Annotated in this window: 204 protein-coding genes, 1 tRNA gene and 1 riboswitch (1 of these 206 running past the window's edge); of the genes, 119 read left to right on the top strand and 86 right to left on the bottom strand. The window is 70.4% G+C overall.

Annotated features, from left to right (window positions below):
• From ACW7G5_RS10685 to ACW7G5_RS10660, 6 genes are all read left to right on the top strand, one after another.
• On the top strand, positions 1–1203 hold the 3' portion of the coding sequence (locus tag ACW7G5_RS10685) for a S9 family peptidase (protein WP_457004350.1). The gene continues 1053 nt to the left of window position 1, outside the view; only the last 1203 of its 2256 coding nucleotides appear in the window; its start codon lies beyond the left edge, outside the window; it ends in the stop codon at positions 1201–1203.
• A gap of 101 nt (positions 1204–1304) precedes the next feature.
• Entirely contained in the window at positions 1305–2501 is a 1197-nt protein-coding gene (locus tag ACW7G5_RS10680; RefSeq protein WP_457004348.1) for a beta-ketoacyl-[acyl-carrier-protein] synthase family protein, read from the top strand.
• Entirely contained in the window at positions 2498–3307 is an 810-nt protein-coding gene (locus tag ACW7G5_RS10675; RefSeq protein ID WP_457004346.1) for a beta-ketoacyl synthase chain length factor, read from the top strand. The genes ACW7G5_RS10680 and ACW7G5_RS10675 overlap by 4 nt, the downstream gene beginning before the upstream one ends.
• Positions 3300–4139: a glycosyltransferase family 2 protein gene (locus ACW7G5_RS10670; RefSeq protein ID WP_457004344.1), complete on the top strand. Its 840-nt coding sequence runs from the start codon at positions 3300–3302 to the stop codon at positions 4137–4139. The genes ACW7G5_RS10675 and ACW7G5_RS10670 overlap by 8 nt, the downstream gene beginning before the upstream one ends.
• Positions 4139–5758, top strand: a complete 1620-nt coding sequence (locus tag ACW7G5_RS10665; RefSeq protein WP_457004342.1) for an NAD(P)/FAD-dependent oxidoreductase — start codon at positions 4139–4141, stop codon at positions 5756–5758. Before ACW7G5_RS10670 ends, ACW7G5_RS10665 begins: the two co-directional genes overlap by 1 nt.
• A gap of 18 nt (positions 5759–5776) precedes the next feature.
• On the top strand, positions 5777–7060 hold the full coding sequence (locus tag ACW7G5_RS10660; RefSeq protein WP_457004340.1) for a cation:proton antiporter: 1284 nt from the start codon (positions 5777–5779) through the stop codon (positions 7058–7060).
• 9 nt (positions 7061–7069) lie between these two features.
• On the opposite strand, the gene ACW7G5_RS10655 is transcribed toward ACW7G5_RS10660, so the two are convergent.
• From ACW7G5_RS10655 to ACW7G5_RS10610, 10 genes are all read right to left on the bottom strand, one after another.
• Positions 7070–7564 (bottom strand): hypothetical protein, encoded by a 495-nt coding sequence (locus ACW7G5_RS10655; RefSeq protein WP_457004338.1) that lies wholly within the window; start codon positions 7562–7564, stop codon positions 7070–7072.
• Between the two features lie 88 nt (positions 7565–7652).
• Positions 7653–8420: a 3-oxoacyl-ACP reductase FabG gene (gene fabG / locus ACW7G5_RS10650; RefSeq protein ID WP_457004336.1), complete on the bottom strand. Its 768-nt coding sequence runs from the start codon at positions 8418–8420 to the stop codon at positions 7653–7655.
• Positions 8421–8427: 7 nt separating this feature from the next.
• A complete protein-coding gene (locus tag ACW7G5_RS10645) occupies positions 8428–8874 on the bottom strand; it encodes a phosphotransferase (protein ID WP_457004334.1) in 447 nt (148 codons plus the stop codon).
• A complete protein-coding gene (locus ACW7G5_RS10640; protein WP_457004744.1) occupies positions 8871–11165 on the bottom strand; it encodes an MMPL family transporter in 2295 nt (764 codons plus the stop codon). The genes ACW7G5_RS10645 and ACW7G5_RS10640 overlap by 4 nt, the downstream gene beginning before the upstream one ends.
• Positions 11166–11274: 109 nt before the next feature.
• Entirely contained in the window at positions 11275–11895 is a 621-nt protein-coding gene (locus ACW7G5_RS10635) for a LolA-related protein (protein ID WP_457004742.1), read from the bottom strand.
• Positions 11843–12913 (bottom strand): LpxL/LpxP family acyltransferase, encoded by a 1071-nt coding sequence (locus tag ACW7G5_RS10630; protein ID WP_457004332.1) that lies wholly within the window; start codon positions 12911–12913, stop codon positions 11843–11845. Before ACW7G5_RS10630 ends, ACW7G5_RS10635 begins: the two co-directional genes overlap by 53 nt.
• Entirely contained in the window at positions 12910–13188 is a 279-nt protein-coding gene (locus ACW7G5_RS10625) for a hypothetical protein (protein ID WP_457004331.1), read from the bottom strand. The genes ACW7G5_RS10630 and ACW7G5_RS10625 overlap by 4 nt, the downstream gene beginning before the upstream one ends.
• Positions 13189–13206: 18 nt before the next feature.
• Positions 13207–13983, bottom strand: a complete 777-nt coding sequence (locus ACW7G5_RS10620) for a lysophospholipid acyltransferase family protein (protein ID WP_457004329.1) — start codon at positions 13981–13983, stop codon at positions 13207–13209.
• Between the two features lie 38 nt (positions 13984–14021).
• Complete coding sequence (locus tag ACW7G5_RS10615) at positions 14022–14705, bottom strand: ketosynthase (protein WP_457004327.1); 684 nt, start codon at positions 14703–14705, stop codon at positions 14022–14024.
• Between the two features lie 23 nt (positions 14706–14728).
• Positions 14729–14995 (bottom strand): phosphopantetheine-binding protein, encoded by a 267-nt coding sequence (locus ACW7G5_RS10610; RefSeq protein ID WP_343255523.1) that lies wholly within the window; start codon positions 14993–14995, stop codon positions 14729–14731.
• A 139-nt stretch (positions 14996–15134) separates the two neighbouring features.
• On the opposite strand from ACW7G5_RS10610, the gene ACW7G5_RS10605 reads away from it, so the two are divergent.
• The 5 genes from ACW7G5_RS10605 to aroE all read left to right on the top strand — a co-directional run bounded on the left by ACW7G5_RS10605 (position 15135) and on the right by aroE (position 20389).
• On the top strand, positions 15135–16118 hold the full coding sequence (locus tag ACW7G5_RS10605; protein WP_457004326.1) for a chorismate transformation enzyme, FkbO/Hyg5 family: 984 nt from the start codon (positions 15135–15137) through the stop codon (positions 16116–16118).
• A gap of 193 nt (positions 16119–16311) precedes the next feature.
• The gene (locus ACW7G5_RS10600; RefSeq protein ID WP_457004324.1) at positions 16312–16746 is read left to right on the top strand and encodes a post-PEP-CTERM-1 domain-containing protein; all 435 of its coding nucleotides are present in this window, start codon (positions 16312–16314) and stop codon (positions 16744–16746) included.
• Complete coding sequence (locus ACW7G5_RS10595; RefSeq protein ID WP_457004322.1) at positions 16739–18343, top strand: PA domain-containing protein; 1605 nt, start codon at positions 16739–16741, stop codon at positions 18341–18343. Before ACW7G5_RS10600 ends, ACW7G5_RS10595 begins: the two co-directional genes overlap by 8 nt.
• A gap of 149 nt (positions 18344–18492) precedes the next feature.
• Complete coding sequence (gene hemB / locus ACW7G5_RS10590) at positions 18493–19482, top strand: porphobilinogen synthase (protein WP_457004320.1); 990 nt, start codon at positions 18493–18495, stop codon at positions 19480–19482.
• A gap of 67 nt (positions 19483–19549) precedes the next feature.
• Positions 19550–20389, top strand: a complete 840-nt coding sequence (gene aroE, locus ACW7G5_RS10585; protein WP_457004318.1) for a shikimate dehydrogenase — start codon at positions 19550–19552, stop codon at positions 20387–20389.
• 84 nt (positions 20390–20473) lie between these two features.
• On the opposite strand, the gene ACW7G5_RS10580 is transcribed toward aroE, so the two are convergent.
• On the bottom strand, positions 20474–21022 hold the full coding sequence (locus ACW7G5_RS10580) for a gamma carbonic anhydrase family protein (RefSeq protein ID WP_457004316.1): 549 nt from the start codon (positions 21020–21022) through the stop codon (positions 20474–20476).
• A gap of 84 nt (positions 21023–21106) precedes the next feature.
• Between ACW7G5_RS10580 and xth the strand changes: the two genes are divergently transcribed.
• Positions 21107–21886, top strand: coding sequence for an exodeoxyribonuclease III (xth, locus tag ACW7G5_RS10575; RefSeq protein WP_457004314.1), 780 nt, complete (start codon positions 21107–21109; stop codon positions 21884–21886).
• Positions 21887–21968: 82 nt separating this feature from the next.
• Here the strand turns inward: xth and ACW7G5_RS10570 are convergent, their stop codons facing one another.
• Both ACW7G5_RS10570 and ACW7G5_RS10565 read right to left on the bottom strand, forming a co-directional pair.
• The gene (locus ACW7G5_RS10570) at positions 21969–22226 is read right to left on the bottom strand and encodes a GlsB/YeaQ/YmgE family stress response membrane protein (protein ID WP_457004312.1); all 258 of its coding nucleotides are present in this window, start codon (positions 22224–22226) and stop codon (positions 21969–21971) included.
• Between the two features lie 88 nt (positions 22227–22314).
• Entirely contained in the window at positions 22315–23694 is a 1380-nt protein-coding gene (locus ACW7G5_RS10565) for an AMP-binding protein (protein WP_457004311.1), read from the bottom strand.
• A gap of 115 nt (positions 23695–23809) precedes the next feature.
• On the opposite strand from ACW7G5_RS10565, the gene ACW7G5_RS10560 reads away from it, so the two are divergent.
• The 12 genes from ACW7G5_RS10560 to ACW7G5_RS10505 all read left to right on the top strand — a co-directional run bounded on the left by ACW7G5_RS10560 (position 23810) and on the right by ACW7G5_RS10505 (position 41158).
• On the top strand, positions 23810–24403 hold the full coding sequence (locus tag ACW7G5_RS10560) for a 4'-phosphopantetheinyl transferase family protein (protein WP_457004309.1): 594 nt from the start codon (positions 23810–23812) through the stop codon (positions 24401–24403).
• 24 nt (positions 24404–24427) lie between these two features.
• Positions 24428–25069, top strand: a complete 642-nt coding sequence (gene rsmG / locus ACW7G5_RS10555; protein WP_457004307.1) for a 16S rRNA (guanine(527)-N(7))-methyltransferase RsmG — start codon at positions 24428–24430, stop codon at positions 25067–25069.
• A gap of 67 nt (positions 25070–25136) precedes the next feature.
• A complete protein-coding gene (locus ACW7G5_RS10550; protein WP_457004305.1) occupies positions 25137–25925 on the top strand; it encodes a ParA family protein in 789 nt (262 codons plus the stop codon).
• On the top strand, positions 25922–26854 hold the full coding sequence (locus ACW7G5_RS10545; RefSeq protein WP_457004303.1) for a ParB/RepB/Spo0J family partition protein: 933 nt from the start codon (positions 25922–25924) through the stop codon (positions 26852–26854). The genes ACW7G5_RS10550 and ACW7G5_RS10545 overlap by 4 nt, the downstream gene beginning before the upstream one ends.
• A 267-nt stretch (positions 26855–27121) precedes the next feature.
• A complete protein-coding gene (rpmB, locus tag ACW7G5_RS10540) occupies positions 27122–27358 on the top strand; it encodes a 50S ribosomal protein L28 (RefSeq protein WP_343276403.1) in 237 nt (78 codons plus the stop codon).
• Positions 27359–27368: 10 nt separating this feature from the next.
• A complete protein-coding gene (gene rpmG / locus ACW7G5_RS10535; protein WP_133322566.1) occupies positions 27369–27533 on the top strand; it encodes a 50S ribosomal protein L33 in 165 nt (54 codons plus the stop codon).
• A gap of 215 nt (positions 27534–27748) precedes the next feature.
• Entirely contained in the window at positions 27749–31207 is a 3459-nt protein-coding gene (locus ACW7G5_RS10530) for a hybrid sensor histidine kinase/response regulator (protein WP_457004301.1), read from the top strand.
• Between the two features lie 127 nt (positions 31208–31334).
• The gene (locus tag ACW7G5_RS10525) at positions 31335–31964 is read left to right on the top strand and encodes a hypothetical protein (protein WP_457004299.1); all 630 of its coding nucleotides are present in this window, start codon (positions 31335–31337) and stop codon (positions 31962–31964) included.
• A gap of 34 nt (positions 31965–31998) precedes the next feature.
• On the top strand, positions 31999–33873 hold the full coding sequence (locus tag ACW7G5_RS10520) for a hypothetical protein (RefSeq protein ID WP_457004297.1): 1875 nt from the start codon (positions 31999–32001) through the stop codon (positions 33871–33873).
• Positions 33874–33934: 61 nt separating this feature from the next.
• The gene (locus ACW7G5_RS10515) at positions 33935–39286 is read left to right on the top strand and encodes a DNA repair ATPase (RefSeq protein WP_457004295.1); all 5352 of its coding nucleotides are present in this window, start codon (positions 33935–33937) and stop codon (positions 39284–39286) included.
• Positions 39287–39288: 2 nt separating this feature from the next.
• Positions 39289–40035: a hypothetical protein gene (locus ACW7G5_RS10510; protein WP_457004293.1), complete on the top strand. Its 747-nt coding sequence runs from the start codon at positions 39289–39291 to the stop codon at positions 40033–40035.
• Between the two features lie 19 nt (positions 40036–40054).
• Entirely contained in the window at positions 40055–41158 is a 1104-nt protein-coding gene (locus ACW7G5_RS10505) for a toxic anion resistance protein (protein WP_457004292.1), read from the top strand.
• 2 nt (positions 41159–41160) lie between these two features.
• Here ACW7G5_RS10505 and ACW7G5_RS10500 read toward each other — a convergent pair whose 3' ends face one another.
• Positions 41161–41829, bottom strand: coding sequence for a response regulator (locus tag ACW7G5_RS10500; RefSeq protein WP_457004290.1), 669 nt, complete (start codon positions 41827–41829; stop codon positions 41161–41163).
• A 6-nt stretch (positions 41830–41835) separates the two neighbouring features.
• Positions 41836–43782: an acetate--CoA ligase gene (acs, locus tag ACW7G5_RS10495; protein WP_457004288.1), complete on the bottom strand. Its 1947-nt coding sequence runs from the start codon at positions 43780–43782 to the stop codon at positions 41836–41838.
• Positions 43783–43893: 111 nt separating this feature from the next.
• Between acs and ACW7G5_RS10490 the strand changes: the two genes are divergently transcribed.
• The 6 genes from ACW7G5_RS10490 to ACW7G5_RS10465 all read left to right on the top strand — a co-directional run bounded on the left by ACW7G5_RS10490 (position 43894) and on the right by ACW7G5_RS10465 (position 50567).
• Positions 43894–45711: a putative nucleotidyltransferase substrate binding domain-containing protein gene (locus ACW7G5_RS10490; protein WP_457004286.1), complete on the top strand. Its 1818-nt coding sequence runs from the start codon at positions 43894–43896 to the stop codon at positions 45709–45711.
• 1 nt (position 45712) lies between these two features.
• Entirely contained in the window at positions 45713–46330 is a 618-nt protein-coding gene (locus ACW7G5_RS10485; RefSeq protein ID WP_457004284.1) for an exonuclease domain-containing protein, read from the top strand.
• Positions 46331–46444: 114 nt separating this feature from the next.
• On the top strand, positions 46445–47839 hold the full coding sequence (locus ACW7G5_RS10480; protein ID WP_457004282.1) for a DcaP family trimeric outer membrane transporter: 1395 nt from the start codon (positions 46445–46447) through the stop codon (positions 47837–47839).
• 28 nt (positions 47840–47867) lie between these two features.
• The gene (locus ACW7G5_RS10475; RefSeq protein WP_132985879.1) at positions 47868–48125 is read left to right on the top strand and encodes a DUF4212 domain-containing protein; all 258 of its coding nucleotides are present in this window, start codon (positions 47868–47870) and stop codon (positions 48123–48125) included.
• Between the two features lie 10 nt (positions 48126–48135).
• Positions 48136–49911, top strand: a complete 1776-nt coding sequence (locus tag ACW7G5_RS10470; protein ID WP_457004280.1) for a sodium:solute symporter family protein — start codon at positions 48136–48138, stop codon at positions 49909–49911.
• 137 nt (positions 49912–50048) lie between these two features.
• On the top strand, positions 50049–50567 hold the full coding sequence (locus tag ACW7G5_RS10465) for a hypothetical protein (protein ID WP_457004278.1): 519 nt from the start codon (positions 50049–50051) through the stop codon (positions 50565–50567).
• 21 nt (positions 50568–50588) lie between these two features.
• Here ACW7G5_RS10465 and ACW7G5_RS10460 read toward each other — a convergent pair whose 3' ends face one another.
• The 3 genes from ACW7G5_RS10460 to ACW7G5_RS10450 form a co-directional block, all read right to left on the bottom strand.
• Positions 50589–51845 (bottom strand): putative Na+/H+ antiporter, encoded by a 1257-nt coding sequence (locus ACW7G5_RS10460; RefSeq protein WP_457004276.1) that lies wholly within the window; start codon positions 51843–51845, stop codon positions 50589–50591.
• A gap of 88 nt (positions 51846–51933) precedes the next feature.
• Complete coding sequence (locus ACW7G5_RS10455; RefSeq protein ID WP_457004740.1) at positions 51934–52227, bottom strand: hypothetical protein; 294 nt, start codon at positions 52225–52227, stop codon at positions 51934–51936.
• A 124-nt stretch (positions 52228–52351) separates the two neighbouring features.
• Positions 52352–53560, bottom strand: a complete 1209-nt coding sequence (locus ACW7G5_RS10450; protein ID WP_457004274.1) for a DesA family fatty acid desaturase — start codon at positions 53558–53560, stop codon at positions 52352–52354.
• Between the two features lie 154 nt (positions 53561–53714).
• Here ACW7G5_RS10450 and mutM point away from each other — a divergent pair, with 154 nt between their 5' ends.
• The 3 genes from mutM to ACW7G5_RS10435 are packed head-to-tail and all read left to right on the top strand — an operon-like array spanning position 53715 to position 58008.
• Complete coding sequence (gene mutM / locus ACW7G5_RS10445) at positions 53715–54539, top strand: bifunctional DNA-formamidopyrimidine glycosylase/DNA-(apurinic or apyrimidinic site) lyase (protein ID WP_457004272.1); 825 nt, start codon at positions 53715–53717, stop codon at positions 54537–54539.
• 37 nt (positions 54540–54576) lie between these two features.
• The gene (locus ACW7G5_RS10440) at positions 54577–55140 is read left to right on the top strand and encodes an ECF-type sigma factor (RefSeq protein ID WP_457004270.1); all 564 of its coding nucleotides are present in this window, start codon (positions 54577–54579) and stop codon (positions 55138–55140) included.
• Between the two features lie 30 nt (positions 55141–55170).
• A complete protein-coding gene (locus tag ACW7G5_RS10435) occupies positions 55171–58008 on the top strand; it encodes a protein kinase domain-containing protein (RefSeq protein ID WP_457004268.1) in 2838 nt (945 codons plus the stop codon).
• Position 58009: 1 nt separating this feature from the next.
• Here ACW7G5_RS10435 and ACW7G5_RS10430 read toward each other — a convergent pair whose 3' ends face one another.
• The gene (locus tag ACW7G5_RS10430) at positions 58010–58633 is read right to left on the bottom strand and encodes a thymidine kinase (protein ID WP_457004266.1); all 624 of its coding nucleotides are present in this window, start codon (positions 58631–58633) and stop codon (positions 58010–58012) included.
• Between the two features lie 108 nt (positions 58634–58741).
• Here ACW7G5_RS10430 and ACW7G5_RS10425 point away from each other — a divergent pair, with 108 nt between their 5' ends.
• The 4 genes from ACW7G5_RS10425 (at position 58742) to ACW7G5_RS10410 (ending at position 64259) form a co-directional block, all read left to right on the top strand.
• Positions 58742–60721 carry a UvrD-helicase domain-containing protein gene (locus ACW7G5_RS10425; protein ID WP_457004264.1) on the top strand — a complete coding sequence of 660 codons (1980 nt, stop codon included), beginning with the start codon at positions 58742–58744 and terminating at the stop codon, positions 60719–60721.
• Between the two features lie 73 nt (positions 60722–60794).
• The gene (locus tag ACW7G5_RS10420; RefSeq protein WP_457004261.1) at positions 60795–61739 is read left to right on the top strand and encodes a 5'-nucleotidase, lipoprotein e(P4) family; all 945 of its coding nucleotides are present in this window, start codon (positions 60795–60797) and stop codon (positions 61737–61739) included.
• Between the two features lie 273 nt (positions 61740–62012).
• Positions 62013–63551, top strand: a complete 1539-nt coding sequence (locus ACW7G5_RS10415) for a hypothetical protein (protein WP_457004259.1) — start codon at positions 62013–62015, stop codon at positions 63549–63551.
• A 60-nt stretch (positions 63552–63611) separates the two neighbouring features.
• Positions 63612–64259: a hypothetical protein gene (locus tag ACW7G5_RS10410; protein ID WP_457004258.1), complete on the top strand. Its 648-nt coding sequence runs from the start codon at positions 63612–63614 to the stop codon at positions 64257–64259.
• Positions 64260–64394: 135 nt separating this feature from the next.
• Here ACW7G5_RS10410 and ACW7G5_RS10405 read toward each other — a convergent pair whose 3' ends face one another.
• From ACW7G5_RS10405 to ACW7G5_RS10390, 4 genes are all read right to left on the bottom strand, one after another.
• Positions 64395–64712, bottom strand: a complete 318-nt coding sequence (locus ACW7G5_RS10405; RefSeq protein WP_457004256.1) for a hypothetical protein — start codon at positions 64710–64712, stop codon at positions 64395–64397.
• Positions 64713–64760: 48 nt separating this feature from the next.
• Positions 64761–65255: a hypothetical protein gene (locus ACW7G5_RS10400; RefSeq protein ID WP_457004255.1), complete on the bottom strand. Its 495-nt coding sequence runs from the start codon at positions 65253–65255 to the stop codon at positions 64761–64763.
• A gap of 283 nt (positions 65256–65538) precedes the next feature.
• Positions 65539–65841: a hypothetical protein gene (locus ACW7G5_RS10395; protein ID WP_457004253.1), complete on the bottom strand. Its 303-nt coding sequence runs from the start codon at positions 65839–65841 to the stop codon at positions 65539–65541.
• A 3-nt stretch (positions 65842–65844) separates the two neighbouring features.
• The gene (locus tag ACW7G5_RS10390) at positions 65845–66051 is read right to left on the bottom strand and encodes a glycine zipper domain-containing protein (RefSeq protein ID WP_343254457.1); all 207 of its coding nucleotides are present in this window, start codon (positions 66049–66051) and stop codon (positions 65845–65847) included.
• Positions 66052–66204: 153 nt separating this feature from the next.
• Between ACW7G5_RS10390 and ACW7G5_RS10385 the strand changes: the two genes are divergently transcribed.
• A complete protein-coding gene (locus tag ACW7G5_RS10385; protein ID WP_457004251.1) occupies positions 66205–66765 on the top strand; it encodes a GNAT family N-acetyltransferase in 561 nt (186 codons plus the stop codon).
• A 44-nt stretch (positions 66766–66809) separates the two neighbouring features.
• Here ACW7G5_RS10385 and ACW7G5_RS10380 read toward each other — a convergent pair whose 3' ends face one another.
• The 11 genes from ACW7G5_RS10380 to ACW7G5_RS10330 all read right to left on the bottom strand — a co-directional run bounded on the left by ACW7G5_RS10380 (position 66810) and on the right by ACW7G5_RS10330 (position 76274).
• Entirely contained in the window at positions 66810–67496 is a 687-nt protein-coding gene (locus tag ACW7G5_RS10380) for a hypothetical protein (protein WP_457004250.1), read from the bottom strand.
• A gap of 17 nt (positions 67497–67513) precedes the next feature.
• Positions 67514–67996: a hypothetical protein gene (locus ACW7G5_RS10375; RefSeq protein WP_457004249.1), complete on the bottom strand. Its 483-nt coding sequence runs from the start codon at positions 67994–67996 to the stop codon at positions 67514–67516.
• Complete coding sequence (locus tag ACW7G5_RS10370; protein ID WP_457004248.1) at positions 67993–69348, bottom strand: FliI/YscN family ATPase; 1356 nt, start codon at positions 69346–69348, stop codon at positions 67993–67995. Before ACW7G5_RS10370 ends, ACW7G5_RS10375 begins: the two co-directional genes overlap by 4 nt.
• Positions 69345–70043 (bottom strand): FliH/SctL family protein, encoded by a 699-nt coding sequence (locus tag ACW7G5_RS10365; protein ID WP_457004246.1) that lies wholly within the window; start codon positions 70041–70043, stop codon positions 69345–69347. Before ACW7G5_RS10365 ends, ACW7G5_RS10370 begins: the two co-directional genes overlap by 4 nt.
• Positions 70044–70061: 18 nt before the next feature.
• Entirely contained in the window at positions 70062–70688 is a 627-nt protein-coding gene (locus ACW7G5_RS10360) for a hypothetical protein (RefSeq protein ID WP_457004244.1), read from the bottom strand.
• A 3-nt stretch (positions 70689–70691) separates the two neighbouring features.
• Positions 70692–71462 carry a hypothetical protein gene (locus tag ACW7G5_RS10355; RefSeq protein ID WP_457004243.1) on the bottom strand — a complete coding sequence of 257 codons (771 nt, stop codon included), beginning with the start codon at positions 71460–71462 and terminating at the stop codon, positions 70692–70694.
• A gap of 16 nt (positions 71463–71478) precedes the next feature.
• Entirely contained in the window at positions 71479–71904 is a 426-nt protein-coding gene (locus ACW7G5_RS10350; RefSeq protein WP_457004241.1) for a hypothetical protein, read from the bottom strand.
• Between the two features lie 23 nt (positions 71905–71927).
• A complete protein-coding gene (locus tag ACW7G5_RS10345; RefSeq protein WP_457004240.1) occupies positions 71928–72257 on the bottom strand; it encodes a hypothetical protein in 330 nt (109 codons plus the stop codon).
• A gap of 66 nt (positions 72258–72323) precedes the next feature.
• Positions 72324–73511 (bottom strand): FHA domain-containing protein, encoded by a 1188-nt coding sequence (locus ACW7G5_RS10340; RefSeq protein ID WP_457004238.1) that lies wholly within the window; start codon positions 73509–73511, stop codon positions 72324–72326.
• Between the two features lie 64 nt (positions 73512–73575).
• Entirely contained in the window at positions 73576–75615 is a 2040-nt protein-coding gene (gene sctV, locus ACW7G5_RS10335; protein WP_457004236.1) for a type III secretion system export apparatus subunit SctV, read from the bottom strand.
• Between the two features lie 269 nt (positions 75616–75884).
• Entirely contained in the window at positions 75885–76274 is a 390-nt protein-coding gene (locus ACW7G5_RS10330) for a flagellar biosynthetic protein FliO (protein WP_457004234.1), read from the bottom strand.
• Between the two features lie 90 nt (positions 76275–76364).
• Between ACW7G5_RS10330 and ACW7G5_RS10325 the strand changes: the two genes are divergently transcribed.
• Genes ACW7G5_RS10325 through sctT form a run of 6 tightly spaced genes read left to right on the top strand, consistent with a single transcriptional unit; the run spans position 76365 to position 81346 of the window.
• Positions 76365–77468, top strand: a complete 1104-nt coding sequence (locus ACW7G5_RS10325; RefSeq protein ID WP_457004232.1) for a sensor histidine kinase — start codon at positions 76365–76367, stop codon at positions 77466–77468.
• A 3-nt stretch (positions 77469–77471) separates the two neighbouring features.
• Positions 77472–78077, top strand: a complete 606-nt coding sequence (locus tag ACW7G5_RS10320; protein WP_457004230.1) for a response regulator transcription factor — start codon at positions 77472–77474, stop codon at positions 78075–78077.
• Between the two features lie 49 nt (positions 78078–78126).
• Positions 78127–79239, top strand: a complete 1113-nt coding sequence (gene sctQ, locus ACW7G5_RS10315; protein ID WP_457004228.1) for a type III secretion system cytoplasmic ring protein SctQ — start codon at positions 78127–78129, stop codon at positions 79237–79239.
• Positions 79240–79242: 3 nt separating this feature from the next.
• Positions 79243–80292 (top strand): EscR/YscR/HrcR family type III secretion system export apparatus protein, encoded by a 1050-nt coding sequence (locus ACW7G5_RS10310; protein WP_457004226.1) that lies wholly within the window; start codon positions 79243–79245, stop codon positions 80290–80292.
• A 1-nt stretch (position 80293) separates the two neighbouring features.
• Entirely contained in the window at positions 80294–80563 is a 270-nt protein-coding gene (gene sctS / locus ACW7G5_RS10305) for a type III secretion system export apparatus subunit SctS (protein WP_456965402.1), read from the top strand.
• Between the two features lie 3 nt (positions 80564–80566).
• A complete protein-coding gene (gene sctT, locus ACW7G5_RS10300) occupies positions 80567–81346 on the top strand; it encodes a type III secretion system export apparatus subunit SctT (RefSeq protein ID WP_457004224.1) in 780 nt (259 codons plus the stop codon).
• Between the two features lie 3 nt (positions 81347–81349).
• Here sctT and sctU read toward each other — a convergent pair whose 3' ends face one another.
• Positions 81350–82408 carry a type III secretion system export apparatus subunit SctU gene (gene sctU, locus ACW7G5_RS10295; protein WP_457004222.1) on the bottom strand — a complete coding sequence of 353 codons (1059 nt, stop codon included), beginning with the start codon at positions 82406–82408 and terminating at the stop codon, positions 81350–81352.
• Between the two features lie 224 nt (positions 82409–82632).
• Between sctU and ACW7G5_RS10290 the strand changes: the two genes are divergently transcribed.
• The 4 genes from ACW7G5_RS10290 to plsB all read left to right on the top strand — a co-directional run bounded on the left by ACW7G5_RS10290 (position 82633) and on the right by plsB (position 87371).
• Positions 82633–82947 (top strand): hypothetical protein, encoded by a 315-nt coding sequence (locus ACW7G5_RS10290; RefSeq protein WP_457004220.1) that lies wholly within the window; start codon positions 82633–82635, stop codon positions 82945–82947.
• A gap of 45 nt (positions 82948–82992) precedes the next feature.
• Positions 82993–83670 carry a hypothetical protein gene (locus ACW7G5_RS10285; protein WP_457004219.1) on the top strand — a complete coding sequence of 226 codons (678 nt, stop codon included), beginning with the start codon at positions 82993–82995 and terminating at the stop codon, positions 83668–83670.
• A 70-nt stretch (positions 83671–83740) separates the two neighbouring features.
• Positions 83741–84709 (top strand): hypothetical protein, encoded by a 969-nt coding sequence (locus ACW7G5_RS10280; protein ID WP_457004217.1) that lies wholly within the window; start codon positions 83741–83743, stop codon positions 84707–84709.
• Positions 84710–84761: 52 nt separating this feature from the next.
• Positions 84762–87371: a glycerol-3-phosphate 1-O-acyltransferase PlsB gene (plsB, locus tag ACW7G5_RS10275; protein ID WP_457004215.1), complete on the top strand. Its 2610-nt coding sequence runs from the start codon at positions 84762–84764 to the stop codon at positions 87369–87371.
• A 29-nt stretch (positions 87372–87400) separates the two neighbouring features.
• Here the strand turns inward: plsB and ACW7G5_RS10270 are convergent, their stop codons facing one another.
• On the bottom strand, positions 87401–87616 hold the full coding sequence (locus ACW7G5_RS10270; RefSeq protein ID WP_457004213.1) for a YdcH family protein: 216 nt from the start codon (positions 87614–87616) through the stop codon (positions 87401–87403).
• A gap of 92 nt (positions 87617–87708) precedes the next feature.
• Here ACW7G5_RS10270 and ACW7G5_RS10265 point away from each other — a divergent pair, with 92 nt between their 5' ends.
• A complete protein-coding gene (locus tag ACW7G5_RS10265; RefSeq protein ID WP_457004211.1) occupies positions 87709–89037 on the top strand; it encodes a hypothetical protein in 1329 nt (442 codons plus the stop codon).
• Here ACW7G5_RS10265 and ACW7G5_RS10260 read toward each other — a convergent pair.
• Genes ACW7G5_RS10260 through ACW7G5_RS10250 form a run of 3 tightly spaced genes read right to left on the bottom strand, consistent with a single transcriptional unit; the run spans position 89001 to position 90831 of the window.
• A complete protein-coding gene (locus ACW7G5_RS10260; protein WP_457004209.1) occupies positions 89001–89597 on the bottom strand; it encodes a hypothetical protein in 597 nt (198 codons plus the stop codon). The two genes, ACW7G5_RS10265 and ACW7G5_RS10260, sit on opposite strands and share 37 nt — an antisense overlap.
• Positions 89594–90208, bottom strand: coding sequence for a hypothetical protein (locus tag ACW7G5_RS10255; RefSeq protein ID WP_457004207.1), 615 nt, complete (start codon positions 90206–90208; stop codon positions 89594–89596). Before ACW7G5_RS10255 ends, ACW7G5_RS10260 begins: the two co-directional genes overlap by 4 nt.
• On the bottom strand, positions 90205–90831 hold the full coding sequence (locus ACW7G5_RS10250) for a hypothetical protein (RefSeq protein ID WP_457004206.1): 627 nt from the start codon (positions 90829–90831) through the stop codon (positions 90205–90207). The genes ACW7G5_RS10255 and ACW7G5_RS10250 overlap by 4 nt, the downstream gene beginning before the upstream one ends.
• Positions 90832–91090: 259 nt before the next feature.
• Here ACW7G5_RS10250 and ACW7G5_RS10245 point away from each other — a divergent pair, with 259 nt between their 5' ends.
• The 3 genes from ACW7G5_RS10245 to ACW7G5_RS10235 are packed head-to-tail and all read left to right on the top strand — an operon-like array spanning position 91091 to position 93400.
• On the top strand, positions 91091–91996 hold the full coding sequence (locus tag ACW7G5_RS10245) for a recombination-associated protein RdgC (protein ID WP_457004205.1): 906 nt from the start codon (positions 91091–91093) through the stop codon (positions 91994–91996).
• 37 nt (positions 91997–92033) lie between these two features.
• Positions 92034–92837 carry a M48 family metallopeptidase gene (locus tag ACW7G5_RS10240; RefSeq protein WP_457004203.1) on the top strand — a complete coding sequence of 268 codons (804 nt, stop codon included), beginning with the start codon at positions 92034–92036 and terminating at the stop codon, positions 92835–92837.
• 50 nt (positions 92838–92887) lie between these two features.
• The gene (locus ACW7G5_RS10235; protein ID WP_457004202.1) at positions 92888–93400 is read left to right on the top strand and encodes a hypothetical protein; all 513 of its coding nucleotides are present in this window, start codon (positions 92888–92890) and stop codon (positions 93398–93400) included.
• Positions 93401–93407: 7 nt separating this feature from the next.
• On the opposite strand, the gene ACW7G5_RS10230 is transcribed toward ACW7G5_RS10235, so the two are convergent.
• Positions 93408–94250 carry an alpha/beta fold hydrolase gene (locus ACW7G5_RS10230; RefSeq protein ID WP_457004738.1) on the bottom strand — a complete coding sequence of 281 codons (843 nt, stop codon included), beginning with the start codon at positions 94248–94250 and terminating at the stop codon, positions 93408–93410.
• On the bottom strand, positions 94250–95215 hold the full coding sequence (hemH, locus tag ACW7G5_RS10225; protein WP_457004200.1) for a ferrochelatase: 966 nt from the start codon (positions 95213–95215) through the stop codon (positions 94250–94252). The genes ACW7G5_RS10230 and hemH overlap by 1 nt, the downstream gene beginning before the upstream one ends.
• A 201-nt stretch (positions 95216–95416) precedes the next feature.
• Between hemH and ACW7G5_RS10220 the strand changes: the two genes are divergently transcribed.
• The 5 genes from ACW7G5_RS10220 (at position 95417) to ACW7G5_RS10200 (ending at position 98632) form a co-directional block, all read left to right on the top strand.
• Positions 95417–96337, top strand: coding sequence for a lipid-binding SYLF domain-containing protein (locus ACW7G5_RS10220; RefSeq protein ID WP_457004736.1), 921 nt, complete (start codon positions 95417–95419; stop codon positions 96335–96337).
• Positions 96338–96415: 78 nt separating this feature from the next.
• On the top strand, positions 96416–96640 hold the full coding sequence (gene tatA / locus ACW7G5_RS10215; protein WP_457004199.1) for a Sec-independent protein translocase subunit TatA: 225 nt from the start codon (positions 96416–96418) through the stop codon (positions 96638–96640).
• A 24-nt stretch (positions 96641–96664) separates the two neighbouring features.
• On the top strand, positions 96665–97159 hold the full coding sequence (gene tatB / locus ACW7G5_RS10210; RefSeq protein WP_457004197.1) for a Sec-independent protein translocase protein TatB: 495 nt from the start codon (positions 96665–96667) through the stop codon (positions 97157–97159).
• Entirely contained in the window at positions 97149–97913 is a 765-nt protein-coding gene (gene tatC, locus ACW7G5_RS10205; RefSeq protein ID WP_457004196.1) for a twin-arginine translocase subunit TatC, read from the top strand. Before tatB ends, tatC begins: the two co-directional genes overlap by 11 nt.
• A complete protein-coding gene (locus ACW7G5_RS10200) occupies positions 97913–98632 on the top strand; it encodes an RDD family protein (RefSeq protein WP_457004194.1) in 720 nt (239 codons plus the stop codon). Before tatC ends, ACW7G5_RS10200 begins: the two co-directional genes overlap by 1 nt.
• A gap of 6 nt (positions 98633–98638) precedes the next feature.
• On the opposite strand, the gene ACW7G5_RS10195 is transcribed toward ACW7G5_RS10200, so the two are convergent.
• Both ACW7G5_RS10195 and ACW7G5_RS10190 read right to left on the bottom strand, forming a co-directional pair.
• Positions 98639–99547 (bottom strand): hypothetical protein, encoded by a 909-nt coding sequence (locus tag ACW7G5_RS10195; RefSeq protein WP_457004192.1) that lies wholly within the window; start codon positions 99545–99547, stop codon positions 98639–98641.
• Positions 99548–99612: 65 nt separating this feature from the next.
• Positions 99613–100341 (bottom strand): glutamine amidotransferase, encoded by a 729-nt coding sequence (locus tag ACW7G5_RS10190; RefSeq protein WP_457004190.1) that lies wholly within the window; start codon positions 100339–100341, stop codon positions 99613–99615.
• 100 nt (positions 100342–100441) lie between these two features.
• Between ACW7G5_RS10190 and glyQ the strand changes: the two genes are divergently transcribed.
• Positions 100442–101353 (top strand): glycine--tRNA ligase subunit alpha, encoded by a 912-nt coding sequence (gene glyQ, locus ACW7G5_RS10185; RefSeq protein ID WP_457004188.1) that lies wholly within the window; start codon positions 100442–100444, stop codon positions 101351–101353.
• Positions 101354–101358: 5 nt separating this feature from the next.
• Positions 101359–103452 (top strand): glycine--tRNA ligase subunit beta, encoded by a 2094-nt coding sequence (glyS, locus tag ACW7G5_RS10180; RefSeq protein WP_457004187.1) that lies wholly within the window; start codon positions 101359–101361, stop codon positions 103450–103452.
• 21 nt (positions 103453–103473) lie between these two features.
• On the opposite strand, the gene ACW7G5_RS10175 is transcribed toward glyS, so the two are convergent.
• Positions 103474–104886, bottom strand: coding sequence for a sensor histidine kinase (locus tag ACW7G5_RS10175; RefSeq protein ID WP_457004185.1), 1413 nt, complete (start codon positions 104884–104886; stop codon positions 103474–103476).
• A 121-nt stretch (positions 104887–105007) separates the two neighbouring features.
• Between ACW7G5_RS10175 and ACW7G5_RS10170 the strand changes: the two genes are divergently transcribed.
• From ACW7G5_RS10170 to ACW7G5_RS10160, 3 genes are read left to right on the top strand one after another with little or no spacing between them, the layout of a single operon-like run.
• A complete protein-coding gene (locus ACW7G5_RS10170; protein ID WP_457004183.1) occupies positions 105008–106924 on the top strand; it encodes a diguanylate cyclase domain-containing protein in 1917 nt (638 codons plus the stop codon).
• A 54-nt stretch (positions 106925–106978) separates the two neighbouring features.
• Complete coding sequence (locus tag ACW7G5_RS10165) at positions 106979–108886, top strand: autotransporter assembly complex protein TamA (RefSeq protein WP_457004181.1); 1908 nt, start codon at positions 106979–106981, stop codon at positions 108884–108886.
• A 2-nt stretch (positions 108887–108888) separates the two neighbouring features.
• The gene (locus tag ACW7G5_RS10160) at positions 108889–112815 is read left to right on the top strand and encodes a translocation/assembly module TamB domain-containing protein (RefSeq protein WP_457004179.1); all 3927 of its coding nucleotides are present in this window, start codon (positions 108889–108891) and stop codon (positions 112813–112815) included.
• Between the two features lie 173 nt (positions 112816–112988).
• On the opposite strand, the gene ACW7G5_RS10155 is transcribed toward ACW7G5_RS10160, so the two are convergent.
• Positions 112989–114347: a sialidase family protein gene (locus ACW7G5_RS10155; protein WP_457004177.1), complete on the bottom strand. Its 1359-nt coding sequence runs from the start codon at positions 114345–114347 to the stop codon at positions 112989–112991.
• 39 nt (positions 114348–114386) lie between these two features.
• Between ACW7G5_RS10155 and ACW7G5_RS10150 the strand changes: the two genes are divergently transcribed.
• Both ACW7G5_RS10150 and ACW7G5_RS10145 read left to right on the top strand, forming a co-directional pair.
• The gene (locus tag ACW7G5_RS10150) at positions 114387–114887 is read left to right on the top strand and encodes a putative signal transducing protein (protein WP_457004175.1); all 501 of its coding nucleotides are present in this window, start codon (positions 114387–114389) and stop codon (positions 114885–114887) included.
• A gap of 96 nt (positions 114888–114983) precedes the next feature.
• Entirely contained in the window at positions 114984–117362 is a 2379-nt protein-coding gene (locus tag ACW7G5_RS10145; RefSeq protein WP_457004174.1) for a Tex family protein, read from the top strand.
• Between the two features lie 44 nt (positions 117363–117406).
• On the opposite strand, the gene ACW7G5_RS10140 is transcribed toward ACW7G5_RS10145, so the two are convergent.
• The gene (locus ACW7G5_RS10140) at positions 117407–120277 is read right to left on the bottom strand and encodes a diguanylate cyclase (RefSeq protein ID WP_457004172.1); all 2871 of its coding nucleotides are present in this window, start codon (positions 120275–120277) and stop codon (positions 117407–117409) included.
• A gap of 168 nt (positions 120278–120445) precedes the next feature.
• Complete coding sequence (locus tag ACW7G5_RS10135) at positions 120446–121396, bottom strand: cation diffusion facilitator family transporter (protein ID WP_457004170.1); 951 nt, start codon at positions 121394–121396, stop codon at positions 120446–120448.
• Between the two features lie 180 nt (positions 121397–121576).
• On the opposite strand from ACW7G5_RS10135, the gene ACW7G5_RS10130 reads away from it, so the two are divergent.
• Together ACW7G5_RS10130 and ACW7G5_RS10125 are read left to right on the top strand one after the other, a co-directional pair.
• A complete protein-coding gene (locus tag ACW7G5_RS10130) occupies positions 121577–121759 on the top strand; it encodes an oxidoreductase-like domain-containing protein (RefSeq protein ID WP_457004168.1) in 183 nt (60 codons plus the stop codon).
• A 37-nt stretch (positions 121760–121796) separates the two neighbouring features.
• Positions 121797–123020, top strand: a complete 1224-nt coding sequence (locus tag ACW7G5_RS10125; protein WP_457004166.1) for an FAD-dependent oxidoreductase — start codon at positions 121797–121799, stop codon at positions 123018–123020.
• Positions 123021–123027: 7 nt separating this feature from the next.
• On the opposite strand, the gene mnmG is transcribed toward ACW7G5_RS10125, so the two are convergent.
• On the bottom strand, positions 123028–124917 hold the full coding sequence (gene mnmG / locus ACW7G5_RS10120; RefSeq protein WP_457004164.1) for a tRNA uridine-5-carboxymethylaminomethyl(34) synthesis enzyme MnmG: 1890 nt from the start codon (positions 124915–124917) through the stop codon (positions 123028–123030).
• A 403-nt stretch (positions 124918–125320) separates the two neighbouring features.
• Positions 125321–126085, bottom strand: coding sequence for a hypothetical protein (locus ACW7G5_RS10115; protein ID WP_457004162.1), 765 nt, complete (start codon positions 126083–126085; stop codon positions 125321–125323).
• Between the two features lie 262 nt (positions 126086–126347).
• On the opposite strand from ACW7G5_RS10115, the gene ACW7G5_RS10110 reads away from it, so the two are divergent.
• The gene (locus ACW7G5_RS10110) at positions 126348–126971 is read left to right on the top strand and encodes a YdcF family protein (protein ID WP_457004161.1); all 624 of its coding nucleotides are present in this window, start codon (positions 126348–126350) and stop codon (positions 126969–126971) included.
• Positions 126972–126977: 6 nt separating this feature from the next.
• On the opposite strand, the gene ACW7G5_RS10105 is transcribed toward ACW7G5_RS10110, so the two are convergent.
• From ACW7G5_RS10105 to bioH, 3 genes are all read right to left on the bottom strand, one after another.
• Positions 126978–127562 carry a hypothetical protein gene (locus ACW7G5_RS10105; RefSeq protein ID WP_457004159.1) on the bottom strand — a complete coding sequence of 195 codons (585 nt, stop codon included), beginning with the start codon at positions 127560–127562 and terminating at the stop codon, positions 126978–126980.
• 176 nt (positions 127563–127738) lie between these two features.
• On the bottom strand, positions 127739–128635 hold the full coding sequence (bioC, locus tag ACW7G5_RS10100; protein WP_457004157.1) for a malonyl-ACP O-methyltransferase BioC: 897 nt from the start codon (positions 128633–128635) through the stop codon (positions 127739–127741).
• Positions 128632–129474, bottom strand: a complete 843-nt coding sequence (gene bioH, locus ACW7G5_RS10095; protein ID WP_457004734.1) for a pimeloyl-ACP methyl ester esterase BioH — start codon at positions 129472–129474, stop codon at positions 128632–128634. Before bioH ends, bioC begins: the two co-directional genes overlap by 4 nt.
• A 277-nt stretch (positions 129475–129751) precedes the next feature.
• On the opposite strand from bioH, the gene gabT reads away from it, so the two are divergent.
• From gabT to ACW7G5_RS10055, 8 genes are all read left to right on the top strand, one after another.
• Positions 129752–131032 carry a 4-aminobutyrate--2-oxoglutarate transaminase gene (gene gabT / locus ACW7G5_RS10090; protein ID WP_457004155.1) on the top strand — a complete coding sequence of 427 codons (1281 nt, stop codon included), beginning with the start codon at positions 129752–129754 and terminating at the stop codon, positions 131030–131032.
• 7 nt (positions 131033–131039) lie between these two features.
• Positions 131040–132839: an aminotransferase-like domain-containing protein gene (locus ACW7G5_RS10085; protein WP_457004153.1), complete on the top strand. Its 1800-nt coding sequence runs from the start codon at positions 131040–131042 to the stop codon at positions 132837–132839.
• A gap of 95 nt (positions 132840–132934) precedes the next feature.
• Complete coding sequence (locus tag ACW7G5_RS10080; RefSeq protein ID WP_457004151.1) at positions 132935–133804, top strand: carbon-nitrogen hydrolase family protein; 870 nt, start codon at positions 132935–132937, stop codon at positions 133802–133804.
• Positions 133805–133861: 57 nt separating this feature from the next.
• A complete protein-coding gene (locus tag ACW7G5_RS10075) occupies positions 133862–136267 on the top strand; it encodes a TonB-dependent receptor (RefSeq protein ID WP_457004149.1) in 2406 nt (801 codons plus the stop codon).
• Between the two features lie 28 nt (positions 136268–136295).
• Complete coding sequence (locus tag ACW7G5_RS10070; RefSeq protein ID WP_457004147.1) at positions 136296–137795, top strand: sulfotransferase; 1500 nt, start codon at positions 136296–136298, stop codon at positions 137793–137795.
• Positions 137792–139024, top strand: coding sequence for an MFS transporter (locus ACW7G5_RS10065; protein WP_457004145.1), 1233 nt, complete (start codon positions 137792–137794; stop codon positions 139022–139024). The genes ACW7G5_RS10070 and ACW7G5_RS10065 overlap by 4 nt, the downstream gene beginning before the upstream one ends.
• A complete protein-coding gene (locus tag ACW7G5_RS10060) occupies positions 139021–140520 on the top strand; it encodes an NAD-dependent succinate-semialdehyde dehydrogenase (protein ID WP_457004144.1) in 1500 nt (499 codons plus the stop codon). The genes ACW7G5_RS10065 and ACW7G5_RS10060 overlap by 4 nt, the downstream gene beginning before the upstream one ends.
• Positions 140520–142328 (top strand): serine hydrolase, encoded by a 1809-nt coding sequence (locus ACW7G5_RS10055; protein WP_457004142.1) that lies wholly within the window; start codon positions 140520–140522, stop codon positions 142326–142328. The genes ACW7G5_RS10060 and ACW7G5_RS10055 overlap by 1 nt, the downstream gene beginning before the upstream one ends.
• A 41-nt stretch (positions 142329–142369) precedes the next feature.
• Here the strand turns inward: ACW7G5_RS10055 and ACW7G5_RS10050 are convergent, their stop codons facing one another.
• From ACW7G5_RS10050 to bioB, 3 genes are read right to left on the bottom strand one after another with little or no spacing between them, the layout of a single operon-like run.
• Positions 142370–143380, bottom strand: a complete 1011-nt coding sequence (locus tag ACW7G5_RS10050) for a multidrug resistance efflux transporter family protein (RefSeq protein ID WP_457004140.1) — start codon at positions 143378–143380, stop codon at positions 142370–142372.
• Positions 143381–143404: 24 nt separating this feature from the next.
• Positions 143405–144601 (bottom strand): 8-amino-7-oxononanoate synthase, encoded by a 1197-nt coding sequence (gene bioF / locus ACW7G5_RS10045; protein ID WP_457004138.1) that lies wholly within the window; start codon positions 144599–144601, stop codon positions 143405–143407.
• A 9-nt stretch (positions 144602–144610) separates the two neighbouring features.
• Positions 144611–145675, bottom strand: a complete 1065-nt coding sequence (gene bioB, locus ACW7G5_RS10040; RefSeq protein WP_457004136.1) for a biotin synthase BioB — start codon at positions 145673–145675, stop codon at positions 144611–144613.
• Between the two features lie 49 nt (positions 145676–145724).
• Here bioB and ACW7G5_RS10035 point away from each other — a divergent pair, with 49 nt between their 5' ends.
• Entirely contained in the window at positions 145725–146534 is an 810-nt protein-coding gene (locus ACW7G5_RS10035) for a double zinc ribbon domain-containing protein (protein WP_457004134.1), read from the top strand.
• 45 nt (positions 146535–146579) lie between these two features.
• Here ACW7G5_RS10035 and ACW7G5_RS10030 read toward each other — a convergent pair whose 3' ends face one another.
• Together ACW7G5_RS10030 and ubiA are read right to left on the bottom strand one after the other, a co-directional pair.
• Positions 146580–148262, bottom strand: a complete 1683-nt coding sequence (locus tag ACW7G5_RS10030) for an MFS transporter (protein WP_457004132.1) — start codon at positions 148260–148262, stop codon at positions 146580–146582.
• 109 nt (positions 148263–148371) lie between these two features.
• Positions 148372–149283, bottom strand: a complete 912-nt coding sequence (gene ubiA / locus ACW7G5_RS10025) for a 4-hydroxybenzoate octaprenyltransferase (protein WP_457004130.1) — start codon at positions 149281–149283, stop codon at positions 148372–148374.
• 124 nt (positions 149284–149407) lie between these two features.
• Here ubiA and ACW7G5_RS10020 point away from each other — a divergent pair.
• Positions 149408–149484 (top strand) — tRNA-Arg (locus tag ACW7G5_RS10020).
• The gene (locus ACW7G5_RS10015; protein WP_457004128.1) at positions 149451–149744 is read left to right on the top strand and encodes a hypothetical protein; all 294 of its coding nucleotides are present in this window, start codon (positions 149451–149453) and stop codon (positions 149742–149744) included. The genes ACW7G5_RS10020 and ACW7G5_RS10015 overlap by 34 nt, the downstream gene beginning before the upstream one ends.
• Before the next feature lie 163 nt (positions 149745–149907).
• Here ACW7G5_RS10015 and ACW7G5_RS10010 read toward each other — a convergent pair whose 3' ends face one another.
• The 9 genes from ACW7G5_RS10010 to ACW7G5_RS09970 all read right to left on the bottom strand — a co-directional run bounded on the left by ACW7G5_RS10010 (position 149908) and on the right by ACW7G5_RS09970 (position 159752).
• On the bottom strand, positions 149908–150984 hold the full coding sequence (locus ACW7G5_RS10010) for an AAA family ATPase (RefSeq protein ID WP_457004127.1): 1077 nt from the start codon (positions 150982–150984) through the stop codon (positions 149908–149910).
• Entirely contained in the window at positions 150981–151538 is a 558-nt protein-coding gene (gene pnuC / locus ACW7G5_RS10005) for a nicotinamide riboside transporter PnuC (RefSeq protein ID WP_457004125.1), read from the bottom strand. Before pnuC ends, ACW7G5_RS10010 begins: the two co-directional genes overlap by 4 nt.
• A complete protein-coding gene (locus ACW7G5_RS10000; protein WP_457004123.1) occupies positions 151535–152878 on the bottom strand; it encodes an AMP-binding protein in 1344 nt (447 codons plus the stop codon). Before ACW7G5_RS10000 ends, pnuC begins: the two co-directional genes overlap by 4 nt.
• Complete coding sequence (locus tag ACW7G5_RS09995) at positions 152875–153465, bottom strand: hypothetical protein (protein ID WP_457004121.1); 591 nt, start codon at positions 153463–153465, stop codon at positions 152875–152877. The genes ACW7G5_RS10000 and ACW7G5_RS09995 overlap by 4 nt, the downstream gene beginning before the upstream one ends.
• Complete coding sequence (locus ACW7G5_RS09990; protein WP_457004119.1) at positions 153462–155306, bottom strand: hypothetical protein; 1845 nt, start codon at positions 155304–155306, stop codon at positions 153462–153464. The genes ACW7G5_RS09995 and ACW7G5_RS09990 overlap by 4 nt, the downstream gene beginning before the upstream one ends.
• The gene (locus ACW7G5_RS09985) at positions 155303–156277 is read right to left on the bottom strand and encodes a hypothetical protein (RefSeq protein WP_457004117.1); all 975 of its coding nucleotides are present in this window, start codon (positions 156275–156277) and stop codon (positions 155303–155305) included. Before ACW7G5_RS09985 ends, ACW7G5_RS09990 begins: the two co-directional genes overlap by 4 nt.
• A 1-nt stretch (position 156278) precedes the next feature.
• Positions 156279–157859: an AAA family ATPase gene (locus tag ACW7G5_RS09980; protein ID WP_457004115.1), complete on the bottom strand. Its 1581-nt coding sequence runs from the start codon at positions 157857–157859 to the stop codon at positions 156279–156281.
• 64 nt (positions 157860–157923) lie between these two features.
• Positions 157924–158055 (bottom strand): putative transporter small subunit, encoded by a 132-nt coding sequence (locus ACW7G5_RS09975; protein WP_343276293.1) that lies wholly within the window; start codon positions 158053–158055, stop codon positions 157924–157926.
• On the bottom strand, positions 158052–159752 hold the full coding sequence (locus ACW7G5_RS09970) for a sodium:solute symporter family protein (RefSeq protein ID WP_457004113.1): 1701 nt from the start codon (positions 159750–159752) through the stop codon (positions 158052–158054). Before ACW7G5_RS09970 ends, ACW7G5_RS09975 begins: the two co-directional genes overlap by 4 nt.
• Positions 159753–160048: 296 nt before the next feature.
• Here ACW7G5_RS09970 and ACW7G5_RS09965 point away from each other — a divergent pair, with 296 nt between their 5' ends.
• From ACW7G5_RS09965 to zapE, 4 genes are all read left to right on the top strand, one after another.
• The gene (locus ACW7G5_RS09965; RefSeq protein WP_457004111.1) at positions 160049–160564 is read left to right on the top strand and encodes a c-type cytochrome; all 516 of its coding nucleotides are present in this window, start codon (positions 160049–160051) and stop codon (positions 160562–160564) included.
• A gap of 83 nt (positions 160565–160647) precedes the next feature.
• A complete protein-coding gene (locus tag ACW7G5_RS09960; RefSeq protein WP_457004109.1) occupies positions 160648–162081 on the top strand; it encodes an ExeM/NucH family extracellular endonuclease in 1434 nt (477 codons plus the stop codon).
• A 45-nt stretch (positions 162082–162126) separates the two neighbouring features.
• Positions 162127–162798: an alpha/beta hydrolase gene (locus tag ACW7G5_RS09955; RefSeq protein ID WP_457004107.1), complete on the top strand. Its 672-nt coding sequence runs from the start codon at positions 162127–162129 to the stop codon at positions 162796–162798.
• On the top strand, positions 162791–163924 hold the full coding sequence (gene zapE, locus ACW7G5_RS09950) for a cell division protein ZapE (RefSeq protein WP_457004104.1): 1134 nt from the start codon (positions 162791–162793) through the stop codon (positions 163922–163924). The genes ACW7G5_RS09955 and zapE overlap by 8 nt, the downstream gene beginning before the upstream one ends.
• Before the next feature lie 100 nt (positions 163925–164024).
• On the opposite strand, the gene ACW7G5_RS09945 is transcribed toward zapE, so the two are convergent.
• Positions 164025–165581, bottom strand: coding sequence for a hypothetical protein (locus tag ACW7G5_RS09945; RefSeq protein WP_457004102.1), 1557 nt, complete (start codon positions 165579–165581; stop codon positions 164025–164027).
• 130 nt (positions 165582–165711) lie between these two features.
• A complete protein-coding gene (locus ACW7G5_RS09940; RefSeq protein ID WP_457004101.1) occupies positions 165712–168114 on the bottom strand; it encodes a winged helix-turn-helix domain-containing protein in 2403 nt (800 codons plus the stop codon).
• A gap of 138 nt (positions 168115–168252) precedes the next feature.
• Positions 168253–168490: riboswitch (cobalamin riboswitch) on the top strand.
• Between the two features lie 186 nt (positions 168491–168676).
• Here ACW7G5_RS09940 and ACW7G5_RS09935 point away from each other — a divergent pair.
• From ACW7G5_RS09935 to ACW7G5_RS09870, 14 genes are all read left to right on the top strand, one after another.
• Positions 168677–171073, top strand: coding sequence for a ribonucleoside-diphosphate reductase subunit alpha (locus ACW7G5_RS09935; protein WP_457004099.1), 2397 nt, complete (start codon positions 168677–168679; stop codon positions 171071–171073).
• An 87-nt stretch (positions 171074–171160) separates the two neighbouring features.
• Positions 171161–172222, top strand: coding sequence for a ribonucleotide-diphosphate reductase subunit beta (locus ACW7G5_RS09930; protein WP_457004098.1), 1062 nt, complete (start codon positions 171161–171163; stop codon positions 172220–172222).
• Between the two features lie 73 nt (positions 172223–172295).
• Positions 172296–172784, top strand: a complete 489-nt coding sequence (locus ACW7G5_RS09925) for a flavodoxin (RefSeq protein WP_457004096.1) — start codon at positions 172296–172298, stop codon at positions 172782–172784.
• Entirely contained in the window at positions 172756–173097 is a 342-nt protein-coding gene (locus tag ACW7G5_RS09920) for a thioredoxin family protein (protein ID WP_457004094.1), read from the top strand. The genes ACW7G5_RS09925 and ACW7G5_RS09920 overlap by 29 nt, the downstream gene beginning before the upstream one ends.
• Positions 173094–173492 carry an acyl-CoA thioesterase gene (locus tag ACW7G5_RS09915; RefSeq protein WP_457004092.1) on the top strand — a complete coding sequence of 133 codons (399 nt, stop codon included), beginning with the start codon at positions 173094–173096 and terminating at the stop codon, positions 173490–173492. The genes ACW7G5_RS09920 and ACW7G5_RS09915 overlap by 4 nt, the downstream gene beginning before the upstream one ends.
• Before the next feature lie 89 nt (positions 173493–173581).
• Positions 173582–174898 carry an amidohydrolase gene (locus tag ACW7G5_RS09910; protein ID WP_457004090.1) on the top strand — a complete coding sequence of 439 codons (1317 nt, stop codon included), beginning with the start codon at positions 173582–173584 and terminating at the stop codon, positions 174896–174898.
• Between the two features lie 267 nt (positions 174899–175165).
• On the top strand, positions 175166–176023 hold the full coding sequence (queF, locus tag ACW7G5_RS09905) for an NADPH-dependent 7-cyano-7-deazaguanine reductase QueF (protein WP_457004089.1): 858 nt from the start codon (positions 175166–175168) through the stop codon (positions 176021–176023).
• A 69-nt stretch (positions 176024–176092) separates the two neighbouring features.
• Positions 176093–176512 carry a LysM peptidoglycan-binding domain-containing protein gene (locus tag ACW7G5_RS09900; protein WP_457004087.1) on the top strand — a complete coding sequence of 140 codons (420 nt, stop codon included), beginning with the start codon at positions 176093–176095 and terminating at the stop codon, positions 176510–176512.
• Positions 176509–176997, top strand: coding sequence for a hypothetical protein (locus tag ACW7G5_RS09895; RefSeq protein ID WP_457004086.1), 489 nt, complete (start codon positions 176509–176511; stop codon positions 176995–176997). Before ACW7G5_RS09900 ends, ACW7G5_RS09895 begins: the two co-directional genes overlap by 4 nt.
• Before the next feature lie 180 nt (positions 176998–177177).
• A complete protein-coding gene (gene icd, locus ACW7G5_RS09890) occupies positions 177178–178506 on the top strand; it encodes an isocitrate dehydrogenase (NADP(+)) (protein WP_457004084.1) in 1329 nt (442 codons plus the stop codon).
• A 483-nt stretch (positions 178507–178989) separates the two neighbouring features.
• Positions 178990–180768: a bifunctional isocitrate dehydrogenase kinase/phosphatase gene (aceK, locus tag ACW7G5_RS09885; RefSeq protein WP_457004082.1), complete on the top strand. Its 1779-nt coding sequence runs from the start codon at positions 178990–178992 to the stop codon at positions 180766–180768.
• A gap of 104 nt (positions 180769–180872) precedes the next feature.
• Positions 180873–181751 carry a class I SAM-dependent methyltransferase gene (locus ACW7G5_RS09880; protein WP_457004732.1) on the top strand — a complete coding sequence of 293 codons (879 nt, stop codon included), beginning with the start codon at positions 180873–180875 and terminating at the stop codon, positions 181749–181751.
• A complete protein-coding gene (locus ACW7G5_RS09875; RefSeq protein ID WP_457004080.1) occupies positions 181752–182315 on the top strand; it encodes a pseudouridine synthase in 564 nt (187 codons plus the stop codon).
• 52 nt (positions 182316–182367) lie between these two features.
• Positions 182368–183495 (top strand): hybrid sensor histidine kinase/response regulator, encoded by a 1128-nt coding sequence (locus ACW7G5_RS09870; RefSeq protein ID WP_457004078.1) that lies wholly within the window; start codon positions 182368–182370, stop codon positions 183493–183495.
• A gap of 25 nt (positions 183496–183520) precedes the next feature.
• On the opposite strand, the gene ACW7G5_RS09865 is transcribed toward ACW7G5_RS09870, so the two are convergent.
• Positions 183521–183982, bottom strand: coding sequence for a hypothetical protein (locus ACW7G5_RS09865; RefSeq protein WP_457004076.1), 462 nt, complete (start codon positions 183980–183982; stop codon positions 183521–183523).
• 124 nt (positions 183983–184106) lie between these two features.
• Positions 184107–186605, bottom strand: coding sequence for an ATP-dependent helicase HrpB (gene hrpB / locus ACW7G5_RS09860; protein ID WP_457004074.1), 2499 nt, complete (start codon positions 186603–186605; stop codon positions 184107–184109).
• A gap of 179 nt (positions 186606–186784) precedes the next feature.
• Between hrpB and ACW7G5_RS09855 the strand changes: the two genes are divergently transcribed.
• Positions 186785–187600, top strand: a complete 816-nt coding sequence (locus ACW7G5_RS09855) for a TatD family hydrolase (RefSeq protein ID WP_457004072.1) — start codon at positions 186785–186787, stop codon at positions 187598–187600.
• Between the two features lie 51 nt (positions 187601–187651).
• Here ACW7G5_RS09855 and ACW7G5_RS09850 read toward each other — a convergent pair whose 3' ends face one another.
• The 3 genes from ACW7G5_RS09850 to ACW7G5_RS09840 form a co-directional block, all read right to left on the bottom strand.
• Complete coding sequence (locus ACW7G5_RS09850; RefSeq protein WP_457004071.1) at positions 187652–189238, bottom strand: OmpA family protein; 1587 nt, start codon at positions 189236–189238, stop codon at positions 187652–187654.
• 115 nt (positions 189239–189353) lie between these two features.
• The gene (locus ACW7G5_RS09845; protein ID WP_457004069.1) at positions 189354–190172 is read right to left on the bottom strand and encodes an ABC transporter permease; all 819 of its coding nucleotides are present in this window, start codon (positions 190170–190172) and stop codon (positions 189354–189356) included.
• On the bottom strand, positions 190169–191137 hold the full coding sequence (locus ACW7G5_RS09840; protein ID WP_457004068.1) for an ABC transporter ATP-binding protein: 969 nt from the start codon (positions 191135–191137) through the stop codon (positions 190169–190171). Before ACW7G5_RS09840 ends, ACW7G5_RS09845 begins: the two co-directional genes overlap by 4 nt.
• Positions 191138–191221: 84 nt before the next feature.
• Here ACW7G5_RS09840 and ACW7G5_RS09835 point away from each other — a divergent pair, with 84 nt between their 5' ends.
• From ACW7G5_RS09835 to ACW7G5_RS09810, 6 genes are all read left to right on the top strand, one after another.
• A complete protein-coding gene (locus ACW7G5_RS09835; RefSeq protein WP_457004066.1) occupies positions 191222–191983 on the top strand; it encodes a ferredoxin--NADP reductase in 762 nt (253 codons plus the stop codon).
• An 88-nt stretch (positions 191984–192071) separates the two neighbouring features.
• Positions 192072–192464: a hypothetical protein gene (locus ACW7G5_RS09830; RefSeq protein ID WP_457004064.1), complete on the top strand. Its 393-nt coding sequence runs from the start codon at positions 192072–192074 to the stop codon at positions 192462–192464.
• Positions 192461–192661, top strand: coding sequence for a helix-turn-helix transcriptional regulator (locus ACW7G5_RS09825; protein ID WP_457004062.1), 201 nt, complete (start codon positions 192461–192463; stop codon positions 192659–192661). Before ACW7G5_RS09830 ends, ACW7G5_RS09825 begins: the two co-directional genes overlap by 4 nt.
• Positions 192658–194160: an alpha/beta hydrolase gene (locus tag ACW7G5_RS09820; RefSeq protein WP_457004060.1), complete on the top strand. Its 1503-nt coding sequence runs from the start codon at positions 192658–192660 to the stop codon at positions 194158–194160. Before ACW7G5_RS09825 ends, ACW7G5_RS09820 begins: the two co-directional genes overlap by 4 nt.
• A 1-nt stretch (position 194161) precedes the next feature.
• Positions 194162–194908: an ABC transporter ATP-binding protein gene (locus ACW7G5_RS09815; protein ID WP_457004058.1), complete on the top strand. Its 747-nt coding sequence runs from the start codon at positions 194162–194164 to the stop codon at positions 194906–194908.
• Entirely contained in the window at positions 194905–196086 is a 1182-nt protein-coding gene (locus ACW7G5_RS09810; RefSeq protein ID WP_457004056.1) for an ABC transporter permease, read from the top strand. The genes ACW7G5_RS09815 and ACW7G5_RS09810 overlap by 4 nt, the downstream gene beginning before the upstream one ends.
• A gap of 92 nt (positions 196087–196178) precedes the next feature.
• Here the strand turns inward: ACW7G5_RS09810 and ACW7G5_RS09805 are convergent, their stop codons facing one another.
• The 5 genes from ACW7G5_RS09805 to rpmH all read right to left on the bottom strand — a co-directional run bounded on the left by ACW7G5_RS09805 (position 196179) and on the right by rpmH (position 201221).
• Positions 196179–197246, bottom strand: a complete 1068-nt coding sequence (locus ACW7G5_RS09805) for an energy transducer TonB (protein ID WP_457004054.1) — start codon at positions 197244–197246, stop codon at positions 196179–196181.
• 100 nt (positions 197247–197346) lie between these two features.
• Positions 197347–198726, bottom strand: a complete 1380-nt coding sequence (gene mnmE, locus ACW7G5_RS09800; RefSeq protein WP_457004053.1) for a tRNA uridine-5-carboxymethylaminomethyl(34) synthesis GTPase MnmE — start codon at positions 198724–198726, stop codon at positions 197347–197349.
• 36 nt (positions 198727–198762) lie between these two features.
• Positions 198763–200550, bottom strand: coding sequence for a membrane protein insertase YidC (gene yidC / locus ACW7G5_RS09795; RefSeq protein WP_457004051.1), 1788 nt, complete (start codon positions 200548–200550; stop codon positions 198763–198765).
• 13 nt (positions 200551–200563) lie between these two features.
• Positions 200564–201031 (bottom strand): ribonuclease P protein component, encoded by a 468-nt coding sequence (gene rnpA / locus ACW7G5_RS09790; RefSeq protein ID WP_457004050.1) that lies wholly within the window; start codon positions 201029–201031, stop codon positions 200564–200566.
• Positions 201032–201080: 49 nt separating this feature from the next.
• Positions 201081–201221, bottom strand: a complete 141-nt coding sequence (gene rpmH / locus ACW7G5_RS09785) for a 50S ribosomal protein L34 (RefSeq protein ID WP_343254571.1) — start codon at positions 201219–201221, stop codon at positions 201081–201083.
• 220 nt (positions 201222–201441) lie between these two features.
• Here rpmH and dnaA point away from each other — a divergent pair, with 220 nt between their 5' ends.
• The 10 genes from dnaA (at position 201442) to ACW7G5_RS09735 (ending at position 213230) form a co-directional block, all read left to right on the top strand.
• Positions 201442–202776, top strand: a complete 1335-nt coding sequence (gene dnaA, locus ACW7G5_RS09780; protein WP_457004047.1) for a chromosomal replication initiator protein DnaA — start codon at positions 201442–201444, stop codon at positions 202774–202776.
• A gap of 255 nt (positions 202777–203031) precedes the next feature.
• Complete coding sequence (dnaN, locus tag ACW7G5_RS09775; protein WP_457004045.1) at positions 203032–204132, top strand: DNA polymerase III subunit beta; 1101 nt, start codon at positions 203032–203034, stop codon at positions 204130–204132.
• Positions 204133–204202: 70 nt separating this feature from the next.
• The gene (gene recF / locus ACW7G5_RS09770; RefSeq protein ID WP_457004043.1) at positions 204203–205276 is read left to right on the top strand and encodes a DNA replication/repair protein RecF; all 1074 of its coding nucleotides are present in this window, start codon (positions 204203–204205) and stop codon (positions 205274–205276) included.
• A gap of 729 nt (positions 205277–206005) precedes the next feature.
• On the top strand, positions 206006–208456 hold the full coding sequence (gene gyrB, locus ACW7G5_RS09765) for a DNA topoisomerase (ATP-hydrolyzing) subunit B (RefSeq protein WP_457004041.1): 2451 nt from the start codon (positions 206006–206008) through the stop codon (positions 208454–208456).
• Between the two features lie 68 nt (positions 208457–208524).
• Positions 208525–209340: a M48 family metallopeptidase gene (locus ACW7G5_RS09760; RefSeq protein ID WP_457004040.1), complete on the top strand. Its 816-nt coding sequence runs from the start codon at positions 208525–208527 to the stop codon at positions 209338–209340.
• Positions 209341–209458: 118 nt separating this feature from the next.
• Positions 209459–210682 carry a tetratricopeptide repeat protein gene (locus tag ACW7G5_RS09755; protein WP_457004038.1) on the top strand — a complete coding sequence of 408 codons (1224 nt, stop codon included), beginning with the start codon at positions 209459–209461 and terminating at the stop codon, positions 210680–210682.
• A 150-nt stretch (positions 210683–210832) separates the two neighbouring features.
• The gene (locus tag ACW7G5_RS09750; RefSeq protein ID WP_457004036.1) at positions 210833–211498 is read left to right on the top strand and encodes an energy transducer TonB; all 666 of its coding nucleotides are present in this window, start codon (positions 210833–210835) and stop codon (positions 211496–211498) included.
• Positions 211499–211595: 97 nt separating this feature from the next.
• The gene (locus tag ACW7G5_RS09745) at positions 211596–212342 is read left to right on the top strand and encodes a MotA/TolQ/ExbB proton channel family protein (RefSeq protein WP_457004034.1); all 747 of its coding nucleotides are present in this window, start codon (positions 211596–211598) and stop codon (positions 212340–212342) included.
• A gap of 33 nt (positions 212343–212375) precedes the next feature.
• Entirely contained in the window at positions 212376–212801 is a 426-nt protein-coding gene (locus ACW7G5_RS09740; protein ID WP_457004032.1) for an ExbD/TolR family protein, read from the top strand.
• Between the two features lie 15 nt (positions 212802–212816).
• Positions 212817–213230, top strand: a complete 414-nt coding sequence (locus ACW7G5_RS09735) for an ExbD/TolR family protein (RefSeq protein ID WP_457004031.1) — start codon at positions 212817–212819, stop codon at positions 213228–213230.
• Positions 213231–213370: 140 nt separating this feature from the next.
• Here the strand turns inward: ACW7G5_RS09735 and ACW7G5_RS09730 are convergent, their stop codons facing one another.
• The 3 genes from ACW7G5_RS09730 to cls form a co-directional block, all read right to left on the bottom strand.
• The gene (locus ACW7G5_RS09730; protein WP_457004029.1) at positions 213371–214168 is read right to left on the bottom strand and encodes a pyridoxine 5'-phosphate synthase; all 798 of its coding nucleotides are present in this window, start codon (positions 214166–214168) and stop codon (positions 213371–213373) included.
• Between the two features lie 42 nt (positions 214169–214210).
• On the bottom strand, positions 214211–214477 hold the full coding sequence (locus ACW7G5_RS09725) for a hypothetical protein (protein ID WP_457004027.1): 267 nt from the start codon (positions 214475–214477) through the stop codon (positions 214211–214213).
• Between the two features lie 185 nt (positions 214478–214662).
• Positions 214663–216111: a cardiolipin synthase gene (gene cls, locus ACW7G5_RS09720; protein WP_457004025.1), complete on the bottom strand. Its 1449-nt coding sequence runs from the start codon at positions 216109–216111 to the stop codon at positions 214663–214665.
• 52 nt (positions 216112–216163) lie between these two features.
• On the opposite strand from cls, the gene ACW7G5_RS09715 reads away from it, so the two are divergent.
• The 3 genes from ACW7G5_RS09715 (at position 216164) to ACW7G5_RS09705 (ending at position 218611) form a co-directional block, all read left to right on the top strand.
• Complete coding sequence (locus tag ACW7G5_RS09715; protein ID WP_457004023.1) at positions 216164–217279, top strand: PA0069 family radical SAM protein; 1116 nt, start codon at positions 216164–216166, stop codon at positions 217277–217279.
• 76 nt (positions 217280–217355) lie between these two features.
• Positions 217356–218174: a sensor histidine kinase gene (locus tag ACW7G5_RS09710; protein WP_457004021.1), complete on the top strand. Its 819-nt coding sequence runs from the start codon at positions 217356–217358 to the stop codon at positions 218172–218174.
• Positions 218174–218611 carry a response regulator gene (locus tag ACW7G5_RS09705; RefSeq protein ID WP_457004019.1) on the top strand — a complete coding sequence of 146 codons (438 nt, stop codon included), beginning with the start codon at positions 218174–218176 and terminating at the stop codon, positions 218609–218611. The genes ACW7G5_RS09710 and ACW7G5_RS09705 overlap by 1 nt, the downstream gene beginning before the upstream one ends.
• Positions 218612–218707: 96 nt before the next feature.
• Here the strand turns inward: ACW7G5_RS09705 and ACW7G5_RS09700 are convergent, their stop codons facing one another.
• From ACW7G5_RS09700 to phhA, 4 genes are all read right to left on the bottom strand, one after another.
• Positions 218708–219418 (bottom strand): 2OG-Fe(II) oxygenase, encoded by a 711-nt coding sequence (locus ACW7G5_RS09700; RefSeq protein WP_457004017.1) that lies wholly within the window; start codon positions 219416–219418, stop codon positions 218708–218710.
• A 75-nt stretch (positions 219419–219493) separates the two neighbouring features.
• Entirely contained in the window at positions 219494–220507 is a 1014-nt protein-coding gene (locus ACW7G5_RS09695) for a class 1 fructose-bisphosphatase (protein ID WP_457004015.1), read from the bottom strand.
• A 220-nt stretch (positions 220508–220727) separates the two neighbouring features.
• On the bottom strand, positions 220728–222911 hold the full coding sequence (locus ACW7G5_RS09690; protein WP_457004013.1) for a TonB-dependent receptor family protein: 2184 nt from the start codon (positions 222909–222911) through the stop codon (positions 220728–220730).
• 82 nt (positions 222912–222993) lie between these two features.
• Positions 222994–223896, bottom strand: coding sequence for a phenylalanine 4-monooxygenase (phhA, locus tag ACW7G5_RS09685; RefSeq protein WP_457004011.1), 903 nt, complete (start codon positions 223894–223896; stop codon positions 222994–222996).
• 176 nt (positions 223897–224072) lie between these two features.
• Here phhA and ACW7G5_RS09680 point away from each other — a divergent pair, with 176 nt between their 5' ends.
• Positions 224073–224552 carry an Lrp/AsnC family transcriptional regulator gene (locus ACW7G5_RS09680; protein ID WP_457004010.1) on the top strand — a complete coding sequence of 160 codons (480 nt, stop codon included), beginning with the start codon at positions 224073–224075 and terminating at the stop codon, positions 224550–224552.
• A gap of 4 nt (positions 224553–224556) precedes the next feature.
• On the opposite strand, the gene ACW7G5_RS09675 is transcribed toward ACW7G5_RS09680, so the two are convergent.
• Complete coding sequence (locus ACW7G5_RS09675; protein ID WP_457004730.1) at positions 224557–225504, bottom strand: integron integrase; 948 nt, start codon at positions 225502–225504, stop codon at positions 224557–224559.
• A gap of 724 nt (positions 225505–226228) precedes the next feature.
• Between ACW7G5_RS09675 and ACW7G5_RS09670 the strand changes: the two genes are divergently transcribed.
• Both ACW7G5_RS09670 and ACW7G5_RS09665 read left to right on the top strand, forming a co-directional pair.
• Positions 226229–226705: an ASCH domain-containing protein gene (locus ACW7G5_RS09670; RefSeq protein ID WP_457004008.1), complete on the top strand. Its 477-nt coding sequence runs from the start codon at positions 226229–226231 to the stop codon at positions 226703–226705.
• A 61-nt stretch (positions 226706–226766) separates the two neighbouring features.
• Positions 226767–227156, top strand: coding sequence for a hypothetical protein (locus tag ACW7G5_RS09665; protein WP_457004006.1), 390 nt, complete (start codon positions 226767–226769; stop codon positions 227154–227156).
• The last annotated feature ends 741 nt before the right edge of the window (positions 227157–227897 follow it).

Genomic DNA, 227897 nt, shown 5'->3' with positions numbered 1-227897 from the left:
TTCCTCGCCGACGGCCGCTTCCTGTGGTCGAGCGAGCGCGACGGCTTCGAGCACCTGTACATCGCCGGCGCCGACGGCGCCGGGCTGCGCCAGCTGACCCGCGGCGACTGGCCGGTGGACGCGCTGGAGGCGGTGGACGAGGCGAAGGGCCTGGCCTACTTCACCGCGGGCCGCGGTTCGCCCACCCGGCGCGCGCTGTATTCGGTCCCGCTGGACGGCGGCGACATCGTCGAACTCACGTCCACGCCCGGCATGCATGCGATCACCTTCGCCGGCAACGCCAGCGTCTACGTCGACAGCTGGTCGAACACGCGCACGCCGCCGCAGCTCGAGCTGTACCGCGCCGACGGCAGCCGCATCGCCGCGCTGGTCGATAACGATCCCCGCGACCCGGGCCATCCCTACGCCGGCCACCTGGACGCGCACCTGCCCACGGAGTTCGGCACGCTCACCGCGGCCGACGGCAGGACCCCGCTGCACTACAGCCTGATCAGGCCCGCCGGCTTCGATCCGGCCAAGCGCCATCCGGTCGTCGTCCATGTCTACGGCGGCCCGGCCGCGCAGACCGTGCTCGACGCCTGGCCGGGCCGCGCCGACGCCTTCTTCAACCAGTACCTGGCGCAGCAGGGCTACGTGGTGTTCTCGCTCGACAACCGCGGCACGCCGCGGCGCGGGCGGGAGTTCGGTGGCTCGCTGTACGGCAGGCAGGGCACGGTCGAGGTCGAGGACCAGCGCGCGGGCGTTGAATGGCTGCGCGCGCAGCCCTGGGCCGACGGCGGGCGCATCGGCGTGCACGGCTGGTCGAACGGCGGCTACATGACCCTGATGCTGCTCGGCCAGGCACCCGGGCACTACGCCTGCGGCATCGCCGGCGCGCCGGTCGCCGACTGGGCGCTATACGACACCCACTACACCGAGCGCTACATGGGCCTGCCGAAGGCCAACGTCGACGGCTACCGCACCGCGAGCGTGTTCACCCACCTCGACGGCATCCGCGACGACGCCCTGCTGCTCATCCACGGCATGGCCGACGACAACGTGCTCTTCAGCAACGCCACCGCGCTGATGTCGCGGCTGCAGGCGGCGGGCACGCGCTTCGAGCTGATGACCTACCCGGGCGCCAAGCACGGGCTGCGCGGCGCGGATGCGCTGCACAGGTACCGCCTGTCGGAGCGCTTCTTCGCAGGCTGCCTGGGCGACTGAGCCCTCGCGCCCTTGCCACGGCGCTCCCGCGGCCATCGCTATACTCGGCGCCTTTCCCGCACCGGGTGCACGCCTTGCCGTCATCGCAGCCGCCTTCCCCTATGCCGGCCCTGGCGATCACCGCCTACACCGCCACCACCGCGCTCGGTCGCGGCCGCGCGTCGCAGCTCGCCGCGCTCCGCTCGCGCCGCGGCGGACTGCGAAGCAACGACTTCGGGCCCGATCCGCTGGCGGCCTGGATCGGGCGCGTGGACGGACTGGAGGAGGCCCCGCTGCCGGACGGGCTCGCGCAGTGGGACTGCCGCAACAACCGCCTGGCGTGGATGGCGCTGCAGCAGGACGGGCTGATGGATGCCATCGCCAGCGCCCGCCGGCGCCACGGCGCCGAACGCGTGGCCGTGGCCATCGGCACCTCCACGTCGAGCATCGGCGCCAGCGAGGAGGCCTACGCACGCCTCGAGCACGACGCCGATGGTGGAACCCGCTTCCCGGCCGACTTGGCGCGGCCGATCGTGCACACGCCGCACTCGCTGGGCGATTTCGTGCGGGCGGCCACCGGTCTGCGCGGACCCTGCGTCACCGTGGCCACGGCCTGTTCGTCCAGCGCCAAGGTGTTCGCGCAGGCGGCCCGCCTGGTCCACGCCGGCCTGGTCGACGCGGCCCTGGTCGGCGGCGTCGACACCCTGTGCGGCAGCGTGCTGTTCGGCTTCAACTCGCTGGGGCTGGTCTCGGCCACTCCGTGCCGCCCCTTCGACCGCGACCGCGACGGCCTCTCGCTTGGCGAGGCCGGCGGCTTCGCATTGCTGGAGCGCGCCGTGCCCGGCGGCGACGCGCCGCGACTCTGCGGCTACGGCGAGTCCAGCGACGCGCACCACATGTCGGCGCCCCATCCCGAAGGCCTCGGCGCGCGCCTGGCCATGCGCGATGCGCTCGCACGCGCCGGGATCGATGCGGGCGATGTCGGCTACCTCAACCTGCACGGCACGTCGACCCCGGCCAACGACACCATCGAAGCCGCGGCGGTCGCGGCGATGTTCCCGGCCACCCTGCACGCCAGTTCGACCAAGGGCTGGACCGGGCACACCCTGGGCGCGGCGGGAATCGTCGAATCGGTGTTCGCCCTGCTCGCGCTGGAGCACGGCCTGCTGCCCGGCATCCTGCACAGCGAGACGCCGGACCCGGCCTGCGGCCCGCAGATCCGCTTCGACAACGCGGAGGACGCGGATATCCGCTACGCCATGAACAACTCCTTCGGCTTTGGCGGCAACAACGCCGCGCTGGTGTTCGGACGCGCATGAAGAAGCTCAACACGCTGATCGCACGCATCGAAGGCATCGGCTTCTGGGCCGACGGCCTGCCGTCCTGGCAGGACGCGTTGGACCACGCACGGACCGGGACCCCCGCCACCGGCAGCGGCAAGCCGTCGCCGCGCATGCTGGCGCCCAACGAGCGCCGTCGCGCGCCGCCAACCGTGGCGGTGGCCCTGGACGTGGCGCTTGCCGCCTGCGAAGCCGCGGGCCGCGACCCGGCGTCGCTGCCATCGGTGTTCGCCTCCACCCACGGCGACCTCGCGATCACCGACTACATGTGCGCGACGCTGGCCGACGACCCGCGCGCGATCTCGCCGACGAAATTCCACAACTCCGTGCACAACGCCGCCGCCGGCTACTGGACCATCGGTGCCGGCTGCCTGCGCCCGGCGACCGCGCTGAGCGCGCACCGCGCGAGCTTCGCCCAGGGCCTGCTGGAAGCGCTGGTCCAGCTCGCCTGCGGCGACGATGCGGTGCTCCTGGCCGCGTACGACGCCGCCGGCGCCGGTCCGCTGGGGGCGATGGCGCAAAGCACCGGCCTGCTGGGCGGCGCCTTCGTGCTGGCCGCCGGCCCGCACCACGGCATCGACCGGGAAGGCGGCGGCATCCGCCTGCGCGCCACCCTGATCGACGGCGACGCGCCCGCGGGCCAGGGCGCCCTGGCCCGCCACGGCGGAGCCAACGCCATGGCGCCGATGCTGCCGCTGTTCGACGCGCTGGCCTCCGGCGGCGATCTCGCGCTGCTGCACGCCGGGCACGGCCGCACGCTGCGAGTGGAGCTTGCCCATGGCTGAGTCCCTCCCGCTGCGCCGCGAAGACACCGCGGTGGTCATCCCCGCGCTCAACGAGGCGCTGCGCATCCGCGACGTGGTCGAAGGCGCGCTGGCGCAGGCGCAGACGGTGATCGTGATCGACGACGGCTCGGACGACGACACCGTCGCGCGCATCGCCGACCTGCCCGTCCGCGTGGTCCGGCACCCGCGGCGCATGGGCAAGGGCGCGGCGCTGCGCAGCGGCTTTGCCGAGGCCGCGCGCCTGGGCGCGCGCGCGGTGGTCACCATGGACGGCGACGGCCAGCACGACGCCGCGGACATCCCGCGCCTGCTGGCCGCCGCGAACCGCCACCCGGGCTGCGTGATCGTGGGCGCCCGCCTGCGCAAGCGGGCCTCGCAGCCGCCGCACCGGCGCCTGGGCAACGACTTCGGCGACTGGGGCATCAGCTGGGCCTGCGGGTTCCGCGTGGTCGACAGCCAGAGCGGCCAGCGCCTGTACCCGCGCGACGTGTTCACGCTCAGCGACGTGGCCGGAGAAGGCTTCGCGTTCGAGGCGCAGATGCTGATCTCGGCCGCCCGCGAGGCCGGTGCCGGCGTCGTCGCGGTACCGATCGAGACCCGCTATGCCTGCGCCGACGTCCCGGTCGAGTTCCGCAAGAGTCACTTCCGCCTGTTCCGCGACCTCTGGGCGATCACCTCGCACGTGGTGGCCCAGATCTGGCGACACGGCGATGTCATGACCGGATACGCGCGCGCACGCCGGCACCCGCCGGTCATCGACGACTGCAGCGGGGCGTCCGCGCCCGGCGAGGCCGGCGGCGGCACCGCACAGGCCGACGGAGGCCAGTACTGATGGACGAAGCGAATCGCGTCGACGTCGCGATCCTCGGCGGCGGGCTGGCCGGACTGACGCTGGCGCTGCAGCTGCGGCAGGCGGACCCGGCGCTCTCGATCGCAGTGCTCGAGCGGCGCGCGCATCCGGCGCCCGAAGCCGCGTTCAAGGTCGGCGAATCCACGGTCGAGATCGGCGCCCACTACTTCGCCCAGGTGCTTGGCCTGCGCGAGCACCTCGACCGGGAGCAGATCCGCAAGTTCGGCTTCCGCTTCTTCTTCTCCGACGGCCGCGGCGACGTCGACCGCTGCACCGAGATCGGCGTCAGCCAGCGGCTGCCGACGCCGTCCTGGCAGATCGATCGCGGCCGCTTCGAGAACATGCTCGGCGAGCGCGCGCGGACGATGGGCATCGGGTTCCGCGCCGGCGTGGTGGTGCGCGGCGTCGAATTCGGCGAGGGCGACGACGACCATCGCATCGCCTGGTCGCGCGACGGCGGCGAGGGCAGCCTGGCCGCGCGCTGGGTGGTCGACGCCAGCGGCCGCGCCGGCCTGCTCAAGCGCCAGCTGGGCCTGGCCGAGGCCAACGGCCACGATGCCAACGCTGCCTGGTGGCGGGTCGAAGGCATCCTCGATCCCAACGACTGGTCCGCGGACGAGGCCTGGCGCACCCGCTGCACGCCGCCCGACCGCTGGCGCTCGACCAACCACATGTGCGGCACCGGCTACTGGTTCTGGATGATCCCGCTGGCTTCGGGGGCGCACTCGCTCGGCATCGTCTGCGACGCCGGGATGCATCCGCTGGAGGGCATGAACAGCCACGACAAGGCCATGGAGTGGCTGCGCAGGCACCAGCCGCGCGTGGCCAATGCACTCGAAGGACACGCGGTGAAGGACTTCCGCTTCCTGCGCGGCTTCTCGCACGGCTGCCGCCGGCTGTACGGCGATCGCTGGGCGCTGACCGGGGAGGCGGGCCTGTTCCTGGATCCCTTCTATTCACCGGGAAGCGACTTCATCGCGATCGCGAACACCCAGATCTGCGACCTGGTCGCGCGCGACCGCGCGGGCGGGCCGTTCGCCCAGTACGCAGCGGTGCACGAACGCCTGTACTTCTCCTTCTACGAAAACACCCTGACGCTCTACCGGGGCCAGTACGCGCTGTTCGGCGATGAGCGCGTATTGCCGGTCAAGGTGATCTGGGACTACACCTTCTACTGGGCGCTGCTTGCGCCCGCGTTCTTCACCGGGCGCATCACCGACATCGGCATGTACGTGCGCCTGCAGCCTTTGTTCGAACGCGCCAGCGCGCTCAACGCCGCGATGCAGCCGCTGCTGCGCGAATGGGGCGAACGCAATGCGGCCGCCGGGGCAGCGCCGGCGGGGACCGGGCGCTCGCTCGACCAGCACGGGATCCAGTGGTTCCACGAACTCAACCGCGCGCTGCGCGACCCGCTCGACGACGCTGCCTTCGATGCGCGCATCGCCGAAAACGTCGGTCGCATGGAAGCGCTGGCCACCGAGGTCCTGGCCCGCGTGCGCGACATGCATCCCGCGATCGGCGACCACGGCCTCGACGCGCTGCTGGCCGGGACGGGCGCCCAGCCGGCCTCGCTCGGCGACGCCTGGTACAGCGCGGCCTGAGCCGCTGCGGAGAATCGCATGCACCACAGCCCCCTCCTGCTGCAGCTCGTCATCATCCTGCTCACCGCCCGCGCCTGCGGCCTGCTGCTGCGCCACGTCGGCCAGCCGCCGGTCATCGGCGAGATGGCCGCCGGCCTGCTGCTGGGGCCGATCGTGTTCGGCGCCTGGTTCCCGGAACTCCACGCCGTGGTGTTCGCGCCGGAGTCGCTGCCGGGCCTCGCATCGCTGGCCGAGCTGGGACTCGTACTCTTCATGTTCATCGTCGGCGTCGAGCTGCGCGCTCCAGACGGCGTCCGGGCGCAGCTGAAGTCCGCCGGCCTGGTCGGCGTGGCCAGCGTGCTGGTTCCGATGGCGCTCGGCCTCGCGGTGTCGCCGCTGCTGCATCCCTACGCGCCCGCGGGCGTGGGCCTGCTGCCGTTCGGACTGTTCATGGCCGCGGCGATGTCGATCACCGCCTTCCCGATCCTGGCGCGCATCCTCAAGGAGCGCGGGATGACCCACACCCCCCTGGGACGGCTGGCCCTGGGCGGCGCCGCAATCGCCGACGTGCTGGCCTGGATCATGCTGGCGCTGGTGGTGGCCCTGGTCGGCGCCGGCGACGGCTACGGCGGCTTCATCCGCGCCACCGCGGGCCTTGCGATCGTGGCCGTGATCGTGTTCGTCCTGCTGCGGCCGCTCTATGCCTGGCTGCTGCGCACGCACGCCGCCGACGGCGTGCCTTCGCTGATGGTGCTGGCGGCGCTGCTGATCGGCGCGTTCGCCTGCGGCGCGGCCACCGACCGGCTGGGCGTGCACGCCGTCTTCGGGGCCTTCCTGTTCGGTGCCTGCCTGCCGCGGGACGATCGCCTGCTGAAGTCGCTGATCGAGCGCGTCGAGTACCTCGCGATCGTGGTCCTGATGCCGATCTTCTTCGCCCTTGCCGGGCTGGGCACCACCGCCGACGCATTCAGCGGCGCGGCGCTCGGCGCGATGCTTCTGATCCTGGCGGTGGCGGTCGTGGGCAAGGTCGCCGGCGGTGCGATCGGGGCACGCCTGTCAGGCCACGGCTGGCGCGAGAGCTTCGCGGTGGGTTCGCTGATGAACGCGCGCGCGCTGATGGAGCTGATCGTGATCAAGGTCGGCCTGGACGCGGGGATCATCGGACCGGACCTGTTCACCATGCTGCTGGTGATGGCGATCCTGACCACGGTGATGACCGGGCCGCTGGTGACCCTGTCACTGGGTCGGCGCGCGGCGCCGGCCGTGGTGGCCCCGGACCGCGCGGTGGCCGAGGCGCCCGCGCGGGCACGGCAGCGCGGCTGACGCCGCGGCTCAGTCGACCGGCTGCTGCACCGGCGGCGGCTGCACCGGCGGCGGCATCTGCTCGGGCGGCGGGTTGGGCAGGTAAATGGCCACGCCGCGGGCGTGCTTCTGCCGCGGACTGATGTTCACGCCGACGCCGCCACTGCTGAAGCTGCGGCTGCCGACGCGACCGGTCCCGGCGCCGACGCTGACCCCGCCGCCGCCGTAGCCGTCGGCCGTGCCCTGGAACAGGATGCCGTTGGCACCCAGCGACGCAGCTTCCTCGCGCAGCTTGCGCATCACCGAGTCGGCCTTGTTCTGCTCCCCGTAGGTGAAGGCGCCACTGGCGGTCTCGAGCAGGGCCACCTCTTCATAGGGGACGCCCGGCGCGCCGTGGTACACGCGCACAAGCGCCGGGTCGATCGGCGCACGCGGCGTGCCGGTGAGGATGTGCGACGAGGCGCAGCCTGCCAGGAACAACACGGCGCTGGCGGCGGCGATGCGGAACAAGCGGGCGGCGGTCATGGCATCACCTGGGTTGGATGGAGATGGATCATCTTCCCACCCGGGTGAATCCGCTGTCACTGCCGCCGGGATCGGCGTCCGGCCGCCTTCAGCCCATGCCGCCGTTGACGCCGATCACCTGGCCGGTGACGTAGGCGGAGGCGTCCGAACACAGGAAGCGCACCACCGCGGCGATCTCGTCCGGCGTCCCGGCGCGACCGGCGGGCACCATCTGCTTCACCACCTCGGGCGGGAATGCGGCTTCGGCCATGCGCCCTGCGACCACGCCCGGCGCCACCACGTTCACGGTGATGCCGCGGCTGGCCATCTCGCGCGCCAGCGATTTCGAAGCGCCGTGCAGCGCAGCCTTGGCCGCCGCGTAGTTCACCTGGCCCCGATTGCCGAGCACCGCCGCCACGCTCGACACGCTGACGATGCGCCCCCAGCGCGTGCGCGCCATCGGCAGCAGCAGCGGCTGGGTGACGTTGAAGAAGCCATGCAACGACACGTCGATCACTCGCCGCCACTGCTCCACGGACATGCCCGCCATGGGCGCGTCGTCGTGGATGCCGGCGTTGTTGACCACGATCTGCACCGGGCCGGATTCGAGCAGCGCGGCGGTGCCAGCGGCCGTGGCCTCGCCATCGGCGACGTCGAAGGCGACGGCTTCGGCGCTGCCGCCGGCGGCGAAGATGTCGGCCACCACCGCTTCGGCGCGCGCGCGGTTGCCGTTGGCGTGGACGATGACGTGGACGCCGTCGGCCGCCAGCTGGCGGCAGATCGCACCGCCGAGGTCGCCGCTGCCGCCGGTGACGAGCGCGCGGCGCGGGGTGGCTTGCGGCGGGGTGGTTTCCGGGGACGTGGCGTTCTGGTTCATGCGGCGATTATCCCGGCATCGACGCCGCATCCGCGAGCACCACCGCCGCGCGGCCTTCGGCGAGCAGCACGCCGGCGTGGTGGATGCGGAACGCGTACTGCTGGCTGGCCTCGCCTTCCATCAGCAGCTCGGCTTCGCCTTCGAGATCACCCGCCAAATCGTCGATCCGCGCCACGTGCAGGTCCACGCCGCGCAGCGCGACCAGCATGCCCGGGCGCACCGCGCCGCCGGAATCGCGCCCGCGCAGGCCGCCATGCACGGCCATCGCCTGGGCGCCGTATTCGCACAGGTGCACCGCGCGCAGCAGCCCGGCGCTGCGCAGCGGATGCGCCGGGTCGCGGTGGTTGCGGGCGCGCAGCGCGATGCGCGTGGCGTCCCAGGCCGTGACTTCGTCCCACAGGCACATCGCGCCCTGGTGCGGCACCAGCGACAGGATCTCCGCCCGGCTGATCATGTGTCGCCCTCCGCCGCGGGAGCGGCTGCCCCCGCGGGTCCAGGACCGGCGTCGTGGCGGGAGACGAGCAGCGCGAGCACGAAGTTCGAGACCACGCCGATCGCGACCGTGCTTCCGATCGCGCGCAGCACCGGGATCGACGACAGCGCGAGCAGGCTGAACACCAGCGCGGTCATCAGGCTGCAGACCAGCACCGCGTGCAGGGTGCGCAGCTGGTCCTCGCGGCGGTCGCCGGCGTGCTCGAAGAACAGGGCGTAGTCCAGGCCCAGGCCGGCGGCGAGGATCAGCGCCACCAGGTGGAACAGGTTGAGCTCGACGCCCAGGCCGCGCAGCACCGCCAGGATCACCAGGGTGGTCAGCGCCATCGGCAGCAGCACGCGCAGGACCCGTCCCGGGGCGCGCAGTGCGATCCACACCGTGGCCGCCAGCAGCAGTGCGGCCAGCGCCAGCGCGGCGAGCACGCGGCCGCGGTACTCGGCCACCAGCGATTCGGACGCGGCCTTCATGTCCAGCAGCTCGCCGCCGGCATCGGCCGCCGCCTGCGCCACGGCATCGACGTCGTTCAGCCCGCTGAGCGAGACCAGGGCGATCGTGCCGCCGTCGCCGTCGAGCAGGAGCCCCTGGACGGTGCTGGCGAGCGGCGTGCCGGCAAGGTCTCCGGGGCGCAGCGGCGGCGCGCCGCGCGCGCGCTCGACGTCGGCCAGGAAGGGGGCGAAGGCGTCTTCGCGGAAGGGCGTGCCGGCCAGGGCATCGGCAAGCGATGCGCGCAGCGCGGCAGGCGCCGGCAGGCCCTGCTGGCGCGCGCGCTGGGTGGCCGCGGACGGAAGGTAGCGCGCGGCGCTGTCGTAGCCGTCCAGGGCGCCCGCGGCGACCATCGCGTCCAGGCGCGGGTGCAGCGCCTCGGTCGCGGCCAGGGCGGCGTCGGCGTCGGCGCCGCGCAGCACCGCCACGTAGCGGACGTCCGGCGCGCCCAGCTCGGCGCGCAAGCGCGCGTCCAGCGCCATGCCTTCGGCGGGCACCGGGGTCAGCTTCGAAAGGTCGTTCTCCCAGAACGGCCCGCGCGCGCTGGCAAGCACCGCGACGCAGGCCAGCGCCAGCACCAGCAGCGACCAGCGCGGCCGCGGCAGGCGCCCGATGCCGCGCCACAGCGCCTGCAGCACCGGCGAGTCGGCCAGGTCGCGCGGCGCGGGATCGACCAGGGGCGGCAGCCCGAAGCGGGTGGCCAGCGCCGCCGCCGCCAGCGCGGAGATGGTGAACACCGCCAGCTGGCGCAGGCCGTCGACGCCGGAAAACAGGAAGGTGAGGTAGGCGATGCAGGTCGCGACCACGCCGGTCACCAGCGCCGGCCACAGCGCGCGCACGTTGTCGCGCGGGCTGATGCCGGCGCGCTGCTGGCTGAGGAAGTGGATCGGATAGTCCTGGACCACGCCGATCAGGGTGAAGCCGAAGGCGACGGTAATGCCGTGCACGGCCTCGAACACCAGCGCCACCGCGCCCAGCCCGGCCAGCCCCGCGGTGGCCAGCGGCAGCACGCCCAAAAGCGGTGCGCGCCAGCTGCGGTAGGCGACCAGCAACAGCAGGACCAGAGCGATGCTGTCGATGGTGCCGATCCACTGCGCCTCGCGCGCGGTGCGGCCGCCGATCTCGACCGAGAACGCGCCGGGGCCGGTCATGCGCAGCGCAGCGCCGCTGTCGCCCGCCACGTCGGCGAAGCCGGCGTAGACGGCGTCGTAGGCGCGTTGCTGCGCGCTGGGGTCGAAGCCCGCGGCGCCGGTCTGCGCGAGCAGCAGCGCCTCGCGGCCGGCGGCGTCGAACCAGACCCCGTGCAGACGCTGCGGCGCGGCCTTCGGCTGCCAGGCCTCGGCCAGGACCAGCATCTCCAACGTGGGATCGGCGGGCAGCAGCGGCTCCACGAGCGCTGCCATCGGCGAGCCCAGGTCCTGCAGGCGCTCGTCGAGCTGTTCGCCAAGGTAGGCGGCGTCCAGCGGCCGGCCGTCGAAGGTGGGCGAAAGCAGGTAGCGGTACGGACGCAGCGATTCCGGCACGGCGTCCAGGCCGGCGTCGGCGCCGTTGGTGACGAATTCGAAATCGGGACTGGCGGCCAGGGCGTCGGCCAGCGCCTGCGACTGCGCGGCCAGCAGCTCCGGCGGCGCGCCGGAAAGCGACACCAGCAGCAGTCGCGTCCCCGGCCCGTCGCCGAGCTCGTCGACCAGCAGGGCCTGGGCCGGCGTGCGCGGCTCGGGCATGAAGCGGCGCAGGTCGCCGCTGAGCTCAAGGTGCTGGCCGATCATCCAGCCCGCGACCAGCAGCGCCGCCAGCCACAGCAGCGCCAGCGCGGTGCGACGCGCGGAACTCAACGCGCCACCGCGGCGCGACCCGTCGGACCCGGACGCGCGGGACTCATTGCGCCGCAGCGCCGGGGTCGCGGCACAGCGCCTCGTAGGCGGCGCCGTCGCCGGCGGCAATGGCGGCGCGCGCGGCGCCCGCGAGCAGGCTGCGCTGCAGCTCGCCCTCGGCCGGGCGGGTCTCGATGCAGCGCAGCTCGGCGCCGCGGCCGTGCAGGGTGATGTCGCGGACGCTCGCGGCCAGCGCCGCGTCGCGCGGCACCAGCACCAGGGTCCAGTCCTCGCGGCTGCCGCGGGCGCTGATGCGGTAGTCGCGCTGCAGCGCGGCCGCATCGCCGGCCAGCAGCGCGCCGAAGCTGGCCTGCAGGCCGGCAAGCTCGGGCGCGCGCGACAGCGCGAACGTGCGCGGCCTGCGGTCGCCGCGGGCGATGGTCGCCTCGCCGCCGCGGATGGTGGTGGTCTCGGCATAGGGCACGCGGACGTCGCGCACCAGGGTGCTGTCGTCGGGGCGCGCGTATTCGCCCTCGATGCGCAGCGGCGCCTTCAGCATGGGCGAGCCGCGCACTTCGACGAAGGGCGTGCGCACCGGCGCCGGCCGCGCCAGGCGCTGCAGGATCCAGGCGCTATCGACCGCCGCCGGCTGCGCGGCCGACGGCAGCGCGATCGCCGCCAGCAGCAGTGCCGCCAGCGTCCACGCCGGCGTCCCGGGCGTGCGCTTCCGGGTCGGGGGATTCCCGCGTTCCGGCCCCTTGTCCGTCTTCGTGCGGCATACGGTGTTGCTGGCCTCGGCTGTGTTCAAGGTCACCCCAGAAGTCGTAGAAATTGAACCAGTTGAACGGTGCATCGTGGAGATGATGTTCAAGCCGGGCAGCGTAACGCTGGATAAGCACGGGCAGCGCCGCTGCGCGTTCGCGCCGCGGGATCGCGACGCCGTCGCTGAAATGCTCGAACATGAGATCGTAGCGCCTGCCGCCGCGATAGATGCCGAAGGCCAGCTGCACCGGCACCTGCAGCACCGCGGCCAGCAGCCACGGTGCCATCGGGAACCGGGCTTCGCTGCCGAGGAAGGCTGCGCCGATCGACGCCCCGCCGGGCTGCGTGCGGTCGACCAGCAGCGCCACCAGCGCGCCCTCGGCCGTGGCCTGCTGGATCTCGAACATGATCGCCGGACCGTCCTGGCCGGCGTCGATCACCGAGGCCGCGATATCCGGGTTCAGCGCATCCAGCAGCTGGGTGACCGCCGGGCTGTGGGCCTTGTCCAGCACCACCCGGATCTTCTGCTCCGGCCGCTGCCGGCCAAGCACGCGCAGCACCTCGAAGCTGCCCAGGTGGGAGCCGAACACCAGCACGCCCTGGCCGCGGTCGAGCGCGGCGTGCAGCGACTCCAGGCCGCTGACCCGGATGTCGAAGCGGCGCATGTCGCCGCCAAGCAGGAACACGCGATCAAGGATGGTGGCGGCGAAGGTGTGGATGTGGCGCGCGACATCCGCGAGTGTTGCCGGGCGCCCCAGCACGCGGCCGAGATAGGCACGCGAATCACGCCGCTCCTCGCCGCGGCGAAGAAGGAAGTAGCCCGTGATCGGATACAGCAGCAGCCGCGCCAGCGCGCGGCCGCCACACAGGCTGACCTTGCCCAGCAGCCATACCGCGAGCCGGCCGCCACCCTCGCGACGCTGCTTCCAGCTGCCGCTCATGCCCGCACCACCTCGCCCGAGGCGATCAGCGTGGTTTCGCGCAGCACGCGGAAGCGCCAGCGGGGTGCGTCACCGGCGAGCTCGACGCGCGCGACCTCGCCGGGAAGCAGCGGGCTGGCGAACTTCACCTGCGGCAGGCGCAGTGGGCCCAGCGGCCCGTGCGCGGCTTCGATCGCCGCCAGCACATGGTCGAGGACCACCACGCCCGGCACCAGCGCACGGCCGGGGAAGTGCCCCGGCAGGCAGGGATGATCGTGTGCGACAACGAACTCCATCGGGTCGTGCACGGTGCCTCAGGATGCCTGGCGCAGCAGCGCGACCACCGAGGCGTGGGCCGCTTCGGCCAGCGCCTGGCGGGCCGTCGCGCTGGAGCCGTTGCCTGCGGTCGGCAGCGGCGTGCCGAAACGGACCCGGATCACCCCCGGCCGCGCGCGGAAGCCGTCGGGCGGCAACACCGCGCCGGCACCCTCGATCGCCACCGGCAGCACCTCCACGCCGGCGTCGATCGCCGACTGGAACGCACCGCCCTTGAATGGCGCCACCGCGCCGCAGCGGCTGCGCGTGCCCTCGGGGAACAGGCACAGCGTGTGGCCGTCGCGCAGCAGCGCCGCGGCCTCGCGGCGCAGGCGCGGCCCGGCGCGCGGATTGTCGCGCTCGATGAACAGCATGCCGCAGGCGCGCGCGTACCAGCCCACGAACGGCACCCGGGCCATCTCCTGCTTGAGCAGGAAGCGCAGCGGCACCGGCACCGCGCGGAACAGCGCGCAAACGTCGATGATCGACTGGTGGTTGGACACCAGCAGGCGCGGCTGCGACCAGTCGATGCGCTCGGCGCCTTCCACTTCCAGGCGCGCGGCGGTCCCGGCGAGGAGTACGGGCGCCCAGCAGCGCGCGGCCATGCGCAGCGCCCGGTCGCGGCGGCGGGTAATGAGCAGCGCCAGCAGCGACAGGCTGATCAGGCCTGAGGTCCATGCCAGCATGAAGACGAAGCCCGCTGCGTTGTGGACGCCCCAGGCCAGTCGTTGCAGGGCCGGTTCGGCCACTTCCATGTTGTCGACGCGCTGCTGCATCGGCAAAGCATACCCAAAGGGCGCGGCCAACCCCCTGTTCAGCGCAGGAAATCTCGCCAGAATGCCGGCCCCAGCCCCGCCATCTGCCGGAGGAAGTGGACGAAGCTGCCGTGGTGCCCTGGAAGGCGATGCTTGCGCCAGGCAAACTCGATGGCGGAGAACCCGCCAAGCAGACCATAGTTGAGGATGTTTGCGAACAGCGACCACTGCTCGCGGGTGATGCTGACCGGCGCTGGCAGGCCGAGGCTGGACAGCAGGCCGCCGGGTTGGGCGACCATCGCCAACGCCAGGTTGGCCGTGCCCAGCAGCAGCAGGACGCCCGCCCAGGCCGCGGTCAGCCGGCGGCTGTAGGCGAGCAGCCCGGGTGCCAGCGTGTCCGGGGTGCTGCCATCGACGGCGGCGACGATGCGCGTGATCAGCGCACCGCGCGGCGACCACAGGCTGCGGGCGAACAGCCACGCGATCACGCCGACGAAGACCACCGGCGCCACCAGTAGCGGCAGCCCGGCGTGGCCCGATCGGTACAGGAGGTGGCAGGCGGCGACCGCCAGCGGCAGCGCGGCCCAGGCCCAGGCGCGGCGCGCGGCCAGGCCCGCGGCAAGCATCATCACCACCAGCGAGAGCAGGGCGGCATACGCGTAGCGGTCATCCAGGGTGGCGCTGGCCAGGTGCGCAAGCACCGCGTAGGCCACCGCCATCGCGACCGCGAGGGCCAGGCCCATGGCCGGCACCGGGCGCGCCGGCGTCAGGCGCGGTTGGCTTCGACGTGCGCCGACAGCGCGCGCAGCGAGGCGAAGATCCGGAGATTCTCCTCGCTGTCCGAACGCAGCTGGAAGCCATAGCGCTTGCCCACCGCCAGCGCCAGCTCCAGCGCGTCGATCGAATCCAGTCCCAGGCCGGCGTTGAACAGCGGCGCTTCGGGGTCGATCGAACCGGGCTCGACGTCATCGAGGCTCAATGCTTCGACCAGGAGTTCGGCAAGTTCGCGTTCGGCTGGGGACTGTGTGGACATGCTGCGGCTTCCGTTGCGGCTATCATCTTGCCCCCGATGATCGCATGGCCACGCGCGCCGCGAAATGCACAACCCCGCAGAAGACACACACACCGGCTCCCGGACCACGGTCCGCCGTGACGCCCCCGCAATCGCCGGCATGCCCCGGCTCTCGATCGAGTACGTCGATGCACCGGACCCGTCGCCCCTGCTGGGCTGCGACGACGTGCTGGCGGTTTTCGGCTTCGGTGGCGCGGCGCCGGCCACGCACGATGATCCGCGCTACCTGCGGGTGCCGCTGGAGCCCCACGGCACCACGGGTTTCGAAGTCTGGCGCGGCAGCGCGCCGGTGATCCGCGGCCGTGACGATGGCGTGCGCTGGGCCAGCGATGGCCAGCTGCTGTTCGGCGTGGTCGAGGTTCCGGAGCGCGAGGGCGATATCCAGGGCGCCGCACGGCACGCCTATGCGCGGCTGGCGGCCTTCACCACCGGCAGCCGCACCCCGCACCTGCTGCGCGTGTGGAACTACGTCGACGCGATCACCCTGGGCAGCGGCGACGACGAGCGCTACCGCGCCTTCTGCGTCGGCCGCGCCCACGGGCTGGGCGATTTCGATGTGCGCACGCTGCCGGCGGCCACCGCCATCGGCCGCTGCGACGGCGAGCGCGTGGTGCAGGTGTACTGGCTGGCCTCGGCGGCGCCGGGCACGCCGGTGGAGAATCCGCGCCAGGTCAGCGCCTACCGCTACCCGCGCCAGTACGGCCCGCAGGCGCCAAGCTTCGCGCGCGCGATGCTGCCCCCGGCCGGCAGCGCCATGCCACTGCTGCTGTCGGGCACCGCGGCGGTGGTCGGCCATGCGTCGATGCACGACGGCGAGCTGCTGGCCCAGCTCGAGGAAACCTTCGCCAACTTCGATGCGCTTGTCGGCGCGGCGCGGCGCCACGACCCGTCACTGCCAGCGCGCTTTGGCGCCGGCACGCGGCTCAAGGTCTACGTGCGTGACGCCCACGACCTGCCGCTGGTGGCCGTAGCGCTGGATCGACGCTTCGGCGACGCCGTGCCGCGGCTGCTGCTGCACGCGGCCATCTGCCGCCAGGAACTTGCGGTGGAAATCGATGGCGTGCATGGCGCCCCGGCGGCCTGAGCGCCGGAACGACCATTCGCACCCGTTTTGTTGCAGTGCATGATTGAGTGAAATCCGGACACAGCGCATATTCGGGGCGGGCCACGCGACACGGCCTGCACACCTTCGCATTGACCACGAAGGCACCGTTCGGGGGGAACGGTGGCTCAGGCCACGATTTTCCCGGGTGCCTCGACTCCGAGGATTGACTCCGATGAAACGCACCACCTTGCTGTTGCTGGCCGGCTTGTCCGCCGGCTTCGCCGCGCACGCGGCCGAACCGGCCACTGCCGACGCACCTGCCACCGGCTCCTATGCCGGCGTCACCGTCGCCATCGATCCCGCCACCGGCCGCCTGCGCGCCCCGACCGCAGCCGAACAGGCCGAACTGCGCGCCGCCGCCGTGGCCAACTCGCGCCTGCGCACCGCCGACCGCATGTCGATCGCGAAGCCGGGCCCGAAGACCCGCGCCGAAGCCGAGCGCACGATGAAGCGCCACCGCGACGGCCGCGTCAGCATGCAGGTGTCCGAGGACATGATGTCCTACATGACCGCCACCCAGCTCGAGGACGGTTCGATCGTCATCGGCCACGGCGATGCCAACGGCCATGCCGCACCCGCGACCACCGTGGAGTCCGCCCGTGAATAAGACGATCCTTGCCTGCGCACTCGCGGCCGCCTCGACCTTCGCCATCGGCGCAGCCAGCGCCGCGACCATCATCCCGGTCAACATGAACGCGCCGGGCGTCGGCCTCAACGACCCCACCCCGGCAACGCCGGTCGGCAACAACCCCGGCACCACCGTCGGCGAGCAGCGCCAGATCGCCTACCAGTTCGCCGCCGACCTCTGGGGCGCCGTGCTGGAGAGCGAGGAGGACATCCGCGTCCAGGCCCAGTTCACCGCACTCGCCTGCACCGCCACCGGCGGCGTGCTCGGCTCGGCCGGCGCACGCTTCATCCAGCGCGACTTCGATGGCGCCGTGCCCGGCACCTGGTACGGCGAAGCACTGGCCAACTCGATCACCGGCGTCGACCTGTCGGAGGGCGAGGACGAGATCAGCAGCAACTTCAACGCCAACCTGGGCTCGCCCGGCTGCATGGACACTTCGGGCTGGTACTACGGCCTGGACGGCAACACCCCGGCGGGGATGATCAACTTCCTCGACGTGGTGATGCACGAAATCGGCCACGGCCTGAACTTCCAGGGCTTCTACAGCCTCGCCAGCGGCGCCCCGCAGAGCGGCTACCCGGACATCTATTCGAGCTTCGTGTTCGACAACGTCTCGGGACTGAACTGGATCGACATGACCGACGCCCAGCGCCGGACGGCGGCAATCGGCGGCGGCCTGGCCTGGACCGGTGCCAACGTCACCGCCCAGGTGCCGATGGCGCTGGCACCGAAGATCGCGCTCACCGGCGGTGGCACCGTCAGCGGCGAGTTCCTGTTCGGCACGGCGGAGTTCGGCCCCGAGGCCACTCCGGCCAACTTCAACGGCGAGCTGGTGCTCGTCGATGACGGCAGCGCCGACCCGAGCTTTGGCTGCGAGGCTTCGCCTGCTGGTGCCTATGCCGGCAAGATCGCCGTGGTCGACCGCGGTACCTGCGCGTTCGAGATCAAAGCGAAGATGGCCGAGGATGCCGGTGCGATCGCGGTCGTGGTCGCCAACAACGTCGCCGGCGTGATCCAGATGGCCGAAGACGCCACCGTGAACGCCACCGTACCCACGCTCAGCGTTTCGCTGGCCGACGCCAACCTGCTGAAGGCCGGCATTCCGGGTGCGACACTGGGCATGGAGCTGGTCGAGGGCAGCTTCGCCGGCACCGACGACTCCAGTCGTGCGCTGATGTACTCGCCGGCCGTTCTGGCCCAGGGTTCCACGTTCTCGCACTTCGACGTCAGCCACTCCCCGAACGCGCTGATGGAGCCGTCGATCAACCAGGACCTGGACGGGTCCCTGCGCGTGGATCTGACGCCTGCGCTGTACGCGGACCTCGGCTGGGGCCTGAACGACAGCACCGCCAAGACCCGTGGTGGCCGCTGCGATACCGGCGTGCCGGTGCTCGACGCCGACGTCCCGGGCCTGATCGGTGGTGCCAAGCTGCAGGCCGCCGACGCCCTTTGCCGCTCCACGGTGAAGGCCAGGACCGGCGTGGCGGCATGCCTCGCGCCGTTCATCGCCTCGCTGCGCTCCGTTGATGCGATCCCGGCGAGCGCGGAGGCCTCGCTGCGCAAGTGCTCGCTTTAACTGTAAAGCGGTAACGCAAGCCAAGGCCGGCGCCCCCTGGGGGCGCCGGCTTTTTAATGGCTTGATCCGAGGACGATCAGCCAGGTTTCGCCGTCGGCGTCGCTGCCTGCCTGCCTGCCAAGCGCATCCCCGCGACGTAGAATGGCCGCATGGCCTACCCAGACACCCGCTACAGGCGCATGCGCCGCGACGCATTCTCGCGCCGGCTGATGCGCGAGCACACCCTCACCGTCGACGACCTGATCTATCCCGTGTTCGTGCACGAGCCCGACGGCCGCGCCGTCGTGCCTTCGATGCCCGGCGTTGAGCGCCTTTCGATCGACGAACTGCTGCGCGAAGCGGATCAGGCCTGCGAACTCGGCGTGCCCGCGCTGGCACTGTTCCCGGTCACCGCGCCAGAGGCCAAGTCGCTCGACGCCGCCGCGGCCTGGGACGACCAGGGCCTCTGCCAGCGCGCCGTACGTGCGCTGAAGTCGCGCTTCCCGGAGCTCGGCGTGATCACCGACGTCGCGCTCGATCCCTACACCAGCCATGGCCAGGACGGCATCGTCGACGCCACCGGCTACGTGCAGAACGACATCACCGTCGAGGCGCTGGTGAAACAGGCGCTGTCGCACGCCCGCGCCGGCGCCGACGTGGTCGCGCCCAGCGACATGATGGATGGCCGCATTGGCGCGATCCGCATGGCGCTGGAAGAGGACGGCCACGTGCACGCGCGCATCCTCGCCTACGCGGCCAAATATGCCTCCGCGTTCTACGGTCCGTTCCGCGATGCGGTCGGCTCGGCATCGGCGCTGGGCAAGGCCGACAAGCGCACCTACCAGATGGACCCCGGCAACATCGACGAAGCCCTGCGCGAAGTCGCCGCCGACCTCGACGAGGGCGCCGACATGGTGATGGTGAAGCCGGGCATGCCCTACCTGGACGTGGTGCGCCGGGTGAAGGACGCCTTCGGAGTGCCGACCTTCGCCTACCAGGTCAGCGGCGAGTACGCGATGTTGAAGGCCGCCGCCGCCAACGGCTGGCTGGACGAACGCGAGTGCGTGCTCGAGTCGCTGCTCGGCTTCAAGCGCGCCGGCGCAGACGGCGTGCTGACCTACTTCGCGCTCGACGCCGCGCGCTGGCTGCGCGAAGGCTGAGCCGAGGCGTAGACTCGAACCCATCGGCGGTGCGCCATGTGCCGCCACGGCCACCCGGGAGGCAGTCATGAAGCACTACGCAGTGTTCGGGCATCCGGTCGCGCACTCGCTGTCGCCGCGCATCCACGCCGCCTTCGGCCGCGACGCCGACATCGCCATCGACTACGCCGCCATCGACGCCGACATCGGCGACTTCCGCACGCGCTTGGCGGAATTCGCCGAGCGCGGCGGCGCCGGCGCCAACGTCACCCTGCCGCTGAAGCAGGACGCGCTCGCGCTCTGCGCCGACACCACCGAGCGCGCGCGCCGCGCCGGCGCGGTCAACACGCTGGTGCGCAACGGCGAAGACTGGCATGGCGACAACACCGACGGCGAAGGCCTGGTTCGCGATCTCACCGGTCGCCACGCACTCGACCTGCGCGCGCGCCGCACACTCCTGATCGGCGCGGGCGGCGCCGCGCGCGGCGTCGCGCCCGCGCTGCTGGACGCCGGCATCGGCGACCTCTACATCGTCAACCGAACGTCGGCCCGCACCGACGCACTGGCCGACCTGCTCGGGCAACCCGGCCGCGTGCATCCGCGGCACATGGCCGACATCGGCACGCTGGGCGAGTTCGAACTGGTGGTCAACGCCACCTCGGCCGCGCGCAGCGGCGGCCTGCCGACCTTGCCGCGCTCGCTGGTCGGCCGGCGCATGGCCGCGGTCGACCTCAACTACGGCGAGGCCGCCGTTCCCTTCCTTGCCTGGGGCCGCGCCAGCGGCGCGTACGCCGTGGTCGACGGCCTGGGCATGCTGGTGGAGCAGGCGGCGCTGTCGTTCGCACGCTGGCACGGCGTGCGGCCGGAGACCGACGAGATCTACGGCGAACTGCGAGCGGAGCATGCGCACCTGGTCACTGCCGACTGACCCCTTGCCGCCTCTTCCGGCTTGCGTGGGAGCGATGCGACACGGCCGTAGTCGCTCCCACAGCCGTGCCAGGACACCACCGGCTCAACCGGCGGCGGCGAGGTATTCGTCCTTGAGCCGCACGTAGTGCGCGGCGCTGTACAGCAGGCCGTCCACCGCCGCGTCGTCGATCACGCGCACCATCTTCGCGGGGTTGCCGAGCCACAGCTCGCGGCTGCGCACCACCTTGCCCGGCGCCACCAGCGCGCCGGCGCCGACGTAGCCGTGGTCTTCGACCACCACCCCGTCCATCACCGTCGCGCCCATGCCGATCAGGGCACCGTTTCCGATACGGCAGGCGTGCACGATCGCGCCGTGGCCGATGGTGACGTCGTCGCCGATGAGGGTGGGATAGCCGTCCATGCGCGAATGCGGGCCGGCGTGGCTGACGTGGACGATGGTGCCGTCCTGCAGGTTGCAGCGCGCGCCGATGCGCACGAAGTTGACGTCGCCGCGGACGACGGTTGTCGGCCAGATGGAACTGTCGTCGCCGATCTCGACGTCACCGATGACGACGGCGGCCGGATCGACGTAGACGCGTTCGCCGAGTTTCGGCAGCGTGCCGCGGTAGGGTCTGATGTTGTTGTTGGCCATGGGCGGATTCTAGCCCGGCCATGATCGCGGCCATGAGCCAGGGCGTGTTTGCCCTGGACGCTACGGACCGACGATCATTGCCGCATGAAAATCGCCAGCTGGAACGTCAACTCCCTCAACGTCCGCCTGCCGCACCTGCAGCAGTGGCTGCAGGCCTTCGCGCCGGACGTGGTCGGCCTGCAGGAGACCAAGCTCGACGACGCGCGTTTCCCGGACGACGCGCTGGCCGCGCTCGGCTACCGCAGCGTGTTCCTGGGCCAGAAGACCTACAACGGCGTCGCCATCCTTGCCCGCGAGCGCGCCATCGCCGACGTGCAATACGGCATTCCCGGCTTCGAGGACGAGCAGAAGCGGGTGATCGCGGCCACCGTCGACGGCGTGCGCATCGTCAACCTGTACGTGGTCAACGGCCAGGACGTGGACACCGACAAGTACGCCTACAAGCTGCGCTGGCTGGCGGCGGTGCACGCCTGGCTGGCCGACGAGCTGCAGCGGCACCCGAAGATGGTGGTGCTGGGCGACTTCAACATCGCCCCGGACGCGCGCGACGTGCACGACCCGGAGGTATGGAACGACACCCACATCCTGACGTCCACGGCGGAGCGCGCCGCACTGCAGGCGCTGCTGGACCTCGGCCTGCACGATGCCTTCCGCCTGCACAACGACCAGGCGGGGGTGTTCAGCTGGTGGGACTACCGCCAAGCCGCGTTCCGCCGCGACCTCGGCCTGCGCATCGATTTCACCCTGGTGTCGGATGCGCTGCGGGATGCCGCGGTCGCCTCGGGCATCGACCGCGAACCGCGGACCTGGGAGCGCCCCAGCGACCACGCCCCCGCCTGGGTAGACCTCGCAATCCCCCAGTAGGAGCAGCTATAGCTGCTCCTACTGGAGAACGAGAAAGGCCCGGGAATCCCGGGCCTCCTCGAAACACGTCTGCGGCGGTGTGTCAGCGCACGCTGCCGCGCCGGAACAGGTTGACGATCGCGAGCAGCACGATCGCGCCGATCAGCGCGGTGATCAGGAAGCCGAGCCAACCGCCACCCAGGCCGAGGCCGAGCATGGGCAGCAGCCAGCCGCCCAGGAAGCCGCCGATGATGCCGATGATGATGTTCAGCAGGAGGCCCTGCTGGCCGTCGGTGCGCATGATGATGCTGGCAAGCCAGCCGGCGATGCCGCCGACAATGAGATAGACGATGAAATTCATGGATCCTCCGGATTGGTCCTCGCCGGTACGGCGCAACGCCAGTCTGGGGATTCACTCGTGATGGCGACGTGGGCGTTCGAGCGGCGGCTCATGCCCCCGAAAGCAGGTCCAGCAATGCCTGCCGCGGGAGCTTTCCGGTGTCGTTGCGCGGCAGCTTGTCCACCAGGCGCAGTGGCCGGGGCAGGAACACCGGATCCATTACCTGGCGCAGCGCGTCCCTGATCGCGGCCTCGTCCAGGCCCGGGGCCACCACCGCGGCGGCAAGCCGGGAGACGCCGCAGGCATCGGGCGCGAGCTGCATAAGCGCCGCGTCGCGGACGCCGTCGATCGCGAGCAGGCGATGGGTGAGGTCGCCCAGCGAGGCGCGCTTGCCGGCGATCTCCAGCAGGTCCGACTGCCGCCCGCGCAGCCGGAAGCGGCCGCCGGGCTGGAGTTCGACGATGTCGGCCAGCGCCACAGGTGCGTCCAGGTGCGCCGCATGCACCAGGGTGCCATCGGGCTGCGGCTGCAGCTCAACGTCGGGCAAGAGCGTCCAGGCCTCGTCGATGGCGGTGCGCCGGCGCGCGAGGATGCAGGTTTCGGTGGAGCCGAACAATTCGCGCACCTCGCAGCCGAAGGCGGCTTCCGCGGCCGCGGCCAGCGCCGGCGGCAGCGGCGCGGTGGAGGCGATGATGCCGGCCAGCGGCGGCAGCGCCACGCCGGATTCGACCAGCGCGCGCAGGTGCACCGGCGTGGTCACCAGCAGCGGCGGCAGCGGCGCGGCAGCCAGCGCGGCGGCGATGTCGACCGGGAAGAACGGACGCGCCTGGTGCACCGCCACGCCACCGGCCAGCGGCAGCAGCACCGACATCTCCATGCCGTACATGTGCTGCGGCGGCACGGTCGCCACCACGTGCGCGGTGGCGCCGGCGGGCAGCAGGCCGTCCAGCGCGGCCATGTTCTGCGCGGTGCTGGTGGCAAAGCTGCCCCAGGTCTTGCGATTGGCCTTGGGCGCACCGGTGCTGCCCGAGGTGTAGCCGATGGCGACAGTGGCCGAGTCGGGCAGCCGCGGCATGACACCGGCCAGGCGCGGCAGGACGTCGGGCAGGCGCAGGTAGTGCGGCAGCGGCGCCATGTCGGCGCAGCCACAGGCATCGGCATCGCCCAGGCAATAGCTGTCGGGGTGCCGGGCGCGGACCTCGTCGATCGCAGCGCGCGTGCGCGAAGGGGGCAGCAGTGTCACTTGGCCGCGCACGGCGGCGGCGGCAAACGCGACCAGGAAGCGGTAACGGTCCTCGCACAGGTTCACGGCGAATGGCTGCTCGGGCAGCAGCGCAGCGACGCCGCGCACTTCGGCAAGGAAATCCTCCAGCGCCACGCTGCCGCCCTGGCCATAGGCGACCGTGCGGCCCGGCGCACCGGCCGCAAGCGGCGACGATGGACCGGTGGCGACGTCCTGCCGTCCGTGGATGGTAATGACTGCCGACATGCGCTGCATTCTCCCGGACGCGCCTGCGCCCCCCTGTGTACGGACTGCCGATTCCCTCCGGCAGAGGCGGTACTTTACGCTGGTGGTCCGCCCCATCCAAAGGAATCCCGCACCGATGCCGCTGTCTGCAGGCCAGGTCCGGCTCGGCCCCGTCCGCTGCGCATGGCGACCCTATCGCCACGGCCAGCCGGCGGAGCCTCTGGTGCGGGACTGGCTGTCCAGCGAGCTCGCCGTCCCCGCCGCCAGCCTGTCGATCAGTCGCAGCGCGCACGGACGCCCGCAGCTGGGCCCGCCACACCAGGACTGGGACGCCAGCTGGAGCCACAGCGGAGTAGGCCTGCTGATGGCGCTGGCGCGCGGCTTTCGCGTGGGCATCGACATCGAGGTGAAGCGGCCGCGGCCCAAGGCCCAGGTCCTGGCCGACCGCTTCTTCGCGCCCGAAGAAGCCGCGGCCCTGGCGGTGATGCCCGATGCGACGCGCGAAGCGGCGTTCGTCCGCCTGTGGTGCGCGAAGGAGGCCGTGCTCAAGGCGCACGGCCAGGGCCTGTCCTTCGGCCTGCACCGGCTGGTGTTCGCGTGCGTGGGCGAGGCCTGGCAGCTGGCCGCCTGCGACCCCGCGCTGGGCGTCCCCGCCGACTGGACCCTGGAGACGTTCCGCCCGGCACCCGACTACCTGGCGACCGTGGCCTGGCGCACGCGCTGGACCTGACGCGGCGCCGCCTACAATGGCCGCATGCACACCGACCCCCACGCCGCGCTCGATGCCGGCCTTGCCGAGCTTGGCCTGGATCCCGCGCTGGCCCCGCCGCTGCGCCGCTACCTCGAGCTGCTGGCGCGCTGGAACCGCACCTACAACCTGACCGCCATCCGCGACCCGCGCGAGATGGTGACCCTGCACCTGCTCGATTCGCTGTCGATGCAGGCCCATGTGCGTGGCATCGCCAGCCTGGCCGACCTCGGCACCGGCGCCGGCCTGCCCGGCATCCCGCTGGCGATCGCGCTGCCCGGGCTGCAGGTCACCCTGGTCGAATCAAACGGCAAGAAGGCGCGCTTCCTGCGCGAGGCCGTGCGCACATTGGGACTCGCCAACGCGCAGGTGGCCGAATCGCGGGCCGAGGCCGTGGACATGCCCGGCGCTTTCGAGGCGATCACCGCGCGCGCCATGGCCACCCTGGCCGACATCCTCGCCGTCGGTGGCCACCTGCTCGCGCCCCGCGGCCGACTGCTGGCGATGAAGGGCGCGCGCCCGGAGGCCGAACTCGCCGCGCTGCCCGCGGGTTGGCAGGTCGAAGCCGTGCGTCCGCTGGCCGTGCCAGGGCTTGCCGCAGAACGCCACCTGGTGGTGGTGGGCCGCGCGGCGCCCGCCGGGGCATAATCACCGACCCGGTCACGATTCCGTTCCGGGTTCCCGCCGCACCCCTGCATCGAGGCAGACCGAGCCCATGGCCCGCATCATCGCCATCGCCAACCAGAAAGGCGGCGTCGGAAAGACGACCACGGCGGTGAACCTTGCCTCCGCGCTCGCGCAGACGCCCAAGCGCGTGCTGCTGGTCGACCTCGACTCGCAGGGCAACGCGACCATGGGCAGCGGCGTGGACAAGCGCGAGCTGGCCGCATCCACCTGCGACGTGCTGCTGGAAGAAGTCAGTGCCGTCGATGCCCTGGTGCGCACGCCCGAAGGCTTCGACCTGCTGCCCGGCAACACCGACCTGACCGCGGCCGAGATCGAGCTGATGGACGAGGAGGGTCGCGAGCAGCGCCTCAAGCGCGCGCTCGACCCGCTGCGCCCGAAGTACGACTACATCATCATCGACTGCCCGCCGGCGCTGTCGCTGCTCACGCTGAACGCGCTCACCGCCGCCGACAGCGTGCTGGTGCCGATGCAGTGCGAGTACTACGCGCTGGAAGGCCTGAGCTCGCTGCTGCAGACCATCGAGGCGCTGAAGCAGAAGCTCAATCCGGCGCTCGAGATCGAAGGCGTGCTGCGTACCATGTTCGACGTCCGCAACAACCTCACCAACGCGGTTTCGGCCGAGCTCGTCACCCACTTCGGCGACAAGGTCTTCCGCACCATCGTGCCGCGCAACGTGCGTCTGGCCGAAGCGCCCAGCCATGGCCAGAGCATCGTCGGCTACGACCGCGCCTCGCGCGGCGCCATCGCCTACCTTGGCCTTGCCGGGGAAGTGATCCGCCGCCAGCGCGAGCGCGAACAGAAGGAGAAGGCGGCATGACCGCAGCCAGGAAGCCGCCGGCCAAGGCCGGCGCGGCGAAGAAGCGCGGCCTCGGCCGCGGCCTTGAGGCCCTGCTCGGCCCCAAGGCCGCCGAAGACGCGCCGGCGCTCGAGGCGCGCCCCGGCGACGCCCTGCGCACCCTGCCCGTGGACGCGCTGGCGCCGGGCAAGTACCAGCCGCGGCGGCACATGGATCCGGCGAAACTGACCGAGCTTGCCGAATCAATCCGCGCCCAGGGCGTGATCCAGCCGATCGTGGTCCGCCGCCTGCCCGACCGCACCTACGAAATCATCGCCGGCGAGCGCCGCTGGCGCGCCTCGCGCGAAGCCGGCCTGGCCGAGATCCCGGTGGTGGTTCGCGAAGTCGACGACCGCACTGTGGTCGCGATGGCGCTGATCGAGAACATCCAGCGCGAGGACCTGAATCCGCTGGAAGAAGCGCAGGCCCTGCAGCGCCTGATCGACGAGTTCGACCTGACCCATGCCGCCGCTGCCGAAGCCGTGGGCCGCTCGCGCGCGGCGGTCTCCAACCTGCTGCGCCTGCTTGAGCTGCCGCCGGCGATCCGCGCACTGGTCGAGGCCCGGCGCCTGGAGATGGGCCACGCCCGCGCGCTGCTGACGCTGTCGCCGGAGCTGGCCAGCAAGCTTGCCGCCGACGCCGCCGAACACGGCTGGTCGGTGCGCGAGGTCGAGCATCGCGCCCAGCAGTTCGCCGCCGGCCGGGTGCCGACGACCGCGAAGAAAAAGGGCAGCGGCAGCACCGCACGCCCGCAGGCCGACATCGTGGCGCTGGAGAACGAGCTGTCCGGCGTCCTCGCGGCCAAGGTCACCATCGCCCATGGCCGCGGGAACAAGGGCAAGCTGGTGATCCATTACAGCGACCTGGATTCGCTGGACGGGGTGCTGGAGCGGCTGCGCGGCCAGCGCTGAGACACATCGCACGCCCTGGCCTGGGCCAGGAACGGGGTCGGGACCAGGAACGGGTCCGGGCTTGCCTTGGATGGGTGCGAACCCGCATAATGCTTGGCTCGCTGCGTCCGGCCGCCCCACAAGGCGGTCCCGGCGGCCCGGAATGCGATCCGGTGCCTGCCCGGCAGCAACCAATGACCCGCATCGCATGGCGCATCCCACACGGGAGTCGCCGGGGCCGCCGTCCCCCAGGCCATGGGGAACACCCAATCACCATCGAGGTGCGTTATGTCCCGAGTTTGCCAGGTGACCGGCAAGCGCGTGCAGACCGGCAACAATGTCTCGCACGCCAACAACAAGACCCGTCGCCGTTTCCTTCCCAACCTGCACGAGCGCCGGTTCTGGGTTGCCAGCGAGAACCGCTGGGTGAAGCTGCGCGTTTCCGCGGCTGCCATGCGCACCATCGACAAGAATGGCATCGACTCGGTCCTGTCCGAGCTGCGTGCCCGCGGCGAAAAGGTCTGAGGAGAACAACATGCCCAGCAAGCGCGACAAAATCCGCCTGATCTCTTCGGCCAACACCGGCCACTTCTACACCACCGACAAGAACAAGAAGAACACGCCCGGCAAGATGGAGATCAAGAAGTACGATCCCGTCGTCCGCAAGCACGTGATCTACAAGGAAGGCAAGATCAAGTAAGGCCCCGGCCTCACGCGATTTTCGAAAGGCCCGCCGCAAGGCGGGCCTTTTCGTTCGTGGCAGCGGCCATGACCGCGATGGCACGCGCTATCCTCCCCCGATGGCCCGTGGGAGCGGCTATAGCCGCGATTGACAGTCCCGGACCCCGATCGCGGCTGTAGCCGCTCCCACAAGACTGCGGGGTGGGCCTTCTTTCCTCGTGGAGGGGGACGCGGATGCTGCCGGGCTGGATCCTGTTGCTGGTGTCGCTGGGCTACGCGGCGCTGCTGTTCGCGGTGGCGTGGTGGGGCGACCGCCACCCGGTGCACATGCGCGCCGGCGGCACGTGGATGCGGCCGCTGGTCTACAGCCTGTCGTTGGCGGTGTACTGCTCGTCGTGGACGTTCTACGGTGCGGTCGGTAGCGCGGCCCACAACGGCATCGGCTACTTCGCGATCTACCTTGGTCCGCTGCTCATGCTGCTGTTCGGCTGGCGCATCCTCGAGCGCCTGGCGCTGATCGCACAGTCGCAAAGCACAGTGTCGATCGCCGACTTCATCGCCGCCCGCTACGGGCGCGCGCAGCGGCTGGCGGCCCTGGTCACCCTGATCGCTCTGATCGCCGCGGTGCCCTACCTCGCACTGCAGTACAAGGCGGTGGCGCTGAGCCTGCAGGTGCTCGGTGGCGGCGACGAGCTGCTGGCCAGCATCGGCGACCCGGCGCTGTACGTGGCCGTGCTGATGGCGCTGTTCGCGATCCTCTACGGCACCCGCCAGGTGGACGCCACCGAGCACCGCCCGGGCATGATGCTGGCCATCGCGCTGGAGTCGATGGTCAAGCTGGTGGCGCTGCTGTTCGTGGGCGTGTTCGCCGTGTTCTGGTTCTCCGGCAGCGAGCTCCAGCTGGCCGATGCCACGCGCACGCTGCTGGCCGAGGCCCCGCCGGTGGGCTTCATCGGCCAGACCCTGCTCGCATTCACCGCGATCATCTGCCTGCCGCGGCAGTTCCACGTCGCGGTGGTGGAATGCATGGACGTGGCCGACATCCGGCGCGCGCGCTGGATGTTCGGCAGCTACCTGGCGCTGGTGTCGCTGGCGGTGCTGCCGATCACCGCCGCGGGCCTGGCGATGTACGGCGACGGCTCGGTCGCTTCGGCGGACACCTTCGTGCTCGGGCTGCCGCTGGGCGAGGGCCGCGACCTGCTGGCGCTGTTCGCCTACGTCGGCGGCTTCTCCGCAGCCACCGGCATGGTGATCGTGTCCAGCGTGGCGCTGGCGACCATGGTCTCCAACGACCTCATCATGCCGCCGCTCTTGGCGCGGGGCTGGGCGCAGCGCCACGACGGCAACGTGGCCTCCACCGTGCTGTGGATCCGGCGCGCGACCATCGTCTGCCTGGCCGCACTGGCCTGGGGCTATTACCGGGTCAGCGGCAGCGACACCACGCTGGCCTCCTACGGGCTGATGTCGTTCGCGGCCGTGGCGCAGTTCGCGCCGGCGCTGATCGGCGGGCTGTACTGGCGCGGCGCCAGCCGCCAGGGCGTGGAGGCCGGCCTTCTGCTGGGCTTCGCGATGTGGCTCTACACGCTGTTGCTGCCCACGCTGACCGATGCGGGCTGGCTTGATGGCGCGTGGCTGCGCGACGGCCCCTTCGGCATTGGCTGGCTGCGGCCGCGCCAGCTGTTCGGGCTCGAAGGCTGGGACGCACTGACACACGGCACCTTCTGGTCGCTGCTGGTCAACGTCGGCGCGCTGCTCCTGGTGTCCGCGCGCTGGCGGCCGGGCTTCGAGGAACGGCTGCGGATCGCGCCCTTCCTCGATCCCTACGCCGCCGCGCAGCTCCCGCTGGGGACCGGCGTGCCTTACAGCTCGATGCAGGTTGGCGACCTGCTGGTCCTGGCCGGTCGCTTCGTCGGCGGCACCACCGCGCGCCGCGCCTTCGCCGACCACGCCGTCGCCAGCGGTCGCGAGCTGGAGCCGGCCACGCCCACCGACCGCGGCTGGGCCCAGTTCACCGAACGCCTGCTGGCCGCCGCGATCGGCGCCTCTTCGGCGCGGCTGGTGATGACCAGCGCGCTGAAGGGCTCCGGCATGGACGTGGCCGAAGTGGTCGCGGTGCTCGACGAGGCCGGCCAGGACCTGCGCTTCGACCGCGCCATCCTGTCGGCCACGCTCGACAACCTCGACCAGGGCGTGAGCGTGGTCGACCGCGGGATGCGCCTGGTGTCCTGGAACCTGCGCTATGCGGAGCTGTACGACTACCCCGAAGGCATGCTCTACGTCGGCCGCCAGGTGGCCGACCTGATCCGCTACAACGCGCTGCGCGGGGAACTCGGCGGCGGCAACCCCGACATCGAGGCCGAGGTCGAGAAGCGCATGGACTACATGCGCGCGGGTTCGCCCTACGTGTTCGAGCGCGTGCGCAGCAACGGCCAGGTGGTGGAGATGCGCGGCCAGCCACTGCCTGGCGGCGGCTATGTCACCAGCTACAGCGATGTCACCGAATACAAACGGGTGGAGCGCGAGCTGCGCGAGGTCAACGAAACGCTCGAGCAGCGCGTGGCCATCCGCACCCGGGAGGCCGAGGCCGCGCAGGCCTCGCGCACCCGCTTCCTGGCCGCGGTCAGCCACGACGTGCTGCAGCCACTCAACGCCGCGCGCCTGTTCGCCTCGGCGCTGCGCGAAAGCGAGACAGTGGCCGAGCAGCGCCACCTTGCCGAGCGCGTCGACACCTCGCTGCGCGCCGCCGAGGAGTTGCTGGAGGGCCTGCTTGACGTCTCCCGCCTGGATGCCGGGGCCCTGCAGCCGCAGCTGCTCGATTTCGACGCCGCCGAGCTGCTGGCGGAACTGGCCGCGCAGTACGCCCCGCTCGCCGCCGCGCGTGGCATCGACCTGCGCGTACATGCCCCGCGCCTGCCGGTGCGCAGCGACCGCCGCCTGCTGCGCCGCGTGCTTCAGAACTTCCTCGCCAATGCCTTGCGCTACACCCGCGAAGGCCGCGTGGTGCTGGCCGCGCGCGCCCGTGGCGAGGTGGTCGAACTGCAGGTCTGGGATACCGGCCCGGGCATACCCGAGTATCACCTGCAGCAGATCTTCGACGAGTTCTTCCGCATCGAACACCCCGAGAGCTGGGACGCGCAGGGCCTGGGCCTGGGGCTCTCGATCTGCCAGCGCATTTCCCATGTGCTCGACCATCCGCTTAACGTGAGCTCGCGCAGCGGCCGCGGCAGCATGTTCTCGATCAGCGCACCGCGCGCCGCCCACGCCGAGCCGCGACCGGCGGCCACGCCCGCGGCCGGGCTTCCGGATTCGCTCGAGGGCATGTGCGTGCTGTGCGTCGACAACGACGTCGACATCCTCGCCGGCATGGCGATGCTGCTGGGACGCTGGAAGATCGACGTGCTGCGTGCGACCACCGTGGACGAGGCGCTGGAGAAGATGGCCCAGGCACCCGACGTGCTGCTCGTGGACTACCACCTGCACGACCGGATGGATGGCCTGGACACGCTGGATGCACTGCGCGAGCACGGGCCGCGCGTACCCGGCGCGCTGGTGACCGCCGACGGCAGTGACCAGGTGAAGCGCGATGCGCGTGCCCGTGGCTACCGCGTGCTGACCAAACCGATCAAGCCGGCATCGCTGCGTGCGTTCCTGGCTGCGCAGCGGAGCGCACACGTGGCGGGTCATGTGCCCTGATGCCTCAAGACGGTCACATCCAACCATTCGTCCGCGTCCTGTACTGAACAGATGGCATCCGGGGCTGGCATCATGTCCGGCCCGGGGAACCGGCCGCTCGCATCGCATCGGCCGACAGGAGGGCAAGATGGAGGCATTCCTCACTACATCGCTTGAATTTCCGACGCTGCTCTACAGCGTCCTGCTTGGCGGCTGCCTGGCCTATTGGCTGCTGGCGTCCATCGGCCTGGTCGAGATCGACGGCCTCGACGCCCTCGACCTGGGCGTCGACGCCGAACCGGGCGGCATCGCCGGACTCTTCGGCCGCCTCGGGCTGGCCGGGGTGCCGACGATGCTGGTGGCCACCCTGGTGGTGTTCTTCGCCTGGCTGGCGACCTATTTCGTGCAGCTGCTGGTGCTGCAACACTTCCCCGGTCCGCTGCGCTGGCTGCTTGGCGCCGGCGTTGCCCTGCTCGCGCTGCCGCCGGCAGTCCTTGCCACGGCCACCGCGCTGCGGCCGGTCCGGCGCTGGCTGCTGCGCCTGCGCCCGCCGGCGGCCACCTCCCTGCTCGGCCGCGTGGCGGTGGTGCGCACCCCGGACGTGGACGCCTCGCACGGCATGGCCGATCTCGACGACGGTGGCGCCGGGCTGGTGCTGCAGGTGCGCGGGGACGTGGCGGCCGGGATGAAGCGCGGCGACCGGGTCGTCCTGATCGCACATGCGCTCGACAGAAACACCTGGAACGTCGTGCCCGAGCGCGACTACGAACACCTTTGATCGAAACGAACAAGACACGACTGGAGAAACATCGATGGAATTCGCCCTGTTCGCCCCCTTCCTGATCGGCATCGGCATGCTGTTGGTCGTGCTGGTCGGCATCGCCGGCCTGTTCAAGGCCTTCTACAAGAAGGTCGACCAGGGCACCGCCTTGATCGTGAACGACCTCAGCTCCACGCCCAAGGTGCGCTTCACCGGCGGGCTGATCATCCCGGTGCTGTACCGCGCCGAGTTGATGAAGATCAGCCTGATCACGCTGCAGATCGATCGCCGCGGCAAGGAGGGCCTGATCTGTCGCGACAACATGCGCGCCGACATCGCGGTGGCCTTCTACCTGCGTGTCAACGAGACCCAAGCCGACGTGCTGCGCGTGGCCAAGTCGTTGGGCGCCGACCGCGCCTCGGACAAGCACGCGGTCGACGAGCTGTTCAACGCCAAGTTCTCCGAAGCGCTGAAGACGGTGGGCAAGAAGTTCGAGTTCACCGACCTGTTCGAGAAGCGCCAGGAGTTTCGCGACGAGATCATCAAGGTCATCGGCAACGACCTCAACGGCTACGTGCTGGAAGACGTCGCGATCGACTACCTGGAGCAGACGCCCAAGCAGGTCCTGGATCCGAACAACATCCTCGACGCCGAGGGCATCCGCAAGATCACCGAGCTGACCGCGTCGCAGAACGTGATCACCAACGAGCTGTCGCAGAACGAGCACCTGGCGATCACCAAGAAGAACGTCGAGACCCGCGAGGCGACGCTGGCACTGGAACGCCAGCAGGCCGAGGCCGAGGCCCGCCAGAAGCGCGAGATCGAAACCATCCAGGCGCGCGAGACCGCCGAGACCTTGCGCGTGCAGGAAGAGCAGCGCCAGCTGTCCGAGAACGCACGCATCGAGGCCCAGCAGCTGATCGACATCCGCGACCAGAACCGCATGCGCGAGGTGGAGGTCGCCGAGCAGAACCGCCAGCGCGCGGTGGCCATCGAGGCCGAGCGCGTCGAGCGCGCGAAGCAGCTGGAGCAGGTCACCACCGATCGCGAAGTGCAGCTGCAGGGCGTCGAGCGCGACAAGGTCGTCGAGCAGGGACGGATGGACGTTGCCAACATCACCCGCGAGCGCATCGCCATCGACAAGACGGTGGCGCAGGAGGAGGAGCGCATCAAGGAAGTACGCGAAGTCTCCGAGGCCGACCGCCTGAAGCAGATCGCGATCCTCGACGCCGAGGCGCGCGCGCAGCAGGCGCTGCTTGAGCAGGTCAAGGAGGCCGAGGCCAGCGAGACCGCCGCCAGGCATCGCGCGGTTGAGATCACCACCCTGGCCCAGGCCGAGCTGGAGGCCGCGCACAAGCAGGCCGAGGCCAAGAAGTCCCTGGCCGAGGGCGTGCGCGCCGAGCAGGCGGCACCCGGCCTGGCCGAGGCCCAGGTCAAGGAAGCCGGCGCGATCGCGATCGAGAAGGTCGGCGTGGCCGAGGCCCGCGTGGTCGATGCCATGGCCGACGCCAACCTCAAGCAGGGCAAGACCGAGGCCACGATCCTGGCCGAGAAGCTGTTCGCCGAGGCCGAGGGCCTGACCAGGAAGTTCCTGGCCATCGACGCCCTGACCGACAACGCGCGCAGCCACGAGGAATACCGCATGGCGCTCGACACCAGCCTCAAGCAGGCGCTGGCCTCGATCGAGGCGGGCAAGGAAGTGTCGAAGGAGAACGCCGAGGTCGTCGCCACCGCGCTGCGCAACGCCAACATCGACATGGTCGGCGGCGACGGCGGCATGTTCGACAGCCTGATCAAGGCGATCTCGCTGGGCAAGTCGATCGAGGGCCTGACCGACAAGAGCCCGGTGGTGCAGGAGCTGATGCAGAAGTACCTGGGCGTCGGCGGCGGCCGCGCGCTGCCCGCGAACAGCGGCGAGCCTCGCTGACCCGGCACGCCCGCGTGGCGATCCGCGCGGGCGCCATCGCAGTACAGGAATGACGCAGTCGATGACCGAACCGAACCCGACCACCGATCCCGCGCAAGCCGCAGCCGAGGCCGGCGCCGGCAATGCCGCCGCAGTCGACCAGGCCGTCACCCAGGGTGGCGCCTACGAAGTGCTCAGGCGCCGCCTCGCCGAACAGGGCGCACAGCTCCGCGGCATCGTCGACGGGCTCAACGCCCGCCGCCTGGAGGAATTCGGCGACAGCCGGATGGAGGTCGCCGGACGCTTCCGCATCCGCACCGAGAACAACTGCGTCGGCCGCGACATCGTCCAGGTCGGCGACGACCTGCTGCTGTTCGGCTACAACGTCTACCTCGGCCTGAAGACGCGGACCCGGATCGAGGACGTGTTCGGCCTGTACCGGCTGGTCGAAGGCCCCGACGGCTACGACGTGACCCCGGTCGACTTCAGGGACACGCTCCTCGCCGATCCCGGCTTCGTCCACGACTTCACCGAGCTCTACGCCTACTACAAGCACGCGCGCCTGCTCCAGCTGATCGTGCGCGACGGCAAGCTGCTGGCCGCGTTCCAGATCGGCGAGCGCAGCAGCGACGTGCGCGTGTTCCGCTGGGCGATCTCCAGCCGCGGCGAATTCACCTGGATCGACTCCCGCGGCGAGCGCGACATCGCGCTGCCGCCGGCCTTCGACTTCGAATGGTCCCGCGCAACCCGCGACCTCGAGGAGACCGGGCGCCATCCGCACCTCAACATCCTCGACACCGTCTTTGTCGAGACCACCGGCGGCGACCTGACGGTCAAGGTCGAGAACAACACCGAGACCGGCCAGGGCGTGTACAGCGAGCCGGTGGAGGACGCGACCCAGTCGCTCGACGACGCCACGATCGACTTCGCGCGCGTCGGCTCGCTGGTGCTGCTGAAGATCCTGCCCTACCGCGAGACCGAATGGCGCGGCCTGGTCTACAACACGATCACCGGCACCGTGACCCGCATCGACGCCATCGTGCAGGCCTGCGTGCAGCTCCCCGAGGACCACGGCATCGTGTTCCCTGGCGGCTACTACCTGCAGAACGGCGAGCACAAGGCCTTCGACGCGCAGATGGACGGCATGCAGTACCGCCGCAGCATCCGCTCGCCCAACGGCGAGGACGTGATGTACGTCTTCTACCACCGCGAGGCCGGGCGTTCGGCGTTGTTCGTCTACAACTCGATCCGGCGCGCGCTGCAGAACCCGGTGTTCGGCCACGGCTATGCGCTGCTGGCCGACGGGCGCATGGTGCTGTTCCACGCCGAGGGCGACGCGCCGACCCGCATCCACCCGATGCAGGTCTGGCGGACGCCGTTCACCAGCGAGGAGTTCGCCGCCCGGCGCCCGCCGGGCACCAGCTTCATGGGCCGGATCGGCAACGCCGCCCTGGTGCGCGGCGTCTCCGACCTGCTGGAGTTGGCGCGCACGATCGACGAACCACGGGCCTCGCTGCAGCGCTACCAGCTGCTGGTCGACGACGCGCGGCGCATGTTCGACGCGCACCACTGGATCGACGACGCACACTGCGAGGGCGCCGCGGACCTGCTGCACGCAATCAGCGCCACCGGCGAATCGGTGCTCGACGAGTACGAGAAGGTCGAGGACATCCGCCGCCAGTCCGGCGCCGCCATCGCCGAGGCGAACGCGGAGCAGAAGGCCCTGCTCGGACGGCTGCGGCCGGAGAACTGGGCCGGCATCGGCGAATACGTCGACGCGCTGCGCGACATCTCGCGCCAGCGCGGCCACCTGCTGACCGTCCGCGACCTCCGCTACATCGACACCGCCGCCATCGACGCGATGGGCGCGGAGCTGCAGGAGGCGCACGACGCCATCGGCGCCGCCACCGGCGGGTTCCTCGGCGGCGACAAGGCGCTGCAGCCCTTCCATGAGCGCCTGAAGCAGCTTGATGCGGACGCGCAGGCGGCGGAGACCGCACGCACACTGGCCGAGGCGCTCGACGGCCTGCGCGCGATGTCCGCCGAGCTCGACATGCTGTCCGAGCTGATGGCCAGCCTGAAGGTCGACGACGCCACCCGGCGCACGGCCGTGGTCGAGGCGATCTCCGCGATCTATGCGCGCCTGAACCAGACCCGCGCGCGCGCGGAACAGAAGCGCCGCAGCCTGGGGTCGGCCGAGGCCGTGGCCCAGTTCGGCGCGCAGTTCACCCTGTTCGGCCAATCGATCGCCAGCGCCCTGGGCCTGGCCACCGACCCGGAGCGCGCCGACGAGCAGCTGTCGCGGCTGATGGTCCAGCTGGAGGAGCTGGAGAGCCAGTTCGGCGAGCACGAACAATTCCTGGGCGACATCCTCGCCAAGCGCGAGGAGTTGCTGGACACCTTCGAGGGGCACAAGCAGACGCTCCTCGACGACCGCCAGCGCCGCGCACAGGCGGTGTTCGACGCCGCCGCGCGTATCCTCGACGGCCTGCCGCGGCGCACCGAGCGTTTCGCAAGCGCCGACGAGCTCAACGCCTTCTTCGCCGGCGACCCGCTGATCCTCAAGCTGCGCGAGCTGGCGGACCGGCTGCGTGCGCTGCGCGACAGCGTCAAGGCCGACGACGTCGAGGCACGGCTGAAGGGCGTGCGCGACCAGGCGGTGCGCAGCCTGCGTGACCGCAGCGACCTGTTCGAGGACGGCGGCAATGTCATCCGCCTCGGCCCGCGACACCGCTTCAGCGTCAACACCCAGCCGCTGGACCTGACCATCCTGCCGCGGGGCGACGCACTGGCGATCCACCTGACCGGTACCGACTACTACGAAACCATTCACGACGACGAGCTCCAAGCGCTGCGCGACTGGTGGCAGGTGGCGCTGGAATCCGAGTCACCTGCGCTGTATCGCGGCGAATACCTGGCCGGCCTGGTGCTGGACGCCGCGGTCGCCGGGCGCGACAACCTCGACATGGACGCCCTGGACAAGGCCGCCGCCGACCCGGAGGCCCTGGAGCGCCTGGTCCGCGACTTCGCGGCTCCGCGCTATCGCGAAGGCTACGAGAAGGGCATCCACGACCACGATGCCGCCCTGCTGCTCCGCGCCCTGCTGCCGCTGCACCGCAATGCCGGCGCCCTGGTGCACGCGCCGGCCGCGCGCGCGCTCGTGCTGGTCGCCTGGCAGCAGCTGCAGGGCGATGCCGAAGCAAAGGCCTGGCCGCAGCGCGCCGTCGGCGCAGAGGCCGTGCACACCCTGTTCGGTTCGCGCGAAGGACTGGACGCGCTGCGCGGGGACATCGCGACAACTCTGGGCACCTTCGTCGCCGACCACGCGCTCCCCGTCGACGCCTCGCTGGCCGGCATCGGCGCCGACTACCTGGTCGAAGAGCTGCGCAGCGGCGACCCGACCTTCGGCTTCAGCCACTACGCGCGCGACCTGGTCGACGCGCTGCGCGCGAAGCTGCAGGCCGCGGACATGGAGGACAGCTTCGACCGCTCGCTGGAGCGCCTGGCCGCCCGCCCCGCCGCGCAGTGGGCGCTGGCGGCACAGTGGCTGCAGGCGATGTGCGCGCAGGGCGCGTACGCCGAGCTCGCCGGCTACGTGCCGGAAGCCATCGCCCTGCTGCTCACCGGGCGCGCGCTGCGCCACCGCATCGTCGACACGACCCTGATCGCGCGGGTAGAGGGCCTGCTCGGCGAACACCCGCGCATGGCCGGCGGCCGCATGGCCCTGCCCATCGACGACTTCCTGCTGCGCTTCCGCCGGCACCGCAGCCACTTCATCCCGGGATTCGAGGGCTACCAGGCGATTCGCCAGCGCATCGCCAGCCGCGAGCGCGAGGCGCTGCGCCTGTCCGAATTCAAGGCGCGGCCTCTGAGCTCCTTCGTCCGCAACCGCCTGCTCGACGAGGTCTACCTGCCGATCATCGGCGACAACCTCGCCAAGCAGATGGGCACCGTGGGCGAGAACAAGCGCAGCGACCTGATGGGTCTTTTGATGCTGATCTCGCCGCCCGGCTACGGCAAGACCACGCTGATGGAGTACGTGGCCGACCGCCTGGGCCTGGTTTTCATGAAAATCAACGGCCCGGCGCTGGGGCACGAGGTGAAGTCGCTGGACCCGGAGCAGGCGCCCGACGCCACCTCGCGCCAAGAGCTGGAAAAACTCAACCTGGCGCTGGAGATGGGCAACAACACGATGCTGTATGTCGACGACATCCAGCACACCCATCCCGAGTTCCTGCAGAAGTTCATCTCGCTGTGCGACGGCACGCGCCGCATCGAGGGTGTATGGAAGGGGCGCACGCGCACCTATGACATGCGCGGCAAGAAATTCTGCGTGGTGATGGCCGGCAACCCCTACACGGAGTCCGGCGAGGTGTTCCGGATCCCGGACATGCTTGCCAACCGCGCCGACATCTACAATCTCGGCGACGTGCTTGGCGGCATGGAAGAGGCGTTCAAGCTCAGCTACATCGAGAACAGCCTGACCTCGAGCCCGGTGCTGGCCCCACTGGCCACGCGCGAGCTGTCCGACCTGCACCTGCTGGCCGACAAGTCCTCGGGTCACGACGTTTCCACCAACAACCTTTCGCACGTCTACAGCGGCGCCGAGGTCAACGAGATCGTGGCCACGCTGCAGCGGCTGATGCAGGTGCGCGACGTGGTCTACCGCGTCAACCAGCAGTACATCGCCAGCGCCGCGCAGTCCGACCGCTACCGCACCGAGCCGCCGTTCAAGCTCCAGGGCAGCTACCGCAACATGAACAAGCTGGCGGAAAAGGTCTCGCCGGTGATGAACGCCGCCGAGCTGCAGCAGCTGATCGCCGACCACTACATGGGCGAGTCGCAGCTCTTGACCACCGGCGCCGAGGAGAACCTGCTCAAGCTGGCCGAGCTGCGCGGCACGATGACCACGGAGCAGTCCGCGCGCTGGGAGCAGGTCAAGCGCGACTTCCTGCGCAACAAGGCCATGGGCGGCGAGGATGCCGACACCGGCGCCCGCGTGGTCGCTCAGCTGGCCGACATCGCATCCGGCCTGCAGTCGCTGCAGGACCTGCGCGCCGGCGCCCCGGCGCAGGCCGAGGTGCCATGGGACGCGCTACTTGCATCGCTGCAGGCAAATGCCGTCCGCTCCGCCGATGCCTTGACCGATACCGGTGCCACCGACACGCCCTGGCTGCAGGCGCTTCCCGAAGCGATGCGCGGCGCGTTCGAGCCGATGCTCGCGCACCTGTCGCAGGGCCAGGACAGGCAGGCGGAGCTCAACGTCGCGCTGGTGAAGCTCCTCGACCTGCTGCGCACGAAGCTGGCCGACGCCCCGGCCCCTGGCAGCGCGCCAACGCGGCGCAGGCGCACTCCCACCGCGCAGGAGATCGAGCTGGAGGAACTGCTGCGCCAGCTGCGCATCCGCAACGGCGAAAAGCCGGACGAGGTCTGAGCATGGCCAATGGGCAAGGGGATCCGCCCGTCGATCTCGATGATGCGCTGGCCGTGCTGCACTATGGGCAGGATGCGCTGGACAGTGGACTCGAAGCGCGGGTCACCGCCGCGCTCGACCACGCCGACGCGGCCGCCCTCGTGGCGTGCCTGGAGGATCTGCGTCGCGCCCTGCAAGCCCATGACCCGCGCAGCGCGCGCCGCGGCGTGGGCCTGGTCGGACGGCTCATGGGCCGCGACGTGCTGGCTGAATCGGAGGCCGTGGCGCTGCGCACGCGCATGGGCACCCTGGTCGCCGCGGCCGACCGCAGTGCGGCTGCGCTGGAAGCACGTGGAGTCATCCAGCAGCAGTTGCAGGCCAGGACCGAAGCCGCCATCACCGGCCTCGATTCCGCGATCTCGCGTGCCCGCGACTGGCTGGATGCGCATGCGGATGCCGGCGCAACCACCGATGCCGCCCCGCCAGGCACGGCAGCCCCGGGGCGCGCGAACCTCGAGCGCCGCCTGGGACAGCTCGCCACCGTGCAAACCGCGCGACAGCTCGGCCTGCGCCAGCTGGAACTGCTGCATGCGCAAGACCTCGAACTGCTCGCACGCTACCGGCGCATCCGCGACGTCCTGCTTCCCGCCTGGCGCCAGCAGGCGCTGGCCGAGGCCGGCACGTCGGGCCGTCGCCGCGCCGGCGATGCCGCCAAAGCCTGGGCGGCCATCGAGTCCGAAGTGGACGCGATGGCCGGTAAACTCGATTGATCCATCACGGAGAACCCGCATGAGCCAGGACCCCACGGACCACGGCGCCCTCGTCCCCGCCGCCGACGTGCTCGACGACGCCACGCTCAAGACCCTCGGGCTGACCACGGCCGACGCCGGCGCCATCGCCGAGATCGGCAAGTCCCTACAGGACATCACGCCCGGCAACCTGCATGTCTTCGGCCGCGAGGCCGCGGGCAAGACCGCGGCCTTCTCCAGCCAGATGCTTGACCAGGTGCGCAACCGCGACCTCGACGAGGCCGGCGACAAGCTCGGCGAAGTCGTGCGCATCGCGCGTTCGCTGGATCTGGAGAGCTTCGCCGGGCGTTCCAAGGTGCCGGTGATCGGCGGCCTGATCGACCGCATGCGCGCGTCGAAGGACGACCTGGTGCAGAAGTTCGGCAGCACCAACCAGCAGATCGAGCAGCTGATGCGCGACGTGGCGCAGAAGCAGGGCACCCAGGCGCAGCGCGTGGGCGAGTTCGACCGCATGCACGACATCGTCCGCGACGAGCGCCACGCGCTGGGGCTGCACGTCGCTGCCGGCAAGGTTCGCCTGGCCGAACTGGCCGCCGAGCAGCAGTCGCTGGCCGGCCAGGAAGACCCGGCCTCGCGCGACCGCCGCGCCGGGGTCGAGAACGCGATGCGCCTGCTCGACAAACGCGTCGGCGACCTGACCGTGATGCAGCACGCCGCCGATCAGTCACTGCCGATGATCCGTTTGATCCAGGCCAACGCGATCCAGCTGATCGAGAAGTTCAACGCGGTGCGCAACATCACGATCCCGTCTTGGAAGCGCCAGTTCGCGATCCAGCTCTCGCTCAACGAGCAGAAGAACGCGGTCGAGCTCTCGAACGCGATCGACGATGCCACCAACGAGATCATGCGCAGGAACGCCGACATGATGCGGCAGACCTCGGTCGAGACCGCGAAGGCGAACCAGCGCGCGGTGATCGACATCGGCACCCTGCGCCACGTCCACGAACAGCTGATCCAGACCGTGGAAGAAGTCCGCACCATCCATCGCGACGGCATGCAGGCCCGTCGCCAGGCCGAGGTCGAGCTGGTGCAGCTGCGCGAGGACGTGCAGAAGCGACTGGTCGCCCCCGCGCAGGAAGGCTGAGCTCAGTCGCCTTCGTCGGGCTGCGGCGCGATCGCGCCGGGCTCCAGGGCAAGCTTGCCGGCGATCAGCACCGCCTGGGTGCGGTTGCTGGCGCCAAGCTTGCGCAGGACCGCGGTCATGTGGGCCTTGACGGTGGCCTCGGATACATCCAGCTCCCACGCGATCTGCTTGTTGAGCAGGCCCATGCCCAGCATCTGCAGCACGCGGAACTGCTGCGGGGTGAGGTCGGCCACGCGCTTGGCGGCGTCGTGCTCCTCCGCACCCGCGGCCGGGGCGGCAAGCGCGGCCGCCGGCGCCCAGCGGTCGCCGTCCAGCACCTGCGCCAGCGCCCGGCCCAGCGTGGCCGAGTCCACCGACTTGGGGATGAAGCCCATGGCGCCGTGATCCAGCGCGCGGCGCATCACCGCAGGCTCCTCGCGCGCGGACACCACCACCACCGGGAGCTCCGGGTGCTGCGCGCGCAGGTGCACCAGGGCGCTGAAGCCCTGTGCACCCGGCATGTTGAGGTCAAGCAGCAGCAGATCGGCGTCGGGCTCGGACTCCACCAGGGCGTAGAGCTTGTCGACGTTATCGGCTTCGCGCAGGGTGGCCTCGGGCATCACGCGTGCAACGACCCCCCGCAGCGCTTCGCGGAACAGGGGGTGGTCGTCGGCGATCAGCAGGGTGGCCACGTGCGCTCACGCACCCCGTCGGTTGCCCAGCAGCGCGTCGACCACGGACGGGTCGGCGAGCGTACTGGTGTCACCGAGCTGGTCGGGCGCGTTCTCGGCGATCTTGCGCAGGATGCGCCGCATGATCTTGCCCGAACGCGTCTTCGGCAGCACCGGCGCCCACTGCAGGAAGTCGGGCGAGGCGATCGGGCCGATCTCCTTGCGCACGTGCGCGACCAGCTCCTTGAGCAGTTCGTCGCTTTCGACCTCGCCCGCGATCAGGGTCACGTAGGCGTAGATGCCCTGGCCCTTGATGTCGTGCGGGAAGCCGACCACGGCGGCCTCGGCCACCTTGGGATGCAGCACCAGCGCGCTTTCCACTTCCGCGGTGCCGATGCGATGGCCGGACACGTTGATCACGTCGTCGACGCGGCCGGTGATCCAGTAGTAGCCGTCGGCATCGCGGCGCACGCCGTCGCCGGTGAAGTAGCTGCCGGGATAGGCGGCGAAGTAGGTGTCGAAGAAGCGCTGGTCGTCGCCATAGACGGTGCGCATCTGGCCGGGCCAGGAGTCCATGATCACCAGGTTGCCCTCGGCCTCGCCCTCCAGGATGTTGCCGGCGGCGTCCACGATCGCCGGCTGCACGCCGAAGAAGGGCTTGGTGGCCGAACCCGGCTTGGTCGCCCAGGCGCCGGGCAGCGGCGAGATCAGGATGCCGCCGTTCTCGGTCTGCCACCAGGTGTCGACGATCGGGCAACGGCCGTCGCCGACCACGTCGTTGTACCAGCGCCAGGCCTCGGGATTGATCGGCTCGCCGACGCTGCCCAGGAGGCGCAGCGACTTGCGCGAGGTGCGCTTCACCGGCTCGTCGCCCTCGCGCATCAGAGCGCGGATGGCGGTCGGGGCCGTATAGAAGATGGTGACCTGGTGCTTGTCGATGACCTGCCAGAAGCGCGAGGCGTCCGGATAGCTGGGCACGCCCTCGAAGATCAGCGAGGTGGCGCCGTTGGCCAGCGGCCCATAGACGATGTAGCTGTGGCCGGTGACCCAGCCGACGTCGGCGGTGCACCAGTAGACGTCGTCTTCCTTGAGGTCGAACACGCACTCGTGGGTGTAGGCGGCGAACAGCAGGTAGCCGCCGGTGGTGTGCAGCACGCCCTTGGGCTTGCCGGTGGACCCCGAGGTGTAAAGGATGAACAGCGGGTCCTCGGCGTTCATGCGCTCGGGCTCGCAGGTGTCCGGCTGGCCGTCGACCACGGCGTCGTACCAGCGGTCGCGCGGCATCTGCATGTCGACCGCGCCGCCGGTATGGCGCACCACCAGCACCGTCTCGACGGTGGTGGTGCCCGGCAGCTTGAGCGCGGCGTCGACGTTCGCCTTCAGCGGCACCCTCTTGCTGCCGCGCAGGCCCTCGTCGGCGGTGATGATGAGCTTGGCGCCGCTGTCGCCGACGCGATCTGCGATCGAGTTGGCAGAGAAGCCGCCGAAGACCACGTTGTGCACCGCGCCGATGCGCGCACAGGCAAGCATGGCGACGGCCGCTTCGACGATCATCGGCAGATAGATGGTGACGCGGTCACCCTTGGCGATGCCGAGGCTGCGCAGGGCGTTGGCCAGGCGGCAGACGCGGGCGTGCAGCTCGCGGTAGCTGACGCGCCTGGCCTCGCCATCGGGGCTGTCGGGCTCGAATACCAGCGCGGTCTTGTCCCCGCGGGTGGCGAGATGGCGGTCGAGGCAGTTCACGCTGACGTTGAGCTCGCCATCGGCGAACCAGCGGATCCTGAAGTCCTCGCGGTCGAAGCTGACGTCGCGGATGCGGGTCGGCGGCTTCATCCAGTCCAGGCGCCCGGCGATGCGGCCCCAGAACGCGTCGGGATCGCGGATGGACTCGGCGTAGTCGCGGTCGTAGTCAGCCTGCGTGACGTTGGCCTGCGCGGCGAAGTCCTCGGGGACGGGGTAGATATCTTCGGACATGGCGGCTCACCCTCTGGAACGTGTACAGGTCAGTTTGCCGCATTGCCAGGCGGCGCGGTTTTTAGACCTTGGTCTATTCACCGCCCCGCGCGGGCGACGCACAATGCGGCCATGGATCCCGTGCCCGGCCTGGACCTCAGCCTGCCGCCGTTCGACCTGCTCGACGACGCGGGGCGCCACCGCCTGCAGGCCAGCGTCGACATCGGCTTCCATCCCGGCGGCACCACCCTGATCGAAGCCGGCAAGGACTCGCCGCACGTCTTCGTCATCCTCAAGGGCCTGGTCCACGCCTTCCAGGTCGATGACCGCGGCCGCGAGGAGCGCTTCGCCGACTACGGGCCTGGCGACGTCATCGGCGCCTGGGCGGTCATGGCCGGGCGCGCGCGCCTGAGCTACCGCAGCGAAGGCGATTGCCTGAGCCACCTGGTCCCGGCCGCCACGTTCCGCCAGCTGCTGGCCGACAACCCGCGCGTGGCGGCGTACTTCAACGAAGGCCTGGCCACCAAGGGCCGGCTCTCCAGCAGCAGCGAACGGCGCGACGCCGGCGAGCTGATGGTGATCCGGGTAGGCGAGGCCGACCTGGCGCCGCCCGAGCGCGTCGACGCCACGACCACGATCGCCGCGGCCAGCGCGCGCCTGCGCGAGCGGCGCGTGGACTGCCTGCTGGTCTACGACCGCGACCACGACGCGCCGGGCATCGTCACCCGCACCGACCTGCTGGATGCGCTGACGCAGCAGCGCCTGCCGCTGGACGCGCCGATCGGCCCGCTGGCCACGCGCCCGCTGGCCACCATCGGCACCGGCGAAGTGCTGTTCCAGGCCCTGATCGACATGACCGAGCGCCAGATCGAGCGCGTGGTGGTCACCGAGGGCAGCCGGGTGGCGGGCACCCTGGGCATGGCCGAGGTGCTGGCGCACTTCGCCAGTCATTCGCACCTGATCAGCCTGCGCCTGGCGCGCGCCCGCGACATCGACGCCATCGCCGAGGCCGCCTCCGGCATGACCCGGCTGGTGCGCAGCCTGAACGTCCACGGCGCGCGCATCGCCTACATGAGCGAGCTGGTCAGCGCGCTCAACAGCCTGGTCATGGGCCGGGTCTTCGAGCTGGTGGTCCCGGTCGAGCTCCGCGACCGGATCTGCCTGCTGGCCATGGGCAGCGAGGGCCGCCGCGAACAGCTGCTCAAGACCGACCAGGACAACGCCCTGGTGCTCGCCGACGACCTCGACTGGCCCGGGCTGGCGGAAGCGATGGACCGCTTCAGCGCGGCGCTCGCCCAGGTCGGCTATCCGCCGTGCCCGGGCCGGGTGATGGTCGACAACCCGCACTGGCGGATGGGCGCGACGCAGTGGCGCGAGCGCATCGGCCAGTGGAAGCACGTGCATGGCGGCCAGGGCGCGCTGGACCTGTCGATCGCGCTCGACGCGCGGCCGGTGGCCGGCAACGCGGCGCTGTTCGCGCCGGTCAAGGACGCGCTGATGGCGCTGGGCGACGACGCGATCCTGCTCCACCACCTGGCCGCGGCCACGCTCGAGTTCGACACCCCGCTGACCTTTTTCGGCCGGGTCCGCGGCGGTGGCGGCGGCACCGACATCAAAAAGGGCGGCATCTTCCCGGTGGTCCACGGCCTGCGCTGCCTGGCGCTGCGCCACGGGATCACCGCCACCGGAAGCCGCGACCGCTGCGCCGCGCTGGTCGAGTGCGGCGAGCTGTCGCCGGGCCTGGGCCGCGACCTGCCGCAGGCACTCAACGTGTTCCAGCACATGCGCCTGGACGCGCAGTTCGCCGCGCTGGAAGCCGGCAAGGCGCCCGGCAACCACATCGATCCGTCGCGGCTGCGCCGGCTCGACCGCGAGCTGATGCGCGACGCACTGCACGTGGTCAAGGACTTCCGCAGCCACATCCGCCAAAGCTTCCACCTGCGGGACTAGGATGCGGGCTTTCCGGCGATGGCTGCTGAAGCGGAAGGCCGGCGACGGCGAATGGGCCGCCCTGCTGCGGCCCGCGCCACCCGGCGAATGGGTCAGCCTGGACCTGGAAACCACCGGCCTGGACCCGAAGCAGGACCATATCCTCAGCCTCGCCGCGGTGCCCGTGCGCGACGGTCGCGTGGTCACCTCCGAGCGCTTTGAGCGCCGCATCCGCGCCGACCGCGCCTTCGGCATCGAGTCCATCCGCCACCACCGCATCACCCCCGACGAGGCCGCGGAAGGCGTGGCGGTCACGGCCGCGGTGCGCGATTTCCTGCACTGGCTGGAGGGACGCACCCTGCTTGGCTACAACCTGTCCTTCGACCTGGCGATGCTGTCGCCGCACGTGCGCGCACTCACCGGCTTCAGCCTGCCCAACCCGCGCGCGGACCTGGCGGATGCCTTCGCCGCGCGCGAACGCCGCGCCCAGCCCAATGCGCCGCCCAACCTCGACTTCCAGCACATCGCCGGCGACCTCGGCGTTCCGCTGCTGGACCGCCACAGCGCGCTGGGCGACGCGGTCACCGTCGGCCTCTGCTGGCTGGCGCTGCAGGGGTCGCGCCGAACCACGGGCCGGTAGCACCGCAGGCGCGTCCGGCCCGCCGTATTCGACCAATGGCGAATAGGCGGGCACCCGCCACGCGGTCAGGCTCGGGACACCGCGCACTGCGCGGGCATCCTGTGGGAGGGAGCGATGATGACGAAACGACGCAACTCGCGGCGATTGCTGGCGACCGCGGTGCTGGTCGCACTGGCGGCACCCGGCATGGCCTTCGCGCAGAGCGCGAAGGAACAGGAGCTCGAGGCACGCGTGGCCCAGCTCGAAGCGCAGATCCAGACCCTGCTGCAGGGGCAGCAACAGCAGCAGGAAAGCATCACCCGGGCGCAGACCCGGCTCGACCAGGTCCAGGTCGTGCAGCCGGCGGCGACGCCGCTGCAGTCCAAGCCGATCCTCGCCAACCCGGACGCGGTGTTCACCTACGGCGGCTTCATCAAGTTCGACGCCATGGTCACCGATACCAGCGACGGCGCGATCGCCGAAGGTTCCGCCGGCCGCATGTTCTACGTGCCGGGCACGATCCCGGTCACCGCCAACGGCGCCGAGCCCGACAGCGATCCCTATACCGACTTCCACGCCGCGTTCTCGCGGTTCTGGTTCGCCGCCGACCACACCACCGAGGACGGCGACAAGTTCCGCGCCTACATCGAGGCCGACATGTACGGCGGCGGCAGCGCCAACCTCGGCAACGAGGTCAACACCAACACCCACGGCATCACCGTGCGCCAGGCCTTCGTCAGCTGGAACAGCTGGCTGGCCGGCCAGACCTGGTCGAACTTCCAGGACGTGGCGGCGCTGCCGGAGGCCGTGGACTTCGTCGGCGTCACCGAAGGCACCACCTTCGTCCGCCAGGCGCAGATCCGCTATACCAGCGGCCCGTTCTCGGTGGCCCTGGAGAACCCGCACACCACGGTCGGCACCATCGCCACCGCCGCGCGCAACAACGGCGGCGGCAGCGATTCGATGCCCGACGTGACCGCGCGCTACGTCATGAAGGGCGACTGGGGCCACTTCAGCGCCGCCGGCCTGCTGCGCCAGCTCAAATCCGGCGACGAAAGCGAGACCGGGGCCGCGGTCAGCCTGTCGGGCCGGTTCAACATCGGCGCCAACGACGACATCCGCTGGATGGCCAACTACGGCAGCGGCATCGGCCGCTACCTGGGCTTCGGCCTGGGCGCGGATTCGGTGCTCGACGCCAACGGCAACCTGCATGCGCAGGACGGCGCCGGCGGCTTCGTCGCCTGGCGGCACGCCTTCAACGGCAAGCTGCGCAGCAACCTGATGTATTCGGTGGCGGAGTTCGACAACGACCGCGGGCTTGCCGGCTGGGGAAGCGTCATCGATGCCAATGGAATCGTGCAGAGCTTCGGCGCGACCGAGCGCTCGCAGTCGTTCCACGCCAACCTGATCTATTCGCCGTTCCCCAAGCTCGACATCGGCGCGGAGATCGGCTGGGGCCAGCGTGAGCTCGAGGACAGCCGCAAGGGCGACCTCAAGCGCATCCAGACGACCGTCAAGTACACCTTCTGATCCACCTGCCTGAGGGGCAAAGACAGCCATGTCCGAGAAATCACCACAAAACTACTGGAAGGCCAATCTCCGGATCATCTTCATCTGCATGGGCATCTGGGCCCTGGTGTCGTACGGGTTCGGCATCATCCTGCGTCCGCTGCTCGCGGGCATCCGCATCGGCGGCACCGACCTCGGCTTCTGGTTCGCGCAGCAGGGTTCGATCCTGACCTTCATCGCGCTCATCGTTTTCTACACCTGGTACATGAACCGGCTCGATCGCGAGTACGACGTGGACGAGCAATAAGGGGCCGACCATGGATCAATTCACTCTCAACCTCATCTTCGTCGGCGGCTCGTTCCTGGTCTACATCGCGATCGCGATCTGGGCGCGCGCCGCTTCCACCTCCGAGTTCTACGCCGCGGGCCGCAGCGTCCATCCGGTGATGAACGGCATGGCGATCGCCGCGGACTGGATGTCGGCGGCCTCGTTCATCTCGATGGCGGGCCTGATCGCCTTCATCGGCTACGGCAATTCGGCGTACTTGATGGGCTGGACCGGCGGCTACGTGCTGCTGGCGATGCTGCTGGCGCCCTACCTGCGCAAGTTCGGCCGCTTCACCGTGCCCGAATTCATCGGCGACCGGTACTACAGTCGGACCGCGCGCCTGGTGGCGGTGGCGGCGCTCTTGATGATCTCGATCACCTACGTGATCGGGCAGATGACCGGCGCCGGCGTGGCGTTCTCGCGCTTCCTGGAGGTCGACACCAACACCGGCCTGCTGATCGCTTCGGCGGTGGTGTTCGTGTATGCGGTGCTGGGCGGCATGAAGGGCATCACCTACACCCAGGTGGCGCAGTACATCGTGCTGATCATCGCCTACACCATCCCGGCGGTGTTCATCTCGCTGCAGCTGACCGGCAATCCGATCCCGCAGCTGGGCCTGTTCTCCACCCATGTCGACAGCGGCATGCCGCTGCTGGCCAGGCTCGACCAGATCCTGGTGGACCTGGGCTTCAACGACTACACCGGGCTGCATGATTCCACCCTCAACATGACGCTGTTCACGCTGTCGCTGATGGTCGGCACCGCCGGCCTGCCGCACGTGATCGTCCGCTTCTTCACCGTGCCCAAGGTGTCCGACGCCCGCAAGTCGGCGGGCTGGGCGCTGGTGTTCATCGCCCTGCTCTACACCGTGGCCCCGGCGGTGGGCGCGATGGCACGCCTGAACATCCTGACCACGATCTACCCCGAAGGCACCCGTGCCGCCGAATCGCTCACCTATGAAGCGCGCCCGGACTGGATGCACAACTGGGAGCAGACCGGCCTGCTGGCGTTCGAGGACAAGAACGGCGACGGCATGATCCAGTCGTACAACGAGGCGAGCACCGAGTTCGCGGCGATCGCGGCCGAGCGCGGCTGGCAGGGCAACGAGATGGTTACCTTCAACCAGGACATCCTGGTGCTGGCGAATCCGGAAATCGCCGGCCTGCCCGGCTGGGTGATCGCCCTGATCGCGGCCGGTGGCCTGGCGGCGGCGCTGTCGACGGCGGCAGGCCTGCTGCTGGCGATCTCGTCGGCGGTGAGCCATGACCTGATCAAGCGCACGTTCAAACCCGACATCACCGAAAAGGGGGAACTGCTGGCAGCACGGGTGTCGATGGCGGCGGCGATCGTGCTCGCCACCTGGCTGGGCATGAATCCACCCGGATTCGCGGCGCAAACCGTGGCGTTCGCGTTCGGACTGGCGGCAAGCTCCCTGTTCCCGGCGATCATGATGGGCATCTTCTCCACGAAGATGAACTCCACCGGTGCGATCGTCGGCATGCTGACCGGCCTGGTCGCCACCAGCGTGTACCTGTTCACCTACAAGGGCTGGTTCTTCATCCCGGGGACCAACATGCTGGCCGACACCCCCGAGAACTGGCTGTTCGGCATCTCGCCGCTGGCCTTCGGCGCGATCGGCGCGCTCCTGAACTTCATCGCCGCCTATATCACGATGAAGGTGACTGCACCGGTGCCGGAACACATCCAGCACCTGGTCGAGGACATCCGCGTCCCGCGCGGTGCGGGCGCGGCCACCGGCCACTGATCCACCTGCGGTACTGAAACGGCGGCCCGCTCCCGGCGACGGGGGCGGGCCGCACTGCTTCCGGCGCGCGCGGTCCGGCGCACCGGGTCACGACTACAATTCCCGTCCACCTGTCAGCCACCGCATCGGGAGCTTCCATGCTGCTGGAGTTCATCGCCATCATCGCCGCCGGCTTCGGCCTGGCCGGCATCGCGCTCTCGATCAACATCGCCCTGCGCAAACGCCTGCCGCAGTGGATCGTTCCCGCCGCCGCGGGCGCCGGGATGCTGCTGATGGCGATCTGGTTCGAGTATTCCTGGCTCGACCGCACCACCGGCACCTTCCCCGACGGCGTGGAGATCGCGTCCACCAACCACGTGCGCTCCTGGTACCGCCCCTGGACCTACGTGGTGCCGTTGACCAACCGGCTGATCGCCGTCGACCACCGCTTCGACCGCCGCCACGCGGACGTGCCCGGCCAGGTGCTGACCCGGGTCATCCTCGCCGGCCGCTGGGAGCCGACGCGGCAGTACGGCGCGGTGTTCGACTGCGACGCGCACCGCCGGGCCGACCTGCTCGATCAGGTCGAACTGGAGGACGGCGGACACTTGAAGAATGCGAACTGGGTGCAGCTGTCCGCGGATGATCCGGTGCTGCGCAACGCCTGCGGCAGCTGATCCCCGGCGCGGGACGCGGGCTCAGAGCCAGCGCAGCGCCACGATCGCCACCAGGGTCGGTGGCAGGGCCGCGATCAACAGGCCCAGCGGATGCACCGACTCGTTGTTGAAGTGCCGCCGCACGATGGACATGCCGGCCGGGTTGGGCGCGTTCGCGATCACCGTCAGGCCGCCGCCAGCCACCGCGCCGGCCACCAGCATGTACTTGAACTCGTCGCTCAGGCCCTCGACCAGGGAGCCGAGGTAGGTCAGCGCGGCGTTGTCGGTGATCGCGGTCAGGCCGGCCGCGCCGAAGAACACCGCGTCGCTGCTCATGTTCATCAGCAGCGGCTCCAGCCACCACCGCTGCATGCCGCCCAGCACCACCAGGCCGGCCAGGAAGAAGGCGACCAGCAGGCCCTCGCGCAGGATCAGGCGATCCTGGTACTGGCGATAGGCGGTGGCGACGCCGAGGAACACCAGGAAGATCGCCATGAACATCGCGGGATGGTGCGCGAACACCACCAGGCCGACCAGGAACAGCAGGTGCACGATGACCAGCGGGATCGACATCGGCACCTTCGTGTCTTCCTTCGCCGAAGGCAGCCTGCCCAGCTCCTTGCGGAACACGAACACCACGGCCGCGGCGTTGAACGCGACCGCGAGCGCCGCCTTCCAGCCGAAGTTCGCCATCATGAAGGCGATGTCCCAGTTCCACTTGCCGGCGACCATCAGCACCGGTGGCGCGGCGAACGGCGTCAGCACGCCGCCGATCGAGACGTTGACAAACAGCGTGCCGAGCAACGCGTACTTGACCTTGTTGGACACCTTCACCGCGTAGACGCGCCGCGCCAGCATCATCGCCGCCAGCGTCATTGCCGCCGGCTCGGTGATGAACGAGCCCAGCAGTGGCACCAGGGCCAGCACGCTGAAGCAGAACTCCAGGCCGTTGCGCCAGGGCAGCAGCCGCGCCAGGCCGTCCACCAGGTGCGTGGCCGCCCACAGGATCGGCCGCGTGCCCGCGATCACCATGATCGCGAACACGAACATGGGCTCGGTGTAGTTGCGCGAATCGACGTAGGCGGTGGCCTCGGGCACGCCCTCGAGCAAGGCGAAGGCCACCACCAGCAGCATCGCCCAGAAGCCGAAGACCACTTCCACTTCGCCCAGCAGGTGCCAGCTGCCGGCGTGCGCCGGCTGCCGTTGCGCCAGGCGCAGGAACAGGGTGGTGCTGAAGGTATGCACGATCGCCAGCGCGAACAGCACGCTGGCGACGACTTCGATCGTCGCAGGATTCATCGGCGCTGTGCGGCGTGTCCCGGCATTGGCAGGATGCTAGCAGTTCGTCGCCGGCCGGGCAGCGCGGCACGCGCGCCGACGCGTCGGCTCAGGCTTGCGGGGGCGCGACCAGCTCCCGTGCATCAAGGAACCCGTCGCCGTCCGCGTCCTGCTTGGCGAAGCGCGCCGCCAGCCGCGTGCGGTGCTGTTCGAGAGTGAGCGGCCCGCCCTTTCCGCCGGGCAGCTCGGCCGACGCCAGCACGCCGTCGCCGTCGCGGTCCATCTCCCGGAACGCGTAGCCCATCCAGTCGAGGTACTCGGCCAGCGACACCCGGCCATCGCCATCGGAGTCCATGCGTTCGAGGTAGTCACCGGTGGCGGTGACCTGCGCCGCGGCGACCATGGAGATCACGGCAACCAGTGCGCCACCCAGCAACGCCGGGCCGAACGCACGGCGGCCCGGCTGTTTCCAGCCGGGCCGCCGCGTATCCATGTCGGTCACTGCGGGCACGGAGGCGCCCTCTGCCTCAGCCGCGCGCCGGCTGCAGCGAATACCCCTTCAGCCGCGCGGCATAGTCCTGCAGCACGCGGATGCCGCTGGCCTCGGCCTCGTGGCACCAGGCTTGCAGGTGGGCCAGCGAGTCGGCGGCATTCTGGCTGCGCGCTTCAAGCACGGCCGCCAGGCGGGCGCGATACTCGACCAGGGTGCGGATGCGCGGGCGCTGCTCGACCCAGTCATGAAGCTCCGCGCGGGCCTCGGGCTTCAGCCAGCGGCCGTCGTCCACCAGGCCCCGGCGCAGCTTGCGCGGCAGCAGCGCGCGAAGCTTCGCCCCGGCCGCGGCGGCCTCTTCGCGCAGGGCGGGCTTGAGCACGCGCTTCTGGTAGTCGGTCATGGCCTGGAAGCGCAGCGCCAGCAGGGCCTTGAGGGTGTCGGAGTCCGGCACGTTGATGTTCGGGCGCACGTCCAGCGAGGGCGCCACGCGCAGGACCTTGGCCAGGCGCACCGCCTGCAGGCCCTTGATCACCGCCCAGCCGATGTCGAACTCCCAGCGGCGCAGCGCGAACTTGGCCGAACTGGGGAAGGCGTGGTGGTTGTTGTGCAGCTCTTCGCCACCGATCCACACCGCCCACGGGCTGAGGTTGGTGGCGGTGTCGGTGGTCTCGAAGTTGCGGTAGCCCCACCAGTGGCCCAGGCCGTTGACCACGCCGGCGGCCCAGAACGGGATCCACAGCATCTGGATCGCCCAGATCGCAACGCCCGCGGCGCCGAACAGGGTGGCGTTGATGGCCAGCATCAGCACCGGGCCCATCGTCGCGTGCGGGGTATAGAGCTTGCGCTCGATCCAGTCGTCGGGCGTGCCGCGGCCGTACTGTTCCATGTCGGCGCGGTGCGTCCGCGCTTCCCGGTAGAGCTCGGCACCCTTCCAGAAGACTTCCTTGATGCCCTTGTGCATGGGGCTGTGCGGGTCTTCTTCGGTTTCGCAGCGCGCGTGGTGCTTGCGATGGATGGCCACCCACTCCTTGGTGATCATCGAGGTGGTCAGCCAGCCCCAGAACCGGAAGAAGTGCGCCAGCACCGGGTGGAAGTCGACGCCGCGGTGGGTCTGGCTGCGGTGCAGGTACAGGGTCACCGTGAAGATGGTCAGCTGGGTGACGATCAGGAAGAACGCGAAGAGACCCCAGAAACCGGACTGGACGAGGCCACCGGCGAGGAAGTCGAGCAGGGAAGCAGGCATGGCGTGGGGATAGTGGGGGGGTTCGCTTCCAATCATGGGATGTGCCCCGGGCGATTGCCACCCCTGCGCAGGCGTATGGCCGGGCTCCGCTTCACGTTCGTCGGCCACGCGCGCGCGGCTTGCGCGCGGGCACGAGCGCCTCCACGCTGCCTCCATGCCCGAACTGCCCGAAGTCGAGACCACCCGCCGCGGCCTGGCGCCGCACCTGGAAGGCGCGCGCGTGCAGGGCGTGCTGCTGCGCCGGCCCGACCTGCGCTGGCCGATCCCGCCCGAGGTCGGCGAGCTGCTGCCGGGCCAGCGCATCGACGCCGTGCGCCGGCGCGCGAAGTACCTGCTGCTCGACACCGCCGCCGGCAGCGCCCTGCTTCACCTCGGGATGTCGGGCAGCCTGCGGGTGCTGCCCGCGGACACGCCGGCCGGGCTGCACGACCACGTCGACATCGCCCTCGCCGACCCCACGGGCGCCGCCCGCGTGCTGCGCCTCACCGACCCCCGGCGCTTCGGCTGCCTGCTGTGGCAGCCGCCCGGCGACATGCACCCGCTGCTTGCCGCCCTCGGCCCCGAGCCGCTGGGCGACGCCTTCGATGGCGACTACCTGTTCGCCCGCAGCCGCGGCCGCCGGGCGCCGGTGAAGACCTTCCTGATGGACCAGCGGGTGGTGGTGGGCGTGGGCAACATCTACGTCGCCGAGGCGCTGTTCGCCGCAGGCGTGTCGCCGCTGCGTGCGGCCGGCCGCATATCGCGGGAGCGCTACGCCGCCATCGCCGCCGAAATCCGCGCGGTGCTGTCGCGGGCCATCGTCAGGGGCGGCACCACGCTGCGCGACTTCATCTCGCCCGACGGCACTCCGGGCTACTTCGAGCAGGAGCTGTCGGTCTATGGCCGCGGCGGCGCGCCCTGCCCACGCTGCGGCCGCCCGCTGAACCAGGCGTTGGTCGCGCAGCGGGCCACGGTCTGGTGCGGAAACTGCCAGCGCTGATCACAGGCGCTATGATCGGGTGTCACGGGGGAGTGCCATGGTCGACTCTGCAGACATCACGCTGTTGCTCGATGCCGCCCGCGGCGGCGACCGCGCCGCGCTCGACAACGTGCTGGCCACCCTCTACCAGGAGCTGCACAGCATGGCGCGGCGCCAGCTGGCCGGGCAGTACGGGCAGACGCTCGACGCCACCGCCCTGGTGCACGAGGCCTACCTCAAGCTGATCGGGCGCCGCGAGGCCCAGTTCGACGACCGCGCCCATTTCTTCGCCTATGCCGCGTCCGCCATGCGCAGCGTGGTGGTCGACTACGCCCGCCAGCGCATGGCGCAGAAGCGAGGCGGCGACCTGCACCGGGTCACCGACCTGCCCGAGGACCTCGAGGGCGGCCTGCGCCTGGACGAGGACATGCTCGCGCTCGATACCGCCCTCACCCGCCTGGCCGCGGTCGACCAGCGGCTCGCCCACGTGGTCGAACTGCGCTACTTCGGCGGCCTGTCCGAGGTCGAGATCGCCGAGCTGCTGGAGCGCTCGGAGCGCAGCATCCGCCGCGACTGGCAGAAGGCGAGGCTGTACCTGCTGGCTTCGCTGAAAGCCGACTGACGGGGCGCCCGGCGGGCACGCGCGCGGCTGATGGATCCCGATCGCTGGCAACGCCTGTCCCCGCTGCTCGACGCCCTGCTCGAGCTCGGGCCCGACGCGCGCGCGCAGAGCCTGGCTTCGCTGCGCGAGGACGACCCGGCGCAGGCCGACGACCTGGAAGGCCTGCTGGATCTCGAGGAGGGCCAGGACGATTTCCTGTCCGAACCCGTGGTCTCGCAGCTGCCGCTGGCGCGCAGCGGTGCGGTGATCGGTCCCTACCGGCTGGAGCGCATGCTCGGCGAAGGCGGCATGGGCCAGGTGTGGCTGGCCAGCCGTGCCGACGGCCTCTACCAGCGCCGGGTGGCGCTGAAGCTGCTGCGGCCGGGGCTGGCCGACCCCAACCTGCGGCTGCGCTTCACCCGCGAGCGGCAGATCCTGGCCCGCCTGGGGCACGCGCACATCGCGCGCCTGCTCGACGCCGGCATCAGCGCCGACCAGCAGCCCTATCTCGCGCTTGAATACGTCGACGGCGAGCCCATCACCGACTGGTGTCGCCTGCGCGCGCCGACCGTGGAGGCGCGCCTGCGGCTGTTCCTGCAGGTCTGCGAGGCGGTCAGCCACGCCCACGCCAATCTGATCGTCCACCGCGACCTGAAGCCTTCCAACATCCTCGTGACCCCGCTCGACGAGGTCCGCCTGCTCGACTTCGGCATCGCCAAGCTGCTCGACACGCCCGACGTCGGCGCCGAGGGCACGCGCACCGGCGTGCGCGCCTTCACCCTGCACTACGCCGCGCCCGAGCAGATCCGCGGCGAGCCGGTCACCACCATGACCGACGTCTATTCGATGGGCGTGGTGCTGTACGAGATGCTGTCGGGCTGCAAGCCCTACCGGCTCAAGCGCAAGAGTGACGCGGAGTGGGAAGAAGCGATCCTCAGCGCCGATCCATCGCGGCCTTCACTCGCGCGGCAGCAGGGTGCCGGCGGCGATTCCGCCACCGCGCAGTCCCGCGCGCTAGCGCGCCGTGACGCCCGCCGCATCGCCGGCGACCTCGACAACATCGTGCTCAAGGCGCTGTCCAAGCAGCCCGAGCACCGCTATCCCTCGGTCGAGGCCCTGGCCCAGGACATCCGCCGCCACCTCGACGGCAAGCCGGTGCGCGCGCGCCCGCAGAGCGTGGCCTACCGCGCGCGCAAATACCTCGGCCGCCACCGCTGGGCCCTGGTCATCGGGACCGCGACCGCGGCGGTGCTGGTTGCGGCGCTGGCGATGGTGGCGTGGCAGGCGCAGCAGGCGGTGCAGCAGGCCACCCGTGCGCGCGCGCTGCAGAGCTTCATGGTCGGGCTGTTCGAGAACGCCGGCAGCGCCCGCGGCGGCGCGCATATCGACGTGAATCGGCTCCTCGACGACGGCGTGCGTCGCGGCGAAGTCGAGCTCGCCCAGCAACCGCTGGCCCTGGCCGAACTGCTGGGCGTGATCGCCCGCCTGCGCACGGGCCTGGGCGACTACTCCCAGGCCCTCGAACTCCAGCAGCGCCAGGCGGCGATCATCGCCGGCATCGAACACCCGCCGCCCGGCCTGACCCTGCAGGCCGCTATCGACATGGGCCGCATCCGCCGCCTGCTTGGGGATCCCGGGGCCTGCCGCGCGGTGATGCAACCGCTGCAGGCCCTGGCCCTGCGCGAACAGGAACGACTGCCACAGCTGGCTGCCGACTTCCATACCCAGCGGGCACGCTGCCAACGCGACAGCGGCGAACTGGACGTGGCGCGCGCCGGCTTCCAGCGCGCACTCGCGATCCGCCGCGGTGATCCGCTGCAGGATGCCGGCGTGGTCGAGAGTCTCCACGAGCTCGCGATCCTGCGCGCGGCCGCGGGCGAAAGTGCGTTGGCCCTGCGCGAACAGCGCGCTGCGCTCGACCTGCTGCACGACCACCTCGGCACCCAGCATCCCCTGGCGATCGGCATCCTGCGTGCGACCTGCTCCCTGCAGCGCGAGCTGGGCGACCTGCATGCGGCCGAAGCCGACTGCCGCGAGGCCCTGGGGCTTGCGCTGGATGTCCGCGGGCCGCAGCACCGCGAGACCGTCGATGCGCGCCGCCAGCTGGCCGCGCTGCTGGTGGACAACGGCCGGCTTGGAGAGGCCGAGGCGATCTTCCTCGATGCGCACGCCTGGCTGGTCTCGCGACTGGGCCCTGCCCACGGCGACGTGGCCCGCAACCAGAGCAGCCTGGCGATCGTGGCCTGGGAGCGCGGCGATTTCGAAGAGGCACTCGCCGGCCTGGAGCAGGCGAATGCGACCTGGCGGCAGCTCGGCAACGACGCGATGCTGGCCAGCGGCCTGTTCAACCAGGCACTGGTGCTCCACGAAACCGGCGACCAGGCGCGCGCGGCGGAACTGCTCGAGGAGTCGCTGCGCCTGCGCCGTGGACGCTTCGGCAGTGATCACGGCCTGGTGGGCATCACCCTGCGCCTGGCCGGCGAGGTCGACGCCGCGCGCGGCCGGACGCAGGATGGTCTCGCGGCGCTCCGCCGCGCGGTGGCACTGACCAGCGCGGCCTACGGCGCCACCCGCCCGGTTGTCCGGCATGCCGAGCTGGCCCTGGCGCAGCTGGAAGCCGAGCTCGGCACCGAGGGCGCCCTGGCCCGGCTCGACCATCTCGCCACCCTGCCGGAGAGCGATACCGAGCTGCGCAAGATCGCCTGGCGGGCGCGGGCCACGGCCGCCGCGCTGCGCTGCCACGGGCCGCGTCGCGAGGAGTCGCTGGCGGTGTTCACCGCACTCGAACAGATGGTGGCGATGGCGCGACCCGAAGGCGGCGCGGTGGCGCGCGATCTGCAGCGCTGGAGGCAGCGATGCGACGCGCCACCGCCTCCACCGCCGGCCTGAGTCAGGCCAATGGCAGCGACGGCTGCGAGGGTTCGATGCGCCCCTCGCCGCGCACGACGCGCTTGAATTCGGCGCGGCTGACCGAGACGTAACGCTCGTTGCCGCCGATCTCGACCTGGGGGCCGTCCTGCACGGCGCGCCCCTGGTCGTCGACGCGCACGGTCATGGTCGCCTTGCTGCCGCTGTGGCAGATGGTCTTGATCTCCTGGATCTCGTCCGCCCAGGCCAGCAGGTACTGGCTGCCTTCGAAGAGCTCGCCACGGAAGTCCGTGCGCAGGCCGTAGCAGAGCACCGGCACGCCCAGCGCATCGACCACCTCCGACAGCTGCCAGGCCTGCGGGCGGGTCAGGAACTGCGCCTCGTCCACCAGCACGCAGTGCAGCCGGCCCTGTGCGGTGATATCCGCCTGCACGATGGCCTGCAGGTCATCGCCGCGGGCGAATGCCAGGGCCTCGGCCTGCAGGCCTATCCGCGAGGCCACGGTGCCGCTGCCGGCGCGATGGTCCAGCGCCGGCGCGAGGATCAGCACACGCATCCCGCGCTCGCGGTAGTTGTGCGCGGACTGCAGCAGGGTGGTGGTCTTCCCGGCGTTCATCGCCGAATAGTAGAAGTAGAGCTTGGCCATCGTGGAAGTCTAGCGGCAGCGCGAGGCCCCGCGCGACGGCGGCGCGCGGCCCGCCACGCGTTCGGTCCCGCCGCCGTTGATACAATCAACGGTCGTCCAGGAGCCCCCATGCACGGCCTCAACCCCCAGCAATCCGCGGCCGTCGCACACGTCGAAGGCCCGCTGCTCGTGCTTGCCGGCGCCGGCAGCGGCAAGACCCGGGTGATCGTGGAAAAGATCGCGCACCTGATCGATTCCGGGCGCTATCCCGCAAAACGCATCGCCGCGATCACCTTCACCAACAAGTCGGCGAAGGAAATGCGCGAGCGCGTGGCGCGGCGGATCCGCGGCGACGCCACCGAAGGGCTGACCATCTGCACCTTCCATGCGCTCGGGCTGCGCATGCTGCAGATCGAGCACGAGCGCGCCGGCCTGCGCCGCGGCTTCTCGATCTTCGATTCCGACGACTCATTGGCCCAGTTCAAGGACCTGATGCCGGGCGCCAAGCCCGATGCCATCCAGGCGATGCAGGGCCTGGTGTCGCGTGCCAAGAACGGCGGGCTCTCGCCCGAACAGGCGCGCGCGCTGGCGCGTTCCACGCCCGAGCACGACGCGGCGATGGTCTACGAGCTCTACCAGGCGCGCCTGGCGGCCTTCAACGCGGTCGATTTCGACGACCTGATCCGGCTTCCGGTGCAGTTGCTCGAGAACGACGCCGATTGCGCGCTGGGCTGGCGCGAACGCATCGGCTACCTGCTGGTGGACGAATGCCAGGACACCAACGACGCCCAGTACCGGCTGCTCAAGGCGCTGGCCGGGGACACGGGCAACTTCACCTGCGTGGGCGACGACGACCAGTCGATCTACGCCTGGCGCGGCGCCAATCCGGAAAACCTGTCGCAGATGGCGCGCGACTACCCGGCGCTGAAGGTCATCAAGCTGGAGCAGAACTACCGCTGCTCCAACCGCGTGCTGCGCGCAGCCAACGCGCTGATCGCCAACAACCCGCACGAACACCTGAAGACGCTGTGGAGCGCGCAGGCCGACGGCGAACGCATCCGGATCCTCGAGTGCCGCGACGCGGCGCACGAGGCCGAGCGCGTGGCCGCGGAAATCCAGTTCATCCAGGCCGCGCGCCAGGTCGAGTGGAGCGAGTTCTGCATCCTGTTCCGCGGCAAGTTCCAGTCGCGCGCGCTGGAAAAGGCGCTGCAGATGCTGCGCGTGCCCTATCACCTGACCGGCGGCACGGCGTTCCTGGACCGGGGCGAGGTCAAGGATGCGCTGGCCTGGCTGCGCATGCTGGCCAACCCGGACGACGATTCGGCCTTCCTGCGCGCGGTGCAGTCGCCGGGGCGCGGCGTCGGCGCGACCACGCTGGCGAAGCTCGCCGAGCTGTCACGCAACGCCGGCATGCCGATGTCGCGCGCGATCGAATCGGTCGGCCTGCTCAAACAGCTGGCCCCTCGCGCAGCGAGCGCGCTTTCCGGCTTCGCCGACGTGGTCCGTGGCCTGCGCGCCGACGCCGCGCGGCTGACGCCCGCGGAGCTGGTGCGTGCGCTCAACGAACGCTCGGGCCTGCTGGCCGCACTTCGCGCGCAGTGCAAGACCGAGGAGATGTTCCGCATCCGCCGCGGCAACCTCGACGAGCTCGCCGACTGGTTCGACGGCGCACGCGGCGGGGCAGGGCCGGGCGAGCTGGCAGCATCGCTCGCCCTCCTCAGCCACGCCGACAAGGGCGACGCCGGCAACCAGGTGCGGCTGATGAGCCTGCACGCGGCCAAGGGCCTCGAGTTCCGCTACGTGTTCATCGTCGGCGTGGACGACGACACCCTGCCGCACGAGGCCAGCGTCGACGAGGGCCGCATCGACGAAGAGCGCCGGCTGCTGTACGTCGGCATCACGCGTGCCAAGGAACAGCTGTGGCTGTCGTACGCACGCGAGGCGCAGCGATGGGGCGAACGCCTGCGGCTGGTGCCGAGCCGCTTCCTCGACGAACTGCCGGCCGCCGAGCTGCAGCGCGACGGCGCCGACCCGGTGGTCGACGCGGCAAGGAAGAAGGAGCGCGCCGACGTCGGCTTCGCCGCGATCAAGGCGCTGCTCGAAGGCTGAGCCACCCCTCCCCCGCCTTGGACCGGTGGGGTTCCGGATAGACTCCGGGACTGTCCCGCACCCGGAATCATCCATGCGTCTCCAGCCGCGCTTGACCGTCTCACGCACCGCCGCCCTGTTCGCCATCGCCCTGGCGTTGGGTGCATGCCGGCACGTCCCATTGGCCGCTGACGCCAGCGTGCCGCCCGCGGCATCCGGCTCCCCTGCCGCATCGGCCGCGCCCGCGCCCGATGCCGTGCCGGCCGATGACAACCTCAACGCGGTGCTGTGGCTGCAGCGCTCGGTGGAATACCGCGCGATCTCGGAAACCGTGTTCCGCGCCGCCACCGAACGCCTGGACGCCGCGCTCGCGGATCCGTCGTGGGATGCGCTGGTCCCGGCCGAGCGCTCCGCGGCCGGGGATGCCGCTGCGCTGCCGCCCGCGGTGATCCTCGATATCGACGAGACCGTGCTCGACAATTCCGCCTACCAGGCGCGCCTGGTGATCGACGGCACCGAGTTCGCCGATCCCGCGTGGGACGCATGGGTGGAGGAGCGCAGGGCGGTCGCGGTGCCGGGCGCGGTCGCCTTCACCCGCGCCGCAGCGGCGAAGGGCATCACCGTGTTCTACATCTCCAACCGGAGCGCCACGCTCACCGAAGCCACCCTCGCCAACCTGCGCAGCGAAGGCCTGCCGGTACAGCACGAGGACGTCTTCCTCGGCCAGGGGATGCAGGTGCCCGGCTGCGAGCAGGCCGGTTCCGGCAAGACCTGCCGCCGCCAGGCGGTCGGGCGCAGCCATCGGGTCCTGATGCAGTTCGGCGACCAGCTCGGCGACTTCGTGCAGGTCACCGCGAATACCCCGCAGCAACACGCCGCGCAGCACGGCGAACATCGCGGGTGGTTCGGCGACCGCTGGTGGATGCTGCCCAATCCGACCTACGGTGCCTGGGAGCCGGCATCGTTCGGCAACGACTGGACGCAGTCGCGCACCAGTCGGCGTGCCCTGAAGCGCGAAGCGCTCCGGATCGACCGGTAACATTTTCAATGACTTAGCGGCCTACATTTCAGGCATTGCATCAGGAAGTGGCTGGGAGTAGGCTGTCCGCGCCACAACATAGTCCTCCGGCCAAGGCCGGCTTCACGGGAGACCTCGGGTCTCCCGTTTTTTTGCCTGCGATACAGCCAGGCCGGACGCGGACCACCTCGGGTCCACCCGAGGGTGCCTTAGCCCGTGCACCGGACTAAGGTGGCTTGGGGGCGATCCATCTGCGGCACCTGATGCCGTTTTCTGCCCAGTATGAGGCGCGCGATGCCCATCCTTCCCGTCAACCCGCTCCACAACGCGCTCGCCAAGGGTCCCGGGCTCCTGCCCGGCGCGCACAACTTGAGCTGGTTGACCAACCATACCGGGCTCCACGGCGGCAATCGCGGCGGCTTTCCGCTCGGATTCGGCAGCGATCCGGGAGGGAGTGCTGGACGCGCGCTCCCGGGTTGGAGCAGCGGCGGTCAGGGCAAGCCAGGCCAAGGCATTCCCGGGCCTGGCATTCCCGGCCCCCCCGGACTAGGCATCCCCGGTCCCGGCATTCCCGGCCATCCCGGCCAAGGCATTCCCGGTCCCGGCATTCCCGGCCATCCCGGCCAAGGCATTCCCGGTCCCGGCATTCCCGGCCCCCCCGGCCAAGGCATCCCCGGTCCCGCCCACCATGGCCATCCCGGACAGGGGCTCCCTGGTCCCGGCCACTACGGCAACCCGGGGCAAGGCCTGCTCCGGGAGGTCCTCGGGCTACCGCAACAGCTGCTGGGGCTGCCTCCGCTGCACACCGGCCATCCGCCGGGCCACGTGCCGGGCCAGGCCGGCTCCCAGGCAGCACAGGCGGCGGCGCCCGCCCACCCTGCTCCCGGGCAGGGCGTGAATGTCGCGCACCCCGAGCACGCCGGGCGCGCGCCGGCGGCGCCCGGGGCGATGCACAGCGTCGTGCCCATGGTCGCGGTGACGCATGCCGCGGCTTCGACCCATGCCGGTGCCGGCCTGATGCACGCCGCGCAAACCCAGGTACCCGTGGCGCAGCACGCACAGCTCGCCATGGCTCCGGCGCGCGCGGAACCTGCACACCAGGCCGTGCCGCTGGCGCATGCCGCCGCACCGGCCGCGCGCGCCGAGCCGTCGGTGCCGGCACCGCAGCGCGCCGAGATCGCGCCTCCGCGTGCCGACGCGGCCGGGAATGAGCGGGTAGCAATGCCGCCGCGCGCTACCGCCGCACCAACAACCCTTGCCGCGAGCACCTTGCCGGCGGCGGCAAGTGCCACGACCGCGGCAACGGCGGCACCCGCGAGCGCCACGGCGCTGGCCGCTGGCAGCACGGTGGTCGCCGCGCCCGCGGCACCGGCGGCCACCCAGGTCCAGGCTGCCGACGCCCGAAGCGGAAATCCGCTGGCGGCGGCGGATCGTGCACAGGTCATCGCACGCACCGACATTGCGGGGACCTATACCGGCGAAGGTCCCCATCGCCGGGGGCTGCGCCGGGCGGTGCATGCACTGCCCGGCGGGCTGTCGACGCTGCTCATGGCCCTGGGTGCACAGGGCAATACGGCCACTGCCAACCGGGATCCGGCTGCCGTGGAGCGCGAGCTGCGTGAAGGCATGATGCAGTGGCTGTTCTGGCTGCTGGCGATCATCGCCTATGGCTGCGTCGCGTTCGCGATCGTGGCGCTGCTGCCGGTCGGTGCGGGGGCCGTGGGCGATACTGCGGCGCGGACGTCCACCGCCGGATTCGCGCTGTTCGGCCTGCTCAGCGCCGCGGTGGCCTGGCTGCTCGCGAGAAGGCTGGGTTCGCGTCGCCAGGATTGATCCGGGAGCGTCGCCGGCACGGCGCCGCACCGGCTGGACCGCACCTTCCGACGAGACACCATGCGCCCCGTGACCAACTGCCTGCCGTTCGCCTTCGTTCTCGCCGCTGGCGCGTGCCACGGCGGCGGCGACCCCAAGCTGCCGTTCCCCTTGACCCCATACGAAGGCCGCGTCGAAGTACTGGTGTCGCCGCCCGGCGGCACCGCCTACGACGAACACGGCAAGGGCACGGCGCGGTTCATTCCCGACGGAAGCGGCGGCACGCAACTCCGCGTCATCGGCGCCATCGTGGATCCACGCGGCGACGCCGGACTCGAAGTCGACGGCAGGGCGACCAGGGACGGTGGCTGGAGCGGTGTCATGGGCGATATCCGTGTCGACATCGAACCCGGCGGGCGCATTGCCGGCGGCGGCGTGGCTGCACCCCAGGCATTCACCATCACCGGCAACGTGTCGCCCTCGTCGCTCGACCTGGTCGTCGTCATCGAACTGCTGGAAGCCAACGCGGGAGGCTTGCCGCAGGGCACGCAAATGCGGTTCAGCTACGACCTCGAGCAGCCGGGCGCGATGCAGGCACCCGCGTCACGCGCCCGCAGGCGCCATGCCGACATGAAGGACTGCAGGAAAGTGGAATATGAGGTGCGGCCGGTTCCCGACCCTGCCGGCGGCACCCTCGTGATGCGCAGGATGCCCGTCTGCAGGGACTGAGCGGGCATCCCCCTGCATCCACGGCGGGCAGCGCGCACCCTCCCGGAGCAATCATCCGAAAGCTCCCTCAACCGGGAGAAGAAAAAAAAAAAACGCCCTGCCGAAGCAGGGCGTTCTTTTTCCGATGGTTTCCGCTTACTGCTTGCGGGCCATGGAGGCGTTGCCTTCACCGATGGTCTTGACCACGCTGCTCGCGGCTTCCATGAACATCTTGAAGACCTGGCTCATGGCAGTCAGCTCGGCGTTGAGCTCGTTGATGTTGTCGGCGTCGGGGCCGGCGGTATCGATCTCCTTGGCCTTGGCGACGATCGCTTCGCCCATCTTGTCGGCGATCTTGCCCAGCACCTGGGCGAGGGCGATCAGCCAGCCGCCGCCACGGGCGGAGGAAAGCTTGGCCTCGGCCTCACGCATGCTGGTGGCGTTGGCAACAAAGGAATTGAGGTCGACTGACATGGTTGTTCTCCGTTTGGAATTTCAAGGGGTAGTGCGGGGATGGATGGATCAGGTCCAACCCTGCTTCGGCGGCCCCCGGAGACGCCTCGACCTCGAATTCACGGTGTCGCCACGGAGCGGCGACGCTATCGTCCGGTCCGGCGCTGCAGCGCCTGGGCCTTGGCCCGCGGCGGGTTCCTGCTCGGCCTTGCTGGCTTCACGAAACCACTCGAGCGCCTTTTCCTGGCCCTCGGCCTCGACGCGCTGGCTGAATTCCATCGCCAGCCGGGATTCGCGCCGCTGCAGTGGTGCCAGCGCATCATTGAGCGAACGGACCAGATGGTCGGCTTCATCCTGTTCGACGAGTCCGCTCTGCAGGAGCATGTCGACGGTGTCACGCCAGGTCGCCGTGTCGAAAGCGTCCAGCCCTGACGACGACGAAGAGGAATCCTGCAGCGCCTGCTCGAAGACGCGGGACAACTCGTCCCGATCGTCGTACCCGAGGCTGCCTTCCTGCTGCAGCATGTCCTTGAACTGGTCCAGCAGGCCCTGCTGGCCGGCCATCGAGCCCTGGTCCGCACCAACGCCAGCCGCGGCCCGTTCGCTGCCCGCCTGGCCGTCGTTCCGGGCCAACAGCTCGGCCGGCGTCAGCGCTCGGCGGGACAGCTTCCTCGGTGGCGGTTGGCCTTGCATGGTCGTGGTCGGATCCTGCGGTTGGTTCGAAGGCGTCGGGTTGGAGCGTGTTGCGGGTTGAAGCGTGTTGATTGAAGCTTCGCGCGGCGCGGCGGTGTCGACAACTGGGGGCGACCCTAGGAGCCGCGACCCGCCGGCCTTGTCCGCGTCGTACTCAGCCCGTCACGACCCGAAGCTGGTCGGTGATGGCGCGGGTGGCTTCGCCGTGGCGACGCCCGAGTTCCGTGGCAACTTCGCGCAGCCACTCGTTGGCGGAGTCGAGCCCGTCGGCTTCCACCCGACGCTGGTATTCCGGCTTGAGCTGCGCCTTCTCTTCGTTCACGTCGCGCAGCATTTCATCGAACTGCTGGAGCAGGCGTGACTCCTCGCCGGTATCGAGCACGCCCTGCCCGCGCAGGTCTGCGAGGCGTTCAACCAGCTCTTCGCGGGTTTTCGGCGGTGCGCCGTCCATGGACATGCGTCAACCGTTCCCGAGGCCGAGATCGAAGCCATTGGAGTAGGCCGCATTGAACACGGTATCGAGGTTGAAGCCGACGGCATCGCTCATTTCGCTGCCGAGCACGCCACCGAGCCACGAGCCGAGCTGCTGGCCGATTGCCGCACCGAGCGGACCGCCGAAATACGTACCGACCAGGCTGCCGACCACTGATCCAATTTGACTGCCCATATCCATGTCCTCAGTTAGTAGGGAATTTGGCGGCCCGGACTGTCCGGGCACGGCGACCAGTTTCCGCACCTGGCACACCACGCCTAGCTGGTGCGTACCCCACCTAGGGCTGGCCCGGGTCCGCACCGGTGGCGTCTGCCACATACTCCAGCCATGACGGACGCGCCAGACGACGAATTCCTGCGTACCCGGCGCATGGTGCTGCGCGGCTTGCGCCACGGCGACGTCTTCGACCTGCAGCGCCTCGGGCGGGACCCCCGGGTGTCGCGCGCGCTGCTCGACGCACCGGTCGATGACATCGTGTCGGCATGCGCGCTGGTCGAGACCGCCCGCCAGGTGTATCGGGAAAAGCCCGGGCTCGGCGTGTGGCGCGCGGATGACGCAGCTGGTTTCGTGGGCTTCTTCTCGCTCATGGCCCAATTCTCCGACGATGAGGTCGAGATCGGCGCCCGTTTGCTGCCGCGCACCTGGGGGCGCGGGCACGTGCTGGAAGGCACCGCCCCGCTGTGCCAACACGCCTTTGCGACGCTCGGCCTGCCGGCGCTCATCGGGCTATGCGATCCCGGCAACCGTTCGGTTCCGCCGGTACTTGCCCGCCTGGGCTTCCGGCCGGACGGCACCACCGAGCAGTTCGGCCGGACCGCTCTGCGGATGCGGCTTCGGCGCGAGGAGTGGCAGGGCATACAACCCCGAAGGGCCCGGGGCCGGCCCTGAAGGACACATCCGGGCGCAGGCCATGGCGCGCGACCCGCATGGCTTCAGCCGTGGTAGTGCGGCTCGACGCGCAGGCTGCCGAGGTTGCGCTCGGCGAAGCGCTTCATCAACTCGGGCGCGGCATCCTGGATCGCGTCGTAGCTGCCACGTGAATGCACATCGGCACGCAGGACCCAGCCGCCACCTTCGCGGCTCAACAGCAGGTCGGTGCCGGGAAGCGTGGCGTCCGACATGCGCAGCAATACTTGTCCATCGCCGCGGGCGTCGTTGGCACCGCCGGCCACGGCAAGCTGGCGGACGTGGCGTTCGATCAGCTCAAGCACGGCATTGCCCGCGCCCACCGGTGCCGGCATGGCTGTCGGCGCATCACCGCGAAGCGCGTGCTGCGCCTGCCACAGCATCGCCGGGTCGAGCTGTTTCATTTCCGCATCGGAGCCGCCATCGCGTCCCCCGCCGTCGCCGCCACGGCCGCGCTCGCCGGCACGGTGCACGGCATCCTCGGTGGCCGACTGGTGCAGCTCCGCACCCTCCGCCTCACCGGCCCCGTCCATTCGTGCCTCGCCCATGCGCTGCGACTGCTGTTGCACGCCCTGGCGGGCATGATCCAGGGCATCACGGAAACGATCGCTCTGCTCGCGATTGGCAGGCGGCCGCTCACGGGCCTCGGGCGTGCCTTCGCGCGCACGCGCGGCATCTGCGGCGGAACTCTGGCTGCTGCGCTCAATCGACATCATGGTTCTCCATTCACTCAGGCACCCGCCAGATGGCGCGCCTGCAGCAGGTCTTCCGCTGCATTTTCTTCCTCGCGCACTTCAAGCACGGTCTGCTCGCCGCGCCATACTTCGCGGCGCTTCTGCAGCGCGTCCAGCCGCGCCTGGGCACGGAAGAACGCGGTGCGGGCTGCCGCGACCGCGGCTTCGGCGGCGCGCAGGACTTCCTGCGCCTTCAACAGGCGCTGGCGAGCGGCTTCCGCCTGTTCGCCCAGCAGGTCGATATGCGCCTCGCGCTGCGCCAGCGCACTCGCCCATGGCACGCCCGGCGGCGGCGGATCGAGCATCCGCGCACGGTGCCGCTTCTGCTCGAGGCCCAGCGCGGCGATTTCGCCTTCGACCTTCAGGCACGCGTCGCGACAGGCCTGGGCCTCGCGCTGGCGCTCGAGCACCTGCTGGCGCGCGGCCTCGGTGCGGTGTTCGCGCAGCCGGACCAGGGTCTGCAGCGGATAGCGCTTCACGGGAACATCGTCCGGATCGCGGCGGCCGACTGCTCGAACGGCACCAGCTCCTGCGACGACTGCTGCAGCAGCTTGCGGATCGGCCCGATCTTCTCGATCGCAGCGTCCGCGTCGGGATCGGTGCCGCGCTTGTATTCGCCGAGCTGGATCAGCAACTCGATGTCCTGGTACTTGGCCAGGAGCTTGCGCAGCTGCCCGGCGGCGCGCAGGTGGGGCTGGTCGACCACGCGCGGCATGGTGCGGCTGAGGCTGACCAGCACGTCGATGGCGGGATAGTGGTACGCCGCAGCGAGCTTGCGCGACAGCACGATATGGCCGTCGAGGATCGAGCGCACTTCTTCGACGATGGGGTCGCCGCCGTCCTCGTCTTCGGCAAGCACGGTGTAGAACGCGGTGATCGAACCCTTGTCGTTGTTGCCGGCGCGCTCGAACAGGCGCGGCAGGGCGCTGAACACCGACGGCGGGAAGCCACGCCGCGCCGGCGGCTCGCCGACCGCCAGGCCGACGTCGCGCAGCGCGCGCGCGAAGCGGGTCACCGAATCGACCAGCAGCAGCACGCGCTTGCCCTGGTCGCGGAAGTGTTCGGCGATGGCGGTGCCGACCCAGGCCGCGCGGCTGCGTTCGAGCGCAGGCCGGTCGGAGGTCGCGACCACCACCACCGACTTCGCGAGGCCTTCCGGACCCAGGTTGTCGTGGATGAATTCATTGACCTCGCGACCGCGCTCGCCGACCAGGACGATGACGTTGACGTCGGCGTCGCCGCCGCGCGCAAGCATGCCCAGGAGCGTGCTCTTGCCGCCACCGGCAACGGCGAAGATGCCGATGCGCTGGCCTTCGCCCGCGGTCATGGTGGCGTCGATGGCGCGCACGCCGGTGGAGAAGGGGCGCTCGATCAGCTTGCGTGCCAACGGGTTCGGCGACGCGGCATAGATCGGCGCGTCGACCGTGCGTCCCACCGGCCCGAGGTCGTCGATGGGCTCGCCGTGGGCATCGAGGACGCGACCGAGCAGGCCCGGGCCGACGCGCACCGCCGCCTGGCGACCGCTGGCGTAGACCTCGGTAGTCGCCGAAATGCCGTCAAGCGCGCCCAGCGGCGTCAGCAGCGTGAGCTGCTTCGACACGCCGACCACCTCGGCAGCCAGGCGGAATGACGCGTCGCCTTCGCCACGCGGATTGCGCAATTCGCAGAGTTCACCGATCGACGCCTTGAGCCCGGTGGCTCGGATCAGGGTGCCGTAGGCCTCGGCAACGCGACCCACGCGCTCGATCGACTGGACCCGCGCCAGCGCATGCAGCAGCGGATCCGGATCCCCGGCCGTGCCGGTGAACGGCGCTGGCGCGGTGGCGCTCATGCCGGTGGTCCCGGCTGCGCCGCGCTGCCGGCCAGGGCGGTCCGGATGGCTTCGATCTGCTGGGCGACGCCGGCGCGGACTTCGCCGGCCTCCGACACCACCACGCAGCTGGTCGGCTCCAGGCTGGGGTCGTCGACCAGTTCGATGACCCCAACCGCTGGATGCGCCTGGCGCACCGCGCCCAGCCCTGCGGTCACTTCCTGCCGCACGCTGGGATGCACGCGGATGAGCAGGAACTGTTCGGCCTGCGCGGCTTCGACCGCCTGCATCACCAGCGGCGGCACCACCGTGCGCGCGTCGAAGCCGGGCGCGATCCGGTCGACGATCGCACAGGCCAGCTCGGTGATGCGCCCGCCCGCCTCGCCGAGCACACGCGCCCGACGTTCGTTGAGCGATGCAAGCTGCTCGGTCATCTGCAGCTTGGCCTCGGCCAGGCCCTCGGCAAAGCCCTCGGCGTGGCCCCGTTCGCGGGCCCGCGCGATGTCGTTGACGCCCTCCTCGTACAGGCGATTGACGCGCTCAAGCAGCGCATCCAGCTCGGCCAGCCTGGACCAGGCCGTGGCCGGAACCACGCTGGCCCCGAGCGAGCGCGTGAACGCGCGCTGCTCGAACACCGCCACCCCACCGCTTGCGGACGCAGGCCCGGCGGTTCGCGCGCGTGGCGAGGTGGCGTTGGAACTGGCTTCGGCGTTCATGGGACTCCGGAGCGCGCGTCAGGCGGCGCGTGATTCGTGGTGGGTATAGACCCGCAGCACCGGCTTTTCCGGCAGGTGCGGCGGCAATTCGTCATCGGGCGGATGCAGCAGGCGGCACCAGTCGGCCAGCGCCGGGTCGCGACGGCGTGCCCAGCCGCGCAGTTCGGCACGCCCCTGGCGGTCGAAGATCGCGAACAGCGGTGCCGCGTCATCGCTCGCCATGGCATCAGCCAGGGCGTGATCGAAGTCGGCAACCAGCGCCCGCTGCCGGTCAGGCGGCAGCACCCCGTCCCACACGCTGCGGTCCAGCGCCAGCATGTAGCTGTTGCCCAGCGCCGCCCTCAGCCGCCGCACCGGCTCCCGGCGAACCTCGGCGCGGATGGGGGGCGCGTGCGCCAGGATGCCGATGTCGCGACACAGCGCGTCCAGTCGCGCACGCGCCCAGCGGCGGCGGACGGCGTCGGGATCGCGCACCGGATCGGGTGCCAACAGCGATGACGCCGGCCCTTCGGCCAGCCATGCGCCGAGCAGGCGCCGGCCCAGCGCCGACTTGCCTGCCCGCTCCGCCAACTCCGCGTCCAGCGGCGTGCCAGCATGCTCAAGCCACGCGGGATCGACCTCGACCAGCAGTGCCCGGAGCGACATGCCTCAGCCGTTCCAGACCTGGTCCGACGACTTTTTCGGCTGCGCCACGGCACGCACCCGGCCCCAGAACGCGACCAGCAGGCCAAGCAGGAGCACAACGCCGGCGGCGATTGCCAGCGTAAGCGGGCTGATCGACGACAGCGCCGGGCCCTGCGGCCTGGCCGGCGGCAGCGGCGGTGCTTCGGCAAATTTCACCGTGACCTTGTTGATGTCGATCAGTCCGGGCACCGCATCCTTGATCAGCAGCTTGATGTCGGCTTCACGGTCACGCGCGCTGGTGCCAGCCTGCTCGAAGATCGCCACCGAGGCCGACGAATCCTGGCTGGACCCGCCCAGCGGATCACGCTCGGCCAGGGTCACGTGCACGCGCGCATCGACCACGCCCGGGAAGCGGGTGAGCGTATCGGCAAGCTCCTGCTGCAGGCTGCACTGCTCGCGCCCACGCTCCTCGGTGGACGAGGACGCGAAGCCTTCCTTCTTGAACACGTCGCAGGTATTGGCGAACTGCGCGCGCGGCAGGCCGTGCGCGCCAAGCAGCTGCATCGCGTACGGGAAGTCGGATGGGGCCACGCGCACTTCCCAGCCAACCTTCGACGGCGACGGGTTCTTGTCGGCGTCGATGCCCGACGCGATAAGCACGCCCATGATCTGGTTGGCCTGGTTCTCGTCGAGCTGGCTGTAAAGCGGCTTGCCCCCGCAAGCGGCAAGCAGGGCCGCTGCCGCCAGCGCGAACAGGACCGCACGCAGCGGCCGCAGCCGTTGATGGAACCTCATGGAGTGCTCCCTCCGGTCAGGACTGCTGCCGGAACAGCTGCGAGATGCCGTCCGAAGTGCGGTTCGCGACGTTCGAGGTCAGCTCGGCCTGGAACAGGAACTGATGGCACTTCATGGTCATTTCCATCATCTGTCCGGGCGTGAGCTCAGCGATGTTGCCGCTCATGCTCTGCGACAGCGCATTGATGTTCTCGGCACCTGCGTTGAGGTTGTTGATGGCCCCGATCAGCGCGCGCGTGCCCTCGGAGGGCTGCGCCGGCGTGAGATCCACCGGTGCCGCCTGTTGCTGGGGCGAAACGCCCCCGGTGCGTTCGAGAGCGGCCGCGAAGTCGCGGACGTCGTACGGCGTGGCCTGCTGGCCGCCGGCCCCGCCGGCGCCCTGCATGCCGGCCTGGCCGGCCATCGCCGGGTCCATGGCCGCCACCTGGATAGCTTCGATCATGTCGTCCTCCCGCGCTTTCGCGCTTAGCCTCGCTTGCCGAGCGTCTCGAGCGCCTGGCCCACGCTGTTCTGCGAGGTCGCGGCGTTGTTCGACATGAACTGCATCTTCAGGCTCGCAGCCGTCAGCTGGACCATGTCCGAAGGCTGGTCGCTGCCGCTGCTGATGTTGGCCGACATGTCGGTGATGACGGAGGCCTGCGAGTCGAGCGTCTGCCCCCATGCGCGGGACATCGCCTCGTACCAGCTGCCGCGGTCCCCGGCGGACGAACCGCCACGGATGCCGGCACCGCCATTCGCGGCCGCCCCTGCGATGAACTGGCCCAGACCGGGCGCACCTGCACTGATATTGGTCATGGTTCTCTCCTTTCCCTTTCGGTTGTGTGACTGGTGACGCCGCGGGCTTCATGCCCGCAACGGGTGTTACATCCGCAGTGGCGTGGCCTCGCTGCGGACATTTGAAAAATCCTCGGACTCGCGCTCGTCCTCCTTCGGAGCCTCGACCTTGATCCGTTCGAGGTTGCCATCCGGGAGCAGCACGTGCGCGCTGTTGTCGGTGATCGATACCAGGGTGCCGATGCCTGGCAAATCCGCGCCGACCAGATAGCGGTCGCCCTTGCCCGACACCACGTGCGGCTCGTCGCCGCGCACGATCGCAGCGACCCGGATCCGCGCCGGCTTGGCCGGCACCGCCGGCTGCTGGCGGCTGGCGGTGGCGCGCTCGGACACGTTGACGGGGATGACCCGGACCACGCCACTCACCTCGCGCATCGCGCGGGAGAAGGAGGCGGCCTGCAGGGCGGCTTCGTCTTCGAAAGCGCCCCTGACTTCGACATCGCCGTTGCCCAGGTAGCGGGTGTGCGCCGTGATGCCCTGGCCGCGCAGGATCTCGGCGACGTCGCCGGCGATGTCGTCGCCGGTACGCAGTTCAAGCCTGGCCTCGATGCCGTCGTCGGCGATACGCCGGGCGATGCGCTCGCGGGTGGCGGTATCGGGAACCGTTCCGGTCAGCACCAGCCGGCCCCGCAGATCGGTACCGGCCTGCCCGCCATCGATGCCGTACTCGGGCACCAGGCGCTGGAGCTGTTCACGCGGGTCGGGCGCTTCCTGGCGCTGCGGCATGACCGTGGCGAAGATCGCCAACGACGCCAGGGACAGCACCGCGACCGCCGCGACGGCCGGAAGCCGGCGCAGCCAGGGACGATCCGCCGGCTCCGGCGCCGCGCGCGGACCCAGTCCGCCGGGTACCAGCCGCTCCCAGCCACCATCGTCCATTGCACCGAAGGCGATCGCGGCCTCGCCGACGCCCACGCGCTGCACGCGGTCGAGTTCGACCGGATCGCCGGGATGGACCATCGCCGCACCCACGTGCAGCGGCGCGTCCAGCGCACGCAGCGAGAAGCGACCGTCGACGAAGCTCAACAGCGCGTGGTGCGCGGCAACGCCGGCATCGGCAAGGACCATGTCGCAGTCGTCGCCGCTGCCGATGAGGATCATCTCGCCACCGGCAAGGTCACGCTCGGCGCCGGCATGCAGGCCCGAAACGACGCGCAGCACGATGCCGCGGTCTTCCGCTGCCTCCACGTCGATGTCCTTGCCAGTACCGCCCATGCCGTCCTCCGAATGTATTGAATCCTGCAGCAGCCCCGTTACCTTGCGGTGAAGCCTTCGCGACTCATGCGTTGACCTGCCCCGCCTGCACGATGCGCAGGTCCGGCGCGAGCTCCTGGTACGACAGTACCGGGACCTCGAAGAAATCGACTTCCATCAGCTTGCGCAGGTGCCTGCGCACGTCCAGCGAACACAGCAGCGCCGGGCGCACGCCGGCCGACTGCCGCGCCAGGTGCGCGCGCACCTCGCTGCCCAGTCGCGCGGCCAGCTCCGGCGAAATCGCAAGCTGGCTGGCACCGCCGGCCACGCGCACCGACTGGCGCAGCTTGTCCTCGAGCTCGGGATGGATCAGCAGCACGTGCAGCGTGCGCTCGGCATCGGCGTGGCGTTCGGCGATCTCGCGCTTGAGCGCGACCCGCACGTATTCCGTCAGCAGCACCACGTCCTTCTCGCGGCCACCGACGTCGGTGATCGCCTCGAACACATCGCGCAGGTTGCGGATCGGCACGCCTTCTTCGGCGAGCCGGCGCAGTACGTCCGCTACCCGCTGCGGCGCGACCACGCGCAGCATTTCCTTCACCAGGTCCGGATAGTCGCGCTGCATGCGCGCGAACAGGTTCGCGGTTTCCTGGATCCCGATGAAACCACCCAGCCTGCGCTGCAGCGCACCACGCGCATGCGCGGCCAGCAGGTCCTCAGCACCCAGCGCACCCTCGGTGCCTGCCGCGACCCACTCACCAGGCATGGCCGGGAAGAATCCGGCTTGGCGACCGCCATCGCCGGCAACGGCCGCACGCCGGAATGCCGCATCGGTCCGCAGCTGCCCGGACGCCAGGCGCGCGCCGAACGCGCTCAGCCTGTAGCCACCTTCACCCAGGCCACCGACCAGGCGCAGCTTCGGCGCCGGCACGGGCACGCCGAACTCGTCGCGCATGCCCTGCGCCATCGCCGAGACCCGCGACAACAGCGCGTCCTGCATGGGAGCCAGGTCCGGGGACAGGTCGAGCTGCAGCGGCGCGGGCGGAGCAAGGTCGTCGAGCTGGGCCGGGAGATCGGCCTCGGCGACCTCGCCCTCCGGCACGCGGAACGCGCGGCGCAGGATCTGGAAACCGTGGCGGTAGCGCCATGCGCTCATTCCTATCAGGGTCAGGCCCAGTGCGAGGAACACCAGCTTCGGAAAGCCGGGCACGAGCATCATCAGCAACGCCAGGATGCCGGTGATCAGCATCACCCGCGGCTGGCCGCTGACCTGGCGGCCGATGGCGGCGCCGAGGTGCTTGTCGTCGACCTCGCCGGTGGTGCGGGTGACCACCAGCCCCGCCGCGATGGTGGCGAGGATGGCCGGGATCTGCGAGACCAGGCCGTCGCCGATGGTCAGGATGCTGTAGGTATGGGTGGCATCGGCCAGCGCCATGTCGCGCTGCATGACGCCGATCGCCAGGCCGCCCAGCAGGTTGATGATGATGATGACGATGCCGGCGATGGCATCGCCCTTGACGAACTTCATCGCGCCGTCGAGCGCGCCGTGCAGCTGGCTTTCGCTTTCCAGCAGGCGCCGCTTGCTGCGGGCCTCGTCCTTGTCGATCAGCCCCGAGCGCAGGTCGGAGTCGATTGACAGCTGCTTGCCGGGCATGGCGTCGAGCGTGAAGCGCGCCGAGACCTCGGCCACGCGCTCGGCGCCCTTCGCGATCACGATGAACTGGACCACGGTGATGATCATGAACACCACCAGGCCGACCACCAGGTTGCCGCCGGCGACCAGGCTGCCGAAGGTCTCCACGATGTGGCCGCCTTCGGCATCGAGCAGGATCGAACGGGTGATCGCGATCGACAGCGCCAGCCGGAACAGCGTGGTCAGCAACAGCACGCTGGGGAAGCTGGAGAACGCCACCGGCGTGGGGATGTAGATCGCCAGCAGCAGCAGGCCGAAGCCAATCGAGATGTTGACCGCCACCAGCGCATCGATCACCACCAGCGGCAGCGGCAGGATCATCACGCTGATGATCAGCACCGCGGCGACGGCAAGCACGATGTCGCTGTAACCCAAGCGTGCGCGCTTGGTGTTGGCCGGCGCCGCGAAGAGGTTCTGGATCAGCGCGCGCATGCTGTTCCGAGCCTCACGCCGCGCGCAGGAATGGTGGCAATGCCACCTCCCTGCGACCCGCCCGCCACGTGATTTGCCTTGCGAATCAAGCGCTGCCCCCATGCGTCACTTTGTGGCAAATTACGATAGTCTCAGTGCAAGCGCAATCAAGGAAATTTTTAATCGGCCCGCGCACCTCGCTCGTCGGCAAAATTCACGGAGGTCGTTGCAGGCACCTGTAATCAAACGGAAATTTTGCGGTAACAGCAATTGCGTGACCGCCGTCGCATTCATTCGGAACCGGTTCCGCCCTTTCCGGGAACAAGGACATCACCGGCCGTGAGTTCAGTGACGAAGTTCACGCTTTGCGCACTGACACCCACGGTAAACACGCGACCGGATCGCGCCTTGACCAGCACCAGGCGTTCACGCGGTCCCAGCGGAATAATCTGCAGGATCGACAGCGGCGCATCGGGACCGGTCATTCCGTGGCGGCGCCGGATGAGGCGCAGCACAAGCAGCAGGCCGATGATGATGAAGGCCAGGGGCAGCAGGATGGCGAGCAGCTCCGCGACGAACGACGTCGGGGCCGGCGCATCGGAGACGGCCTCGGCCGACATCACGGTGCCACTTGCGAGGGACAGGATGGTGGTAATGGCAATCAGGGATCGCTTGAACATGGGGAAACGCACTCGCCTTGAGGGTCGCGCGGACAGCGCGCCGGCAGCCTACCGCAGCGGGACTGCGGCGCGCATCGCGCAGGTTGCTGCGTGACGCCTGCGAAGGGGACGGCCACCGGTGTCCGCGCGCGGACGCAGGCCGGGGACGAGGCCGCCGTGGCGGCGATGCTCGAGGCCATCCCTTTTCCCTGCGCCGCGTTCGCACAAGGCAGCGGAACGCTGGTTGCCGCGAACGCCGGCTACCGCGAGGCGTTCTCCGGCCTGGCCGGGCATGACGACCGCGCGCACCTGCTGGCAGCGCTCGCGGACGGCGACGACGACGATGCCGCAAGCTCCCCGCGCGAGGTCAACGCCCCCCACAGCAACCGCTGGTACGCGCTGCACTGGGGCACGGCCAGCGTCGGTGGCTCGGCAATCGACCTGCTCACCGCGGTCGACATCAGCGCACGCATCGAAGCCCTGGATTCGCACAAGAGCCAGCAGGAGAAACTGCTGTTCACCTCGCGGCTGATGTCGGTCGGCGAGATGGCCGCCACCTTGGCGCACGAGCTCAACCAGCCGCTGGCGGCGATCGTGAACTACTTGAACGGCAGCCTCCGCCTGGTGGGCCAGGCCGGCGGCCCGGTGCAGGTCGAGCGCGCCCTGGTCGCGGCGCGCACCCAGGCCGAGCACGCCGCGGCGGTGATTTCCCGGGTCCGCGAATTCGTGCGCGCGCGTGAGCCGCGCCGCGATGCCCACGACGTGGTCGAGATCACCCACACCGTGGTCGAGCTGCTGCGCCTGGAGGCCGAGCGCCTGCAGCTGCGCATCGAACTGGCGCTCGCGCCCCGCCTGCCCGCGGTCTACGCCGACCGGGTGATGGTGGAGCAGGTGCTGTTGAACCTGGTCAAGAACGCGATCGAAGCCATGCGCGAGGTGCCGGCGCAGAGCCGCGGCCTGCGCATCGAGGGCCGCGTGAACCTCGACGGCGAGGTCGAGGTCCGGGTCTGCGACCGCGGCGAAGGCCTGAGCGAAGAGCAGGGCGCACAGCTGTTCTCGCCCTTCTTCACCACCAAGAGCGACGGCCTGGGCATCGGCTTGGCGATCTGTCGCTCGATCATCGAATACCACGAAGGGCGGCTGTTCTTCGAGCCGCGCGAGGGCGGTGGCAGCATGTTCGGCTTCACCCTGCCGCCCGCGGAAGGGAGGGGATAGGCAATGACGGTGACACGCGTCTACCTGGTGGACGACAACGACGGTTTCCGCGATTCAACCGCGTGGCTGCTGGAAACCGCAGGCTTCGAGGTCGAAGCCTTTGCTTCGGGCCCGGCGTTCCTGGAAGCCTATGCGGGCGATCGCCACGGCGACGCCAGCGAATGCCTGGTATCGGACATGCGCATGCCGGAGATGAGCGGCCTGCAGCTGCAGGAAGAGCTGATCCGACGCGGCATCAAGCTGCCGCTGGTGTTCGTGACCGCGCACGGGGACGTGCCGCTTGCGGTCGAGGCGATGCGCAAGGGCGCGGCCAACTTCCTTGAAAAACCATTCTCCGAGGATGCGCTGGTGAACGCGTTGCGCACCGCCCTGGCCAATGCGCGCAACCGCGCGGCGGTCGGCGGCATGGCCAATGAACTGCTGGCCAAGCTCAGCCCGCGCGAGCGCCAGGTGCTTGACCTGGTGGTGGCGAGCAAGCCAAACAAGATCATCGCCGACATCCTCGGCATCAGCATCAAGACCGTGGAACTGCACAGGGCCAACATGATGAGCAAATTGGGCGTCCGCTCCCTGCCGGAGCTGATGAAGGTGGCCCTTGGCCACGGCTGAGCGCGGCGCGCGCAAGGCGCGCACCCGTCGAACTGCGTCCACCGCACCCGTGGCCCGGTCCGTTCACGGCGTGCTGCCGACAGTGGATGCGGCTTCCTGCGAGGCCCTGCGCGGCTTCTTCGCGGTGCCGCGGTGGTGGCTGCTGGGCGACGGCGCCGCGGTCCAGGCTGCGCCCGGGACCGCGCCACCGGCGAGCTTCCTGATCGATGCCGAAGGGACCCGGCTGGCGCTGCACGTGGACGGCCCCGCCACCGCGGGCGACGATGACGCGCGGCTGCGCTGGAGCGACCACGCCGGGCGCGCACGCATCCTGGCCTGGAGCCTGGCCCACGAAACCACGCTGCGCCGCCTGAGCGACTGGCTGGGCGTATCCATGCTGCCTGCGCTCGACGGCAGCGACGGCGCGGATGAAGGCGAAGGCGATGCCGGCGGCGCGCCCTCGCTGTGGCTGCGGGTGCATATCGACGACGAACCCGACGATGGCGAGCAGGGCGACGCCGACCACGACGGCGAAGGCGAAGGCCCGCCGCCGCCGGCATCGTCGCCCACGACGGCCACCACTGCGTGGCTGCGGGTGCCGATCGCCTGGCTGCGGCCGCTTGCGGCCCGCGCCGAACCACCCTACGAGCACGACCCGCCGCCCGACGCCGGGCGCTGGCGCACGCTGCCGGCACCGGTCTCCCTGCTGCTCCCGGTCACCATCCCGATGCGCGACTGGCGCGCGCTGCGTCCCGGCGACGTGCTCATCGCCGGCCATCGCGGCCGTCCTCCCGCCTGCGTCGCGCGCGCCGCCGGCCGCGACTGGCCGCTGGCACCCGCACCCACCGGCTGGACCGTACACGGCCAGCCCGTCCCCACACCCATCTTCAGAGAGGACCCACCCATGGACGAGAACGAACAGGGCGCCGGCACGCCAGCCGAAGCGCCATCCCCCGCCCCGGATCCCGCGCGCAGCCTGCCGGTGCAGGTGGAGTTCGAACTCGGACGCACCGAGATGAGCGTGGGCGAGCTGGCCGACCTGCAGCCGGGCTACGTGTTCGCACTGGGCGCGGTGGTCGAAGGCAACAACGTCACCATCCGCGCCAACGGCCGCGTGGCCGGCCGCGGCGAACTGGTCGCCGTGGGCGACACCCTCGGCGTGCGCCTGCTGTCCTGGAGCTGAGGAATGGATTTCACCACCTTCTCGCCGGCGGTCGTCCTCGTCACCGTCGTCTTCATCGCACTGGCGCCGTTCGTGGCGGTGATGGTGACCTCGTTCACCAAGATCGTGGTGGTGCTGAGCCTGCTGCGCAACGCCCTGGGCCTGCAGCAGGTGCCGCCCAACGTGGTGATCAACGGCCTGGCGATCGTGCTGTCGGCCTATGTGATGTCGCCGGTGATCTTCGACACCCAGGCCGCGGTCACCGCCTATCTGGCCGGCCAGCCGCCACCGCCGCAGATCCAGGCGCAGATCGAGGAGCGCGCGGTGGCGCGCGCCGAACGCATTGCCGCGCGGCAGCCGAAAGCACCGCTTGTTCCGGCCACGGCCGGCGGCGACGGCGCCGCCAACCCGGACGCGGATCCGCCGCCGGCGAGTCCTGCGGCGGCCGATGCGCTCAGGGCGGAAGCCGAGGCCCGGGCCGCGGGCGACACCGCTGACATCGACAGCGCCCAGGGTCCCACGCGCGCCGCACAGTTCGCGAACGTCGACAACGGCATCGACCCTCCAGGGGAGCCCATCGACGCCGGACCCGACGTCGACGACGAAGGCCCGGTGGTGATCACCGCCACTGGCGCAGCGCGCCCGCCGTCCCCCGGCGGCGACGTCCCGATGGACGCCGCTCGCATGCTCGGCATCCTGGAGGCCGGCAAGGAGCCGCTGCGCAGTTTCCTGATCCACCATTCCAACGACGCCGAGCGCGCCTTCTTCCTTCGCAGCGCACAGCGCCTGCTGCCCGCCGACCGCCGCGACGACATCGACGTCGACGACTTCATGGTCGTGATCCCTGCGTTCACCGTGAGCGAGCTGACCACCGCCTTCCAGATCGGCTTCCTGATCTTCTTGCCGTTCCTGATCATCGATCTGGTGGTCGCCAACATCCTGCTGGCGCTGGGCATGATGATGCTGTCGCCAACCACCATCTCGCTGCCGTTCAAGCTGCTGCTGTTCGTGCTGGTGGACGGTTGGGCGAAGCTCGTCCACGGCCTGGTGCTGACCTACGGGGGAGGCGGATGACGTGAACGAGGTCCTTGAACTCACCAAGGAGGCGTTGTTCCTGGTCATGCTGCTGTCGGGGCCGCCCATCGGCGCCGCGGCCCTGGTCGGGCTGGTCATCGCGTTCCTGCAGGCCGCCACCCAGCTGCAGGAGCAGACGTTCGCCTACGCCTGCAAGTTCCTGGCGATCGTGCTGATGCTGTTCGTGACCGCGGCGCTGATCGGCGGCTCGCTGTACAACTACACCGACCGCATCTTCCGCGACTTCCCGGGCCTGACGGTGCGGAACTGACGGGTGTTCGACTTCCTCGGCAACCCGTTGCTGGCGCTCGCGCTGGTACTGCCGCGGGTCATCGGCGCGTTCCTGATGCTGCCGCTGATGACCCGCGAGACGGTGCCGGCGATGGTGCGCAACAGCTTCATGGTCAGCCTCGGCATCATCGTGCTGCCGATGGCGCTGGCAGGGCTGCCGATGGAAAGCCTGGGCGTGATCGAGTGGCCGCTGATCGTGCTCAAGGAAGTGTTCATCGGGGTCACGATCGGCTTCTGCTTCGGCATCGTGTTCTGGGCCGTGGCCGCCGTCGGCAGCGTGGTCGACACCCAGGTGGGCATGTCGATGGCGCAGGTCTTCGATCCCATCCAGGGCCACCAGGTCACCCTGCACGGCGAATTCCTTTCGCAGCTGGCGACCTGGCTGTTCATGGCCAGCGGCGCGTTCCTGGTGTTCCTAGACCTGCTGATGGGCAGCTATGTGCTCTGGCCCGTGACCTCACACTTCCCCGACCTGCCCGCGGCCGGCATGAACCTGTTCGTGGGCCAGTTCAACTTCATGATGACCACCGTGCTGGTGATGGCCGCGCCGATCATGGTCATCCTGCTCATCATCGACCTGTCGTTCGGCCTGGTGAACCGGTATGCACCGCAGCTCAACGTGTTCGCGCTGACGCTCCCGATCAAGGCCTGGCTTGCGACCGCGCTGATCCTGCTGCTGCTGGGGGTGTACGTGGAGATCGTGTTGCAGAGACTGGGCAGCAACCGCCACCTGCTGGGCGTGCTGGAGCAGGCGCTGGGCTGAGCCTCATTCGCCGCGGCGGATGCCCTCGGCCCAGAACAGCACTTCAGCCACCGCATCGAAGAACTCGGTGGCGATGTAGTCGTCGACCTCGACCTTCTCGTTGAGACCGCGCGCCAGCGGGACGTTCTGCAGGATCGGCACCCCGGCCTCCTCGGCCGCGCGCTTGATCTCCTCGGCCTGGTAGCCTTCGCCCTTGGCCACGACCACCGGCAGGTCGGTGTCCCCGGCTTCGAACCGCAGCGCGACTGCGATGTGGGTTGGATTGGTCACGACGACGTTCGACCCCCGGACGGAATTGAGCATGTTCTGCTGCGACCACTCCTGGTGCAACTGCTTGCGGCGCTGCTTCACGTACGGGTCGCCCTCGTTCTCCTTGACCTCCTGCTTGATGTCGCGGCGACTCATGCGCAGCTGCTTGAGGTAGGAGTACTTCTGGTACCAGGCGTCGAGCACGGAGACGAAGAAGAACACGCCGATGGTCCAGATGCCGATCCGCAGCAGGCCGTGCCAGATCGCGGTGCCCATCGCCGCGGGCGGCGCGTGCGGCAGCATCAGCAGGCTGTGGCGCATGCCGTAAAGCACCACGCCGCCGATGAACAGCAGCGCGATGCTCTTGAAGAAGGCCTTCACCAGTTCGACCAGGTTGTCCATCGAGAACATCTTCTTGATGCCCTCGACCGGGTTCATCTTCGACATGTCCGGGGTGAGCTTCTTCATGCTCACCACCGGGCCGGCCTGCAGGAATTCCACCACCAGGCCCAGGAGCAGGGCCAGCAGCAACAGCGGCAGGCTCAGCGCCAACAGGGTCTGGAACGCATGGACGCCGAGGGCGGGGGCGGCCTCCGCGAACGGCGTGCCGATCGCGGCCAGGCTGGCATCGAACAACGCGCGCAGCCGGTCCCACATGAAGCCGAGCAGCATCCAGCCACCAACCAGCCAGCCCAGTACGAGCACCGTGCTGGTCAACTCCTTGCTCTTGCTGACGTTCGCGTCCTTGCGCGCGTCGCGGAGCTTTTTCTGGGTCGGCGGCTCGGTTCTGTCGGCGCCCTCGTCTTTCGCCATCGTGTCCTCCGGAGTGCCCCGGAAAGCTAGCATGCCCTTCGTTGCACAAGCGCCTGCGGACGCAAGCGAAAGGCGAGCGCCGGCCTGCGCCCGCACCGCTTCGAAATGGAAAGACAGCTGAACGGAAGTCCGGGACTAGGGTTCCCCCGAGGTGGCAAGCAGCCCCCTTGGCGATAGAGTCCTCCCATCGCCACGAATCCCCTTCCCAGGTCCTGCAACGCCCCATGAGCACCATCGGTCCCGACTCCCGTCTCAACCTCGCTTCCAGCCTGCACCGGATTGACGGGCAGCTGGACGACCTGCGTCGCCAGGGTGGGGATGCGCATGAGGTCCAGGGCAGCAGTCCCGTCGCGGACGCCGAAGCCGCACCGGTTGCACTGGCCGATGCCGGTGAGCGCGTGCTCACCGCTCCGGCGTGGGAGACCACCGGCGGCCGCATGTTGGCAGGCGACCTTGGCCTGGAAGCGCGGCTGGGTGGCATGGCACTGGCCCAGGCCGCGGAAAGCGCCGTGGACTCGGTGCTCGACGCCTTCAACTGAGCCGGACAGGCACCCGCCTGCCGCAGCCGCGATAATGCCGCGGCCATGAACGAATCCCTGCCCACCCCGGACGCCCTGCGCACGGCCGCCGACCGTCTGGTTTCGGCGCTGGCCGCGCACTCCGATCCCGAATACCGCCTTGCCGTCCTCAAGCGCCTCGTGCGCCGCTTGGGCGAGGAGCAATACCCGCTGTTCCTGCGCCTGGTCGGCGTGGTTGCCGAGAGCGACGACGAACGCGCGCAGCGCCTGCTGGCCGAAACCTTCGGCGTGGCGCTGCGGCGGATGGACCTGCCCGGCGGCGCGCTCAGCTCCTGGGGGGCTACCGGCCTGCCCGACCATGGGGCACCGGTGGCTGCCAGTGCGCTGTCGGGGCATTTTTTCGGCGCCACCCCGCGGCGCATGCTCGGGCCCGTGGAATACCTGGTGGTCTGGCACCTGCAGCGGACCCAGCGCACCGCGCTGTCGGCCGATGGCTTCCGCAGCAGCCTCGCCCGGATGATCACCATGTTCAACCGCAGCGAGGAAGCGCGCACCCTGTATCCGCAGAAGCTCGCCGCCGACGCCCAGAACGAACTCGAGGGCGCCTATACCCGCGCCACGCGCGACCGGCTGTCGGCGATCGCGGCCGCCTGGGCGGCCGGGGAGACGCCCGAGCGGGTCGCGGAAGCCGCGGTGGACGCCCCGGCGGCGGCCGCGCATGGCTGGATCGTCCGCGACCTGTGACGGCGCAGGCTTGCCGCCGGCGCCGGGCGGTGGCCAAGATGGGCCGTCCCGGGGAGGGGAAACTTTACCCATGTCGATGCCACCGATCCTGAGGTCGCTGCTGGTCGCCACTGTCGTGGCAGGCCTGCTTGCGGCCTGTCGCCCGGTGCCGCCCGAGGCCCAGGCCCCCGCCGGCAGTGACCTCAGCCGGCCCGCGCTCGCAGTCGAGGTGCTGGCCGGCCACATGCGCACGGGCGATCTCGCAGCCTTCGCGCGCGACGCGGTGCCGCCAGCGCTGCATGCGCAGCTCCAGGTCGCCTGGCGCGCCGGGCACACGCGCTGGCCGCTGGACGAGCTGCCGTTCTCCGAACACCTGCCCGCCGTGCTGGATGCGCTGGCCGCGCCGGACGCCGAAAGCACGCTGGCCGCCGACTTCGAGCGCCAGTTCGCGGGCTCCGGGCGCGAAATCCGCGCCGCCGCGGCCACCATGGGCATGTTCGGGGCCCAGTACGTCGAGCACCAGGGCGACTTCAGCGATGCCGAGCGCGAGCATTACGTGCAGCTGGTGGCCGCGATGGCGCAATGGGCTGCCGGCGCACCGCTCGCCGACCGCGAGCTTGCCCAGGCCGCGATCCCGCGCCTGGTCGCCGCCGCGCGCGCCCTCGGCCCGACCACCGCGGAAGGCATCGCCGCGGCCGGAATGGATGCTTCGCTCGAGCGCTTCGGCATCTTCGCCAACGAGGCCAAGCGCGTGCTCGCGGGACATGGCCTGGATCTGGACTCCACGTTCGACAGCGTCCAGGCCGCGCTGCAGGTCCAGCAGGGCGACCAGGCGACCGTGCGCTTGCGCTACACCCTTGCCGGCAGCCCCATCGACACCGTGGTCGCGATGGAGCGCGTCGACGACCGCTGGTACCTCAGCGACTACCTGCGCCACGCACGCGAGGCCGTCCGCGCCGCTGGCCTGCCGGCAGGGCCACAGCCCGGACTGCAGCCTGGTCCACAGCCCCGGCCGCAGCACGATCCGGGCGCGCCCGCGGGCCCGGTAGCCGCTCCATGAACCAGACGCCCGCGGGGCCCCGCAACGGGGGCGTCGGCGCCGCTTGGGCATAATGTCGACGATGCCAACCCAGCCCTCCCTGTTTGAACCCGGCCCCGCGACTGGCGCGCCGGCGCGCGCTTCGCGCCGCCCGCGACCGTGGTGGGCCCGTCTGCTCGGGCGCCTGCTGGCACCCTGGATCGGGCTGAGCATCGAGCCGCAGGGCCCGGGCGACAGCCTCGATGGCCGCCAGGTCTGCTATGTGCTCGAGGACTACGGCATGTCCAACGCCCTGATCCTCGATCGCGCCTGCCGCGAGGCCAGGCTGCCATCGCCCCTGGTGCCGCTGCCCGGCGACCTGCTGGGCCGCAAGCGCGCCTACGTGGCGCTGTCGCGGCGCAACGCCGGCAGCACGCTGGCCCTGGCCACCCAGATCGCCACCCAGCGCAAGCCCAAGAAGAAGAAAAGCCACTCCGACTCGCTGGCGCGCCTGCTCGAGGCCCACCACGAGGATCCGGCGCTGGACGTGCAGCTGGTGCCGGTGTCGATCTTCGTCGGCCGCGCGCCCGACAAGAACAGCGGCTGGTTCTCGGTGCTGTTCTCGGAAAACTGGGCGATCGTCGGCCGCTTCCGGCGCCTGCTTGCGATCCTGCTCAACGGCCGCGACACCCTGGTGCGCTTCGCGCCGCCGGTGGCCGTGCGCGACATCATCGCCGAAGGCCTCGAGCCCGAGCGCGAGGTGCGCAAGCTGTCGCGCCTGCTGCGCACCCACTTCAACCGCATCCGCGCCGCGGTCATCGGCCCCGACCTGTCGACCCGGCGCCTGCTGGTGGACAAGGTGCTGTCCTCGGGCCCGGTGCGCGAGGCCATCGCCGACCAGGCCCGGCGCGAGGGTGGCGATGCCGCCAAGGGCCAGGCGGAGGCCTGGAAGAAGGCCCACGGCTACGCCTACGAGATCGCCGCCGACTACTCGCATCCGGTGGTGCGCTCGGCCAGCTTCCTGCTGACCACGGTCTGGAACCGGATCTTCCGCGGCGTCCTGGTCCACCACCTTGACCAGCTCAAGGCGGTGGCCCCGGGCAATGAAATCGTCTACGTGCCCTGCCACCGCAGCCACATGGATTACCTGCTGCTGTCGTACCTGCTCTATACCCGCGGCATCGTGCCGCCGCACATCGCCGCCGGCATCAACCTCAACCTGCCAGTGATCGGCACCATCCTGCGCAAGGGCGGCGCCTTCTTCATCCGCCGCAGCTTCCGCGGCAACGCGCTGTATTCGGCGGTGTTCACCGAGTACGTGGCGCAGCTGGTGGCCGGCGGCTATTCGATCGAGTACTTCATCGAAGGCGGGCGCTCGCGCACCGGACGCCTGCTGCAGCCCAAGGGCGGCATGGTGGCGATGACCGTGCGCGCTTTCGTGCGCCAGCCGACGCGCCCGGTGCTGTTCCAGCCGGTGTACATCGGCTACGAGAAGCTGATGGAGGGCAACAGCTACTTCGACGAACTCTCCGGCAAGCCCAAGGAGGGCGAGTCGATCTGGGCGCTGCTGTGGGGCATCCCGAAGGTGCTGCGGCAGAACTACGGCCAGGTGGTGGTGAATTTTGGCGAGCCGATCGCACTGGCCGACGTGCTGGCCGAGCACGCGGCCGACTGGGACGGCAAGCCGCTGTCCGACGAGGACAAGCCGCAGTGGCTGGCGACCACCGTCGACGCCACCGCGCAGCGCATCCAGGAGCGCGTCAACAGCGCCGCCGACGTCAACCCGATCAACCTGCTGGCGCTGGCACTGCTGTCCACGCCCAAGCACGCGATGGGCGAGGGCGACCTGACCGCACAGATCGTGCTGTCGAAGAAGCTGCTGGCGGAAGTGCCCTACAGCGCGCTGGTGACGGTGACCCCGCATTCGCCGGAGCAGATCATCGCCCACGGCGAGGAGATCGGCGTGTTGCACCGGGTGGTCCATCCGCTGGGCGACGTCCTGCGCGTGGACGGCGAAACCGCGGTGCTGCTCTCGTACTTCCGCAACAACGTGGTGCACCTGTTCACCGCGTCGGCCTGGATCGCGTGCTGCTTCCTGCACAACCGGCGCATGGCGCGCGAAACCCTGCTGCGCATCGGCCGCGGAATGTACCCCTTCCTGCAGGGCGAGCTGTTCCTGCCCTGGGACGAAGATGGCTTCTCCGCGCGCATCGACGCCACCATCGACCTGTTCATCCGCGAGGGCCTGCTGGAACAGGTCAGCGATGACGACGGCGGCATCATCGCCCGCCAGGCGGGACAATCAGACGAGGTGTTCCGCCTGCGCGCGATCGGGCATCCGCTGCAGCAGGCCTTCGAGCGCTACTACATCGCGATTTCGGTGCTGGCAAAGAACGGTTCGGGCGCACTCGGTGCAGGCCAACTCGAAAGCCTGTGCCAGCTCGCCGCTCAGCGCCTGAGCCTGCTGTACGCGCCGGCGGCACCCGAGTTCTTCGACAAGGCGCTGTTCCGCGGCTTCATCCAGAAGCTGCGCGAGATGGGCCTGGTCAAGCTCGACCAGAACAGCAAGCTCGCCTTCGACGAACGCCTGGCCGCGTTCGCGCGCGACGCCAAACTGATCCTGGGCCGCGAGCTGCGGCACACGATCGAGAAGATCAGCCCCGAGGCGGTCCGCGAAGGCGAGAGCCCCAGCCTGCAGTCCTGATGGGCCGGGCAGGGCCGGCCGGCGTGGGCTCAGGCCGGCTCGTCGGGAATCAGTGCCGACTCCAGGCGCTCGATGCAGTCCCTCAGCTGCAGCTTGCGCTTCTTCAGGCGCTTGACCATGAGCTCGTCGGCGCAGGGGTCCAGGTGCAGCCGGGAGATGGCGGCATCCAGGTCGCGGTGCCCGCTCCGCAACTCCACCAGGCGCTGGACGAGACGGGCTTGTTCGGCGGGGTCGACGGGCTGCATCGCCCCGAGGTTACACGCCCGCTGCAACGGCGGCACCGAGAACACCAACACAGCCGGCTGAACAGGTGATCCGGCTGCGCTAGGCTGTCGCCATGTCCGCCATCCAAGCCGCCCCGCACCTGGACCGCCACGCACTGGATCCCGCCTGGACCGGGATCCCCCGGCTTGCCGCGACCCTGCTGTGGCGTCACTGGCCGGCCCTGCTGTTCTGGTTCTTCGCCCAGCGCCTGGCCCATGAACTGCTGATGGCACTGGCCATCCGCCTGTCCAGTTTCGGCCTGGTGCTGTCCTATGCCGTGGTCGCGGCGCTGGTGGTCGCACAGCTTGCCGGCACCATTGCCATGTTCCTGGTGCTGCGTCCATCGCTGCCCGCACTGGCACTGGCACTGGCCCCGGCGCACGGCAGCGGGCCGGGGCACGTGGTGCGGCCCTGGCTGAACGCGATGGCGATCGCCCTGCTGCCGTTCTTCGCCTATTACGCGACCTGGGGCCTGCTCGACAACGTGCGCCGGGCCTTCCTGACGGGCTACCTCTTTGGCGCTTCGTTCGAGGGCCGTGAGAACCTGCAGGACGTCTTCGCCCTGCGCGGCATCTGGATCGCGCTCGCCGCGGCGGCCGTGCTCCGGCACGTGGCCAAGCGCCGCGTGGCAGCGACCGGACGCGGTGGCTGGAGCGTACTCGCGACCCTGTGCGAGGCCTACTGGGTGTTCGTGGGCGTGGCCGCGGTCGCCAGGGGCATGGGCTGGCTGAAGGACTGGTGGCATGCACGCGCGGTCTACGTCGCGGTCTCGCAGTGGTGGAGCAACCCGCTTCCCGACGCGGGCTTCCTCGCCCCGCCCAGGCGCATGCTGCAACCCGTGCTCGACCTGGTTTCCACCGCCGCGGGCGCGATGCTGATGCCCCTGGTATGGCTGGCGATCACAGCAATCATCTACGGCTTCGACCTGCGCCGGCGCCAGCGCCTGGGGGTCGCCGACGCGCCGTTCCGCCTGCTCTCGTCGCGCTACAAGGGCCTGCACTTCATCTGGAAGAAGCTCGCCGGCAAGCTCAGTTCGGGCTGGGCGGGCAAGGGCGTGCCGGTAGTCAACAGCCTGCGCCTGGTGCTGCGCGCGGGCCTGCCGGCGATGCTCGCGCTGTGCCTGGGCTGGCAGCTGCTGGCAAGCCTCGACGCCTCCCTGTTCCGCTTCACCGCGCTGCTGATAGGACCACGCGACGACTGGGAGTGGCGGCTGATCGGCGTGCCGCTGTCGGTGTTCGTCAACGGCCCCGCTTCGCTGCGCCCGGCGCTGCTCACCGAGCTGCCGCGGGTCTGCCTGCTGGCCGCCACCTTCGGCTATGTCGCCACCCGCCTGCCGGCGGCGATGCGTGCCGCGGCGTCCGGCGCTCAGTCCGTGGACGAAGACAGTGGAAAGCGCAGGTAGGTGCCCTGGGGCTCGAGTTCGTTCTGCATGAAGCGCAGTTCGGGACTGAGATCTTCGAGCTCGTGGCCGGGCGAGATGCGATAGATCTTCTCGAAGCGGAAGGGCCGCCCGATCTCCGCCGGCTCCCTTCCCGCCCGCACCGGTCCATGGCCGCAGTCCTGGCCCAGGCCGCGCCTGGCCCGGCGGCTTGCCGCCAGGCCGGTGTCGGCATCCCAGTGCCGCTCCTCCCGATCGGACACGCGGCTGCGGCATTGCGACAGCCGTTCGGCGGTGGCGTCACGGCCAGGGAGCACTTCGAACTGCACCACCAGCACCTGGGCATCCTTCCGATAGCCCAACTCAAGCACCTCAGGCGCATCGGCCTTGGCCAGGAACGCCTCGACCACCCGCCAGCGCGAACCTTCGTATTCCACCCACTCGCCGGGCGCTGCCTCGCGCGGGTAGGAGGGCACCCAGCCCGCGCGGTCCTGCAATGCGGAGCGCAGCGGGACAGCGACGGCCAGCGCACCCAGCAGCAGCGCGCCGGCCAACCACCCGCCATTACGCCGCCACCAGTTCATCCGCGCAGGTCCAGGGCGGCGGGCGCCTCGTCCAGGAGCTGCCGCGTACGCGTGGCATCGAGGCCCAGGTCGATGTCGACCAGATGGTCGATCCCGCCGAGGCCGTCATACGGCCCCCAGAAGAGCTGCAGGCGAGCACCCTCCACCTGGCCAGGTGGAAGTTCGAAGAACCAGGCGCCGGTGACCGGCAGTCCGGGATCAAGCGTCTTGCCGATGAAGTTCACCGCGGTCGCCGGCCGGTCCTGGTTGCCCTGGTAGAGCAGGCCGTCGCGGGTGCGGATCCGCGCGCCGACCAGGCCCGGCACGCGCAGCGCCTCGACGTCGGCCACGACCGAGAGCCAGATGCCCGCCGTAGCGACGCGCCGGGGGTCCGGCGCGGGCGCTCCGCCATCGACAAGATAGGCATGGGCCAGCTTCGGGCGCTTGGCCTCGACCGCGAAGTTCCGCGCCTGGATGCGCTGCTCCACGCCACCGTCGAGCACGATCGGCAGCAGCCGCTCGTTGTAGGCGGGTTCGGCATTGCGCAGGACGACGATCGCCACCAGCGCCAGCATGGCCAGCAGCAGGTCGCGCCAGCGCGGAAGCCAGCGCGGCCGCCTGCGCACATTCACGGTCCCGCTTCCATGGCCCGCTGCTCTTCCAGCGGCAGCACAAGCTTGGCCAACTGCTCCGCCGGCAGCCATTCGCTGCCGCCGGTGAGCCAGGTCCGCGACTTGAAGCGCACCGCCCGCACGCCCCACTGCGTCTCCGCATCCGGCGTCCAGTCCGCGGGCACGACCCACACCAGGTCGATCTCGGTGGGCAGCAGCGGGGGCAGGTGGTAGTAGGTCCCGTGGTCGTCCGAACGCGACACCGACTCGGGCCGGATCCCCTCGCCAGGCAACACCGGGAGCCAGAGGATCGAGTTGTGCAGGGCGAAGCCGCCCGCCTGGCTGCTGTCGCTGCGGTTGAGTGCACGTACCTGCAGCACCAGGTAGCGTTCGGAGGGTCCGAAGGACGAAGGGCGGTCGCGACCCGGACGCACGTCGGAGATCCAGGCGCGCAGCGGCGTGAGCTCCAGCGCACCGGCATCGATGACGGCACCGGCACCGTGCGTGGCAAGGGTCTTGCCGCGGGTGCCGCGGAGTCCGCCGACCAGGGCCACGGCCACCACCGCAAGCGCGGCGATCGCCAGCAGCACCCGCAGCGGCGGGTGCCGGATGACTTGCGCAAGCCCCTTGCCTGATGACGACATGGGCGAAGCATACCTTTGGCGACCATGCCCGGCGACGCCAGGCATGTGCGCCGCATGCAGTGCGCGGACCTCGGCGGGCAGCCGCTAGAATGTTCGCGCAATGAGCATCGTCCTGCCCTCCACCGAACTGCACGCCGGCAGCGTTTCCTGATGCTCCATCAACGCACGTCCCGACCCGTATCCGCGGGCCGCCGCCGCGTCGCCTGAGACAGCGCGCGCGCATCCTGATCCCCCACATCGACCACGGCACCCATTCCCCATGTTTTTTCGCAACCTGACCCTGTTCCGCTTCCCCAAATCGCTCGACCTCGAGGGCCTCGAAGAGGCGCTCGGCACCCATCCGCTCAAGCCCGTCGGCCCGCTTGAACTGTCCTCGAGCGGCTTCGTGGCCGCGCTCGGCCGCGAGTCCGAGGCCTACAGCCATCGCCTCAACGACGCCGCCTGGGTCGCGGTCGGCGGCGAAGACCGGCTGCTGCCCGGCGCGGTGGTCAACGACATGCTCGCGCGCAAGCTCGACGAAGCAGAGGAGCGCGAAGGCCGCCGCCCTGGTGGCCGCGCACGCAAGCGCATGAAGGACGAGCTGATCCACGAACTGCTGCCTCGCGCCTTCGTCCGCCCCTCGCGCACCGATGCCATGCTCGACCTCAAGCACGGCCTGTGCATCGTCGACACGTCATCGCGCAAGAGCGCCGAGGCGGTGGTCTCCGCGCTGCGCCAGGCGCTCGGCAGCTTCCCGGCACTGCCGGCGAACGCCGAGGTGGCGCCGCGCAGCGTGCTGACCGGATGGATCGCGGGCGAGCCGTTGCCCGAAGGCCTGTCGCTGGGCGAGGAGTGCGAGCTCAAGGACGGCAACGACACCGGCGCGATCGTGAAGTGCCAGCGCCAGGACCTGGGCAGCGACGAGATCAGCCACCACCTCGAGGCCGGAAAACAGGTCACCAAGCTGGCGCTGGTGCTCGATGACCACGTCTCGTTCGTGCTCGGCGAAGACCTGGTGCTGCGCAAGATCAAGTTCCTCGACGGCGCGGTGGACCAGCTCGAAGGCGGCGACCGCGATGACCTGCGCGCTGAACTCGACGCACGCTTCATGCTGATGTCGGCCGAAGTGCGGCGGCTGTTCGAGATCCTCGAGCCGGCGCTGAAGCTGTCGCGCGTCGACGCCTGATCGCGAATCGCGGCGTGCACGCCGGTAGAATCCACGCATGTCGTCCCTGCTCCGCCTGCTGCTCACGAAGTCCCCGGCACCGGGCGCCCGCAACATCCAGCGCGACATCGTCGCGCTGGCGATGGACGACGGCAGCGAGGTCGCGGTGCTGCGCGTGCGCGACCCGCGTGCGCGCCGGCTGCGGCTGTCGGTCGACGAACGCGGTGCGCGCCTGACCCTGCCTCCACGCGCCAGCGCGATCTCCGGCGAACGCTTCCTTGAGCTGCACCGCGACTGGCTGCTGGCCCAGCTGCGCGCGCACGCCATCGACGACATCGTCGCACCGCTGGAGCGCGGCACCACGCCGGCCCTGCCGCTGCGGGGCGCAATGGTTCCGCTGCGCTGGGAACCCGGTCGCTATGCCTGTGTCGCGCGTGACGGCGACGGCCTGGTGTTTCGCCACACCGGCCGCGGCGGCGGAGACGCGCTGCGCCGCGCCCTGCGCGACTTCTACGAAGGCGAGGCCCGCGCCGACATCGGTGCGTGGCTGCCGCGCTACCTGCCGGGCCTGCCGCGCGCACCGGCGCGCGTGCGCCTGAGGGCGATGTCTTCGCAGTGGGGTTCGCTGGCACCCGACGGCACGCTCGCCCTCGACCTGGCCCTGGTGCTGGGCCGGCCGGCCGCGTTCGAATACGTGCTGGTGCATGAACTCTGCCACCTGGTGCACGCCGACCACTCCCCGGCGTTCTGGGCCGAGGTCGAGGCACGCTGCCCCGACTGGCGCTGCGAGCGCGACTGGTTCCGCGAGCACGGCCGGCGCCTCAAGGCGATGCTGAGGATGCTGTCCGGTCCACCCGGCTGACATCGTTGTACGGATCAGGCCACCACGCTGGCGAGTCCGGAGCAAGTCCAATGTCCCCCCCACTGTTTTCCGCGCTTCTGGCCAGCATGGTCCTGCTTGCAGGCGGCTGCCAAAGGGCCGCCGACGCCGCGGCCGACGCCGCGATCGGGCGCGCGACGGGCGAGCGGATGGACGTCGATCGCGACGGCAACCGGCTGCGCATGCGCGGCGATGGCGGCGGCGACGCAATGGCCATCGTCGCAAGCGACGGCGTCGCGCTGCCGGCGGATTTCCCCGGCGACGTGTTCCTGCCGGCGAACTACGGCATCAACAGCGTGATGGACGTCGGCGGCGCGCGACTGGTGAACCTGGAGTCGGGCGGCTCGGCGACGTCGATGTTCGAGGCCGCGCGCACCGACATGGAGCGCAGGGGCTGGTCGCAGACGCTGGCGATGCAGCAGGCCGACAGTGCCATGCTCGGCTTCAGTCGCGGCGAGCGGGAAGCCACCTACACGTTCACCAGCCGCAATGGCGAACAGGTCCTGGTCGGCATCCGGCTGCGCGACAGGGCCACGCGGCACTAGATCACGCTCAGGCGGCGAGGAAGTCGCCGATGGCGGCGGCGACCGTGTGCGGGTCTTCCATGTGCAGATGGTGTCCGCCGGGCAGCACCTGCAGCTCGCCGGCGGGCAGCAGCGCGGCGCGCGCGCGACGCACGGGATCAGGCAGGTAGGGCTGTGCGGGATCGGCGAACAGCACCCGGGTCGGGCAGCTGATGCCCGCCACCAGGTCCTCGACCTGGGCCTCGGTCATGCGCACCATCGTCGGCAGGGTCAGGCGCGGGTCGCTGCTCCAGCTCCAGCCTCCCTGCACCGCCAGCGTGCCGCGCTCGACCAGCAGGCGCGCGGCGGCATCGCCCAGGCCATTGGCCTTCATCCGCGCGCGCACCGCGATGTCGAGATCGGGGAACACGCGCAGGTGCTTGGCATGGAGCGCGCGCGTGGACGCCACCGCTTCGCGCAGTCGTTCGACGGTGCGTCCGGGCTCCTCGGCCAGCGCGCCCAGGGCCTCGATCGCGACCAGCCGTTCGATACGGTCCGGGCATGCCGCGGCCACCAGGCTGGCGATGCCCGCCCCCATCGAGTGCCCGAGCAGCGCGAAGCGCTCCCAGCCCAGCGCGTCGGCGATGTCGAGCACGGTGTGCACGGCCCCGGCGAAGGAGTAGTCCATGCCGCGCGGCAGATGGTCGCTGCTGCCATGCCCCGGCAGGTCGGGCGCCACCAGGTCGATCGCGCCGAGCAGCGGCGCCAGCGGCAGGAAGCTCGCGGCGTTGTCGAGCCAGCCGTGCAGGGCCAGCACGCGCGGTGCGCCGGCCGCACCCGTGCGCAGGCCGCGCACGGTGCCCATCGGCAGCGCGAGCGCGAAGTCCTGCATCAGCGCCATGCGTCGAAGCCGCGGGTGGCGATCGCCGCAAGCGCGCTGGCGTGCGCCGGCGCGTCGTTGAGGCAGGGGATATAGGAAAGCTCCGCGCCGCCGGCCTCGCGGAAGAACTCCGCGTTCTGCAGCGCGACCTCCTCCAGCGTCTCCAGGCAGTCGGCGGCGAAGCCCGGGCAGGCGACATCGACGCGACGGACGCCCTCGGCGGGCAGCGCGCGAACCGTGGCGTCGGTTGCGGGCGACAGCCACTTGCCGCCGCCGAAGCGCGACTGGAACGTGGTCTGCCAGGCCACGTCGGGCAACTCGAGCGCGGCGGCGATCGCGCGCGCGCCGGCGAGGCATTGCCGCTGGTAGGGATCGCCCTGGTCGACCAGGCGCTGCGGGATGCCGTGGAAGGAGAACAGCAACCGGTCACCGCGGCCGTGGGCCGCCCAGTGCGCGCGGATCGAGTCGGCGACCGCGGCGACCCAGGCGGGATCGTCGTGGTAATCCCCGACCATGCGCGCGGCCGGCATCTCGCGCGCGACCACGTCGCCCATCGAGGCCGTGGTGGTGGTCGAGTACTGCGGGTACAGGGGCAGCAACAGCACGCGCGCACCTTCGCCGCGCAGTTCGCGCAGCCGGCGGGCGAGCGCGGGCTCGCCGTAGCGCATCACGTGTTCGACGTGCACGCCGGGCAGAAGCCCCTGCACCGCCTGCGCCAGCCGGCGCGTGTGCACTTCAAGTGGCGAGCCGCCATCCATCCACACTTCGGCGTACTTGTGCGACACCTTGCGTGCGCGCAGCGGCAGCACCACGAGGCGCAGCAATGGCTGCCAGAACAGGCGCGGCAGCTGCACCACGCGGGGGTCGGACAGGAATTCGAGGAGGTAGCGCGACACGGCGTCCGCGGTCGGGGCCGAGGGCGTGCCGAGGTTGGCCAGCAACAGCACATCGCGGGCGGGAAGGGCGGCTTCGGTCATGGGCGGCGGCTGGCGTCTTGCGTGCGGGCGTGGCCCGCCAGTGTACGGTCCGGTACGGCGGCACGCAGGCTCACCGCCGATTCATGGCCGCGCGAATAGCCTGACGGCCCACGCGGCGCGGTCGACATCGCACGCCCTGCGTCGCATCCTCCCACTGTCCGCGTACCCGCCACGGAGTCGTCCATGACCGCCAAGCGCCACCTGCTCCGCCTGCCCGTCCTCGCCGCTGCACTGTGCGTTGCGCTGGTGGCTGCGCCCGCGTCCGCCGGTCCCGACGAGGACGCACGCGCACTCAACGCGGTGCGCGTGCTCACCGACATCCAGGCCATCCCGGAGTCGGCGATCCCGGAGAAGCTGTTCGACGAAGGCCACGCGATCGTGGTCGTGCCCGACACCATCAAGATCGGCCTGGTGATCGGCGGCCGCCGCGGCCACGGCCTGATGTCGGTGAAGAATCCCGACGGCACCTGGTCCAACCCGAGCTTCGTCAAGCTCACCGGCGGCAGCATCGGCTTCCAGGCCGGCGTGCAATCGGCCGACGTGGTGCTGGTGTTCCGCAGCGAGCGCGGCCTTGAGTCGATCGTCAACGGCAAGTTCACGCTCGGTGCCGACGCCGGGGTTGCCGCCGGCCCGGTCGGCCGCAACGCCTCCACCGCCACCGACGGCGAACTCAAGGCCGAGATCTGGTCGTGGTCGCGTGCGCGCGGCCTGTTTGCCGGCGTGGCCCTGGATGGCGCCGTGCTTTCGATCGACGACGAGGCCAACGAGGCCGCCTATGGCCGCGACACCACGCCGCGGATGATCTTCGAGGGCCGCGCCACCGGCCAGCCTTCGGTCGCGGTGGTCGATTTCCGCGACAGCCTGGAAGAAGCCACGGCGCTGGCGCGCGCCAACCGCGCCACCGATGGCGCTTCGCGCGACACCGCCGGCAGCGACGCCGCGCCGGTGGCCGCACCAGCCCCGGACGCACCGGCTACCGGCGCACGGACCGCCCCGCTCGGCAGCGACAGCCTGCCGCCGCAGGGACCGAGCGCATTCCAGCCGGTCGACGAGGCCCCGGTGACCTCCGAGCCGCTTCCCGCGGACGACCTGCCGGCGCCGCTTCCCGACCCCATCGACTGACGCGCCGGATGCACCGCCCGCGGTCCATGCCGCGGGCGAGTTGGTATCCTGAGCGCCCGAACACACGCAGGTAGCGGCATGGGCAGTTTCAGCATCTGGCATTGGATCATCGTCCTGGTGGTCGTGCTGCTGATCTTCGGTACCAAGCGCCTTCGCGGCGCCGGCCGTGACCTGGGCGAAGCCGTGAAGGGCTTCAAGAAGGGCATCGCCGACGACGACGACAAGCCGACCGGCCAGCTGGGCGACCAGACCCGCGACGGTGAGCGCAAGGCCGAGCGCGACAACGATTCCGTGCAGCGCTGATCCCGGCGCGGCGGGCCGTCCGGCATGTTCGACCTCGGTTTCGGCGAGCTGATGCTCGTCGCGCTGGTGGCGCTGGTGGTGCTCGGCCCCGAGCGCCTGCCGAAGGCTGCGCGCTTCGCCGGCCTGTGGGTGCGGCGCGCGCGCGCGCAGTGGTATTCGGTGAAGTCCGAACTCGAGCGCGAGATGGCCGCCGACGAACTGAAGCAGAACCTCGACGCTGCGCGCACCGCCGCCACCGACCTCGAGCGCGGCGTGCGCTCGGCGGCCAGCGATGTCGACCGCAAGGTCCGCCAGGCCGGAGAGGACACGCAGCGCGGGCTCGTGACGCTCCGCTCCGGGCTCGCCGCCGGCGTCGAGCCCGGGGCCAGCAGCGACCCTGATGCGGACGCCGGCACGGGCATGGCCACCGGCGACGCCCACGCTGATACCGATGCCGGCATCGACACCGACACCCCGCCCGCCGACCCTGCCAACGGCGACGCACTTCCGCCAGCCAGCGGAGGCCGCGATGGCCGCTGAGGGCGAAGGCCACATCTTCGACCACCTGCTCGAGCTGCGCAGCCGGATCATGCGCGGGCTGGCGGGCCTGGGCGTGGTGCTGCTGGTGCTGCTGCCGTTCGCCAACAAACTCTATGCCTGGCTGTCGGCGCCGCTGGTGGCCAAGCTGCCTGAAGGCGCGCACCTGATCGCGGTCGAGGTCGCCTCGCCGTTCTTCGCTCCGCTGAAACTCGCGTTCTTCGCCGCCGTGGTGCTGAGCATGCCGTGGCTGCTCTACCAGGCCTGGGCCTTCGTCGCCCCCGGGCTGTACAAGCGCGAGAAGCACCTGGCGCTGCCGCTGCTGGCGAGCTCGCTGCTGCTGTTCTACGCGGGCTGCGCCTTCGCCTTCTACATCGTGCTGCCCTCGGTGTTCGGCTTCCTCACCATGGTCACGCCCGAAGGCGTGGCGATGATGACCGACATCAACGCCTACCTCGACTTCGTGCTGGTGATCTTCCTCGCCTTCGGCATCAGCTTCGAGCTGCCGGTGGCGCTGGTGATCCTGGTGCTGCTGGGCTGGGTGACGCCTGCGCAATTGAAGGAGTCGCGCGGCTACGCGGTCGTCGGCATCTTCATCGTGGCCGCGGTCATTACCCCGCCCGACGTCGTCTCGCAGTTGCTGCTGGCGATCCCGATGTGCCTGCTGTACGAGGCCGGGATCATCGCCGCGCGCATGGTCGCGCCGCGACCCGCCGCCGCCGCCGCCGCCGGCGACAGCGACAGCGACGCCGACTGATGCACCCCGCCGGCTTCTGGCGGCGCTGCGCGGCATGGTCGCTGGATGCGGCGCTGGTGGCCCTGCCGGTGCTGCTGCTGTCGCGGGCGTCCATGCACCGCGCCGCGGCCGGCGTTGGCGGCGCCTGGGACAGGCTGGTGGACGCCGTGGCCCAGCGCATGGCCGCGGCCATCCTCTCCGTCCCGGCCCCGATGGAGGCCGTCGATCCCGGCGCCCTGGCCGGGCTCGCCCGCGACTTGCTGCACGATCCCGCGCTGCTCGCGGCGGCGACCGCCCTGCAGTCGGCGCTGGCCGGACTGCTGGGCGGGCCGATGGTGCTGTTCGTGGCCCTGTTCCTGGCCTGGTGCGTGGGCTTCGAGCGTTCGCCGCTGCAGGCCACGCCGGGCAAGCGCGCGCTGGGCCTGCGCGTGGTCGACCCGGCCGGGAGGCGCATCGGGGCGGGTGCCGCGCTGGGCCGTTTCCTGGCCGGCACGCTGTCGTGGCTGAGCCTCAATATCGGCCATCTGCTGGCAGGCGTCGCGCCCGATCACGCGGCGCTGCACGACCGGCTCAGTCGGACCCGCGTGGTGCTTGCATCCGGCGCACCGGAGCGGATGCCGCCATGGGCCACGGCGTGGCTGGCCCTGCAGGCTGTCGCATGGCTGATGGCCATGGCCTGGGTCGCGCAGGCGATGGCCCTGCCGATGCAGGCGGCGCTCGACCGCGCGCTGTGGGGCTGAACCCCGTCAGGCCACCACTTCGTGCTGGCTGCCACCCTCGGCCGGACCGTCGCAGACGTCGCGCCACATGTAGTACATGACCCCGAACATCACCACGTACAGCGCGACCATCGCCGCAAGATAGGCCGGTGCGGCAAGCACCATGCCCAGGGCCGGATGCACCATGCTGCCCACGCCCATCAGCACCGCCACGACCAGGCCCAGCAGCAGCAGCGCCAGCATCCCGGCCACCGTCACCACGATGCTCAGCACCAGCAGCGGCAGCAGGTTGCGCAGCGCGCCCAGCAGGCCATCGCCCAGGGCTTCGCCAATGCCGCGGCCGCCCAGGGCGACCTGCCCCAGCGCGATCGCGTAGGCGCCGTTGAAGAACATGCCGACGATGAACAGCAGGCCGAGGAAGGTGCCCAGGCCGCTGGGCAGCGGCGGCAGCACCGGCGTGGCGCCCGGCTCCGCGCCCTCGAGCGCCTCGAACACCGAACCGATCTGGGCGAAGAAGTCGCCGCCGAAGGCGAACCCCACCGCGCCGAACAGCACCATGCCGACGGCGATCAGCCCGAGCAGGACGCCGATCACGCGACCCGCACCCTGGCCAGCGCCGAACACGTCGAAGACCGCCGCCGCGCGGGTCGGCACACCGGTTTCACTGGCGTGCAACAGCCGCAGGTAGCCCGCGAACAGCGGACCCATCACCAGCAGCGAGAACAGCACCGAAAAGCCCATCAGCGCGATCATCATCCCGGCGCTGGTGACGCCCAGGACGCTCTGCACGACGATCTGGATGAGGCTGGGGACCAGCGCGACCAGCATCATCAGTGCCGCGCCGCCAAGGACCGCGCGCGGGTTGCCGCCGCCCAGGTTCACGGCGTTCAGCAGCCAGCGCCAGCCCGAAGCCGGGCCCATCGTTCGTGTACTCATCCAGTGTCCCCGGTTGCCAGTCTGTTCGCGGCCATGCCGCGCCTGCGTATCGTAACCCGGCGACCTCAGGCGTGGCGGCGCGCCCGGCGCACGAATCGCCGCAGCACGCGGCGTGCGTCGGGTGCCGCGCGCACCGCGGCGCGCATGGCGGCCGGATCCCGGCCTTCGGCGGCCAGGCTGTCGCGGCGCGCATCGATATAGCCGCGCATGTGGCCGGCGCTGAATTCGGGATGGAACTGCACGCCCCATGCCGCGTCGCCCCAGCGGAAGGCGTGGTAGTCGTCGAGGTCGGAAGACGCAAGCGCGACGGCGCCGGCGGGGAGCTCGAGCACGCTTTGCAGGTGGGTGGCCTGGGCCAGGAAGCGATCCGGCAGTCCCGCGAACAGCGGATCGCCCTTGGCCTCCGGACCCTGGTCGATGGCGACGGTGCCCATCTCGCGGCCGCGCGGGTTGTCGGCGACGGTGCCGCCCAGCGCATGCGCCAGCAGCTGGTGGCCATAGCAGATGCCGAACAGCTGCGCGCCGTCGTGGGCCGCGTCGCGCAGCCAGCCTGCCGTGCGCTCGCTCCAGGGTTCGCGGTCGCTGACCATGGCGCCGGAGCCACTGACCAACACGCCGGCATAGCCGCGATGCGATGGCGGCGTGTCGCCCGACTGCACATCGACCACTTCGACTTCGCCGCGCGACAGTCCTGCCGCGGTGCGGATCCAGTGCGCGAAGCTGCCGTGGCGGCGCATCGAAGCCACGGGGCGGCCGGTCTCGAGGGCCAGGAAGGGAGGTGTGTTCCGGAACATGCGTGCGACCCTGCGACCTGCAGCCGCGCGGGGCGCGCGGGAGCGGCCGCTATACTAGCCCGCCCTTCATCCACGCCGCCCCGGCGGGCACGGACCGCGCATGACCGCACCCACTTTCCAGCAGCTGATCCAGCGGCTCAACGACTTCTGGGCCGCGCAGGGCTGCGTGCTGGTCCAGCCGCTCGACCTCGAGGTCGGCGCCGGCACCTTCCACCCGGCGACCTTCCTGCGTTCGCTCGGGCCGGAGCCATGGAACGCCGCCTACGTGCAGCCCTGCCGCCGCCCCACCGACGGCCGCTACGGCGAGAACCCCAACCGCCTGCAGCGCTACTACCAATACCAGGTGGTGATGAAGCCCTCGCCCGACAACATCGTCGAGCTGTACTTCGAATCGCTGAAGAGCGTGGGCGTGGACCCGCTGGTGCACGACCTGCGCCTGGTCGAGGACAACTGGGAATCACCGACGCTCGGCGCCTGGGGCCTGGGCTGGGAGGTCTGGCTCAACGGCATGGAAGTGACCCAGTTCACCTGGTTCCAGCAGGCCGGCGGCATCGAGTGCAAGCCGGTGCTTGGCGAGATCACCTACGGCCTCGAGCGCCTGTGCATGTACCTGCAGAACGTCGACGACGTGTTCGACCTGGTGTGGACGCATGGCCCCGACGGCAGTCCGGTCACGTATCGCGACGTGTACCACCAGAACGAGGTCGAGCAGAGCACGTACAACTTCGAGCATGCCGACGTCGCCGAGCTGTTCCATCGCTTCGACGCCTGCGAGGCCGAGGCGCTGAAGCTTGTCGAACTCGGCCTGCCGCTGCCCGCCTACGAGCAGGTGATGAAGGCCAGCCACAGCTTCAACATGCTCGATGCGCGGCGCGCGATCAGCGTCACCGAGCGCCAGCGCTACATCCTGCGCGTGCGCAAGCTGTCGCAGGCGGTCGCCGAGGCCTATTTCGCACAGCGCGAGAAGCTCGGCTTCCCCGGCCTGAAGACGCACAACGACAAGGCCGCCTGAAATCCATGAGCGAACAACTCCCCCTGCTGATCGAACTCGGCACCGACGAGCTTCCCGTCAACGCGCTGCCGGGACTGGCCGGCGCCTTCCTCGACGGCGTGCGCGCCGCGCTTGCGCGCCGCGGCATCGCCTTCGCCGACGGCGCGCGCCCGCTGTACGGGCCGCGCCGCCTGGCGGTGCTGCTTGATGGCGTGGCCACCACGCAGCCCGAGCAGGCGTCGGAAGTGATGGGCCCGTACCTCAACATCGCGCTCGACGCCGAGGGCCAGCCGACCCGCGCCCTGCAGGGCTTCGCGCAGAAGGCCGGCGTGGAGTGGACCGCGCTCGAGCGCGCCACCGACCAGAAGGGCGAACGCTTCGTGCACCGTTCGGTGACGCCCGGCGCGGCTACCCGCGACCTGCTGCAGGCGGTGCTGGACGAGGCCATCGCCGCGATGCCGATCCCCAAGCCCATGCGCTGGGGCGCGCACGCGCACGCCTTCGCGCGGCCGGCGCACTGGTTGGTGGTGCTGCTCGGCGACGAGGTGGTGCCGGCGAGCGCGTTCGGCATCGCGTCCGACCGCATGAGCCGCGGCCACCGCTTCATGCACGACAGGCCGGTATCGATCGGCGCACCCGGTGGCTACGTCGACGCCCTGCGCGCGGCGAACGTGCTGGTGGATCCCGAAGAGCGCCGCAGCGCCATTGTCTCCGGCGTCGAGGCCGCGGCCGCGAAGGCCGGCGGCAGCGCGCGCATCGAGCCCGGCAACCTTGCCCAGGTGGAGTGCCTGGTCGAATGGCCCGTGGCCGTGGCCTGCTCCTTCGACCCCGGCTTCCTGGCCGTGCCGCAGGAAGCCCTGGTGGCGACCATGGAAGCCAACCAGAAATTCTTCCCGGTACTGGGCAAGGACGGTCGCCTGACCGAACACTTCATCGGCGTGGCCAACATCGCTTCGCGCGACGAATCCGAAGTGCGCAAAGGCTACGAGCGGGTGATCCGCCCGCGCTTTGCCGACGCCGGGTTCTTCTTCGACGAAGACATGAAACAGGGCCTGTCAGCGATGAATGAAGGCCTGGCCACGGTGACCTACCAGGCGAAGCTTGGCAGCGTGGCCGACAAGGTCGCGCGGGTGGCGGCGCTGGCCGCGGCGCTGGCGCCGGCGGCAGGCGTGGACCCCAACCTGGCACGCCAGGCGGCGCTGCTGTCCAAGGCCGACCTGCAGTCGCGCATGGTCAACGAGTTCCCCGAGCTGCAGGGCATCGCCGCGCGCTACTACGCGAGCCAGGACCCCGCACTGGCCGGGCTGGCGAACAGCGACCGCGAGGCCTTGGCCGGCGCGCTGGAAGAAGCCTGGCAGCCGCGCGGCGCCGGCGACGCCATCGCGCCTTCGGCCCTGGGCCGGCTGCTGGCAATCGCCGAACGCATCGACACGCTGGCCGGCGGTTTCACGGCCGGGCTCAAGCCCACCGGCAACAAGGATCCCTTCGCCCTGCGCCGCAATGCGCTGGCGCTGGCGCGCACGATCATCGAAGGCGAGGTCGAACTCGACCTGCCGGCAACGCTCGCCACCGCGATCGCCGCGACCCCGGGCGATGGCGGCACGCCTGCCGATGAGCTCTACGACTTCATCCTCGATCGCCTGCGCGGCTACTACGCCGACCGCGGCGTGCCGGTGCAGCAGTTCAATGCCGTGGCCGCGCTGCGTCCGCCGTCGCTGCGCGACTTCGACCGCCGCATCGACGCTATCGCCAGCTTCGCGAAGCTCCCGGAAGCCGAGGCGCTGGCCGCCGCCGACAAGCGCATCCGCAACATCCTGCGCAAGGCCGACGGCGCGGTGCCCGATGCCGTGGACGCCGCGCTGCTGCGGGAACCGGCCGAGCAGGCGCTGGCCGACGCGGTGGAATCCGCGTACGCCGACACCGGCGCGCCGCTTGCCGCCGGCAACTACGCGGATGCGCTTGCGCGCCTGGCGCGGCTGCGGCCACAGGTCGATGCATTCTTCGACGCGGTGATGGTCAACGCCGAAGACCCCGCCCTGCGCGGCAACCGCCTGGCCCTGCTGCAGCGGCTGTCCTCGCGCCTGGGCAGCGTGGCGGCCATCGAGCACCTGTCGGCCTGACGCCTGCGGGCGCCGGCCGCCTCAGCGCGGCACGGCCTGCCGCGGCAGGCGGATGCGGACGGTGGTGCCCTGGCCGGGCGCGCTGTCGACCAGCAGCGCGCCGCCCGCCGCTTTCGCCAGGTCGGACGCCACCGAGAGCCCCAGCCCCGTGCCCTGGCCGGCAGGCTTGGTGGTGTAGAACGGCTCGCGGCAGCGGGCCACCTCTTCGCCCCCCATCCCGCACCCGGTGTCGCGCGCGCTGATCTCCACGCGGCCGGGATCCGGACCGGGCAGGCTGACCGTGAACAGCCCGCCTTCCGGCATCGCCTCGGCGGCATTGGACGCCAGGTTGAACAGCATCAGCTCCAGCTGGCCGCGATCGAAGAGCACCGGCTGCGGCGTGGACGGAAGTTCGAGGCGGAGCTCCACGCCGGGCGGGAACAGCTGCCGCAGCATCGGGCGCAGGTCGCCCACCAGGGCGGCGGCGTCGAACACTTCCGGCCGCGTCGCTTCCAGGCGGCTGAAGTCGAGCAGCCGCCGGCTGACGGCCGTCGCGCGCCGCGACGCCGATTCCACGCCTTCGAACATGGCATGCAGCTGTGCGACGTCCTGCTCCCGGCGGCCGCGCTCCGCGTAGCCCTGGATCAGCGCCAGCAGGTGGTTGAAGTCGTGGGCCACGCCGCTGGCCAGCCGGCCCACCGCCTCCACCCTTTGCGAATGCAGCAGCTGGCGCTGCGAGCGTTCCCGCTCCTCCATCTCCAGCTGCAGGCGGTCGCGGGTCCGGGCCAACTGCGCGTTGCGCTCCGCCAGCGTGCTGACGTAGCCCCGCATCAGCACCGCCGCGCGGTCGAACAGCAGCGCCGTCGCCAGCAGCCCGACCGCGAACTGGGCGGCCAGCAGGCTCGCGGACCGCAGCACGACCGGGTCGTAGAAGTGGCGGCCGATGTCGGTCCAGGCGGCACCGGCGATGATCGCCAGCAGCGTGGCCGCGCACGCCCAGAGCACCCACCTGCCCAGCAGCAGCGCGCCCAGCAGGGGCGGCAGCAGGGTGATCAACTGGCCACCGACCTGCAGGCCCAGCCCCGCGCGCAGGTAGTTCCAGCCAAGGATGCCGAGCGTCCCCGCCAGGAACAGCAGCACGGGCAGGTTGAACCGCCCGCGGCGCAGCAGCAGGAAGCAGCCCCAGATGAGCGCGGTCGCCGCCGCCGCCAACGCGATCGCCGCCTGGGGCAGCGGCATCCAGGGCCTCAGCCAGGCGTGCAGGACCAGCGCCAGCGGGTGGTACAGGCCCATGAACACCAGCAGCACGGCCAGCATCCGCGCGTTGCGCAGCTCTTCCGGCTCCCTGCCCTGGCGCCTGAGGATCCAGGCCAGCGCGCCGGCCGCCGCGTCGCCGATAGCGCGCGCGCCCTTCCTGCCAACACCCATCCGGACTGCACCCTCGTCGAATTCCATTCCCGGCGGCGCCTGCCCCGGGGCGGCAAGGCGAAAGTATAGGCCGGGCCCGCGGCCACCATCGATGCCACAATTCCGGCACGCCGCGGCCGCGGTTAATCAATCCACCGGGGAATGCATCGTGTTCTTGCGCTACATGCTCCTGTCCGTATTGCTCGCCGCCGGCTGCGCCGCGGGCACGGCGCAGGCCCAGGCCACGGACGGACGGCAGCAGCAGGACATCGCCCAGGGCGAGCACTGCCTGCGCCAGATGGAACGCGACGCCCACGGCGCCATGGACCAGGCCCGCAACATGCTGGCGCGCGAAGGCGCCAGCGACATCAGCCGGGTGATGGCGCTGTCCTGCCTGGTTCGCGGACAGCTCATGACCGGGGAGGGCGAGGCCGCGCAGGCCCTGATGCCGGAGCTGCTGCCGCTGCTGGACTCGGCGGCCATGCCGCAGCAGCTGCGGATCGAGATGCAGCTGCTCGCGGCCACGGGGCTGCAGCAGCTGGGCCAGCTGAAGCTGGCCGGCGAGGTGCTTGAAAGCGCGCTGGAGGAGTCCGCGGCCTACACCAACCTGCGCGTGCAGGCGCTGGTGGCCATCGCCCTGCACCACGCCCGCGGCATGGGCGACCCGGCGGGCGCCGAGCCCTGGTTCAAGCGCGCCATCGCGGCCACGGCCAAGCGTCCCGGCGGGCAGATCCCGATGGATGCGATCCCCTACTTCAACTACGGCCTCGCCGCGCTCGAGCAGGGACGCACGGACGCCGCCGCCGGGCTGCTGGAGACGGCACGCGACCTCGCCAGCCGCGACCGGCACCTGGACCGCCTCCGCGGCCGGGTCATCGGCACGCTGGGCCGCATCGCGCTCGAGCGCGGCGACCTCGCGCTGGCCCGCACCCAGCTGGAGGACGCCATCGGCATGCAGCGGGCCATGGACGACATGCCGGGCCTCGCCACCAGCCTGCGCCAACTGGGCGAACTGGCCCTGCTCGAGAGCGCGCCGGCACAGGCGCTCGTGCACGCCCGCGAGTCCGCCGAGCTGGTCGAGCGCGGGCGGATGGCGGAACAGATCCAGCCGTCGTTCGAGCTGATGTCACGGATCCACTCGGCCTTGGGCAACGCAACCGAATCCCGGGCCTGGAGCGAGCGGGCGCGCCAGCACCGGGCCGAGGCCGAGCGCGAACGCGACCCCGCCATCGCCGCGTCGCTGGAGGCGCGCGCGCCGCGACCGGACGAGTCGGTCGAGCAACTGGGCAACCTCACCCGGGCCCGGGTCATCGGTACCCTGGCGCTGCTGGCGCTGGCCGCCACCCTGCTCGTCGGCGGCTGGATGCTGCTGCACGCCCGGCGCAGGCAGCGCCAGTTGGCCCGCTCGAGCACGACCGACGCGCTGACCGGCCTGGCCAACCGCCGCGCGGCGACCCGGGAGCTCGACGCCCTGCCCGCCGCCGCCGGCGACGGCCTCCGCGCCGCGCTGCTGCTGCTGGACATCGATCACTTCAAGGCGGTCAACGACGAGCACGGCCACGAAGCCGGCGACCAGGTCCTGGTGGCCCTCGGCGACTGCCTGCGCGCGGCCTGCGATGGCAACGATATCGTTGCCCGCTGGGGCGGCGAGGAGTTCCTGGTCCTGCGACCGCAGACTTCGCAGGCCGCCGCGTACGCGCTTGCCGAGCACCTGCGCGCGGCCGTGGAACGCCTGGCGATCCCCTTGTCCGGCGGCCAGTCGACCTCGGTGACGGTCTCGCTCGGACTGGCACCCTGTCCGTACTTCCCCGGTCACGCCGACTGGAAGAGCGCCATTCGCATGGCAGATCGTGCGCTGTATGCCGCCAAGCATTCCGGACGCAACGCCTGGACCGCCACCTGGGGCGAAGCCGCCGGTGCGAACGTGGATGTCTACAGCGTGCGCCAGGATCCGGAAGGCGCGATGGCACGGGGATGGATCACGGTCTCGGGCAGTCGGCCGGTCTCCTGGTCACCGGTGCGCGGCGAGCCTGCCCCGCGGCTGACCGGGGCCGCGGGTGCGACCGGCGACAGGCAACTGCCATGACATCGGCGGCGATGCGTTAATCGCGCCTCGACGCGGCCCCGGTATCCTTCACCGATGCTTTCGCCCCCCCGCGCACTCCTCGCCACCCTTCTGCTCGCAGCCACCGGCAGCGCGCACGCCGTCAGCGTCTCTTCGGTCGAGGTCAAGGGCCTCGACGACGAGATGGAAGAGAACGTCCGTACTTCGCTGTCGCTGGTCGATGCCATCGGCGATGAACTGGGCTGGCGCCGCCTGGGCTACATGCTTCGCGCCGCGGGTGAGGAGACCCGCGAGGCGCTGGAGCCCTTTGGCTACTACTCGCCACGGATCGTGGTCGAGCGCGTGCGCGATGGCGAGCGACGGGTGGTCCTGGACACCGCGGCGACCGAGGGCCAGGACGCCGCCGACACCGCGGCCGCGACCGCCGCCGTGGTGCGCGAGGCCGGCCCTGGGCGCGCTCGCGACGGCGCGCAGGCGCCGATTTCGGTGGTGATCACGGTGGAAACCGGCGACCCCGTGCGCGTGCGTCGCGCCGACATCGCCATCATCGGCGACGGCCACGACGACCCCTACCTCAGCGAGGAGGTCGACGACTTCCTTCCGCGCGAGGGCTCGGTGCTGCACCACCCCACCTACGAAGCCAGCAAGGCGCGGATCAGCCGCCGCCTGTCGGAGCGCGGCTATTTCGACGCCGACTTCTCCGCGCGACGGGTCGCGGTCACCCGCGCCGAAGAAGCCGCCGACATCGAACTGGTCTGGACCAGCGGCGACCGCTACGACATGGGCGCAACGCGCTTCACGCAGGCACCGCACGAGGTCGTCGACAACAGCCTGCTCGAACGCCTGGTGTACTGGGAAGAAGGCCAGTACTACCACCAGGGCCGGCTCGACCGCCTGCGCACGTCGCTCAATTCGCTCGACTATTTCAGCCGCGTCGACATCACCCCGCGCCCCGAGGAGGCCGAGGACGGCCGGGTGCCGGTGGACGTCACGCTCACCCCGGCCAAGCGCGATGTCTACAGCGCCGGCCTGAGCTACGGCACCGACAGCGGCGCCGGCGTTCGCCTCGGGCAGGAGCGCCGCTACGTCAACCGCCGCGGGCACAAGGCGCTGTGGCAGGTGGACTATGCCCAGAACCGCAAGACCCTGACCCTGCAGTACCGGGTCCCGGCCTTCCACTGGCTCGACGGCTGGTACACCGCCAGCCTGCAGGCCGCCGACGAGCAGACCGACTACATCGACAGCCGGCGCATCGAGTTCGTCGCCAGCCGCAGCGGCCAGTACAGCCGCAACCTCAACCTGGTGGCCTCGATGCACGCACTGCGCGAGCGCTGGGCCTACGAGTACGAGGCCGACACCGACCCCACGACGCCTCCGGTGTACCGCTATGCCACGTTCACCTATCCCTCGCTGCGCGCGACCTACGTCGATCTCGACGACACGCTGTTCCCGCGCAGCGGCTACAACGGCAGCCTGCTGCTGCGCGGCGGCGTGGAAGGCGCGGGCTCGGAGGCCAGCTTCGCCCAGTTCCACGCGCGCGCGCACTGGTACCTGGGCGTCGGCGACAGCGACCGCCTGATCCTGCGCGGCGAGTACGGCCGCACCGAAACCAGCGCGCTGGTCGACATGCCGCCGAGCCTGCGCTTCTACGCGGGCGGCGACGGCAGCATCCGCGGCTACGAATGGCGCGAGGTCGGCCCGCGCGTGGTCGATGACGACGACGACAGCTTCGCCCTGGGCGCGCGCCACGTGTTCACCGCCAGTGCCGAATACGAACACTACTTCGGCGGCGGGCCCTGGGGCATCGGTGCCTTCGTCGACACCGGCAGCGCCTACGACGGCTCGCCCGACCTGCGCACAGGCGTCGGCGTCGGCCTGCGCTGGCAGACGCCGGTCGGGCCGCTGCGCCTGGACATCGCCCGCGGCCTGGACGATCCGGATTCGCCCTTCACCCTGCACCTCAACATCGGTACCAGCCTGTAGCCATGGCACGCACGCCCGACATCACTCCTGAAGAACGCGAGGCGCGGATCGTCGAGCTGCGCGCGCGGCGCCGTGCACGGGTGCGCAAGCTGGCGGTGCGCAGCGGCATCGGCATCGCGGCGCTGGTGCTGCTGGTACTGGTGGCCGGCTACTGGCTGCTGTCCACGCTTGGCGGCCGCGACTTCCTGCTGTCACAGGTGGTTTCCCGCCTGCCCGCCGGCACCACGCTGGAATGGCGCGACGCCGAAGGCCCGGCCTCCGGACCGCTGACGCTGCACGACGTCGCCTTCCAGCAGCTGGTCTGCCCCGAGGTCGATGACCAGCCGGTGCCCTACGGCCAGTGCGCGGCGCCCAACGCGCTGCGCTTCAGCGCCAGGCGGGTCACCATCGACCCGGCGCTGCGCCCGTTGCTCGGCCGCGTGCTGCGCCTGGACGCGGCCCAGGTCGAGGGCGCGGTGCTGGAGCTGCCACCGTCCGATGACGGCGAGCCGTTCTCGCTGCCACGCTGGCCCGAAGTGCTGCCGCAGGTCGAGCCGCCGCTCGGCCTGCAGGCCGACGCCATCGAGATCGACGGTTTCCGCGTGCTGCGCGGCGGCGAGCCGATGATCGACATCGCCAGCGTCCGCGGCGGCATGGAGGCACGCAGCGGACTGCTGCGCCTGCGCGAGGTCGTGGTCGACAGCGACCGCGGCGTGTTCAGGGCCGGCGGCGAGTACGCGCCGGGCGACGACTACCGCATGGACCTCACGGCCTCGGCGCTGCTGCCGGCGCCGGCGGGCACTACGCGGCCGCGCCTGGGCCTGGTGGCGCGCGGCAACGTGGCCGCGCTCGACGTGGCGCTGTCCGGGCATGCGCCCGCGCCGGTGCGCGCACGCCTGGGCCTGCGCGGCGGCGAGGAGGCACCGCGCTGGACGTTCAAGGCCGCCAGCGAAGCGCTTGATCCCGCGCTGCTGGCCGGCTTCGGCGAGCCCGGCACGCCGCTGGCCTTCGACCTTGACGCCCGCGGCACCGGCGGCTCCGCCGAGCTGCAAGGCGACATCGCCTACGGCGAATTCCGCGCCACCGTGCAGCCTTCGGTGGCCATCCTCGACGAACAGGTGCTGGAGTTCGATCCGCTGGTGGTCGACGTGCTCGACGGCCGCATCACCGTTACCGGCCGCGGCGACTTCGCCGATCCGCAGGCCGCCAGCGTCCGCTACGCCGTGCTTGCGCGCGGCCTGGCCTGGGCACCGACGCCCGCGGACGGCGCCGCCCCCGACCCCGCCGCGACCGTACACGCTGACGCCGACATCGGCCTGGCCGGCACCGCGGAAGCCTGGGCGGTGGTCGGCAAGGCCACGCTCACCCGCGATGGCGAAGCCGCCGAGGTCGAGCTCCGCGGCCGCGGCGACCAGTCGCGCCTGGACCTGCGCAGCCTGGCCGCGCGCACGCCCGGCGGAAGCCTTGATGGCAGCGGCCACGTGGCCTGGGCGCCGGCGCTTGGCTGGTCGATCGATGCCGATCTCGCCGGCTTCGACCCCGGCTATTTCGCCCCCGACTTCAGCGGCGCGATCGACGGCCGCATCTCGTCCACCGGCAGCACCCGCGACGACGGCGGACTCGAGCTCACCGTGGATGCCAACGACCTGGGTGGCCAGCTGCGCGGGCGTCGGCTCTCCGGCAGCGCCAGCGTCGCCATGCACGGCGCTGCAACCGGCAGCACCGCGCCGGCGGCGTACGAAGGCGAGGCCGCGCTCAGCATCGGAGGCAGCCGGATCGACGCCAGCGGCCGCATCGACCAGCAGCTGGACATCGAAGCGTCGCTGGCGCCGCTGCAGCTCGATGACCTGCTGCCGGGCACCACGGGCCGCATCGAAGGCACGCTCACCGTCGCCGGCGCACGCGACGCTCCCGACCTGCAGGCCGACCTCGACGGCAGCGGGCTGCGCTACGGCGACTACAGCGCCGACAGCCTGCAGCTGCGCGGCCGCCTGCCCTGGCGCAGCGGCGGTGGCGAGCTCGAGTTCGACGCCCGCGGCGTGCAGGCCGGCCTGGCCCTGGACACGGTGGCGCTGCGCGCGCGCGGCGCCGTGGAGGACCTGCAGCTCGATGCCGAGGCCCGCGGCGACCTCGGCCACGCGACGCTGTCGGGCAACGCGCGGCGCGGCGGCAACGGCCTCTGGCGCGGCGCACTCGACGCGCTCCAGGTGGCGCCCGCGGTCGGTGCCGCCTGGCGACTGCAGTCCGCGGCCGCCTTCGCGCAGGCGTCGGGCGGACGCTGGACGCTGTCGCCGGCGTGCCTGGCGCCTGAGGTCGGCGGCCATCTCTGCGCCAGCGCCGACTGGCCGCGGCAAGGGCTGTCGATCGACGGCGAACAGCTGCCGCTTGCGCTTGTCGCGCCGTACCTGCCGAAGCAGGACAGCGGTCGCCCGTGGTTCCTGGAAGGCCTGGTCGACATCGACGGCCGCCTGCGCCCGGCCGGAACCGCCTGGCAGGGCCATTTCAACGTCGCCTCGACCAGCGGAGCCCTGCGCACCAGCGCGCGCTCGCGCCGCGACGTGCTGTCCTACAGCGGCCTGGCGCTGGACGCAGAGTTCGATGCCAACCGCATCGCGGCAACGCTCGGGCTGGGTTTCAACGGCAACGGCCGCATCGACGCGCAGCTGCGCACCGGCTGGGACGCCTATGCGCCACTGGAAGGCAATATCACCGCTGCCACCAGCGAGCTGACCTGGCTGGAGCTGTTCTCGCCCGACATCGTCTCGCCCGAAGGACGCCTGGACGCCGACGTCAGCCTGGCCGGCACCCGCGCCGAACCGCGGCTTGGCGGCAGCGCGAGCCTGGCCGGTTTCAGCGCCGAGATCCCGTCGCTTGCGATCGCGATCGTCGATGGGCAGGCGCGGCTGGAGGCCCTGCCCGACGGCAGTGCGCGCATCAGCGGCACGCTGGGCACCGGCGGCGAGGGACGACTGGCAATCGACGGCAGCCTCGGCTGGCAGACGGAGGGCTCGCCGCTGCTGCTGCAGCTGCGCGGCGACAACGTGTTGCTGTCCGACACCCGCGACCTGCGCGCCGTCGCCAGCCCCGACATCGAGGTGCGCTATGCCGCCGGCCGGCCGCTGCAGGTCAGCGGCCGGGTGCTGGTGCCGAGCGCACGCATGGACCTGGAGCGGCTCAGCGACGGCGTCTCGGCGTCGCCGGACGTGGTGGTGCTCGACCCGGTCGATCCCGACGAGGGCCCGGCCATGGCGATGGAACTCGACCTCACGCTCGCGATGGGCGACGACGTGCATCTGAACGGCTTCGGCCTCGAAGGTGAGCTGACCGGCGAACTGCGCGTGCTCTCGCGCGCCGGGCGCGAAATGACCGGCCAGGGCATGCTCGAAGTCGGTGGCCGCTATGAAGCCTATGGCCAGGAGCTCGCGATCACCCGCGGCCGCCTTGAATGGTCGAACACGCCGGTCTCCGATCCTTTGCTCGACATCCGCGCCGAACGCAAGGTCGGAGACGTGACCGCCGGCATCAACGTCGACGGGCGCGCATCGGCGCCGCGTGCCCGGGTCTGGACCGACCCTTCCAGCGACGAGTCCGAAGCCCTGGCCCTGCTCGCGCTGGGACGCCCGCTGTCGAGCCTGAGCGGCCGCCAGGCCAGCGACCTCGATGCCGCATCGGCGGCGCTCAACGCCGGCGGCAGCCTGCTGGCCGGTCAGCTGGGCAAGCAGATCGGCCTCGACGACGCCGGCGTGATGGAGTCGCGCGCACTCGGCGGCAGCGTGCTCGGCATCGGCAAGCAGCTGTCACCGCGGCTGTACGTCGGCTTCGGCGTCTCGCTGCTGGGCACCGGCCAGGTGCTGACCCTGAAGTACCTGCTGCGCAAGGGCTTCGACGTCGAAGTCGAATCCAGCACCTTGGAGAGCCGCGGCTCGGTCAACTACCGCCACGAGCGCTAGCCGTTGTAGGAGCAGCTACAGCTGCGAAGCCCCTGCAGGATCAACGGCAACCACGAAGCCCTAGCGCTTCGTCCCGGTCGCGGCTATAGCCGCTCCTACAAAAGCCACGGTCGCGGCGATGGCCGCTCCCGCAGAATCGCTTGGCGGCGCCCGGAGTCAGTTGGCGGCGGCGCTCACGGGCCAGCCGTCGCCGGCACGATCCGGGCGCCGCGCAGGCCGGGCACGCCGTCGTGGACATCCGTCCAGACCACGTGCGCGATGCCGCCGGCCACCGCCAGCTGCGGGAAGCCGGTGCCGCGTCCGCGACCGGTGAGGTGCGCAACGCCAATGCGCTCGAACTCCGTGGCCAGGTCCGGCGAGCGCCGCGACAGCCACAGCGATTGGCCACTGCTCTCTTCCCGCAGCCACAGCACCCAGGCCTGGCCGTCGCCGAGCGCAATCGCGACACGCCCCTGCACCGCCTCGCCGCGATCGAGCGTGACCGGTGCGGCGAAGCTGTCACCGGCATCACCGCTGTACGCGATGCGCACCTCGGGCACGTCGCCGTCGGCGGCGGTGTACCAGGCGACCACGGCCGCCTCACCGTCGGCGGCCACTGCGGGGCCGTTGACCGGGCAGGCCGGCATCACCCAGTTGTCGGCGTGCACGGCCTTCGGCGTGGTCCAGGCCTCGCCGTCCAGGCGCGTGGCCAGGATGTCGCGCACTTCACCCTCGGCGCGCCCGCGATAGACCAGCAGCGGACCGCGCGCGGTGACCGCGGCGCTGGTCTGGCAGCAGTCGCAGACGCTGGCGTCGATCTCGACGTCGGCGGCCCGGCGAAGGTGGCCGTCGAAGCTTGCGGCGCGCAGGGTCATCGCAGCCGGTTCTGCAACGGCGGCGCTGGCAGCATTCGTTGCCGCGCCCGTCGTCGCACCGGTTGCCGCGTCGCCGGCTGCGTCCACTTCGCCGTGGCCCGCGTGCCCGTTGCCGGCAGTGTTGCGGCCGTCCAGCCACGCGATCCCGAGCGTGCTCTGTCCCTGCGGCCACATCGAGACGAAGCCGTGTTCGGTCTGCGTGCCGTCATCGTGCGGACTCACCGGCTCGCTCCAGCTGCGGCCGCCATCGAGCGAGGTGCTCAGCCGGACGTCATAGGCATAGGGCGCGTCGCCGTTCTTCTGCAGCCAGTGTGCCCACAGCGCGCCGTTGGGCGTGGCCATGATGTGCGGCGTGTCGGCCCAGTTGACGAACATGCTGTTGCCCACCGCGATGGTCACCGGTGCCGATTCCCAGCGCGCGTCTGCGAGGTCGTAGCTGGAGAACTGCAGGATGTGGCGGCGCCCGGGCTGCGAATTGGTCCAGGCCAGCAGCAGCTTCCCGCCGTCGACGGCAGCCAGGTCGGGAAGCGCCGAACCGGGCAGCATCGCCGGCAGCGGCCACTCTTCGACCATGCGAGCCGCGGCGGGATCGACCGCGGCAGTGGACGCCGCCGGGACGGGTGCCGGTGCCTCGCCGCCGCATCCGGCGACAAGGCCCAGCACGGCAAGGGTGATCATGGCGATGCGCATCCCGGCAGCGTACCGTAGGGATCGATCATGTTCACCACCGTCGCCGCCTATACCGATCCGATCGAAGCCCAGCTCGCAGCGGGCCTGCTGCAGGCGGAAGGCATTCCCGCGCGCCTGGACGACACCGGCACCGCGATCGCCAACTGGGAGTGGCGGCTGGCGATCGGCGGCATGCGCCTGCGCGTGCCCGATGCGCAGGCCATCCACGCGCGGCGCGTGCTGGCGGCGCTGGACGCCGGTGAATACGCGCTTGATGAGGACGCGCTGGATGACGGCGCGCTCCACGAGGCGACGCCGGAAGAAGCCCGACATCGCGGTCACGCATTGCAGCCGGGGCGCGATCACGGCCTCGAGGCGAGCCGCGACGGCACCGGCGGCACTGCCGCCCGCGATGCGCGCGACAGGCTGCACCCGCCCGATCGCGAGAGCCTCTCCAGCCGCATCGCCTGGGCGGCGCTGATGCTGCTCGGCCTGCCGCTACCCTGGCGGCGCCAACGCGACGACGACGCCGTGGTGCGCCGCGCCTGACCCGCGCGCGCCGCGCTGTCAACGGGTTCCGCGCATCGCCATGCGGGGCCACAATCGGCGCCTCCGCGGCCCGTGCCGCCCGATGCAAGACCACTGATGGCTGACCCCAAGACCGCGCTCGCGCGCAAGATCGCCCGGACCATCGCCGACGAGATCGGCGCCCGGCAGACCCAGGTGGAGGCAGCCGTCGGCCTGCTCGACGAGGGCGCGACCGTGCCCTTCATCGCGCGCTACCGCAAGGAAGTCACCGAGGGCCTGGACGACACCCAACTGCGCGACCTTGAAACGCGCCTGGCCTACCTGCGCGAACTCGAAGACCGGCGCGCGGCGATCCTGGCCAGCATCGACGAGCAGGGCAAGCTGACCGACGAACTGCGCGCCGACGTCGAGGCCGCCGACAGCAAGGCGCGCCTGGAAGACCTCTACCTGCCCTACAAGACCAAGCGCCGCACCCGCGCCCAGATCGCGCGCGAGGCCGGGCTCGAGCCGCTGGCCGACGGCCTGCTGGCCGACCCGACGCAGGTGCCGGAGGAATTCGCGCTGCAGTTCGTCGACGCCGAAAAGGGCGTGGCCGACGCCAAGGCCGCGCTTGAAGGCGCGCGCGCGATCCTGCTCGAGCGCTGGGGCGAGGACGCGAGCCTGGTCGGCGAGCTGCGCGAGTGGCTGGCAGGCTGCGGCGTGATCCGCGCCAAGGTGGCCGAGGGCAAGGAAGCCGCCGGCGAGAAGTTCCGCGACTACTTCGACCACGCCGAGCCGCTGTCGAAGATCCCCTCGCACCGCCTGCTGGCGCTGTTCCGCGGCCGCCGCGAAGAGTTCCTGCAGCTTGAACTGGATCCGGGCACCGACCTCGACGCCGGCAACGCCTACGCCGAGGGCCGCGTCGCGCTGCGGGCCGGCATTCGCAACGAGGGTCGCCCCGCCGATGCCTGGCTGCTCAACGCCTGTCGCCTGGCCTGGCGCGCGAAGCTGCAGCTGCACCTGATGCTCGACCTGTTCGCGCAGGCGCGCGAGAAGGCCGAAGCCGAAGCCATCACCGTGTTCGGCGACAACCTCAAGGATCTGATGCTGGCCGCGCCCGCAGGCCCGAAGGCGGTGCTCGGCATCGACCCGGGCATCCGCACCGGCTGCAAGATCGCGGTCGTCGATGCAACCGGCAAGCTGGTCGCGACCGACACGATCTATCCGCATGAGCCACGCAAGCAGTGGGACCAGTCGCTGCACACGCTGCGCAAGCTGTGCGCCGAGCACGGCGTGCAGCTGATCGCGATCGGCAACGGCACCGCGTCGCGCGAGACCGACCGCCTGGCCGCCGACGTCATGAAGGCCGCGCCCGAGCTGAAGCTGCAGAAGATCGTGGTCAGCGAAGCCGGTGCCTCGGTGTACTCGGCGTCGGAGCTTGCCGCGAAGGAGTTCCCGGGCCTTGACGTGTCGATCCGCGGCGCGGTGTCGATCGCGCGCCGCCTGCAGGATCCGCTGGCCGAACTGGTCAAGATCGAACCCAAGGCGATCGGCGTCGGCCAGTACCAGCACGACGTCGACCAGTATCGCCTCGCGCGCGCGCTCGACGCCCGCGTCGAGGACTGCGTGAACGCGGTCGGCGTGCACGTGAACACCGCTTCGGCGCCGTTGCTGGCGCGCGTGTCCGGGCTGTCGTCGACGGTGGCCGCGAACATCGTCGCCCATCGCGACGCCAACGGCCCCTTCAAGCGCCGCAGGGACCTGCTGAAGGTGCCGCGCCTGGGCGACAAGACCTTCGAGCAGTGCGCCGGCTTCCTGCGCATCGCCGACGGCGACGAGCCGCTGGACGGCTCCGCCGTGCATCCGGAAGCCTATCCGGTGGTCGAGCGCATCGTGGCCGCCACTGGCAAGCCGATCCACGCGCTGGTGGGCGACGCCGGTTTCGTGCGCACGCTGAAGGCGCGCGAGTTCACCGACGAGCGCTTCGGCGAGCCGACCGTGCGCGACATCCTCGCCGAACTTGAAAAGCCCGGCCGCGACCCGCGCCCCGAGTTCAAGGCCGCGGTGTTCGCCGACGGCGTCGAGGACATCAAGGACCTGCGCGAAGGCATGATCCTGGAGGGCGTGGTCAGCAACGTCGCGGCCTTCGGCGCCTTCGTCGACATCGGCGTGCACCAGGACGGCCTGGTCCACATCTCGGCGCTGTCGGACCGCTACGTGAAGGATCCGCGCGAAGTGGTGAAGGCCGGCGACATCGTCAAGGTGAAAGTGCTGGAGGTCGACGTGGCGCGCAAGCGCATCGCGCTGACGCGGCGCCTGGACGATACCCCGGCGCCGCGCGAAGAGCGGCAGGAGGCGCGGCGCGATGGCGGTCCACGCGGCAACCGTAGTGGTGGTGGTGGCAACCAGCGCGGCGGCCCGGCACCCCGCGGCGGCGGCGGCAACGCCCCGCGCACCGGCGCGGCGCCGGCCAACAACGCCCTGGCCGACGCCTTCGCCCGCGCCAAGCGCAGCTGAGGGGCACGCGCCCGTCCCCGCGCAGCGCGGGGATGCGGCCCGCCTCAGGCGGCGACGACGCGGTCGCGGCCGCTGCGCTTGGCCTCGTACAGGCGCTCGTCCGCGCGTCGCAGCAGGTCGTCCGGCTGCTCGCCACCGGCGCGTTCCACCAGGCCTGCGCTGATGGTGCACGCCAGGTCGTCGCCGGGCGATGCGACCCGCATCGCGGCGATCTCCATCCGCGCCCGCTCCAGGCGCGGCAGGGCTTCGTCCAGGCCCATGTCGTGGAGCACCACCAGGAACTCCTCGCCGCCGGTCCGCCCCACGAACACCGACGGGTCCCGCAGGGAGTCGCGCAGCCGCGCGCCCACGTGCGCCAGCATCTGGTCGCCGGCCTGGTGCCCGTGGCGGTCGTTGATGGCCTTGAAGCGGTCGACGTCGAGCAGCGCCACGCACAGCGGGCTGCCGGTGGCGGCGGCGCGCGCCACCGCGGACTCCAGGCACAGGTCGCAGGCGCGGCGATTGGGCAGGCCCGTCAGGGCATCGTGGTGGGCCTGGTGGGCGAGCTGCTCCATCAGGTGCTCGCGCTCGCGCGAGGCCTGTTCGAGTTCGGCGTTCTTCTCGCGCAGCTCCTCGGTCCGCTGTGCGACCTTCGACTCCAGCCGCCGCTGGCGCCCGCGCTGGCGGCGACCCAGCCAGGCGTGCGTGCCCGCCAGCAGCAGCGCCAGCAGGCACGCGCCCAGCAGGCGAACCGACGTACGCGCCCACCAGGGCGTCGCAACCCGCAGCTCGACCTGCGCCTGGTTGGCCGGGCGCGACCAGTCGGCCGGTGCGCGCGCCACCTGGACCTCGAAGCGCAGGGTGCCCGCCGGCAGATGGGTGTAGGCCACTTCGCCGGCCGAGCCGGCCTCGATCCAGTCGGCGTCGACGCCCTGCATCCGGTAGCGGTAGCGCAGGCTGTTCGGACTGCGCTGGCTGACGCCGGTGTACTGGATCTGCACGCGCCCGCCGGGCGGGACGTCCGTCGCCGGCGCACCGTCGACCAGGACCCGGTCGATCACCAGCGAAACGTTGCCGGCGGCCGCATCCACGACCCGGGCTGGATCGAAGACCGCGATGCCGGCCGCGGTCGGCATCCACAGTTCGCCGCTGGCCATGCGCCAGCCGGCCGGCGAGCTGCCGCCGTTGGACTGGCGGCTGGGCATGCCGTCGTCGCGGGTGAAGGACTGCATGTCCAGCTGCATCGCATCGCCGCGGTCGATTTCGTCGAACGAGGCACGCGGTATCCGGCTCACGCCCTCGTTGCTGCTGACCCAGAGATTGCCGAAGTCGTCGGAAAGGATCCGGAACAGTGCGCTACCGGTCAGCCCCTGCCGCCGCCCGTAGAGCGTGAAGGCGCCATCGCGGTGGCGCAGCACGCCGCGATCGCTGGCAATCCAGAGCGTGCCGTCGGGATCGGACAGGAAGTCGAAGGCGGACAGGGCCGGAAAATCGACCTGCGGCTCCAGCACCTGCAGGCGGCCATCGGCTCCGCGTCGTGCCAGCCCGCCAAGGAGGCCGATCCACAGCGTGCCGTCGTCGACGTGGTGCAGGGCGCGGACCGGAAGCGTCGGCAGCGTGGGGAAGGGCTGCGCCTCCGCCTGGCCGTCCCGCCAGGCCGTGAGCCCGCGCTCGGTGCCGATCCACAGCGTCCCGTCGGGATCCTCCAGCAGCGCGCGGACATGCTCGGTGGCCAGCGGGCTGCCTTCCGGGACCAGCGCGCGCGCATGCGCCTCGGCACCGGGGTCAAGGTGCATCACGCCGCGGTTGTAGGTGCCCGCCCAGACCCCGCCATCGGAGGCCGGCGCCAGCGACAGCACGGACGCCGACGGCCATCCCGGCCGGGGCATCACGACCTCGACCCGCCCATCGCGGAGGCGGCTCAAGCCGCCGGAATGCCCCACCCAGACCTGGCCGTCGGCCGTCTCCACCAGGCTGCGGACGAAATCGTTGCGCAGGCCCTGCTCCTTGCCCACGCCCCAGACCGGCCCGTCGCCCACGCGGAACAGGCCGTGCGTGGTCCCCATCCAGACCAGCCCCTCGCGCCCTTCGAACAGCGCGCCCGAGGCGAAGCCTTCGATGCCGTGGCGCTGGTCCAGATGCTGCCATTCGCCCTGCCAGTAGCGCAGCAGCGTGCTGTCGGTGGCCGCGACCCAGAGCGCGCCCTGCCGATCCTGGATGAGCCCTTCGGCCGCACCGCTGCGCAGCCGCTCCAGGCGATCGCCGCGGAGCCGCCAGACGCCGAGTTCGCCGGCGATCCACAGAGCGCCGTCCTGCGCCTGTTCCAGGCCCCGGATCTCGCCCGCGGGCAGGCCCAGGCGTTCGCCCAGCGCCTCCATGCGCCCTTCGTGCCAGCGGTACAGGCCGTGGCGGTTACCGGCCAGCAGGCTGCCGTCGGCACGGGCCAGCAACACCAGCACATCGAGTGCCGCCAGCGCGTTCCCATCGTCGACGCGGGCGCAGGCGCCGGCCGCGTCGCCCCGGTACAGGCCTTCGCGGGCCACGATCCAGTAGTCACCGTCGATGCCGGGCGCGACGCGCACAGCCTCCAGTCCGGGGACGTCCGGGCAGGCCGGCCGGGCCTGCCCGCCATCGGGCACGCGCATCAGGCCGAGATCGTCGACCAGCACCAGCATGCCGTCCCCGTGGCGCATGATCTGGCGCGACGCCAGGCGCCGGCCATCGGGGTGGTTGAGGTCCTCGACCTCGCGGAAATCGCGCCCGTCGAAGCGCACCGTGCCTTCCCAGGTCGCGACCCACAGGAAGCCGTCGCCGTCCTGGCCGATCGCATGGACCTGGCCGTGGGGCAGGCCGTCGTCCGCATTCCAGCGCGTGACGGCGTAGCGCTCGGTCGGCTGCGCCGGGTCCAGGGCCCGGGCCGGTCCCGGGGCAAGCATGGCCGCCAGCCACGCGCATGCCAGCCCCGCCGCTGCCAGGACTCGCAAAGCTCGCGCTGAAGTGCAGCGCCTGGATGCATCCATGCTTGGCATGCCGTTCAACGTGCCCCTGTCCCACGTCTTCCCGCCAGTGTAACAACTGCCCCCGACGACGACGCCCGCGCTGGCCTACTCCGCCCACTCCGGGTCGGCGGTGAACTCGACCGTCAGCCAGCGGTTGGGCATGTCGCCGCCGATGGCGTCGCTGATCTCCTCGCGCAGCCGGTCCCACGCCTCCACCGTGCGCGCGGGCGAGCCCGGCGGGACGATGAACACCAGCTCGATCTGGCGGCCGCGCCCGACCCGCGCCACGTAGGCGCGGAAATCGACGAAGCCGTGGCGCAGGACCACGTCCCGGGCCACCTCGTCCACATGCTGCTTCAGGTCCGGCGGCGTCACCAGCAGGATGTCGGCCAGCGCCTGGCGAATGGTGCCCAGCGGCATCGGCAGGATCGCCAGGCACACCAGCGCCAGCACCGCCGGATCGATGTAGGGCGTGATCCAGTGCAGGGTCGTGCCTTCCACCAGCCACCCGACCGCGAACGCCACCAGCAGCGCGCCCGCCAGCAGCGCCGACATCAGCCAGCCCTTGGCGTCGAGCGCGACGAAGCCGGAGCGGATGCGCCGGTTGGCGCGCAGCTGGAACAGCCACATGGCGAAGCTCACCGCGGTGGTCGCCGCCGCGTAGGCCATGGCCATGCCGAACTGCAGCTCGCGGCCGCCGGTCATGAACGCGTCCACGGCGTGGATCAGCGCGTAGATCGCGGCGCCGGTCAGCAGCAGCGCATCGACCCCGAGCACGATCGGCTCCAGGTGCCAGAAGCCCATGGTGAAGCGCTCGACCAGCCGCTGGTTGCGCAGGCCGCCCGCGGTCGAACCGGCGATCAGGCGCGCCACCAGCAGGCCGACCATGGTCATGCAGGCATCGATCAGCGAGTACACGCCGTCGAAGACGATCGCGAACGAGCCCGACAGCAGGCCCATGGCGATGCCCAGGCCGGCGAACAGCAGGATCACCATGACCGAGAGGCGCAGCACCCCCTGCTCGGTGTCGACGCGCAGGCGTCCGCGAGGTTCCACGTCGACCACCCTGGTGTTGCTCCCTTGTCGTGATGTGCGGGCGCGTCGGGCCGGCGCAGTGCATGGCCAGCCCTGGTCCGATCCTCCCCGGGCCAGGCGCGGCTGACAAGCTGAACGTGGTTCCGGTCGACGCCTGCAACGCGTGCAACGCGGGCGGCGCGGATGGGACAATGGCGCGTGATGAGCCAGATCCTGCACACCATCGACAACGATCCGCGCCCGACGCCCCCCGAGGCGCCCTTGCCCAGCGACTGCTGCGACAGCGGCTGCGATCCCTGCGTCAACGATTCCTACGCCGAAGAATTGCAGTACTACCGCGAGCAGCTGGCCAAGTGGCTGGAACGCCACCCCGGCGCGAAGTAGCCCAAGGGCGGCGCTCCAGGCCCTAGACTGCACACCCATGCGCATCGCCATCATCGGCTACGGCACCGCCGGCCAGGCCAGCGCCGTGCAGCTCACCCGCGACGGCCACGACGTCACCGTCTTCGAACGCGTACCGCGTCCGGGGCCGGTGGGCGCGGGCTTCCTGCTGCAGCCCAGCGGCCTGCAGGAGCTGTGGCGGATGGGCCTGCTGGACGAGGTGCTGGCCCATGGCGCCCGCGTCGACCGCCTCTTCGGCGACACGCCCTGCGGACGTGCGGTGATGGACATGCGCTACGCCGGACTCGACGACCGCCTGTACGGCGTCGGCCTGCAGCGCGGCGCGCTGTTCTCGATCCTCGCGCGCGCCTGGCCCGAGCGCGCCGCGCGGCTGCAGGCCGGCTGCGACATCGTTTCGGTGGATCCGGACCGCGGCCTGCTGCGCGACGCCGGCGGCTGCGAACACGGTCCGTTCGACCTGGTGGTGGTCGCCGATGGCGCCGCCTCGCAGCTGCGCGGCACCGTCGACCGGCCGCGGGTCGACCGGCCGTATCCATGGGGCGCGCTGTGGTGCCTGCTGCCGGCCGGCGCCTGGCCGCACGTGGCCGAGCTGCGCCAGCGCTACGTGGCCGCGCGCAAGATGATCGGGCTGCTGCCCGTCGGCCACTGCACGGTGGACCCGACGCGCAAGCTGAGCTTCTTCTGGAGCCTGCGCACGGATGCGTTCGGGGACTGGGAGCGCGCCGGCCTGGACGCCTGGCACGACGAACTGCAGCAGCTGTGGCCGGAGGCGTCCGATGTCCTGGGCGGGATCACCGGTGCCGCGCAGCTGGCCCCGGCGCGCTACCGCGACACCACCATGCGCCGCCTGCACCAGGGCCGCGTGGTGCTGGTGGGCGACGCCGCCCACGCCATGAGCCCGCAGCTCGGCCAAGGCGTGAACATGGCGCTGATGGACGCGCGCGCGCTGGCTGCTGCGCTGGGCCGCGAGGCCTCGCTAGCCGCCGCCCTGGACGCGTACCAGCGCGAACGCAGCCGGCACGTCTGGATCTACCAGATGTGGAGCCGCTGGCTGACCCCGCTGTTCCAGTCCGGGCACGACACCGTGGCCCGGCTGCGGGACGCGGCGTTCCTGCCGATGGGGCGCATGCCCGGCGGCCGTACGCAGATGCTGCGGGTGCTGACGGGGACGCGTTCGGGACTGTTCGGCACGCTCGGGCTGGACGATGCATTCGTCGCGGCGGCAACGGCCGGGACGGACTGAAGACCCCTCAGGCCGCGGCGATGCGCCGCGCGCGCTCCAGATGCACCAGCAGCAGCGAGATCGCCGCCGGGGTCATGCCCGGGATGCGCTGCGCCTGGCCGATGGTCTGCGGCCGCACCTGCTCCAGCTTCTGGCGCAGCTCGGCCGACAGCCCGCGCACGGCGGCATAGTCGAAGCCGTCGCCGATCACCGCGCCTTCGCTGCGCTGCTGGCGTGCGATCTCCTCGCGCTGGCGCTCGAGGTAGCCGGAGTACTTGGCTTCGATCTCGACCTGTTCGGCGACCGCGGGATCGTCCACCGCGGGACCGAACGACGGCACCGCGGCGAGCTTCGCGTAGCCAAGCTCCGGCCGGCGCAGCAGGTCCAGGCCGCTGCACTCGCGGCTGATGTCGATGCCCAGCACTGCGGACGCGTCGCGCCCCGCGGCGTTGTTCGGCGAGGCCCACAAGGCGCCAAGCCGCTGCGTCTCCGCGGCCACCGCGTCGCGCTTGCGCGCGAACCCGTCCCAGCGCGCGTCGTCGACCAGGCCCAGCTCGCGGCCCACCGGCGTCAGCCGCAGGTCGGCGTTGTCCTCGCGCAGCTGCAGGCGGTACTCGGCGCGCGAGGTGAACATGCGGTAGGGCTCGACGGTGCCGTGGGTGATGAGGTCGTCCACCAGAACGCCGATGTAGGCCTGGTCGCGGCGCGGCGCGAAACCTTCGTGGCCCTGCACCGCGCGCGCGGCATTGGCGCCGGCGAGCAGGCCCTGCGCCGCGGCCTCTTCGTATCCGGTGGTGCCGTTGATCTGGCCGGCGAAGTACAGCCCGGCCACGGCCTTGGTCTCCAGCGTGGCCTTCAGCCCGCGCGGATCGAAGAAGTCGTATTCGATCGCATAGCCCGGCCGGGTGATGTGCGCGCGCTCGAAGCCCTGCACCGAGCGCACCAGCTCCAGCTGCACGTCGAAGGGCAGCGAGGTCGAGATGCCGTTGGGATAGATCTCGGCCACGTCCAGGCCCTCGGGCTCGACAAACACCTGGTGGCTGGCCTTCTCGGCGAAGCGCACCACCTTGTCTTCGATCGACGGGCAGTAGCGCGGTCCGGTGCCTTCGATCTGCCCGGAGTACAGCGGCGAGCGGTGCAGCGCGCCGCGGATGATGTCGTGCGTGCGCTGCGTGGTCTGGGTGATCCAGCACGAGACCTGACGCGGATGGTCGGCGTGCGAACCCATGAACGAGAACACCGGGCGCGGATCGTCGCCGGGCTGCTCGACCATCACCGAGTAGTCGAGGCTGCGGCCGTCGATGCGCGGCGGCGTGCCGGTCTTCAGCCGGTCGACCACGAAGGGGCCTTCGCGCAGGCGTTCGGCCAGGCGCACCGAGGGCGGATCACCCATGCGACCGCCGGCGTGCTGCGCTTCACCGACGTGGATGCGGCCAGCCAGGAACGTCCCCGCGGTCAGGACCACCGCCGGCGCCTCGAAGCGCAGGCCGGTGTTGGTGATGGCGCCACGCACCGCGCCGCCCTCGATCACCAGGTCGTCGACCGCGGCCTGGAACACGCTCAGGTTCGGCTGTGCTTCCACCGCGCTGCGGATGAAGGCCCGGTACAGCGCGCGATCGGCCTGGCAGCGCGTGGCGCGCACCGCGGGGCCCTTGGACGCATTGAGTCGCCGCCACTGGATGCCGGCGGCATCGGCGGCGCGCGCCATGACGCCGCCCAGCGCATCGATCTCGCGCACGAGGTGGCCCTTGCCGATGCCGCCAATCGCGGGATTGCAGCTCATGGCACCGATGGTCTCGATGCTGTGGGTCAGCAGCAGCGTGCGCGCACCCGCACGCGCGGCGGCCAGCGCGGCTTCGGTGCCGGCGTGGCCGCCGCCGATGACGATGACGTCGTGGCGGTGGAAGTTGTGATCCATATCGCAATTATGGCGCTTGGAGGCGGACGGGCATCGACCGCCGGGAAAGTTGGCACGCTACCTGCGTCCGATACAGGCGCACCCGGGATGGCAATCGCCCAGGGGGCGTGGCCGGAGATTGGAACAGGGCTGGCCAAGCGCATCCAGGGGAAGCGAAGGGGCCGAACGTCGGGGGACGTTCGGCCCCGTTTTTTTCCCGGGCTCCGGGCGGCGCATTGCGCCTTGTCTGGAGCCGACCCCCGGCGGGAGCGGAACAGGGGGGATCCGGGATCCCCCGCCGGGTGTCGACATTGGTCACCCCGTATTACGTCAGGAAGCGACGCAACCGGTCAGTCGGCCCTAGCTTGCGACGACTGGCGTCCGTGCGCAAGCGCAAAAGCGCCGATTGCGGCATCCCGTCGCGCTACTCCTCCCGTACCCGGGTACGCGCGGCTTCAGGCGACCGCCTTGAAGGGGCCGAGCGCGGCGTTGCCGGGCGTGACGGTGCAACCTGCGGCATCGGGCGCGCGGGCGCGGGCCGCGCATGTGCCGGTGACGACACCCGCGGCGTGGCGGAACGAGTTGCCGATGTCCGTGGCGTCGCCGGCAACGGAGCCGATACGCGGGACGGCGTGGTTCTTGTCGGTGCGGCCCGACCCGGCATCGCGCGCGAAGGGGTGGACATCCGCACGGGGCCATTGCCACCGCGCGGCGGTGCCACCGGCCGCCGGTTCTCACGCAGCTCGCGCAGACGGTCGCGCGGACGCGCCGCGGTGTCCGCACCCGGCACCTGCTGTGGAGGCAGGGGCCGGCTCATCGGCGGAGCGCCGTCGTCACGCGGGGGACGGTTGTGGTTCGGCGGGCGGTGCGGACGGTGCGGGCGGTAATACCCGGGCCAACCGTAGCCGTAACGGGAATACCCGCTGTACCAGGGATAGCTCCAGGATCCGTACAGCCCGCCGTAGTATCCGCGGGCCCGGTAGTACCCGGGCGCACCGTAGGCGGGGCCGCCGTAGTAACCGGAACCGTAGCCATACCCGCCGTAGGGCGCGTAATAGCCGTCGTCGTAGTACGACGAATCGCCGTAGTAGTAGTCACCGTAGCCGTAGCCGGCGTAATCGCTGTAGCCATAGCCCGTGGCGCAGCCGGTCAACAGGGCCACGGCGAGGACGATGAGGATCTTGCGCATGTCGCTTCCCCCCCAAGGGTGAGTGCCACCACAGGGTCGGCCCCGGCCATTGAACAGGGCCTGACCCCGGGTTGACGGGCGTCGGTGCTGAACCATGCGTTCAACTCCGCTAGTCTGGACCCATGTCTCCCGCCGTGGCCATTCCCGACGACATCCTGGCCGCCGCGGCCCGGGCCGCTCCACCCATGCGCGCCATCCCGGCACCGGGTTCCGCCGCCCGCGACGGCTTGCGCGCGGGCCTCGACGCAGCGCGGTGGGTCGCATGAGGCGCCGCAGGCGCCACGACCAGGGGCGGCGGCCGCGCCGGGGACTGCGCTGGCTGTTCCGGCTCGCGTTGGTGGCCACGCTCTGGCTGCTCGGGGTGGCGGCGTGGATCGTCCACGTCGGCAGCCGCGACCAGGCCGGCCCCGCCGATGCCATCGTGGTCCTGGGTGCGGCGGCCTACGACACCCGGCCTTCACCGGTATTCACCGAACGCATCCGCCACGGCATCGATCTGTACGAACAGGGGCATGCGCCGGTACTGGTGTTCACCGGCGGCTACGGCGACGGAGCACGTTTTTCCGAATCACAGGTCGCGCGCACCTTCGCGCTCCGCGCCGGCGTGCCCGAGCAGGCGATCCTGATCGAGACCCTGTCGCGGACCACCTGGCAGAACCTGGCACGCAGTCGCGACCTGCTGTCCGACCACGGCCTGCAGCGCGTGATCGTGGTCAGCGACCCGCTGCACATGGCGCGCGCGCTGCGCCTGGCCCGCCAGCTGGGCATCGACGCCGTCGGTTCGCCGACGCCGAGCACCCGCTTCCGCAGCTTCCGCACGCAGTGGCGCTTCCTGGCGCGCGAGGTCTACTTCTTCCATCGCGACCTGGTGGTCTCGCCCGACTGACCGGCCTCAGCGCGGATCGCCGACCAGGGTCAGGCCTTCGCGCAGCAGCCAGCGCGTGGCCGCGGCACGATCGGCCTGCGGCAGGCCGTCAAGCACGCCCACGAGCCAGCGGAACGAGCGGCAGCGCGCCTCGCGGCTGGCCTCGTCAGTGCCCTCGCTGGCCATGCCGAGCATGAAGCCCTCATGCAGGAAGGTGGCGCTGACCGCGGCCGACTTCAGCACCTGGCGGGCGTGCTCCGGGTCATAGGGCTGCACCTGGCCCTGCAGGCCGGTCATCGCGATGTCAGTGAAGGCCAGGGCGAAGCGCTCACGGCTGGCGTCATCGAGGCGGTCGACGGCGCGCTGGAAGGCGGCCACGTCACGCGCGGCGCCGGGATCGAACAGCGCGCACAGGGCGCCGGACTCGGTGTCGGAGCGCGAACTGGCGTGGACGGCCTTGAACAGGCGGTCGATGGCCGGATCGGGTGCGCGCAGCAGGACTTCGTCGCCCAGCGACAGCACCGCGGCGGGATCGAGCTGCGACAGGTCGATCGAATAGCGCTGCGCGGACACCGGCAGCGCGACGCAGGTCCCAAGAAGGATGGCGCACATGGCAGGCACCGCACGCAGCGAGCGCCGGCGCGGGGACAGCGGCGCGCGTGCCGGGATGGCCGGGCTGCGGAGAGCGGGACCGGCAGGGAGAGGCTGAGGGACGACAGTCGGCATGGCGCGAGTGTAAGCAGCGGCATGCGGCGCTGGATGAACCGTGGCCGCCGCGCGCGCGCGCCTCAACCCCGGCGTCGGCGCACCGGGATGCCCGATGCGGGGAAGCGCGCCACGTCCTCGCCGCCTTCGCGGATCGGCTGGCCGTGCGCCGGCGCCCAGGCCATCGCGGTGATGGTTTCCCAGGTGGCAGGCAGCAGGCCGTCGTCGCCACGCCACTGCTCGTAGGCGGCCCGTGCGGCAACGAAGCGTCCGCGGCCGGTCAACGCGCGGCGCCTGGTGGCCAGGGCATTGGTGGCGCCGAGCTCGCGCAGTCCGCGCATCAGCCCGGCCATCTCGGCGTGGCCATGCACATCGACGTCGCGATCGAGCACGGGATCGCGGAAGCCGGCGCGCATCAGCGCATCGCCGAACTCGGCGATGCCGGCGAACGGCGACACGTGCGCGGCTTCCCGATCGGCCTCGGCGAAGGCCGCGCGCAGCTCGTGCAGGGTGCCGGGGCCGAAGGTCGAGCACAGCAGCATCCCGCCGGGGCGCAACACGCGGCGGAAGCCGGCGAACAGCGCGTCCAGGTCCTCGACCCACTGCAGGCACAGGTTGCTGAAGATCAGGTCGACGCTGTCGTCGGCCAGCGGCAGCGCGCGCGCGTCGGCGCAGATGCGGTCGATCGGGCGCTGCAGCGGGTTCCAGCCGCGCTTGGGCGCGACCTGGCGCAGCATCGGCAGGGCGAGGTCGATCGCGACCACGCGCGCCTTCGGCCAGCGCTGGCGCAGCGCGACCGCGGCGGTACCGGGGCCGCTGCCGAGGTCGACGATGTCCGCCGGCGCCTGCTCGCCGAGGTATTCCAGCGATTCCAGCAGGCGCGACTCGACCTCGCGCTGCAGGTCGGCGGCGGCGGAGTAGCTGCTGGCCGCGCGCGAGAAGGCGCGGCGGACCTGCTGGCGGTCGAAGATGTGGTTCATGCGGTCCCCGCCTGTGTGTCGACGGGCACGGCCGCCGCGTCGAGTCGCGCCCGTGCGAGGAAACCGGCGATCGCGTCGGCGACCTCGTCGGCATGGGTCAGGAACGGCGCGTGGCCGCCGTGTTCGATCTGGACGAACCCGGCACCGGGGGCGCGTTCGGCTGCGGCGCGCATGGCGCGCGGATCAACCACGCGGTCGCGGCGGCCGGCGATCCAGAGGCTGGGCACCTCGAGCATCGGCAGCAGCGGCCGCTGGTCGATTTCATGCAGCAGGTCGAGTCCCCGCGCGAGTGCTGCAGCTGGCGGCTCGCCGCGCGCGAACACCTCGCTGCGCAGCGCACGCAGTTCGCCACGGGGGTCGTCGGAGCCGAAGGCTTCCAGCGCGATGAAGCGTTCGAGCGTGCCGTGGTAGTCGCTGCGCAGGCCTTCGGCGAAACCGGCAAAGATTTCGGGTGACATGCCGTAGCGGCCTGTGTCGTCGATCGCGGATGTAGCCGCGATTCCCGCAGCATCGCGCACGAAGCGCGGCGCCGAACACACCATCACCAGTCCTGGAACCAGTTCGGGCCGCGTTGCCGCTGCGCGCAGGGCGAACATGCCGCCCAGCGACCAGCCCAGCCACGGCGCCACCGGCACGCGCGCGGCCACGGCCTCGACCACGGCCTCCGGCTCCAGCGGCACCGCGCTGTCGCGGCTGCGGCCGTGGCCCGGCAGGTCGACCAGGTGCAGCTCGAAGCGATCGGCCAGGCGTTCGACCAGAGGTGCGAACACGCCGCCGTGCATCGCCCAGCCGTGTAGCAGCACCAGCGGCGCGCCGCGGCCGCGGACGTCGATGTGCAGGCTGGCGGTCACGTGGCCGCCGGCGTCTGGTGGAGCAACTGGCGGCGCGATTTGCGGGCATCGCGGGGGGCGGGCATGGGGGCTTTTCCGGCTGGAATCGACGCGGTGGACCGGGAAGTCTGGAAACCGCGCTCCCCACTGTCAACCAAAGCCACCCCGCGGCGGTTGACGACAACCCCGCACGCCGCGACTCTGGCCCCATCAACTGTCATTCACTGGCCCTATGACCACCCCCGCGGCCCTCGCAGTCTGGCCCCATCACCAAGGAGCCCAGACCGTGACCGACAACCAAGACCTGCTGCAGCGGCGCGCCACCGCGATCCCGCGCGGCGTGGCCACCGCGATGCCCAACTTCGCCGCCCGCGCCGAGAACGCCGAGCTGTGGGACACCGAGGGCCGGCGCCTGGTCGATTTCGCCGGCGGCATCGCCGTGCTCAACGTCGGCCACCGCCATCCGAAAGTGATGGCCGCGGTGCAGGAGCAGCTGGGCCTCTACACCCACACCGCCTTCCAGGTGATGGCCTACGAGCCCTACGTGGCGCTGGCCGAACGCCTGAACGCGCTGGCCCCGATCGACGGCCCGGCCAAGACCATCCTGTTCTCGACCGGCGCCGAGGCGGTGGAGAACGCGGTCAAGATCGCCCGCGCCGCGACCCGCCGGCATGCGGTGATCGCCTTCTCCGGCGGCTTCCATGGCCGCAGCTTCATGGCCATGGCGATGACCGGCAAGACCGTGCCTTACAAGCGCGGCTTCGGGCCGATGCCGGGCGGCGTGTTCCACCTGCCGTTCCCGGCCGCGCACAAGGGCAGCACGGTGGCGCAGAGCCTCGAAGCGCTGGACGCGCTGTTCCGCACCGACGTGTCGCCGGACGAAGTGGCGGCGATCGTCATCGAGCCGGTGCAGGGCGAGGGCGGCTTCCTGCCCGCGCCCACCGAGCTGCTGGTCGCGCTTCGGGCGATCGCCGACGAGCACGGCATCGTCCTGGTCGCCGACGAGGTGCAGACCGGGTTCGCGCGCACCGGCCGCATGTTCGGCATCGAGCACAGCGGCGTGCACCCGGACCTGATCGTGGTCGCCAAGTCGCTGGCCGGCGGCTTCCCGCTGTCGGGCGTGACCGGTCGCGCCGAACTGATGGATGCGGCCGAGCCCGGCGGGCTGGGCGGCACCTATGCCGGCTCGCCAATCGCCTGCGCCGCCGCGCTGGCGGTGCTGGACGTGATCGAGGACGAGGCGCTGCTGGAGCGCGCGCGCGTGTTGGGTGCACGCGTGGAAGAACGCCTCGCGGCCTTCGCGGCACGCGACGACCTGAGGCCGATCGGCAACGTCCGCGGCCTCGGCTCGATGCTCGCCTTCGACCTGCTGGCCAGGCGTGGCGCAGCCGAGCCCGACCCCGCGGCCACGCGCGCCGTGCTGCAGCGCGCGCATGCGCTGGGCCTGGTGCTGCTGGGCTGCGGCAACCTCGGCGAATCGATCCGCCTGCTGTACCCGCTGACCATTCCCGACGCGGTGTTCGACGAGGGCATGGCGCTGCTGGAAGAGGCCCTGAAGGCCGACTAGGAGCGCGATGAGCAACGAACCCGGCACCACCGAGCTGCTGTCGATCACCCTGGACCCGGGCAGCCCCCTGAGCCTGCAGCAGCAGCTGCGGCAACAGGTGATCGACGCCATCCACCGCGGTGCGCTGCGCCCGGGGCGGCGGCTGCCGTCGTCGCGCCTGCTGGCCGAGCGCATCGGCGTTTCGCGCAACACCGTCAGCCTGGCCTATGACGCGCTGATCGCCGAAGGCCACCTCGCCAGCCGGCCGCGCAGCGGGCTGTTCGTATCGGCCGGCGCGCCGGGCTCGGCGGTGGGACGCGCGGCGCGCGGGATCGCGCCGGTGTCGCCGCTGTCGCTGCGCATGCGCCCGGCGTCGGACGAAGCCGGCTTCCGCTGCCCGCAGCACTGGCACCGCTATCCCTATCCTTTCATCGACGGGCGCGTGGATGCGGAACTGGCGCCGGTGGCCGAGTGGAGCGAGGCGATCCGCCTGGCCGGCTCGCGCCATGAAGTAGTGCAGTGGCCGCTGGAGGCCGGCAGCCGCGACGATTCGATGCTCGTCGAGGAGATGCGCGGCAAGGTGCTGCCGATGCGCGGCATCGAAGCCGGCACCGACGAGGTGCTGGTGACGTTGTCCGGCCGCCAGGCGCTGCAGATCGCCGGCGAGATCCTGGTCCGGCGCGGCACGCCGGTGGTGCTGGAGCGGCCGACCGACCCTGAACTCGAGCGCCGCCTGCGCCGGCGCAACGTCGAGGTCTCGATCCTGGACCCGGCCCTGCGCACGCCGCTGCCGCAGGGCGCGGTGGTGGTCACCAGCGCGCGCCACGGCATCGCCGCCGGCTCCGACTGGCCGCAAAGGCTGCTCAAGCGGGTGGCCGAGGCCGACGGCCTCCTGATCGAACAGGATGTGCCGGCGGGCGTGCAGGACGGCGGCCGCGTGGCACCGGCGCTGCGCGCGCTCGACCAGGAGGGGCGCGTGGTCTACGTCGGCAGCCTGGCGCCCTCGGCGTCCTGCGGCGAACCCCCCGGGGTGCTGGTGGCGCCGGCGGTCTTCATCGAGCGTGCGCGCCGCATCCGCCGCCACCAGGGCGCCGTTCCGCCGCGCGTGCTGCAGCGGGCCTGGGCCTATTTCATCGGCCTGGGGCACTACTCGGCGTCGCTGGTGCGCGCCGGCCGCATTCTCGCCGAGCGCCGCACCGCTCTGCGCGACGCGCTCAACCACTACCTGCACGAACTGGTGGTCATCGAGACCTCGCCCGGCGCAAGCGCCTACCGCGTCAGCCTGGGCGTGGACATGGATGCGCACGAACTGGCGCGGCAGGCGGCCCTGGTCGGCGTGCTGGTCGAGCCGCTGCGCTATGCCGACGGCCGCGAAGCGCTGTGCATGGGCGTGACCGGAGTGCCGGCCGACCGCATCCGCGAGGGCGTGCGCAGCCTCGCGCGCCTGGTACGCGGTGATCTGGCACCGGCCTCGCGCCGCCTCGACGACGAAGCCGGCGCGCCGCTTGACGACAAGGCCCTGCGACGGCTGATGGCCGGCAGCAGCCTGCTTTACAGCACCGTCTACGGCGAGCCGTGCACGCTGGAGATCCACGCCGAAGGCGGGCTGTCGGGCACCGCCGGCTACACCGACGAAGACCGCGACCAGGGCCACTGGTGGATCGAGGACGGCCGCTGGTACCGCCAGTGGCGCTCCTGGGCCTATGGCGAAGCCTCGGGTTTCACCGTGCTGCTGGATGGCGACCAGGTGCGCTTCTACGGCGAAGACCGCCTGCTGGTGGACACCGCGCTGCTGACGCGCAAACCGGGCACGCGCCGGCGCAAGTAGACGCACTGGCCCTACCGCTTGACCCCAACTGGATCTAAGCGCGGACGCGAAGGCAGGCCACCGTCGGCCTCGTGCACATCGAACAGGACCACGCCTTGGCCAACAGGGACGCTTCATCCACTTTCGGGATCGCCGGGCTGCAGCTCGACCTCGCGCCCGGCGACAACATCGAACGGATCGCCCGGGAGGTGACCCAGGTCGCCAAGCGCTTCCCGTGGGTGCGGATGGTGATGCTGGGCGAGCTGTGCGGCTTTGGCGGCAACACCGCCCACGCGCAGTGCCTGCCCGGCGACGCCGAAGACATCCTGCGCGGCGTTGCCCGCGACAGCGGCATCTGGCTGATCCCCGGCTCGCTGTACGAGCGCGACGGCGACACGGTCTACAACACCACGCCGGTGATCGATCCCGAGGGCAAGGTCATCGCGCGCTACCGCAAGATGTTCCCGTTTGCGCCCTATGAGCGCGACGTCGCGCCCGGCAGCGAGTTCGTGGTGTTCGACGTGCCCGGCGCCGGCCGCTTCGGGGTGTCGATCTGCTACGACATGTGGTTCCCGGAGACCACGCGCTCGCTGGCGGCCATGGGCGCGGAGGTGATCCTGCACCCCACGCTGACCAACACCATCGACCGCGACGCCGAGCTTGCGATCGCCCGCGCCAGCGCCGCCACCAACCAGGTCTATTTCGTCGACATCAACGTCGCCGGCACGCTGGGCGTCGGCCGTTCGGTGGTCTGCGGGCCGGGCGGCGAAGTCATCCACCAGGCCGGCAGCGGCCGGGAAGTGATCGCGTTCGAGGTCGACTTCGCCCATGTGCGCCGTTGCCGCGAACGCGGCTGGCAGGGCCTGGGCCAGCCTCTGAAGAGTTTCCGTGACAGCACCGTGGCCTTTCCGGCCTACGGCGCCGCCGCCGCGCCGTCGACCGCACTGGATGCGCTCGGCCCGCTGCGGCTGCCCGACGCCGGGTAACGCCGCACCACATCCGCCACGTTTCGATTTCTTGCCTGGGGAGGCCGAGAGAACACCATGAACGCACCGAACACTCGCAAGACCCCGCAGCACCTTCGCCCGCGCTGTTCGCCGCTCGCGATCGCAATCATGGCCGGACTGCTTGCGCAGGCACCGGCGTTCGCGCAGGACGCGTCGCCCGCAGACGCGCCAGCCAGCCAGCCGACCGAACTCGACACCATCGTCGTGACCGCGCAGGGCCGCGAGCAGGACATCCTCGCGGTGCCTTACAACATCAGCGTGGTCTCCGGCGAAGCGATCGAGCAGCAGAACATCCTCGACACCGCCGAGCTGATGCGCGGCGTCGCCGGCGTCGGCGTGGTCGACCGCGGCGCGCGCAACTCCAGCGTGGTCAGCGGCATCCGCATCCGCGGCCTCAACGTCGACAGCTCGGCGCTGGGCGATTACGCGGTCTCGGCAATGTCGACGGTGGCGACCTACGTCGACAACACGCCGCTGTTCGCCAACTTCCTGCTCTCCGACATCGACCGGGTGGAAGTGCTGCGCGGCCCGCAGGGCACGCTGTATGGCTCCGGTGCGCTCGGCGGCGCGGTGCGCTTCCTGCTGCGCCAGCCCGAGCTGGGTGCATGGGACGCACGGGCGAGTTTCAGTGCGTCCAGCGTGGAAGGCTCCAGCGGCATCGGCACGTCGGGATCCGGCACCCTGAACATTCCGGTGGCCGAGACGGTGGCCTTGCGCCTGAACGTCACCAGCAACGACTTCGCCGGCGTCACCGACTACCGCAACGTCTATCGCCTGGATGCCGAGGGCATCCCGACCGCGCCGGACGGCATCTTCGCCGAGACGGCGGAATATGAGCGGATCCGCGACGCCGACACCGTGCGCCAGCACTACGGCCGCGCGTCGCTGTTGTGGAAGCCAAGCGACACCTTCGACCTGACGCTCAGCTACATGGCGCAGGCCGACCGCTTCGGCGGCCGCCGCGGCACCAGCCTGGGCAACGACGGCTGGGGCGTGCCCTATGACGACCTCGAGATCGGCTCGGTGCAGCGTGAGCCGGCGGCGCGCCACGTCAATCTGTCGAGCCTGGAAGCCAACGTCGACCTCGGCTTCGCCACACTGACCTCCAGCACCTCGGCGTACAACCACGAAGGCGACATCGCCAGTGAGAACACCGGCTTCTACGCCCAGAACGGCTGGCTCGGCTTCTATTACAACTACCCGCGGCCGCTGGCCTCGGCGAAGCGCGGCTACGGCGAGAAGGCCTTCACCCAGGAGCTGCGCCTGGTCTCGAAGACCGAAGGCCGGTTCGACTACGTGCTCGGCGCGTACTACCAGGACCAGGACCGCTTCGCGACGCAGGTGAGCTACCTGCACGGCTTCAAGCGCTGGTGGGACGCGGCGTTCCCGGGCGCCGAGGCCGCGGTGACCGGCGACGTCGACTTCGACTACCGCCAGGACGAGAAATTCCAGGAGACCGCGGTGTATGGCGAACTGACCTGGCACGCCACCGACACCCTGCAGTTCACCGGCGGCTTCCGTCATTTCCGCCACGAGGCGGAGACCGACGTCGCGCAGACCACGAGCAACTGGGCGTCGCTGGTCGACAGCTCGACCTCGCACGGTGAAGAAAGCGACACCCGCACGCTGTTCAAAGGCAACGCTTCGTGGTTCTTCGCCCCCGGCCACCAGCTCTACGCCACCGTTTCGGAGGGCTATCGCCGCGGCGGCACCAACGGCACCCCGACCACCGGCAACTTCGCCGAAGACCCGGCCTGGACCACCTACAAGTCCGACACCGTGCGCAACCACGAGTTGGGCTTCAAGGGGCGCGCCGGGCGGATGACCTACAACGCCAACGTGTTCTACGTCGACTGGAAGGACCCGCAGGTCAACAGCTCGACCACGCTCTGGGGCTTCTTCGCGGTGCAGAACGCCGAGAAGGCCAGCACCCGCGGCGTCGAGCTGGAGCTGGCCGGCGGCATCGGCGAGGGCTTCAACTACAACCTCGGCTACACCTACACCCAGGCCAAACTGGAGGCCGACGCGGTGGCCGCGGACGGCGCCTATCTCTACGGACTCAAGGGCGACTCGCTGCCCGGCGTGTCCGAGCACCGCTTCAACGCCGGCGGCAGCTACGGCCTCGCCGTGGGTCGCGGCCTGCTGACGCTGCGCGGCGACGCGTATTACCAGTCCGAGTCCGAGAACGCGCTCAGCCTGAATCCGAAGTTCCAGCGCACGCTAGACGGCTTCGCGATCTTCAACGCATCGGCGACCTACAGCATCGACAGCTGGGACGTGACGCTGTGGGCGAAGAACCTTGCCAACGAAGAAGGCGTCAGCGGCATCTACACCGAGCAGTACATGGGCACCGCGCCAACGGAGGGCTACTTCGGCAACGGCTCCAAGGCGCTGGTCGCGCTGCCGCGCACCGTGGGCGTGACCATCGGCTACCGTTTCTGACATGCAGGCAGACCCGCCGATCAAAGCGATGACTGCCGCCGCGGCCGAAGCGCTGCGGCGGATCGACGGGCACCACCGTTCCGGCTTCAGCGCGGCCTGCACCGAAGCGATGCACGCGCTGTCGGCCGAGGCCGGCGATCAGCCCGACCTGCTGCAGGAATTGGGGTTGCGCTACACCCTGCTCGGCCTGTTCCATGAGGCCGAGCGCTGCTACGCCACCGCGCTGGCGCTGCGCCCCGGCGATCCCACCTGCCTCTACAACCACGCCACCACCCTGCTGGCGCTGGGCCGGATGGACGAGGCGGAGGCGGCGCTGGACCGGGTGATCAAACAGACGCCGGAGGACGGCGACGCCTGGTACAACCGCTCGACGCTGCGGCGGCAGACGCCGGAGCGCAACCATGTCGCGGCGATCGAAGCTCGGCTTGCGCGCGTGCCCGAGGCCAGTGCAGAGGTCGTGCCGCTGAACTACGCGCTGGCCAGGGAACGCGAGGACCTGGGAGAGCATGCGGCTTCATTTGCGGCGCTCAGGCGCGGCGCCGACGCGCGCAGGCGGCGGCTGCAGTACCGCGTCGAAGACGACCTCGACACCATGCGGCTGATCGCCGACACCTTCGACGCCGGCTTCTTTGCGCAGCAGCACGCCGGACACGACGACGCCAGGCCGCTGTTCGTGGTCGGCCTGCCGCGCAGCGGCACCACCCTGGTCGAACGCACGCTGGCCTCGCACCCGGCGGTGACCAGCCGCGGCGAAAGCGCCGACCTCGCGCAGGCGGTGGTGCGGCTGGCGAGTCCGGCGAGCGGAAAGGCGGAGCTGGTGCGGCGCTCTGCAGGGATGGATTTCGCCGCACTGGGGCGCGCGTATTGCGGCACGCTGCCGCAGTGCGCAGTGCCCAACGACGAAGCACCGAGCGGCGCGGGACTCAATGACGCGGCTCCCCAAGATGCGGCACCCCACGACGGCCGGTCCGCCAGCGGACATGTCCGCATGGTCGACAAGACGCCCGGCAATCTTCTGTATCTCGGCCTGGTGGCGGCGGCGCTGCCACAGGCACGCATCATCCATCTGCGGCGCAACCCGATGGACGCCTGCTACGCCATGTACAAGACGCTGTTTCGCATGGCCTATCCGTTCTCCTACGACCTCGACGACCTTGGCCGCTACTGGCTGGGCTACAGCGAACTGATGGCCCACTGGCGGCGCGTGCTGCCGGCGGACCGTTTCATCGAAGTCGATTACGAAGACCTCGTGGCCGACCACGAGGGCGTGAGCCGTCGCCTGGTCGCCCATGCCGGACTGGATTGGGACAGCGCCTGCCTGGCCTTCGACCGAAACCCGGAGCCGACGCTGACCGCGAGCGCGGCGCAGGTGCGGCAGCCGGTGTATCGCAGCTCGGTCGGGCTGTGGCGCCATCACGAACGCGAACTGGCACCGCTGCGGCGGCGGCTGGAAGAAGCCGGCGTCATGACCGGCGACGACACGATCAGCGGCCGCAGGCTCGACACCCACAGGATCCCCAGCGCATGACCGCCACCACCAACGCCGTCAACGCCGACGCTCCTGCCGCTCCTGCCGCCTCCGCCGCTCCCATCGCGAAGGCCCCGGACCGGCTCTGGCTCTACGCCCTGCTGGCGCTGGTGGCCACCGCCGGCTTCTTCTACGTCAACATCATGTCGGCGATCGTCGATGGCCTGATCACCGGCCTCGGCTTCAGCAACGCACAGGCCGGCACCGTCGGCGCGGCCAACATCTACGGCGCCAGCGTCGGCAGCTTCATCGCCGTGCTGCTGGTGCGCCGCGTGCGCTGGCGGCCGACACTGTTCGCGCTGCTGTCGCTGTTGCTGCTGCTCGACCTCGGTTCGCTGGCGATCCACGCCGCCGGCCCGCTCACCGCGATGCGCGCGCTGCACGGGCTGGTCGGCGGCATGGCGGTCGGCGTGGTCTATTCGGTGATGGCGCGGACGCATTCGCCGGACCGCGCGTTCGGCATGCTGCTGCTGGTGCAGTTCGGCCTCGGCGGGCTGGGGGTGATGTTCCTGCCGACGCTGGTGCCCGAGTTCGGCGCGCGCATCCTGTTCCTGTCGCTGGCGGCGCTGACCGCCTGCGCGCTGGTGGCGATCTTCGCGATTCCGCATCTCGCCGACTCGCGTCCAGCCGCCGACGGCGCCGTCGCGCAGCGGATGTCGACGGCCGCGCGCACCACGGCCGTGCTGGCACTGCTCGCGCTGTTCCTGTTCCAGGCCGGCAACATGGCGCTGTCGGCGTTCATCATCCGCCTCGGCGAGCACTACGAGCTCGGCCGCGGCTTCATCGGCCAGGCCCTGGGCTGGGCGACCTGGGTCGGCGCCGCCGGTGCCGGGCTGGTGATCTTCATGGGCACGCGCTTCGGCCGCCTGCGCCCGATGCTGGTGGCGATGCTGCTCACCCTGGCCGGCACCGCCGGATTCTTCTGGAGCGGCAGCCAGCCGGTGTTCTTCATCGCCAACGTCGGCACCGCGGTCACCTGGTCGTTCGTGGTGCCGTACCTGTTCGGGATGCTGTCGCGGCTGGACCTGTCCGGCAGGCTGGCGACGCTGGGCGGCTTCATGTCCAAGCTCGGCCTCGCCTCCGGCCCGATGGCGGCCGGCCTGCTGCTGCACGATGACGACTACCCCCTGCTGATCGCGGCGGCGATCGCGGCGCTGGCGCTGTCCGGCGTGGCGATGCTGGCCGCCGCAAGGCGCATCGACCGACTGGACCCACGGACACACGCATGAGCATGAGCAAGACCATGAACCAATCGCACACCTCCCTCGCGCTTTCATTGTCCGATCCCGACCTGCTGCGCACGCGCGCCCTGGTTGGCGGCGAGTGGATCGACGCCGACGCCGACGGCAGCTGCGAGGTCACCAACCCCGCGACCGGCGCGGTGCTCGGCACCATCCCGGACATGGGCGCCGGCGAAACCCGCCGCGCCATCGACGCCGCGCACGCCGCCTTCAAGCCTTGGTCGCGCACCACCGCGAAGGAGCGCGCCGACGTCCTCAAGCGCATGCACCGGCTGATGCTCGAGCACCAGGACGACCTGGCGCGGCTGATGACCGCCGAGCAGGGCAAGCCGCTGGCCGAAGCCAAGGGCGAGATCGCGTATGCGGCCGGCTACCTGGAGTGGTTCGCCGAGGAAGCCCGGCGCATGTACGGCGACACCATCCCCGGCCACGCCGCCGACAAACGCATCATGACCCTGCGCCAGCCGGTGGGCGTGGTCGCCGCGATCACGCCCTGGAACTTCCCCTCGGCGATGCTCGGCCGCAAGATCGCGCCGGCGCTGGCCGCCGGCTGCACCGTGGTCTGCAAGCCGGCCACGCAGACGCCGTACTCGGCGCTGGCGCTGGGCGTGCTGGCCGAACGCGCCGGCTTGCCGCCGGGCGTGCTGAACATCGTCACCGGTCGCGACGCCGCGGCGATCGGCGGCGAGATGACCGGCAACCCCAAGGTGCGCAAACTCAGCTTCACCGGCTCCACCGGCGTCGGCAAAAAGCTCATGGCGCAGTGTGCGGACACCATGAAGCGGATCTCGATGGAGCTCGGCGGCAACGCGCCCTTCATCGTGTTCGAGGACGCCGATCTCGATGACGCCGTCGAAGGCGCGATGGCCAGCAAGTTCCGCAACACCGGGCAGACCTGCGTCTGCGCCAATCGCCTGTTCGTGCACGAGGCGGTGTATGACGCGTTCGCCGACAAGCTGGGCGATGCCATCGCGAAGCTGCGCGTCGGCGACGGCCTCGCCGGCGCCACCGACCAGGGTCCGCTGATCGACGCCAAGGCGCTGGAGAAGGTCGAGGAACACGTCGCGGATGCGCTGGCCAAGGGCGCGCGCGTGGCCATGGGCGGCAAGCGCCACGCGCTGGGCGGCACCTTCTACGAGCCGACCATGCTGCTCGACGCCAACACCGACATGCTGCTCGCCCGCGACGAAACCTTCGGCCCGGTGGCACCGCTGTTCCGCTTCAGCAGCGAGGACGAAGTGCTCGCGCTGGCCAACGACACCGAGGTCGGCCTGGCCGGCTACTTCTACACCCGCGAGCTGGCCCGCGCCTTCCGCGTGGCCGAAGCGCTCGAGTGCGGCATCGTCGGCGTCAATACCGGACTGGTGTCGACGGAAGTTGCGCCGTTTGGCGGCATCAAGGAATCCGGCACCGGCCGCGAGGGCTCGAAGTACGGTCTCGCCGACTACACCGAACTCAAGTACGTGTGCATGGGCGGGATCTGATGACGACGCGGTACGCGCGCGCCTGCGCGCTGGCGGCTGCCGTGCTGATGCTGCTGGTCACGGGTACGGTGGCGGCCAGCGTCACGGACCCGGCTACCGCGGATGCCGGCACCCAGGCCAGCGCACGCACGGAACTCGACCGCGACACCCTGATGTCGGGCCGCTACCGCCACAGCGTCGACCTGTCCGCCTATGCGCCGCCGGTAGATGCCTTGCCGCCGACGCATCGCTTCGAAGGCCGCTTGAGACTGTCGGGCCGGCCGGCCACGCGCACCCTCGTCGCACTGGACGGTTTCCTCGGCCCGGGCGATGTCGACGCCGCGCGCACGCTGCCGCAGGACCTGGACATTGCCTTGGTGCAGGACGGCGATGTCCTGATCCCGGCACAACGCGGCCCGATTCCGGGCAGCCATCCCTGGTGGGAGTTCGTAATCGAAGCCGGCCGCGCCTGGGACGAGCCCGGCGATGGCGGCTGGACCCGCGCCGCGATCCCCTTCGCGCTGGTGCAGAAGAACGCCAACTGCACCCACAACGGCGTGCTGATGCTGCTGTTCAAGGATGGCGGCGCGGTCTCGCGGGCGGCGATACAGATCAGCAGCGAGACCTGCCACTACCTGCAGTTCGACATGTGGGGGCTGCTCGATGCCAGCTACGTCCCCGGACCGGTAGCGACGCGCGACGAAGTGATCGCCGCCTACGCGCGCGAAACCGCCGCACGGCTGCCGGTGCGGCCGATGTCGGCGCTGGCCATCGACCACCCAGGCGTCGACCCCGCGCGCTTCGCCATAGGCGCGCCGCGCGGGCGCAGCGTGCACGGCGTGGTCGCCAACGGCATCCACTACCGCTCCGGCTGCGACACCCGCCACGGCGCGTATCCGTACTGCGACGTGATGGACATCCCTTCGTACTCGGTCGCGAAGTCGGTGGTCGCCGGCATCGCGCTGATGCGGATGGAGCGCCTGCATCCAGGCGTCGCCGAGCTGCCGGTCAGCGGCTTCGCGCGCGCCAGCGGCTGCATGACGGAGAAGTGGGACGGCGTGAACTTCCGCCACCTGCTCGACATGACCACCGGCCAGTACGACTCGCCCGCCTACATGGCCGACGAAGACGATGCCAAGGTGCGCGGCTTCTTCGCCCCCGACACCCATGCGCAGCGTCTGGCCTTCGCCTGCGAGGCCTATCCGCGCCACGACGCGCCCGGCGCGCGCTGGGTCTACCACACCTCCGACACCTACCTGCTGGGCACGGTGCTGCAGGAGGCACTGCGTCGCCTGCCGGGCCGCTCAGACGACGACTTCTTCGACGACGTGCTCTGGGCCGACGTGTTCGCACCGCTGGCACTCAGCCCGACCGCACGTGTCACGCGCCGCAGCCAGGACGACGCGCGCCAGCCGCTGTCCGGCTTCGGCCTGACCCTGCTGTCGGACGACTTTGCCAAGCTGGCGCGCTTCCTCGGCGAGCAGCAGGGCCGCATCGACGGCCGCGACGTGCTGGATCGCGCGATGTTCGTCGCCGCGATGCAGCGCGATCCCGAACGGCGCGGACTGCAGGTAGCGACGCTTGAGCGCTACCGCTATCAGCACGGCTTCTGGGCGCGCGACCTGCAGCCCGAACTTGGCTGCGCGCAGCCCACGTGGGTGCCCTTCATGTCCGGCTTCGGCGGCATCACCGTGGCAATGTTTGCCAACGGCGTGGCCTGGTACAACGTCGCCGACGACGGCCTTCTGGCCTCGATCGACTTCGCGGCGCCGGCGGTGGAAGCAGCGAAGCTGGAACCGATCTGCGGCAACTACTCGCAAGCGGGATGATGCGCCCAGGAGTCTCTGAGCAATCCTGACCGGACCTTTCCTCATGCACCCCGGTCGGTCCGTAGCACCTTGGTCGCACGCTCGCTGCCCGCGGCCGGCCGCGCCACCACCCAGGCGAAGCCGACGATGCCCAGCACCACCACCGCCGCACCCACCAGCGCCATGCCCTGCGGCCAGTCTTCGCCCAGCAGCAGCACGCCCAGCAGCACCGCGAACAGCACCTCGGAGGCCTGCATCGCCTCCACCCCGCCCAGCGCCAGCGGCTGGGTGCGCACCATGCCGGTGGCCTGGAAGAACAGCACCATGGCGATCACGCCTGCAAACAGCGCCACCGCCGCGCCCAGCCACAGCTGCGCCACCGTCGGCGCGCCCTGCGTGGTCCAGGCATACGCCGCCAGCAGCCACCACAGCGGCTGGCTGGCCAGCGTCATGCCGAACACGCGCTGGGTGGCGTTGAGCGTTTCACCGGTGGTCTCCAAGTGCAGCAGCAACATGCGGTTGCCGAGCGGGAACGCGAACGCGGCCCCCAGGAGGCAGGCGAGTGCGATCCAGCCGGCGCGGTCCAGCGCGCCGCTTGCATGGCCGAACTGCATCAGCAGCACACCGGCGAAGATCACCGCCGCCACGCCCAGGCCGGCGCGCGGGATCCGCCGCCGCGCGTCGCGGTACAGGAAGGGCGCGCACAGCATCCCCGCGATCACGGTGAACTGGAACGTGCCCGCCACCAGCCACGACGGCCCGCTGGCCGCGGCGTAACTCAACCCCAGATAGAACACGCCGAAGCCGATCAGCGAGCAGCGCAGCCACGCCCACGGATGCGCGGTGATCGCGCGCAGCACCGGCTTTGCGCCGCCCTGGAAGGGCATCAGCAGCAGCATCAGCGGCAGGGTGATCAGGTAGCGCAGCGAGGCGATCCACGCCCAGTGCATGGCCTGGTCCGCGGCAGCGCGATTGATCACATAGGTCAGGGTGAAGAACAGCGACGCGCACAGCGCGATGCCGATGGCGGCCAGCGCGCGGCCCGGGGCAGGGACAGGGGCGTCAGTGGACACGGTTTTCGACGGACGTCAGCGCGATCAGGCCGCGCGGGCGTCGACGTGGTCGCGGACGCGGGCAAGCGCGGCCACCAGCGCGTCCACCTGGTCTTCGCCGTGCGCGGCGCACAGGGTCACGCGCAGGCGTGCGCGGCCCTCGGGCACGGTCGGCGGACGGATCGCGGCCACCCGGAAGCCCTCGGCCTCCAGGCCTGCGGCCATGTCCAGCGCGCGCGCGTTGTCGCCGCAAGGCACCGGCTGAATCGGCGTCTCCGAATGCGGCAGCTCGAAGCCCAGCGCCTGCATGCCCTCGCGGAAGCGCTGCACCAGCGCGACCAGCTTCTCGCGCCGCCAGTGCTCGCGGCGCGCGAGCTTCACCGCCGCCAGTGCCGCGGCGGCCTGCGGCGGCGGCAGCGCGGTCGTATAGAGATAGGGACGCGCAGTGCCGGCAAGGTGGTCGATGAGATCAACGTCGCCGGCCACCACCGCACCGTAGCTGCCCAAGGCCTTGCCCAGGGTGACCAGCTGCAGGGGCACGTCGGCCACGCCCAGGCGCGCGTCGGCCACGCTGCCGCGGCCGCCGGGACCGAGCACGCCAATGCCGTGGGCATCGTCGACGTACAGCAGCGCCGACTGCATGCGCGCGGCCAAGGCCAGCTGGCGCAGCGGGGCAACGTCGCCGTCCATGCTGAAGACGCCGTCGGTGGCCAGCATCGCGGCGCCTTCGGGCACCGAGCGCAGCTGGCGCAGCGCGCCCTCGGCGTCGGCGTGCGGATAGCGGCGCAGGCGGCAGCCGGCCAGACGCGCGCCGTCGATCAGGCTGGCGTGGTTGAGGCGGTCCTGGACGCTGGTGTCGCCCTCGCCAAGCAGCGCCTGCTGCACGGCAAGGTTGGCCATGTAGCCACTGCCGAACACCAGCGCGCGTGGCACTTCGAGCCAGTCCGCGACCTCGCGCTCAAGCGCGTCGTGGGCGACGTGGTGGCCGCTGACCAGGTGCGAGCCGGTGCCGCCGACGCCGTCGCGGGCGGCACCGCTCTGCATCGCATCGACCACCTGGAACTGCTGCGACAGGCCGAGGTAGTCGTTGCCGCAGAAATTCAGCAGCCAGCGGCCGTCGATCTCCATGCGCACGCCGTCGCGGCGGCCGACCACGCGACGGCTGCGCACCAGGTCTTTCGCCAGCGCCTCGGCGCGCTGTGCCTGGGCGCGGCGGCGGAGGTCGGGGCGCTTGGCGGCCATGGCGCGCCCCTAGGCCACGCAGGTCCGCGGCTGCGGGTCGACGATGTCGGCGTGCACGGTGCCGCCGTGGTCGTGGCCTTCGGCATCGACGGTGATCGCCATCGCGCGCAGGCCCAGGCGGTCGAACAGCGCCTGGTCGTGGGCGACGTCGGGGTTGCCGGTGGTCAGCAGCTTCTCGCCGTGGAAGATCGAGTTGGCGCCGGCGCTGAAGCACAGCGCCTGCAGCTCGTCGGACATCTGCTCACGACCGGCCGACAGCCGCACCATCGACTTCGGCATCAGCAGGCGGGCGACCGCGATCGTGCGCACGAACTCGAAGGGATCGAGCTCGGCGGTGCCGTGCAGCGGCGTGCCTTCCACCTGCACCAGGCGGTTGATCGGCACCGAGTCCGGGTGCGCCGGCATGGTCGCCAGGGTCTGCAGGAAACCGGCGCGCTGGCGGCGGGTCTCGCCCATGCCGACGATGCCGCCGCAGCAGGTCTTGAGCCCGGCGTCGCGCACGTGTTCCAGGGTGTCGAACCGGTCCTGCAGGTCGCGGGTGCGGATGATCGCGCCGTAGTTCTCGGGATCGGTGTCGATGTTGTGGTTGTAGTAGTCGAGGCCGGCGTCCTTCAGCGCCTGCGCCTGGCTGCCGGTGAGCATGCCGAGCGTGGCGCAGGTCTCGAGCCCCAGCGACTTCACGCCGGCGATCATGGCGGCGACCTTCGGGATGTCGCGGTCCTTGGGCGAGCGCCAGGCGGCGCCCATGCAGAAACGCGAGGCGCCGGCGGCCTTGGCCTGGCGGGCCTTCTCCAGCACCGCGTCGGTCTCCATCAGCTTCTGCGCGTCGACGCCGGTGTCGTAGCGCTGGGCCTGCGGGCAGTAGGCGCAGTCCTCGGGGCAGCCGCCGGTCTTCACCGACAGCAGGGTGCTGACCTGGACCTCGGCCGGGTCGAAGGCCTGGCGGTGGACGCTGGCGGCGCGGAACAGCAGTTCGGGCAGCGGCAGGTCGAGCAGCGCCTCCACCTCGGTGCGGGTCCAGTCGTGGCGCGGGGCGGCGGCGTCACCGGCGCGGAATTCACTGACGGCGGGCATGGCGTGTTCCTGAAGGCGCTTGCGGAGCTGACCGGGCAGTCTGGAAAGCATGCCTGCACCTGTCAACCTCGCGCAGGCCATCGCGGTTGACGGCTGGTTCGGCCGACTCGGCCGCTGCCTGTGGGCGCCACGCTGCCTGGTCTGCGGGGAACCGGCCCGCGGCCGCCTCGACCTGTGCCCCGACTGCGAAGCCGGCCTGCCGTGGATGCCGCCCTGTTGCCTGTCCTGCGCAATGCCGCTGTCTACGCCAGCCCCCCTCGCAGGAGCAGCTACAGCTGCGACCCCGATCCCGATCCCGATCCCGATCCCGCCACAGCCTGCCCGGACCCCTCAACCCCGCCTCTGCAGCGCCTGCCAGCACGACCCGCCGCCGCTCTCCGAAGTCCACGCCGCCTTCCTCTACGGATTCCCGCTGGACCGCCTGCTGCCGCGCCTGAAGTTCCATCGCGACCTTGCCGCCGGCCGCCTGCTGGCCCAGGCGATGGCCGCCTCTTTCGCCGGCCTCGCGCGGCCCGATGTCCTGGTGCCCGTACCGCTGCACCGTGCCCGCCTGCGCCAGCGCGGCTACAACCAGGCGCTTGAGCTCGCGCGCCCGCTGGGCCGGGCGCTGGCGCTGCCGGTGCACGCGGGGCTGCTGCTGCGCGTCCGCAACACCTCGGCGCAGTCGCGCCTGGACGCCGACGCCCGCATCGGCAACCTGCGCGACGCCTTCGTCGTGGCCGGGCACGGCGCGCCAGCGCACGTCGCCCTGGTCGATGACGTCATGACCACCGGCGCCACCCTGCACGCCGCCGCCGACGCCCTGTTCGATGCCGGCGTGGAGCGCGTGGATGCATGGATCTGCGCCCGCGCGCCTTAGGTTCGCTGCGCCGCGGCGCAGCGGGAGCCTCCGCGACGGGCGCTCCTACGAACTCCGCGGAACCGTCACCGGCTCCGTGAGGGCCTGCGGGCCGGAGGTCGGCACGGTGTGCAGCTCGCTGGGCTGGCGCTCGATCATCCGCCGCACCCGCGGCCCCTCGGGCCCGCGGTGCAGCGCGCGCAGCTGCGCCGGGACGGTCGCGTCGTCGTGGGTCAGGCGGCTGTTGTGGCGGACGTACTCGAGCCAGGTCGGGGTCGCGTAGCGTTCGATCCAGACCTGCGGATCGGCGAGGTCGCGCAGCACGCGCCAGTTGAGGGCGCCGTCGCGGCGGCGGATGCGACGCCGCTCCGCCATCGCGTGCAGGAACTCCGGCACGTCCTCTTCGTTGATCAGGTATTCGATCGTGATCACCACCGGCCCGGTGCGCGGCTGCACCGGTACCGCGGTGGCGGGCTCCTTCCAGCGGCTGAGCGGGTCGAGGTTGAGTTCGGTCAGCCTGGCCAGCGGACGCCAGAAGCCGAGCAGCGCGCAGGCGACCATCACCAGCGCCGCCCCGGCCAGGGCAATGCGCACGTCGCCATGCTCGGCGAGGAAGCCCCACAGCCAGCTGCCCAGCGCCATGCCGCCGAAGGCCGCCATCTGGTACAGCGACAGCGCGCGCGCCACGACCCAGCGCGGCGTGGACAGCTGCACCGTCACGTTGAACGTCGACAGCGCCAGCACCCATGACGCGCCGCCCAGCAGCAGCGCCGCCATCGTCAGCGGCAGCCAGGTGCTCATGGCCGCGCCCGCCGCCGCGATCGCGAATGCGAAGCAGGCCCAGCGCACCAGGCCCTCGTTCGACAGCGCGCCGCGCAGGCGCGTGCTGCCCATCGCGCCGCCGATCGCGCCCAGGCCGAACGCGCCCAGCAGCAGGCCGTAGGTCAGCGGGCCGCCGACGACCAGGTCCTTGGCAACCAGCGGCATCAGCGCCATCACCGCGCTCGCGCCCAGGCCGAAGACGAAGGCGCGCCCCAGCACCGTGCGGATCACCGGGGACATCATCACGTAGCGCACGCCCGCGGCCATCGCGCTGCCGAGCGCTTCACGCGGCAGCAGCCGCGGCTTCGGCTCCGGCCGCCAGCGAGCCAGCACCACGACCAGCGCGACATAGCTCACCGCGTTGATCGCGAACGCCGCGGCGGCCCCGGCGGCGGCGACGATGGCGCCGCCGACCGCCGGGCCGACGCTGCGCGCGATGTTGAAGCCCATGCTGTTGATGGCCACCGCGCCCGCCAGCTCCGCGCGCGGCACCATGTCGCCCACCGAGGCCTGCCAGGCCGGCGCGTTGAAGGCCGCGCCGCAGCCGATCAGGAAGGTGAAGAGCAGCAGCAGCCACGGCGTGACCAGCCCCGCCCAGGTGCACAGCGCCAGCGCCACCGACACCAGCAGCATGAACAGCTGCGCGCCCAGCATCATCCTGCGGCGGTCGAAGTTGTCGGCCATCGCGCCGGCCACCAGCGAGAACAGCATCACCGGCAGCGCGACCGAGGCCTGCACCAGGGCGACCATGTCGGCCGACTTCGCGATCGAGATCATCAGCCACGACGCACCGACCGACTGGATCATGCCGCCGAAGTTCGAGGACGCGCTCGCGAACCAGACCTGGCGGAAGATCGGATAGCGCATCGCCGACAGCGCCGAGGGGCGCTGCACGGGATTCGGCGGGATGTCGGGTGTCTGCGCCATCAGGAGCCGGGCCGGGGGGAGCAGCGGCCATTGGGCCAGAGTCGATGCCTCCGCCACGTCATGGCCGGTCCGGTCCGCCCGCCGATCAGGACCCGTGACGCCACCACGATCACCGCGGCCCACGCAGCGCGAAGTCGGCTGCGATGCCGGCGAACACCACCATCCCGACCCAGTGGTTGTGCAGGAAGGCCCGGAAGCACGGCCCGCGCTCGCGGTTGCGGCAGATCCGGAACTGCCACGCCACCAGCACCAGCGCCACCCCGAGACCGGCCCAGTACCAGGCGCCCATTCCCGCCTGGCGGCCGACCAGCGCCAGCCCGAGGAAGGTCAGCGCATACAGCACGCCCTGCGCCACCAGGTCCATGTCGCCGAAGAGCACCGCGGTCGACTTCGAGCCCACCTTGATGTCGTCGTCGCGATCGACCATCGCGTACCAGGTGTCGTAGGCCGTCGACCACAGGATGTTGGCCGCGTACAGCACCCAGGCCACCGCCGGCACCTCGCCCTGCACCGCGGCGAAGGCCATCGGGATGCCCCAGCCGAAGGCCATGCCCAGGTAGACCTGCGGCAGGTGCGTGTAGCGCTTGAGGTAGGGATAGGTCGCGGCCAGGAACACGCCGACGACACTCATCAGGATGGTGAGCCGGTTGAGCGTGAGCACCAGGGCAAATGCCGCCAGCATCAGCACCGCGAACAGCGCCAGCGCCTCGCGGCCGCGGACGGCGCCGGTGGCCAGCGGGCGCTCGCGGGTGCGCTCGACGTGCGGATCCAGCCAGCGGTCGGCGTAATCGTTGATGACGCAGCCGGCGCCGCGCGTCAGCCACACCCCGGCGCTGAAGACGAACAGGATCCACGGCGGCGGCACGCCTTCGGCCGCGATCCACAGGCCCCACCAGGTCGGCCAGAGCAGCAGCAGCCAGCCGATCGGCCGGTCCGCGCGCATCAGCGTCCAGTACAGGCCCAGGCGCTCGCGCCAGGTGGGCGCGGCGGGCGCGCGCGCCTCGAAACGTTCGTAGGACATGGCGGATATGGTACTGCCGGGGCGCTGCCGCGGCGGCCTGGCGCAGCAGCGCGGCAGCGCATCGCCACGACCGTGCCCGCGCCCCTCGCTTCAATCCGCCAGATAGTGGAAAATGACGGTCTGCGCGCCTGTAGCTCAGCCGGATAGAGTAGTGGCTTCCGAAGCCATTGGTCGGGGGTTCGAATCCCTCCAGGCGCGCCATTCCTCTTCGACGCGCCATCGGCGGCGCACTGCGCTACTGTCCCGCGGCCGGGCTGGTCCTGGGGTGCCTGCTGGCATTCCCCGCCGATGCCGCCGGCAAGCGCGTGGCGCTGGTGATCGGGATTTCGGACTACCATCTCTGCCTGGCAGGGGACCTCGCGAACTTCGCCGCAGAGGCGGTCGGGGCCGACATCGCGCTGTTCCATTACGCCTCTGTTACGCCGGCCACGGCTTCGAAGTGGACGACGCGAACTTCCTGATGCCGATCGACATCGGCCAGCCGATGGCCACGATCGACCGCGCCGCGGTGCGCATGCGCGGGCTTTCGCTGTCGACGGTGCTGCGCGACCTCCGGGCCGCGAAAGCGCGCCGAGGCCTCGCTGTGGAACAGCGAGATGCATGGATGAACAACCTACTGAGAGATCACAGCTGGACCGGCAGCTGCCCGCCCATCGCAGACGTTCGCAGGCCGCCGGTCGCAAGCACCTCCTCCACCTGCCGCAACCGATCCCCGGGCGAGCCGCGAAGGCGCTCGAAGGCGATGCCGCGGCTGGCGAGCTCACGGCCGTACCAGGCCTGCTGCCCGGCCTGGAATTCCGGATCGCGGCGGGTCCCGTCCTGCACGAAGCCGAAGTCGGGTTCGCACAGCAACACCTGCGCATAGGGCCTGCCGGCCAGCCTGGCCAGCTCCGGATCGGCGCGCCCGAACATCGCCTGCGAATACAGCAGCGTGGTCAACGGCGAGGTGTCGCACACCAGGTAGCGGGCGACGCCGGCGGCCGCCGCGTCCTCGCGTTCGACCTGCGCCCGGGCGATCAGCAGCATGTCGGCGTACTCCAGGCGCCCGCCCCGCGCCTCCCACAGCTCGCGCCCGTACTCGGGCACCCATGTGGTTCCGAGCCGTGCCGCCAGCGCCCGCGCCAGCGTGGTCTTGCCGGTGGACTCGCCGCCGAGCAGGACGATGCGCTCGACGAAGTCGGCATGGACCCGCGGGTCGAGCAGGTGCCGGTGGGCGTGGACATCCGCACGCACGCGGGTGCCGGAGACGGGAACGCGTACGCGGGCACGGTCGACCTCGACGTGGGCCACGGGCGCGCCCTGCAGCCCCCCCAGCGCACGGGCGAAGCCCGGGCCGTAGGCCTCGCTGGTGAACACCGCATCCACGCGCAGGCCAAGCATCTCGCGCAGCACCGAGGCCACGAAGCGGCGATGCGTCTCGTCGCCGGCGGCGTTGTCGGGCAGCGCCAGCCGCGCAGCGCCCCGGTCCGCGCACCAGCGCGCCAGGCGGGCGTCGTCGAGCACCAGCACGCTGGCCTGCGGATACAGCTGCCGCAGCCAGCGCTCACGCCGCGCCGGCCCGCAGCCGGGGAACTCCGGGCGGGTGTAACTCAGGATGACCAGCCGTTCGCAGGCCGCTGCCGCCTGGTCCAGCAGCAGCTGGTGGCCGCGATGCAGGGGTGCGAACTTGCCGACCACCAGGCCGGTGCCCCAGGCCTTCATGCCTGCGCGGCCTGGCGCCGCCAACGCCACCAGCCGAACCAGGCGTTGATCCAGAACCCGGCGTAGAGCAGGGCCGTCAGCTGCAGACCACGCGAGACGTACAGCGGCACCGCGATGCTGTTCACCAGCAGCCAGAAGGGCCAGGTTTCCACCCGCCGCTGCATCAGCAGCAGCTGGGCGAGGACGCTGAACATCAGCACCGCCGAGTCGGCGAACGGCGCGTGGCCATCGGTGAAGCGATGCAGCAGCAGGCCATAGCCCAGGGTCGCGGCCGCCGCGCCCAGGGCGGCGATGCCGATCCCGGCCAGCGGCGCCCGGCGGACCGGCAGCTGCCGCCCGGCCGCGCCCCGTGCCCAGTGCCACCAGCCGTAGAGACTGGTGGCGATGAAGAACACCTGCAGCACCACTTCCGCATACAGGCGCGCGTCGCGGAACAGCATGGCGAACAATCCGCAGCCGATGATCCCGGTCCACCAGGTATGCAGGCTGTTGCGCGCCGCCAGCAGGATGGACACCGCGATGGCGGCATTGGCGGCGATCTCGAGCGCGCTCATGCCGGGGTGTCCGGGACGTCGCTGGAGTACTGCAGCACCTTGTCGCCGGCGGCAAGCGGTGCCACGGCCACCGGCAGTTCGCCCAGCAGCGCCTGCAGCCGCGCGGCCACGGCGTCGCCCCAGTGCAGCTCGCCGTCGGCCAGCCCGATGTGCATGGCGCCGTCGGCGGCCTGGTGGCAGGTAAAGCGCGACAGCGGCACGTCGGCCAGGGCGTGGGTGACATCGACGTTGTTGACCCGGGCACCGACGGCGGTGCGGAAACGCACCGGCCGCCGTCCCTCCAGGCCGGTGATCACCACGCCTTCGGGCGTCCGCAGCAGCGCGCCGTGGTCGCCGGTGCGGTAGCGCAGCAGCGGCAGGCAGAAGTTGAAGCCGCCGCTGAGCGTGATCTCGCCGCGGTCGCCCGCCGCGACCGGCCGCCCCGCATCGTCCAGCACCTCAACGTACAGCCGCGGCTGCAGCAGCAGGTGTCCGCCCAGCCCGGCCACGAAGCAGGCGACCGGGCCAGCCTCGTTCATCGAATAGATGTCGAGCACCGGGCAGCCGAAGCGGGCTTCGAGCCTTTCGCGCAGCGCCGGCGACAGCGCCATCGACACCGACATCAGCGCGCGCGGCCGGTGCCCGAAGTCGAGGCCGAGCAGCTCGGCGAAGGAGATCGGATCACCGGCGATGACTTCCGGCGCCATCGCATCCAGGTAGCGGCCGCGGTCATCGGGGTGGCGCCAGTCGCCGGGATGCAGGTTGATTTTAGCCAGCCCCGATTCGCCCATGGCCGGCGTGACCGAGACATAGGTGAAGCAGCGGCGCTGGTGGCCCAGCAGCACCACACCCACCTGGCCCGCGCCATGCCGGAGCTCGACCCCGGCGCGCCGCAGCGCGCGCTTGTGGAAGGCCAGGTAGCGCCCGGCGACCACGGGATGGGAGGCGATCAGCAGCGGATGGCCGGTGGTACCGCTGGTGCGGAACTGGATCAGCCGGTCCAGGGCCACGTCATCGGGCACGAAGCGCGCGATATCGCCGGCGAGGTCGCCGCGGTCCACGGTCGGGATGTCCTCGAACCGCGGCGGCCGCGGCTGCGCCCGATAGTGCGGGACCCGGGCGAACACCCCGGCCACGAAGGCGTCCAGCCACGCCGGCGCGGCGGCGCCGATCGCCTCCGGGCCGGCGGCCAGCACCCCGGCCTCGAATTCGCGCAGCGCCTCGACCTCGTGCGCCAGCAGGCGGTTGCCACTGCGGTTGCGGAAGCGCGGCGCGCTGGGATGCTCGACCATCCTGCGCAGCATCGCGCGCCCGCCATCGGTGAGCGTCGGATAGCGCTCCTGGTCGGTGGCGGCGCTCATTCGCGCGACCACTTGTCGGCCGACTCTTCGGCGGCCTTGCGCGCCAGCGCCTCGCGGATCGCGCGCGCGCGCTTTTCGGCCGCGCGGCTGGCCTGCAGCAGGCGCCGGCGCTCGACGCTGCTGACGCTGGCCAGGCGGTCCTGCGCCTGTGCCGGGGTCTCGCCCTGCGGACGCATCTCCAGGCGGTCGAGCAGCACGCGGACGAACTCCTCGCGGCGGTCGGGCTGCTCCACGTAGCGGACAGCCGTGGCTTCGCCGGCCAGTTCAGCGACCGCATCGGCCAGCACCGGCAGCAGTCGGGCCGCGGGGATCCGCAGCGCCACCAGGGCCTCGTCGGCAAGCCACCACGTGGCGACCGCCACCAGCGAGAGGGCGCCCGCGTCGGCATCGGCATCGGCATCGGCCCGGAAAGGCGCCAGTCCGGCCAGCGTCACCCGGTCGCCGTGCAGCGCGACGAGATCGGTAACCAGGGCGGCGACAGCGACCTGGCCGCTGCGGCCGATGTGCGGCGGATCGAGGAATTCGCGCGGCGTGTCGATCAGGCGCCGCGTCAGCCGTTCGAGCGGAGGACCGGGATTCAAGCTCATGCGTACGGCTTCGCGGAAACACGCGTGGAGGACGCCGCATAGTGCCGCCGCGCGAAGGCGCGGGCGAATTCCAGCAGGTCTTCCATGTCGCGGATGGAATGGATCGCCCAGCCAGCCTGGCGCGCACGCAGCAGGTCGGTCATCCAGTGCCAGGCGGCCTCCGGATCGGGGCCTGCGGGCAGCGGCGCGGGCAGGTTCAGGGCCATGGTGCCGCCGCCACGCGCGGCGGCCAGCGCGCGGGCGGAAACGTCCCAGCCGCTGTTGCCGCGCTCGTCGTCGTCGAACAGGGTGGTGATGCCGTCATCGGACAGGTGCAGGATGTGCACCGCGCGATCGGTCGGCGCGCGCGAGGCGTAGGTCTCGCGCAGGCGATGGATGGGGAAGGCGGTGGCGCCGCCGAAGAAGCCGGTGAGCACGCGCAGGATCGCCTCCTCCGAGCGCACGAAGCCATCGGTGTGCAGCACCTGCTGCTTTCCGCTCCACAGCGTGGCCTGCACGCGCGAACCGCTGCGCAACGCCGAGAGGCTGACGATGGCACCGGCCAGGGCGAGGTAGGAGACCTGCCACCGGGGATCGGGCATCGAGCCGGAGCTGTCCACGTACAGGTCGAGGTCCACCGGCAGGGTCTCCGGCTGGCGACCGGGGGCGGCGCCGAGGCTGCGCCGGACCGTCGTCAGTCCGGGCACCGGGGTGGGCGACTGCATCAGCGTCTGCATCCAGTCCAGCTCGTCGAGCGGGTCGCCGACCTGCCAGGGCTCGACGCCCTCGAAATGCAGCTCCTCCGCCTCCGGCTGGCGCAGGGCCGGGAACGGCACGAGGTGCGGCAGCGCCTGCTCGCGGTAGTAGCGCACGGCCATGGCGTGGTCATCGAGCTCGATGCCGCTGGCGCGGAGGATTTCCCCGTATTCGAACGGCTCCCGGGCCTGGCCAGGCTGCCGCTGCGGCACCGTGCCCACCGCGTCCACCGCGGCCGGCGTCGCGTCGGTGGTCGTGCTTCCGGCTTCGTCGTCGCCCGCGGCACCGCGGGCCTCATCACCCGTCACCCGCGGGTCGAAGGCGGGATGCAGCGCACCCGCCGCCTCGCCGGCCTCGATCTCACCGGCGTCCACCGGCTCGCCGCCGGCCGCGGCATGCCGGGTATCCATCAGCGCCTGCAGCCGCCGGTCCTGCCCGCCGTCGACGAGCCAGGGCAGCAGCAGTGCGGCAAAGGCTCCGGCGCCGTCGAGCCAGTCGCCGGCATAGGCGCGCACCAGGCGCGCGCCCAGCCAGGCGTTGCCACGTAGCACCGCATCGTCGGTGTTTCCGCCCAGCGCGCCCGCCGGCAGGCTCCAGAGCTGTTCGTAGATGCCCATGTACAGCCCCCACACGCCGTCCGCGGGGCTGGCCGGCGCCGCAGCCGCGATCGCCCGGTAGATGTCGGCGATGCGCAGTCCGGCCTGCCGCGCGAGGCGGTCGTTGATCAGCAGGTCGGTGTAGAGGTTGGCCACCATCGGCGCGTGCCGTTCCAGCGTCGGCAGCGCGGCGCGCAGGCGGGCCAGCAGGCGCACGTGGTCGGTCACGGTGGCGGGCGCCAGCAGGTGGTGGCCGATCTCGTGCGCCAGCACCTCCACGGCGTAGTCGCCCAGGCCCAGGCGGCGCACCTGCTCGAGGTCGACGACCACGCGCTGGTCGGCCAGCCGGATCATGGCGAAGCTGCCGCTGAGGCCTTCCTCCGCGGCTTCCAGGGTGGAGGAGCACAGGCGCGGATCGCGCAGGCGGGTGTAGCGGCTCCAGGCCTCGAGCGCCCGAGGCCAGGCGGCTTGCCAGCGCGCGAGCAGGGCGTCGTCGGCGGGCGCGCTCATGCCGGCCGCGGCCCCACGAGGACGCGGTGCGACCACGGCGAGACCACCACGATGCTCTGCCCCTGCACCAGGCCCAGGAGGTCTTCCTCCGGCACGCCCAGCGCGGTCGCGAACTCGCGGCCCGGGCGGCCCCGCAGCGGCTCCGGCACGAGCTGCGCGGCGTCGAAGCGCGCGTCCGCCGCCGGCGCCAGCGCCGCGCCGAAGCCATCGGCCTCCACCGCATGGGTGCGATCAGCGGCACGGACGACGAAGCCCGCCGCATCGGCACGGACCAGCGGTGGCTCGGCGAACGGGCCGCCGAAGCCGGCGAAGCCGCCCAGCACGCGCGGAGGGGCCTGCACCGCACCGGGCACGTACCAGCGATCGGCGCGCATGCGCTGCAGCTCGGTTTCCACCGGCGCGTGCCCGGCAAGCCCGAGGCAGGCCGAGGCCAGGTCCGCCGGCAGCCGTCCGGCCGCATCCAGCGCCGCGTCGCGCAGCTGGACCAGGCCCGAGCGCCAGGCGCAGACCGCCCCGGCCAGGCGCATCTGCTCGACGTCCGCGCAGCGGGGCGCCGCCCGGGCCAGGTCGCCGATCCACTGTTCCATGCGCACCCCGGGTGCGGCAGCCAGCTGGACCGCGGCATTGCCCAACGCAGCGAGCACCTCGCGCGGCGCGGTGGCCGCCAGGCGGGCGAAGGCCGGCACCAGCAGCTCCCAGCTGCGCCGCAGCCCGGGCTCGCGCGTACCCGGGCCCAGCAGCCCCTGCCCGACCAGCTCGATGCCGATGTCGTAGCCGGCCTGCACCGCCTCGCCCACGCGGTCCGGATCGGCGGCGGCCACGGCCACGGCCAGCACGTCGAGTTCGTGGCCGATGAATCCGCGCAGCGCATCGAGGTCGAAGCCGGGCTGGCGTTGGCGTGCTTCGACCACCCGCTGGTTGAACCAGGGCCGCCTCTCGGCGAGCGTCCGTGCCAGCACCGGCGACAGCATCTCAGCGCGCCTGCAGCCAGGCGAGGTAGTTGGTGTAGCGCTGGTGCAGGTACTTCAGCTTCAGCAGGTCGTCGTAGAGGTGCCCGTAGAGCTTGCGTCCCTTCACCCGCTCGGCGATCACGCGCTCGATGCGTCCGATGCGCGCCCGCGCCTCGCGTTCGCCGACGCCGTCCAGGCCGTGCGCGAACTCCGCCGACAGCACCCCCACCGGGTCGTCGCGGTCCAGGTCCAGGCGGTCGTATTCGGCGCAGCCGTCGTCAAACAGGCGGCGCAGCCAGCTCAGGCGGTCGGTGCGGTAGGGCGCGTTCTCGGGCCGCGCGAAGAACGGCGCGTCGAGGTCGGGCTGCAGCTTGTCGTTGAGGACGAAGGGCAGCACCTGGCGCACGTCCTCGAGTTCGACCACGGCATTGCCGCGGAAGTAGGCCATCGCCTTGGCATAGACCAGCAGCGTCATCAGGTTGCGGACCGAGAGGCCGTTGCGGGTCTGGCAGCCCGGGTCTTTGTTGCGGTCGCGGCCGGTGTCGGCGGCGGTGGCCTGCGCCCAGTCGGCGCCGGCCAGGCGCACGGTGTCCTTGGTCAGGTATTCGAACTGCGCGCCGGCGGTTTCCATCAGCTCGAACTGGCTGCTGAAGAATTCGATCCGCCGCCGCACCTCCTGTGGCACCTCCACCGCGCGGATGGCCTCGACCATGCGGTCGCCCTCCTCCTGCGTGAACACGATCTCCGGCGGCACCACGTCCTCGGGCCGGATGTCCTCTTCGATGCGCAGCAGCATCTCGTCCAGGAAGCGCGGGTTGAACGCCAGCGCCTGCACGATCACGTCGATGCGGTCGCGCAGCGCCTCGATCACCTGGTAGGTGCCGCCGCCGCGGTCGTCGTTGGCGGTCAGGTACCAGGCCGAATCCGGGCATTCGTATACCTGGTCGAGCAGCTCGGCGTAGTTGTCGCCCATGAGCGTCAGCAGCGCACTCTGGGTGCGGGTGGGGATGCGGTTGTACTCGTCGATGATCTTGACCCGCATCGACAGCCAGCGCCGCCAGGCGATGCGGATGTCATCCATGCTCTGCGCGCCGACGAGGTCGGCCGGCAGCGGATTGCCGAGCAGGTCGGCGATCGTCATCTGCGGATGCCCGCGCTGCATCGCCCGCCGCACCTCGCGCACCGGATAGCCGGCCAGCACGCCCATGAGGATCGCGCTCGCGGTCTTGCCGCGCCCGGGGCCGCCGACGAACAGGCACTTGCGCCGCGTCGCGAACGTCAGCAGCGGCAGCAGCACATAGCTGGAGTAGCTCTGCGCCGAAGGCAGGTTCAGCACCCGCCGTGTATCGCCCACGGCATAGCTGGCGCCGGGGCCGTCCTGGTACTCGATGTCGTAGTGCGGGCTGATGATCGCGTTGTTGACGATCCAGAAGTAGGCCTGGCGGAGCTTCTCGTCCAGCGACCGGTCGGTGGCCGCCGCCGCGCCTCCCGTCGCCACCGGTCCCTGGTAAAGGTCGGCGACGTCGAACGCCTTCGGCGCCTGGGCCGTCCGGGGCTTGGTGGGGACCTTGGAGACGCGCTGGAACAGGCTGAATCGGGACACGGGATTCCCCGGCTCTGGGCAGAGCGCATTCTAGCCGCGCGGGTCGGCCTGATCGGGTTGTCGCTCAGACCAGGTCGTCCCCGCTCCGCTTCGCACGCCGCACGTCGCGCCACACGCCGCGGCCCATGATGAACATCATCACCGCCACCAGCACCGGCCACACCAGCACATAGGCGGTCATCAACAGGTCCCTCATCGGATCACCTCCGGGGTCAGCGCCGGCCGTGGGCCGGCATCGCCGCCTGGGCGGGCGACATCATCAGTGGTGTCGAAGTTGCGCACGCGCTTGGCGATCAGGGCAAAGTCGAAGTCCTCCCTGCTGCGCACGCTCAGCGCGGCGCACACCACCGTGCTCACGCCGTACGCGTTGAGCGAACTCAGCAGCACCGCGTAGTCGCGCAGGAAGCCGATGGTGAACGGTGCCAGCGCAAGCGCGGCCAGCGTGCCCACCGCCAGGCCCGCGCGCCTGCCGAAGAAGCCGAAGGTCATCAGCCCCAGCACCACGCCCGCGCCCACGGTGGCGAAGACCTCGAGCAGCAGCGCGAACACACCCGCGATCGGGACCAGCTCGAAGCGCGCCACGGTGAACACCACCAGCGACACCAGCACCGCGGTGGTGAATGCGCGGTTGTTGACCTTCTTCCAGTAGAAGCTGGCGATCACCGGGAACACGATCGAGCCCCACAGCGCGCCCACGAACACAAGCAGCGAGAGGATGTCGACCCGGAAGCTGGCGAAGATGAGCCCGGCCGTGGTGGCGACGATCATGGTGATCCGCCCCACCCACAGCATGGTGGCCGGATTGACCCGGCCCTTCGCGAGGTTCTTGCCGTAGATGTCGGTCATCATGATCGACGACAGCGCGGCAAGATCCGAGTCGGCGGTCGACGACAGCGAGCCGATCACCATGATGAAGAACACCCCGATCATCACCGGCCCCAGATAGCTCGAGGCCATCTGCGGGATCAGGTTGTTGTGGTCGCCGGCGGCGGGCTCGATGCCGACCATCAGCGCCACCACGCCCAGCATGCCCAGCCCGATCACGGTCGCGCCGTAGCTGATGGTGGCGGTGATGAAGGTCGGTTTGATCAGGTCCTCGCGCACCGCGAACAGGCGCTGGGCGATGGTCTGGTTGCCGATCGCATACGCGAGCACGGCCACGAAGTACGGCGCGCCCTGCTCGAGGAACGCGGTCTTGGAGAACATCGATGCCTGCTCGGCGCTGAGCCGGTCCCAGCCCTGCGCCACCGCGTCGATGCCGCCGGCGTTGAAGAACACCAGCGGGATGATCAGCGCCGCGGCGCCGAGCATCGCGGCCACTTGGACGACGTCGGTCATGATCGATGCGCGGAAGCCCGACCACAGCGTGTACGACAGCGTGCCGATGCCGGCGATCATCACGCCGTGCACGAAGTCCAGCGGCGACAGCATCGCCACCAGCGCGCCGGCGGCGGTGAAGTTGGCCATCAGGCTGATCACGCTGCCTGCGATGTTGGAGCCGGCCAGGATCAGCTGGCTGGAGCGCCCGTGGCGGGCATGCATGATCTCGGCGAGCGTGTGCGCCTCGGGCGCGACCTCGCGGAAGCGGCGGCCGAAGGGGTAGATGAAGAGGATCATCAGCGCGCCCCACAGGCCGTAGTGGATCGGCCCGGAGATGCCGTACTTGTAGCCGGAGGTGGCCGCGGCGTAGAAGGAGGCCGCCCAGATCCAGGTGGCGGTCATGCTGGCGGCGGAGATGCCGAAGCCCACGGCGCCGTTGGAGGTCATGTATCCGTCGACGTTCTCGTCCCTGCGCGCAATGCGCGTGGACATCAGGAAGGTGCCGCCATAGAAGGCCAGCATCAGCAGGAGGACGGTGGGTGTTTGCAGTTGGTAGAACGTGAGGTCGGCCACGGACGGGCGGATGCTCCCTGGTTGTCAGCCACATGGGCCGGAACGGGACGCAGCACGCAATACATCCTGCCGGACGGCAAGCGTCCGGGCGAAACCCTGTCGGGGAGGAAAAGCTGGATCAGCTGCGCCATGGGGCGCGCCCGGAATCGCCAATGTTGGCGGTGGCATCGGGAGCGCGGCGAAGCGCGCATCATACCAGCCGGCGTCCGCCGCACCGGAACGCTGCGTTGCAAGCTGACTGTGCTCTATAATCCAGCGCAGCTGTGGCCGCCGGCCACGCACGCCAATGGTGTTCCGTGCGCAACTACGACCTCGATTTCCTCAAGCGATTCTCCCTGGTGATCGGCTTCCTGACCGTGGTGACCCTCGGTCTGATCGTCCTCTCCTACTTCGTGCACAAGTCGCTGCCGACCGAGGTCGATCCCTCGACCGCCAGGCACACGGCCAACCGGCTCGCGCCCATCGGCGCCGTGTATGCCGGCGATACCGGTGCCGCCGCCCAGGCAGCCGCGGCCGTCGCCGCAGCTGCCGCCGCCACGGCCCAAGTCGCCTATGGCGGCACGCTGGACGGCTCGGTCATCTACGGCAACCTGTGCGCCGGCTGCCATACCGCGGGCGTCGCCGGCTCCCCGAAGCTTGAAGCCGGGGACTGGACCGCGCGCATCGCGCAGGGCACCGACACCATGCACCGGCACGCCATCGACGGCTTCACCGGCGCGACCGGCATGATGCCGGCCAAGGGCGGCAACCCCGCGCTCACCGACGAGCAGGTCATCGCGACCGTCGACTGGATGCTTGAAAGCCTGAAGTAAGCTGGCCGTCCGCTCGGTCGCCGACGCCGCCCCCCGGGCGGCGTTTTCGTTTCCGCACTCCCGCTTTCCGTCCCGAGGTCCCCATGAGCCGCAGCACGCCCGCACCGCCCGCCCCGATCCTGCTGCCGGTCCTGGCCGGCGTCCTGGCGCTGGCCCTGTCCGCCTGCGCAGCCACCCCCGCGCGCGAAGCGCCGGCCGCCATCGCCACGGTCGAACTCGCGGCGCCGCCGGCCGACTGGAGCGTCCTCGACGGCCAGCGGGTGCGCATCACCGCACCCCTGGTGGTCTCCGGTAACCACCGCATCGGCCGCGACGGCACCGTGGTGGCGGCCTTCGGCGAACGCTTGCGGACCCCCACCGAGGTCGCCCTGCCCGGCGCCGCGGCCAAGGCGATCGCCGATGCCAACCACGAGCGCAGCCTCGTCCTGGTGCTTCCCGCGCAGGCGGCCGGCCATCCGCGCATCTGGCGCAGCGGCGGCACGCTGGACGCTGCGGAAGGCGACCTGCAGGTTGGCGAGGACGGCCCGCGCCTGCATCTGCGCGACGCGGAAGTCCTGCAGCCCGCGTCGCGCCCGGCGGCGCCCACGGTGGCCGGCGAAGTCCGCGTGGCCAGCCTCAACCTCGAGAACCTGTTCAACGGCGACGGCCGCGGCGGCGGCTTCCCGACCGCGCGCGGTGCGCGCACGCCCGAGGACTACCAGGCGCAGCTCGCCCGCCTGGTGGCAACGCTCGGCTCGCTCGATGCCGACGTGGTCGCCCTGCTGGAGCTCGAGAACGACGGCTACGACGCCGATTCCAGCCTGGCCCGGCTGGTCGCCGCGCTGGACCCGGACGGCCTCCGCTGGCGCTTCGTCGATGCCGCCAGCGGCCCCGGCGACAACCCGATCCGGGTCGGCATCGTCTACCGCGCCGATCGGGTCGAGGCGCTCGGCCAGGCGGCCACGCTCGAGGCCGGCCCCTTCGGCCCGCTCAGCCGTGCGCCCCTGGCCCAGGCCTTCCGTGCCGGCAGCGGCCCGGCCTTCGTGGTGGTCGCCAACCACTTCAAGTCCAAGGGCTGCCGCGACGCCACGGGCGCCGACCTCGACCAGGGCGATGGCCAGGCCTGCTTCAACGCCACGCGCCGCGCATCGGGCGAGGCGCTGCGCGCCTGGCTCGCCGGCGATCCCACCGCAAGCGGCAGCGACCTGGTCGCGGTCCTGGGCGACCTCAATGCCTACGCCATGGAAGACCCGGTGCGCGGCTTCATCGACGCCGGCTGGCACGACGCGCTGGCCGCGGCGGACGGCGGGCAGCCCTACACCTATGTCTACGACGCCCAGGCGGGCCGACTGGACCACGCCCTGCTGAGCCCGGCCCTGGGCGGGCGCCTGCAGGACGCCGGAATCTGGCACAGCAACGCCGATGAAGCTCCGAACGTCGTCGATCCGGCGACCAACGACGGCGAAACAAGCACTGCGCCCTGGCGCGCCTCCGACCATGATCCGCTGGTTGTCGGGCTGCGGCTGCGTACGCGGTAGGACGGACCACCGTCCCCCGACAGCGGGACGACTATCATTGGCCGCATGAGCCAGCACCCGCCATTTCCCGATGCCTCAGGCAGCCTGACCCTGCACGGCCCCGCCGGCGCGCTTGAGGTCGCCGTCGACCTGCCGGACGACGATGTCAGCCGCCTGCCGGTGACCGCGGTGATCTGCCACCCGCTGCCCACCGAGGGCGGCACCATGCACAACAAGGTGGTGACCATGGCCGCGCGCGCGCTGCGCGAGCTGGGCGTGGCCACGGTGCGCTTCAACTTCCGGGGCACCGGTGCCTCGGAGGGCGAATTCGACAAGGGCGACGGCGAGCGCGGCGACCTGCGCGCGGTGGCCGAATGGGTGCGCGCGGCGCGCCCCGACGACCAACTGTGGCTGGCCGGCTTCAGCTTCGGCGCCTACGTCAGCCTGGCGATGGCGGCCGAGCTGCAGCCCTCGATGCTGATCTCGATCGCGCCGCCGGCCGGTCGCTGGGATTTCGACAGCATCACCACGCCGACGATGCCGTGGCTGGTGGTCCAGGGCGAGGCCGATGAAATCGTCGACCCACAGGCCGTCTTCGACTGGCTCGACCGCCTCAAGGCCGAGCCGGAACTGGTGCGGATGCCCGACACCAGCCATTTCTTCCACCGCAAGCTCATCGACCTGCGCGGTGCGATCAAGAGCGGCGCGCGACGCCACCTGCCGGCGGCCAATGGCTGAAGCAGCGGACGCAGCGCGTCCGTCGCAGGCCTACCGCGAGGGCGTGGCGCGCGGCGACTGGGACGACGACCCCGCGCAGCACGCGCCACTGGCCGCGCTCGACCGCGTGCATGAGGCCGTGGTGGGCATGTCGCGCCGCGGCTGGCTGGCGCGCGCGTTCGGCGGCGGCGATCCTGCGCCGCAGGGCCTGTACCTGTGGGGCGGCGTCGGCCGCGGCAAGACCTTCATGGTCGACCTGTTCTACGCCGGCCTGCCGCTGCCGGTAGCCAAGCTCGATGCCGGCGGTAGCGGCGGCAACGGCAAGCGCCGCACCCATTTCCACCGCTTCATGCGCGTGGTCCACGAGCGCCTGCGCGAGCATGCCGGCGAACGCGACCCGCTGGCGGCGATCGTGGCCGAATGGCGGCGCTCGCTGCGCGTGCTGGTGCTGGACGAGTTCTTCGTCAGCGACATCGGCGACGCCATGCTGCTGGCGCGTGTACTGGAGCGGATGTTCGAAGAGGGCATCGTGCTGGTCACGACCTCCAACATCGCGCCCTCCGGCCTGTACGCCGACGGCCTGCAGCGCGCGCGTTTCCTGCCGGCGATCGGGCTGCTGGAGCGGCACTGCCAAGTGCTGGAGATCATCAGCGATACCGACTATCGGCTGCGCGAGCTGACGCGCTCGCCGGTCTACCGCGCGCCGCTGGACGGTGAATCCGACGCCTGGCTTGAGGCGCGCTGGCATGCGCTTGGCGGCGACGACGCGCACCGCGACGGCTCGATCGAACTCGAGGGCCGGCGCATCGCCACCCGCGCGCGTTGCACGGGCATGGCCTGGTTCGATTTCAACGCGCTGTGCGAAGGCCCGCGCGCGGCCTCGGACTACATCGGGATCGCCAGCGAATTCCACACCGTACTGCTGGGCGAAGTGCCGGTGATGGACGCCACGCGCGACGATGCCGCGCGCCGCTTCGTCACCTTCATCGACGAGGCCTACGACCGCAGCGTCAAGCTGGTCTGCACCGCCGCCGCGCAGCCGCACGCGCTGTATGCCGGCGAGCGCCTGGGCGGTGCGTTCGAGCGCACCGCGTCGCGGCTGATCGAGATGCAGTCCACGGACTACCTCGCCCGGCACCACCTGTAAGAGCGGCTTCAACCCTCGACCACCCCGTGCGCGGGCAGATCGTTCCGGGGCGGCACGAACGGCCGCCCCGGAACAACAACGCGTGGCCTGCCCCGCCCCCTCAGTCCTTCGTGCGCGCGCGCCAGACCGCGGCGGCCGCGCCTTCACGGCGCTCGGCCAGGCCGGTGACCAGCCCCCGACCGTCGCGGGCGAAGGCGAGGCGCAGGCCGGTCGCGGGATCGAGGTACTGGTCGCCGCCGAGCGACATCAGGGCAACCATGCGGTTCCTGTGCTCGCCGCCGTACAGTCGGGTGCCGCGGGGTTCCACGATGTAGGCTGCGCCGCCCTTGCCGGTGACGAATTGCCCGAACGGGAGTTCGCGGTCATCGCCAGCGGCCTCGTCGGCCGCGGGTGCCGATGCCAACCCAGGCGAACCCGGCGGCGTGAGTCGGGAACGCTTCGGACACGCGGTGTAGTCCTCCTTGCCGCCGGTGGCCTCAGGCGTGCCGCCGAAGTCGATGTGCCAGCCGCGGGTCACGCCCTTGGCGTCGTCGCCCCAGCCGACAAGGTAGCGGCCGTCGCTGGACATGCCGGTGACATTCACGTTCAGCCAGTCCTGGAACGGCGCCACGCCCAGGCCGGCCAGGTAGGCGGTGAGCTCGTGCATGGTTCCGCCGTTGGCGTCGCCGATCCACAGGAAGCCCTTGGCGACATTGCGCGCCCAGCCGCCGCCCGGCGGCACCTCGTCGTAGTAGTAGGTGCCGGCGACGATGCCACCGGTGCCGCTGGTGGCGCGCGCGTAGTAGCGCAGCGCCGTGGTGTCGGCGGTCGTCTCGGGATTGAAGTGGCAGACCAGGCCGCCGCCGCGGCCGTTGTCGATATAGCGCCAGGCCAGCACCGGCTGCAGCATGCTGTTGCCGCCGCCACCGCCGACGATCACGCCGCAGTCGCGGTTGCAGGCCACGCTCTCGCCACCCAGGGCCTTGCCGGTGTTGTCGTACAGCTGGCGGATGCGGCCGTCGGTCCAGACCACGGCCTGGTACGCGCTGCTGGTGCCGGTGGTGGAGATGCCGGCCTGGATGAGGCCGTCGTCGGAGATCGCGGTGGCCTCGCCGAAGCCGCCCTTGCGGATCTTCGGCAACTCCTGCCAGCCGTAGTCGGCCCAGCGGTCGTCCCAGGTATCGGGGTTGAAGCTGAATGCGCGGATGTTGCCGAAGTCGATCGGCGGGGGGACGGTGACACCAGCCAGCCGCTCGCCGTTGGCCGAAATCGCGTTGGCCCGCGTAGCCCAGCCGGGCATGGCCGGGATCATCTCGAAATCGCTGATGCGCTTCCAGCCACCGGCTTGGGTCCAGAACGCGGCTTCGCTGACCGCGGGGTCGTCGACGCCGGGCAGCGTCGCGGCGATCACGCCGCCGTCGGCGGAAACGTCCGGAAAGCCCTCCGTGGTGCCGCCGATAACCCGGGTGCCGGTGGCGGCGGCCCAGCGGGTGACGCCCTGCTTCCCGGGGCCGTCGTCGTAGAGCACACGCACGCCGACGGCGACGGCGCCGTCATCTGAAACAGACTGCACGAAGTTGCCGTCGCCGAGGTCGGTGACGACGGGAATGGCGGCGAAGGCGGGGCTGGCGGCGAGGGCCGCCGCGCAGGCGAGGCCGAGGAGTGATGGACGGGGCATGAAGGGTGTCTCCTGCTTGCACGAGGGGCGGGCGCGGCCCGCCGGGACGTGGCCGGCGGCAGTCGCCGGTCCCGATGTGATCCTTGGCGCCGCGGGGGCGGGAAGGCATTCGCGATCGATGACAGCTTCGTTATCGCGTGATGCCTGCGGGCACGGCGGGCATCGCTTCTGGCAGGCGGCGCTCGCCTGCCAGTCGTGAGGCAGCCTCGCGGGCGTCCCGGGCCAGGGCGTCCTCGCCAAGCGCTTCGGCAAGCTGCAGCTGCAGCACCGCGCAGTCGTAGCAGCGGTCCAGCCAGGGCGCCACCCGCCCGACCAGGGCTTCGGCATCGCGCACCCGGCCGCGGCGCAGCAGCCAGGGCGCGTGTACGGCAACCACTTCGACGATGTCCGCCGGCGCGCCGCGGGCCTCGGCGGCGGCAAGGGCCTGCTCAAGGACCACCTCGGCGGCGACGCTGTCGCCCAGTTCGACCGCGGCGGCCAGCAGCAGGGCCGGGGTCGGACCCTCGGAGGTGTCGACCCGCGTGCCGGAGGCTGGTGGCACGTCGATCACGGCCGCGGCCTGCGCCCGGCGCAACCGCACATGGTCGCGCAGCGAGTCGCCGGGCAGGCGGGTCCAGTCGGCAAGGATGGCGTCGGCGATCGCCACCGCGGCCGCCGGCTCGCCGCTGCGCCAGGCGAGTTCGACCAGGGTCTGCGCCCGGCGATGCTCGTACGGCGGCGTGCTGCGCGCGGCGATATCGGGCGATTCCAGCAGCCGCCGTGCCTCAGACAGCCGACCCAGCGCGATCAGCGCGTTGCCGCGGTCCAGCGCCGCTGCCAGGCGCAGCGCCGGGTCCGGCGTCTTCGGCAGCAGCTTCTGCACCTCGTCGCTGGTCGCCAGCGCCGCGGCGGCATCAAGCCGCAGCAGCTGCGCGGCCGACTGCGCCGAGCGGGTGACCTGCAGTTCGTTCATCGCGGTCGAACCCTCGAACACCGCCAGCGCGCTGCCAAGGTAGTCCAGGGCCTGCGCCGGGCGGCCGCGGCCGAGCTCGAGCGCGCCCAGGTTGGCATCCACGCGTGCCACCGCGAGCCGGTCGCCGGCGCGCTGCAGCCGGGTGCGCGCGGCGCCGAAGTCGGCGATCGCCTCGTCCCCGCGGCCAAGCGCGGCGAGGGCCACCCCGCGCCCCATCAGCACCGCGCCACGTTCGAGGTCTCCCTCGCCGGGGGGCACGTCCGCCAGCGCCACCAGCGCACGGTCGTAGTCGCCCACTGCTTCGTGCAACGCGTTGCGGCGGATCCTGGCGCCGCCGCTGTAGGCCAGCAGGCGGGCGCGTAACAGCGGATCACGCGTGGCCTCCGGGGTGCGCAGCAGCGCGGCGATGGCGCGCTCGGCGGCGTCGAGCTCGCCGGCGCGATAGTCGACCTGTGCCAGCCGGAAGCGCAGCTGCGGCTGCGACAGCTGCGACGGCGGCGCATCCTCGAGTATCCGGCGCGCGGTCGCGAGCTCATTGGCCAGCAAGGCCGCGCGCACCCGCTGCAGCCGCTCTTCCAGCGCCAGGCCGGCGCCGTCACGGCCGGCCGGCGCAGCGTGGCCCAGCGCCGCCAGCAGCCGGTCGCAGGCGGCGGCTGCCGCGGACAGCAGGTCGCCGGCCTCGGCTTCGGCCTGGTGTCGCAGGCCATGTGCGGACACCGCCTGCAGGCGCAGCCGCCAACCTTCGCGCAGGCGCTCGACCTCGCCGCCAACCACCCTCGCCCCGGGCACCGCGCGCTGCAGCCGGTCGTGGCCGGCATCACCCTCGGCGCCGCCGAGCAGTGCCAGCGTGCTTTCGCTGGGCGGCACCGAGAGCCCGGCCGAGCGCATGCGCTCGGCGACGTAGTCCATCAGGCCCAGCCGCGCCCACGCGATGTCGTCGCCAGCGTCGATCGCCAACGGCAGCACCAGGGTTGCGGCAGGGTCCGCAATGACGTCCGCGGCAGCGGACGCAGCATCCGGCACCATCGGCAGGCCCGTCTGCGGCTGCGGCCACTGCCACCAGGCGACGGCCGCCAACGCCAGCAGCGCGCCCACCACCACCCACGCCCGGCGCATCGGTCCAGCGCGACGCGCGGGTTCCTGAGGTGCAGCTGGCAATGGCACCGCTGGCGTTGATGGCGGCTCCGGCGGTGCCTCGCCGCCGGCCGAGCCGGTGTCCAGGGCCTCCCGCCTCCCGGCCAGCCCACTGGTTGCCGCGGCCCAGCGGAAGCCGAAGCGCGGCACCGTCCGGATGGTGTGCTGGGCCTGGCCGTCGTCGTCGACGCAGCGCCGCGCGCGCAGGACCACCTGCGCCAGCTGGCCGTCGCTGACGTCGGTGCGGTTGAACACCGCCTGCAGCAGCTCGTCCCGGGCAACCGCGCGATCCCGGTGCAGGAGCAGGCACTCCAGGCACTCGAAGACGCGCGCCGGCATCTCGACCCGCGTCCCGCCGCGGCGCAGTTCGCGGCGCGCGAGGTCGAGCTCGAAGACGCCGAAGCGGTAGCCGGACAGCGCCGGCTCGTTGGCGGGAGGCGAAGGCAAGATGTGGACCGGGCACCTGTGGCACCCCCAAGAATGACAGAGCCGGCGACGCCCTGCGCGCCTGCGCCGGCCCTGGAATGCTTCCGGCGTCAAGGGGCACAAACACGAAACCTAGCGTTGACCACGCCGTGGAACCACACTATGTTGTGCCCCGTCGGTTCCCGCGCCACAGGGCACGGGATGAAAAGGGAAGCCGGTACGGCAGCGGTCGAGACCATCGATCCGCCCGCCAATTCCGGCGCTGCCCCGCAGCGGTAGGTGGAAACGAGGTCGCACACGCACTGGGACGGTGGTTCCGGGAAGCGGCGGCCGAGGCGCGGAGCCCAGGCTCCCGGATCCACGAGCCCGAAGACCTGCCGACAGCCGCGCGCATGCACATCGCGCGGTGCCGGCTGCGCAATCTCCGGGGGGAGATGGCTGGTGAAGCACGCGCTCGCCCGCGCTCCGCTCCGGAGTGCGGTCGCGGCCGCTGCGACGCCGCGCTTCCACCCTGTCGATGACCGCTCCGGCCCGCCGCCTGCCCCGGGACAGTCGGCCGTGCGCACGCCATCCGGGAGCAGGCATGAGCAGCTACGACAGCACCACCACGGCACCACCCGCAGCGACCACGGCCAGCGCTGTATCCACGCCTTGCGCGTCCGCCGACGTCGCCATCTGGATCACCAAGGAAGCCGGCAACCGCCGGATTCCCTACGACCGCGCGCGCCTGGAGCGCGCGATCGACCGCGTCCACGTCGAGTTCCCGCAGCTCGACATCGCCGACTACAAGCGCAGCGTGTCCGGCTTCGTCGAGCGCAAGGACGCGGTCAACGCCGACGATCTGGTCGACCACCTGATCCGCGAGGCCGAGGCGCGCGTGGACGTGACTGCGCCGGAGTGGGAGCTCTTCGCCGCACGCCTGTACCTGCACCGCCTGTACAAGCGCGCCAGCCGCAACCGCTTCTACGACACCGGGCAGAAGTACGGTTCCTATGTTGGCCTGCAGGAATCGCTGGCCGACCGCAACGTCTACTCCAACGACATCCTGCGCGCCTATTCCAAGGAAGAACTGGTCGAGGCCGGGAAAATGATCGAGCCCGACCGTGACCGGCTGTTCAACTACAACGGCCTGTACCTGCTGGCCACGCGGTATCTCGCCACCGACACCTCGCGCGAGGTGTACGAGCTGCCGCAGGAGCGCTGGCTGACGATCGCGCTGTACCTGATGCAGGACGAGGCCGGCGCGGGCAAGGACAGCCGCGAGCGCCGCATGCAGCTGGTCGGCGAGGCCTACTGGGCGCTGTCGAACCTGTACATGACCGTGGCCACGCCGACGCTGCAGAACGCCGGCAAGACCGGCGGCCAGCTGTCCTCGTGCTTCATCGACACCGTCGACGACTCGCTGCAGGGCATCTACGACTCCAATACCGACATCGCGCGCGTGTCCAAGGGCGGCGGCGGCGTGGGCGCCTACATGGGCTACGTGCGCGCGTCGGGCTCGTCGATCCGCGGCGTGCCCAACTCGTCCGGCGGCGTGGTGCCGTGGATCAAGCAGCTCAACAACACCGCGGTCTCGGTCGACCAGCTCGGCCAGCGCAAGGGTGCCGTCGCCGTGTACCTGGACGTCTGGCACCGCGACATCGAGGCCTTCCTCGACCTGCGCCTCAACAACGGCGACCAGCGCCTGCGCGCGCACGACGTGTTCACCTCGGTCTGCATCCCCGACATCTTCATGGAAGCGGTGGAGCGCCGCGGCGACTGGTACCTGTTCGACCCGCACGAGGTGCACCGGGTCAAGGGCTGGTACCTGCAGGACTTCTTCGACGAGAAGAAGGGCGAGGGCACGTTCCGGGCGAAGTACGAAGAAGTGGTGGCCGACGAGCGCATCACCCGCAAGACGATCAAGGCCATCGACATCTTCAAGCGGCTGATGGTCAGCCAGCTGGAGACCGGAAACCCCTTCATGTTCTACCGCGACGAGGTCAACCGGAAGAACCCGAACAAGCACGCCGGCATGGTGTATTCGTCGAACCTGTGCACCGAGATCCTGCAGAACATGAGCCCGACGCGGCTGATGCAAGAGATCATCAGCGGCAACCAGATCGTGACCACGAAGCAGGCTGGCGACTTCGTGGTCTGCAACCTGTCCTCGGTGAACCTGGGCCGCGCGATCGTGCCGCAGCAGGGCCAGGGCGACCTGATCACCGACGTGCTGGAGCGGCTGATCCCGATCCAGGTGCGCATGCTCGACAACGTGATCGATCTCAACCAGCTGCCGGTGCCGCAGGCCACGATCACCAACCGGAAGTATCGCGCCATCGGGCTGGGCACCTTCGGCTGGCACCACCTGCTGGCGCAGAAGGGCATCCACTGGAACACGGCCGAAGCCGAGGATTACAGCGATGCGCTGTACGAGCGCATCAACTTCCTCACCGTGCAGGCGTCGATGGCGCTGGCGAAGGAGAAGGGCAGCTACGCCGTCTTCCACGGCAGCGACTGGCACAACGGCAACTACTTCCGCGACCGCGGCTACAGCAGCCCGCAGTGGTTGGACCTGTCGGCGCAGGTGGCGGTGAACGGCGTGCGCAACGGCTGGCTGCTGGCGGTCGCCCCGAACATGTCGACCGCGCAGATCGCCGGCTCCACGGCCTCCATCGACCCGGTCTACTCCGCGTTCTACTACGAGGAGAAGAAGGACTACCGCCGCCCGGTGGCCGCGCCCGGGCTGTCGCTGGAAACCTGGCCCTACTACGAGAAAGGCGCCTGGCACGTCGACCAGTTCGCCTCGGTGCGCCAGAACGCGCGCCGCCAGCGCCACGTCGACCAGTCGATCAGCTTCAACTTCTACGTGCCGAGCACCATACGGGCCAGCACCCTGCTGGAGCTGCACATGACCGCGTGGCGCGAAGGCATGAAGACCACCTATTACGTGCGCTCCAACGACATCGACATCGCCGAGTGCGAGTGGTGCAGTAGCTAAGCGCATTCGCGCTGTCGCTTCCACGGTTCGCGTTGCGAACCGTGGACCCTGCATCACCTGCACCCAGACCCCAACACGGGAAGCACCATGTCCACCACCGCACCGACCACCTCGACGCCGCTCGATCGCATCCGGATCCTCGAGCCGCGCCACCCCAACCGTTCGACCGGGATCATCAACGGCCGCACCTCGGGCATCCTCAACTGGAACGACATCCCGTATCCGTCGTTCTACCGCGCCTACAAGGAGCTCTCGACCAACTTCTGGATCCCGGATGAGGTCGACATGAAGGCGGATGCCAGGCAGTACGGCGAACTCTCGGCGCGCGAGAAGAATGCCTACGATTCGATCATCGGCCTGCTGGCGACGCTGGACTCGCCGCAGACACGCTTCATCTACAACGTCGCCGAATACATCACCGATCCGGCCGCGCACGCCAACGCCGCGATCATCGGGCAACAGGAAGTGATCCACAACGAGAGCTACAGCTACGTGCTGGCCTCGATCACCGACCTGGCCAATCAGAACCGCGTGTTCGAGATCGCGCGCACCCACCCGACGATCCAGAAGCGCAACGCGCCGATCATGAACTCGTATGACGACTTCATGCGCGATAAGACCGCCGAGACCCTGCTGCGGTCGCTGATCCAGTCCTCGATCCTCGAGGGCATCAACTTCTATTCCGGCTTCGCCTATTTCTACAACCTGGTGCGCCAGAACCGGATGACCGGCACCGGCAAGATCATCAGCTTCATCAACCGCGACGAACTTGCGCATACCAAGTTCATCAGCGAGCTAATCCGCGCCATCGTCGGCGAGAACCCGGAGCTGCAGAACGACGAGCTGACCGCTTACGTGCACAGTGCCTTCGAGCACGCCATCGAGCTGGAAGTGCAGTGGACCGGCGAGGTGCTCGATGGCATCGACGGCATCGACGTCGACGAGATGGTCCGCTACGTGAAGTACCGCGCCAACAAGATGGCCGGGATGCTGGGCATCGAGAAGCTGTACTCCGACGCCACCGACAACGTGATGCCCTGGATCAAGGCCTACGCCGACAACTTCACCGAGACCAAGACCGACTTCTTCGAGATGCGCAACGCCAGCTACAAGAAGACCAATTCCGACAACGGCTTCGACGATCTGTGACCTGCACGCGCGCTCCTGTGGGAGCGGCCATGGCCGCTCCCACGTCCGGAGCCAATGCCAACCGACGCCTCCCATGCGCATCCTCATCGCCTTCGCCTCGCTGAGCGGCAACACGCGCGACGTCGCGCGCGCGGTCGGCGCGCGCTGCAAAGCGCTGGACCACGCCGTGACCTGGATTGAAACCGACATCCAGTCGCTGGCCGGGGCCGCAGCCGACCCGCGCCACGACCTCTACCTGCTCGGCGCCTGGACCGACAACGCCGGGCGTACGCCGCCGGAGATGAAGCGCTTCATCGCCGATCTGGTCGAGGCCGTGGGCAAGCCCGGGCGGCTGGCCGTGTTCGGCACCGGCGAGACGCAGTGGGGCGAGGAGTACTACTGCGGGGCGGTGCGACGCATGGCGACGTTTTTCGACAGCCGCTACCCGCGGCTGGAGATCGAACAGATGCCGCACGGCGAGCGCGACGCGCTGAAGATCGAGCGCTGGGTCGACGACATCCTGGCCATCACCACCATCGACGAGGACACACCCCATGCAGACGCTGCACGCCGCATCGGCTGACGATTACCACGACGCCCTGGCCGCGTACCCGCGCCTGCTGGTGGACTACGGCAAGGACCACTGCCCCGGCTGTCGGATGCTGGACATGGCGCTGCAGACGTTCGCCGCCACGTCCGGCGCCGAGGGCCTGGTGCTGCTGCAGGTCAAGCTGGAAACCGTGGGCGAAGCGTTCTTCCGCGGACTCGGCCTGCGCCGGACGCCGACCCTGTCGCTGTTCGTCGACGGCGGCGAGGTCGCCCGCCTGCCCGGCTTCCATGCGCCGGCGCAGATCGCGCAGGCGGTCGCGCGGCATTTCGCCGGGTCGCCGGCATGACCGTCCCGGCCAGCTGCGCGCCCACCGAGGCCCGCCTGTTGGAGATGGTCTTCCCTGACCACACCAACCACCTCGGTACCCTGTTCGGCGGCCAGGCGCTGGCGTGGATGGACAAGGCGGCGTTCATCGCCGCCTCGCGCTACGCGCGGCTGACGGTGGTGACGGCGCGCTCGGAGCAGGTCGACTTCACGCTGCCGATTCGCCAGGGACAGCTGGTGGAAACCGTGGCGCGGGTCGTTGCCGTCGGTCGCACCTCGATGCGGGTCGAGGTGGAGCTGATCGCCGAGGACCTGCTCAGCGGCGAGCGCGAAACCTGTACCCGCGGCCGCTTCGTGATGATCGCTCTCGACAGCCGCGGGCGGCCCGCGCAGGTCGCGCCCTTGCCCGGCGCTTGAATGCTTTCGTGGCAGGGGCGGCGGGCGTGAGCGGTCTGCCGGTGTCGCCGGGCGGCGGGTACCATCGGCGCACCACCGGGGAGATCGCCATGTCACGCAACGCCTGCATCCTGCTGTCGTCGTTCGTTTTCGCCGTCCTTGCCTCGCCGCTGCAGGCACAGGAGGCCCAACGGGCCGAAGTGGCCGCGGCCGCCGCGGAGCTCGGCGACAAGGTCGTGGCCTGGCGCCGCGACATCCACCAGCACCCGGAGCTCGGCAACCGCGAGACGCGCACCGCGGCGCTGGTCGCCGAGCACCTGCGCGAGCTCGGCCTCGAGCCGCGGACCGGCATCGCCACCACCGGCGTCACCGCGGTGCTCAAGGGCGGCAGGCCCGGCCCGCGAATCGCGCTGCGCGCCGACATGGACGCGCTGCCGGTGACCGAGGCCAGCGGCCTGCCGTTCGCGTCCACGGCGACGACGACCTTCAACGGCCAGGACGTGGGCGTGATGCACGCCTGCGGCCACGACGCCCACACCAGCGTGCTGATGGGCGTGGCCGAGGCCCTGGTGGCGATGCGCGACGAGCTTCCGGGGGAGGTCCTCTTCATTTTCCAGCCGGCCGAGGAAGGCCCGCCGGACGGCGAGGAGGGCGGCGCGGAGGAGATGCTGGCGCAGGGCATCTTCAAGGACTTCAGGCCCGACGCGGTATTCGGCCTGCACGTGTTCTCGACCCTCAACGCCGGCCAGCTCGGCGTGCGCAGCGGGCCGACGATGGCCGCCTCCGACCGCTTCAACATCGTGGTCCAAGGCCGGCAGACGCACGGCTCGCGGCCCTGGGGCGGCGTGGATCCGATCGTGGCCGCGGCCGACATCATCGGCACCGCGCAGACCGTCGTCAGCCGCCGCCAGGACATCTCCCGGCAGCCGGTGGTGCTGAGCTTCGGCGCGATCCACGGCGGCGTGCGCTTCAACATCATTCCCGACCGGGTGGAGCTGGTGGGCACCATCCGCACCTTCGACGACGGCATGCGCGAGGCGGTGTTCGCCGACTTGGCAAACGTCGCCGAAAAGGTCGCGGCCGCGCACGGCGCCACGGTGGTGGCCAAGGTTCCCGATACCGCCGGCACCCCGGTCACCGCCAACGATCCCGCGCTGACCGCGCGCATGCGCCCGAGCCTGGAAGCGGTGGCGGGCGCCGGCAACCTGATCGACATGCCGCTGAACATGGGCGCCGAGGATTTCTCGTACTACGCGCGCGAGGTGCCGGCGGTGTTCTTCTTCGTCGGCGCGACGCCTGCGGGGCAGGACCCGGCGACGGCGCCGAGCAACCATTCGCCGGAGTTTTTCCTCGACGAATCCGCGCTCGACCTCGGCCTGCGCGCGATGCTGCAGCTCTCACTCGATTATCTGCACGGCGAGGGCTGAGCCCACTGGAAAGAAAGAACGCTTTTTTGCCACGGATTTACGCGGATAGAGCCGAAGCGGGGAAAAGCTTTTCAGCCGCGGCTCGGCGAGGTTGGTGCAATCCGTTCACAGCCGGGCAGAAGACCTTTGCTCTTTCTTTCCTCTGCTTTATCCGTGTAAATCCGCCCTTATCCGCGTGAATCCGTGGCAAGGCTGTGCATGCCAGCGGCGATCCGCAATGGCGTCGAACGGCAGGATCCGGCGGCGCAGGCGGGCGATAATGCGGGCATGACCAGCGAACTCCCCCTCGGCCGCGAGGTTGCCTACCCGCGCGCCTACGACCCGGCCCTGCTGTTCCCGATCGCGCGCGACCAGGGGCGCGACGCGCTCGGCATCGCCGCCGGCGCCCTGCCCTTCAGCGGCCACGACCGCTGGCACGCCTACGAGCTGTCCTGGCTGGATGCACGCGGCAAACCCGCGGTGGCCACCGCCACCTTCCTGGTGCCCGCGGACTCGCCGCGACTGATCGAGTCGAAGTCGCTCAAGCTCTATCTCAACTCGTTCAACTCCACGCGCTTCGCCGACCGCGACGACGTCCACGCACGGATCGTCGCCGACCTGTCGGCCGCGGCCGGCGCCCCCGTCGCAGTCGCGTTTGGCCTGCCGCCGGTGGATGCCGGCTCAGGCACGTACGCGCAGGCGGCGGCATCCGGGACCGGGCAGGACACGCGGACACCGGTATCGATCGACGACATCGAGGTCGACTGCGACGAATATGACGCCCCCAACCCCGCGCTGCTGACGGCCGACGCCGGCGAGATGGTGAACGAGGTCCTGCACTCGGCCCTGCTGAAGTCGAACTGCCCGGTCACCGGCCAGCCCGACTGGGCCAGCCTGCGCCTGGCCTACCGCGGGCCGCGCATCGACCGCGCCTGCCTGCTGCGCTACCTGGTGTCGTTCCGCGAACACGCCGGCTTCCACGAGCAGTGCGTGGAGCAGGTCTTCGTCGACGTCATGGCGCGCTGCCAACCGGCATCGCTGTCGGTGGAGGCACGCTACACGCGCCGCGGCGGACTCGACATCAATCCCTGGCGGGGCACGCCGGGATTGTCGCCACCGGCGGCCGGGCGGGATCCGCGGCAGTAGTGGACGCGATATTTCCTTAACAGGGCCGGTGTAAACCTGTCGGCGCTTCACGCGGCGCAGGAGGCCCGAATGAGCAATCCCCAGAACCCCAACGACCCCGGATCGCTGTCGCTCAAGCCAGGTGCCAAGCCGTCCGGCACCCCGGCCGGCGGCAACGGCAAGCCGGACTTCAGCAACGTCCGCAGCAGCGTCAGCAGCACCGAAGCGCCCGCCGCGGGCCGCCCCGACTTCAGCAACGTGCAGTCTTCGGTCAGCTCGACCGAGGACGTCACGGGCGGGAGCCGGTACACCGTGCAGAAGGGCGACACCCTTTCCCACATCGCCAAGGCCCAGTACGGCAAGGCCAGCGAGTGGCGGCGCATCTTCGATGCCAACCGCGACACGCTGGACGATCCCGACCGGATCCAGCCCGGCCAGACCCTGAAGATCCCGGCCGCGGCCCGCGAAGACGACGGCACCACGACCAGCCCACACGGAGACAAGCAATGACCCGACGCCCGATGACCACCGCGCTGGCCGCGGCACTGCTGGGCAGCCTGGCCCTGGCCGGCTGCAAGAAGGACGAGCCCGCGGCACCGCCACCGCCGATGTCCACGCCGGCACCCGCCGCCACCCCGGCCGCGGCGCCCGCACCGCGGGTGAGCGTGACCTCGGTCGACCTCGGCACCGAGATCGATGGCAGCAACCGCGTCGCCAACCCGGCCACCACCTTCGCCCCCACCGACACCATCCACGCCTCGGTGGCCACGACCTCGTCGGACCCCTCGGTGCCGCAGAACGGCCAGCTGACCGCGCGCTGGACCTATGAAGGCGACCAGCTGGTGGACGAAACCAGCCGTGACTTCAGTTTCACCGGCACCGGCCAGTCCGCCTTCAAGATCAGCAAGCCCGACGGCTGGCCGACGGGCAACTATCGCGTCGAGATCCTGCACGACGGCGAAGTCGTGCAGACGCGGGACTTCGAGATCCGCTGAGTCCTTCGGCTTCAACAGGGCGCGGCCCTTCGGGGTCGCGCCTTTTTCATGTCGCCACCGCGACCTGGCCCAATCGCGCCTCGGGGCCTGCCGCCTTTGCCCGTACCGTCGCGAAGCGCGACAATGACCGTCCACATCCGCCGCGCGCGCTCCGCAGCGCGGCCCCCCTTGGAGGAACCGATGGCAGACTTCACCCCGGCCGTGCCCGCAGGCGGCAGCCCGATCACCAAGACCGCGAAGGGACTCAGCGTCCCCGACCGCCCGATCATTCCCTTCATCGAAGGTGACGGCACCGGCCCGGACATCTGGAACGCCAGCGTGCGCGTGCTCGACGCCGCGGTCGAAAAGGCCTACGGCGGCAAGCGCAAGCTCGAGTGGATGGAAGTCCTGGCCGGCGAGAAGGCCTTCAACGCCACCGGCGAGTGGCTGCCGGAGTCCTCCGTCGAGGCCTGCCGCGAGTACCTGGTGAGCATCAAGGGCCCGCTGACCACGCCGGTCGGCGGCGGCATCCGCTCGCTCAACGTCGCCCTGCGCCAGATGCTGGACCTCTACGTCTGCCTGCGCCCGGTGCGCTGGTTCGAGGGCGTGCCCTCGCCGGTGAAGAGGCCGGGTGACGTCGACATGGTGATCTTCCGCGAGAACACCGAGGACATCTACGCCGGCATCGAATTCGAGCCGGGCTCGGCGGACGCGACGAAGGTGCTCGACTTCCTGCAGAAGGAATTCCCGAAGGGCTTCGACAAGATCCGCTTCGGCACCGCCGACAAGGCCAATGCCTGGAACGAGCAGCTGTCCGCGGTCGGCCAGCCGGCCACCGACGCCACGGTCAACGTCGGCATCGGCATCAAGCCGGTCAGCTGGCAGGGCACCGAGCGCCTGGTGAAGTCGGCCATCGAGTACGCCATCGCCAACGACCGCAAGTCGGTGACGCTGGTGCACAAGGGCAACATCATGAAGTTCACCGAGGGCGCGTTCCGCGACTTCGGCTACAAGGTGGCGCGCGAGCAGTTCGGCGCGGTCGAACTTGACGGTGGCCCCTGGCACGTCATCCCCGAGGGCAAGCCGGGCGCGGGCATCATCATCAAGGACGCTATCGCGGATGCGTTCCTGCAGCAGATCCTGCTGCGTCCGCGCGAATACGACGTCTCGGCCACGCTGAACCTCAACGGCGACTACCTGTCCGACGCCCTGGCCGCCCAGGTCGGCGGCATCGGCATCGCGCCGGGTGCGAACATCAACTACGTGACCGGCCATGCGGTGTTCGAGGCCACGCACGGCACGGCGCCGAAGTATGCCGGCCTGGACAAGGTCAATCCGGGTTCGGTGATCCTGTCGGGCGAGATGATGCTGCGCTACATGGGCTGGACCGAAGCCGCCGACGCCATCATCAAGGCGATGGACGGTGCGATCGGCTCCAAGCGCGTCACCTACGACTTCGCCCGCCTGATGGACGGTGCCACCGAGGTCAAGTGCAGCGAGTTCGCGGACGAGATCATCAAGCACCTCTGACGGAACCTCGCCGCACGCTCCATTGTTCTCCTGCAATGCCCGCGACGCCCGTCGCGGGCATTGCTCGTTTCGGGGCCTGGATTTTTTGACGATGTGGCGCGCGGCGTGGCGGTGGGGTATCCCGTGCGCAGGTCGGCTTCGCCGCCCTTGAATGCGCTCGGGATACCCCACCACCCCACCGCCTCCTATCGCAGACGCGAGGTTGGGGGGCAAGTGCGGGAGCGTGGGCTGCGGCAGCAGCTTCGATGCGAAGCGCCGCATATGCTGCCTACAGCGCGCAAGCCGCGGGTTCCCCTGCTTGCCCAGGCGATCCGCGGCGGAGGGTGGGTGGGGTCGCAGTGCGCATTCAAGGGCGGCGCAGCCGACCTGCGCACGGAGTGCCCCACCCACCCTCCGCCCTCGCGAAACCCTCCCGGGCGCCTACGGAGCACGACCACCTCCGCGGAGGAAGCGAAAAGACCGTCGCGGGGCCACACTCGGGCCATGGCCTCTTCGACAAACGACCCGCTGGTGCCGCGCGCGTCCGCGCTGGTGCTGGACGCGTTCGAGGACTACGACGCGCGCTTCGGCGACCTGACGCGGCGGGCGCGACGGCGTTTCATCCAGCGCGACTGGCGCGGCGCCCAGGCGGACGCGCTGGCGCGCATCGAGCTGCAGGATGACTTCCTGGCAGAGGCGCTGGGCCGGCTCGAGGCCCTAGTCGGCGAGCGCATGCGCTCGCGGCCGTTCTGGGCGGCGGTGCGTGAGTGCTATGGCACGCTGACCGAAGGCCGCAGCGATGCGGCGATGGCGCGCACGCTGTTCAATTCGATGTCGCGGCGCTTCTTCCTGACCGAGGGCGTGGCGCAAGCGCTGGAGTTCCACCAGCCGGGCGACGGGGCCGCAGGCGACCCGGACAGTCCCGGTGAGCTGCATCCGCTGCCCGACGGCGCGGACGCCTGCGAGCGCTGGCAGAAGGCGCTGCGAGCGCGCGGCTTTCCGCATCGCGATATCGACGCCGACGCCCGCGCCATCGCGGATGCCGTGGCATCGCGCCTAGCGCTGCACGACGCGAACGTTGCCGACGACGCCGCACGGTGCCACGACGATGCGGGCCGCCCCGACGATCCCCGCGGCCCGGACATCGCCCTGCTGGACACCGTGTTCTACCGCGAGCGCCGCGCCTACCTCGTCGGCCGCGTCGAGGCCGTCGACGGCCCCCGGCCGCTGGTGGTGGCGCTGGTGAACGCGGCCGACGGCGTGCGCGCCGATGCCGTGCTGGTCGAGCGCGCGCAGGTCTCGATGCTGTTCGGCCACGCCCACAGCTGGTTCCACGCCGACCTGGCGCGCGTCGGCGACGCGGTCGCCTTCCTGCATTCGCTGCTGCCGGCCAAGCCGGTGTCCGAGCTGTACTCGGTGCTCGGCCGCGCCAAGCAGGGCAAGACCGAACGCTATCGCGAGATCCGGCGCCATTTCGCGGCCCATCCGGACGAACGCCTGGTGCGTGCCGACGGCGTGCGCGGCATGGTCATGGCGGTGTTCACCCCGCGCGACCTGCCGGTGGTGTTCAAGGTCATCCGCGACCGCTTCGCCGAACCCAAGGACAGCGTGCGCGCCGACATCGAGGCCAAGTACCGGCTGGTGGCGCGCCGCGACCGCGTCGGCAGGCTGGTGGACGCGCAGGAGTTCCGCCGCCTGCGTTTTCCGCGCGCGGCCTTCGAGCCGGGGATGCTGGAGGAGCTGCTGACCCAGTGCGCCGAAACCGTCACCGCCGAGCGCGACGTGGTGCTGCTGCGGCACTGCTACGCCGAGCGCCGGCTGCGGCCGCTGGACCTGTTCGCGCGCGAGGCACCGGAGGCCGAGGCGCGGCGGGCGGTGCTTGACTACGGCCAGGCGATCACCGACCTGGCGCGCAGCGGCATCTTCCCCGGCGACCTGCTGCTGAAGAACTTCGGGGTCTCGCGCCACGGCCGCGCGCTGTTCTACGACTTCGATGAACTCTGCCTGCTGGAGGAGGCCAACTTCCGCGACGTGCCCGAGGTGCGCGAGGAAGACGAAACCCGGCCGCTCGAGGACTGGCTGTACGCGCGCCGCGACGACGTCTTCCCCGCGCTGTTCCCGAACTTCCTCGGGCTGCCGCCGCCGCTGCGGCAGGCGCTGCTGGAGACACACCCGGGGATTTTCGAGGCTGGCTGGTGGCGAGGCATCCAGGCGCGGCTGCGCGCTGGCGGCTACCTCGACGTGGCGCCCTATCCTCCGGCCGCGCGGCTGCCGGATCCATGAGGGCGACGGCGGCGGGCAGGCGGCGCACGGGATCGGACCCGGGTTTGCCGGTAGGCTGGCGACCCAGTCCAACAGGAACCGCCGCCATGACCCGACGCCTGCCGATCGCCCTGCTTCCGCTGTTCCTCGCCGCCTGCACCACGGCTCCCGCCGGCGTCGCCTCCGCGGACCCCGAGCCCGGCGCGGACACCGCGGCTGCCGCGCCCGCGGGCAAGGCACCGGCCGCCGGCGTTGCCATGCGCGCGCCTGACCCGCTGCTCGACCAGGCGCTGGGAGGGGCCTGGCGCTCGCCCGAAAACGTGGCCCGCGACCAGTACCGCCATCCGCGCGACACGCTGGCCTTCTTCGGCATCGAGACCGGCCAGACCGTGGTCGAGATCACCCCCGGTGGCGGCTGGTACGCCGAGATCCTCGCGCCCTGGCTGCGTGCCGGCTACGTCGCCGCGATCGTCGACCCGGCTGCCCTGCCCGAAGCGCGACGCGACTATTCCGCGCGCTCCAGGGCCGGCCTCGAAACCCTGTTCGCCTCGGCGCCGGCGCAGTACGGCGATGCCCGCATCGTCGCCTACGATCCCGCGGCGCCGGTACTTGGCCCGGCGAACTCGGCCGATGCCGTGCTGACCTTCCGCAACGTCCACAACTGGCGCTCCTCGGGCCAGGCCGAGGGCATGTTCAAGGGCTTCTTCGACGTGCTCAAGCCCGGCGGCGTGCTGGGCGTGGTCGAGCACCGCGCCGCCGGCGATGTGGCCGATGACGACAAGTCCGGCTACGTTGGCCAGGACCAGGTGATCGCCCTCGCGACCGCAGCCGGCTTCCGGCTGGACGAAGCCAGCGAGATCAACGCCAACCCGCGCGATACCCGCGACCATCCCAACGGCGTCTGGACCCTGCCGCCCGGCAACAAGCACGACGCCGAGGACCGCCAGCAGTACGAGGCCATCGGCGAAAGCGACCGCATGACGCTTCGCTTCATCAAGCCCTGAGTGCTGGTCGCCTTCAACAAGCCGCACGGCGTGCTCTGCCAGTTCACCGACCGCAGCACGCCGCCGCGGCCGACCCTGGCCGGCTTCGGCCTGCCCCCGGGCGTGTATCCCGCGGGCAGGCTCGACCACGACAGCGAGGGCCTGCTGCTGCTCACCGACGACGGCGCGCTTGCCCACCGCATCACCGATCCGCGATACAGGCTCGCCAAGACCTACCTGGCGCAGGTGGAGGGTGCGCCGGCACCGGAGCAGCTCGCCCGGCTGGCCGCCGGCGTCACGCTGCGCGACGGACCGACGCGTCCGGCCCGGGCGCGCCTTCTCGATCCGGCACCCGCACTCTGGCCACGCGATCCACCGGTGCGGATGCGCAAGACCGTCCCCGACGCCTGGGTCGAACTGGTCATCAGCGAGGGCCGCAACCGCCAGGTGCGGCGGATGACCGCGGCCGTCGGACTGCCTACGCTGCGCCTGGTGCGGGTTGCGATCGGCACCGCCCGCCTCGACGGCCTGGCGCCGGGACAGTGGCGCGAACTCGCGCACGCGGCGCCGTTTTCTTCCTTCTGATACCGTCAGCAGTCGCGCGCGACGTCCGTCGCGCGCAGCCGTGGAACACGCCATGAAGGCAAGCACCATCCATGGGCGGGTACTCGTCGTCGACGACCAGCCGGCCAACCTGCGCGTTGTGAGCGCGCTCCTGGAACGCCAGGGATACCACGTGGCAGCCGCCGAAAGCGGCGAGGCCGCGCTCGCCGCCGCCGAGGAACAGCCGCCGGACCTGATGCTGCTCGACATGATGATGCCGGGCATGGACGGCTTCGGCGTGATGGAGGAGATCCGCCTGCGCGCGCTGCTGCCGCGGGTACCGGTGGTCTTCCTGACCGCCGCCCAGGACCGCAGCCTGCTGCTGCGCGCCTTCGAGGCCGGCGCCGTCGATTACGTGGTCAAGCCTTTCATTCCCGAGGAGCTGCTGGCCCGGGTCAACGCGCACGTGGGCCTGAAGCTCGCGCGCGACCGCCTGGAGCAGGTGGCGCGCGAACGCCAGGAGCTGGTCAACCTGGTTGCGCACGACCTGAAGAATCCGCTCAGCAGCGTGGTCTTCGCCAGCGACATCCTGGCCTCGGGCACGCTGCGTCCCGAGCGCGTGCCGCGCTACCTGGAGGTGATCCGGGAAAGCGCCGACGAGGGCCTAGGCTATATCCGCCGCTACCTGGAAACCCAGGCCAGCGCGCGCGTCGCCGCCAGCGGGCGCGATGCCTGCGTGGCGCTCGCGGAGGTGGTGGAGTGGATCGTCGGCCGCTACGGCATGCAACTCGAAGACAGCGGCTGCCGGCTGGTGGTGGGCGAGATCGGTCCGGGCGTGGTGGCGATGGATGCGCTGGTGCTGCGACAGGTCGCCGGCAACCTGGTCAGCAACGCGATGAAGTACGCGCCGGGAAGCGAGGTGTTCATCCACGCCAGCCCCGGGGCCCCGGGCTTCTGGAAGCTGTGCGTGTCCGACCGCGGCCCGGGCGTGCCGGGTCACCGGCAACGCGAGCTGTTCACTCCGTTCACGCGGCTGACCGAAGCGGACCCGGCGATCGCCGGATCATCGAGCGGGCTTGGACTGTCGCTTGCCCGCCAGATCGTCAGCAACGTCGGCGGCCAGCTCTGGTACGAGGACCGCGAGGGCGGCGGCGCCTGCTTCGTGGTCGAACTTCCCGAGGGGCGCAGCCCGGACGCCGGGCGCCGCGCCACCAGGGACTAGCCGCGCCGGACCGGCCGGGCCCGGATCAGTCGTCCTCGCCCTGCGACTGCGGACGCGACGACGTGTCCCGTGCGTCCACTTCGACGCCCAGGTCGGCGGACTCTAGCGCCTCGCGGACCTGTCGCGGGCGCCGCTGCATCGCGGCCAGCTCGGCGGCCTTGCGACGATGCCTGACCACCGCGTAGGCCGCGGCACCGATGCCGATCGCCGCGGCCGTGAGCGCCACGGGATGGCGGCGGGCCACGATCCCGGCCGCGCGCGCGCCGGTGCGCGCCGCGCCCAGGGCCACGCCGGCCTGGAGCCACTTGCCGGCGCCCTGCTGCATTCCACTCAGCCAGCTGCCTGCGTCCTGCGGCATGCCGTTGAGCCACTTGCCGGCGCCGTCGGGAACGGCATGGCGCAGGCCGTCGCCAAGGCGTCCGGCCAGGTCCATGGCCTTGTCGGGGATGGCGTCGCGAACGTCGCGGATGATGGTGCGTTTGCGCATGCGGGGGTCCTCGGGCTTGCACCGGCGCCTGCGCGCCAGCGGGGGGATGGATGACAGGGGGATGGATGACAGGTGCGAGTCTCGCGCGTGCGTCGTCGTGCCCGCGTGATCCGGGCGGCGCCGTTCAGCCGCCGCGCGGCCGCGCACGATGGGTGGGAACGGCGTTCCACGGATCCTCGGGCCAGGGGTGCCTGGGATACCGGCCCTTCATCTCCCGCCGCACCTCGGGCCAGGTGCGGTCCCAGAAGCTGCGGAGGTCGGACGTCACCTGCAGCGGGCGCCCGGCCGGCGACAGCAGGTGGAGCAGTAGCGGCACGCGGCCGTCGGCGATGCGCGGCGTGTCGGCCAGGCCGAACAGCTCCTGCAGCTTGACCGCGAGCACCGGCGGCTGCGGCTGGCCGTCGCCGCCGATGGCGTAGTCGATGGCGCGCGCCTGGCCCGAAGGCACGGTGATGCGCACCGGTGCCAGCGCGTCCACGCGCTGCTGCAGGGCCCAGTCCAGGCGGCCGCGGACGGCCGCCGCCAGCTCCTCGGCGCCCAGCGCATCGAGCCGCGCCTTGCCCGCGAAGGCGGGCCTGAGCCAGTCGTCCAGGGTGGCCATGAGCGCGTCGTCACCCACGTCCGGCAGGTCGAGCCCGGGCATCCAGGCGCGCAGGCTGGCGACGCGCGCGCGCCACTGCCGCAGGCTTTCACTCCACGGCAGCACGTCGAGGCCGAGCGTGCGCACGGCATCGGCCAGCGCCTGCGCCGCGGCGGCGGGATCGACGCGCCCGGCCGGGCGGCTGTCGAGGACGATGCCGGCGAAGCGACGCACGCGCTCAGCCACCAGCGCGCGGCGGTCCGCATCCCAGCGGGTCTCGTCGCGCTCGCTGAAGCGCCCGCCGAAGTCGCGCCGCAGCGCCGCCTCGTCGACCGGCGCCGCGCGCAGCAGCAGGGCGTCGCGCGCGTCGTGGCGCAGCTCGCTTGCGACCAGCCACGGCTCACCGACCAGCTCGCTGTCCTCCAGCAGCCGCGCCATGCGGCCGTTGGCGAGCTGGTAACGGCGCAGGTCGGTCGCGTGCCGCGCCGCAATGCGGTCGGGGAAGGCATGCGCCAGCACGTCGCCAAGCGCGTGCGCGGGCACTTCGGCCGGGGGCGTGGCATCCAGCCGCAGGCGGCGGCGCCACTGCCGCGCCGAGGCGTCGATCGCCGCCAGTGCGGCACGGCTGGCCTCGGCCGGGACCCGCCGCGAGCGGAACGCGGCCAGCGCGCGCCAGCGCGCGGCCACGGCGTCGCTGCGCGAACGCAGCGGATCGCGCGACTCGACCAGCGCCGCCAGATCGCAGGCCAGCGCGCGACCCGCGGGATCGGCGGTGGCCAAGAGCATCGCCGCCAGCCGCGGGTGGGTGCCGAGCGCGAGCATGCGCCGCCCGCGCGCCGTGATCGCATCGCCCTCCAGCGCACCGAGCGCGCGCAGCAGGTCGCGCGCCGCGGCCAGCGTCCCCGGCGGCGGCGGATCGACGAAGCGCAGCTGGTCGCTGCCCCAGGCCGCGAGCTCGAGCGCCATCCCGGCCAACTCCACCTGGGCGATTTCCGGCCGCCGCTGCGGCTCCAGCCGCTGCGACTCGGGCCACAGGCGATATGCCCAGCCGGCGGCCACGCGGCCCGCGCGGCCCGCGCGCTGGTCGGCGGACGACTGCGCGATGCGGACCACGTCCAGGCGGCTGAAGCCGCTGTTGGGATCATGCTGCGGCTCGCGCGCCAGCCCGCTGTCGACCACCACCCGCACCCCCGGCAGGGTCACGCTGGACTCGGCGACGTTGGTCGCCAACACCACCCGGCGGCGGCCATCGGCGGCCGGACGCAGCAGGCGCGCCTGCTCATCGACCGGGAGATCGCCGTGCAGCTGCAGCGCCTCGGCGCCCGCGGCGTCCACCGCGCCACCGGCGGCGAGCGCGGCGGCGGCGCGCGCGATCTCGCGGCGGCCGGGAAGAAAGGCGAGCACATCGCCCGGATGGCGCGCGAGCGCATGCTCCACCGCGCGGCGCAGCTGCTGCTCCAGGGCCTCGTCGCGACGCGCCGGGAAATGCGTCACCTCCACCGGATGGCTGCGCCCCGCGCTGGACAGCCGCGGCGCATCCAGGAAGCCGGCCAGGCGCTCGCCGTCGAGAGTCGCCGACATCAGCACGATGCGCAGGTCCTCGCGCAGCCCCGCTTGCACGTCGAGCGCCAGCGCCAGGCCCAGGTCCGCCGCGAGATGCCGCTCATGGAATTCGTCGAACAGCAGCGCCCCGACGCCCTCCAGCATCGGATCGTCCTGCAGCATGCGGGTGAGGATGCCCTCGGTGACGACCTCGATGCGGGTCGCCGACGAGACCCGGCTCTCGAAGCGGATGCGGTAGCCGATGGTCTGTCCGACTTCCTCGCCGAGCGATGACGCCATGAAGCCCGCCGCCGCGCGCGCGGCCACGCGGCGCGGCTCGAGCATGAGGATGCGCCGGCCCGCGAGCCAGGGCTCGTCGAGCAGCGCCAGCGGCACCCGCGTGGTCTTGCCGGCACCGGGCGGCGCCTCGAGCACCAGGCGTGGATGCAACAGCAGCGCTTCGCGGATCGCCGGCAGCAGTGCGTCGATGGGAAATGTCATGTGCTGCACGCGCAAAGGATAGGGCTTTCCGGTCCATGCCCCCGTGCAGCGGCGTGCTCTCCCACGAAACCCGCGGCCCGCCATCCTCCACTGGCCACACAACACACGACACACAGCCCACGACACCCTTCACCTACCAGACGCCTGCCGCCCTAGCACCCTCCATCTACAATGCCGCCATGGATCTCATCGACATCGGTGCCAACCTCACCCACGACAGCTTCGACCACGACCGCGACCAGGTCATGGCCCGCGCCCGCAATGCCGGCGTCGTGCAGATGGTCGTCACCGGCGCCAGCCGCGAACACTCCCCGATGGCGCTCGAACTCGCACGCGCCCATCCCGGCGAGCTGTTCGCCACCGCCGGCGTGCATCCCCACCACGCCAGCGACTACACCGCCGAGTGCGACGCCGAGATGCGCGCCCTGCATGCCCATCCCCAGGTGGTGGCCGTGGGCGAGACCGGCCTGGACTACTTCCGCGACTTCTCCCCCCGCCCCGCCCAGCGCAAGGCCTTCGAACGCCAGCTTGGCATCGCCGCCGACCTGTTCGCCGCGGGCCGCGCCAAACCGCTGTTCCTGCACCAGCGCGACGCGCATGCCGACTTCATCGCGATCATGAAGGACTTCGAGGGCCGCATCGGCCCCGCGGTGGTGCACTGCTTCACCGGCAGCCGCGAAGAGCTCTTCGACTGCATCGACCGCGACTGGCACATCGGCATCACCGGCTGGCTCTGCGACGAGCGCCGCGGCAAGCACCTGCGCGAGATCGTCGCCAACATCCCCGCCAACCGGCTGATGATCGAGACCGACGCCCCCTACCTGCTGCCGCGCACGCTCAAGCCGATGCCCAAGGACCGGCGCAACGAACCGATGTTCCTGTCGCACATCGTCGAAGAGCTGGCGCGCGACCGCCGCGAGGACGTCGCGGTGACCGCGGCGAATGCCACGGCCACCACGCGCACGTTCTTCCAGCTCCCCGCCCCGCCCCTGTAGGAGCAGCTACAGCTGCTCCCAAGGGTTGGCGTTGGCGACGGGATGGGGCGGTTACAGGCGGACCAGTTCGACGCGGCGGTTCTTCGCGCGGCCCTCGTCGGTCGCGTTGTCCGCCACCGGCTGCGACTGGCCATGGCCCTTAGCCTGCAGGCGCGAGGCATCGATCCCCTGCGAGGCCAGCGCCGCTACCACGCTCTTCGCGCGCGCCTCCGACAGGCGCTGGTTGTGCGCGGCATCGCCGGTGTCGTCGGTATGGCCATCGATCGACAGGCGCAGCGAGGGATCGTCGCGCAGCAGGGCAAGCACCTGCTCCACCTGCGGCGTCGAGTCGGTAAGGATGTCGGCCTTGTCGACCGCGAAGTTGACCTGGATCGCGACCCGGCCATCGGCGTCGAGCTGCTGCTTCAGCTCCGATGCCGGCAGCAGCGCCGCGGTCTGCACGAAGCCCTCGCGCTCGGCCACCACCCAGCCGGAGGAGAGGTAGTCCAGCGCCGCATGCACCCAGACCTGGCGGCCATCGGCGAGGTCGACGCGGTAGACGCGTGATTCGTAGTCGTCCCAGCTGAAGCCGGTGGCGTCGCTGTAGAAGCCCTTCAGGTCGCTGTCGTAACGCTCCGACGCCTCCTTGGGAATCCGGCCTTCGAACACCGGGACAGCGCCGGCCTCGGCCATCATCGCCTCGAGGTTGCGGCGCACTTCGTGCATCGAGTAGGAGCGCTCCCGGGCCCTCACGTCCGCGGCGTACGTCCGGCCCTCGACTTCCTCGAAGCCACTGCCGGTCCAGAACGGGTACATGTCGAAGTCGCGCTGTTTGGGCCTGTTGCCCTCGTCGTAGCCCTCCGGCAGCGACAGGTAGGGGAACTCGCCGCCCCAGTGCGCGCCGGCCTCGAAGGGGCGCTCTTCCACCACCACCAGCGCGGCGCCGTGGGAATGCGTGGACAGCTGCATCCAGATGCTGCGGTCGGCCTGGCGGATGACGTGGACGGTGGTCGCCGTGTCGGCGTCGAGGTTGACGCCTTCGATGAAGCCGCCGCCGATCTCGGCTTGCAACTGCGGGCCGTAATAGAGGTCGCGCCGCAGGGGACCTTCGAAGACCTGCTTCGCTCCTGCCTGTGCGAACACCGCTTCAAGGTTGCGGCGCAGCTCGAGCCGGGAGAATTCCTTGTCGCCGCGCTGGTCGCGGTCGACGCCCAGCAGGCTGTTCCAGCTCGCGCCCTCCACCCAGTGCAGGCCGTCCCCGAGCCGGAACGGGAAGCGCGCGTAGCGGCGCTGGTTCGGCCGGTTGACCGGACCGTAGCCGGAGGGCATGGAGAAGAACGGCAGTTCGCCCAGCGATGCGCTGCTCAGCGGCACGCTCTCGATATCGAAGGGCAGCAGTGCGATCGGGTTGCCTTCCTTGTCCTCGAGGCCGGACCCGGAACGCGCCGCATAGGCGGCACCGGCATCGGCGGCACCGGCATCGCCCGCATCGGGCAGCGCCTCTTCGGCTGCGGCGCCATTGGCGGGCTGCGGCGCGGCATCGCCGGCAGGCGCGGCCCCGGCAGCGGATGCCGTATCGCTGCCGGGCCCGGGCGCGGCACCGCAGGCGGACAGGATCATCGCAAGCGCGCACGCGGCGGCCAGGTTCCCTTTGCGCATTCCTCTTGCTCCAGTGGGGGGCGGAAGGCGCGAGGTTACCTCAAGATGATTGCGACACGAACAGCGCGGCCATGGCCGCTCCCACGCGCTGGGTGGCCCCCCGCCTGCGGGGGGCTCAGCTGCGCAGGCCGACGCCGCGTTTCAGCAGCCACAACCCCAGCGCACCGAGCGCGACGACAAAGACCAGCATCAGCGCATATGCCACCCACAGCGGGACGTCGCCCTGCCCGAGCAGGCCGTAGCGGAAGGCGTTGACCATGTAGAAGATCGGGTTGGCGTAGGTCGCCGCGCGCGCCCACTCGGGCAGCAGCTGGATCGAATAGAACACGCCGCCGAGATACGTCAGCGGAGTGAGGATGAAGATCGGCACGATCGCGACGTCGTCGAACTTCTTCGCGAACACCGCGTTGACGAAGCCGGCCAGCGCGAAGATGGTCGCGCCCAGCAGCACCGTCGACAGCGTCACCCACGGATGCGGGATGCGCACGGTGGTGAACAGCATCGCGATGCAGAGCACGATCACGCCCACCATCAGCCCGCGCAGCACGGCACCTGCGACATAGCCGCCGAGGATCACCCACGGCGGCATCGGGCTGACCAGCAGCTCCTCGACATGGCGGCCGAACTTGGCGCCGAAGAACGAGGACGAAATGTTGCCGTAGCTGTTCTGGATCACGCTCATCATCACCAGGCCCGGGACGATGAAGTCCATGTAGCTGATGCCGTCCATGGTCCCGATGCGGCTGCCGATCAGGCCGCCGAAGATCAGGAAGTACAGCGTCATGGTGATCGCCGGCGGCACCAGGGTCTGGCTCCAGATGCGCAGGATGCGCATCACCTCGCGGCGGGCGACGGTGCCGAGCGCGACCAGGTCGGCGCGCAGGCCGGACGGCGCGGCATGGGCGTTTGCGTCGTGGACCGGCGTCGTGCTCATGCCGCGACCCCCGTTCCGGCGGCGGCCGGCTGGCCGGGGTCCCCCGTCATGCGCACGAACAGCTCCTCGAGGCGGTTGGACTTGTTGCGCATCGAGCGCACCCGGATGCCGGCGGCGTCGAGCGCGGAGAACACGCGGTTGAGGTCCATCGAGCGCGGCATGTCGATGTCGAGCGTGTGCGCGTCGGCCGCGCGCACCTCGGCGCCGGGGATCTCCGGCAGCACCGGGGGGAGCGCGTCCTCGACGTCGAGCAGGAAGCCTTCGACGTCGAGCTTCGACAGCAGGGTGCGCATCGGGCCGGATTCGACGATGCGGCCGTGGTCGATGATCGCGAGGTTGCGGCACAGGTTCTCCGCTTCCTCCAGGTAGTGCGTGGTGAGGATGATGGTGGTGCCGGCGGCGTTGATCTCGCGCAGCGAGTGCCACATGCCGCGGCGGATCTCGATGTCGACGCCGGCGGTGGGCTCGTCGAGGATCAGGAGCCGCGGCGAGGTCATCATCGCGCGGGCGATCATCAGCCGCCGCTTCATGCCGCCCGACAGCGTGCGCGCCATCATCTGCGCCTTGGGCGACAGGTGCGCGCGCTCGAGCTCCACCTTCGCGCGCGCCAGCGCCTCGCGGCGCGGCACGCCGTAGAAGCCGGCGTAGTTGACCAGGATGTCGAGCGGCTGCTCGAACATGTTGAAGTTGAGTTCCTGCGGCACCAGCCCGACCAGGCGCATCGCGCGCGCGCGCTCGGCCTGCTGGTCGACGCCGAACACGCGCACCTCGCCCGAGGTCTTGTTGACCAGCGAGGAGATGATGCCGATCAGGGTCGACTTGCCGGCGCCGTTGGGGCCGAGCAGTGCGTAGAAATCGCCGGGCGCGACGTCGAGCGAAACCCCCTTCAGGGCTTCGACGCGGTTGTCGTAGGTCTTGCGCAGGTCGCGCACCGACAGGGCGGCGGGCGGGGCGGCGTGACTCATCGTGACTCCTTGGCCGCGGGTGCATGCAGGGGGGCGGTATTATAGGTGTCCTGCGGGTCCCGGCCCGGAAACGGTCCATCCCAAGTGCCCGCACAGTTCCCGCTCAAGCTTGTCTCCCGTCGCATGTTGGCGCCCACCGTGGCCCACCTGGTGTTCACCCGCGACGACGGCCTGCCGCTGGACTACATTCCCGGGCAGTTCCTGCAGGTGCACTTCAGCTATGGCGACGGCACCGCCACCAGACGCAGCTATTCGCTGGCCACCATCCACGACCACGCGATGGGCCCGGGCGACTGCGTCGAGATCGCCGTCAGCTACGTTCCCGGCGGTGCCGCGACCTCGCTGTTCGAGACCCTGGAGATCGGCGGCACGGTCCTGGCCAGCGGGCCCTTCGGGCGCTTCTGCCTGCAGCCTGCCGACGACAACCGCCGCTACCTGCTGGTCGGCACCGGCACCGGTGTCACGCCCTACCGCGCGATGCTGCCGCTGCTCGAGCAGGCGATGGCCACGCGCGCCATCGAGGTGGTGCTGCTGTTCGGCGCCCGGACCCCGGAAGAGCTGCTGTACGGCGACGAGTTCCGCGCCTTTGCCGCATCGCACCCGGGCTTTCGCTTCGTGCCCTGCTTCTCGCGCGAGCTGCCGGAACCGGGCAGCGCCCAGGACCATCCCGACGTCCGCCACGGCTACGTGCAGCAGTTCCTGGAAGAATTCGCACCCCGGGCCGACGGCGACATCGCCTACCTGTGCGGCAACCCGGACATGGTCGACGCCTGCTTCGAGGCGCTCAAGGAGCACGGCCTGCCCATTCCGCGCATCCGGCGCGAGAAGTACGTCAGCAGCAAATAGGCCGCGCGACGGTGTCAAGCGTGCTTGACAGCCGGATCCGGTCGCGGCATCCTCATGTCAAGCAAACTTGACATGAGGCGCCACTGCCATGCAATCCATCGAACGTCGTTACCGTCGCGAGTTCCTTCCTGCCATGACGGCCTACGTGATCGTGCTGTTCCTGTCGATGTTTGCGCTGCACGCGGTCGACGCGACGTGGGCGCGTGCCGCGCTGGCGCTGCTGCCGGCAGTGCCGATCGTGTTCGTGGCGCGCGCCGTGCTGCGCTTCGTGCGCGACAGCGACGAGATGCAGCGCAGGATCCAGCTCGAGTCCTTCGCCCAGGCATCGCTGGTGCTGACCCTCGGCAGCTTCGCGCTCGGCCTGCTGGCACTGGCCGGGGTGCTGCACGTCAACGCCGGCCTGGCGCTGATCCTCGTCCTGCCGGCGTATTCCCTGCTGCATGGCGTGTTCGCCTGCATCACCACGCGCCGCTACCGATGAAGAGCTGCGTCCGCGAACTGCGCGAGGCCCGCGGCTGGTCACAGGCGCAACTCGGTGAACGTCTGGGGGTGTCGAGACAGACGGTGAACGCGATCGAAACCGGAAAATACGATCCAAGCCTGCCGCTGGCGTTCCGCATCTCCCGCCTGTTCGCGTCACCCATTGAATCCATCTTCCACCCCGAGGATCCCGCATGAGTAACCGTGGAACCCCCATGGCCGCGCTCCTGGCCGCCGTGCTCGCGGCCGGCTGCACGACGCAACCCGGCGGCGAGCCGGCCGACGGCCGCATGCGCCAGGGCGCGATCGAATTCGAGTCCTGCTCATTGAGTGCGGTGGGCGCCAAGGCGGTCGAGGCGCAGTGCGCGACCTTCGCGGTGCCCGAGGACCATGACGCGGCCGACGGTCGCCGGATCGAACTCGCGATCGCCTTCCTGCCGGCCACCGGCCAGGCCGAGCCCGACCCGGTGCTGATGATCGCCGGTGGTCCCGGCCAGTCGGCGCTGGAGTCGTTTCCCTCGGCGGCTGCGGCCTTCGACGATGTGCGCCGCAGCCGCAACGTGGTCCTGGTCGATGCCCGCGGCACCGGCGGCTCGGCGCCCCTGCACTGCAAGGGCGAGGAGGGCGGGAACGCCTTCGGCCCCGAACAGGACACGTCGCAGGACGCCATGCGCGCCTTCGCCGAGCGCTGCCGCGACGCACTGGCGCCCGACCACGACCTGCGCCGCTACGCGACCATGGATCACGTGCGCGACCTCGAGGCGGTGCGCAAGGCCCTGGGCGTGCCGCAGTTCAACCTGGTCGGCATCTCCTACGGCACGCGCGTGGCGCAGCAGTACGCCAAGGCCTACCCCGCCGCCACGCGCACGGTGCTGCTCGACGGCGTGGCGCCCAACAGCATGGTGCTCGGCCAGGAACACGCCCGGAACCTGGAGCAGGCGCTCGCCGCGCAGTTCGAGCGCTGCCGCGCCGAACCCGCCTGCGTCGGCAACCTGGGCGATCCGTCGGCGCTGCTGCCCGTGGTCCGCTCGGCCCTGGAGGCGGGCGACCTCGCTCCCGTCGACTACCGCGACCCGGTGAGCGGCGAGTGGCTCGAGGAAACCCCGGCCTTCGGCCACCTGGCGGCGCTGCTCCGGATGTTCTCCTACCAGCCCGCCGCCGCCGCGACCCTGCCGCTGCTGCTCCACGACGCCTCGCAGGGCCGCTATTCGCCGCTGCTGGCGCAGTCGCGGATGCTGGGCGCGTCGCTGGGCGACGCGATGGCGCACGGCATGCAGCTGTCGGTGATCTGCACCGAGGACGTCGGCGAAATGTCGATCGATCCGGACGATGCGGGCAGCGTGCTCGGCAACGAGATGGTGGCGATGCTGCAGGCGCAGTGCGCGGCCTGGCCGACCGCGCCGCGCGCGGAGGGCTTCCGCGAACCACTCACCGGCGACGTCCCGCTGCTCGCGATCAGCGGCGAGTTCGACCCGGTCACGCCGCCGCGCTACGGCGAGGACGTGGTCGCGCACCTGGCCAACGCACGCCACCTGGTCGCGCCCGGGCAGGGCCACAACGTGATCGGCGCCGGCTGCATGCCGAAGCTGGTCGCGCAGTTCATCGAGCGCGCCGACGCCGCCGGCATCGACGCCGGCTGCCTCGACCGCCTGGCCCCGGCGCCGCCGTTCGCCGGCTATTACGGATGGGAGCCCTGAGATGATCGAAGTCCAAGACCTGCACAAGACCTTCAAGGCCAAGTCCGGCCCGGTGCACGCGGTGCGCGGCGTCAGCTTCGAGGCCCGCGACGGCGAGATCACCGGCCTGCTCGGCCCCAACGGCGCCGGCAAGACCACCACCCTGCGCATGCTGTACACCCTGATGTCGCCCGAGCGCGGCACGGTCCGCGTGGACGGCCTGGACGCGCAGCGCGATGCCAGCGCCGTGCGCCGCAGCCTGGGCGTGCTGCCCGACGCCCGCGGCGTCTACAAGCGCCTGACCGCGCGCGAGAACATCACCTACTTCGGGCGCCTGTATGGCCTGGACGACGCCACCATCGCCGCGCGCATCGACGAACTGGCGGGCAGGCTGGGCATGGAGGACTTCCTCGACCGCCGCACCGAGGGCTTCTCGCAGGGCCAGCGCACCAAGACCGCCATCGCGCGCGCGCTGGTGCATTCGCCGCGCAACGTGATCCTGGACGAGCCCACCAACGGCCTGGACGTGATGACCACCCGCGGCCTGCGCGCCTTCCTGCAGGAGCTGCGGGCGCAGGGCCACTGCGTGATCTTCAGCAGCCACATCATGCAGGAGGTGGCTGCGCTGTGCGATCGCATCGTGATCATCGCCCAAGGCGAAGTGCGCGCCAACGGCACCCCCGATGAGCTGCGCGCGCTGTCGGGCGAGGACAACCTCGAGGACGCCTTCGTCAACCTGATCGGCACCGAGGAGGGCCTGTCCGCATGAGCCTCACCAACAACACGGTGCTGACCGTCGCCCGCAAGGAGCTGCTGGACCTGTTCCGCGACCGGCGCACGGTCATGCTGGGCCTGCTGATGGGGCCGCTGCTGTTCCCGGTGCTGATCCTGGGCATGGGTTCGCTGGCCGAGAAGCGCGCGCGCACGCAGATCGAGTCGGTGCTGGAGCTGCCGGTGATCGGCGCCGAACACGCGCCCAACCTGGTCCGCCACCTGGGCACGCGCGACATCAAGGCCATCGAACCCCCGGACGACGCCGAGCGTGCGCTGCGCAACCAAGACCACGACGTGGTGCTGCGCATCCCGGAGGCGTTCCCGGAGCTCTGGCGCGAAAGCCGCATGGCGACCGTGGAGATCCTCTACGACTCCTCGCGCCAGGATTCGCGGATCCCGGTGGCGCGGGTGCGCGAGGCGCTCGCCCAGTACGGCAACCAGGTCGGTGCGCTGCGCATGGTCAGCCGCGGGATCAGCCCGGAGGCCACGATCGCGGTGATGGTGGCGCAGCGCGACGTGGCCACGCCGGAATCGCGGCGCGGCATGCTGCTCGCCTTCCTGCCCTACCTGCTGATCTTCAGCGCCTTCATCGGCGGCGCCTACATGGTGATCGACGTGACCGCCGGCGAGCGCGAGCGACAGTCGCTCGAGCCGCTGCTGGCCACGCCAAGCTCGCGCGGCGCGCTGATGAGCGGCAAGATCCTCGCCGCCTGCGCGCTGGGCATGCTCAGCCAGCTGCTGATCCTGGTCGCGCTTGCGGTCAGCCTGGCGCTGGCGCCGAAGGCGCTGCAGATGGTCTCGCTGACGCCGCAGATGCTGGTGTTGCTGCTGGCCGTGCTGATCCCGATCGTGCTGATCGGCTGCACCCTGCTGACCCTGATCTCGGCCAGCGTCAAGTCGGTGAAGGAAGCGCAGAGCTACATGAGCGTGCTGATGCTGCTGCCGATCCTTCCCACCGTGGTGCTGATGGTCAGCCCGGTGAAGGAGCAGCTGTGGCAGTTCGCGGTGCCATTCCTGGCCCAGAACCAGATGGTGCTCAAGCTGGTGCGCAGCGAATGGATCGCACCGATGCAGTGGTTGGTCTACTTCGGCGCCAGCCTCGGCCTGGCCCTGGTGCTGTGGCTGATGGCCGTCCGCCTGTACCACCGCGAGAAGCTGGCGATCTCGGCCTGAGGCCTGAACAAGCCTGGAAACAGAAACGCCCGGCCAATGGCCGGGCGTTTGCTGGTGGGGCGACCGGCAGGCCATCCCGATGCCGCGGTGGCTCAGCCGCCGGGATTGAACGCGATAGTGCGCCGGGTGGTGACCGGTTCGGACACCGGCTCGAAGCGCCAGCGGCGGACCGCGGCCACGGCTTCGCGGTCGAAGACCCGCGGCGGGTCGGCGCGGACCACGCGCGCGTCGCTGACGCTGCCGTCGGCCCCTACCGTGAACTCCACCTGGACCTCGCCCGCCTGCGCGGCACGCAGGGCATCGGGCGGGTAGCGTGGTGCAGGCGTGCTGAGCGGCCGCAGGGTGGGCGCCGCAGCCACCGGTGCCGGTGTCGTGGCCGCCTGCTGGGCCTGCTGGCGCCGCTCGGCGGCGCGCTGCTCGGCTGCGCGCGCCGCAGCCGCGGCCGCGACGCGCTCGGCCTCGGCGCGCTCGGCGGCTTCGGTCTCGGCACGCTGCTGCTGCGCAAGCTGCTCGCTGGCCTGGCGCTGCTCGGCGGCCTGGGCGCGCTCGCGATCGACTGCAAGCTGGCGCTGGCGTTCGACTTCCTGCTCGGCGCTCAGCGCCTGCTGGGCAATGCGCCGGTCCACGCCCTCTTCAGCCGTGACGATCGTGGCCTGGAGGCGCTGCAGGGCCGGGTGGTCGGCGTCGGCGCGCCCGACCAGGACCGCCAGCCGGCGCGCCTCCTCGAAGTCCTCGCGGTCACGCGCCTGCTCGGTGGCGATCACCAGCATCGGCATGAGGTCGGTCAGGGCGCTGGCGACCGCGGCATCGCCGGGCGATTTCTCGCGCAGGGCCAGGTAGTACTCCAGCGCGTTGTCGCCGGCCGGCGCGTAGAGGCGGCTTTCGGCATAGGCGGCGCGCCCACGCTCGCGAAGCTCGTCGGCGCCGAGTTCGGCCAGGGCATCGGCCTGGATGGCGGCCTGTTCGGCGGCATCGACCGCGCTGGCAGCGGCGGCCTGGCTTGCGCCAGTCGCGCTGGCGGCGGCGGCGCTGCTGGCGGCATCGGCCGCGGGCGCGGCGGTGTCATCCTTGCCGCAGGCCGCGATGGCGAGGATGAGGGCCGCGGCAAGGGCCAGCCGAGGCAGGCTCCCTCGCGCGGTGGCTTGGTCGTTCACGGACATCGGTTTGTACTCCCCCTGAGTGTGCGGATGCGCACGTATGCCTAGGACGCGGCACGCGGGCCTGTTTGTCAACACCCCGGCCCGTCGAGGCGCCCCTGCGCTACTTGCCGACGCAGAAGCGCGAAAAAATATGACCCAGCAGTTCATCGGCCCCGACCTGGCCGGTGATGTCGCCCAGCGCTCGGTGCGCGGCGCGCAGTGATTCGGCGGCCAGGTCCAGTGCCTCGCTGGCCAACTCCAGCGCCGCCCGGTCCAGGTGCGCGGCGGCGCGGCCCAGAGCCTCGACATGGCGCGCACGCGCGGTGAACTCGCCTTCCCCGGCGGAAGTATCCGCGATGACGGGCTCCCCGCCCATCATCGGCTCGCCCATCACCAGCTGGCGCAGGCGCAGATGCAGCTCCTCCATGCCCTGGCCCGTGGCCGCGGAGACGCGCAGCTCCCCGGTCGGCGGCGGCGGTGCGCCGGCCGGCAGCAGGTCCGCCTTGTTGTGCAGCCACAGGATGCGCGGCACGCCGGCAAGGTCGGCGGCGATCGCGGCACGGCCCGCGTCGGGATCACGCGCATCGACCACGGCGATCGCCAGCCCGGCCTGCGCCAGCTCGTCGCGGGCGCGGCGCATGCCTTCGCGCTCGATGGCATCGCCCCCGGCACGCAGGCCGGCGGTGTCGACCAGGGTCAGTTCGGCGCCGTCGACGTGCACGGTCTCGCGCAGCAGGTCGCGGGTGGTGCCGGCGATGTCGGTGACAATCGCCCGCTCGCTGCCGGCCAGCGCGTTGAGCAGCGAGCTCTTGCCGGCGTTGGGCGGACCCACGATCACCGCGTCCAGGCCGTCGCGCAGGCGGCGGCCGCGCTCGGCGGTGGCCAGCAACGCAGCCAGGCCGGTACGCGCCCGGTCCAGGCGCGCGGCCAACTCGGCGCCGCCGAGGGTGTCGAGCGGCTCGTCGGCAAAGTCGATCGCGGCCTCGGCGTGGACGCGGATCGCCACCAGGGCTTCGGCAAGGGCCTCGACCCGGCGCGAGAACTCGCCGTCCAGCGACCGCCGCGCGGCACGCGCCGCGGTCAGGTCGCCGGCGGCGACCAGATCGGCGACCGCCTCGGCCTGGGCCAGGTCGAGCCGACCATTGAGGAACGCGCGCTCGGTGAATTCGCCCGGCCGCGCCATGCGCGCACCCAGGGCGCAGCAGCGTGCCACCAGGGCCTGCAGCAGCACGGGATTGCCGTGGCCCTGCAGTTCTGCCACGTCTTCACCGGTGTAGCTGGCAGGCGCGGCGAACAGCAGCACGATGCCGTCATCGATGGTGTCGCCCGCGGCGTCGACGAAGCGCGCGTACTGCGCCTGCCTGGGCCTGGGCGCGCGGCCGCCGCAAACTGCGCTCGCGATCGCCGCTGCAGCCGGCCCCGACAGCCGCACGATGCCGACTCCGCCGCTGCCGGCGGCGGTGGCAACGGCGACGATGGTGTCGGTCACGGCCAAGGTCATCCCTGCACGCCGGGCGGTCGATGCCGCCCCGCGCCGTCAGTCGGCGGCGATCGCTTTCGGGGGCTTGTCGCCTGCGTCAGGCTTGCCGGGACCAGGCTTGTCGGAACCAGGCTTGTCCGCGTACTTGCGGATCAGCCACCACTGCTGCAGCAGGCCCAGCGAACCGTTGGTCACCCAGTACAGCACCAGGCCCGAGGGGAAGAAGACCATGAACACGCCGAAGGCCAGCGGCATCAGCTGCATCATCTTCTGCTGCATCGGGTCCATGCCGACCATTGGCGTGAGCTTCTGCGTCGACCACATCACGATGATGTTGAGCACCGGCAGGATGAAGTAAGGGTCGCGCGCGGTCAGGTCCTGGATCCAGCCGATCCACGGCGCGTGGCGCAGCTCCACCGACTCCAGCAGCACCCAGTACAGGGCCAGCCAGATCGGCATCTGCAGCAGCACCGGCAGGCAGCCGCCGACGGGATTGATCTTCTCCTTCTTGTAGAGCTCCATCATGGCGACCTGGAACTTCTGCTTGTCGTCGCCGTAACGCTCCTTGAGCTGGGCGATGCGCGGCTGGAACTTGCGCATCTTCGCCATCGACTGGTACTGCGCCTTCGACAGCGGGTACAGCACGGCCTTCACCACCAGCACCAGGCCGATGATCGACCAGCCCCAGTTCTGCACCAGGCTGTGGATCTTGTTGAGGATCCAGAACAGGCCCTCGCCGAGGAAGGCGAAGAAGGCGAAGCGGCTGTAGTCGACCGCCCGGTCCAGGCCCGGCACCTGCTGGGCCTTGATCGGGCCGACCAGCTTGGGGCCGACCCACAGGCGCGCGCTGGTGGTGGCCTGGTCGCCCGGCGCCACCGCCAGGCCGGGACCGACCTCGCGGATGAGGTACTGCGGCGCGCCGCCGGCACCGGTGGTGGCCTGCAGCGAGACCGTGACCTCGTCGTTCACGCCGGGGATCCAGGCGCTGAAGAAATGGTGCTGGAGCATGGCCAGCCAGCCGCCGGACTGGCGCGCGTTGACCGGGCCCTCGTCGGCGAAATCGCTGTAGCGCACGCGCTGGTAGCCCTCGCCCGGGCTGAACCAGGTGGCGCCGTAGAGGCTGAAGGACTCGGGATTGGTCCAGCCGGTCTTGAGCACCTGCGGCAGGCGGATCAGCTGGCGGTAGACATGGCCCTGCCAGAGCGCGTCGCCCTTGTTGTAGACCGTGTCACGCACTTCGATGGCGTAGCTTCCGCGGGTCAGGACATAGCTGCGGCGGATGCTGACGCCGTCCGGGCCGTGCCAGACGAAGGGCACTTCGAGGGTGTCGGCGTCCGCGGCGAGCACGTAGTCGGTGCCGGCCGACTCCGGCACGAAGCCGGCCTCGTGCGTGGGCGCGGCGCTGCCCTGGCTGACCCAGCCGCTCTGCGCGGCGTAGAAGGTCGCGGGGCGGTCGTCGAACAGGCGCACGGGCGGGCTGTCCTCGTCACGGGTCTGCGGGAATTGCAGAAGGTCGGCGCGGGCGACCACGCCGCCGTGCAGGGTGAGGTCGAGGACATCGGTGCGGACCTCGACCTGGCCGGCGCTGGCCGGCGCGGGGGTCGCGGAGATCCCGGGGACCGGCGCGGACTGCGGCGCCGCGGGCACCGCGCCCGGCACGTTCGAAACCGCACCGTCGGCGACGGCCGGGGCACCCGGGATCGTGGCGGCGGGATCGACCACCGCGGCGCTGCCGACTGCACCGTCCACGGCGACGGGCGCGCGCTGCTCCTTGCCCCACTCCATCCACAACAGGGTCGCCACCATCAGCAGGGCGAAGATCAGGAAGGTGCGGGTCTGGTTCATGGGGCAGGAAGGCTCATTCGCCGGCGGGACGCGGCGTGGGGTCGGGAAGGTCCGCGGCAATCGCGGGAATGGCGGAGGTCGCCGCGTGCGCGGGGATCGGCGGTACCGCCGCGGGCATTGTGCCGCCCGGCTCCGGCGCGGGCAACGCACCGGCACGGCGCAGCGCGTCGTGGAACGCCTCGCGAAGGACGGTGCGCGAAGCACCGGCCGCAGCGGGACGGGCCACGATCACGAAGGCGGCGTCGGGAAGGCGGGCGCGGAGTGCGCGGAATTCTTCGCGCAGCGCGCGTTTGATCCGGTTGCGTCCGACCGCGCGCCGGTCGACCTTGCGCGACACCGCCAGGCCAAGACGCGCCGGCTGGCCGTCGTGGAGCAGGTGCAGGGCAAGGATCGGGGTGCCGGTGCGGCGACCATCGCCGAACACACGGTCGAAGTCGGCGCGCACGCGCACGCGCGCTTGGCGGGGCAAGCGGCGATTCATGGCGTGGCGGAACGCGACGGGCGGCAGGCGTTCAGGCCGCCCGGCGACATCAGGCGGTGAGGCGCTTGCGGCCCTTGGCGCGGCGGCGGGCAAGGATCTTGCGGCCGTCGGCGGTCGCCATGCGGGCACGGAAGCCGTGGTCGCGCTTGCGCTTGAGGTTGCTGGGCTGGTAAGTGCGCTTGGTGGACATGGCGGTTGCTCGGGCGGGACGCAGCGGAAAGAACCGGAGATTCTATGGCGCGGGGATACCCCGGGTCAAATCGGGTCCGCGGCAGGGGTTCGCGACGCGTGCCCGTCGCGGCGCGCGGGCAGGTACGCGGTGGTAGGCTGGCTGCCCCCTTTCACCTTCCGCCGCTCGTGGCCCGGCCACGCCGCGCGGCAGGTCCCGCTGTCGGTAGTCGAACCAGAACATGGATGCTTGGCCCCGCTGTCTCGAACGCCTGGAAGCCGAACTCCCGGCCGAGGACGTGCATACCTGGTTGCGACCGTTGCAGGCTGCGCGCCGCGACGACTCCACCGTGCTGTACGCGCCCAACGCCTTCGTCCGGGACACCGTGCACGAGCGCTACATGCCGCGGATCCGCGAATTGCTGGGTTTCTTCGGCGACGCCGGCGCGGTATCGCTTGAAATCGGCTCCCTGCCGCGCGCCGCCGAACCGCAGCGCGCGCCGGCCACGGCCGCGGCCACCGCAGCGAGCGCGGCGGCGGGTGCCGCCGCCTTCCACGGCAACCTGGACAGCCATTACACCTTCGAGAACTTCGTCGAGGGCCGCAGCAACCAGCTGGGTCGCGCCGCGGCCTGGCAGGCTGCGCAGAAGCCCGGCGTGCGCGAACACAACCCGCTGCTGCTTTACGGCGGCACCGGGCTGGGCAAGACCCACCTGATGTTCGCCGCGGGCAACGAGATGCGCCGCAACAATCCCGGCGCGCGCGTGCTGTACATGCGCTCCAACGACTTCTACAGCGCGTTCTTCCGCTCGCTGCAGGAGCGTACGGCCGACCAGTTCAAGCGCCAGTTCCAGACGCTCGACGCGCTGCTGATCGACGACATCCAGTTCTTCGCCGGCAAGGACCGCACGCAGGAAGAGTTCTTCCACACCTTCAATGCACTGTTCGAGGGCCGGCAGCAGATCATCATGACCTGCGACCGTTTCCCGCGCGAAGTGGAGGGCCTGGAGCCGCGGCTGAAGTCACGCCTGGCCTGGGGCCTTCCGGTGGCGATCGACCCGCCTGATTTCGAAACCCGTGCGGCGATCGTGCTGGCCAAGGCGCGCGAGCGCGGCACCCACGTGCCCGAAGACGTGGCCTTCCTGCTGGCAAAGAAGATGCCCTCGAACGTGCGCGACCTCGAGGGTGCCCTGAACACGCTGTCGGCCCAGGCCAACTTCACCGGGCGTGCGATCACCATCGAGTTCGCGATGGAAACCCTGCGCGACCTGCTGCGCGCGCAGCAGGCGGCGATCAGCATCCCCAATATCCAGAAGACCGTGGCAGACTACTATGGTCTCCAGATCAAGGACATGCTGGGCAAGAAGCGGACGCGTTCGCTGGCCCGCCCCCGCCAGATGGCGATGGCGCTGGCCAAGGAACTCACCGAACACAGCCTGCCCGAGATCGGCGATGCGTTTTCCGGGCGGGACCACACCACGGTCCTGCACGCCTGTCGCCAGATCCGCACCCTTTCGCAGACCGATGGAAAGCTTCGCGAGGACTGGGACAAGCTCATCCGCAAGCTCAACGAATAACCGTCCGGCGGGCCGCCACAGCCCGGTGGACCGCAAGGGGACAAACTGTGGACAACTTCGGAGCCGGAAGAGGGGCCGATAATTGTCCACAGCTTGTCCAGCCCCGAAGGACGAGATTGTCAACCGGGTTGTAGCGCAATAAAGTTGTTTGAAATCAGTAGCTTGGATTGGTTGTCAACCGTTTTTACGGACACCACCTCCACCGCTTTTAAAGATTTATCCATTCAAGAGCCAAGGCAAGGGGACATCACCGGCATGCGTTTCAGTCTGCAGCGAGAAGCCTTCCTGAAGCCGTTGGCACAGGTCGTCAACGTGGTTGAACGCCGGCAGACCCTGCCGGTCCTGGCAAACCTGCTGGCGCTGGTCCAGGACGGCCAGCTGTCGCTGACCGGTACCGACCTGGAGGTCGAGATGATTGCGCGTTGCGCAGTCGACGACTCCCAGGACGGCGAGGTCACGATCCCGGCGCGCAAGCTGTTCGACATCGTCCGCGCCCTGCCCGACGGCAGCAAAGTCACCGTCAGCCAGACCGGTGACAAGATCACGGTGCAGGCGGGACGAAGCCGCTTCACCCTGGCCAGCCTGCCGGCGAACGACTTCCCGTCGATCGACGAGGTCGAGGCGACCGAGCGCGTCGAGGTTCCGGAAGCCGCGCTCAAGGAGCTGATCGAGCGGACCGCATTCGCCATGGCCCAGCAGGACGTGCGCTATTACCTCAACGGCCTGCTGTTCGACCTTGGCGACACCCACCTGCGCTGCGTAGCCACTGACGGCCATCGCCTTGCCCTGTGCGAGACGGCGCTCGACGGCAGTGCCCGGGCCAAGCGCCAGATCATCGTGCCGCGCAAGGGCGTGACCGAGCTGCAGCGCCTGCTGGAGGGCGGCGACCGGGTGCTCGAGCTTGAGATGGGCCGCAACCACATTCGCGTGAAGCGTGACGATGTCACGTTCACCAGCAAGCTGATCGATGGCCGTTTCCCGGATTACGAAGCGGTGATTCCGATCGGCGCCGATCGCGAGGTCAAGGTCGACCGCGAGGTGCTGCGTGCGGCCCTGCAGCGCGCGGCCATCCTCTCGAACGAGAAGTACCGCGGCGTTCGCATCGAGGTTTCGCCGGGCCAGCTCAAGATCAATGCCCACAACCCCGAACAGGAAGAAGCGCAGGAAGAAATCGAGGCAGACACCTCGGTTGACGGCCTGGCGGTGGGCTTCAACGTGAACTACCTGCTTGACGCGCTGAGCGCCCTGCGCGACGACACCGTGATCCTGGCGCTGCGCGATGCGAACTCCTCCGCCCTGGTGCGCGAAGCCGCCAATGCGCATTCACGCCACGTCGTAATGCCGCTGAGGCTGTGACCGGGAAGTTCCACGTGGAACACGAACGCCCGGCATCGCCCGGGCGTTCTGCTTTTCAGGGGCGTCCACTGTGCAGCTGAGTCGCCTCGACCTGCGCAACCTGCGCAATCTGGCCGATGTCAGCCTGCGCCCCGGCCCAAGCCTGAACCTGTTGCTTGGACCCAATGGCGCCGGCAAGACCAGCGTGCTCGAAGGGCTACACCTGCTTGCCTACGGACGCAGCTTTCGCGGCCGCGTCCGAGACGGACTGATCCGTACCGGACACGATGCGGTCGAGGTGTTCGCGGAATGGCGCGTCGAAGGGGAACAGGGCCCGCACCGTGCCGGGCTGCGCCATTCCGGCGGTGGCTGGGAAGCTCGCCTGGACGGTGATTCCGTCGACCATCTCGGTGAGCTCTGCGCTGCGTTTATGGTGGTGACCTTCGAACCCGGCAGCCACGCGCTGGTATCCGGAGGCGGCGAGCCGCGACGACGCTTCATCGACCGCGGCCTGTTCCACGTGGAACAGGGCTTCCTCCCGGTCTGGCGCCGCTACTCGCGCGCGCTGAAGCAGCGCAATGCACTGCTCAAGTCACGGGCCGGCGCTGCGCAGATTTCCGCTTGGGACCAGGAGCTGGCCGCTTCCGGCGAAGAGCTGACCCGGCGCCGGGTGCACTATCTCGACAGACTGCAGGAGCGGATGGCCCCAGTGGCTGCGGCCCTGGCGCCGAGCCTCGGCCTGATGTCACTCGAGTTCGAACCTGGTTGGAGGCGTTCCAGCCTGTCGCTGGCTGACGCGCTGGCCTTGGCGCGCGAAAGGGACCAGATGCTCGGACACACCAGCGTGGGTCCGCACAGGGCCGACTGGAAGCTTCGCCTTGCCGACAAGGACGAGGGAGAAGCCCTGTCCCGAGGCCAGGCGAAGCTGGCCGCCCTGTCCTGCCTGTTCGCGCAAGCCGCCGATTGCGCCGCCGAACGCGCGGACTGGCCGCTGATTGCGCTGGATGACCTCGCGTCCGAACTGGACGCGGAGCACCGTGCGCGGGTCATGGCCTTCCTGGACGGGACACCGGCCCAGGTGTTCGTGACCGAAACGGATCGGGTGGAAGCGAGTGGAGAGATGGTGGTGTTCCACGTGGAACAGGGGTGCGTTGTGGCGGCTTGAAAGTTGATGTGTTTCACGTGAAACACCATTTTTTGTCATAAGCGGGCCTGCCGTTGTGGTTGGACCAGGTTTTTCTCCCGATTTGCATAGGGCTTCCGGCTGATTGCTCCGGGAGGTGTGCGCCGCCCGCCGTGGACGCAGGGGGGGATGCCCAGCCGGATTATTCGCGTCCTGCTCCCAGATCCGGCCGCCGGCCATCCATGGCCGGCTCTGGGCATCCCCCTGCATCCACGGCGGGCCCGGACCTTTGTCGCGGTCGGGGGAAGAAGCGGCGACGCCGACGTTGAAACCCAGCGGCGTCACCGGATCAAGCACAGCCACGCCACAGCTACGCCCACGAGCGCGCCCGCTCCTGATCTCCGTCCCGAAGCCAAGAAACGCCACACCCCCTGTGCACGGGACGGGCAGCGCGGACCAGGACGAAGCAGCTCCCGGCGCAACAATGCTCCAACTGTCACGTCATCCCGGAGCCTCGAGAAGAGCCAGCCACTCCGCCGGGTCGTATGCCTCCCCAGTCGGGAGAAGAACCAAACAAAGGGATTCGGGACGGTGGTCGTTGGAAGGTCCCCTTGGTCGGGATCGCAGTTATGGCTGCTCCTGCACAGGAGCCCTTGCCATGCGCCGCAAACTGGTATAATGGCCGTCTCAGGCCCCTATAAGTAATGTGTCGTGCGCCGGCGTCGCCGCGCTGGCCGTTGCCGGGCGATTCCAACGGCCAGAAATATCCAGATGACTGACGATACCGGCAGCACCCCCGAGACCGCGAACACCGGCTACGACTCCAGCAAGATCACCGTTTTGCGCGGCCTCGAGGCCGTCCGCAAGCGCCCGGGCATGTACATCGGTGACGTGCATGACGGCACCGGCCTGCACCACATGGTGTTCGAGGTGGTCGACAACTCGGTCGACGAAGCGCTCGCCGGCCACGCCGACGACATCAACGTGGTCATCCACGAGGATGGCTCGGTTTCGGTGTCCGACAACGGACGCGGCATTCCGGTCGACATCCACAAGGAAGAGCATGTCTCCGCGGCCGAGGTCATCCTGACCGTGCTCCACGCCGGCGGCAAGTTCGACGACAACAGCTACAAGGTGTCCGGTGGCCTGCACGGCGTCGGCGTTTCAGTGGTCAACGCGCTGAGCGAGCACCTGTGGCTCGATATCTGGCGCGATGGCGAGCACCATCGCCAGGAATACGCCCTGGGCGAGCCCCTGTACCCGCTCAAGGTGCTGGAGCCGTCAGGCGGGCGCCGCGGCACCACGCTGCGCTTCAAGCCCGCCACCGCGATCTTCAGCGACGTCGAGTTCCACTATGAGGTCCTGGCGCGCCGCCTGCGGGAGCTGTCGTTCCTGAATTCGGGCGTCAGGATCACCCTCAGCGACGAGCGCGGCGAGCCGCGCCGCGACGTGTTCGAGTACGAGGGCGGCATCGCCTCCTTCGTCGAGCACCTGGCCCAGCTCAAGACCCCGCTGCACCCCAAGGTGATCTCGGTCATCGGTGAGGAGAACGGCATCACCGTCGAAGCGGCGCTGCAGTGGACGGACTCCTACCAGGAGACCATGTTCTGCTTCACCAACAACATCCCGCAGAAGGATGGCGGTACCCACCTGATCGGCTTCCGCGCGGCGCTCACGCGCACGTTGACCAATTACATCGAACAGAGCGGCATCGCCAGGCAGGCCAAGGTGCAGCTGTCCGGCGACGACATGCGCGAAGGCATGATCGCGGTGTTGTCGGTGAAGGTGCCCGACCCCAGCTTCTCCTCGCAGACCAAGGAAAAGCTGGTCAGCTCGGAAGTGCGCCCGGTGGTTGAACACACCTTCGGCGCCAAGCTCGACGCCTTCCTCCAGGAAAATCCGAACGAAGCCAAGGCCATCGCCGGCAAGATCGTCGACGCCGCCCGCGCCCGCGAGGCCGCGCGCAAGGCGCGCGACCTGACCCGGCGCAAGGGCGCGCTGGACATCGCCGGGCTCCCGGGCAAGCTCGCCGACTGCCAGGAGAAGGATCCGGCGCTCAGCGAACTGTTCATCGTCGAGGGTGACTCGGCCGGCGGCTCCGCCAAGCAGGGCCGCAACCGCAAGAACCAGGCGGTGCTGCCGCTCAGGGGCAAGATCCTCAACGTCGAGCGCGCGCGCTTCGACCGCATGCTGGCTTCGGACCAGGTCGGCACCCTGATCACCGCGCTCGGCACCGGCATCGGCAAGGACGAGTACAACCCGGACAAGCTGCGCTACCACCGCATCATCATCATGACCGACGCCGACGTCGACGGCGCCCATATCCGCACTCTGCTGCTGACCTTCTTCTACCGGCAGATGCCGGAGCTGATCGAGCGTGGGCACATCTATATCGGCCTGCCGCCGCTGTACAAGATCAAGCAGGGCAAGACCGAGATCTACCTGAAGGACGACGCGTCGCTCGATGCCTACCTCGCCGGCAACGCGGTCGAGAACGCCACCCTGGTGCCCGCCGAAGACGAGCCGGGGATCAGCGGCGCAGCGCTTGAGAAGCTGCTGCTGGTCTACGCCGCCGCGCGCGAAACCATCACCCGCAACGCCTACCGCTACGACCCCGTCGTGCTCGGCGCACTGATCGATTTCACGCCGCTGGATGCCGAAATCCTCGCCGGCAACGTCGACGAGCGCCACGAGCTGGACATGCTGGAGAACCGACTCAACGAATCGGGCCTCGGCAAGCCGCGCTACAGCCTCGAATTCCAGCCGGCCACCGACACCGCCGGTCCGGCGCTGGTGGTGAACCGCCGCCACATGGGCGTGGATGCGGTGCAGGTGCTTCCGTTCTCGGCCTTCGAGGGCGGCGAGCTGCGGGCGCTGCGTGACGCCGCGGCGCTGCTGCATGGCCTGGTTCGCGAGGGTGCGCGGATCATCCGCGGCAGCCGCGTGCAGACGGTCGCAAACTTCGCCCAGGCCCAGGCCTGGCTGCTCGAAGAGGCCAAGAGGGGGCGCCAGATCCAGCGCTTCAAGGGCCTGGGTGAGATGAACCCCGAGCAACTCTGGGACACCACGGTCAACCCCGAGACGCGGCGCCTGTTGCAGGTGACGATCGAGGACGCCGTCGGCGCGGACCAGATCTTCAGCACGTTGATGGGCGACGTGGTCGAGCCGCGTCGCGCCTTCATCGAAGACAATGCGCTGAGGGTGTCCAACCTCGACGTATGATCCTGCCGGTTGACGCCGTCTTCAGATGGCGACGCCTACAACCAACGCAGCCCAATCAGGATGTCGCCATGAAGACACTGCCACTTGCATTCGCCGTTGCCGCCACGGTGGCCATGGCCGCCTGCGCCACCACCACGTCGCCTACCGGGCGGACCCAGTACGTAGGTGCGGTGTCGCAGGAGCAGCTCAACCAGCTCGGCGCCCAGGCCTTCACCGAGCAGAAGGCGCAGATGAAGCAGACCGGCAATGCCACGCAGAAGCGATACGTGGACTGCGTGGTCCGGGCGGTGGTCGCCCAGTTGCCCGCCTCACAGCGCCAGATCGCCTGGGAGTCGGCGGTTTTCGTCGATGACAACCCCAACGCCTTCGCGCTGCCCGGTGGCAAGGTCGGCGTGTACACCGGCATCTTCAGCGTCGCGAAGAACCAGGACCAGCTGGCGGCGGTGATCGCGCACGAGGTCGGGCACGTGATCGCGAACCACCACGATGAACGCATTACCCGCCAGATGGGCGCCCAGGGCGCCTTGGGCGTGGTTGGCGCGCTGGTCGGCTCGCGCTACGGCGAGGGCGCCACCCAGACCACCAACCAGCTTGGCGGCGCCGCGCTGCAGACGGCGTTCCTGCTCCCCGGTTCGCGCGTGCAGGAAAGCGAGGCGGATGTCGTCGGCCAGCAGCTGATGGCCGAAGCGGGGTTTGATCCGCGCCAGGCGGTCAATCTGTGGCAGAACATGATCGCCGCCAGCGGCGGCAACCGGCCGGCGCAGTGGCTGTCGACGCATCCGGATCCGAGCGCCCGCATCGGTGAGCTGCAGTCGCGTGCCACCAGCCTGGTTCCGGCATGGGAGCAGGCCCGGGCCGCCGGTCGACGTCCAGCCTGCGGTTGAACCATTCCGCCATCGTCCAATGGTGCGCTCGCGTCGACGATACATCTTCTGGTAGTTTTGGCTCCCCCCAGCACGAGCGACACTGATCGTCGCGTGCTTCGCACATCCGAGGCCTGTCATGTCCGCAATTTCGACCCACCGCTCCCTGCTGGTTTCCGCGATCGTCGCAGTGCTCGCCCTGGGCGTTGCCACCGATGCCGTTGCGCAGACCCCCAGCGAGCGCGCCGCCGAGCGTCGCGCCGCCCGCCAGGCCGGCGCGGACGCCGGCAAGCAGGACTCGCAGAAAGGCGAGGCAGCCGCGGAAGAGTATCCGGCGGCCACCCGCAAGCAGCCTGGCCTGAGCGCAAGCTCGCGCATCGGGGCACAGCTCAACAAGGTTTCCGAGGCGCAGCAGGCCGGTGACCTAGCCGCCGCCGAAGCCGCCGCCGCCGAAATCCTTGGCGATGACAAGGCCAACGCCTATGAGCGCGCGATCACCCTGCGCCTGGTGGCCGACCTGCTGATCAACGAAGACAACGAGCGCGCCAAGAGCTACCTGCGTGAAGCCATCGAGCTTGAAGGCCTTGGCAACAATGAACACTTCAACAGCATGCTGATGCTTGCCCAGATCCAGATGCAGGACGACGACTACGCCGGCTCGCTGGCCACGCTCGACCGCATGATCGCCGAGACCCACACCGACAAGACCGATGTGCTGGTCCTGCGCGGCAACGCGCTGTACCGTCTGGAGCGCTACGACGACGCCATCGCCGCACTCGAGCCTCTGGTCAAGGGCAATCCCGAGGCTCGCGCCGACTGGAGCCAGCTGCTGATGGCGTCGTATTCGGAAAGTGGCCGGGGCAGTGACGCCATGGCCCTTGCCGAGCAGGTCGCGTCGCAGACTCCGGGCGACAAGCGCGCCCAGCTCAACCTTGCCAGCGTCTACCTGCAGGGCGACGACTATCCCAAGGCCATCGCCGTCTACGAGGGCCTGCGTTCGGCCGGGCAGCTCACCGAAGAGGCGGAATACCGCAACCTCTCGGCGCTGTACCTCAACAGCGAGGATGGCGAGCGCAATGCCATCAGCGTGATCAACGAGGGCCTGGAGAAGGGCGTCCTCAAGCCCGACCAGAAGACCTATGCACAACTCGCGCAGGCGTACTACTTCAGCGACCAGCCGGGCGAGGCGATCAAGGCCTACCAGAAGGCAGCGCCGCTAGACGACAGCGGCGCGACCTACCTCAACCTAGCCAAGGTGCTGGCCAGCGAAGGGCGCAGTGCCGAATCCAAGGATGCCGCGCAGAAGGCCATCGACAAGGGCCTGGACGACCCTGCCGAAGCACGCAAGCTGCTGGCGCGCTGACACAGTGGTCCGTGAAAAGAAGGTCGACGGTGCGGTAGAACCGCGCGGCATGATTGGTATAAGCTTGGAAATTCCCGCGCAGAAGCCGAGTGCGGATCCAGACATCATTTTTCGGGGCGCTCCCGGCCCGGCCAGAATCGAGTTTTCCGCATGACGCAGCACGCAACGACCCCCGACCGGAACAATGACCAGGACGAGGGCCTGAACTGGGCGCGTATCGCCGGTTTTACCATGGTGGTGGCATTCCATGCCGCCGCCGTCCTGCTCCTGCTGGCCCCGGTGAATCCGCCAGGCGCCCCGCCGGAAGAAGAAGCGGTCACCCGCGTGGTCCTGATCGAGCCGCCGCCGCCGCCGCCGCCGCCGCCGCCGCCGCCGCCCAAGCCGCCGGAGCCGCAGCCGATCCGCGAGCTGGTGCCGCCGCAGCCGACCCCGCTGCCGCCGCCGCCCCAGGAGCCGCCGGTGGTATTCGACGAACCCTCGCCGATGGATACCCCGGCGCCGCCGCCGGCACCGCCCGCGCCGCCTGCACCGGTGGCGAACATCGGCGCCAGCGTCGATCCGTCATCGCGCAGCATGAACCCGCCGAAATATCCGCCGGCCGCGCAGCGTGCAGGCATCACCGGCGAGGTGATCCTGATCGTTGAAGTCGATGCCAGCGGCAACGTCATCGACGTGTCGGTGGAAAAATCCAGCCGCAACCGCGATCTCGACCGTTCGGCCGTCACCGCCGCCCGCGGCTGGCGCTTCAATCCCGAGATGCGGGACGGCGTCCCGGTCGCAGGCCGCGTCCGCGTCCCGGTGGCCTTCGTCCTCTGACGGGGGTTGCGCCGCGGCGCACCACCGCATCACATGCAATACCCGCTGTACCCGCTACACCCTTTTCCAACACCACAACATCTAGAAGGTAAGCGTCATGCTGCAGGAAACCACTAACGTCCCCGCCGCCGGAGGCAGCAACGCTGCAGCGCTCCAGCAGATGGGTTTCGCGGACATGGTCCAACACATGGATGCGGTCGGCTGGGTGGTGCTCATCACCCTCCTGATCATGTCGGCCATGTCGATCTACTGGATCATCTTCAACTTCATCAAGCACATGCGCCTGCGCGGCAGCGCCGACCGCGTGATCACCACGTTCTGGGAAACCCAGAACGCGCAGGACGCGATCCGCGCCATGGAAGAGGAATCGCGCAGCGAGCCCTTCTCGAAGGTCGCGCTTGACGCCGCCCAGGCCGCCGCGCACCACCAGCGCCACGAAGGTTCGCGCCTGGTCGAGTCGCTCAACCGCTCCGAGTTCGTCGACCGCGCGCTGCGCCAGGGCGTGACCCGCGAGTCGCTGAAGCTCGAAGCCGGCCTGACCGTGCTCGCCACCGTTGGTTCGACCGCGCCGTTCGTCGGCCTGCTCGGTACCGTGTGGGGCATCTACCGTGCGCTGATCCGCATCGGTGCCAGCGGCCAGGCCGACATCGGCGCGGTTGCCGGTCCGGTTGGCGAGGCGCTGATCATGACCGCGCTCGGCCTCGGCGTCGCGATCCCGGCGGTGCTTGGCTACAACTTCTTCGTGCGCCTGAACCGCGGCCTGAACTACAAGCTCGACACGTTCGCCCACGACCTGCACGACTTCTTCGCCACCGGCTCGCGCGTCGGCGAGCAGAAGCGCTGATAGTCCAGGAACGGCCAGTAACGGAGAACCGACATGGCTTATAGCTCAAGCGGTAACGGCCATGACAAGGTCAACGCCACGATCAACATCGTGCCGCTGGTCGACGTGATGCTGGTGCTGCTGATCATCTTCATGGTCACGGCACCGCTCATGGCCCACAAGGTCGAGGTCGAGCTCCCGCAGGCCAACCTGGACGAGCAGCCCGAGATGGCACCGGCCGCCCCGCCGATCACCATCGCGGTGACCGACGCGGGCGAGGTCTATCTCAACGACCAGCCGGTCACGCTCCAGCTGCTGGAAAGTTCGCTTGCGGTCGAGGCCCAGAAAACGCCCCAGCCGCCGGTGAACGTCCGCGCCGACAAGACCACGAAGTACGGAATGGTGAAGGAAGTCGTCGATCTCGCGCAGGCCGCCGGCATGCGCAAGGTGGGCTTTGTCGCCACTCGCGAGAACAACTGACCCGGAGTTTGCAACATGGCTTTTTCCTCCAATTCCGGTGACGGCCCGATGGCCGACATCAACATCATTCCGCTCTGCGACGTGATGCTGGTGCTGCTCATCATCTTCATGGTCACGGCGCCGCAGCTGTCGTATCCGATCGACATCGACCTGCCGCAGCGTTCGATCAATCGCCCGGAAAATCCGGTCGAGCCGCCGGAGCCGATCAAGCTCCGGATCGACGGCTCGGGCCAGATCTTCTGGAACGACAGCCCGGCACCGATCACGGCACTGCGCAGCATGATGGAGACCGAGGTCCAGCGTGACCCGGGCAACCAGCCCACGCTGCAGATCGATGTCAACGAGGATGCCGATTATGGTGTTCTCGCCAAGGTCCTGGCCGAGGCGAAGAACGCGCAGATGATGAAGATCGGCTTCATCAAGAACTGATCCCGCAACACCCGTCCGCGGCGTCGCCTGCAGCGCGCCGCGGATCGGACACCACGTTTGCTTTCTTGCGCCGCCCCACAAAGGCGGCGTCTTTTTTGTGCCTGGCGTGGGTTTGCGGAAGAGCAAAATTTTCTGCCGCGTCATCCGTGGCAGAAGGACCCTTGCCCTTCGCGCCCCTGCAAAAGCGCGAGGTAACGCCGGACCGTCGTGGCCAGGCCTTCGTAGAGGGCGTCGCCGATGAGGGCGTGGCCGATCGAGACTTCTTCGATGCCCGGCACCGCGGACAGGAAGTCGGCAAGGTTGGACTGGCTGAGATCATGGCCGGCGTTGACGCCGAGCCCTGCGGCGCGGGCGCGACGGGCGGTATCGGCGCAGGCGGCCAGCGCGCCGGATGCGGCGCCGGCGGCGTGTTCTTCGGCGAAGGGGCCGGTGTAGATCTCGATGCGGTGGGCGCCGGTGGTAGCCGCGGCCTCGATTGCGGCGTTGCCGGCGTGGGAATCGGCATGGGCGTCGGCGAACAGGCTGACGCGGCAGCCGAGCGCGCGCAGTTCGTCCACGATGGGCGCAAGGCGGGCGCCGTCGCGCACGAAGTCGAAGCCGTGGTCGGAGGTGATCTGGCCGTCGTCGTCGGGCACCAGGGTGGCCTGGGCCGGACGGGCTTCGCGGCACAGGGCGATGAATCCGGGATAGCCGGGCCGCGGCGGCGCGAACGGGTTGCCTTCGAGGTTGAGTTCGACATCGCGCGCGGCGGCGAGCCCGGCCAGCGCCATGACGTCGTCGGCGCGTGCATGGCGCGCGTCAGGGCGTGGATGCAGGGTCAGGCCGTGGGCGCCGGCATCGAGGCAGGCGCGGGCCGCGCGCAGCATGTCGGGTTCGCCGCCGCCGCGTGAATTGCGCAGCACGGCGATCTTGTTGAGGTTGACGCTGAGCCGGGTCATGGAGGGCAGGATACCCGTCCCTGCGCGGCCGGCGGCGAGCGCTCAGCCGAGCGGCGGTTCGCCGGCCTGGGCCTGCTCGGCAAGGCGGCGCGCTTCCGCCTGCTCGCGCAGGCGCTTGAGCTCGACCGGGTCGAGCATCATGCTGTCGTCGCGCGACTGGTTGCCCACGCGCTGCGCGAGCAGGCCCAGCACCCAGGCCACGGTGGCGGCCAGGGCCACCAGCAGGCAGAGCACGGCAAGTACCATCGACGATGCGTTCAGCGCCACGGCGAACGCGGCCACGGCCAGCAGCAGGAACAACCAGGGCATCGCACGCCTCCACGGGAACTGTCCCGAAGTCTAGCCGCTGGCGGCGCGCGCGCGCGCCGCCGCCGGNCCCCCCCCCACCCCCCCCCTCCCCCCCCCCCCCCCCCCCCCCCCCCCCCCCCCCCCCCCCCCCCGCCGCCGGGCGGTGGCAGCGTGCCGCCGGTCGCAGAACCGGCGCCCGCACGGCCTTACAGCAGCGGCGACATCAGCCGGGCCAGGGCTTCGGGCAGGCGCGCGCGCAGCAGCGGGCGATGGCGGCCGCGCTGGACCCGCGGCGCATGTGCCAGTTCGCCTTCGATCAGTGCGGCGAGGTCGGCGGCGATCTCCGGATCGTCGAAGAGCACCGAGACCTCGAAGTTGAGGCGGAAGCTGCGGTGGTCGAAGTTGGCGCTGCCGATCACCACCAGTTCGTCATCGACCAGCAGCGACTTGCTGTGCAGCATGCGCGGGCCGTACTCGTAGATCTTCACGCCGGCGACCAGCAGCGGGCCGAAGTAGGAGCGCGCGGCCAGCGTCACCAGCTTCGAGTCGCTGTCGCGGGGTACCAGCAGGCGCACGTCCAGGCCGGCCAGCGCCGCCGAAGTCAGCGCCATCATCGCCGCCTCGCCGGGCACGAAGTAGGGCGTGGTCAGCCAGACGCGATGCTTCGCAGCCTGGATCGCCGAGACGTGCAGACGGTGGATCGCCTCCCAGGGCGAATCCGGGCCGGACACCAGCACCTGTGCGCGGACCGGGCCCGGTGCGGCCGCGCGCGGCGTGTCGCGGGCGACGTCGGAAAGGAAATCATGATCGCCGGTGGCGTAGGCCCAGTCCTCGCAGAACACCAGCTGCAGCACGCGAACCACGGCGCCCTCGAGGCGCAGATGCAGGTCGCGGTAGGCGGAGTCGCCCAAGCGTTCGTCCTGCTCGTCGGTGACGTTCATGCCGCCGGTGTAGGCCACGCATCCGTCGATGACCACGATCTTGCGGTGGGTGCGCAGGTTCGCCCACGGCCGCCGCCAGACGTGGCCGAAGCGCATGGGGTGGAACCAGGCGAGCTCGCCGCCGGCATCGAGCAGCGGCTTGAAGAACCGTCGCGCGTTGGCCGAACCGATCGCATCCAGCAGCAGCCGCACCTTCACGCCGGCGCGAGCGCGCTCGACCAGGGCCTCGCGCAGCGCGATACCGGTGTGGTCGGGTTCGTAGATGTAGTACTCCAGGTGCACGTGCCTGGTGGCCACCGCGATATCGGCCAGCAGCGCCTGGTATTTGGCGGCGCCGTCGACCAGCAGGCGCACGTCGCGCGCGCTCGACTGCGACAGGCCGGTGGTGGCGGCGGCCAGGCGCGCGAGTTCGACGGCGTCCGCGTGCGCGGGGTCGGCGAAGGCCTCGCCGGCCGGCGCCGACTGGCGACTGCGCGCGCGCCGCAGCCGATGGCGCTCGATCCGCTGCGGCCCGAACACGTGGTAGATGAAGAGGCCAAGGTAGGGCAGCAGCGCCAGGCCCAGCAGCCAGCTGAGGGTGGCCACCGGCTCGCGCTTCTTGAGGATGATGACGCCGCCCAGCAGCACCAGGTACGCGGCCCAGGCGGTGACCAGCCAGGCCCCCAGGTGGGGGATCGAAAGCAGTGCCTGCCAGGCTTCGCGCAACGCGTCCACACAGCGCTCCCCTGTCGCAGGAGCTGCGACACATGGGGCGTAGGCTAGCCCCATGCGCGACGATGGCAAAGCGAAGCTTGCGGTCATGGGTGCCCTGAAGGGCCGCGGCTCCGCGTCGTGGGTGCCGGGCCGATTCGAGCAGCGCACGGCCAGTCGCGAAGACGACGGCTGGGGCTCGGGCCACGACTTCTCGGACGCCAGCGGCGAGGCGCTTGAGCCCGGCCCCGACACCGTGGTCACCGCCGAGCGCGCGCGCAGCATCATCACCCGCAACCAGTCGCCCGACGTCGGTTTCGGCCAGTCGATCAACCCCTATCGCGGGTGCGAGCACGGCTGCGTCTACTGCTTCGCGCGTCCCAGCCACGCCTATCTCGATCTTTCGCCGGGCCTGGATTTCGAAACCCGGCTGTTTGCCAAGACCAATGCCGCCGAACTCCTGCGCGCGGAGCTTGCGCGCCCGGGCTACCGCTGTGCGGTGATCGCGCTCGGCGTGAACACTGACGCCTACCAGCCGATCGAACGCGGCCGGCGCATCACCCGCGCGCTGCTTGAAGTGCTGGCCGAGACGCGCCACCCAGTGCACCTGATCACCAAGAACGCACTGGTACTGCGCGACCTGGACCTGCTCGCGCCAATGGCCGCCGATGGCCTTGTGCAAGTGGCGGTATCGGTGACCACGCTCGACAACCGGCTGGCCGCACGCATGGAGCCGCGTGCCTCGGCACCGCACACCCGGCTGAAGGCGATCGCCGGACTGCACGAGGCGGGAGTACCGGTCAGCGTGATGGTGGCGCCGGTGATCCCGGCGATCACCGACAGCGAGTTGGAGGCGATCATGGGCGCCGCGCGCGAGGCCGGTGCGTTCGACGCGTCGTACGTGCTGCTGCGCCTGCCTCATGAACTGAAAGAGGTCTGGCGCGAGTGGCTGGCCCTGCACTATCCCGAGCGCGCCGCGCACGTGATGAGCCTGGTGGCGCAGATGCGCGGCGGACGCGATTACGACAGCGCTTTCGGCAGCCGTATGCGCGGCGAAGGTCCGTTTGCGCAGCTGCTGGCGGCGCGTTTCAGCCGTGCCTGGCGACAGCTCGGGTTCGCCCACCTCCCGGCGCTGGACTGCACGCGCTTCGTTGCGCCGCGGCCTGCCTCGCCGCAAGGGCAGTTGTTCTAGAGGGCGTCTCCAGCCAGCGTCGAAAATCACGGATCCTATACGCCACCACGACGGCACGGTGGTGTACGGTTCGGCGATGAAACAGGATCCAACCCATGGACTGCTGCCTGCCGGTAGCGCCGGGGTCGATACGCACGACCCGTCCACGGACGTGGGCGACACCGCCGCCGCACGACTGAACGCATGCGAAGCGCAGCTGGCCAGCGTCCTCAAGGACCAGGCCCTGGTGTCCTATGGCATTGCCCACGACCTGCGCGCGCCGCTGCGCGCGATCGAGGGCTTCTCCGCGATGCTGGAGTCGGGGTCCGGCGAAGCGCTGGACGCCACCGGCCGCGATTACCTGGCCAGGATCCGCGCCGCCGCCGCCCGCATGGCGGCGCTGCTGGATGCACTGCAGGCGCTGTCGCGTGCGTCCCACGATCATCTCGACCTTGCCGACGTCGACGCCAGCCTGCTGGCCGACTGGGCGCTGGTCGAACTGCGCGACGCCGAGCCCGGACGCCGGGTCGAGGCCGATGTGCAGCCCGGCATCCGCGTGCGTGCCGACGAACGCCAGCTCAAGCTCCTGTTCGACCGTTTGCTGCACAACGCCTGGAAGTTTTCCGCTGGCCGCGACGCGGTGCGCATCGCGATCACCGCCGAATGCCACGGCGAGCGCGTGCGGATCCACGTCCGCGATCAGGGCAGCGGTTTCGACACCAGCCATGCCGGGCGCGTGTTCGAACCCTTCCAGCGCGTTCACGGTCCCGATGAGGGCGGCGGCCATGGCCTCGGCCTGGCGATCGCGCAGCGCATCGCCGCGCGGCTCGGCGGAGGCATCGCGGTCGACTCCGAGCCCGGCCGGGGCAGCGTGTTCCACGTCGAGCTTCCCGCCGCGGAGGACGCTGGCACGTGATGAGCACCCGCCCGATCCTGCTGGTGGAGGATAATCCCGACGACGTCGAGCTCACCCGCATCGCATTCGCCGAAGCCAAGATCGCGAATCCCCTGCACGTCGTGGGCAACGGTGTGGAGGCGCTGGACTATCTGTTCGCGCGCGGCAACCACGCGGACCGGGACCCCGGTGATCATCCTTCGCTGGTGCTGCTGGACCTGAACATGCCGCGCATAGACGGCCGCGAGGTGCTGCAGGCGATCCGCGCCGAGTCCAGCCTGCGCAGCTTGCCGGTGGTGGTGATGACCACCAGTGCCGAACCATTCGACGTCGAGGCCTGCTATTCGCTGGGTGCCAACAGCTACATCCGCAAGCCGGTCGATTTCGGCCAGTTCATGTGGGCGGTGAAACAGGTGGGGATGTACTGGCTGGTGTTGAACCATCCGCGGGAGGGATAGTTTTTCGCGAACCGGGAGGCTGGGGAAAGCTTTTGCCACGGATGAGCGCGGATAAGGGCGGATTTACGCGGATAGGGCGAGTGGCGAAAAAGGCTCTTACGCGCCGGCGAAAAGCGCCTCGGCGCGCTGGAACAGGATCCAGCTGGTGGCGATGAACTTGTCGCCGCCTTCGGGGCGGTTGCCGCGGTGGGTGTGGGTGAAGGCGGTCGGGGCGATCAGGAGGTCGCCGACGCGGGGCTTCACCTTGCGCTGCTGGAACAGGAATTCAGTCTCGCCGGCGTCGAAGCCATCGTTGAGATAGACCGTCCACAGCAGGTGTCGGTGCAGGGTCTCGGCCTGCGGGTCGCGCGGGTAGAGCTCGCAGTGCCAGTAGGGATAGCCGCCTTCGCCGGCCGCGTACCACTGCAGGTTGACCGGGCCGGGTCGCAGACAGGCCATGGCCTGCCTGCCGAGCGTGCGGTCGTCCATGGCGGTGATGTCCCCGGCCTCGAGCCGGCGCAGGGTGCCGTCGGCCGTGGGCTGCTGCAGCATCAGCGGCGCGATCAGGACTTGCGGGTAGCGGCGGAGGTAGGCGAGCAGTCCGCGGTAGACGGCCACGTTGAGCGCCTGCTCGGCATCGGCCCACTCGGGGCGGCCGGCGAGGGCGATGTCGCGGCTCTTCTTCAGCTCCGGGAACACGCCGCTGCCGACGCGGCCGGGCTGCAGCGCATCACTGGCGCGCATGCGCTCGACGATGGCGGTGCAGGTGGGGGCGTCGAGCGCGCCGGGCGTCACTTCGATGAAGTCTGCTGCGGGCGCCTGGCTCATCGGAGTCCCTCTGTTGGTTGTGGGCGGCCATGGCCGCGATGGAGCGAAGAGCTTTTTGCGACGGATTTACGCGGATCAGGAGGCGTCGTGGTCGCGGTGGTAGCGGGTGGCGGCTTCGACTTCGGACTTCGAGCCGAGGAAGACGGGGACGCGCTGGTGCAGCTGGTCGGGTGCGATGTCCATGATGCGGTCGCGGCCGTTGGTGGCGGCGCCGCCGGCCTGTTCGACCAGGAATGACATGGGGTTGGCTTCGTACATCAGGCGCAGCTTGCCGGCCTTGCCCGGGTCCTTGCGGTCCCAGGGATAGATGAAGATGCCGCCGCGGGTCAGGATGCGGTGCACGTCGGCGACCATCGAGGCCACCCAGCGCATGTTGAAGTCCTTGCCGCGCGGGCCCTCCTTGCCGGACAGCAGGTCGCGCACGTAGTCCTGCATCGGCGCCTCCCAGTGGCGCTGGTTGGACATGTTGATCGCGAACTCCTTCGTCTCCTCCGGGATGCGGATGGACTCGCGGGTGAGGACGAAGACCCCCTGCTCGCGGTCGAGGGTGAAGGCGTGGGTGCCGTGGCCGAAGGTCAGCACCAGGGTGGTCTGCGGGCCGTAGACGCAGTAGCCGGCGGCGACCTGGGCGGTGCCGGGCTGCAGGAAGTCCTCGTCGCAGGCGGCGGTCACGCCCTCGGGGCAGCGCAGCACGGAGAAGATGGTGCCGACCGAGACGTTGACGTCGATGTTGCTGGAGCCGTCGAGGGGATCGAACAGCAGCAGGTAGTTGCCGCGCGGGTAGGCATCGGGGATGGGGTGGCAGTGCTCCATCTCCTCGGAGGCGCAGGCCGCGAGATGCCCGCCCCAGGCGTTGGCCTCGAGCAGGATGTCGTTGGACAGCACGTCGAGCTTCTTCTGCGCCTCGCCCTGCACGTTGCCGGTGCCGGCGTCGCCCAGCACGCCACCAAGCGCGCCCTTGCCGACCGCGATCGAGATGCTGGTGCAGGCGCGGGCGACCACCGCGATCAGCTGGCGCAGGTCGGCGTTGATGCGGCCGGCGCGCTGCTCCTCGATCAGGTGGCGGGTGAGGGAGACGTGGCTGGACATCGCAGGCCTGCGGAGTGGCGGACGGGTGGCCATTGTCGCCCAAGGTGCGGGGCGTTGCAGGCCGCGGGGGCGCCATGTGCGAGGGTACGTTCTGTGGGAGCGGCTATAGCCGCTCCCACAGTGGCCCAGGTGGCAGCTGTAGCTGCTCTCCCATAGCCGCCAAGCCACGGCGGTGGAGGAAGGCGGGACGACGCGCGGGATGGCGCGACCTTGCGGGAACTCAGCGGCGGTCGAATTGCCATTCGAAGCCGAGGAGCCAGGTGCGGTCGGCGCCGGGTTCGTAGAAGCGGCCGTTGCCTTCGTTCACGATCACCGAGCCGATGTGGTCGCGGTCGAGCAGGTTGTCGATGCGGGCGAACACGCGCAGCGGGCCGGTAGCGGTGTTCCAGCTGCGCGAAGCTTCCACGTGCAGCAGGCCGTAGCCCGGTGCGGAGGCGGTGCCGGCGTCGTTGACCATGACCTTGCCGATCGCTTCGCCTTCGAGCGCGGCGCGCCAGGGGCCGCCGTTCCACTGCAGGCGGGCGAAGGCCTGGCGTTCGGGGACGCCGGGGATGCGGCGGTTGGAGGCGTCGGTGCCATCCGCGCCGCCGATGCAGGCGGTCGGGTCAGCGCCGTCACTGATGCTTCCGCCAGCGCCGCAGCCGCGGAACTCCGCCTCCAGCTGCGTTGCCGCCAGCTGCAGGTCCCAGGCTTCGCCCAGCGGCTGCAGCCACGACAGCTCGACGCCCTGGCGGCGCGCGCCGCCGGCGTTGCGGTAGCTGCTGCGGCCGGAGACGTTGCGGGCGACCGCGATCTCGTCGTCGGTATCGGCGCGGAACAGCGCGGCCTCGAGTTGGCCGCCGGTGGGCGTGCGCCACTTCATGCCGAGCTCGTAGTTGTCGCTGACCGCCGGGCGCAGGTCGAAGGCCAGGCCGGCACCGCCGTCGGCGCGGTAGGAGAGCTCGTTGAAGGTGGGCGTCTCGAAGCCGCGGCCGGCCGAGGCGTAGACGCGCAGGTGCTCGGCGGGGGCGAAGGTGATGCCGGCCACTGGCGAGGTCTCGCTGAACTCCACGCGACCGCTGTCGTCGGGATTGCCGGCGGCGACGTAGAGGTCGCGCGAGCTGAACTCGACCTCGCTGTGGCGCGCGCCGAGCAGCAGCGACCAGCGCGGGGCGAAGCGCCACCAGGCCTGGGCATAGAGGTCGTTGGCGTCGACGTTGTTGCGCTCGTCGCGGCGCAGCGCCCCGCGCACGCCGAGCGCATCGCCGACGAAGTTCTCGAAACCACGGCGGTGCTGGCGCTGGCGCTCGCCGTTGGCGCCGAGCGCGAACTCCAGCGGCCGTTCTGCGAGCGCACCGCTCCAGGTCCAGCGTGCGTCGTAGCCGGCGTAGCCGTTGTCGAGGTTGATCACCCCGCCGGAATGCAGCGGATTGCCCTGCGGCGCCGGCGGGATCGGCAGCACCTGGGTGACCTCGCGGTCGCCGCCCCAGGCCGACACGCGCAGCGCGTGTGCGTCGCCGAAGCCGTGCTCGTAGATGGCGCCGGCCTGCGACTGGCGCACGGTCTTGCGGGTGTCGTAGATGTGCGCGTTGGCAACCGCCTGGCGCGGGTTGTCGCGCACCTGCGCGGCGGTGAGGCCCAGCGGATCGCGCGCCTCGGGAATGTCGACGTGGTTGAGCACCAGCGACAGCCGGCGGCGCTCGCCGAGGTCAAAGCCGAGCTTGAGGTTGGCGACGTCGCGGCGCGCCGCGGAATGATCGCGCCAGCCGTCGGTGTCCAGGCGCGACACGGCGAAGTTGTAGCCGACGACGTCGTTGCCGCCGAGCAGTCTTGCGGCACCCGTCCAGGTGCCGTCGCTGCCCACGGTCGCGCGCAGCGACCAGGGGTCGCCGGCCTGGCCGTCGGCGCTGTGGATCGAGACCACGCCGCCGGACGAGTTGCCGTGCAGCGCCGAGAACGGCCCGCGCAGCACTTCGATGCGCTCGGCGCCGGCGAGGCTGAAGTGCGAGAGCTGGCCCTGGCCGTCCGGCATCGACGCCGGGATGCCGTCGGCATACAGCCGCAGCCCGCGCACCCCGAAGGTCGCGCGCGAACCGAAGCCGCGGATCGAGAGCTGGGTGTCCTGGGCCAGGTTCTGGCGGTCGCGCGCGAGCAGGCCGGGGATGCCGCGCAGCGCATCGGAGACATCGGCGTTGGCGCCGGAGATGTCGCCGCCGAGGTTGACGGTGGCGGTGGAGGCGGGCGTGTCGAAGGCCGGGACCGTGCGCAGGCGGGTGGCTTCGACGACCACGGCGTCAAACGTGGTAGGCGTGGACGCGGGGGCTGTCGTTGTCGCGGAGGGCGTCGCCGGGTCGGGGGAGGCGATGGCCGGGGTGGCGGTGGACAGGGCGAGGAGGATGGTGGCGGGCAGGAGGATGCGATTCATTCGCCCATTCTCTCCCGGGGGGAGTGTCCGCATTGTCCCGGGGGGTGAATGGGGCGTTCTGTCGGGTGCTCCAGGGGAGGGGTCAGACGTCGCCTTCGGTAGACCAGCCTTCGCCGGTGCCGCGATGGTAGGCGTGGTCGGTGTCGAGCACGGTGCCGGCGGGGATCGAGTCCTGTTCGGCCAGACGGGCATAGATCGGGGTGAAGTCGGGCTCGGTGGCGGCCATCAGCTGCTCGAAGCTGTCGATGACGAAGTAGGTCTTCTGGTAGGTGTCGATGCGGTAGCGCGTGCGCATGATGCGTTCCAGGTCGAAGCCGATGCGGTTGGGCGCCGGGGACTCCAGCGAATGCACCGATTCGCCGCTGGACGAGACGATGCCGCTGCCATAGATGCGCAGTTCGCCGGCCTCGCGGATCAGGCCGAACTCCACCGTGTACCAGTACAGGCGCGTCAGGTTCTGCAGCGCATCCGTGCCGATACCGTGTGCCTTCACCCCGCCCCGGCCGTACGCCGCCATGTAATCGGCGAACACCGGATTCATCAGCAGCGGCACGTGGCCGAAGAGGTCATGGAAAAGATCGGGCTCCTCGATGTAGTCGATCTGGTCCGGGCGCCGGATCCACCAGGTGACCGGGAAGCGCCGGTTGGCCAAGTGCTCGAAGAAGTCGAGTTCAGGCAGCAGGCCCTCGACCCCGATCAGCTGCCAGCCGGTGGCCGGCTCCAGCACGGCGTTGAGATCGGTGTACCTGGGGATCCGGTCCGGCGTCATTCCCATCGCATCCTGCGCGCGCAGGAATTCAGCGCTGGCGCGCCCGACCAGCAGCTTGCGCTGGCGTTCGAACAGCGTTGCCCAGGTGGCATGGTCCTCGGCGGTGTAACCGGCCCAGTTCTGATCGACCACGCCCGTGGCATAGACAGGCACCTTGCCTTTGTCGGTGTGGAGATTCTCGAGGCGACGGGGCTGGGCTGGGCTGGGCGTGGACATGGAACGACTCCGAGTGAGGGCGGACCGGACCTGTAGCACCGTTCAAGTGCAGCTTTTGCGCGTATCGGGCCCGCAATCCATCGACTCTAGCCGCATATGGGCGCAATATGCTTGCATTCATTGCGCCACTAGCCGCCAATGGCGCAACAATATTGCGCACAACGACGGAGAGCCGCATGGCCCCGACCGACATCCTCGACCGCATCGACATCCAGCTGCTGGGCGAACTGCAGCGGCGGGGCCGCCTCAGCAACGCAGAACTGGCCGAACGGGTGCACCTGTCACCGTCCGCGTGCCTGCGGCGCGTGCAACGGCTCGAGCGCAGCGGCGTGATCGCCGGTTATCGCGCCGAAGTGGATCCCGAACACCTGGGCCTGGGCCTGACCGCCTTCGTCCGGATCCGCCTGAACCACCATGACGCCGCCGCCGTCGCCGATTTCGCCCGCGGCGTGAACGAATGGGACGAAGTGGTCGCCTGCCACGCCCTGACCGGTGACATGGACTACCTGTTGCAGGTGATGGTGACCGACCTCGAGCACTTCTCCCGCTTCCTGCTGGACCGCGTGCTCGCTCGCCCCGGCGTGGGCGACGTGAACTCCAGCTTCGTGCTGCGCACCGTCAAGGCGATGCGCGGGCTGCCACTACCGACCGCGTAAGCGGCTAGTCGCGATCGAGCGGACTGAGTACGCCGCCGGCGCCACGCCCGAGCACGTGTGTATAGATCTGTGTCGTGGCCACGTCCTTGTGCCCGAGCAGCTCCTGCACCGTGCGGATGTCGTGGCCCGACTCCAACAGGTGCGTCGCGAACGAGTGGCGCAGCGTGTGGCACGTCGCCGGCTTGTCGATGCCGGCCATTGCACGCGCCGACTTCACCGCGCGCTGCAGCACGCCCTCATCGACATGGTGCCGCCGCCGCACACCGCTGCGCGGGTCCACCGACAGCCGCTGCGCCGGGAAGACCCACTGCCAGCCGAACTCGCGCCCGGCCGTCGGATACTTGCGCCCCAGCGCGTGCGGCAACCACACCTCCCCGAACCCGTCCTGCAGATCGCGTCCGTGCAGGATGCGCACGCGTTCGACCTGCGCCTTGAGCCCGGCCTCGATCGTGCGCGGCAGCGGCACCCGCCGATCCTTGCCGCCCTTGCCATTGCGCACGATGATTTCCCGGCGTCCGAAGTCCATGTCCTTCACCCGCAGCCGCACCGCCTCCATCAAGCGCATGCCAGCGCCGTAAAGCAACGAGGCCATCAGCCCGACCTGGCCGTCGACCAGCGCCAGCAGTGCACGGACTTCCGCATGCGTCAGCACCACGGGGAGCTTCTTCGGGCGCTTGGCGCGCGTGACGGACCCGACCCAGGGCAGTTCAAGGCCGAGGACCTCCTTGTAAAGGAAGAGCAGCGCCGACAGCGCCTGGTTCTGCGTACTGGCCGCCACGTCGTCGCGCACCGCAAGCATGGACAGGAAGGCTTCCACCTCCATGAGGCCGAGATCGCGCGGATGGCGCTTTGCGTTCGCCAGGATGAAGCGACGCGCCCAGCCGACATAGGCCCGCTCGGTTCGTATGCTGTAGTGCTTGGCGCGGCAGCGGATGCGCACCTGGTCGAGCAGGCGCGGAGGTTGCGCTGGACCGTTCCCCGCAGGGTCGATGACGGAGCCGATTACCGCCTCACTTTTGCCCCGGTATGCCATACCGCCTCATCCGTGAGGTATTTTCAGGAATCATTACCGCGCGGCGCAGGCGGGGCAAGCGGACAAGTGCATGATTTCAGGTGGGATTTTCCTGACGGGAATGCGAGTGTTGGACTACATTGCAACCTGCTACATTCCGCTTTTGGGATCTACTTAGTGTTAGCTGCATGAAAATACTCGCATTCTTGCTCTTGCTGGTTGCTACTCCTGCACTCGCAGGGGATAGTCGTGCGCGTGCCGTTCCTGCGGACCTTCTTTCGGTGGAGAGCTCTCGCGATCACCGGATCCTTGTGTTTCAGGTCTGCTCGCCGGAGCACTGCTGGAATGACCTCTTTGTGCAGGAACTTCCTGAAAGGGACGCATCAAACCGCCCCACATGCACCGCACCCGTTGCGGAGCTCAATAGGACTTCTGACTATGTCCTCCAGGCCACCTCATGGGCCGACGGAACTACGCCAGTGCTAGAACTCACGGTAGTCTCATCCCATGGCGCTTTTGAGCCGCACACGGTGACTTTGACGCTGGGGCCCAAATGCACGTACTCGCTTCAGCCAACTGCGCCTAAGGCAGCTAACAATTCATTCAAGCCGAACCCGCTTCGCGGGTCGGCTTAATTCAGGCGTTAGGCCGCTAAGACACTCTTATGCACCGATCAGTAAAGCTTATGTGGGACGACTACCTTGCTCGTCAGTCTCAACCATCACAACTCCCCACGGATGCTCCGCCAGCCTGGCATTTTTGCGACAACGAGGCGGATGCTCATGAGTGTGCTCAGCTAGTCTTGACCGGCAAAAAGCGCGCAACATCACCTTCGTTGTGGTCTTTTGAGAGCAGCGGTGAGGCTTTGCCCCATGTGGGCGATCTGAGCATAGTGACGGACTGGAGCGGTAAGGCCGTATGTATTATTCGCACAACCAAAGTGCAGATCCTCCCGCTCAACGAGATCACTGAGGTTCACGCAAGAATTGAAGGTGAGGGAGATGGATCGCTTGATTGGTGGCGCAAGGCTCATTGGGACTATTACCATCACGAGCTCCAAGGGACTGGCTATGAGCCTCAGCCTGACATGTCTGTCGTCTTTCAAGAGTTTGAGCGCATATTTCCGTCAGGCGCGGCCTAACATTTCATTCAAGCCGACGCCGCTTCGCGGCGCGGCTTAATTCAGGCGTTAGGCCTCACCCATGCATATTCGTAACGTCGCTGTCGTTCTCCTCATATGCACCACGGGCTCTTGCGCCACCGTTTTGATTCCTCCCCTTGCCGCCCCCGCGTCCGCGCCCTTGGGTCAAGCTCCGTGCGCGGCATTGCCTGAAGGTTTGACGCTTTATGCGGGCCTTACTTTTGCCGAGGTCGAGCGGCAGGGCAGATTTCCCATGCAGCACCCGCAGCGCCGCTACTTGAAGACCAGCAACCATTTGTGGCGCATTTTCCGAGATGGACTGGAGCCCGCTGACCTCATATTCGAGTATGTTCAAGACGAAAGCTTTGAGGCGACTCCGTTTCACCACGGCGGCTTATCCGCCTTCCGCGGCGGCTGCACAATCAAAATTGAGCAGGTCTGGATCACGTGAGGCCTAACAATGCGTTCAAGCCGACACCGCTTCGTTACGCCAACCACATGGCAAAGAAAGCTTGCCATGCGGTCGGCTCCACTCCACGGCGCGGCTTAACTTAGGCGTTAGGCCTCAATGGGGAGATTCAGGGTGACTAAGTGCTTACTCATTTGCTTGGTTTTGGTGGCGACGGGTTGCACCACTATTCGTCAACCCATACCAACGCTGACGTTCTCTGAGGCGTATCGCGCGGTGGAGAATCTTCCACCTGATAGCTACATCGACGATTACGAGCACTCATGGAACGAGTTTAATAATGCTCGTAAGCTGGATCAACGCGACGGCTGCTATGAGAGGTCTGAAGGACCGATCCAGCAGGTGCTGGTCCTAGATTCATCTGGCACGGTGGTCCAATACGTCTCCGACCTAGACACGCCAAGATCACGCTGTTTCCGAAACACATACCTGGGCATAAAGTTTCCAAAGCCACCCATCGCGCCATACTACAAGTACGCATTGATGCGTTGAGGCCTAACAATGCGTTCAAGCCGACACCGCATCGGGGCGCAAACCACATGGCAGGTAAAGCTTGCCATGTGCTTCACGCCCCGCTGCGGCGCGGCTTAACTTAGGTGTTAGGCACCTAGTGGAGTCGCATGGCCAGATCCATCGCAGCTACTGTGATCTGCTTGATAGCGCTCTTGTGGTCAGGGGCGTTCCTGATGTCAGCGGTCGCGCATGGCAGCGCGCTTGTATGGC

The organism is Luteimonas sp. A501 (genome assembly GCF_054052085.1).
Note: the sequence above shows the minus strand (reverse complement) of the source record. Positions and strands in the feature narration are given on the sequence as shown.

Excerpts from the sequence above, each read along its gene's own strand:
- ACW7G5_RS10680 (WP_457004348.1), top strand. The coding sequence starts at position 1,305 with ATGCCGGCCCTGGCGATCACCGCCTACACCGCCACCACCGCGCTCGGT.
- ACW7G5_RS10675 (WP_457004346.1), top strand. The coding sequence starts at position 2,498 with ATGAAGAAGCTCAACACGCTGATCGCACGCATCGAAGGCATCGGCTTC.
- ACW7G5_RS10670 (WP_457004344.1), top strand. The coding sequence starts at position 3,300 with ATGGCTGAGTCCCTCCCGCTGCGCCGCGAAGACACCGCGGTGGTCATC.
- ACW7G5_RS10665 (WP_457004342.1), top strand. The coding sequence starts at position 4,139 with ATGGACGAAGCGAATCGCGTCGACGTCGCGATCCTCGGCGGCGGGCTG.
- ACW7G5_RS10660 (WP_457004340.1), top strand. The coding sequence starts at position 5,777 with ATGCACCACAGCCCCCTCCTGCTGCAGCTCGTCATCATCCTGCTCACC.
- ACW7G5_RS10655 (WP_457004338.1), bottom strand. The coding sequence starts at position 7,564 with ATGACCGCCGCCCGCTTGTTCCGCATCGCCGCCGCCAGCGCCGTGTTG.
- fabG (WP_457004336.1), bottom strand. The coding sequence starts at position 8,420 with ATGAACCAGAACGCCACGTCCCCGGAAACCACCCCGCCGCAAGCCACC.
- ACW7G5_RS10645 (WP_457004334.1), bottom strand. The coding sequence starts at position 8,874 with ATGATCAGCCGGGCGGAGATCCTGTCGCTGGTGCCGCACCAGGGCGCG.
- ACW7G5_RS10640 (WP_457004744.1), bottom strand. The coding sequence starts at position 11,165 with ATGATCGGCCAGCACCTTGAGCTCAGCGGCGACCTGCGCCGCTTCATG.
- ACW7G5_RS10630 (WP_457004332.1), bottom strand. The coding sequence starts at position 12,913 with ATGAGCGGCAGCTGGAAGCAGCGTCGCGAGGGTGGCGGCCGGCTCGCG.
- ACW7G5_RS10625 (WP_457004331.1), bottom strand. The coding sequence starts at position 13,188 with ATGGAGTTCGTTGTCGCACACGATCATCCCTGCCTGCCGGGGCACTTC.
- ACW7G5_RS10620 (WP_457004329.1), bottom strand. The coding sequence starts at position 13,983 with ATGCAGCAGCGCGTCGACAACATGGAAGTGGCCGAACCGGCCCTGCAA.
- ACW7G5_RS10615 (WP_457004327.1), bottom strand. The coding sequence starts at position 14,705 with ATGGGCCTGGCCCTCGCGGTCGCGATGGCGGTGGCCTACGCGGTGCTT.
- ACW7G5_RS10610 (WP_343255523.1), bottom strand. The coding sequence starts at position 14,995 with ATGTCCACACAGTCCCCAGCCGAACGCGAACTTGCCGAACTCCTGGTC.
- ACW7G5_RS10605 (WP_457004326.1), top strand. The coding sequence starts at position 15,135 with ATGCCCCGGCTCTCGATCGAGTACGTCGATGCACCGGACCCGTCGCCC.
- ACW7G5_RS10600 (WP_457004324.1), top strand. The coding sequence starts at position 16,312 with ATGAAACGCACCACCTTGCTGTTGCTGGCCGGCTTGTCCGCCGGCTTC.
- hemB (WP_457004320.1), top strand. The coding sequence starts at position 18,493 with ATGGCCTACCCAGACACCCGCTACAGGCGCATGCGCCGCGACGCATTC.
- aroE (WP_457004318.1), top strand. The coding sequence starts at position 19,550 with ATGAAGCACTACGCAGTGTTCGGGCATCCGGTCGCGCACTCGCTGTCG.
- ACW7G5_RS10580 (WP_457004316.1), bottom strand. The coding sequence starts at position 21,022 with ATGGCCAACAACAACATCAGACCCTACCGCGGCACGCTGCCGAAACTC.
- xth (WP_457004314.1), top strand. The coding sequence starts at position 21,107 with ATGAAAATCGCCAGCTGGAACGTCAACTCCCTCAACGTCCGCCTGCCG.
- ACW7G5_RS10570 (WP_457004312.1), bottom strand. The coding sequence starts at position 22,226 with ATGAATTTCATCGTCTATCTCATTGTCGGCGGCATCGCCGGCTGGCTT.
- ACW7G5_RS10565 (WP_457004311.1), bottom strand. The coding sequence starts at position 23,694 with ATGTCGGCAGTCATTACCATCCACGGACGGCAGGACGTCGCCACCGGT.
- ACW7G5_RS10560 (WP_457004309.1), top strand. The coding sequence starts at position 23,810 with ATGCCGCTGTCTGCAGGCCAGGTCCGGCTCGGCCCCGTCCGCTGCGCA.
- rsmG (WP_457004307.1), top strand. The coding sequence starts at position 24,428 with ATGCACACCGACCCCCACGCCGCGCTCGATGCCGGCCTTGCCGAGCTT.
- ACW7G5_RS10550 (WP_457004305.1), top strand. The coding sequence starts at position 25,137 with ATGGCCCGCATCATCGCCATCGCCAACCAGAAAGGCGGCGTCGGAAAG.
- ACW7G5_RS10545 (WP_457004303.1), top strand. The coding sequence starts at position 25,922 with ATGACCGCAGCCAGGAAGCCGCCGGCCAAGGCCGGCGCGGCGAAGAAG.
- rpmB (WP_343276403.1), top strand. The coding sequence starts at position 27,122 with ATGTCCCGAGTTTGCCAGGTGACCGGCAAGCGCGTGCAGACCGGCAAC.
- rpmG (WP_133322566.1), top strand. The coding sequence starts at position 27,369 with ATGCCCAGCAAGCGCGACAAAATCCGCCTGATCTCTTCGGCCAACACC.
- ACW7G5_RS10530 (WP_457004301.1), top strand. The coding sequence starts at position 27,749 with ATGCTGCCGGGCTGGATCCTGTTGCTGGTGTCGCTGGGCTACGCGGCG.
- ACW7G5_RS10525 (WP_457004299.1), top strand. The coding sequence starts at position 31,335 with ATGGAGGCATTCCTCACTACATCGCTTGAATTTCCGACGCTGCTCTAC.
- ACW7G5_RS10520 (WP_457004297.1), top strand. The coding sequence starts at position 31,999 with ATGGAATTCGCCCTGTTCGCCCCCTTCCTGATCGGCATCGGCATGCTG.
- ACW7G5_RS10515 (WP_457004295.1), top strand. The coding sequence starts at position 33,935 with ATGACCGAACCGAACCCGACCACCGATCCCGCGCAAGCCGCAGCCGAG.
- ACW7G5_RS10510 (WP_457004293.1), top strand. The coding sequence starts at position 39,289 with ATGGCCAATGGGCAAGGGGATCCGCCCGTCGATCTCGATGATGCGCTG.
- ACW7G5_RS10505 (WP_457004292.1), top strand. The coding sequence starts at position 40,055 with ATGAGCCAGGACCCCACGGACCACGGCGCCCTCGTCCCCGCCGCCGAC.
- acs (WP_457004288.1), bottom strand. The coding sequence starts at position 43,782 with ATGTCCGAAGATATCTACCCCGTCCCCGAGGACTTCGCCGCGCAGGCC.
- ACW7G5_RS10490 (WP_457004286.1), top strand. The coding sequence starts at position 43,894 with ATGGATCCCGTGCCCGGCCTGGACCTCAGCCTGCCGCCGTTCGACCTG.
- ACW7G5_RS10485 (WP_457004284.1), top strand. The coding sequence starts at position 45,713 with ATGCGGGCTTTCCGGCGATGGCTGCTGAAGCGGAAGGCCGGCGACGGC.
- ACW7G5_RS10480 (WP_457004282.1), top strand. The coding sequence starts at position 46,445 with ATGATGACGAAACGACGCAACTCGCGGCGATTGCTGGCGACCGCGGTG.
- ACW7G5_RS10475 (WP_132985879.1), top strand. The coding sequence starts at position 47,868 with ATGTCCGAGAAATCACCACAAAACTACTGGAAGGCCAATCTCCGGATC.
- ACW7G5_RS10470 (WP_457004280.1), top strand. The coding sequence starts at position 48,136 with ATGGATCAATTCACTCTCAACCTCATCTTCGTCGGCGGCTCGTTCCTG.
- ACW7G5_RS10465 (WP_457004278.1), top strand. The coding sequence starts at position 50,049 with ATGCTGCTGGAGTTCATCGCCATCATCGCCGCCGGCTTCGGCCTGGCC.
- ACW7G5_RS10460 (WP_457004276.1), bottom strand. The coding sequence starts at position 51,845 with ATGAATCCTGCGACGATCGAAGTCGTCGCCAGCGTGCTGTTCGCGCTG.
- ACW7G5_RS10455 (WP_457004740.1), bottom strand. The coding sequence starts at position 52,227 with ATGGTCGCCGCGGCGCAGGTCACCGCCACCGGTGACTACCTCGAACGC.
- ACW7G5_RS10450 (WP_457004274.1), bottom strand. The coding sequence starts at position 53,560 with ATGCCTGCTTCCCTGCTCGACTTCCTCGCCGGTGGCCTCGTCCAGTCC.
- mutM (WP_457004272.1), top strand. The coding sequence starts at position 53,715 with ATGCCCGAACTGCCCGAAGTCGAGACCACCCGCCGCGGCCTGGCGCCG.
- ACW7G5_RS10440 (WP_457004270.1), top strand. The coding sequence starts at position 54,577 with ATGGTCGACTCTGCAGACATCACGCTGTTGCTCGATGCCGCCCGCGGC.
- ACW7G5_RS10435 (WP_457004268.1), top strand. The coding sequence starts at position 55,171 with ATGGATCCCGATCGCTGGCAACGCCTGTCCCCGCTGCTCGACGCCCTG.
- ACW7G5_RS10430 (WP_457004266.1), bottom strand. The coding sequence starts at position 58,633 with ATGGCCAAGCTCTACTTCTACTATTCGGCGATGAACGCCGGGAAGACC.
- ACW7G5_RS10425 (WP_457004264.1), top strand. The coding sequence starts at position 58,742 with ATGCACGGCCTCAACCCCCAGCAATCCGCGGCCGTCGCACACGTCGAA.
- ACW7G5_RS10420 (WP_457004261.1), top strand. The coding sequence starts at position 60,795 with ATGCGTCTCCAGCCGCGCTTGACCGTCTCACGCACCGCCGCCCTGTTC.
- ACW7G5_RS10415 (WP_457004259.1), top strand. The coding sequence starts at position 62,013 with ATGCCCATCCTTCCCGTCAACCCGCTCCACAACGCGCTCGCCAAGGGT.
- ACW7G5_RS10410 (WP_457004258.1), top strand. The coding sequence starts at position 63,612 with ATGCGCCCCGTGACCAACTGCCTGCCGTTCGCCTTCGTTCTCGCCGCT.
- ACW7G5_RS10405 (WP_457004256.1), bottom strand. The coding sequence starts at position 64,712 with ATGTCAGTCGACCTCAATTCCTTTGTTGCCAACGCCACCAGCATGCGT.
- ACW7G5_RS10400 (WP_457004255.1), bottom strand. The coding sequence starts at position 65,255 with ATGGCCGGCCAGCAGGGCCTGCTGGACCAGTTCAAGGACATGCTGCAG.
- ACW7G5_RS10395 (WP_457004253.1), bottom strand. The coding sequence starts at position 65,841 with ATGTCCATGGACGGCGCACCGCCGAAAACCCGCGAAGAGCTGGTTGAA.
- ACW7G5_RS10390 (WP_343254457.1), bottom strand. The coding sequence starts at position 66,051 with ATGGGCAGTCAAATTGGATCAGTGGTCGGCAGCCTGGTCGGTACGTAT.
- ACW7G5_RS10385 (WP_457004251.1), top strand. The coding sequence starts at position 66,205 with ATGACGGACGCGCCAGACGACGAATTCCTGCGTACCCGGCGCATGGTG.
- ACW7G5_RS10380 (WP_457004250.1), bottom strand. The coding sequence starts at position 67,496 with ATGTCGATTGAGCGCAGCAGCCAGAGTTCCGCCGCAGATGCCGCGCGT.
- ACW7G5_RS10370 (WP_457004248.1), bottom strand. The coding sequence starts at position 69,348 with ATGAGCGCCACCGCGCCAGCGCCGTTCACCGGCACGGCCGGGGATCCG.
- ACW7G5_RS10365 (WP_457004246.1), bottom strand. The coding sequence starts at position 70,043 with ATGAACGCCGAAGCCAGTTCCAACGCCACCTCGCCACGCGCGCGAACC.
- ACW7G5_RS10360 (WP_457004244.1), bottom strand. The coding sequence starts at position 70,688 with ATGTCGCTCCGGGCACTGCTGGTCGAGGTCGATCCCGCGTGGCTTGAG.
- ACW7G5_RS10355 (WP_457004243.1), bottom strand. The coding sequence starts at position 71,462 with ATGAGGTTCCATCAACGGCTGCGGCCGCTGCGTGCGGTCCTGTTCGCG.
- ACW7G5_RS10350 (WP_457004241.1), bottom strand. The coding sequence starts at position 71,904 with ATGATCGAAGCTATCCAGGTGGCGGCCATGGACCCGGCGATGGCCGGC.
- ACW7G5_RS10345 (WP_457004240.1), bottom strand. The coding sequence starts at position 72,257 with ATGACCAATATCAGTGCAGGTGCGCCCGGTCTGGGCCAGTTCATCGCA.
- ACW7G5_RS10340 (WP_457004238.1), bottom strand. The coding sequence starts at position 73,511 with ATGGGCGGTACTGGCAAGGACATCGACGTGGAGGCAGCGGAAGACCGC.
- sctV (WP_457004236.1), bottom strand. The coding sequence starts at position 75,615 with ATGCGCGCGCTGATCCAGAACCTCTTCGCGGCGCCGGCCAACACCAAG.
- ACW7G5_RS10330 (WP_457004234.1), bottom strand. The coding sequence starts at position 76,274 with ATGTTCAAGCGATCCCTGATTGCCATTACCACCATCCTGTCCCTCGCA.
- ACW7G5_RS10320 (WP_457004230.1), top strand. The coding sequence starts at position 77,472 with ATGACGGTGACACGCGTCTACCTGGTGGACGACAACGACGGTTTCCGC.
- ACW7G5_RS10310 (WP_457004226.1), top strand. The coding sequence starts at position 79,243 with ATGGATTTCACCACCTTCTCGCCGGCGGTCGTCCTCGTCACCGTCGTC.
- sctU (WP_457004222.1), bottom strand. The coding sequence starts at position 82,408 with ATGGCGAAAGACGAGGGCGCCGACAGAACCGAGCCGCCGACCCAGAAA.
- ACW7G5_RS10290 (WP_457004220.1), top strand. The coding sequence starts at position 82,633 with ATGAGCACCATCGGTCCCGACTCCCGTCTCAACCTCGCTTCCAGCCTG.
- ACW7G5_RS10285 (WP_457004219.1), top strand. The coding sequence starts at position 82,993 with ATGAACGAATCCCTGCCCACCCCGGACGCCCTGCGCACGGCCGCCGAC.
- ACW7G5_RS10280 (WP_457004217.1), top strand. The coding sequence starts at position 83,741 with ATGTCGATGCCACCGATCCTGAGGTCGCTGCTGGTCGCCACTGTCGTG.
- plsB (WP_457004215.1), top strand. The coding sequence starts at position 84,762 with ATGTCGACGATGCCAACCCAGCCCTCCCTGTTTGAACCCGGCCCCGCG.
- ACW7G5_RS10270 (WP_457004213.1), bottom strand. The coding sequence starts at position 87,616 with ATGCAGCCCGTCGACCCCGCCGAACAAGCCCGTCTCGTCCAGCGCCTG.
- ACW7G5_RS10265 (WP_457004211.1), top strand. The coding sequence starts at position 87,709 with ATGTCCGCCATCCAAGCCGCCCCGCACCTGGACCGCCACGCACTGGAT.
- ACW7G5_RS10260 (WP_457004209.1), bottom strand. The coding sequence starts at position 89,597 with ATGAACTGGTGGCGGCGTAATGGCGGGTGGTTGGCCGGCGCGCTGCTG.
- ACW7G5_RS10250 (WP_457004206.1), bottom strand. The coding sequence starts at position 90,831 with ATGTCGTCATCAGGCAAGGGGCTTGCGCAAGTCATCCGGCACCCGCCG.
- ACW7G5_RS10245 (WP_457004205.1), top strand. The coding sequence starts at position 91,091 with ATGTTTTTTCGCAACCTGACCCTGTTCCGCTTCCCCAAATCGCTCGAC.
- ACW7G5_RS10240 (WP_457004203.1), top strand. The coding sequence starts at position 92,034 with ATGTCGTCCCTGCTCCGCCTGCTGCTCACGAAGTCCCCGGCACCGGGC.
- ACW7G5_RS10235 (WP_457004202.1), top strand. The coding sequence starts at position 92,888 with ATGTCCCCCCCACTGTTTTCCGCGCTTCTGGCCAGCATGGTCCTGCTT.
- ACW7G5_RS10230 (WP_457004738.1), bottom strand. The coding sequence starts at position 94,250 with ATGCAGGACTTCGCGCTCGCGCTGCCGATGGGCACCGTGCGCGGCCTG.
- hemH (WP_457004200.1), bottom strand. The coding sequence starts at position 95,215 with ATGACCGAAGCCGCCCTTCCCGCCCGCGATGTGCTGTTGCTGGCCAAC.
- tatA (WP_457004199.1), top strand. The coding sequence starts at position 96,416 with ATGGGCAGTTTCAGCATCTGGCATTGGATCATCGTCCTGGTGGTCGTG.
- tatB (WP_457004197.1), top strand. The coding sequence starts at position 96,665 with ATGTTCGACCTCGGTTTCGGCGAGCTGATGCTCGTCGCGCTGGTGGCG.
- tatC (WP_457004196.1), top strand. The coding sequence starts at position 97,149 with ATGGCCGCTGAGGGCGAAGGCCACATCTTCGACCACCTGCTCGAGCTG.
- ACW7G5_RS10200 (WP_457004194.1), top strand. The coding sequence starts at position 97,913 with ATGCACCCCGCCGGCTTCTGGCGGCGCTGCGCGGCATGGTCGCTGGAT.
- ACW7G5_RS10195 (WP_457004192.1), bottom strand. The coding sequence starts at position 99,547 with ATGAGTACACGAACGATGGGCCCGGCTTCGGGCTGGCGCTGGCTGCTG.
- ACW7G5_RS10190 (WP_457004190.1), bottom strand. The coding sequence starts at position 100,341 with ATGTTCCGGAACACACCTCCCTTCCTGGCCCTCGAGACCGGCCGCCCC.
- glyQ (WP_457004188.1), top strand. The coding sequence starts at position 100,442 with ATGACCGCACCCACTTTCCAGCAGCTGATCCAGCGGCTCAACGACTTC.
- glyS (WP_457004187.1), top strand. The coding sequence starts at position 101,359 with ATGAGCGAACAACTCCCCCTGCTGATCGAACTCGGCACCGACGAGCTT.
- ACW7G5_RS10175 (WP_457004185.1), bottom strand. The coding sequence starts at position 104,886 with ATGGAATTCGACGAGGGTGCAGTCCGGATGGGTGTTGGCAGGAAGGGC.
- ACW7G5_RS10165 (WP_457004181.1), top strand. The coding sequence starts at position 106,979 with ATGCTTTCGCCCCCCCGCGCACTCCTCGCCACCCTTCTGCTCGCAGCC.
- ACW7G5_RS10160 (WP_457004179.1), top strand. The coding sequence starts at position 108,889 with ATGGCACGCACGCCCGACATCACTCCTGAAGAACGCGAGGCGCGGATC.
- ACW7G5_RS10155 (WP_457004177.1), bottom strand. The coding sequence starts at position 114,347 with ATGATCACCCTTGCCGTGCTGGGCCTTGTCGCCGGATGCGGCGGCGAG.
- ACW7G5_RS10150 (WP_457004175.1), top strand. The coding sequence starts at position 114,387 with ATGTTCACCACCGTCGCCGCCTATACCGATCCGATCGAAGCCCAGCTC.
- ACW7G5_RS10145 (WP_457004174.1), top strand. The coding sequence starts at position 114,984 with ATGGCTGACCCCAAGACCGCGCTCGCGCGCAAGATCGCCCGGACCATC.
- ACW7G5_RS10140 (WP_457004172.1), bottom strand. The coding sequence starts at position 120,277 with ATGCTTGCCCCGGGACCGGCCCGGGCCCTGGACCCGGCGCAGCCGACC.
- ACW7G5_RS10130 (WP_457004168.1), top strand. The coding sequence starts at position 121,577 with ATGAGCCAGATCCTGCACACCATCGACAACGATCCGCGCCCGACGCCC.
- ACW7G5_RS10125 (WP_457004166.1), top strand. The coding sequence starts at position 121,797 with ATGCGCATCGCCATCATCGGCTACGGCACCGCCGGCCAGGCCAGCGCC.
- mnmG (WP_457004164.1), bottom strand. The coding sequence starts at position 124,917 with ATGGATCACAACTTCCACCGCCACGACGTCATCGTCATCGGCGGCGGC.
- ACW7G5_RS10115 (WP_457004162.1), bottom strand. The coding sequence starts at position 126,085 with ATGCGCAAGATCCTCATCGTCCTCGCCGTGGCCCTGTTGACCGGCTGC.
- ACW7G5_RS10110 (WP_457004161.1), top strand. The coding sequence starts at position 126,348 with ATGAGGCGCCGCAGGCGCCACGACCAGGGGCGGCGGCCGCGCCGGGGA.
- ACW7G5_RS10105 (WP_457004159.1), bottom strand. The coding sequence starts at position 127,562 with ATGTGCGCCATCCTTCTTGGGACCTGCGTCGCGCTGCCGGTGTCCGCG.
- bioC (WP_457004157.1), bottom strand. The coding sequence starts at position 128,635 with ATGAACCACATCTTCGACCGCCAGCAGGTCCGCCGCGCCTTCTCGCGC.
- ACW7G5_RS10085 (WP_457004153.1), top strand. The coding sequence starts at position 131,040 with ATGAGCAACGAACCCGGCACCACCGAGCTGCTGTCGATCACCCTGGAC.
- ACW7G5_RS10075 (WP_457004149.1), top strand. The coding sequence starts at position 133,862 with ATGAACGCACCGAACACTCGCAAGACCCCGCAGCACCTTCGCCCGCGC.
- ACW7G5_RS10070 (WP_457004147.1), top strand. The coding sequence starts at position 136,296 with ATGACTGCCGCCGCGGCCGAAGCGCTGCGGCGGATCGACGGGCACCAC.
- ACW7G5_RS10065 (WP_457004145.1), top strand. The coding sequence starts at position 137,792 with ATGACCGCCACCACCAACGCCGTCAACGCCGACGCTCCTGCCGCTCCT.
- ACW7G5_RS10060 (WP_457004144.1), top strand. The coding sequence starts at position 139,021 with ATGAGCATGAGCAAGACCATGAACCAATCGCACACCTCCCTCGCGCTT.
- ACW7G5_RS10055 (WP_457004142.1), top strand. The coding sequence starts at position 140,520 with ATGACGACGCGGTACGCGCGCGCCTGCGCGCTGGCGGCTGCCGTGCTG.
- bioF (WP_457004138.1), bottom strand. The coding sequence starts at position 144,601 with ATGGCCGCCAAGCGCCCCGACCTCCGCCGCCGCGCCCAGGCACAGCGC.
- bioB (WP_457004136.1), bottom strand. The coding sequence starts at position 145,675 with ATGCCCGCCGTCAGTGAATTCCGCGCCGGTGACGCCGCCGCCCCGCGC.
- ACW7G5_RS10035 (WP_457004134.1), top strand. The coding sequence starts at position 145,725 with ATGCCTGCACCTGTCAACCTCGCGCAGGCCATCGCGGTTGACGGCTGG.
- ACW7G5_RS10030 (WP_457004132.1), bottom strand. The coding sequence starts at position 148,262 with ATGGCGCAGACACCCGACATCCCGCCGAATCCCGTGCAGCGCCCCTCG.
- ubiA (WP_457004130.1), bottom strand. The coding sequence starts at position 149,283 with ATGTCCTACGAACGTTTCGAGGCGCGCGCGCCCGCCGCGCCCACCTGG.
- ACW7G5_RS10010 (WP_457004127.1), bottom strand. The coding sequence starts at position 150,984 with ATGAAGGCCTGGGGCACCGGCCTGGTGGTCGGCAAGTTCGCACCCCTG.
- pnuC (WP_457004125.1), bottom strand. The coding sequence starts at position 151,538 with ATGAGCGCGCTCGAGATCGCCGCCAATGCCGCCATCGCGGTGTCCATC.
- ACW7G5_RS10000 (WP_457004123.1), bottom strand. The coding sequence starts at position 152,878 with ATGAGCGCCGCCACCGACCAGGAGCGCTATCCGACGCTCACCGATGGC.
- ACW7G5_RS09995 (WP_457004121.1), bottom strand. The coding sequence starts at position 153,465 with ATGAGCTTGAATCCCGGTCCTCCGCTCGAACGGCTGACGCGGCGCCTG.
- ACW7G5_RS09990 (WP_457004119.1), bottom strand. The coding sequence starts at position 155,306 with ATGAGCGCGCCCGCCGACGACGCCCTGCTCGCGCGCTGGCAAGCCGCC.
- ACW7G5_RS09985 (WP_457004117.1), bottom strand. The coding sequence starts at position 156,277 with ATGCTGTCGCCGGTGCTGGCACGGACGCTCGCCGAGAGGCGGCCCTGG.
- ACW7G5_RS09975 (WP_343276293.1), bottom strand. The coding sequence starts at position 158,055 with ATGAGGGACCTGTTGATGACCGCCTATGTGCTGGTGTGGCCGGTGCTG.
- ACW7G5_RS09960 (WP_457004109.1), top strand. The coding sequence starts at position 160,648 with ATGAGCCGCAGCACGCCCGCACCGCCCGCCCCGATCCTGCTGCCGGTC.
- ACW7G5_RS09955 (WP_457004107.1), top strand. The coding sequence starts at position 162,127 with ATGAGCCAGCACCCGCCATTTCCCGATGCCTCAGGCAGCCTGACCCTG.
- zapE (WP_457004104.1), top strand. The coding sequence starts at position 162,791 with ATGGCTGAAGCAGCGGACGCAGCGCGTCCGTCGCAGGCCTACCGCGAG.
- ACW7G5_RS09945 (WP_457004102.1), bottom strand. The coding sequence starts at position 165,581 with ATGCCCCGTCCATCACTCCTCGGCCTCGCCTGCGCGGCGGCCCTCGCC.
- ACW7G5_RS09935 (WP_457004099.1), top strand. The coding sequence starts at position 168,677 with ATGAGCAGCTACGACAGCACCACCACGGCACCACCCGCAGCGACCACG.
- ACW7G5_RS09930 (WP_457004098.1), top strand. The coding sequence starts at position 171,161 with ATGTCCACCACCGCACCGACCACCTCGACGCCGCTCGATCGCATCCGG.
- ACW7G5_RS09925 (WP_457004096.1), top strand. The coding sequence starts at position 172,296 with ATGCGCATCCTCATCGCCTTCGCCTCGCTGAGCGGCAACACGCGCGAC.
- ACW7G5_RS09920 (WP_457004094.1), top strand. The coding sequence starts at position 172,756 with ATGCAGACGCTGCACGCCGCATCGGCTGACGATTACCACGACGCCCTG.
- ACW7G5_RS09915 (WP_457004092.1), top strand. The coding sequence starts at position 173,094 with ATGACCGTCCCGGCCAGCTGCGCGCCCACCGAGGCCCGCCTGTTGGAG.
- ACW7G5_RS09910 (WP_457004090.1), top strand. The coding sequence starts at position 173,582 with ATGTCACGCAACGCCTGCATCCTGCTGTCGTCGTTCGTTTTCGCCGTC.
- queF (WP_457004089.1), top strand. The coding sequence starts at position 175,166 with ATGACCAGCGAACTCCCCCTCGGCCGCGAGGTTGCCTACCCGCGCGCC.
- ACW7G5_RS09900 (WP_457004087.1), top strand. The coding sequence starts at position 176,093 with ATGAGCAATCCCCAGAACCCCAACGACCCCGGATCGCTGTCGCTCAAG.
- ACW7G5_RS09895 (WP_457004086.1), top strand. The coding sequence starts at position 176,509 with ATGACCCGACGCCCGATGACCACCGCGCTGGCCGCGGCACTGCTGGGC.
- icd (WP_457004084.1), top strand. The coding sequence starts at position 177,178 with ATGGCAGACTTCACCCCGGCCGTGCCCGCAGGCGGCAGCCCGATCACC.
- aceK (WP_457004082.1), top strand. The coding sequence starts at position 178,990 with ATGGCCTCTTCGACAAACGACCCGCTGGTGCCGCGCGCGTCCGCGCTG.
- ACW7G5_RS09870 (WP_457004078.1), top strand. The coding sequence starts at position 182,368 with ATGAAGGCAAGCACCATCCATGGGCGGGTACTCGTCGTCGACGACCAG.
- ACW7G5_RS09865 (WP_457004076.1), bottom strand. The coding sequence starts at position 183,982 with ATGCGCAAACGCACCATCATCCGCGACGTTCGCGACGCCATCCCCGAC.
- hrpB (WP_457004074.1), bottom strand. The coding sequence starts at position 186,605 with ATGACATTTCCCATCGACGCACTGCTGCCGGCGATCCGCGAAGCGCTG.
- ACW7G5_RS09855 (WP_457004072.1), top strand. The coding sequence starts at position 186,785 with ATGGATCTCATCGACATCGGTGCCAACCTCACCCACGACAGCTTCGAC.
- ACW7G5_RS09850 (WP_457004071.1), bottom strand. The coding sequence starts at position 189,238 with ATGCGCAAAGGGAACCTGGCCGCCGCGTGCGCGCTTGCGATGATCCTG.
- ACW7G5_RS09845 (WP_457004069.1), bottom strand. The coding sequence starts at position 190,172 with ATGAGCACGACGCCGGTCCACGACGCAAACGCCCATGCCGCGCCGTCC.
- ACW7G5_RS09840 (WP_457004068.1), bottom strand. The coding sequence starts at position 191,137 with ATGAGTCACGCCGCCCCGCCCGCCGCCCTGTCGGTGCGCGACCTGCGC.
- ACW7G5_RS09830 (WP_457004064.1), top strand. The coding sequence starts at position 192,072 with ATGCAATCCATCGAACGTCGTTACCGTCGCGAGTTCCTTCCTGCCATG.
- ACW7G5_RS09825 (WP_457004062.1), top strand. The coding sequence starts at position 192,461 with ATGAAGAGCTGCGTCCGCGAACTGCGCGAGGCCCGCGGCTGGTCACAG.
- ACW7G5_RS09820 (WP_457004060.1), top strand. The coding sequence starts at position 192,658 with ATGAGTAACCGTGGAACCCCCATGGCCGCGCTCCTGGCCGCCGTGCTC.
- ACW7G5_RS09815 (WP_457004058.1), top strand. The coding sequence starts at position 194,162 with ATGATCGAAGTCCAAGACCTGCACAAGACCTTCAAGGCCAAGTCCGGC.
- ACW7G5_RS09810 (WP_457004056.1), top strand. The coding sequence starts at position 194,905 with ATGAGCCTCACCAACAACACGGTGCTGACCGTCGCCCGCAAGGAGCTG.
- ACW7G5_RS09805 (WP_457004054.1), bottom strand. The coding sequence starts at position 197,246 with ATGTCCGTGAACGACCAAGCCACCGCGCGAGGGAGCCTGCCTCGGCTG.
- mnmE (WP_457004053.1), bottom strand. The coding sequence starts at position 198,726 with ATGACCTTGGCCGTGACCGACACCATCGTCGCCGTTGCCACCGCCGCC.
- yidC (WP_457004051.1), bottom strand. The coding sequence starts at position 200,550 with ATGAACCAGACCCGCACCTTCCTGATCTTCGCCCTGCTGATGGTGGCG.
- rnpA (WP_457004050.1), bottom strand. The coding sequence starts at position 201,031 with ATGAATCGCCGCTTGCCCCGCCAAGCGCGCGTGCGCGTGCGCGCCGAC.
- rpmH (WP_343254571.1), bottom strand. The coding sequence starts at position 201,221 with ATGTCCACCAAGCGCACTTACCAGCCCAGCAACCTCAAGCGCAAGCGC.
- dnaA (WP_457004047.1), top strand. The coding sequence starts at position 201,442 with ATGGATGCTTGGCCCCGCTGTCTCGAACGCCTGGAAGCCGAACTCCCG.
- dnaN (WP_457004045.1), top strand. The coding sequence starts at position 203,032 with ATGCGTTTCAGTCTGCAGCGAGAAGCCTTCCTGAAGCCGTTGGCACAG.
- gyrB (WP_457004041.1), top strand. The coding sequence starts at position 206,006 with ATGACTGACGATACCGGCAGCACCCCCGAGACCGCGAACACCGGCTAC.
- ACW7G5_RS09760 (WP_457004040.1), top strand. The coding sequence starts at position 208,525 with ATGAAGACACTGCCACTTGCATTCGCCGTTGCCGCCACGGTGGCCATG.
- ACW7G5_RS09755 (WP_457004038.1), top strand. The coding sequence starts at position 209,459 with ATGTCCGCAATTTCGACCCACCGCTCCCTGCTGGTTTCCGCGATCGTC.
- ACW7G5_RS09750 (WP_457004036.1), top strand. The coding sequence starts at position 210,833 with ATGACGCAGCACGCAACGACCCCCGACCGGAACAATGACCAGGACGAG.
- ACW7G5_RS09745 (WP_457004034.1), top strand. The coding sequence starts at position 211,596 with ATGCTGCAGGAAACCACTAACGTCCCCGCCGCCGGAGGCAGCAACGCT.
- ACW7G5_RS09740 (WP_457004032.1), top strand. The coding sequence starts at position 212,376 with ATGGCTTATAGCTCAAGCGGTAACGGCCATGACAAGGTCAACGCCACG.
- ACW7G5_RS09735 (WP_457004031.1), top strand. The coding sequence starts at position 212,817 with ATGGCTTTTTCCTCCAATTCCGGTGACGGCCCGATGGCCGACATCAAC.
- ACW7G5_RS09730 (WP_457004029.1), bottom strand. The coding sequence starts at position 214,168 with ATGACCCGGCTCAGCGTCAACCTCAACAAGATCGCCGTGCTGCGCAAT.
- ACW7G5_RS09725 (WP_457004027.1), bottom strand. The coding sequence starts at position 214,477 with ATGCCCTGGTTGTTCCTGCTGCTGGCCGTGGCCGCGTTCGCCGTGGCG.
- ACW7G5_RS09715 (WP_457004023.1), top strand. The coding sequence starts at position 216,164 with ATGCGCGACGATGGCAAAGCGAAGCTTGCGGTCATGGGTGCCCTGAAG.
- ACW7G5_RS09710 (WP_457004021.1), top strand. The coding sequence starts at position 217,356 with ATGAAACAGGATCCAACCCATGGACTGCTGCCTGCCGGTAGCGCCGGG.
- ACW7G5_RS09705 (WP_457004019.1), top strand. The coding sequence starts at position 218,174 with ATGAGCACCCGCCCGATCCTGCTGGTGGAGGATAATCCCGACGACGTC.
- ACW7G5_RS09700 (WP_457004017.1), bottom strand. The coding sequence starts at position 219,418 with ATGAGCCAGGCGCCCGCAGCAGACTTCATCGAAGTGACGCCCGGCGCG.
- ACW7G5_RS09695 (WP_457004015.1), bottom strand. The coding sequence starts at position 220,507 with ATGTCCAGCCACGTCTCCCTCACCCGCCACCTGATCGAGGAGCAGCGC.
- ACW7G5_RS09690 (WP_457004013.1), bottom strand. The coding sequence starts at position 222,911 with ATGAATCGCATCCTCCTGCCCGCCACCATCCTCCTCGCCCTGTCCACC.
- phhA (WP_457004011.1), bottom strand. The coding sequence starts at position 223,896 with ATGTCCACGCCCAGCCCAGCCCAGCCCCGTCGCCTCGAGAATCTCCAC.
- ACW7G5_RS09680 (WP_457004010.1), top strand. The coding sequence starts at position 224,073 with ATGGCCCCGACCGACATCCTCGACCGCATCGACATCCAGCTGCTGGGC.
- ACW7G5_RS09670 (WP_457004008.1), top strand. The coding sequence starts at position 226,229 with ATGCACCGATCAGTAAAGCTTATGTGGGACGACTACCTTGCTCGTCAG.
- ACW7G5_RS09665 (WP_457004006.1), top strand. The coding sequence starts at position 226,767 with ATGCATATTCGTAACGTCGCTGTCGTTCTCCTCATATGCACCACGGGC.